The 225,309-nt window shown below is 62.0% G+C and carries 219 protein-coding genes, 7 tRNA genes and 1 other annotated feature (1 of these 227 running past the window's edge); of the genes, 102 read left to right on the top strand and 124 right to left on the bottom strand.

All coding sequences use genetic code 11. From position 1 onward, the window contains the following. Positions 1–172: 172 nt before the first annotated feature. Positions 173–246 (bottom strand) — tRNA-Gly (locus LZK81_RS08465). A gap of 25 nt (positions 247–271) precedes the next feature. Then, positions 272–356, bottom strand: a tRNA-Tyr gene (locus LZK81_RS08460). Between the two features lie 202 nt (positions 357–558). On the opposite strand from LZK81_RS08460, the gene rlmB reads away from it, so the two are divergent. From rlmB to LZK81_RS08440, 4 genes are all read left to right on the top strand, one after another. Then, the gene (gene rlmB / locus LZK81_RS08455) at positions 559–1,437 is read left to right on the top strand and encodes a 23S rRNA (guanosine(2251)-2'-O)-methyltransferase RlmB (protein WP_233955837.1); all 879 of its coding nucleotides are present in this window, start codon (positions 559–561) and stop codon (positions 1,435–1,437) included. An 85-nt stretch (positions 1,438–1,522) separates the two neighbouring features. Further along, a complete protein-coding gene (cysQ, locus tag LZK81_RS08450; RefSeq protein WP_046610010.1) occupies positions 1,523–2,311 on the top strand; it encodes a 3'(2'),5'-bisphosphate nucleotidase CysQ in 789 nt (262 codons plus the stop codon). A 170-nt stretch (positions 2,312–2,481) separates the two neighbouring features. Beyond that, positions 2,482–3,786, top strand: a complete 1,305-nt coding sequence (locus LZK81_RS08445) for a UDP-glucose dehydrogenase family protein (RefSeq protein ID WP_046609984.1) — start codon at positions 2,482–2,484, stop codon at positions 3,784–3,786. A gap of 158 nt (positions 3,787–3,944) precedes the next feature. After that, entirely contained in the window at positions 3,945–4,838 is an 894-nt protein-coding gene (locus LZK81_RS08440; RefSeq protein WP_418936499.1) for a transglycosylase SLT domain-containing protein, read from the top strand. 27 nt (positions 4,839–4,865) lie between these two features. Here the strand turns inward: LZK81_RS08440 and LZK81_RS08435 are convergent, their stop codons facing one another. Next, positions 4,866–5,537 (bottom strand): glutathione S-transferase N-terminal domain-containing protein, encoded by a 672-nt coding sequence (locus LZK81_RS08435; RefSeq protein WP_233956506.1) that lies wholly within the window; start codon positions 5,535–5,537, stop codon positions 4,866–4,868. 91 nt (positions 5,538–5,628) lie between these two features. Between LZK81_RS08435 and LZK81_RS08430 the strand changes: the two genes are divergently transcribed. After that, positions 5,629–6,249 (top strand): TetR/AcrR family transcriptional regulator, encoded by a 621-nt coding sequence (locus LZK81_RS08430; RefSeq protein ID WP_233955833.1) that lies wholly within the window; start codon positions 5,629–5,631, stop codon positions 6,247–6,249. A gap of 98 nt (positions 6,250–6,347) precedes the next feature. On the opposite strand, the gene LZK81_RS08425 is transcribed toward LZK81_RS08430, so the two are convergent. Next, positions 6,348–6,423 (bottom strand) — tRNA-Thr (locus tag LZK81_RS08425). 251 nt (positions 6,424–6,674) lie between these two features. On the opposite strand from LZK81_RS08425, the gene LZK81_RS08420 reads away from it, so the two are divergent. After that, the gene (locus LZK81_RS08420) at positions 6,675–7,448 is read left to right on the top strand and encodes an NAD kinase (protein WP_233955831.1); all 774 of its coding nucleotides are present in this window, start codon (positions 6,675–6,677) and stop codon (positions 7,446–7,448) included. A gap of 67 nt (positions 7,449–7,515) precedes the next feature. Here LZK81_RS08420 and LZK81_RS08415 read toward each other — a convergent pair whose 3' ends face one another. Continuing rightward, the gene (locus LZK81_RS08415; protein ID WP_233955829.1) at positions 7,516–8,172 is read right to left on the bottom strand and encodes a TetR/AcrR family transcriptional regulator; all 657 of its coding nucleotides are present in this window, start codon (positions 8,170–8,172) and stop codon (positions 7,516–7,518) included. A gap of 170 nt (positions 8,173–8,342) precedes the next feature. On the opposite strand from LZK81_RS08415, the gene LZK81_RS08410 reads away from it, so the two are divergent. Beyond that, positions 8,343–9,548, top strand: coding sequence for a multidrug effflux MFS transporter (locus LZK81_RS08410; protein WP_233955827.1), 1,206 nt, complete (start codon positions 8,343–8,345; stop codon positions 9,546–9,548). A 75-nt stretch (positions 9,549–9,623) separates the two neighbouring features. Here LZK81_RS08410 and prfB read toward each other — a convergent pair. From prfB to LZK81_RS08395, 3 genes are all read right to left on the bottom strand, one after another. Continuing rightward, positions 9,624–10,755, bottom strand: a protein-coding gene (gene prfB, locus LZK81_RS08405; RefSeq protein WP_233955825.1) for a peptide chain release factor 2 whose coding sequence is annotated in 2 segments (ribosomal slippage) — positions 9,624–10,685 and positions 10,687–10,755 — 1,131 coding nt in all. Because the reading frame shifts where the segments join, the coding sequence is not laid out codon by codon here. 112 nt (positions 10,756–10,867) lie between these two features. Then, a complete protein-coding gene (locus LZK81_RS08400) occupies positions 10,868–13,339 on the bottom strand; it encodes a penicillin-binding protein 1A (RefSeq protein ID WP_233955823.1) in 2,472 nt (823 codons plus the stop codon). A 256-nt stretch (positions 13,340–13,595) separates the two neighbouring features. Beyond that, positions 13,596–14,843: an N-acetylmuramoyl-L-alanine amidase gene (locus LZK81_RS08395; RefSeq protein ID WP_233955821.1), complete on the bottom strand. Its 1,248-nt coding sequence runs from the start codon at positions 14,841–14,843 to the stop codon at positions 13,596–13,598. Between the two features lie 628 nt (positions 14,844–15,471). Here LZK81_RS08395 and LZK81_RS08390 point away from each other — a divergent pair. From LZK81_RS08390 to aat, 6 genes are all read left to right on the top strand, one after another. Next, a complete protein-coding gene (locus tag LZK81_RS08390; RefSeq protein ID WP_233955819.1) occupies positions 15,472–18,456 on the top strand; it encodes an Rne/Rng family ribonuclease in 2,985 nt (994 codons plus the stop codon). A 305-nt stretch (positions 18,457–18,761) separates the two neighbouring features. After that, complete coding sequence (locus tag LZK81_RS08385) at positions 18,762–19,538, top strand: DsbA family protein (RefSeq protein ID WP_233955817.1); 777 nt, start codon at positions 18,762–18,764, stop codon at positions 19,536–19,538. 133 nt (positions 19,539–19,671) lie between these two features. Beyond that, positions 19,672–20,109: a type II 3-dehydroquinate dehydratase gene (gene aroQ / locus LZK81_RS08380; protein ID WP_046605457.1), complete on the top strand. Its 438-nt coding sequence runs from the start codon at positions 19,672–19,674 to the stop codon at positions 20,107–20,109. Between the two features lie 28 nt (positions 20,110–20,137). Further along, a complete protein-coding gene (gene accB, locus LZK81_RS08375; protein ID WP_046605458.1) occupies positions 20,138–20,593 on the top strand; it encodes an acetyl-CoA carboxylase biotin carboxyl carrier protein in 456 nt (151 codons plus the stop codon). Between the two features lie 9 nt (positions 20,594–20,602). Next, a complete protein-coding gene (gene accC / locus LZK81_RS08370; protein WP_046609977.1) occupies positions 20,603–21,949 on the top strand; it encodes an acetyl-CoA carboxylase biotin carboxylase subunit in 1,347 nt (448 codons plus the stop codon). 8 nt (positions 21,950–21,957) lie between these two features. Further along, positions 21,958–22,575 carry a leucyl/phenylalanyl-tRNA--protein transferase gene (gene aat / locus LZK81_RS08365; RefSeq protein ID WP_046609976.1) on the top strand — a complete coding sequence of 206 codons (618 nt, stop codon included), beginning with the start codon at positions 21,958–21,960 and terminating at the stop codon, positions 22,573–22,575. Positions 22,576–22,582: 7 nt separating this feature from the next. On the opposite strand, the gene LZK81_RS08360 is transcribed toward aat, so the two are convergent. The 5 genes from LZK81_RS08360 to gatB form a co-directional block, all read right to left on the bottom strand. Then, complete coding sequence (locus LZK81_RS08360) at positions 22,583–23,002, bottom strand: DUF2155 domain-containing protein (RefSeq protein ID WP_037081092.1); 420 nt, start codon at positions 23,000–23,002, stop codon at positions 22,583–22,585. Between the two features lie 76 nt (positions 23,003–23,078). Continuing rightward, positions 23,079–23,477: an NADH:ubiquinone oxidoreductase subunit NDUFA12 gene (locus tag LZK81_RS08355; RefSeq protein ID WP_046605461.1), complete on the bottom strand. Its 399-nt coding sequence runs from the start codon at positions 23,475–23,477 to the stop codon at positions 23,079–23,081. 103 nt (positions 23,478–23,580) lie between these two features. Further along, positions 23,581–24,042, bottom strand: coding sequence for a GNAT family N-acetyltransferase (locus tag LZK81_RS08350; protein WP_233955815.1), 462 nt, complete (start codon positions 24,040–24,042; stop codon positions 23,581–23,583). Positions 24,043–24,065: 23 nt separating this feature from the next. Continuing rightward, positions 24,066–24,572 (bottom strand): GNAT family N-acetyltransferase, encoded by a 507-nt coding sequence (locus LZK81_RS08345; protein ID WP_046624231.1) that lies wholly within the window; start codon positions 24,570–24,572, stop codon positions 24,066–24,068. A 5-nt stretch (positions 24,573–24,577) separates the two neighbouring features. Next, a complete protein-coding gene (gatB, locus tag LZK81_RS08340) occupies positions 24,578–26,083 on the bottom strand; it encodes an Asp-tRNA(Asn)/Glu-tRNA(Gln) amidotransferase subunit GatB (RefSeq protein ID WP_233955813.1) in 1,506 nt (501 codons plus the stop codon). A 141-nt stretch (positions 26,084–26,224) separates the two neighbouring features. On the opposite strand from gatB, the gene LZK81_RS08335 reads away from it, so the two are divergent. Beyond that, complete coding sequence (locus LZK81_RS08335) at positions 26,225–26,548, top strand: DUF1294 domain-containing protein (protein ID WP_233955812.1); 324 nt, start codon at positions 26,225–26,227, stop codon at positions 26,546–26,548. On the opposite strand, the gene LZK81_RS08330 is transcribed toward LZK81_RS08335, so the two are convergent. Beyond that, a complete protein-coding gene (locus LZK81_RS08330) occupies positions 26,545–27,054 on the bottom strand; it encodes a GNAT family N-acetyltransferase (protein ID WP_233955810.1) in 510 nt (169 codons plus the stop codon). The genes LZK81_RS08335 and LZK81_RS08330 overlap by 4 nt on opposite strands. Before the next feature lie 281 nt (positions 27,055–27,335). Between LZK81_RS08330 and LZK81_RS08325 the strand changes: the two genes are divergently transcribed. The 3 genes from LZK81_RS08325 (at position 27,336) to LZK81_RS08315 (ending at position 28,153) form a co-directional block, all read left to right on the top strand. Beyond that, a complete protein-coding gene (locus tag LZK81_RS08325; RefSeq protein WP_233955808.1) occupies positions 27,336–27,593 on the top strand; it encodes a YjhX family toxin in 258 nt (85 codons plus the stop codon). A gap of 94 nt (positions 27,594–27,687) precedes the next feature. Beyond that, entirely contained in the window at positions 27,688–27,873 is a 186-nt protein-coding gene (locus LZK81_RS08320; RefSeq protein WP_233955806.1) for a hypothetical protein, read from the top strand. After that, the gene (locus LZK81_RS08315; RefSeq protein ID WP_233955804.1) at positions 27,863–28,153 is read left to right on the top strand and encodes a type II toxin-antitoxin system RelE/ParE family toxin; all 291 of its coding nucleotides are present in this window, start codon (positions 27,863–27,865) and stop codon (positions 28,151–28,153) included. The genes LZK81_RS08320 and LZK81_RS08315 overlap by 11 nt, the downstream gene beginning before the upstream one ends. A gap of 15 nt (positions 28,154–28,168) precedes the next feature. On the opposite strand, the gene LZK81_RS08310 is transcribed toward LZK81_RS08315, so the two are convergent. The 4 genes from LZK81_RS08310 to LZK81_RS08295 all read right to left on the bottom strand — a co-directional run bounded on the left by LZK81_RS08310 (position 28,169) and on the right by LZK81_RS08295 (position 31,141). Next, the gene (locus LZK81_RS08310; protein ID WP_046605469.1) at positions 28,169–28,441 is read right to left on the bottom strand and encodes a hypothetical protein; all 273 of its coding nucleotides are present in this window, start codon (positions 28,439–28,441) and stop codon (positions 28,169–28,171) included. A gap of 63 nt (positions 28,442–28,504) precedes the next feature. Beyond that, a complete protein-coding gene (gatA, locus tag LZK81_RS08305; RefSeq protein ID WP_105437422.1) occupies positions 28,505–29,986 on the bottom strand; it encodes an Asp-tRNA(Asn)/Glu-tRNA(Gln) amidotransferase subunit GatA in 1,482 nt (493 codons plus the stop codon). Positions 29,987–30,042: 56 nt separating this feature from the next. Beyond that, positions 30,043–30,330 carry an Asp-tRNA(Asn)/Glu-tRNA(Gln) amidotransferase subunit GatC gene (gene gatC / locus LZK81_RS08300; RefSeq protein ID WP_046609967.1) on the bottom strand — a complete coding sequence of 96 codons (288 nt, stop codon included), beginning with the start codon at positions 30,328–30,330 and terminating at the stop codon, positions 30,043–30,045. 109 nt (positions 30,331–30,439) lie between these two features. Further along, positions 30,440–31,141 carry a metal-dependent hydrolase gene (locus LZK81_RS08295; protein WP_046609966.1) on the bottom strand — a complete coding sequence of 234 codons (702 nt, stop codon included), beginning with the start codon at positions 31,139–31,141 and terminating at the stop codon, positions 30,440–30,442. 130 nt (positions 31,142–31,271) lie between these two features. Here LZK81_RS08295 and ruvX point away from each other — a divergent pair, with 130 nt between their 5' ends. Beyond that, positions 31,272–31,760, top strand: coding sequence for a Holliday junction resolvase RuvX (gene ruvX / locus LZK81_RS08290; protein WP_007761087.1), 489 nt, complete (start codon positions 31,272–31,274; stop codon positions 31,758–31,760). Here the strand turns inward: ruvX and LZK81_RS08285 are convergent. The 3 genes from LZK81_RS08285 to LZK81_RS08275 form a co-directional block, all read right to left on the bottom strand. Next, complete coding sequence (locus LZK81_RS08285) at positions 31,703–32,029, bottom strand: DUF6105 family protein (RefSeq protein WP_046605473.1); 327 nt, start codon at positions 32,027–32,029, stop codon at positions 31,703–31,705. The genes ruvX and LZK81_RS08285 overlap by 58 nt on opposite strands. 294 nt (positions 32,030–32,323) lie before the next feature. Continuing rightward, entirely contained in the window at positions 32,324–32,809 is a 486-nt protein-coding gene (locus LZK81_RS08280) for a group II truncated hemoglobin (RefSeq protein WP_046624243.1), read from the bottom strand. A gap of 96 nt (positions 32,810–32,905) precedes the next feature. Beyond that, a complete protein-coding gene (locus LZK81_RS08275; RefSeq protein WP_046605475.1) occupies positions 32,906–33,550 on the bottom strand; it encodes a TetR/AcrR family transcriptional regulator in 645 nt (214 codons plus the stop codon). Between the two features lie 185 nt (positions 33,551–33,735). Between LZK81_RS08275 and LZK81_RS08270 the strand changes: the two genes are divergently transcribed. Next, positions 33,736–34,671, top strand: a complete 936-nt coding sequence (locus LZK81_RS08270) for an AEC family transporter (protein WP_046609963.1) — start codon at positions 33,736–33,738, stop codon at positions 34,669–34,671. On the opposite strand, the gene LZK81_RS08265 is transcribed toward LZK81_RS08270, so the two are convergent. Continuing rightward, positions 34,653–36,305 (bottom strand): acyl-CoA dehydrogenase family protein, encoded by a 1,653-nt coding sequence (locus LZK81_RS08265; RefSeq protein ID WP_233955802.1) that lies wholly within the window; start codon positions 36,303–36,305, stop codon positions 34,653–34,655. The two genes, LZK81_RS08270 and LZK81_RS08265, sit on opposite strands and share 19 nt — an antisense overlap. A 202-nt stretch (positions 36,306–36,507) precedes the next feature. Between LZK81_RS08265 and LZK81_RS08260 the strand changes: the two genes are divergently transcribed. From LZK81_RS08260 to dprA, 4 genes are read left to right on the top strand one after another with little or no spacing between them, the layout of a single operon-like run. Continuing rightward, on the top strand, positions 36,508–37,449 hold the full coding sequence (locus LZK81_RS08260) for an aspartate carbamoyltransferase catalytic subunit (protein WP_046624246.1): 942 nt from the start codon (positions 36,508–36,510) through the stop codon (positions 37,447–37,449). Continuing rightward, positions 37,446–38,732 (top strand): dihydroorotase, encoded by a 1,287-nt coding sequence (locus LZK81_RS08255; protein WP_233955800.1) that lies wholly within the window; start codon positions 37,446–37,448, stop codon positions 38,730–38,732. The genes LZK81_RS08260 and LZK81_RS08255 overlap by 4 nt, the downstream gene beginning before the upstream one ends. Positions 38,733–38,745: 13 nt before the next feature. Next, positions 38,746–39,363, top strand: a complete 618-nt coding sequence (plsY, locus tag LZK81_RS08250) for a glycerol-3-phosphate 1-O-acyltransferase PlsY (RefSeq protein WP_233955798.1) — start codon at positions 38,746–38,748, stop codon at positions 39,361–39,363. A gap of 12 nt (positions 39,364–39,375) precedes the next feature. After that, on the top strand, positions 39,376–40,518 hold the full coding sequence (gene dprA / locus LZK81_RS08245; protein WP_233955796.1) for a DNA-processing protein DprA: 1,143 nt from the start codon (positions 39,376–39,378) through the stop codon (positions 40,516–40,518). Here the strand turns inward: dprA and LZK81_RS08240 are convergent. Next, positions 40,498–40,704 carry a hypothetical protein gene (locus LZK81_RS08240; RefSeq protein ID WP_046610007.1) on the bottom strand — a complete coding sequence of 69 codons (207 nt, stop codon included), beginning with the start codon at positions 40,702–40,704 and terminating at the stop codon, positions 40,498–40,500. The genes dprA and LZK81_RS08240 overlap by 21 nt on opposite strands. Before the next feature lie 246 nt (positions 40,705–40,950). On the opposite strand from LZK81_RS08240, the gene topA reads away from it, so the two are divergent. From topA to rpmG, 6 genes are all read left to right on the top strand, one after another. Continuing rightward, positions 40,951–43,632 carry a type I DNA topoisomerase gene (gene topA, locus LZK81_RS08235; RefSeq protein ID WP_233955794.1) on the top strand — a complete coding sequence of 894 codons (2,682 nt, stop codon included), beginning with the start codon at positions 40,951–40,953 and terminating at the stop codon, positions 43,630–43,632. After that, positions 43,629–45,983 (top strand): ribonuclease R, encoded by a 2,355-nt coding sequence (gene rnr, locus LZK81_RS08230; protein WP_418936481.1) that lies wholly within the window; start codon positions 43,629–43,631, stop codon positions 45,981–45,983. The genes topA and rnr overlap by 4 nt, the downstream gene beginning before the upstream one ends. Before the next feature lie 2 nt (positions 45,984–45,985). After that, entirely contained in the window at positions 45,986–46,438 is a 453-nt protein-coding gene (locus LZK81_RS08225; protein ID WP_233955792.1) for a DUF983 domain-containing protein, read from the top strand. Continuing rightward, positions 46,435–47,121, top strand: a complete 687-nt coding sequence (locus tag LZK81_RS08220) for an NUDIX domain-containing protein (RefSeq protein WP_418936480.1) — start codon at positions 46,435–46,437, stop codon at positions 47,119–47,121. Before LZK81_RS08225 ends, LZK81_RS08220 begins: the two co-directional genes overlap by 4 nt. A 10-nt stretch (positions 47,122–47,131) precedes the next feature. Continuing rightward, entirely contained in the window at positions 47,132–48,316 is a 1,185-nt protein-coding gene (locus LZK81_RS08215) for an MFS transporter (RefSeq protein ID WP_046605484.1), read from the top strand. 91 nt (positions 48,317–48,407) lie between these two features. After that, positions 48,408–48,575, top strand: a complete 168-nt coding sequence (gene rpmG / locus LZK81_RS08210; RefSeq protein ID WP_003547442.1) for a 50S ribosomal protein L33 — start codon at positions 48,408–48,410, stop codon at positions 48,573–48,575. 776 nt (positions 48,576–49,351) lie between these two features. On the opposite strand, the gene LZK81_RS08205 is transcribed toward rpmG, so the two are convergent. Both LZK81_RS08205 and LZK81_RS08200 read right to left on the bottom strand, forming a co-directional pair. Further along, on the bottom strand, positions 49,352–50,722 hold the full coding sequence (locus tag LZK81_RS08205) for a PleD family two-component system response regulator (RefSeq protein ID WP_046605485.1): 1,371 nt from the start codon (positions 50,720–50,722) through the stop codon (positions 49,352–49,354). 16 nt (positions 50,723–50,738) lie between these two features. After that, complete coding sequence (locus tag LZK81_RS08200) at positions 50,739–51,110, bottom strand: response regulator (protein WP_038542024.1); 372 nt, start codon at positions 51,108–51,110, stop codon at positions 50,739–50,741. A 132-nt stretch (positions 51,111–51,242) separates the two neighbouring features. Between LZK81_RS08200 and LZK81_RS08195 the strand changes: the two genes are divergently transcribed. Beyond that, positions 51,243–51,551: a DUF3572 domain-containing protein gene (locus LZK81_RS08195; protein ID WP_046605486.1), complete on the top strand. Its 309-nt coding sequence runs from the start codon at positions 51,243–51,245 to the stop codon at positions 51,549–51,551. Between the two features lies 1 nt (position 51,552). Then, a complete protein-coding gene (locus LZK81_RS08190; protein ID WP_233955790.1) occupies positions 51,553–52,203 on the top strand; it encodes a hypothetical protein in 651 nt (216 codons plus the stop codon). A gap of 3 nt (positions 52,204–52,206) precedes the next feature. On the opposite strand, the gene LZK81_RS08185 is transcribed toward LZK81_RS08190, so the two are convergent. Next, positions 52,207–52,788, bottom strand: a complete 582-nt coding sequence (locus tag LZK81_RS08185) for a GNAT family N-acetyltransferase (protein ID WP_326491508.1) — start codon at positions 52,786–52,788, stop codon at positions 52,207–52,209. A gap of 77 nt (positions 52,789–52,865) precedes the next feature. On the opposite strand from LZK81_RS08185, the gene LZK81_RS08180 reads away from it, so the two are divergent. Together LZK81_RS08180 and LZK81_RS08175 are read left to right on the top strand one after the other, a co-directional pair. After that, positions 52,866–54,158 (top strand): DNA polymerase IV, encoded by a 1,293-nt coding sequence (locus LZK81_RS08180; RefSeq protein ID WP_233955788.1) that lies wholly within the window; start codon positions 52,866–52,868, stop codon positions 54,156–54,158. A gap of 109 nt (positions 54,159–54,267) precedes the next feature. Then, on the top strand, positions 54,268–55,653 hold the full coding sequence (locus tag LZK81_RS08175) for a L,D-transpeptidase (RefSeq protein WP_233955786.1): 1,386 nt from the start codon (positions 54,268–54,270) through the stop codon (positions 55,651–55,653). Positions 55,654–55,714: 61 nt separating this feature from the next. Here the strand turns inward: LZK81_RS08175 and dnaE are convergent, their stop codons facing one another. From dnaE to LZK81_RS08045, 26 genes are all read right to left on the bottom strand, one after another. Further along, positions 55,715–59,212 carry a DNA polymerase III subunit alpha gene (dnaE, locus tag LZK81_RS08170; protein ID WP_233955784.1) on the bottom strand — a complete coding sequence of 1,166 codons (3,498 nt, stop codon included), beginning with the start codon at positions 59,210–59,212 and terminating at the stop codon, positions 55,715–55,717. Positions 59,213–60,444: 1,232 nt separating this feature from the next. Further along, complete coding sequence (locus LZK81_RS08165) at positions 60,445–61,128, bottom strand: ABC transporter ATP-binding protein (protein WP_046624259.1); 684 nt, start codon at positions 61,126–61,128, stop codon at positions 60,445–60,447. 14 nt (positions 61,129–61,142) lie between these two features. Beyond that, the gene (locus LZK81_RS08160) at positions 61,143–62,450 is read right to left on the bottom strand and encodes a lipoprotein-releasing ABC transporter permease subunit (RefSeq protein ID WP_046624260.1); all 1,308 of its coding nucleotides are present in this window, start codon (positions 62,448–62,450) and stop codon (positions 61,143–61,145) included. Between the two features lie 54 nt (positions 62,451–62,504). Further along, the gene (gene proS, locus LZK81_RS08155; protein WP_233955782.1) at positions 62,505–63,830 is read right to left on the bottom strand and encodes a proline--tRNA ligase; all 1,326 of its coding nucleotides are present in this window, start codon (positions 63,828–63,830) and stop codon (positions 62,505–62,507) included. Positions 63,831–64,370: 540 nt separating this feature from the next. Next, a complete protein-coding gene (locus LZK81_RS08150; protein ID WP_233955780.1) occupies positions 64,371–64,640 on the bottom strand; it encodes a DUF1467 family protein in 270 nt (89 codons plus the stop codon). 101 nt (positions 64,641–64,741) lie between these two features. Beyond that, entirely contained in the window at positions 64,742–65,146 is a 405-nt protein-coding gene (gene mce, locus LZK81_RS08145) for a methylmalonyl-CoA epimerase (RefSeq protein ID WP_046605494.1), read from the bottom strand. 265 nt (positions 65,147–65,411) lie between these two features. Continuing rightward, on the bottom strand, positions 65,412–67,079 hold the full coding sequence (locus LZK81_RS08140) for a ribonuclease J (protein WP_046609945.1): 1,668 nt from the start codon (positions 67,077–67,079) through the stop codon (positions 65,412–65,414). Between the two features lie 9 nt (positions 67,080–67,088). After that, on the bottom strand, positions 67,089–67,859 hold the full coding sequence (locus LZK81_RS08135) for a biotin--[acetyl-CoA-carboxylase] ligase (protein WP_233955778.1): 771 nt from the start codon (positions 67,857–67,859) through the stop codon (positions 67,089–67,091). A gap of 2 nt (positions 67,860–67,861) precedes the next feature. Continuing rightward, positions 67,862–69,304: an NADH-quinone oxidoreductase subunit NuoN gene (gene nuoN, locus LZK81_RS08130; protein WP_046609943.1), complete on the bottom strand. Its 1,443-nt coding sequence runs from the start codon at positions 69,302–69,304 to the stop codon at positions 67,862–67,864. 18 nt (positions 69,305–69,322) lie between these two features. Continuing rightward, complete coding sequence (locus LZK81_RS08125; RefSeq protein ID WP_046624263.1) at positions 69,323–70,834, bottom strand: NADH-quinone oxidoreductase subunit M; 1,512 nt, start codon at positions 70,832–70,834, stop codon at positions 69,323–69,325. Beyond that, complete coding sequence (nuoL, locus tag LZK81_RS08120; RefSeq protein ID WP_233955775.1) at positions 70,834–72,834, bottom strand: NADH-quinone oxidoreductase subunit L; 2,001 nt, start codon at positions 72,832–72,834, stop codon at positions 70,834–70,836. The genes LZK81_RS08125 and nuoL overlap by 1 nt, the downstream gene beginning before the upstream one ends. A gap of 7 nt (positions 72,835–72,841) precedes the next feature. Then, positions 72,842–73,150, bottom strand: coding sequence for an NADH-quinone oxidoreductase subunit NuoK (nuoK, locus tag LZK81_RS08115; RefSeq protein WP_007772674.1), 309 nt, complete (start codon positions 73,148–73,150; stop codon positions 72,842–72,844). Between the two features lie 25 nt (positions 73,151–73,175). Then, positions 73,176–73,790 (bottom strand): NADH-quinone oxidoreductase subunit J, encoded by a 615-nt coding sequence (locus tag LZK81_RS08110; protein WP_046605500.1) that lies wholly within the window; start codon positions 73,788–73,790, stop codon positions 73,176–73,178. A 147-nt stretch (positions 73,791–73,937) separates the two neighbouring features. Continuing rightward, positions 73,938–74,429: an NADH-quinone oxidoreductase subunit NuoI gene (gene nuoI / locus LZK81_RS08105; protein ID WP_038585696.1), complete on the bottom strand. Its 492-nt coding sequence runs from the start codon at positions 74,427–74,429 to the stop codon at positions 73,938–73,940. A gap of 52 nt (positions 74,430–74,481) precedes the next feature. After that, positions 74,482–75,525 carry an NADH-quinone oxidoreductase subunit NuoH gene (gene nuoH, locus LZK81_RS08100; protein ID WP_233955773.1) on the bottom strand — a complete coding sequence of 348 codons (1,044 nt, stop codon included), beginning with the start codon at positions 75,523–75,525 and terminating at the stop codon, positions 74,482–74,484. Between the two features lie 8 nt (positions 75,526–75,533). Then, positions 75,534–77,615, bottom strand: a complete 2,082-nt coding sequence (gene nuoG, locus LZK81_RS08095; protein WP_233955771.1) for an NADH-quinone oxidoreductase subunit NuoG — start codon at positions 77,613–77,615, stop codon at positions 75,534–75,536. A gap of 70 nt (positions 77,616–77,685) precedes the next feature. Continuing rightward, positions 77,686–78,408, bottom strand: coding sequence for a hypothetical protein (locus LZK81_RS08090; RefSeq protein WP_233955768.1), 723 nt, complete (start codon positions 78,406–78,408; stop codon positions 77,686–77,688). A gap of 4 nt (positions 78,409–78,412) precedes the next feature. Continuing rightward, a complete protein-coding gene (gene nuoF / locus LZK81_RS08085; RefSeq protein WP_046605503.1) occupies positions 78,413–79,717 on the bottom strand; it encodes an NADH-quinone oxidoreductase subunit NuoF in 1,305 nt (434 codons plus the stop codon). An 89-nt stretch (positions 79,718–79,806) separates the two neighbouring features. Continuing rightward, a complete protein-coding gene (nuoE, locus tag LZK81_RS08080; RefSeq protein ID WP_326491507.1) occupies positions 79,807–80,748 on the bottom strand; it encodes an NADH-quinone oxidoreductase subunit NuoE in 942 nt (313 codons plus the stop codon). Between the two features lie 16 nt (positions 80,749–80,764). After that, positions 80,765–81,022, bottom strand: coding sequence for a hypothetical protein (locus tag LZK81_RS08075; RefSeq protein ID WP_233955766.1), 258 nt, complete (start codon positions 81,020–81,022; stop codon positions 80,765–80,767). Next, positions 81,022–82,212, bottom strand: a complete 1,191-nt coding sequence (locus LZK81_RS08070; RefSeq protein WP_046605505.1) for an NADH-quinone oxidoreductase subunit D — start codon at positions 82,210–82,212, stop codon at positions 81,022–81,024. Before LZK81_RS08070 ends, LZK81_RS08075 begins: the two co-directional genes overlap by 1 nt. A gap of 78 nt (positions 82,213–82,290) precedes the next feature. Next, complete coding sequence (locus tag LZK81_RS08065) at positions 82,291–82,893, bottom strand: NADH-quinone oxidoreductase subunit C (protein ID WP_233955764.1); 603 nt, start codon at positions 82,891–82,893, stop codon at positions 82,291–82,293. Between the two features lie 32 nt (positions 82,894–82,925). Beyond that, on the bottom strand, positions 82,926–83,507 hold the full coding sequence (locus tag LZK81_RS08060) for a NuoB/complex I 20 kDa subunit family protein (protein WP_007754646.1): 582 nt from the start codon (positions 83,505–83,507) through the stop codon (positions 82,926–82,928). Beyond that, positions 83,498–83,863: an NADH-quinone oxidoreductase subunit A gene (locus LZK81_RS08055; RefSeq protein ID WP_037080537.1), complete on the bottom strand. Its 366-nt coding sequence runs from the start codon at positions 83,861–83,863 to the stop codon at positions 83,498–83,500. The genes LZK81_RS08060 and LZK81_RS08055 overlap by 10 nt, the downstream gene beginning before the upstream one ends. Before the next feature lie 264 nt (positions 83,864–84,127). Beyond that, positions 84,128–84,204: transfer RNA gene (locus LZK81_RS08050), tRNA-Asp, on the bottom strand. Positions 84,205–84,275: 71 nt separating this feature from the next. After that, a tRNA-Asp gene (locus LZK81_RS08045) sits at positions 84,276–84,352 on the bottom strand. 276 nt (positions 84,353–84,628) lie between these two features. On the opposite strand from LZK81_RS08045, the gene LZK81_RS08040 reads away from it, so the two are divergent. Continuing rightward, positions 84,629–84,704: transfer RNA gene (locus tag LZK81_RS08040), tRNA-Val, on the top strand. 413 nt (positions 84,705–85,117) lie between these two features. Here the strand turns inward: LZK81_RS08040 and LZK81_RS08035 are convergent. After that, positions 85,118–85,723, bottom strand: a complete 606-nt coding sequence (locus tag LZK81_RS08035; RefSeq protein ID WP_233955761.1) for a trypsin-like peptidase domain-containing protein — start codon at positions 85,721–85,723, stop codon at positions 85,118–85,120. Between the two features lie 823 nt (positions 85,724–86,546). On the opposite strand from LZK81_RS08035, the gene LZK81_RS08030 reads away from it, so the two are divergent. Continuing rightward, on the top strand, positions 86,547–86,729 hold the full coding sequence (locus tag LZK81_RS08030; RefSeq protein WP_233955759.1) for a hypothetical protein: 183 nt from the start codon (positions 86,547–86,549) through the stop codon (positions 86,727–86,729). 4 nt (positions 86,730–86,733) lie between these two features. Further along, positions 86,734–88,455 (top strand): hypothetical protein, encoded by a 1,722-nt coding sequence (locus tag LZK81_RS08025; RefSeq protein WP_233955757.1) that lies wholly within the window; start codon positions 86,734–86,736, stop codon positions 88,453–88,455. Positions 88,456–88,481: 26 nt separating this feature from the next. Here LZK81_RS08025 and LZK81_RS08020 read toward each other — a convergent pair whose 3' ends face one another. From LZK81_RS08020 to LZK81_RS07960, 13 genes are all read right to left on the bottom strand, one after another. Beyond that, entirely contained in the window at positions 88,482–89,393 is a 912-nt protein-coding gene (locus tag LZK81_RS08020; protein WP_233955755.1) for a glycosyltransferase family 2 protein, read from the bottom strand. Between the two features lie 17 nt (positions 89,394–89,410). Next, a complete protein-coding gene (locus LZK81_RS08015; RefSeq protein WP_233955753.1) occupies positions 89,411–90,007 on the bottom strand; it encodes a putative colanic acid biosynthesis acetyltransferase in 597 nt (198 codons plus the stop codon). Continuing rightward, positions 89,994–91,169, bottom strand: coding sequence for a glycosyltransferase (locus LZK81_RS08010; protein ID WP_046605510.1), 1,176 nt, complete (start codon positions 91,167–91,169; stop codon positions 89,994–89,996). Before LZK81_RS08010 ends, LZK81_RS08015 begins: the two co-directional genes overlap by 14 nt. Beyond that, positions 91,166–92,278, bottom strand: coding sequence for a glycosyltransferase family 4 protein (locus tag LZK81_RS08005; protein WP_233955751.1), 1,113 nt, complete (start codon positions 92,276–92,278; stop codon positions 91,166–91,168). Before LZK81_RS08005 ends, LZK81_RS08010 begins: the two co-directional genes overlap by 4 nt. Continuing rightward, entirely contained in the window at positions 92,275–93,312 is a 1,038-nt protein-coding gene (locus LZK81_RS08000) for a CgeB family protein (RefSeq protein WP_233955748.1), read from the bottom strand. The genes LZK81_RS08005 and LZK81_RS08000 overlap by 4 nt, the downstream gene beginning before the upstream one ends. Beyond that, positions 93,309–94,928 (bottom strand): hypothetical protein, encoded by a 1,620-nt coding sequence (locus LZK81_RS07995; RefSeq protein ID WP_233955746.1) that lies wholly within the window; start codon positions 94,926–94,928, stop codon positions 93,309–93,311. Before LZK81_RS07995 ends, LZK81_RS08000 begins: the two co-directional genes overlap by 4 nt. Beyond that, positions 94,925–96,460 (bottom strand): lipopolysaccharide biosynthesis protein, encoded by a 1,536-nt coding sequence (locus tag LZK81_RS07990; protein ID WP_233955744.1) that lies wholly within the window; start codon positions 96,458–96,460, stop codon positions 94,925–94,927. Before LZK81_RS07990 ends, LZK81_RS07995 begins: the two co-directional genes overlap by 4 nt. A gap of 18 nt (positions 96,461–96,478) precedes the next feature. Continuing rightward, on the bottom strand, positions 96,479–97,381 hold the full coding sequence (locus LZK81_RS07985; RefSeq protein WP_233955743.1) for a hypothetical protein: 903 nt from the start codon (positions 97,379–97,381) through the stop codon (positions 96,479–96,481). Then, positions 97,378–98,685, bottom strand: coding sequence for a WcaI family glycosyltransferase (locus tag LZK81_RS07980; RefSeq protein WP_233955741.1), 1,308 nt, complete (start codon positions 98,683–98,685; stop codon positions 97,378–97,380). Before LZK81_RS07980 ends, LZK81_RS07985 begins: the two co-directional genes overlap by 4 nt. Continuing rightward, positions 98,685–99,656, bottom strand: a complete 972-nt coding sequence (gene fcl / locus LZK81_RS07975) for a GDP-L-fucose synthase (RefSeq protein WP_233955739.1) — start codon at positions 99,654–99,656, stop codon at positions 98,685–98,687. Before fcl ends, LZK81_RS07980 begins: the two co-directional genes overlap by 1 nt. Next, complete coding sequence (gene gmd / locus LZK81_RS07970) at positions 99,649–100,755, bottom strand: GDP-mannose 4,6-dehydratase (protein ID WP_370689362.1); 1,107 nt, start codon at positions 100,753–100,755, stop codon at positions 99,649–99,651. Before gmd ends, fcl begins: the two co-directional genes overlap by 8 nt. A gap of 257 nt (positions 100,756–101,012) precedes the next feature. Continuing rightward, complete coding sequence (locus LZK81_RS07965; RefSeq protein ID WP_233955737.1) at positions 101,013–103,217, bottom strand: polysaccharide biosynthesis tyrosine autokinase; 2,205 nt, start codon at positions 103,215–103,217, stop codon at positions 101,013–101,015. Between the two features lie 138 nt (positions 103,218–103,355). Then, positions 103,356–104,426, bottom strand: a complete 1,071-nt coding sequence (locus tag LZK81_RS07960) for a polysaccharide biosynthesis/export family protein (RefSeq protein WP_233955735.1) — start codon at positions 104,424–104,426, stop codon at positions 103,356–103,358. A gap of 446 nt (positions 104,427–104,872) precedes the next feature. Here LZK81_RS07960 and LZK81_RS07955 point away from each other — a divergent pair, with 446 nt between their 5' ends. Together LZK81_RS07955 and LZK81_RS07950 are read left to right on the top strand one after the other, a co-directional pair. Next, complete coding sequence (locus LZK81_RS07955; RefSeq protein WP_046609998.1) at positions 104,873–105,658, top strand: metallophosphoesterase; 786 nt, start codon at positions 104,873–104,875, stop codon at positions 105,656–105,658. Between the two features lie 114 nt (positions 105,659–105,772). Next, positions 105,773–106,621, top strand: coding sequence for a DUF6030 family protein (locus LZK81_RS07950; protein WP_233955733.1), 849 nt, complete (start codon positions 105,773–105,775; stop codon positions 106,619–106,621). On the opposite strand, the gene LZK81_RS07945 is transcribed toward LZK81_RS07950, so the two are convergent. Together LZK81_RS07945 and LZK81_RS07940 are read right to left on the bottom strand one after the other, a co-directional pair. Further along, a complete protein-coding gene (locus LZK81_RS07945) occupies positions 106,618–110,070 on the bottom strand; it encodes an ATP-binding protein (protein WP_233955731.1) in 3,453 nt (1,150 codons plus the stop codon). The two genes, LZK81_RS07950 and LZK81_RS07945, sit on opposite strands and share 4 nt — an antisense overlap. 3 nt (positions 110,071–110,073) lie before the next feature. Further along, positions 110,074–111,309: a metallophosphoesterase family protein gene (locus tag LZK81_RS07940; RefSeq protein ID WP_233955729.1), complete on the bottom strand. Its 1,236-nt coding sequence runs from the start codon at positions 111,307–111,309 to the stop codon at positions 110,074–110,076. Positions 111,310–111,424: 115 nt separating this feature from the next. On the opposite strand from LZK81_RS07940, the gene LZK81_RS07935 reads away from it, so the two are divergent. Further along, positions 111,425–112,411: an aldo/keto reductase gene (locus LZK81_RS07935; RefSeq protein WP_233955727.1), complete on the top strand. Its 987-nt coding sequence runs from the start codon at positions 111,425–111,427 to the stop codon at positions 112,409–112,411. Between the two features lie 169 nt (positions 112,412–112,580). Here LZK81_RS07935 and LZK81_RS07930 read toward each other — a convergent pair whose 3' ends face one another. From LZK81_RS07930 to clpP, 6 genes are all read right to left on the bottom strand, one after another. Beyond that, positions 112,581–113,048: a GNAT family N-acetyltransferase gene (locus LZK81_RS07930; RefSeq protein ID WP_046609921.1), complete on the bottom strand. Its 468-nt coding sequence runs from the start codon at positions 113,046–113,048 to the stop codon at positions 112,581–112,583. 64 nt (positions 113,049–113,112) lie between these two features. After that, positions 113,113–115,302 (bottom strand): esterase-like activity of phytase family protein, encoded by a 2,190-nt coding sequence (locus LZK81_RS07925; RefSeq protein WP_233955725.1) that lies wholly within the window; start codon positions 115,300–115,302, stop codon positions 113,113–113,115. A gap of 181 nt (positions 115,303–115,483) precedes the next feature. Next, positions 115,484–115,759, bottom strand: coding sequence for a DNA-binding protein HupB (hupB, locus tag LZK81_RS07920; RefSeq protein ID WP_007753405.1), 276 nt, complete (start codon positions 115,757–115,759; stop codon positions 115,484–115,486). A gap of 201 nt (positions 115,760–115,960) precedes the next feature. Then, complete coding sequence (lon, locus tag LZK81_RS07915) at positions 115,961–118,381, bottom strand: endopeptidase La (protein WP_046624289.1); 2,421 nt, start codon at positions 118,379–118,381, stop codon at positions 115,961–115,963. Positions 118,382–118,787: 406 nt separating this feature from the next. Beyond that, entirely contained in the window at positions 118,788–120,065 is a 1,278-nt protein-coding gene (gene clpX / locus LZK81_RS07910) for an ATP-dependent Clp protease ATP-binding subunit ClpX (protein ID WP_007753415.1), read from the bottom strand. 285 nt (positions 120,066–120,350) lie between these two features. Continuing rightward, the gene (gene clpP, locus LZK81_RS07905; protein WP_038585636.1) at positions 120,351–120,983 is read right to left on the bottom strand and encodes an ATP-dependent Clp endopeptidase proteolytic subunit ClpP; all 633 of its coding nucleotides are present in this window, start codon (positions 120,981–120,983) and stop codon (positions 120,351–120,353) included. A 363-nt stretch (positions 120,984–121,346) separates the two neighbouring features. Between clpP and LZK81_RS07900 the strand changes: the two genes are divergently transcribed. Next, positions 121,347–122,597, top strand: coding sequence for a GGDEF domain-containing protein (locus LZK81_RS07900; RefSeq protein ID WP_233955724.1), 1,251 nt, complete (start codon positions 121,347–121,349; stop codon positions 122,595–122,597). 136 nt (positions 122,598–122,733) lie between these two features. Beyond that, entirely contained in the window at positions 122,734–124,452 is a 1,719-nt protein-coding gene (gene ggt, locus LZK81_RS07895; RefSeq protein WP_233956502.1) for a gamma-glutamyltransferase, read from the top strand. Here the strand turns inward: ggt and LZK81_RS07890 are convergent, their stop codons facing one another. Beyond that, on the bottom strand, positions 124,453–125,274 hold the full coding sequence (locus LZK81_RS07890) for a hypothetical protein (protein WP_233955722.1): 822 nt from the start codon (positions 125,272–125,274) through the stop codon (positions 124,453–124,455). Positions 125,275–125,391: 117 nt separating this feature from the next. Between LZK81_RS07890 and LZK81_RS07885 the strand changes: the two genes are divergently transcribed. Beyond that, complete coding sequence (locus tag LZK81_RS07885; protein ID WP_233955721.1) at positions 125,392–126,639, top strand: cytochrome P450; 1,248 nt, start codon at positions 125,392–125,394, stop codon at positions 126,637–126,639. 127 nt (positions 126,640–126,766) lie between these two features. Here the strand turns inward: LZK81_RS07885 and LZK81_RS07880 are convergent, their stop codons facing one another. Then, positions 126,767–127,570 carry an SDR family NAD(P)-dependent oxidoreductase gene (locus tag LZK81_RS07880; protein ID WP_233955720.1) on the bottom strand — a complete coding sequence of 268 codons (804 nt, stop codon included), beginning with the start codon at positions 127,568–127,570 and terminating at the stop codon, positions 126,767–126,769. A gap of 190 nt (positions 127,571–127,760) precedes the next feature. Here LZK81_RS07880 and LZK81_RS07875 point away from each other — a divergent pair, with 190 nt between their 5' ends. The 3 genes from LZK81_RS07875 (at position 127,761) to LZK81_RS07865 (ending at position 128,970) form a co-directional block, all read left to right on the top strand. Further along, positions 127,761–128,249, top strand: a complete 489-nt coding sequence (locus LZK81_RS07875) for a MarR family winged helix-turn-helix transcriptional regulator (RefSeq protein ID WP_233955719.1) — start codon at positions 127,761–127,763, stop codon at positions 128,247–128,249. Between the two features lie 71 nt (positions 128,250–128,320). Next, positions 128,321–128,563, top strand: a complete 243-nt coding sequence (locus LZK81_RS07870; RefSeq protein WP_233955718.1) for a type II toxin-antitoxin system Phd/YefM family antitoxin — start codon at positions 128,321–128,323, stop codon at positions 128,561–128,563. Continuing rightward, positions 128,563–128,970 carry a type II toxin-antitoxin system VapC family toxin gene (locus LZK81_RS07865; protein WP_233955717.1) on the top strand — a complete coding sequence of 136 codons (408 nt, stop codon included), beginning with the start codon at positions 128,563–128,565 and terminating at the stop codon, positions 128,968–128,970. Before LZK81_RS07870 ends, LZK81_RS07865 begins: the two co-directional genes overlap by 1 nt. Here the strand turns inward: LZK81_RS07865 and LZK81_RS07860 are convergent. Both LZK81_RS07860 and LZK81_RS07855 read right to left on the bottom strand, forming a co-directional pair. Further along, complete coding sequence (locus LZK81_RS07860) at positions 128,960–129,304, bottom strand: cupin domain-containing protein (protein WP_233955716.1); 345 nt, start codon at positions 129,302–129,304, stop codon at positions 128,960–128,962. The genes LZK81_RS07865 and LZK81_RS07860 overlap by 11 nt on opposite strands. Then, positions 129,301–129,903, bottom strand: a complete 603-nt coding sequence (locus LZK81_RS07855) for a TetR/AcrR family transcriptional regulator (RefSeq protein ID WP_046605532.1) — start codon at positions 129,901–129,903, stop codon at positions 129,301–129,303. The genes LZK81_RS07860 and LZK81_RS07855 overlap by 4 nt, the downstream gene beginning before the upstream one ends. An 85-nt stretch (positions 129,904–129,988) precedes the next feature. Here LZK81_RS07855 and bdcA point away from each other — a divergent pair, with 85 nt between their 5' ends. After that, a complete protein-coding gene (gene bdcA, locus LZK81_RS07850) occupies positions 129,989–130,702 on the top strand; it encodes an SDR family oxidoreductase (protein WP_233955715.1) in 714 nt (237 codons plus the stop codon). 21 nt (positions 130,703–130,723) lie between these two features. On the opposite strand, the gene LZK81_RS07845 is transcribed toward bdcA, so the two are convergent. Then, positions 130,724–132,007: an O-acetylhomoserine aminocarboxypropyltransferase gene (locus tag LZK81_RS07845; protein WP_233955714.1), complete on the bottom strand. Its 1,284-nt coding sequence runs from the start codon at positions 132,005–132,007 to the stop codon at positions 130,724–130,726. Positions 132,008–132,131: 124 nt separating this feature from the next. On the opposite strand from LZK81_RS07845, the gene LZK81_RS07840 reads away from it, so the two are divergent. Continuing rightward, positions 132,132–132,569 (top strand): DUF6455 family protein, encoded by a 438-nt coding sequence (locus LZK81_RS07840; RefSeq protein ID WP_046605535.1) that lies wholly within the window; start codon positions 132,132–132,134, stop codon positions 132,567–132,569. Positions 132,570–132,587: 18 nt separating this feature from the next. Here LZK81_RS07840 and LZK81_RS07835 read toward each other — a convergent pair whose 3' ends face one another. Continuing rightward, the gene (locus tag LZK81_RS07835; protein WP_046624300.1) at positions 132,588–133,016 is read right to left on the bottom strand and encodes a CoA-binding protein; all 429 of its coding nucleotides are present in this window, start codon (positions 133,014–133,016) and stop codon (positions 132,588–132,590) included. Positions 133,017–133,103: 87 nt separating this feature from the next. On the opposite strand from LZK81_RS07835, the gene LZK81_RS07830 reads away from it, so the two are divergent. The 4 genes from LZK81_RS07830 to rpsI all read left to right on the top strand — a co-directional run bounded on the left by LZK81_RS07830 (position 133,104) and on the right by rpsI (position 135,182). Then, positions 133,104–133,454 carry a hypothetical protein gene (locus tag LZK81_RS07830; protein ID WP_233955713.1) on the top strand — a complete coding sequence of 117 codons (351 nt, stop codon included), beginning with the start codon at positions 133,104–133,106 and terminating at the stop codon, positions 133,452–133,454. A 341-nt stretch (positions 133,455–133,795) separates the two neighbouring features. Then, on the top strand, positions 133,796–134,089 hold the full coding sequence (locus LZK81_RS07825; RefSeq protein WP_233955712.1) for a hypothetical protein: 294 nt from the start codon (positions 133,796–133,798) through the stop codon (positions 134,087–134,089). A 158-nt stretch (positions 134,090–134,247) separates the two neighbouring features. After that, the gene (gene rplM / locus LZK81_RS07820) at positions 134,248–134,712 is read left to right on the top strand and encodes a 50S ribosomal protein L13 (RefSeq protein WP_037080613.1); all 465 of its coding nucleotides are present in this window, start codon (positions 134,248–134,250) and stop codon (positions 134,710–134,712) included. Between the two features lie 2 nt (positions 134,713–134,714). After that, positions 134,715–135,182, top strand: a complete 468-nt coding sequence (gene rpsI, locus LZK81_RS07815) for a 30S ribosomal protein S9 (RefSeq protein ID WP_046605537.1) — start codon at positions 134,715–134,717, stop codon at positions 135,180–135,182. 66 nt (positions 135,183–135,248) lie between these two features. Here rpsI and LZK81_RS07810 read toward each other — a convergent pair whose 3' ends face one another. Continuing rightward, complete coding sequence (locus LZK81_RS07810) at positions 135,249–135,710, bottom strand: Lrp/AsnC family transcriptional regulator (protein ID WP_046605538.1); 462 nt, start codon at positions 135,708–135,710, stop codon at positions 135,249–135,251. A 150-nt stretch (positions 135,711–135,860) separates the two neighbouring features. On the opposite strand from LZK81_RS07810, the gene LZK81_RS07805 reads away from it, so the two are divergent. The 3 genes from LZK81_RS07805 to argC all read left to right on the top strand — a co-directional run bounded on the left by LZK81_RS07805 (position 135,861) and on the right by argC (position 138,694). Beyond that, the gene (locus tag LZK81_RS07805) at positions 135,861–136,652 is read left to right on the top strand and encodes a phenylalanine 4-monooxygenase (RefSeq protein WP_233955711.1); all 792 of its coding nucleotides are present in this window, start codon (positions 135,861–135,863) and stop codon (positions 136,650–136,652) included. 84 nt (positions 136,653–136,736) lie between these two features. Next, entirely contained in the window at positions 136,737–137,696 is a 960-nt protein-coding gene (speB, locus tag LZK81_RS07800; protein ID WP_233955710.1) for an agmatinase, read from the top strand. A 65-nt stretch (positions 137,697–137,761) separates the two neighbouring features. Beyond that, positions 137,762–138,694: an N-acetyl-gamma-glutamyl-phosphate reductase gene (argC, locus tag LZK81_RS07795; RefSeq protein ID WP_233955709.1), complete on the top strand. Its 933-nt coding sequence runs from the start codon at positions 137,762–137,764 to the stop codon at positions 138,692–138,694. A gap of 112 nt (positions 138,695–138,806) precedes the next feature. Here argC and LZK81_RS07790 read toward each other — a convergent pair whose 3' ends face one another. Continuing rightward, complete coding sequence (locus tag LZK81_RS07790; protein WP_046609906.1) at positions 138,807–139,214, bottom strand: DoxX family protein; 408 nt, start codon at positions 139,212–139,214, stop codon at positions 138,807–138,809. A 159-nt stretch (positions 139,215–139,373) separates the two neighbouring features. After that, complete coding sequence (locus LZK81_RS07785) at positions 139,374–140,474, bottom strand: COX15/CtaA family protein (RefSeq protein WP_233955708.1); 1,101 nt, start codon at positions 140,472–140,474, stop codon at positions 139,374–139,376. Positions 140,475–140,616: 142 nt separating this feature from the next. On the opposite strand from LZK81_RS07785, the gene LZK81_RS07780 reads away from it, so the two are divergent. Both LZK81_RS07780 and LZK81_RS07775 read left to right on the top strand, forming a co-directional pair. After that, positions 140,617–140,829 (top strand): DUF2842 domain-containing protein, encoded by a 213-nt coding sequence (locus tag LZK81_RS07780; protein ID WP_233955707.1) that lies wholly within the window; start codon positions 140,617–140,619, stop codon positions 140,827–140,829. A 118-nt stretch (positions 140,830–140,947) separates the two neighbouring features. Next, positions 140,948–142,207: a GNAT family N-acetyltransferase gene (locus LZK81_RS07775; RefSeq protein WP_233955706.1), complete on the top strand. Its 1,260-nt coding sequence runs from the start codon at positions 140,948–140,950 to the stop codon at positions 142,205–142,207. Here the strand turns inward: LZK81_RS07775 and LZK81_RS07770 are convergent, their stop codons facing one another. Then, entirely contained in the window at positions 142,208–144,439 is a 2,232-nt protein-coding gene (locus tag LZK81_RS07770) for a GumC family protein (RefSeq protein ID WP_233955704.1), read from the bottom strand. Positions 144,440–144,652: 213 nt separating this feature from the next. Between LZK81_RS07770 and LZK81_RS07765 the strand changes: the two genes are divergently transcribed. From LZK81_RS07765 to LZK81_RS07725, 9 genes are all read left to right on the top strand, one after another. Continuing rightward, a complete protein-coding gene (locus LZK81_RS07765) occupies positions 144,653–145,210 on the top strand; it encodes a polysaccharide biosynthesis/export family protein (RefSeq protein WP_172717254.1) in 558 nt (185 codons plus the stop codon). Positions 145,211–145,217: 7 nt separating this feature from the next. Further along, positions 145,218–146,378 carry a glycosyltransferase family 4 protein gene (locus tag LZK81_RS07760; protein WP_233955702.1) on the top strand — a complete coding sequence of 387 codons (1,161 nt, stop codon included), beginning with the start codon at positions 145,218–145,220 and terminating at the stop codon, positions 146,376–146,378. 99 nt (positions 146,379–146,477) lie between these two features. After that, positions 146,478–148,031 (top strand): undecaprenyl-phosphate glucose phosphotransferase, encoded by a 1,554-nt coding sequence (locus tag LZK81_RS07755; RefSeq protein ID WP_233955701.1) that lies wholly within the window; start codon positions 146,478–146,480, stop codon positions 148,029–148,031. After that, positions 148,028–149,299: an O-antigen ligase family protein gene (locus LZK81_RS07750; protein ID WP_233955700.1), complete on the top strand. Its 1,272-nt coding sequence runs from the start codon at positions 148,028–148,030 to the stop codon at positions 149,297–149,299. The genes LZK81_RS07755 and LZK81_RS07750 overlap by 4 nt, the downstream gene beginning before the upstream one ends. Before the next feature lie 31 nt (positions 149,300–149,330). After that, on the top strand, positions 149,331–149,624 hold the full coding sequence (locus LZK81_RS07745; RefSeq protein ID WP_046624312.1) for a helix-turn-helix domain-containing protein: 294 nt from the start codon (positions 149,331–149,333) through the stop codon (positions 149,622–149,624). 75 nt (positions 149,625–149,699) lie between these two features. Further along, positions 149,700–149,846, top strand: coding sequence for a hypothetical protein (locus LZK81_RS07740; RefSeq protein ID WP_233955699.1), 147 nt, complete (start codon positions 149,700–149,702; stop codon positions 149,844–149,846). A 104-nt stretch (positions 149,847–149,950) separates the two neighbouring features. Next, positions 149,951–150,139, top strand: a complete 189-nt coding sequence (locus LZK81_RS07735; protein ID WP_037080639.1) for a hypothetical protein — start codon at positions 149,951–149,953, stop codon at positions 150,137–150,139. A gap of 181 nt (positions 150,140–150,320) precedes the next feature. Continuing rightward, positions 150,321–150,644 carry a hypothetical protein gene (locus tag LZK81_RS07730; RefSeq protein ID WP_046605553.1) on the top strand — a complete coding sequence of 108 codons (324 nt, stop codon included), beginning with the start codon at positions 150,321–150,323 and terminating at the stop codon, positions 150,642–150,644. Between the two features lie 179 nt (positions 150,645–150,823). Then, positions 150,824–150,900 (top strand) — tRNA-Pro (locus tag LZK81_RS07725). A 129-nt stretch (positions 150,901–151,029) separates the two neighbouring features. Here LZK81_RS07725 and LZK81_RS07720 read toward each other — a convergent pair. The 7 genes from LZK81_RS07720 to LZK81_RS07690 form a co-directional block, all read right to left on the bottom strand. Continuing rightward, positions 151,030–151,494 carry a BA14K family protein gene (locus LZK81_RS07720; RefSeq protein ID WP_233955698.1) on the bottom strand — a complete coding sequence of 155 codons (465 nt, stop codon included), beginning with the start codon at positions 151,492–151,494 and terminating at the stop codon, positions 151,030–151,032. Positions 151,495–151,593: 99 nt separating this feature from the next. After that, a complete protein-coding gene (locus LZK81_RS07715; RefSeq protein ID WP_046624314.1) occupies positions 151,594–152,127 on the bottom strand; it encodes a MerR family transcriptional regulator in 534 nt (177 codons plus the stop codon). Between the two features lie 153 nt (positions 152,128–152,280). Further along, positions 152,281–152,619 carry an integration host factor subunit alpha gene (locus tag LZK81_RS07710; RefSeq protein ID WP_007770264.1) on the bottom strand — a complete coding sequence of 113 codons (339 nt, stop codon included), beginning with the start codon at positions 152,617–152,619 and terminating at the stop codon, positions 152,281–152,283. Between the two features lie 121 nt (positions 152,620–152,740). Further along, on the bottom strand, positions 152,741–153,712 hold the full coding sequence (locus LZK81_RS07705; RefSeq protein WP_037080647.1) for a beta-ketoacyl-ACP synthase III: 972 nt from the start codon (positions 153,710–153,712) through the stop codon (positions 152,741–152,743). Between the two features lie 20 nt (positions 153,713–153,732). Further along, positions 153,733–154,779 (bottom strand): phosphate acyltransferase PlsX, encoded by a 1,047-nt coding sequence (gene plsX / locus LZK81_RS07700; RefSeq protein WP_046605556.1) that lies wholly within the window; start codon positions 154,777–154,779, stop codon positions 153,733–153,735. A gap of 153 nt (positions 154,780–154,932) precedes the next feature. After that, positions 154,933–155,499 carry a YceD family protein gene (locus tag LZK81_RS07695; protein WP_046609897.1) on the bottom strand — a complete coding sequence of 189 codons (567 nt, stop codon included), beginning with the start codon at positions 155,497–155,499 and terminating at the stop codon, positions 154,933–154,935. A gap of 6 nt (positions 155,500–155,505) precedes the next feature. Beyond that, positions 155,506–156,057: a ubiquinol-cytochrome C chaperone family protein gene (locus tag LZK81_RS07690; RefSeq protein ID WP_046609896.1), complete on the bottom strand. Its 552-nt coding sequence runs from the start codon at positions 156,055–156,057 to the stop codon at positions 155,506–155,508. A 224-nt stretch (positions 156,058–156,281) separates the two neighbouring features. Here LZK81_RS07690 and LZK81_RS07685 point away from each other — a divergent pair, with 224 nt between their 5' ends. Continuing rightward, positions 156,282–156,797 (top strand): outer membrane protein assembly factor BamE, encoded by a 516-nt coding sequence (locus LZK81_RS07685; protein WP_046605559.1) that lies wholly within the window; start codon positions 156,282–156,284, stop codon positions 156,795–156,797. A 74-nt stretch (positions 156,798–156,871) separates the two neighbouring features. Here the strand turns inward: LZK81_RS07685 and LZK81_RS07680 are convergent, their stop codons facing one another. The 4 genes from LZK81_RS07680 to ribH form a co-directional block, all read right to left on the bottom strand. Beyond that, complete coding sequence (locus tag LZK81_RS07680) at positions 156,872–159,013, bottom strand: sodium-translocating pyrophosphatase (protein ID WP_046605560.1); 2,142 nt, start codon at positions 159,011–159,013, stop codon at positions 156,872–156,874. Between the two features lie 220 nt (positions 159,014–159,233). Beyond that, a complete protein-coding gene (locus tag LZK81_RS07675; protein WP_233955697.1) occupies positions 159,234–160,457 on the bottom strand; it encodes an MFS transporter in 1,224 nt (407 codons plus the stop codon). A 30-nt stretch (positions 160,458–160,487) separates the two neighbouring features. After that, complete coding sequence (gene nusB / locus LZK81_RS07670) at positions 160,488–160,967, bottom strand: transcription antitermination factor NusB (protein WP_046605562.1); 480 nt, start codon at positions 160,965–160,967, stop codon at positions 160,488–160,490. Between the two features lie 4 nt (positions 160,968–160,971). Next, the gene (ribH, locus tag LZK81_RS07665; protein WP_046605563.1) at positions 160,972–161,430 is read right to left on the bottom strand and encodes a 6,7-dimethyl-8-ribityllumazine synthase; all 459 of its coding nucleotides are present in this window, start codon (positions 161,428–161,430) and stop codon (positions 160,972–160,974) included. Positions 161,431–161,636: 206 nt separating this feature from the next. Here ribH and LZK81_RS07660 point away from each other — a divergent pair, with 206 nt between their 5' ends. Continuing rightward, positions 161,637–162,158, top strand: coding sequence for a GNAT family N-acetyltransferase (locus LZK81_RS07660; protein ID WP_046605736.1), 522 nt, complete (start codon positions 161,637–161,639; stop codon positions 162,156–162,158). Positions 162,159–162,172: 14 nt separating this feature from the next. On the opposite strand, the gene LZK81_RS07655 is transcribed toward LZK81_RS07660, so the two are convergent. The 5 genes from LZK81_RS07655 to LZK81_RS07635 form a co-directional block, all read right to left on the bottom strand. Further along, positions 162,173–162,787, bottom strand: a complete 615-nt coding sequence (locus LZK81_RS07655; RefSeq protein WP_046605564.1) for a riboflavin synthase — start codon at positions 162,785–162,787, stop codon at positions 162,173–162,175. Continuing rightward, positions 162,787–164,079, bottom strand: coding sequence for a bifunctional diaminohydroxyphosphoribosylaminopyrimidine deaminase/5-amino-6-(5-phosphoribosylamino)uracil reductase RibD (ribD, locus tag LZK81_RS07650; RefSeq protein ID WP_046605565.1), 1,293 nt, complete (start codon positions 164,077–164,079; stop codon positions 162,787–162,789). The genes LZK81_RS07655 and ribD overlap by 1 nt, the downstream gene beginning before the upstream one ends. A gap of 1 nt (position 164,080) precedes the next feature. Beyond that, positions 164,081–164,560, bottom strand: coding sequence for a transcriptional regulator NrdR (gene nrdR, locus LZK81_RS07645; protein ID WP_007771094.1), 480 nt, complete (start codon positions 164,558–164,560; stop codon positions 164,081–164,083). Between the two features lie 62 nt (positions 164,561–164,622). Next, complete coding sequence (gene glyA, locus LZK81_RS07640) at positions 164,623–165,912, bottom strand: serine hydroxymethyltransferase (protein ID WP_046605566.1); 1,290 nt, start codon at positions 165,910–165,912, stop codon at positions 164,623–164,625. A 177-nt stretch (positions 165,913–166,089) separates the two neighbouring features. Further along, a complete protein-coding gene (locus tag LZK81_RS07635) occupies positions 166,090–167,421 on the bottom strand; it encodes a L,D-transpeptidase family protein (protein WP_046605567.1) in 1,332 nt (443 codons plus the stop codon). Between the two features lie 421 nt (positions 167,422–167,842). On the opposite strand from LZK81_RS07635, the gene LZK81_RS07630 reads away from it, so the two are divergent. Both LZK81_RS07630 and LZK81_RS07625 read left to right on the top strand, forming a co-directional pair. Further along, entirely contained in the window at positions 167,843–168,064 is a 222-nt protein-coding gene (locus LZK81_RS07630) for a hypothetical protein (protein ID WP_046605568.1), read from the top strand. A 121-nt stretch (positions 168,065–168,185) separates the two neighbouring features. Further along, entirely contained in the window at positions 168,186–168,422 is a 237-nt protein-coding gene (locus LZK81_RS07625; protein WP_037080668.1) for a hypothetical protein, read from the top strand. Between the two features lie 130 nt (positions 168,423–168,552). Here the strand turns inward: LZK81_RS07625 and ldtR are convergent, their stop codons facing one another. Together ldtR and LZK81_RS07615 are read right to left on the bottom strand one after the other, a co-directional pair. Further along, positions 168,553–169,068 (bottom strand): transcriptional regulator LdtR, encoded by a 516-nt coding sequence (ldtR, locus tag LZK81_RS07620; RefSeq protein ID WP_046605737.1) that lies wholly within the window; start codon positions 169,066–169,068, stop codon positions 168,553–168,555. A gap of 233 nt (positions 169,069–169,301) precedes the next feature. After that, complete coding sequence (locus LZK81_RS07615) at positions 169,302–169,739, bottom strand: DUF6163 family protein (protein ID WP_046605570.1); 438 nt, start codon at positions 169,737–169,739, stop codon at positions 169,302–169,304. Positions 169,740–169,856: 117 nt separating this feature from the next. On the opposite strand from LZK81_RS07615, the gene LZK81_RS07610 reads away from it, so the two are divergent. Then, the gene (locus tag LZK81_RS07610) at positions 169,857–170,237 is read left to right on the top strand and encodes a cupin domain-containing protein (protein WP_046624328.1); all 381 of its coding nucleotides are present in this window, start codon (positions 169,857–169,859) and stop codon (positions 170,235–170,237) included. Between the two features lie 92 nt (positions 170,238–170,329). After that, complete coding sequence (gene hemB / locus LZK81_RS07605) at positions 170,330–171,340, top strand: porphobilinogen synthase (protein ID WP_233955695.1); 1,011 nt, start codon at positions 170,330–170,332, stop codon at positions 171,338–171,340. A 5-nt stretch (positions 171,341–171,345) separates the two neighbouring features. Here the strand turns inward: hemB and LZK81_RS07600 are convergent, their stop codons facing one another. Further along, positions 171,346–171,921 carry an imm11 family protein gene (locus tag LZK81_RS07600; RefSeq protein WP_233955694.1) on the bottom strand — a complete coding sequence of 192 codons (576 nt, stop codon included), beginning with the start codon at positions 171,919–171,921 and terminating at the stop codon, positions 171,346–171,348. Positions 171,922–171,947: 26 nt separating this feature from the next. Beyond that, on the bottom strand, positions 171,948–172,862 hold the full coding sequence (locus tag LZK81_RS07595) for an AHH domain-containing protein (RefSeq protein WP_233956501.1): 915 nt from the start codon (positions 172,860–172,862) through the stop codon (positions 171,948–171,950). A 90-nt stretch (positions 172,863–172,952) separates the two neighbouring features. Here LZK81_RS07595 and LZK81_RS07590 point away from each other — a divergent pair, with 90 nt between their 5' ends. The 5 genes from LZK81_RS07590 (at position 172,953) to LZK81_RS07570 (ending at position 175,858) form a co-directional block, all read left to right on the top strand. Beyond that, positions 172,953–173,411 (top strand): RDD family protein, encoded by a 459-nt coding sequence (locus LZK81_RS07590; RefSeq protein WP_046605573.1) that lies wholly within the window; start codon positions 172,953–172,955, stop codon positions 173,409–173,411. A gap of 127 nt (positions 173,412–173,538) precedes the next feature. Next, positions 173,539–174,300 (top strand): arginyltransferase, encoded by a 762-nt coding sequence (locus LZK81_RS07585; protein ID WP_233955693.1) that lies wholly within the window; start codon positions 173,539–173,541, stop codon positions 174,298–174,300. A gap of 9 nt (positions 174,301–174,309) precedes the next feature. After that, positions 174,310–175,185 (top strand): DMT family transporter, encoded by an 876-nt coding sequence (locus tag LZK81_RS07580; protein WP_233955692.1) that lies wholly within the window; start codon positions 174,310–174,312, stop codon positions 175,183–175,185. A 65-nt stretch (positions 175,186–175,250) separates the two neighbouring features. Then, positions 175,251–175,472, top strand: coding sequence for an AbrB/MazE/SpoVT family DNA-binding domain-containing protein (locus LZK81_RS07575; protein ID WP_046605575.1), 222 nt, complete (start codon positions 175,251–175,253; stop codon positions 175,470–175,472). Further along, positions 175,469–175,858: a type II toxin-antitoxin system death-on-curing family toxin gene (locus tag LZK81_RS07570; protein WP_233955691.1), complete on the top strand. Its 390-nt coding sequence runs from the start codon at positions 175,469–175,471 to the stop codon at positions 175,856–175,858. Before LZK81_RS07575 ends, LZK81_RS07570 begins: the two co-directional genes overlap by 4 nt. Here the strand turns inward: LZK81_RS07570 and parC are convergent, their stop codons facing one another. Next, complete coding sequence (parC, locus tag LZK81_RS07565) at positions 175,859–178,141, bottom strand: DNA topoisomerase IV subunit A (RefSeq protein ID WP_233955690.1); 2,283 nt, start codon at positions 178,139–178,141, stop codon at positions 175,859–175,861. Positions 178,142–178,397: 256 nt separating this feature from the next. On the opposite strand from parC, the gene LZK81_RS07560 reads away from it, so the two are divergent. After that, on the top strand, positions 178,398–179,588 hold the full coding sequence (locus LZK81_RS07560; RefSeq protein ID WP_046609888.1) for a hypothetical protein: 1,191 nt from the start codon (positions 178,398–178,400) through the stop codon (positions 179,586–179,588). 54 nt (positions 179,589–179,642) lie between these two features. Here LZK81_RS07560 and LZK81_RS07555 read toward each other — a convergent pair whose 3' ends face one another. After that, complete coding sequence (locus LZK81_RS07555; protein WP_233955689.1) at positions 179,643–181,130, bottom strand: SulP family inorganic anion transporter; 1,488 nt, start codon at positions 181,128–181,130, stop codon at positions 179,643–179,645. An 81-nt stretch (positions 181,131–181,211) separates the two neighbouring features. Beyond that, positions 181,212–181,269, bottom strand: a sequence feature (sul1 is cis-regulatory element that is thought to sense ions involved in sulfur or methionine metabolism; They are found in Alphaproteobacteria). A 104-nt stretch (positions 181,270–181,373) separates the two neighbouring features. After that, positions 181,374–181,694 carry a DUF1236 domain-containing protein gene (locus tag LZK81_RS07550; protein WP_046605579.1) on the bottom strand — a complete coding sequence of 107 codons (321 nt, stop codon included), beginning with the start codon at positions 181,692–181,694 and terminating at the stop codon, positions 181,374–181,376. Positions 181,695–181,935: 241 nt separating this feature from the next. On the opposite strand from LZK81_RS07550, the gene LZK81_RS07545 reads away from it, so the two are divergent. Further along, positions 181,936–183,090: a serine hydrolase domain-containing protein gene (locus tag LZK81_RS07545; protein ID WP_233955688.1), complete on the top strand. Its 1,155-nt coding sequence runs from the start codon at positions 181,936–181,938 to the stop codon at positions 183,088–183,090. Between the two features lie 68 nt (positions 183,091–183,158). On the opposite strand, the gene aspS is transcribed toward LZK81_RS07545, so the two are convergent. Next, the gene (gene aspS / locus LZK81_RS07540; RefSeq protein ID WP_046605581.1) at positions 183,159–184,949 is read right to left on the bottom strand and encodes an aspartate--tRNA ligase; all 1,791 of its coding nucleotides are present in this window, start codon (positions 184,947–184,949) and stop codon (positions 183,159–183,161) included. Between the two features lie 336 nt (positions 184,950–185,285). On the opposite strand from aspS, the gene LZK81_RS07535 reads away from it, so the two are divergent. The 3 genes from LZK81_RS07535 to LZK81_RS07525 all read left to right on the top strand — a co-directional run bounded on the left by LZK81_RS07535 (position 185,286) and on the right by LZK81_RS07525 (position 188,207). After that, complete coding sequence (locus LZK81_RS07535) at positions 185,286–186,524, top strand: MFS transporter (protein ID WP_233955687.1); 1,239 nt, start codon at positions 185,286–185,288, stop codon at positions 186,522–186,524. A gap of 77 nt (positions 186,525–186,601) precedes the next feature. Beyond that, a complete protein-coding gene (gene rnd / locus LZK81_RS07530; RefSeq protein ID WP_046605739.1) occupies positions 186,602–187,747 on the top strand; it encodes a ribonuclease D in 1,146 nt (381 codons plus the stop codon). A 139-nt stretch (positions 187,748–187,886) separates the two neighbouring features. Further along, a complete protein-coding gene (locus tag LZK81_RS07525) occupies positions 187,887–188,207 on the top strand; it encodes a hypothetical protein (protein ID WP_233955686.1) in 321 nt (106 codons plus the stop codon). Here the strand turns inward: LZK81_RS07525 and LZK81_RS07520 are convergent. Beyond that, positions 188,179–188,586, bottom strand: a complete 408-nt coding sequence (locus LZK81_RS07520; protein WP_233955685.1) for a DUF2000 family protein — start codon at positions 188,584–188,586, stop codon at positions 188,179–188,181. The two genes, LZK81_RS07525 and LZK81_RS07520, sit on opposite strands and share 29 nt — an antisense overlap. A 115-nt stretch (positions 188,587–188,701) precedes the next feature. On the opposite strand from LZK81_RS07520, the gene LZK81_RS07515 reads away from it, so the two are divergent. From LZK81_RS07515 to LZK81_RS07505, 3 genes are all read left to right on the top strand, one after another. Next, a complete protein-coding gene (locus tag LZK81_RS07515) occupies positions 188,702–189,529 on the top strand; it encodes an AraC family transcriptional regulator (RefSeq protein ID WP_233956500.1) in 828 nt (275 codons plus the stop codon). 128 nt (positions 189,530–189,657) lie between these two features. After that, positions 189,658–191,016 (top strand): esterase-like activity of phytase family protein, encoded by a 1,359-nt coding sequence (locus LZK81_RS07510; RefSeq protein ID WP_046609881.1) that lies wholly within the window; start codon positions 189,658–189,660, stop codon positions 191,014–191,016. Positions 191,017–191,285: 269 nt separating this feature from the next. Next, entirely contained in the window at positions 191,286–192,239 is a 954-nt protein-coding gene (locus LZK81_RS07505) for an NmrA/HSCARG family protein (protein ID WP_233956499.1), read from the top strand. A gap of 1 nt (position 192,240) precedes the next feature. Here the strand turns inward: LZK81_RS07505 and LZK81_RS07500 are convergent, their stop codons facing one another. The 6 genes from LZK81_RS07500 to LZK81_RS07475 form a co-directional block, all read right to left on the bottom strand. After that, positions 192,241–193,161, bottom strand: coding sequence for a LysR family transcriptional regulator (locus tag LZK81_RS07500; protein WP_046605588.1), 921 nt, complete (start codon positions 193,159–193,161; stop codon positions 192,241–192,243). Positions 193,162–193,279: 118 nt separating this feature from the next. Then, positions 193,280–193,987, bottom strand: coding sequence for a DJ-1/PfpI family protein (locus LZK81_RS07495; protein ID WP_052753569.1), 708 nt, complete (start codon positions 193,985–193,987; stop codon positions 193,280–193,282). 136 nt (positions 193,988–194,123) lie between these two features. Continuing rightward, positions 194,124–195,644 carry an exopolyphosphatase gene (gene ppx, locus LZK81_RS07490; RefSeq protein WP_233955684.1) on the bottom strand — a complete coding sequence of 507 codons (1,521 nt, stop codon included), beginning with the start codon at positions 195,642–195,644 and terminating at the stop codon, positions 194,124–194,126. Between the two features lie 5 nt (positions 195,645–195,649). Further along, entirely contained in the window at positions 195,650–197,851 is a 2,202-nt protein-coding gene (locus LZK81_RS07485) for an RNA degradosome polyphosphate kinase (protein ID WP_370649276.1), read from the bottom strand. A gap of 68 nt (positions 197,852–197,919) precedes the next feature. Then, a complete protein-coding gene (hdaA, locus tag LZK81_RS07480) occupies positions 197,920–198,639 on the bottom strand; it encodes a DnaA regulatory inactivator HdaA (RefSeq protein ID WP_233955683.1) in 720 nt (239 codons plus the stop codon). A gap of 7 nt (positions 198,640–198,646) precedes the next feature. Further along, positions 198,647–199,843: an AI-2E family transporter gene (locus LZK81_RS07475; protein ID WP_046605591.1), complete on the bottom strand. Its 1,197-nt coding sequence runs from the start codon at positions 199,841–199,843 to the stop codon at positions 198,647–198,649. A gap of 178 nt (positions 199,844–200,021) precedes the next feature. On the opposite strand from LZK81_RS07475, the gene purM reads away from it, so the two are divergent. Both purM and purN read left to right on the top strand, forming a co-directional pair. Continuing rightward, complete coding sequence (purM, locus tag LZK81_RS07470) at positions 200,022–201,095, top strand: phosphoribosylformylglycinamidine cyclo-ligase (RefSeq protein WP_233955682.1); 1,074 nt, start codon at positions 200,022–200,024, stop codon at positions 201,093–201,095. After that, positions 201,092–201,775 (top strand): phosphoribosylglycinamide formyltransferase, encoded by a 684-nt coding sequence (gene purN, locus LZK81_RS07465; protein ID WP_233955681.1) that lies wholly within the window; start codon positions 201,092–201,094, stop codon positions 201,773–201,775. Before purM ends, purN begins: the two co-directional genes overlap by 4 nt. 3 nt (positions 201,776–201,778) lie before the next feature. Here purN and LZK81_RS07460 read toward each other — a convergent pair whose 3' ends face one another. From LZK81_RS07460 to LZK81_RS07450, 3 genes are all read right to left on the bottom strand, one after another. Then, complete coding sequence (locus LZK81_RS07460; RefSeq protein WP_233955680.1) at positions 201,779–202,948, bottom strand: alpha-D-ribose 1-methylphosphonate 5-triphosphate diphosphatase; 1,170 nt, start codon at positions 202,946–202,948, stop codon at positions 201,779–201,781. A gap of 175 nt (positions 202,949–203,123) precedes the next feature. Next, positions 203,124–203,717, bottom strand: a complete 594-nt coding sequence (locus LZK81_RS07455; RefSeq protein ID WP_046609874.1) for an NUDIX domain-containing protein — start codon at positions 203,715–203,717, stop codon at positions 203,124–203,126. Next, complete coding sequence (locus LZK81_RS07450; protein ID WP_233955679.1) at positions 203,714–205,867, bottom strand: molybdopterin-containing oxidoreductase family protein; 2,154 nt, start codon at positions 205,865–205,867, stop codon at positions 203,714–203,716. The genes LZK81_RS07455 and LZK81_RS07450 overlap by 4 nt, the downstream gene beginning before the upstream one ends. Before the next feature lie 83 nt (positions 205,868–205,950). On the opposite strand from LZK81_RS07450, the gene LZK81_RS07445 reads away from it, so the two are divergent. The 3 genes from LZK81_RS07445 to LZK81_RS07435 are packed head-to-tail and all read left to right on the top strand — an operon-like array spanning position 205,951 to position 208,165. Then, complete coding sequence (locus LZK81_RS07445; RefSeq protein ID WP_233955678.1) at positions 205,951–206,829, top strand: 23S rRNA (adenine(2030)-N(6))-methyltransferase RlmJ; 879 nt, start codon at positions 205,951–205,953, stop codon at positions 206,827–206,829. A gap of 50 nt (positions 206,830–206,879) precedes the next feature. Further along, positions 206,880–207,545 carry a ribonuclease T2 family protein gene (locus LZK81_RS07440; protein ID WP_233955677.1) on the top strand — a complete coding sequence of 222 codons (666 nt, stop codon included), beginning with the start codon at positions 206,880–206,882 and terminating at the stop codon, positions 207,543–207,545. 23 nt (positions 207,546–207,568) lie between these two features. Then, complete coding sequence (locus LZK81_RS07435) at positions 207,569–208,165, top strand: glutathione S-transferase (RefSeq protein ID WP_046605745.1); 597 nt, start codon at positions 207,569–207,571, stop codon at positions 208,163–208,165. Between the two features lie 59 nt (positions 208,166–208,224). Here the strand turns inward: LZK81_RS07435 and LZK81_RS07430 are convergent, their stop codons facing one another. Beyond that, positions 208,225–208,860: an outer membrane protein gene (locus LZK81_RS07430; protein WP_046605598.1), complete on the bottom strand. Its 636-nt coding sequence runs from the start codon at positions 208,858–208,860 to the stop codon at positions 208,225–208,227. A gap of 683 nt (positions 208,861–209,543) precedes the next feature. On the opposite strand from LZK81_RS07430, the gene uvrC reads away from it, so the two are divergent. The 4 genes from uvrC to LZK81_RS07410 all read left to right on the top strand — a co-directional run bounded on the left by uvrC (position 209,544) and on the right by LZK81_RS07410 (position 213,051). Then, a complete protein-coding gene (gene uvrC / locus LZK81_RS07425; protein ID WP_233955675.1) occupies positions 209,544–211,583 on the top strand; it encodes an excinuclease ABC subunit UvrC in 2,040 nt (679 codons plus the stop codon). A 97-nt stretch (positions 211,584–211,680) separates the two neighbouring features. Then, on the top strand, positions 211,681–212,268 hold the full coding sequence (gene pgsA, locus LZK81_RS07420; RefSeq protein ID WP_046605600.1) for a CDP-diacylglycerol--glycerol-3-phosphate 3-phosphatidyltransferase: 588 nt from the start codon (positions 211,681–211,683) through the stop codon (positions 212,266–212,268). After that, a complete protein-coding gene (gene moaD / locus LZK81_RS07415) occupies positions 212,265–212,522 on the top strand; it encodes a molybdopterin converting factor subunit 1 (RefSeq protein ID WP_046667845.1) in 258 nt (85 codons plus the stop codon). The genes pgsA and moaD overlap by 4 nt, the downstream gene beginning before the upstream one ends. Positions 212,523–212,592: 70 nt before the next feature. After that, positions 212,593–213,051 carry a molybdenum cofactor biosynthesis protein MoaE gene (locus LZK81_RS07410; protein ID WP_046605602.1) on the top strand — a complete coding sequence of 153 codons (459 nt, stop codon included), beginning with the start codon at positions 212,593–212,595 and terminating at the stop codon, positions 213,049–213,051. On the opposite strand, the gene LZK81_RS07405 is transcribed toward LZK81_RS07410, so the two are convergent. Continuing rightward, positions 213,052–213,948 carry a branched-chain amino acid ABC transporter permease gene (locus LZK81_RS07405; RefSeq protein WP_046605603.1) on the bottom strand — a complete coding sequence of 299 codons (897 nt, stop codon included), beginning with the start codon at positions 213,946–213,948 and terminating at the stop codon, positions 213,052–213,054. A gap of 63 nt (positions 213,949–214,011) precedes the next feature. Here LZK81_RS07405 and LZK81_RS07400 point away from each other — a divergent pair, with 63 nt between their 5' ends. Together LZK81_RS07400 and LZK81_RS07395 are read left to right on the top strand one after the other, a co-directional pair. Beyond that, entirely contained in the window at positions 214,012–214,560 is a 549-nt protein-coding gene (locus tag LZK81_RS07400) for a CGNR zinc finger domain-containing protein (protein WP_046609867.1), read from the top strand. After that, positions 214,560–215,057, top strand: coding sequence for a hypothetical protein (locus LZK81_RS07395; protein WP_233956498.1), 498 nt, complete (start codon positions 214,560–214,562; stop codon positions 215,055–215,057). Before LZK81_RS07400 ends, LZK81_RS07395 begins: the two co-directional genes overlap by 1 nt. 111 nt (positions 215,058–215,168) lie before the next feature. On the opposite strand, the gene ndk is transcribed toward LZK81_RS07395, so the two are convergent. Together ndk and LZK81_RS07385 are read right to left on the bottom strand one after the other, a co-directional pair. Further along, entirely contained in the window at positions 215,169–215,591 is a 423-nt protein-coding gene (ndk, locus tag LZK81_RS07390) for a nucleoside-diphosphate kinase (protein WP_007769585.1), read from the bottom strand. Between the two features lie 97 nt (positions 215,592–215,688). Next, positions 215,689–216,378: a glutathione S-transferase family protein gene (locus LZK81_RS07385; protein ID WP_046609987.1), complete on the bottom strand. Its 690-nt coding sequence runs from the start codon at positions 216,376–216,378 to the stop codon at positions 215,689–215,691. 206 nt (positions 216,379–216,584) lie between these two features. Between LZK81_RS07385 and LZK81_RS07380 the strand changes: the two genes are divergently transcribed. Further along, positions 216,585–217,619: a sensor domain-containing diguanylate cyclase gene (locus LZK81_RS07380; RefSeq protein WP_233955674.1), complete on the top strand. Its 1,035-nt coding sequence runs from the start codon at positions 216,585–216,587 to the stop codon at positions 217,617–217,619. Between the two features lie 126 nt (positions 217,620–217,745). Here the strand turns inward: LZK81_RS07380 and LZK81_RS07375 are convergent, their stop codons facing one another. Then, entirely contained in the window at positions 217,746–218,465 is a 720-nt protein-coding gene (locus LZK81_RS07375) for a hypothetical protein (protein ID WP_046605606.1), read from the bottom strand. 219 nt (positions 218,466–218,684) lie between these two features. Here LZK81_RS07375 and LZK81_RS07370 point away from each other — a divergent pair, with 219 nt between their 5' ends. After that, on the top strand, positions 218,685–219,398 hold the full coding sequence (locus LZK81_RS07370) for a Crp/Fnr family transcriptional regulator (protein ID WP_233955673.1): 714 nt from the start codon (positions 218,685–218,687) through the stop codon (positions 219,396–219,398). A gap of 61 nt (positions 219,399–219,459) precedes the next feature. On the opposite strand, the gene LZK81_RS07365 is transcribed toward LZK81_RS07370, so the two are convergent. Then, positions 219,460–220,347 (bottom strand): hypothetical protein, encoded by an 888-nt coding sequence (locus LZK81_RS07365; RefSeq protein WP_233955672.1) that lies wholly within the window; start codon positions 220,345–220,347, stop codon positions 219,460–219,462. A 168-nt stretch (positions 220,348–220,515) separates the two neighbouring features. On the opposite strand from LZK81_RS07365, the gene LZK81_RS07360 reads away from it, so the two are divergent. The 5 genes from LZK81_RS07360 to LZK81_RS07340 all read left to right on the top strand — a co-directional run. Then, on the top strand, positions 220,516–222,399 hold the full coding sequence (locus tag LZK81_RS07360) for an ATP-binding cassette domain-containing protein (protein ID WP_046609862.1): 1,884 nt from the start codon (positions 220,516–220,518) through the stop codon (positions 222,397–222,399). 157 nt (positions 222,400–222,556) lie between these two features. Continuing rightward, complete coding sequence (locus tag LZK81_RS07355; RefSeq protein ID WP_326491506.1) at positions 222,557–223,915, top strand: TadE/TadG family type IV pilus assembly protein; 1,359 nt, start codon at positions 222,557–222,559, stop codon at positions 223,913–223,915. 9 nt (positions 223,916–223,924) lie between these two features. Next, a complete protein-coding gene (locus tag LZK81_RS07350; RefSeq protein WP_233955671.1) occupies positions 223,925–224,434 on the top strand; it encodes a TadE/TadG family type IV pilus assembly protein in 510 nt (169 codons plus the stop codon). A 65-nt stretch (positions 224,435–224,499) separates the two neighbouring features. Next, positions 224,500–225,036 carry a TadE/TadG family type IV pilus assembly protein gene (locus tag LZK81_RS07345; protein WP_052753570.1) on the top strand — a complete coding sequence of 179 codons (537 nt, stop codon included), beginning with the start codon at positions 224,500–224,502 and terminating at the stop codon, positions 225,034–225,036. 150 nt (positions 225,037–225,186) lie between these two features. After that, on the top strand, positions 225,187–225,309 hold the 5' portion of the coding sequence (locus LZK81_RS07340) for a polysaccharide deacetylase family protein (RefSeq protein WP_046609859.1). It continues 729 nt past the right edge of the window; 123 of the gene's 852 nt are visible here — the first part of the coding sequence; it begins with the start codon at positions 225,187–225,189; its stop codon lies beyond the right edge, outside the window.

Here is a 225,309-nt window from a genome sequence, read left to right as displayed (position 1 = left end):
CGCACTGGATGCGCGGCCCAAAACGACGCGGGGACCCGTGCCTCATTCCGGTCGACGGAAGCTTCTGGTCCCACGGCATGGCGCAAGCCGCACGATCGCCGGGCCTGCTTCGACAGGGACGCTGGAAAGCGTTGCACCACAGGCACGCCGTCATTGTAAATCGTTGAGATTGTGGAGCGGGTAGCGGGAATCGAACCCGCGTATTCAGCTTGGAAGGCTGCTGCTCTACCATTGAGCTATACCCGCGGTGTGGTGTCCGATCAGAGACGAATGGTGGAGAGAGTTGGATTTGAACCAACGTAGGCTGAGCCAACGGATTTACAGTCCGTCCCCTTTAACCACTCGGGCATCTCTCCAGTTTTTCGTCCGGATCGTGAGACCAAGTTCGTCAGACCTTGAAGCTTGCCGCCCCTCGATCTGCGCCGCGTATATGACCGCCTCGTTCTCGTCTGTCAACACGAGTAAGAAGCAAAAATGACGAAAATAAATCAGCCGCTCTTTCGATCCGCCTCCCCGTCGAGGGCTTTGCCCGGAGAGCGAGGATGGCTATAAGGCCTGATGAGCAAGGACGACAAAGAAGACAAATCCACCCGCGACACCCATTATGCGACGCTTCGGCGCGCCGTGCGCGACTCCAAGCGCGAGCGTGGCGAAATTCCGACGCCGCCGCTGAAACGGCCGAAATCCAACAAGGACTGGAAACCGCCGCAGCTTCAACCCGAACAGGTCTTCCTCTATGGCCTGCACACGGTGCGCGCGGCCCTCGACAACCCCGAGCGCAAGCTCATCAAGCTGTCGGTGACGCAGAACGCCTTCGCGCGGCTCGAGATCGGCGAACCGGAGACGCTGTCCTTTCCGGTCGAATTCGTCTCGCCGCAGGATATCGACAAGGTGCTCGGCCCCGAAGCCATCCACCAGGGCGTGATGCTGGAAACACGCCCCCTGCCCGTCCGCCGGCTGGAAGGCTTGAAGGCAAGTCCGCTCCTGCTGGTCCTCGACCAGGTGACCGACCCGCACAATGTCGGCGCGATCATGCGTTCGGCGGTCGCTTTCGGCGCCGGCGCCGTCATCACCACCCAGAGACATAGCCCGACCGAATCCGGCGTACTGGCCAAATCGGCCTCCGGCGCGCTGGAACTCATACCTTATATACAGGTCACTAATCTCGCCGACGCGATCGAGGAACTGCACCGGCTCGGCTTCCAGACGATCGGGCTCGATTCGGAAGGCCCGGCCCCGCTCGAAGGCACGTTTGCCGGTGGCCGGATCGCTCTCGTGCTCGGCTCGGAGGGCAAGGGCCTGCGGCAGAAGACCCGCGAGACGGTCAACGCGCTTGCCCGCCTCGACATGCCGGGCGCCATCAAATCGCTCAACGTCTCGAACGCCGCCGCGATCGCGCTCTACGCGACACAGCAGCATCTCGCCAAGGCCGGTTGAACCGAGCCGTTTTAGACTCCCATGCGCGGGGCAAACGTGTCATGGGAAGTCTAAGCAACCGACGTGACCAGCCTCCATGGAATTCATGCTCGCTACATTCGAACAAGCCGCGCTGCTCGCGGGCAAGGCCATCCTGGACATCTACAGGGCTGGGCCGAGCACCAGCTACAAGGCCGATCGGTCCCCGGTCACGGAGGCGGACGAGCGGGCTGAAGAAATCATCCTCGCCGAACTTGCCCGAGCTTTTCCGGAGATTCCCGTCATCGCGGAAGAATCGGTCGCGATGGGGCGCATCCCGTCGATCGAAGGGCGCTCTTTCATCCTTGTCGATCCCCTCGACGGTACCAAGGAGTTCATAAACAACCGCGAGGATTTCACGGTCAACATCGCTCTCATCGAGAACGGTGCGCCGATCCTCGGCGCCGTTTATGCCCCTGCCCTCAAGGTCGCCTATCTCGGCGGCGGCGGACGGGCGGAAAAACTCGTCGTCGATGACAATTTCGCGGTGACGAGCCGGGAGCCGATCGTCGCAAGGCCGGTCGGGAGCCGGCCGATCTGCGTCGCGAGCCGCTCTCACAATTCCGCAGAGACCGAGGCCTTCCTCGAGAAATCCGGCGCCGCCGATATCCGCAGTATTGGTTCCTCGTTGAAATTCTGCCTGCTGGCGGAGGGTGCCGCCGATCTCTATCCCCGCTTCGGCAGAACCATGGAATGGGACACGGCCGCCGGCGACGCCGTATTGCGCGCGGCGGGCGGCAGCACGGTCACGCTCGACGGGGCGCGGCTTACCTATGGCAAGACCGGTCGCGCGGACATGCTGGATTTCGCCAACCCCGATTTCATCGCCTGGGGATCGCGGCCTGGAAACTCCTAGCCGTCGTCCCATTGTCATCACCCGGTAACATTGGCCAGTCAGGGGGGCCTCCCGGGGTAACGCCCACCCAGGCCTGTGACAGGCAGCCAAGCCGACGCGTTGCATTCCCTTTCGGATGCGCTTAGGAAACCGCTGCGCGTGAGATTGCCGAGCAAAGATGAGGATTGTTGATGCGTATTGTGATGGTTGGATCGGGTTATGTCGGCCTCGTGTCGGGAGCCTGCTTTGCGGATTTCGGACATGACGTCATCTGCGTCGACAAGGCTGAGGAAAAGATCGAGGCGCTGAAAAAGGGCGGCATCCCGATCTTCGAACCCGGCCTCGAGGCTCTGGTCGAATCGAACGTCAAATCCCGTCGCCTTTCCTTCACCACCGAGCTCGGCCCGGCGGTTGGCGATGCCGATGTCGTCTTCATCGCCGTCGGTACGCCCTCGCGCCGCGGCGACGGCCATGCCGACCTCGGTTATGTCTATGCCGCGGCACGCGAAATCGCCGAGGCGCTGACCGGCTTCACCGTCATCGTTACCAAGTCGACCGTCCCGGTCGGCACCGGCGACGAAGTGGAGCGGATCATCCGCGAGACCAATCCGGATGCGGATTTCGCCGTCGTCTCCAACCCCGAATTCCTGCGCGAAGGCGCTGCGATCGAGGACTTCAAGCGTCCGGACCGTATCGTCGTCGGCCTTTCCGACGAGCGCGCCCGCGGCGTGATGACGGAAGTCTACCGTCCGCTCTATCTCAACCAGTCGCCGCTCCTCTTCACCAGCCGCCGCACGTCCGAACTGATCAAATACGCCGCAAACGCCTTCCTGGCGATGAAGATCACCTTCATCAACGAGATGGCCGACCTCTGCGAGCGCGTCGATGCCGACGTCCAGGACGTTTCGCGCGGCATCGGCCTCGACGGGCGCATCGGCTCGAAATTCCTGCATGCCGGCCCCGGCTATGGCGGCTCCTGCTTCCCCAAGGACACGCTGGCGCTCGCAAAGACCGCTCAGGACTATGACAGCCCGGTGCGCCTCATCGAAACCACTATCGCCGTCAACGACACCCGCAAGCGTGCCATGGGCCGCAAGGTGATCGCGGCCGCCGGCGGCGACGTGCGCGGCAAGAAGGTCGCCGTCTTCGGGTTGACCTTCAAGCCGAATACCGACGACATGCGCGACAGCCCCGCGATCGCCGTCGTCCAGACGCTGCAGGATGCCGGCGCGATCGTGTCCGGCTACGATCCGGAAGGCATGGCAAACGCCAGGCAGATGATGGATATCGAATTCGCCAGCGGTCCCTACCAGGCCGCTGAAGGCGCCGATGTCGCGGTTCTGGTGACCGAGTGGAACGAATTTCGCGCACTCGATCTGGAGCGCCTGAAGTCCGTCATGAAGAGCCCTGTCCTTGTCGACCTGCGCAATGTCTATCGGGCGCGGGAGGTGGAAGCGCATGGCTTTGCCTATACCGGCGTCGGCAAGGTGCACTAGGACAGTCCCGAAGGCGTCGGGATTGAAGGCACCGGCCTGGAACCTTGGGCGTTGCGCGAGGGGTGTCCTGAATGTTCCTGGTGCCGAAGGCTTTCAAGCGGCGGCTTGATTAGGCATATTGCATGCCGATGATGTTTCGCCATCTCATGCAAACAGGCCTGGCCTTGTCATTGGCAGTCCCGCCCCATGGCGGGAGCATTGCGGCTGCCGAAGACCCCGCCGCTCCCGAATGCCGATACGAGCGTGCGGCATCGGGCGGCATGGACCGGCTCTGCATCCGCTCCGAAACCTACAATCATGATCTCTGCCAGGTGATGGAGCGGCTCGCCGTGACGAACGGGCTGCCGCCGGAGTTCTTCGCCCGCCTGATCTGGCGCGAAAGCCTGTTTCGGGCCAATGCGGTGAGCCCGAAGGGCGCCGAGGGCATCGCCCAGTTCATGCCGGCAACCGCGAAGATCCGGGGGCTGGCGAACAGCTTCAATGTCGCCGAAGCGCTTGTCGCGTCCGCTCTCTATCTCGTCGATCTGCGCGACCGTTTCGGCAATCTCGGCCTTGCCGCCGCGGCCTATAATGCGGGCGAAGCCGGGCTGGAAACATTCCTGAAGGCCGGCCGGCTGCCGATCGAGACGCGCGACTACGTGTACGCGATTACCGGTCACTCGGCGGAGACATGGAAAGACAATCCGCCGAAGGTGGCGGCTCAGTCCCTTGCCCCCGGAAAATCCTTCATCGACGGCTGCGTGCGGCTCGCCAATACGAGGCGGCTCAACGAGACCGTCCTGATCGCCTCGGCGGATTGGGCGCCATGGGGCGTGCAGCTTTCGGCCCACTACAATCCGAATATCGCCAGCCAGCTGTTTGCCAGCACGATCGGCCGGCTGCCGGCGCCGCTCAACGCGGAACGGGCGCTCGTCGTGCGGCAGAAACGCGGCAATTTCGGCTATCGCCCGCGCTATGCGGCGCGGATCGGCCGCGCCACCAGAGCCGAGGCGACCGACTTGTGTAGCAAGATCAGGGCACAGGCGGTGCCCTGCACGGTGTTCCGGAATTGAGATATTGGAGTTCGGAGCGGGAGGAAGTCACGGCCTGACCGCTGCGGCCCGATGGGTTTGGTCGGCCGCAGGTGCAAAGAAAATGCTGCCGGGCTGCTCGTGAAGGCCTTCCGCGCGGAGTGCCTCGCGCACCGCGGGCCGTTCGGCCACGTGAGAAAAGAAGGCCGAAAGTTTCGGCCATCGATCGAGGTCAATGCCGATCCAGGGCGACCAGTTAAGGCAGACGAAGAGATAGGCATCCGCGACCGAGAAACCTGTCCCATCCAGATAGGGTTCTCCGATCCGGCCGTTCAGCCAGTCGAGCCGGTTCGACACCAGTGCGCGGATCGCCTCGTGCGACGGCGCATAGGCCGCGCTGAACAACATGGCCATCGGCTTGTGCAGTTCCGCGGTGATGAAGTTCAGCCGGGATTGCATGCGGCTGCGCGCCAGGCTTCCTGACTCGGGAAGCAATTTGCGTCCGCCCGGCACGCTTTCGGCGAGAAACTGGACGATCGCCGGCCCTTCCGTCAGCACCGCCCCGTCATCGAGCATCAGCGCCGGTACGTAACCCGTTCCGTTGATCGCGAGATAATCGTCGCCATCCGACGTGCGGTGGTTCGCGCGATCGACCATAATGGTTTCGATCTCGAGCCCCAGCTCGCGGCAGACGATGTGCGGGGACAGCGAACAGGCGCCGGGGTGCATATAGAGCTTCATCATTTGCTGTTTCCGATTCTGCGCGGTTGAGTATTTGTACTATTTCGCATAAAATTCTGATCGTCAATAATTTAATGCGGATCAGTACAAAATGAGCGAAGCTAGGAAACGTGGGCGACCGCGGGCTTTTCACGCCGGAACTGCGATCGAGAAGGCACGCGAGGTCTTCTGGGACAGAGGGTTCGAGGGCACGTCGCTCGATGCGCTAAGCGCTGCGACGAACCTCAACCGCCCGAGCCTCTACGGCGCCTTCGGCGACAAGCAGGAACTCTATCTCGGCACCCTTGCCGGATACCGCGACGACAGCCTCGATGCCCTGACGGAAGCGCTCGATCCCTCCCTACCGCTTGCGGAAAATCTCGCGGAAATCTATCGCCGGTCGCTCGCCATCTATCTTTCGGGAGAAACCGCGCAGCGCGGCTGTTTCCTGATCGGTACCGCCACGGCGGAGGCGATCCAGCATCCGCGGGTGCGCGACATGCTGCGCATCAGCCTCGAAGCCTTCGATACCAGGATCGAGCAACGGCTGGCCTTGGCGATTGAAAGAGGTGAGCTACCGGAAGGTTCCGACCCGCAGACGCTCACCTGGCTCGCCTCTTCCGTCATGCACTCGCTAGCTGTTCGCGCCCGCGCCGGAGCCTCCCGCGAGATGCTGGAGGCTCTCGCAAAGGCCGGCGTCGAGATGGTCTGCGGTCCGAAGCGGCAGGATTAGCTCGCGGCTTTCAGCATGCTCGTACGGAAGGACAGAGAAAGCCTCGCGGCAAACGCCAAATTCCGTGATGTTTCGAAGCCGCAAAAACTGGAAGTGCTTGGTGCCCCCGCCAGGGTTCGAACCCGGGACCCCCTGATTACAAATCAGGTGCTCTACCAACTGAGCTACAAGGGCACTTTCGAGTGGGGAGTTACCAGATTTTCCCCTGCTGTAAAGAGAAAATCGCTGCAACATCACATACCGTGCATTCGAGCTGGGTTGTTTCACTTACCGGCGATGGCGCAAGGCGCTTGTCCAAAAGCCTGTTTTTCCTGTACTTAATGCCGTCCGGCCGGCATGGTCCTGTCACAGGCTCGTGTTAGCTCAATTGGTTACAGCGTCCCTTGCGCGGCCCTTCGGGCGGCGGCACCCTTAAAGGCCCGTTCATGTCGTCCCAGACGAACAAGCTCTCCATCATCGCCTCGACGGCCCCGGAAGCACAATCCGCGCTGGAGGAGCTCGTGCGGCTCTACGGCAACGTGCCGACCGCGCAAGCCGACGTGATCGTCGCGCTCGGCGGCGACGGGTTCATGCTGCAGACGCTGCACGACACGATCAACACGGGCAAAAGCGTCTATGGGATGAATTGCGGCTCGGTCGGCTTCCTGATGAACGATTTTCGCGCCGAAAAACTTCATGAGCGAGTGGCCGAATCGGTGGAAAACGAATTCCACCCGCTGAAGATGACGACGGAAAACGAGGACGGCTCGACATCGGTGGCCCTCGCCATCAACGAGGTCTATCTTTTCCGGCAATCCTATCAGGCGGCCAAGCTCAGGGTGGAGATCGACGGCCATGTGCGGCTGGAGGAACTGATCTGCGACGGGCTGATGATCGCCACGCCCGCCGGTTCGACCGCCTACAATCTCTCGGCGCATGGGCCGATCCTGCCGCTAGAGGCGCCGCTGCTCGCCATGACGCCGGTCTCGGCATTTCGCCCGCGGCGCTGGCGCGGAGCACTGCTGCCGAACCACGTCTGCGTCGATATCCACATCCTCGAACCGGAAAAGCGGCCGGTCAATGCGGTTGCCGACAATACCGAGGTGAAGTCGGTGCTGAAGGTGCGGGTGGCGCAATCGACCGAAATCACCGCACGCATCCTGTCCGATCCCAACCATTCCTGGTCTGACCGGATCCTCGCCGAACAGTTCAACAACTGACTCAGCGTCAGCGTGTGTGACTCAGCGTTAGCTCACGCAGATGAAACCTGTTGCGCTTGCGTGAAACTCAGCGCTTCGGTGTAAAGGCGCGCAGAAAAGTGCGGGTGGCGTTCGCCGCCATCTGGTCGATCTCCGATTCGGGCGTCTGGCGGCCGATCTGCTGATCGTAGCGAAGGTCAGTCGCCAGAAGCGCCATATACTGGCGGGCGGCAAGCGCCGGATCGTCGATCTCGAGGTAACCGCCATGGGCGAGCTGTGCCAGGCGGGCGGCAATCGCCGGATATTTCTTGCCCGGCCCGTATTCCTTCCAGGTTTCGAAAAGCTCGGGGAATCGGGCGCCTTCGGTCTCGACCACCTTGCGCAGCCAGCGGCCGTTCGGGTCGCAGATCGCCTTGCGCAGGAGCTGGGCCGAAAATTGCGTCAGCTCCGTCTCGATATCCTGCGGCGTCACGGGGAAAGTATCGAGCACGCGAAAGAAACCGGCGCTGGAGCGGTCGGTGATTTCGGCGACCACGACCTTGAAAAGATTATCCTTGTCGCCCAGCTGATTGTAGATCGTCTGGCGCGATACCCCTGCCCTTGCCGCGATCGCATCGATGCTGGCGCCGCCAAAACCTTCCTCGGCAAAAACATCGGCTGCAGCATTGAGGATCGCCTGGCGCTTATTCTGCGCTGGCGGCCAGGTGTCGTAATCGCGCGGAAGTTCGGCAGACGAATTTTTCATGACATCACCATAGCGGGGCTTGACGGATTGGACAATTGTGTCCAAAATATTTTACATGATTGTTTAGGCCCATTCCCCCGCACATGGCCGGCTCTCATATTCATCTCCCATAATCGTCCTCGCCCTGCCGTTACCACGGCAGATGTGGTGACGGGAAAGGTTTTTTCCAAATGCAAAGCAGAGCTCCTTCGCATGCCCTGTCGCTCGGGCTGCTCTCCGCTATCGGGCTTTTCGCCCTCGACATGTATCTCCCGGCATTGCCGACCATCAGCGTAAACCTCAATGCCGACAGCCATGCGGTGCAGGCGAGCCTGATCTCCTTCTTCGTCGCCATGGCGGTGTCGCAGATCGTCTACGGCCCGGTCTCCGACATGTTCGGCCGCAAGAAGCCGCTCTATGTCGGTCTCGCTCTTTATGCCATCGGGGCCGTCGGCTGCGCGCTGTCGCCGTCGATCGAGTGGCTGATCGCCTTCCGGTTCCTGCAGGGCATGGGCGCCTGCGCCGGCGTCGTCATCTCCCGCGCCATCGTCCGCGACCTGCATACGGGTCCGGCTGCGGCCCAGCTGATGTCGCGGCTGATGCTGGTATTCAGCGTCTCGCCGATCCTCGCACCGCTTGCCGGCAGCATCGTCACAGTGTTCGGCGACTGGCGGCTGATCTTCTGGGTCATGGTCGGCGCCGGGGCAGTCGGCGCCGTCGTTGCAGTGTTCTTCCTCGAAGAAACCCGCCTGCCGGCGGCGCGCAGCGAAAGCAGTCTCGCCAGCGCGCTCAAGTCCTATGGCACGCTGCTCCGGGATCCCTATTATCTCGGGCTGGTGCTGATCGCCTCCTTCGGCATGTCGAGCTACATGATCTATGTGGCGAATTCGTCCTTCGTGCTGATCGAGCATTACGGCCTGTCGCCGACCTTCTACAGCATCGTCTTCTCGTGCAATGCGGTCGCCTTCATCGGCATGTCGCAGCTGAACGGCTGGCTTTCACGCAAGATCGGGCTGCGGAAAGTGATCCGTGGCGCGGTGTTCGGGTATTCGACGATGATGGTCCTTCTGGCCCTGGTCACCTCGCTTGGCATCGACCGTCTCGATGTGATGGCTGCCTTCCTGTTCGGCGGCTACGGCTTCCTCGGCATGATCATCCCGACGGCGGCGGTATTGGCGCTCGAACATCATGGCCGGATCGCCGGCACGGCGTCCGCCATGATGGGCACGATCCAGTTCGTGACATCGGCGGTCGTGATCGGCCTCGGCGGCATGTTCGTCGACGGCACCTCGCTGCCGATGGTCACGGTCATCGCGCTCTGCTCGGTGGTGGTCTTTCTGCTGTCGCTCGTCGTGCTTCGCAGCCGCCAAGGGGCCATGGCGGCCGCTGCGGAATAACCATCCGCCTCGTCCAACAAAAAAGCGGCCGGATCACAAGATCCGGCCGCTTTCGTTCGTGCTTCGTCAAAATCGTCAATCGACGTCAGCGACATCCACATCCGGCTTGCCGCTGATGCGATGCGCCAGGGCAGCTTCCATGAAGGGATTGATATCTCCGTCCAGCACGTCGTCCGGAGCGGTGCTGGTCACGCCTGTGCGCAGGTCCTTGACCATCTGGTAGGGCTGCAGAACGTAGGAGCGGATCTGGTGACCCCAGCCGATGTCGGACTTGGAAGCCGCCTCGGCGTTCGCCGCGTCCTCGCGCTTCTTCAACTCCGCTTCGTAGAGCCGCGCACGCAGCATGTCCCAGGCCTTGGCCTTGTTCTTGTGCTGCGAGCGCTCCTGCTGGCACTGCACCACGACGCCCGACGGAATATGGGTGATGCGCACCGCCGAGTCGGTGGTGTTGACGTGCTGGCCGCCTGCGCCCGACGAACGATAGGTGTCGATGCGGCAATCGCTCTCGTTGATCTCGATGTTGATCGAGTCGTCGATGACCGGATAGACCCAGATGGAGGAGAACGAGGTGTGGCGGCGGGCGTTGCTGTCATAGGGCGAAATGCGGACCAGGCGGTGGACGCCCGATTCGGTCTTCAGCCAGCCATAGGCATTGTGGCCCTTGACGAGGATGGTCGCCGACTTGATACCGGCTTCTTCGCCGTCATGCACTTCGAGAAGCTCGACCTTGAAACGCTGGCGTTCGGCCCAGCGGGTATACATGCGCAGAAGCATGTTCGCCCAGTCCTGGCTTTCCGTGCCGCCGGCGCCGGAATGGACTTCGACATAGGTGTCGTTGCCATCCGCTTCGCCCGACAGCATGGCCTCGACCTGGCGCCGGCCGGATTCCGCCATCAGCGCCTTCAGCGCCTCTTCGGCTTCCTTGACGATCGCTTCGTCGCCCTCTTCCTCACCGAGTTCGATGAGTTCGATATTGTCGTTGAGCTGTTGCTCCATGGCCTTGACGCCATTGATGCCGTCGTCGAGCTGCTGGCGCTCGCGCATCAGCTTCTGCGCTTCCGCAGCATCGTTCCAGAGGTTCGGATCCTCTGACTTGTTGTTCAACCAGTCCAGCCGTCTTACCGCCTGATCCCAGTCAAAGATGCCTCCTCAGCAGGCTTATGGCCTGCTTGATTTCGTCGACTACATTGATGATTTCCGCACGCATGGCGCTTGTTCTTCGCTCTTTGTGTTGGGGTTTTAAGTGCCGTGGACATAGTTGCAGCGAGCCCGGATGTAAAGACCGGGCCTGCCGACAAGGCTGCCGCTTCGGATCGCGATCAGAACAGACCCGGCATGCCGGAGGTGACAGCCTGCTGCGCCTGGGGCGAGTTGGTGAAGATCTGGTCCTGGGTCATGTATTCGCCGTCGCCGATGACCTGGAAGACGTCTGCCGGGCCGGTGCCGGGCTTGAAGGCCTCGACGATCGTATCCGGCTGGCCTTCCATGGCCGCCATGCCGGTCTTGCGGTTGACGGCGACGAGCTGCATGCCGTCCGGCACATGGAATTTTTCGGCCGGCGTCAGCTTGGCGGCCTGGGCCAGGAACTCGCCGAAAATAGGTGCGGCAAGGCCGCTGCCGGTGCCGGCACGGCCGAGCGGTGCCGGCGTGTCGAAGCCGACATAAAGACCGGCGACAAGGTTCGGCGTGAAGCCGACGAACCAGGCGTCCTTTTCGTCATTGGTGGTGCCGGTCTTGCCGGCGACGTCGCGGTCCTTGACCGGGATCTTGCCGGCTGCCGTACCGCGCTGGACCACGCCCTGCATCATCGACGTAATCTGGTAGGCCGTCATCGGGTCGAGAACCTGCTCGCGGTTGTCGACGATGCTCGGTTCCTCCTGATTGGCCCAGTCATTGGCGTTGCAGCCGTCGCAGGCGCGTTCCTCGTGGCGGAAGATGGTCTTGCCGTAACGGTCCTGAATGCGGTCGATGACGGTCGGCTTGATCTGCTTGCCGCCGTTGGCGATGACCGCATAGGCCGACACCATGCGCATGACCGTCGTCTCGCCGGAACCGAGCGACATGGCCAGCACCGGCAGCATCTTGTCGTAGATGCCGAAACGCTCGGCATATTCGGCAACCAGTTCCATGCCCATGTCCTGCGCCAGGCGCACGGTCATCTGGTTGCGGGACTTTTCGATGCCGGTGCGCAGCGTCGACGGGCCGCCCGCCTCGCCGCCGTAGTTCTCCGGCCGCCAGACCTGACCGCCGGAGACGATCTCGATCGGGGCGTCCAGGATGACCGAGGCCGGCGTATAGCCGTTGTCGAGCGCTGCCGAGTAGACGAAGGGCTTGAACGACGAACCCGGCTGGCGCATTGCCTGGGTGGCGCGGTTGAATTCCGATTGCGAATAGGAGAAGCCGCCGGCCATCGCGACGACGCGGCCCGTGTTCGGGTCCATGGCGACGAAACCGCCCTGGACCTTCGGCGGCTGGCGCAGCCTGTAGGTCTTGGCCTGCGGATTGATCGGCTCCACGTAAACGACGTCGCCCGGCTTCAGCACGCCGTCCGGCGATTTCGCCGGCTTGCGGGTATTGGTCGAGTCCCGATAGGCCCATTTCATGTCGTCGCCGTTGATCGTGCCCGTCTCGCGGGCCGCGTCGACCTTGCCTGCCGCATCCGCCGAGGGCTGCAGGCCGATCGTGGCGGACTTTGCCGAAACCTCGGTGACGACCGCGAGCTTCCATTCCGGCACGTCCGAAAGCGACTTCTGCTTGGCAAGTTCCGGCCCCCAATCCCAGTTTCCAGGGGCACCGGTCGTGGCGATCTGAGCGAGCGGCCCGTGGAAACCGCGGCGCTCGTCATATTCCACCAGACCGTTCTGCAGGGCGGTGCGGGCGATGACCTGAAGGTCGGGATCGAGCGAGGTGCGGACCGAAAGACCGCCTTCATAGAGCGCCTTGTCGCCGTAACGCTCGATGATCTGGCGTCGCACTTCTTCCGAGAAATAATCCGATGCGAAGACATGGGCCCCGGTGCGGCGCTGCTTGACGCCGAGCGGCTGCTTTTTGGCCTCCTCGGCATCGGCCTGGGTGATGTAGCCGTTCTCGGCCATGCGGTCGACGACCCAGTTGCGGCGCTCGAGCGCTGCCTTTTCGCGGCGGAAGGGATGGTAGTTGGCCGGGCCCTTCGGAAGGGCCGCAAGATAGGCGGCTTCGGCCGTCGTCAGCTCGGTCACCGACTTGTCGAAATAGGTGAGTGCTGCGCCGGCGATACCGTAGGAGTTCAGGCCGAAGAAGATCTCGTTCAGATAGAGTTCGAGGATCTTGTCCTTCGAATAGGTCTGCTCGATGCGGAAGGAGAGGATCGCTTCCTTGACCTTGCGGTCGATCGTCTGGTCGGCCGAGAGGAGGAAGTTCTTCGCCACCTGCTGGGTGATCGTCGAAGCACCTTCGGGGCGACGGCCGGAACCCAGGTTCTGGAGGTTCGAGAGGACGGCGCGCCCAAGACCCGTGATGTCGATGCCGGGATGGCTGTAGAAATTCTTGTCTTCAGCGGACAGGAATGCCGCCTTGACCCGGTCCGGCACCGCCTGAATGGGCAGGAAGAGACGCCGTTCGCGGGCATATTCCGCCATCAGAGCACCGTTGCCTGCATGCACGCGGGTGGCGACCGGCGGCTCGTAGGAGGCAAGCACCTCGTAGTTCGGCAGGTCCTTGGTCATCCCGGTGAGGTAAATACCCACGCCAGCAGCCACGACCAGAAACAGGACGCAGGCCAAACCAAAGAGATAACCAATCAATCTTACCATATCGGAGCTACCGTTCAGCTTTCATTCGGCGCGTGAAACACACCATCGCATGGTTAGAGGCGTTTTGCACGGTGATTGCACCAGCGCAAGGCAAAAGCGGACCGATCGTCCGCCATCCATCGCATCTGAGTGATTATCGAATAACCGCCTGAATGTGAGTAAAATAGGGCTCTTAGATCCGATTTCCGGCGTCCGCCCTCCCTCACGCGATATTCCCCGATGCCTGTGGCACCGGCGCCACGCGGAGCGCAGGCAATCAGCCGCCGTTCGCCATCGCGCGGTCACGATAGCGCCTGATGGCGTCGACCATGCGATCGATCACCTTCGACCGCCACGACTCATCCAGCAGCAGCTTTTCATCTTCGACATTGGACAGGAAGCCAAGTTCGAGGAGAACGGAGGGAATGTCCGGAGCCCGCAGAACCTGGAAGCCCGCATAACGGTGGGGATTGTTGATGAGCCCGATCTGCCCTTCGAAGGACTGGACGACATTGGTGGCGAGCGCGGTCGAAAACGCCTGGGTCTCGCGCCGGGTCAGGTCGAGCAGGATATCGGCGACCTCCGGCGGGCCGCTCTGGAGCGTATAGCCCGCAAGCTCGTCCGACAGGTTTTCGCGGGCGGCGAGGTTTTCCGCCATGCGGTCGGAGGCCTTGTCAGACAGCGTATAGACGGTCGCGCCGCGAATGTCCTTCTGGCCGAGCGTATCGGCATGCAGGGATACGAAGAGATCAGCGTGGCCCTGGCGGGCGAGCGTCACGCGCTCGGAGAGCGAAAGAAACGTGTCGTCGTCGCGGGTCAGGACGGCCTTGATACCGTCGACCTTGTTCAATCGTTCGGCAAGCGTCTTGGCGAACGCAAGCGTGATGGTCTTTTCGGGCGTCTTGGTGCCCGCCCCAGTCGCGCCGGCATCGATCCCGCCGTGCCCGGCATCGACCGCAACCGTAAAGATATTGTCCTTCTCGGCCATCGCCAGCGCGTCCGGAGCCACCGCCGTCGGGGTCGCCCAGTTCTGGGTCTTCAGCAGATCGGCAAAAACCTCCTTCGAGGCCATTTCCGCATCCAGGACCAGCCGGTAGCTGCCGTTGTCGTTCGACTGAACCTCGGCGATCGACAGCTTCACCGGCCTCTTGGCGGTCAGCACGATGCGGGCACTCGACTCACCCATCGCGCCGTAGCGGATGTCCTTGAAGAGACCGCGCGCGGCCAGATCCTCGGCAGGGAAACCGAAGGCGGTCGCCGGCAGGTCGACGATCACCCGCTCCGGCGCGGCGACGTAATGGACGGAGAATTCCGGCTTTTTCTCGAACTCGATGACGATCCGGGTGCGAGCCTCGTCGCCGGCGACCCGCGCGCTGAAGGCGAGAAGCGGCGGTTGCGGCGTAGCGCGGGCGGGACTCAAGGGAAGGGTCGCGGCGAAGGCTACCGAAAGAAGAACCGCGCAAGCGATTCGCGCAAAAAAACGCTGCCGGCTTCCGCCACAGGCCGTCGTTGCGCTTGCATTCACATCCGCCCTCAAAACGCCACTCGCATTCAAAGCCCCGCCGCCTGTCGGGCAACCCGCATCAAAGTGCCCATTCTAGAAGGCATTTGCATGTCAAAAGATGCGAATCATCCGCCCGTTCCCTGCCATCCATAAGGGGTCTAATTCCATCGAGAATATGGCAAACTTGGCTTTTCCCTTGCTATTGTGACAGATAAACCATACAACGCCCATGAGGGTTAAAGTGTTGACGGGATAGTCTGCCGATAGGCTGGCCAGCCTCTTCAGGACCTGGCGCCGAAGACCGACAGTCATCCGCCGTCGCTACACTTTTTCCTGATACACGATCCAACCGGCGGTGGCCGGAATAATACCGGGTGGCGTGCCACCCACCGCTCATGCGGAGCACATTCATCGGGCCCATGCGGGCCTATGGTATCGTCATTCTCGTTTGGTTTTTGATGTCGCGGCACAATTTTCAAAACCTGGAGAGACCGAGGGAGCAATGCTCCCCGTCATCTTTCCGGCTGCCGTCACAACCGCGCCTGACGGGAACATCTTTATCCGGCGCAACGACCGCATTGCATGACGGGCCTGTCCTCGTGGCAGGCTTTTCTGCATTCTCCCGGCGGCGCCGAGGAGCAGAATTTCAATGGCAGACAAAATGCTTATCGACGCGTCTCACGAAGAGGAGACGCGCGTAGTCGTCGTTCGCGGTAACCGGATCGAGGAGTTCGATTTCGAATCGCAGCATAAGAAACAGATACGCGGCAATATCTATCTGGCGAAGGTGACGAGGGTCGAACCCTCACTGCAGGCCGCTTTCGTCGACTACGGCGGGAACCGTCACGGCTTCCTCGCCTTTGCCGAAATCCATCCCGACTATTATCAGATCCCGCTTGCCGACCGTCAGGCGCTGATGCAGCAGGAAGCCGAGGATCAGCGCAAGATCGCCGAGGCGGAAGCTGCCGATCCGGTGGTCGACCTTGCCCACCAGGAACAGCCGGATATCGGCATTTCCATCCCTGCCCCCACCGCCGAGCCCGCAAGCGAAGCCGGCGCGGAAGCAGCCGAAACAGGCCCGGTCGAGGCTGTCGCTGGCGAGGAGACGGAAAAGCCGAAAGCCAAGCCGCGCCGCAGCCGCGCCCGCAAGAAGCCGGCAGAAGAAGCAGCGGCTCTCGAAGCCGGCGCATCCGAAGGCGAGGGCGTTCCCTCCTCCGAGAACAATGACGACGACGGTTCGACGCCCGGCGAAATGGCCGCGATGGTCGAAACCGATTCGATCTCGGAAGACGTCGATGCCCGCCGTGGCGGCCGCAACGACGATTTCGATGACGACGACGATGACGACCACGGCGAGAAGGAAGTGATCGAATCGGTCGGCGCCGAAGACGCCATGGAAGAAGTTCCGGAGCGCGTCGTGCGCAAGCCGCGCAAGCAGTACCGTATCCAGGAAGTCATCAAGCGCCGCCAGATCCTGCTCGTGCAGGTCGCCAAGGAAGAGCGCGGCAACAAGGGTGCGGCTCTCACCACCTATCTTTCGCTCGCCGGCCGTTATTCGGTGCTGATGCCGAACACCGCTCGTGGCGGCGGCATTTCCCGCAAGATCACCCAGCCGCAGGACCGCAAGCGCCTGAAGGAAATCGCCCGCGAGCTCGACGTGCCGCAGGGCATGGGCGTCATCCTGCGCACAGCCGGTGCGAACCGCACCCGCGTCGAGGTCAAGCGCGACTTCGAATACCTGATGCGCCTTTGGGAAAACGTCCGCACGCTGACACTGAGCTCGACCGCCCCTACCCTCGTCTACGAGGAAGGCTCGCTGATCAAGCGCTCGATCCGCGACCTCTACAACAAGGACATTTCCGAGATCATCGTCTCCGGCGAAGAAGGCTATCGTGAAGCGAAAGACTTCATGAAGATGCTGATGCCGAGCCATGCCAAGGTGGTCCAGCCCTATCGCGATCTGCATCCGATCTTCGCCCGCTCCGGCATCGAGGCGCAGCTCGACCGCATGCTGCAGCCGCAGGTGACGCTGAAGTCCGGCGGCTACCTGATCATGAACCAGACGGAAGCGCTCGTCGCCATCGACGTCAACTCCGGCCGCTCGACCCGCGAGCACTCGATCGAGGAAACCGCGCTCCAGACCAATCTGGAAGCGGCGGAAGAAGTCGCCCGTCAGCTTCGTCTGCGCGACCTTGCCGGCCTGATCGTCATCGACTTCATCGACATGGAAGAAAAGCGCAACAACCGCGCCGTCGAGAAGAAGCTGAAGGATTGCCTGAAGAACGACCGGGCCCGCATCCAGGTCGGCCGCATCTCGCATTTCGGCCTGCTTGAAATGTCGCGCCAGCGCATCCGCGCTTCGGTTCTCGAATCGACAACGCAGATCTGCACCCATTGCGGCGGCACCGGTCACGTGCGGTCGCAGTCGTCGGTCGCCCTGCATGTGCTGCGCGGCGTCGAGGAGTACCTGCTCAAGAACACCACGCACGACATCACCGTGCGCACGACGCCGGAAATCGCGCTCTATCTCCTCAACCACAAGCGCGCCAGCATCGTCGATTACGAGAACCGCTTCGGCGTCTCGATCTTCATCGAATCGGACGTCAGCATCGGCTCCAGCCATTTCGCGATCGATCGTGGCGAGCCGGTCGAAAACCCGGTCAAGATCGAAAGCCTGATGCAGTTCGCGGCCATCCCCGTCGAAGAGGACGATGACGACATCGTCATCGAGGCCGACGAGGAGGAGGAAGAAGAAGAAGAGACCGCCGCAGCGGCGGCGCAGCCGGCAGTTGCCAATGCCGAGCGCGCTCAGCAGCAGGGCGACGACCCGAACGGCCGCAAGCGCAAGCGCCGCCGGCGTCGTCGCAACCGCGGCGGAGAAAAGGGTGGAGATGCCCAGACCGCACAGGGCGGCAATGACGACATGGCCGATGGCGACGAGGACGGCGACGAAGGCGAGGACGATGTTTCCGAAGCCGGCGAAGCATCCGACGCAACGGTTGCCGCCGATTCGGACTCGGAAGAAAACCGCCGCAAGCGCCGCCGCCGCGGCAAGCGCGGTGGTCGTCGCAATCGCAACGGTGAGGACGGCCAGGAGCTGAGCGCTTCGGATGACGGCGACGCGGCCGACGAAGACGCATCCAGCGAAGACGTCGCGGCAGTGCCGGCGGCGGCCTTAGCGGAAGCCTCCGAAGAGGCCGCCGTCGAGGCTGTGCCGGCTCCCGCCGAGGCGGAAGCAGCACCTGGCGGCAAGCCAGAAGCCAAGCCGCGCCGTTCGCGTCGTGGCAAGGCGGCGACTGCGGCCGACATACCGGCTGCGGAAGAGGCGGCTGTGGTTGTTCCGGCTCCGGTGGAAACCGTCGTCGAGCAGGTCGAAGCGGCACTCGGCCAAGAGCCGCAGGCTCCCGAAGCCGCTCCGGTTGAAGCCACTCCTGCCGAAGAAGCTCCCGTCGCAGAGGCCAAGCAGGCCGATAGCGGCGAAGCAAAACCGGCACGGGCCAACCGCGCATCGAACATCTCCTCCTCCGTCGAGGCAGTGGTGAAGAGTTCCGATCCCGTGGCAGCGCCCGAGACCGAAGGCGATACGTCGAAGCCGAAGAAAGCCGGCTGGTGGCAGCGCCGCGGCTTCTTCTGAGCCTAACGAGAACCGACGAAACGGCCGCGCAAAACGCGGCCGTTTTTATTTTTGCCCTGCCCTGAGCCTCAGAAACTGGATCAACCGCCTGTCGAAGCGATTCCGAAAACGCGGATAGCCTGTTGAAATCAGACTCCATTCCGGCATCGGGTCCGCCATCCGACTAGGCGTCATACGCAGTTGTGAACTGGCGGAAACCGCCTGGACATGATTTTGAGGTTTTTTGGAAAGCCCGACTGGCTTACTTTGGGCACAAACCGCAACAATGGTGCGCGGGATTCGTGTGCCCACCCAAGAGGATATGGATGACTCGCCTGTTCAAGACGCCCGTTTTCAGGACATTGGCCGCCGGCTCGATGCTGGCCCTGGCATTTTCCGTGGCCGCCCCGGCTGTTGCCCTGGACGACCAGCAGAAGAAGGAAATGGGCCAGTTTATCCGCGAATACCTGCTGCAGAACCCGGAAGTGCTGGTCGAAGTCCAGAACGCGCTGGAGGCCAAGCAGCAGACCCAGCGCGTCGAGCAATCGACCAAGGGGATCGCGGACAACAAGCAGGCGATCTTCTCCTCGCCGACCGACATCACGCTCGGCAATCCGAAGGGCGACGTCACGGTCGTCGAATTCTTCGATTACAATTGCGGCTACTGCAAGCGGGCGCTCTCCGACATGGACGACATCCTTTCCAAGGATAAGAACGTCCGTTTCATCCTCAAGGAATTCCCGATCCTCGGACCGGACTCGGTCGCCGCTCATCGGGTGGCCAACGCCGTGCGCCTGGTCGCGCCGGAAAAATATGCGGAATTCCATCGCGAACTGCTCAGCGGCAAGCCCCACGCCTCGGAAGCGACGGCCATCGCGGTCGCCGGGGCGCTCGGCGTCAAGGAGGCAGCGATCCGCAAGTCGATGGCCGACCAGCCGAACGACGACCTGGTGCGCGGCGCCTACCAGCTCGCCAACGCGATCGGCATCACCGGCACGCCGACCTATGTGGTCGGCGACGAAGCCGTCTTCGGCGCCGTCGGCCTCGAAACCATCGAGCAGAAGGTCGCCAACGTGCGCGCCTGCGGCAAGGCGACCTGCTGACAGGACACCCTCTGACCGACAGATGTTCCATCGCAGTGGACTCCCGGGCTTTCGGCGCGGCGGGGGCTTTCCCTTGCCGCCTCGGCGGTCTATAGGTGGCCCCTGAATTTTTGCATGGAACAATAGATCAGTGATGAGCAAGACGATCTTCGTCCTCAACGGCCCCAATCTCAACATGCTGGGCAAGCGCGAGCCAGGCATCTACGGTGCGGCCACGCTGAAGGACGTCGAGAAGGACTGTATCGCCGCCGGCAGGGAACTCGGCTTCGATGTCGATTTTCGCCAGAGCAATCACGAAGGCGTGCTGATCGACTGGATGCACGAGGCCAATGAAAAAGCCGTCGGCGTCGCCATCAACGCAGGCGCCTATACCCATACCTCGATTGCATTGCACGACGCCATCAAGGCGATCTCCGTGCCGGTGATCGAGCTTCATATCTCGAATGTCCACGCGCGGGAGGAGTTCCGCCATCATTCGATGATCGCACCGGCGGTAAAGGGCGTGATCTGCGGTTTTGGCACCGCGAGCTACATTCTGGCGCTGCACGCCTTGAAATCCATTACCGCCTGACAAGATAAACAGAACAATAGGGTTTGCCATGTCTGACAAGAAGAACGGTATCGACAAGGGACTGATCCGCGACCTCGCGAACATCCTCAACGATACCGACCTCACCGAGATCGAAGTCGAACAGGACGATGTGCGTATTCGTGTATCGCGCGTCGGTACGACTCAATATGTCCAGGCTCCGGTCGCAGCGCCCGCCTATGCCCCGGCTGCAGCTCCCGTAGCCGCAGCAGCGCCGGCAATCCAGGACAACAAGAACGCGGTCACTGCGCCGATGGTCGGCACCATCTACCTCTCCCCGGCCCCGGGTTCGCGCGCCTTCGTCGAAGTCGGCGCCACCGTCAAGGAAGGCCAGACGCTGCTGATCATCGAGGCCATGAAGACGATGAACCAGATTCCAGCGCCGCGCTCCGGCAAGGTCACGGAAATCCTGGTCAACGACGCTCAGCCCGTCGAGTACGGCCAGCCACTCGTCGTCATCGAGTAAGGCGCATCCATGATTTCCAAGATCCTCATAGCCAACCGCGGTGAAATCGCGCTTCGCGTGCTTCGCGCCTGCAAGGAACTCGGCATCGCGACCGTCGCGGTCCATTCCACTGCGGATGCCGACGCCATGCATGTGCGGCTTGCCGACGAAAGTGTGTGCATCGGTCCGCCGCCCTCGCGCGACAGCTATCTCAACATTCACCAGATCGTCGCCGCCTGCGAAATCACCGGCGCCGACGCCGTGCATCCGGGCTACGGCTTCCTGTCGGAAAACGCCAAGTTCGCGGATATCCTCGACGCGCACGGCATCACCTTCATCGGCCCGACCGCCGACCATATCCGCATCATGGGCGACAAGATCACCGCCAAGCAGACCGCGCAGCAACTCGGCATTCCCGTCGTTCCCGGCTCGGATGGCGAAGTGAAGCCCGAGAATGCGATGGAAATCGCCCGCCAGATCGGCTTCCCGGTGCTGATCAAGGCAACGGCCGGCGGCGGCGGACGTGGCATGAAGGTCGCCAAGACTGAGGCCGATCTCGACGAAGCCGTGTCGACTGCCCGTTCCGAAGCGCTCGCCGCTTTCGGCAACGATGCCGTCTACATGGAAAAATATCTCGGGAAACCGCGCCATATCGAAATCCAGGTCGTCGGCGACGGTGAAGGCAATGCCATTCATCTCGGCGAGCGCGACTGCTCGCTGCAGCGCCGCCACCAGAAGGTCTGGGAAGAAGCCAATTCCCCTGCCCTCAATGTCGAGCAGCGCATGAAGATCGGCGAGATCTGCGCCGATGCCATGCGCAAGCTGAAGTATCGCGGCGCCGGCACGGTCGAGTTCCTCTACGAAAACGGCGAGTTCTATTTCATCGAAATGAACACCCGCCTTCAGGTCGAACATCCGATCACCGAAGCGATCACCGGCATCGACCTCGTGCACGAACAGATCCGCGTCGCCTCCGGCGGCGGCCTGTCCGTGCGCCAGGAAGACATCGTGTTCTCCGGCCATGCCATCGAATGCCGCATCAATGCCGAGGACCCGCGCACCTTCGTGCCGTCGCCCGGCACGATTACGCATTTCCATGCACCGGGCGGCCTCGGCGTGCGCGTCGATTCGGGCGCCTATGCCGGCTACAAGATCCCGCCCTATTACGACAGCCTGATCGGCAAGCTGATCGTGCACGGACGCACCCGCGTCGAATGCATGATGCGTCTGCGGCGCGTGCTGGACGAGTTCGTCGTGGACGGCATCAAGACGACGCTGCCGCTTTTCCAGGACCTGGTCGACAATCCGGATATCGCCAACGGCGATTATGACATACACTGGCTGGAGCAATATCTCGCCGGCGACAAGACGCATTAGGGAGATCGATGGCAGGGCGACGCGGCAGATATTACCCGGCGATAACCCCGGAAATCCTGTTGCGCGCCTATTCCATCGGCCTTTTCCCGATGGCCGAATCCGCCGACGACCCGGAAATCTTCTGGGTCGAGCCGGAAATGCGCGGCATCCTGCCGCTCGACGGCTTCCACATTTCGAAAAGCCTCGCCAAGGCGGTCCGCAAGAGCCCGCTCGACATCCGCGTCGACACGGCATTCGAACGGGTGATGGCTTTCTGTGCCGAGCCGGCCGGCGACCGGCCGAGCACCTGGATCAACTCCACAATCCGCAAGCTCTACAACGAATTGCACCGCATGGGCCACGCGCACAGCGTCGAGGCCTTCGAGGGCGATGAACTGGTCGGCGGTCTCTATGGCGTTTCGCTCGGCTCGGCCTTCTTCGGCGAAAGCATGTTTTCGAGGCGCACGAACGCCTCCAAGATCTGCCTCGTGCACCTTGTCGAACGACTTCGGAAAAACGGCTTTACCCTGCTCGACACACAGTTCACGACCGAACATCTGAAGACGTTCGGCGCAATCGACATCCCCAAGGACGACTATCTCAAGCTCCTGAGAATCGCGGTCGATTCACCGCACCTGAAATTCTAAGGGAAAATCAGTTGGTCGCCTTCGGCGGCGGCACGTCGGACTTCTGTTTGCAGCCGGTCAGCCAGACGTCGTAGATCGGATGCTCGACAGCATTGAGGCCGGGGCTATCGGCGAACATCCAGCCGGTGAATATCCGGCGGATCTTGCGGTCGAGGGTGATCTCGTCGACTTCCACGAAACCATCGATCTTCTGGGCTTCCGTCTCATCGCGGGAATAACAGACCTTTGGCGTCACCTGCAGCGCGCCGTACTGAACGGTCTCGTTGACATAGACATCGAATGTGGTGATGCGGCCGGTGATCTTGTCGATGCCGGCAAAGACCGCGACCGGGTTGTTCAGCCGCGCCGCAGACACACCATCCGCCGCAAGCACGGATGCAAGCGCGATCAATGCGCCGACCATTGGCTTGCGTGGAAAAACCGTCATCAATCCCATTATGCTTCCCGTCCCGGCGATCCCGTCGGCGTCGAGACCTAGAGTGCGATTGTGGCCAAAACAGGTGTCAGTTGCCGGGCGTCCAGGCATCGTAATCGCCAGTGACGCGGGGGCGTTCTCCGGTGGCGGCAAGCGAGCCCTGCGGGCGATAGGCAAGTGGCGTGCCGGTGCCGTTCGGCTTGTGCGCCTTTTCCCATTCGCGGGCCTTGTAATCTTCCTGCGACGGAGCAACGTCGGTGCGATAATGCATCCAGCCGTGCCAGCCGGGGCCGATCGCGGAGGCTTCGGCGTAATCCTTGTAGATCACCCAACGCTTCGGCTTGCCCCAGGAGGTCATCGGACCTTCGTAATAGACATTGCCCAGCTCGTCTTCGCCGACCTTCTTGCCGAAACGCCAGGTGAAGAACCGGGTGCCGATGGTCTGTCCGTTCCACCAGGTGAAGATCTGCAGCAGGAGGTTTTTCATGGATGTTCCGTCGGCTTGGCAAACAGGATGACGATCGAATTGGCTGATCCGCTTATGCCGCCTGACGCCTTCGATGTCCAGTGATTCCAAATGTCGCGCACGGTCATTTGAGCTTCATCTTGAAGCCGAAATGGCTTTTGGCGAAGCCGAGCCGTTCATAGAAGCGATGTGCATCTGTGCGAGCCATGTTGGAGGTGAGCGCGACCTGGCGGCAATCGCGGCGTCTGGCTTCCTCGATCGCATGATGGATCATCCGACCGCCGATGCCCTTGCCGCGCATGTCGCTGCGTGTCTGCACGGCCTCGATGATCATCGACAGCGATCCCCTGCCCGTCAGCGTGCGGTTGAAGAGGATATGGAACGTGCCGACCACCTCGCCCTCCCGTTCGGCGACGAAGAGCTGCTCGTTCTGCGAGGCGTCGATGACATTGAAGGCGCGCAGGTAGTCGTCGAAGGCGGTCTCGTCCGTGGTATCGCCATGGCCGCCGACGTCATCCGCCGCAAACAGGGCGATGAGTTCGGGAAGATCGGCTTGCCGCGCCCTGCGGATGACGATATCGGCCATGCAAAAAGTCCTCTCCGGGTGGGTCAGCGCAACTCCAGCCGCTTCTCCATGATGATCGCCGGCAGGCCGGAATTGGGGGCACCCCATTCCTCCATCCGGTCGACCTCGGAAAATCCGAGCCGCTCGTAGAAATACATCGCGCGCACGTTCGGCAACGCCACCTCGACCCGCATGATCTCCGCATCCGGAAAACAGGTTTCGAGCTCGGCGAAGATATCGCGGCCGATGCCCTCGTTCTGGCAGGACGGCTTGACGTAGAGCTGGTGCAGCATCGCCGTCTTCACCATTTTCGGATACATGGCGGCATAACCGATGCCGCCGATATCCTTGCCGTTGTCGGCGACCAGGAACTCGCCGCCGCGCTTCTGGATACGCGCCTTGACGGCGCCCGCAGAATGCCAGCCATCGACCATTCTCCTGACCTTGTCGGCCCCGTAGAACGGATCGTAGGTATCGTGAAAGGTCGCCGCCAGCAGGACGCGGATCTGCTCCACGTCGGCCTCACCGGCTGTGCGGACGAAGTAGACCATCGGGCCTACTCCTCTTCGATCCCGAGCTTCGCCTTGACCAGTGCCTGGACGGCCTGCGGGTTGGCCTTGCCGCCGGTCGACTTCATCACCTGGCCGACGAACCAGCCAGCGAGAGTCGGCTTCGCCTTGACCTTGGCGACCTGATCCGGGTTGGCGGCGATGATCTCGTCGACGGCCGCCTCGATCGCGCCGGTATCGGTGACCTGCTTCATGCCGCGGCTCTCGACGAGTTCGGCCGGATCGCCGCCTTCGTTGAGCACGATCTCGAAGAGGTCCTTGGCGATCTTGCCGGAAATCGTCTCGGCCTTGATGAGGTCGATGATGCTGCCGAGCTGGGCGGGAGAAACCGGAGTCTCTTCAATGTCTTTGCCGGTTCTGTTCAAGGCGCCCAGCAGGTCGTTGATCACCCAGTTGGCCGCCGTCTTGCCGTCGCGGCCTTCGGCGACGGCCTCGAAATAATCGGCAATCGCCTTTTCGGACACCAGAACCGAAGCGTCGTAGATCGACAGGCCGAGCTCGCGCACGAAACGGGCCTTCTTATCGTCCGGCAGCTCGGTCAGGCCCGCACGGAGTTCCTCGATGAAGGCATCGTCGAATTCGAGCGGCAGCAGGTCCGGATCGGGGAAATAACGGTAGTCGTGCGCGTCTTCCTTGGAGCGCATCGAGCGTGTCTCGCCCTTGTTCGGGTCGAAGAGGCGGGTCTCCTGGTCGATCGAGCCGCCGTCCTCCAGAATGCCGATCTGGCGGCGCGCTTCGTATTCGATCGCCTGGCCGATGAAGCGGATCGAGTTGACGTTCTTGATCTCGCAGCGGGTGCCGAATTCCGTGCCCGGACGGCGCACCGAGACGTTGACGTCGGCGCGCATCGAGCCTTCGTCCATGTTGCCGTCGCAGGTGCCGAGGTAGCGCACGATCGAGCGCAGCTTGGTCATGTAGGCCTTGGCTTCGTCGGACGAGCGCATGTCCGGCTTCGAGACGATCTCCATCAGCGCCACGCCGGAGCGGTTCAAGTCCACATAGGACATGGTCGGATGCTGGTCGTGCATCGACTTGCCCGCATCCTGTTCGAGATGCAGGCGCTCGATGCCGATCTCGATATCCTCGAACTGGCCCTGGCGGTCCGGACCGAGCGAGATGACGATCTTGCCTTCGCCGACGATCGGATCCTTGTACTGGGAGATCTGGTAGCCCTGCGGCAGGTCCGGATAGAAATAGTTCTTGCGGTCGAACAGCGAACGCTTGTTGATCTGAGCCTTCAGGCCAAGCCCGGTGCGCACCGCCTGCTTGATGCATTCCTCGTTGATGACGGGCAGCATGCCGGGCATGGCCGCATCGACGAGCGAGACGTTGGAATTGGCCGGCTTACCGAACTCGGTCGAGGCGCCGGAGAAGAGCTTGGAATTGGAGAGGACCTGGGCGTGCACCTCCAAACCGATGATGACTTCCCAGTCGCCGGTGGCGCCGGGAATGAAGCGTTTCGGATCGGGCGTGCGGACGTCGACAAGGGTCATCTGATGCTCGTGAAATGGTCTCTATTGCGTTTTCTGGAGGTAGAGCAAATGGCGTTGCGGTGCAAGGCTTGCTGCGCGCGGGGGTCGCTGTGGAGTGCTGTAGTTCAGCCGATTTTAACCAGGTTCTGGTGAAATTGCGAAATGGAGCTATCAACCCCACTCGCGCTATTTATCCTATATCTACTCCTGAATGTCATCGCATTCTGCGTTTATTGGTGGGACAAGCAGGCGGCGATTGATGGCACGTGGCGGATCAGCGAGCGTACGCTGCTGGGTGTCGCCTTTATCGGCGGCAGCCTGGGCGCCGTGACCGCGCAGCAGATGCTGCGGCACAAGACACGCAAGGAACCTTTTCGCACGCTACTGATGATCATAGTCGCTCTTCACACGCTCGGCACGGCATTATGGCTACTTGCGCCGGAACTCACGTGGGCGGTAATCGCAAAGATCGCTCGGACAATCTAGAAGCTTGGCCCGTAAGTATCCGGCGCTTCCGCGATGAGGCGCTTCGACAGGCCGACCGACTGCACATCCCGGTCGATCTTCGGCGAATAGATGGTCGAGAGCCAGTTGATGGAATAGCCCAGCTTCTCGAAGAAGCCGACCGCCTCGGCATTGCGGGCGTGGGTCTCGACGCGGGCGACTTCGAACCCCTGGTGGACGATCTCGGCCTCGATCTCGACGAGAAGCGCCCGGCCGAAGCCGTGACCCTGGAAGGCCGGATCGATCCAGAAGTCGGAGATCAGCTCGTCGAGCTTTTCGCGCGCCGCCCACCCGGCAAGATTGCCGGCCTGTTCGACGACGGTGATGGTGAGCCAGGAGGAGCGCGTGAAATTCTGGAAGGCAGCGCGGGCGCTGGAGCGCATATCGGTCATCTCGCCGATCGAAATCATGGCCTTCTCCCAGGAGCGGAAGCCGATTTCCGCCAGGATATCCACCTCGTCCTCACGCGCATTGCGAATATGGGCCATAGTTTCCCCTGCTGCAGCCTCAGTAGACCACTGAGTCCGCGCTTTGACCAGTGCAACATATAGGGCGTTCCGGCCAGGCGCTTGACGGCTGGGGAAAACACGCCTAGTGCGGATTTCGTATCGATGGAGTTTTGATGTTCTCTTCCGTAGAGACCTGCTGAGGGGCCGGCCCCCGCTTCCAAGCCGCGCCGGCCCAGACAAAAACGAGAACCCCGACGTCACGCGACGCCGGCAACGTTTTTGTGCGCTCGTTTGCGAGCGCTTCTCCGGACATCAAGACAATGGATATTTCCCGCGCCGAACAGCGCATCCTCCACCTGCTCGCCCAGGGCGGCAGGATCGACATCACCCGCGATCAGAACCGCAAGATCGAAAAATTCCAGCTGGTCACCCGCGAGGGCTGGGTCTTCTCGGGTTTAGACCTCACCACCTTCCGCAAACTCAAGCAGAAACGAGCGATCAAGTCCCAGGGCGGCAAGCCTTACCGCATCACCGAACGGGGGCTGGTGCTGGTGAGGGCCGAGCAGGATAATCGGTAGCGAAAACGAAAGCCGGCTTTTTCAACAGAGGCCGGCTTTCGCTTGAGAGACAAATGCAATTGGACTTTGGCGGCAATCGCGTTATTTTATTGGCATGAGCGATCTTAAGGACGAAGTCAGCTTCAGGGAATTGACCGAACCTCAGCCGGCTGCGACGGCCGATGAGGAGTACGATTCCTGGAAGGAAGCAAAAATTCGCGAGGCGCTCAAGCAGTCCGAGGACCGCTCCAAGATGACCCCAGCGCGAAAAGTCTGGGAGCGCTTCGGCTTTGAACGTTAATTTCACTCCGCAGACCATCGCGGATCTCAGTGAAATTCACACCCGTATCGCACAATTCGACCGTAATGCCGCCGATCGCGTCTTATCCCGCATCCGGCAAGTCATCGAGATATTCGAAAGTTTTCCGCTTCTCGGGCGGGAAGGCAGCGTAAACGATACGCGCGAGGTTGCCATTTCGGGCCTGCCTTATACGATCGTGTATCGGATCCTATCGCCGAGCGATCTCGATATTCTCACGATCATTCATCAACGTATGCGTTATCCGCCTCAGGAGGACTGAGGCATCTCTCCTCATTCAGAGGGGTGCCGAAAGCTCGGCCCTCATCGCCGTCCAGTCCTCGGCGATCGAGTTCGCACGTCGCTTGCCGGCGCGGCGGTACCAGTAGTCGGCGTTCCAGTCGTCGCCTTCGATGCGGTGGCAGAGAGCGTGGCCCCAGTCGAAGGGCTGTTCGCCCTCATGGGCTTGGCAAATCTCGTGCACCGCCTGCCAGTCCGCACCCATGGTGAAACCATCGGCCGCGAGGCGATCGAACGCCTCGATCAATCCTGCCAGATCCGTCTTAGCCATGAGCCATCTCCCCGGCGACCGCCCGATGATCGGCGGCCGTCATATTCCGGATGATCCGTCCGCTTACCACCACTTCGCCGGCGTGAACCGGCCGGCTGCCTGTTCGATGACGTGAGCGGTGCGGAAAAGGGTTTCCTCCTCGAACGGCTTGCCGATCAGCTGGAGGCCGAGCGGCAGGCCCTTGGCGTCGAGGCCGGCGGGAACGGCGATGCCCGGCAGGCCGGCCATGTTGACCGTCACCGTGAAGATGTCGTTGAGGTACATCTTGACCGGATCGGAGGCGAGGTCCTCGTCGGCGATGCCGAAGGCCGACGACGGCGTGGCGGGCGTCAGGATCGCATCGACGCCAGCGTCGAAGACGATCTCGAAGTCGCGCTTGATCAGCGTGCGCACCTTCTGCGCCTGCAGGTAATAGGCGTCGTAATAACCGGCCGACAGAACATAGGTGCCGATCATGATGCGGCGCTTGACCTCGGTGCCGAAGCCGGCAGCGCGGGTCTTCTCGTACATGTCGACGATGTCCTTGCCGTCGACGCGCAGGCCGTAGCGCACGCCGTCGTAACGGGCGAGGTTCGACGAGGCTTCGGCAGGCGCGACGATGTAATAAGCGGGCAGCGCGTATTTGGTGTGCGGCAGGGTGATGTCGACGATCTCGGCACCGGCATCCTTCAGCCAGGCGATCCCCTGAGCCCAGAGCTTTTCGATCTCTTCCGGCATGCCTTCGACGCGGTATTCCTTCGGAATGCCGATCTTCATGCCCTTCAGCGACTGGCCGAGCGAAGCCTCGTAATCCGGCACCGGCAGGTCGACCGAGGTCGTGTCCTTGGCATCGACCGATGCCATCGACCTCAGCATGATCGCGGCATCGCGCACGTCGCGGGCGATCGGGCCGGCCTGGTCGAGCGAGGAGGCGAAGGCGACCGTGCCCCAGCGCGAGCAGCGGCCATAGGTGGGCTTGATGCCGACGGTGCCGGTGAAGGCGGCCGGCTGGCGGATGGAGCCGCCGGTATCGGTGGCGGTAGCACCAGCGCAGAGGAATGCAGACACGGCAGCGGCCGAACCGCCCGAAGAACCGCCCGGCACCAGCTGCTGGTTGGAGCCGTTGGCCCGCCACGGGTTGACCACGGCGCCGTAATGCGAGGTCTCGTTGGAGGAGCCCATCGCGAACTCGTCCATGTTGAGCTTGCCGAGCATGACCGCGCCGTCGTCCCAGAGGTTCTGGGTGACGGTCGATTCGTATTTCGGCAGGAAGCCGTCGAGGATGTGGCTGCAGGCCTGGGTGTGGACGTCGCGGGTGGCGAACAGGTCCTTGATGCCGAGCGGAATACCTTCCAGGGCGCCGACAGTGCCTGCGGCACGGCGCGCGTCAGAAGCCTTCGCCATGCCGAGCGCCTTTTCCGGCGTCACGGCCACATAGGCGTTGAACACCGAGTTGGCGGCATCGATCGCGGAAAGATAGGCCTCAGTCAGCTCGACGGAGGTGAATTCCCTGGCTTCGAGCTTTTCGCGGGCTTCGGCAATGGTGAGGCTGGTGAGTTCGGTCATGGTCTCTTCAAACGGTTCGAATGCGAGGGGAGGTTCGGCGGGGCGCTATTGAGCGCTCACTCGACGACCTTCGGCACCAGGAAAAAATTATGGTCGGTAGACGGCGCGTTGGCGACGATATCGTCTGCCTTGTCGCCGTCGTTGACGGCATCGGCGCGCTTGCGCATGTCCATCGGGGTGACCGACGTCATCGGCTCGACGCCCGCAACATCGACTTCGGAAAGCTGCTCGACGAAATTGATGATGCCATTCAGCTCGCCGACCATGCGATTGGCATCTTCCTCGGTGACCGCAATGCGGGCAAGGCGCGCGACGCGCTTGACGGTGGCGAGATCGACGGACATGGCATAACTCCGATGGGAAATTTCCCCTTCGCTATAATGGCCATGCCCGCCCTTCGCAACAGGGAGCGCGCCTCAATTTGCGAAGGCGCGCCGCCTTAAAGGATGCGATTTAGAAGGTCAGGCTGCCGCCCGGTGCCGGCGTCTCGACCCGGGTGCGGGAGCCTTCCATGCCCTTGACGAACTTTTCCGGCGTCTGGTCGACGCCCGGCAGGCCATAATGGCAGGGCAGCGCATGCTTGAAGTCGAAGAAGCGCTGGCAGGAAAGTGCTGCAACCGCACCACCCATGGTGAAACGGTCGCCGATCGGCACGATGCCAATATCCGGCTGGTGCAGTTCGTTGATCAGGGCCATATCGCTGAAGATGTCAGTATCGCCCATATGGAGGACGGAAGGCTCGTCGTCGAAATGCAGCATCAGGCCGTTGGCATTGCCGAGGCAGTGCGAAACGCCGTCTTCGGTCAGCGAGGCGGACGAATGCAGCGCATTGGTGAAGGTGGCGGTGAAACCCTCGAAACCGATCGTGCCGCCGGTATTGCCCATCTCGAGCTTCTCGACACCCTTCTTTGCCAGCCAGACGCCGAGGTCGTAGTTGGCGAGCACGACGGCACCGGTTTCCTTGGCGATCTGGATCGTGTCGCCGACATGGTCGCCATGGCCGTGTGTCAGCAGGATATGGGTCAGACCTTCGGCAGCGGCCTGGATGTCCTGGCCGGCAAAGGCGGGGTTATAGGTCAGGAACGGGTCGACCAGGATCTTGGCCTTGGCGGTCTCGATACGGAAGGCGGCATGGCCGAGCCAGGTGATCTTCATGGAAAACTCTCCTCGAAATGATGTGAGATAATGACGACACATAGCCGATATGAGGCTAAAGGGAAGTGGGACAGAGGGTGGGACAAACCCGCTCCGGACACCCTAACTGGATCCCCGGGATGAAGAACGCATGACAGTGATGACCATCGAGGAACTGGCCGAGGCCCTTCAACCTGGACAGGCGATCGCCGGGCTCGACCTCGGTACCAAGACGATCGGGCTCGCCATGTCGGATCTCGGCCGGCGCTTTGCCTCTCCCCGCCCGGTCATCAAGCGGGTGAAATTCACCAAGGATGCGGAAGTGCTGCTCGCCTTCGCCGAGAAGGAGAAGGTGGCCGGCTTCGTCATCGGCCTGCCGACCAACATGGACGGCTCCGCCGGACCACGGGTGCAGGCGACCCGCGCCTTCGTGCGCTCGATGAGTGAAAAGACCGCCCTGCCCTTCGTCTACTGGGACGAGCGGCTGTCGACGGTGGCCGCCGAACGGGCGCTTCTGGAAATGGACGTATCGCGGGCCAAACGTGCCGAGCGGATCGATTCCGCCGCGGCAAGCTTCATTCTTCAGGGCGCTCTCGACAGGCTCTCGTCGCTCGGCAGGGAGACCGATTTCGCCAGCTGACGCTTCCGCCACCAGGCGGCGATCTCGCGGCGCTTGCGGAAGGCGATAATGGCGAACACGACCAGGCTGTCGAATGCGATCGCGCGCGCCACCAAAGGCGGAATCGTTTCCGGCGGAATGCCAAGAACATTGCCGTAGATCTGGAAGACAAGGTCATGCGTCTGTCGGGTCAGCATGAAGAAGCCGAAGCTCATGTCGTAGTAGGAAAGCCCGTACCAGCTGGTCAGCAGCAGGACCGGACCGGCCCATAAAATCACGAACCACTTCATGCAGTCCTCCCTCTCGACTCTGCCGGATAAGGTTCCAGAGACACGAGCCATCTCGATAGAGCCATAAGGCTCAGGGCCAATGCGGGAATGGCAATGTCCATGGCTAGCGCCGCGAAGACCGTCGTCATGACGATCAGCAATGCTATATTCCGGATTGCAGTTCCCATACGCGGATACTCGGCGAACGTCGTAGTTAACAGTGCGTTAACGTGGAACTTAAGCCCGCAGGGATTTGCCGCAACGGAAACCGGGGGAGATGGTTAATTTCGCAAGGGCGCCTGTGGATAAAGCAGGTCAGGCAGCCGGCGATTTCGGCTTCTTCGGAATATAAGGACCGCCGGTTTCGCCCCATCCCCATTTCGGCATTGGCGCGTGCTCGTAAACCTTGGCTCCGGCTTGCGAATTGACGACCGCAAGCCGCGTTCCCCATTCGAGATAGCCGACCAGTGCGGACGTGAACTCCGGGTCGGCCGGAAGTTCGAGATCCGTATAGGTGTCGAGGAGGATGTTGATCCACCGCCGGCGCATCGGCTCCGTCAGGTGCCTTTCAAGATGATGGCGCACCATCGCCGGATGACCGCCACGCTGCTCCGAATAGAGCTTCGGTCCGCCAATGACCTCCGCGATGAACATGGCTACATGCTGTGGGTGTTCCGCGTCCATGCCGGCAAAGACCGGGCCGAGAAGGTCATCCGCCGGGACGCGCCGATAGAACTCCGTCGTAAGACGCAAGAGCGCATCGAAGCCGCCGATCCATTCATAAAGCGTTGGCACTGTCATGGCGTTCCCTCCCGTATCACTACAAGAGATACTGAGCGCCGGTCATCGCTTCAATCCCTGACATCGAACAACGGATGAACGTCTCCGGCGGAAAGGTCAGCCGTAGATCGCGCGGACCAGGCGGCGGAGCGCGTTGCCGACCTTATCCCAATCCTTTTCAGTCTTGAGCGCCATGCCGGCGAACTGGCCGCTGACGGCGGCGGAGATCACCAGGTGCTGGATCGCCGCAAACAGCAGCGCATTGGTGGTCGCGGCATCGACACCCTTGGGCGGCGTCAGCGAGCCCCGCATCTTTTCGAGCCATTTGCCGAGGGCCTTGGTGCGGGCTTCCGACAGCCGGCGGACCTGCGGCGTATCCTGCGAGACCTCCCAGGCGACAATCTTGCAGACCAGCGGGTCGTCTCGCAGCGCTTCCATGAAATAGATGGAGAGTTTCTCCATCAGGTCGCCGTAGGTCAGCAGGAACATGCCGCCGGTATCTTCCGGGATGCGGTCCTTGACCCAGGTGCCGAGATCGGCGCCGATCGCCTCGATCAGTCCGTCGAGGCCGCCGTAATAGCGGTAGATCAGCTGCTTGTCGCAGCCGGCGCGGCGCGCCACCGCGTTGATGCCGAAACCCTGAAAACCCTGCTCGGCGAGCAGCGCGCGGGCAGCCAGGAAGATCGCCCGCTCGGTGCCGGCGCGGCTGCGCACCTTGGCGACCGAACCTTCTTGCGCTGTGACTTCAGGGATCTGGAGCATTTTCCGCCTGTTTCGGTTTCAATCTTAATCAACCGCGATAGTCCGAGCGATCAGCCGCCGCAAGCAGTCTTGGTGCCCATGCACAGGATTGCGCGCGCAGCACTTGAATTCGCAGGGCTCCGCATTGCACTATCAGCATGGGAGGACTAACGAGATCCTATTCTCCCACCGACGTGCCCTCCTCCATGCTCATCATCTTCCAAAGCGTTCTGCCGATTTTCCTGCTGGTTCTCCTGGGCATGGGATTAAAACGCGCGCCGATCATCAATCCCGATTTCTGGGACGGGCTCGAGCAGTGCAGTTACTGGGTGCTGTTTCCGGCCCTGTTGTTCTCGACGATGGCCAAGGCGGATTTTTCGAATACCGAAAACCTGACGGTCAGTTTCGCGGCGATCGTTTCTGTTCTGGTGATGTCGGGCGGCTTGCTGCTGGCATGGCCGCTGCTGCGGAACCTGCGCGTCGGCGGACCGGCCTATACCTCGCTGTTCCAGACCGCGACACGCTGGAACGCCTTCATGGCGCTGGCGATTGCCGCCAAGACCTACGGCCAGCAGGGCTTGACCATGGTCGGCCTGGTGATGGCGGCGATCATCATTCCACTCAACTTCATCAATGTGACCGTGCTGTTGTGGTTCTCAGGCCACGACCGGAACTACAAGGCCATCCTCTATCGGGTCTGCACCAATCCGCTGATCCTTTCGACGGCGCTCGGCATCGTCGTCAACGTTGCCGGCATTCCAATCTACGAACCGGTGATGGTGGCGGTCGACCTGCTGTCCCAGGCTTCGCTCAGCCTCGGCCTGATCGCGGTCGGCGCCGGCCTGCGGGTCATGGACGCGCTCAAGCCGAAGCCAATCACTCTCCTCGCCGTCTTTTTGAAGCTGATCGCTTTCCCGATCGTCGCCGTGGGCGTCGGCGCGCTGTGCGGCATCCAGGGCAGCGCCCTCGTGCTTCTGGCGCTGAGTGCGGCGGTTCCGACCGCGATGAACGGCTATCTGCTGGCGAAACAGTTGAACGGCGATGCGGACATGTATGCCGCGGCGGCGACCCTGCAGGTCGTCGCCTCGTTCCTCACCATTCCAGTCGTGATGACGGCTGTCGCCTACGTGGCTGCGGGATAAAGCAGATCGACGATGTAGCGCGCGTCGAACCGGGCATCGAGCATGCCGTAGGTCGAGCGCCAGCCGCCGGCGAGCCGCGTTTCCAGGAAAGCGTCGGCGATCTTGCCGGCGCCGAGCCGCACCAGTTCGGACGCCGCCGCCGCAAGTGCCAGCTGTTCTACCAGAAGCCGGGCAGCTCCCTCGTCGGTCTCGCAGAGCGCCATGGCGGCGCGCAGCACTTCGACCGTCTTCTTGCCCGCAGGACCGAGATCCCGTTCGAAACCGGCGAGCACCGTGTTGAACAGGTCCCGCCCCCGCGACAGGACCCGGAGCACGTCGAGCGCCATCACGTTGCCGGAACCTTCCCAGATCGCGTTGACCGGAGCCTCGCGGTAATGCCGGGCGATCGGCCGTTCCTCGATATAGCCGTTGCCGCCGATGCACTCCATCGCCTCGTAGATCAGCGAGGGCGCGATCTTGCAGTTCCAGTATTTGATGACCGGCGTCATGACCCGGGCGAAAGCCGCGTCGGCCGGGTTGCTGGCCGCCCGATCGAAGGAGTCGGCCAGCCTGAAAGCGAGTGCGGTCGCCGCGGCGACATCGAGCGCCATGTCGGCGAGCACACGCGTCATCAGCGGCTGATCGACGAGCTTCTTGCCGAACACGCTGCGGCCGCGCGTATGGTGGACCGCTTCGGCGAGCGACGCGCGCATGATGCCGGCGGATGCCAGGGCGCAATCAAGCCGCGTCAGGGTCACCATGTCGAGAATCGTGCGGATGCCGCCGCCCGGCTCGCCCAGCAGATAACCGAAGGCATCGGTGAACTCGACTTCAGAAGAGGCGTTTGAGCGGTTGCCGACCTTGTCCTTCAGGCGCTGGAACTGCAGGCCGTTCGCCGACCCATCCTCCAGCAGCCGCGGCACCAGGAAGCAGCCGATCCCGTCGCCGGTCTTTGCCAGCATCACGAAACCGTCGCTCATCGGCGCCGACATGAACCACTTGTGGCCGGAGAGCCGGTAGATGCCCTCGCCGACGCGCTCGGCGGTCGAGCGGTTGGCGCGCACGTCCGTGCCGCCCTGCTTTTCGGTCATGCCCATGCCGAGCGTGACCGCGCTCTTCTGCAAGGCCGGGCGATTCGTCGAATCGTATTTGCGCGACAGTATCTTTGGCGCCCATTCCTTCTGGACGCGCGGCGAGGCCATTAGCGCGGCGATCGAGGCGCTGGTCATGGTCAGCGGGCAGAGATGGCCGCATTCGAGCTGCGCCGACAGATAGAATCGCGTCGCCCTCGCCTTGTGCTCGTGGCCCTTGGCTTCCGGAATGTTTTCCCAGACGGAGGAATGCAGGCCGGTCTGCATCGAACGGCGCATCAGCGCGTGCCAGGCCGGGTGGAACTCGACGACGTCAAGCCGCTCGCCGCGCGGACCATGGGTCTTCAGCTTCGGCGGGTTCTCGTTCGCCATGCGCGCCAGTTCCTGCGCCTCCGGCGAGGTGACGTAACGGCCGAGCTGGTCGTATTCCTCGCGGATGGTGCGGTTCAGCGTGCTCGTCAGGTCGACGACCAGCGGATCGGATCGGTAGGCATTGATGCCGGACCAGGGTTTAGGCTGGTTCAGTTCGGCAAATTTTTCTTCGGCGCGCGACATCTGGTTCATGAAACGGGTTCTAGCGGAAGTTACGGGGCCTGGGAACGGCGCCCAATCAGGATTTCTGGCGTTCTCAACAAAAGGCCGCACCGGCGTGGAGAAACCGCTGTCAGCGACAATGGACAAACAAGCAGTGAGATAAACCTCGCGCCCGCTTGCGGCTCCTGCCGTCAGACCTTATAGACCGCCGAACGCAAGCGGAGACGTGTCCATGGTCTTCTTCCCTCACCGCCATCTGATTGGCATCAAGGGCCTTACCGAACAGGATATCACCTTTCTTCTCGACAAGGCCGACGAGGCCGTGAAGATTTCCAGGCAGCGGGAGAAAAAGACCTCCACGCTGCGGGGTCTCACCCAGATCAACCTGTTCTTCGAAGCTTCCACCCGCACCCAATCGTCCTTCGAGCTCGCCGGCAAACGCCTCGGCGCCGATGTGATGAACATGTCGGTCGGCAATTCCTCGGTGAAGAAGGGCGAAACGCTTATCGATACGGCGATGACGCTCAATGCGATGCGGCCGGACGTGCTGGTGCTGCGCCATTCCTCGGCCGGCGCCGCCGCACTTCTCGCCCAGAAGGTCGCCTGCTCGGTGATCAATGCCGGCGACGGCCAGCACGAGCATCCGACCCAGGCGCTGCTCGATGCGCTGACCATCCGCCGCGCCAGGGGCAAGCTGTCGCGCATCATCGTCGCCATCTGCGGCGACGTGCTGCATTCGCGCGTGGCGCGCTCGAACATCCTGCTGCTCAACGCCATGGGCGCACGGGTCCGGGTCGTGGCGCCTTCGACGCTGCTGCCCTCCGGCATACGGGACATGGGCGTCGAGGTCTTCCATTCGATGGAAGAGGGTCTGAAGGACGCCGACGTGGTGATGATGCTGCGCCTGCAGCGCGAGCGCATGGCCGGCGCCTTCGTGCCGTCGGTGCGCGAATATTTCCGCTTCTACGGGCTCGATGCCGAAAAGCTTAAAGTCGCCAAGCCGGATGCGCTCGTCATGCATCCCGGCCCGATGAACCGCGGCGTCGAGATCGCCTCCGAGGTGGCTGACGGTCCGCAGAGTGTCATCGAGGAACAGGTGGAAATGGGGGTCGCGGTCCGCATGGCCGTGATGGAGGCCTTGCTCGTCTCCCAGAACCAGGGAGAACGCGCATGACCCCGACCGTCCTCAAGAACCTGCGCATCATCGACCCGTCCCGCCAACTCGACGAGACCGGCACGATCATCATCGGCGCCGACGGCCGCATCCTCGCCGCCGGGAAGGATGCCCAGAACCAGGGTGCGCCGGAAGGCGCGACGGTCCGGGACTGCCAGGGCCTCGTCGCGACGCCGGGCCTCGTCGATGCCCGCGTCTATGTGGGCGAACCGGGCGCCGAGCACACCGAGACGATCGAATCGGCAAGCCGCGCGGCGGCAGCCGGCGGCATCACCTCCTTCATCATGATGCCGGATACCGATCCGGTGCTCGACGACATCGCGCTGGTCGAATTCGTGCAGAAGACGGCCCGCGACAAGGCGGTCGTCAACGTCCATCCCGCCGCGGCACTCACCAAGGGGCTCGCCGGCAAGGAGATGACGGAGATCGGGCTCATGCAGCAGTCGGGCGCCGTCGCCTTCACCAATGGCCGGCACGGGCTTTCCGATACGCTGCTGCTGCGCCGGGTGATGACCTATGCGCGCGAGTTCGACGCCGTCGTCTCGCTGGAACTGCGCGAAAAATATCTCGGCAACGGCGTGATGAATGAAGGCCTGTTCGCCAGCTGGCTCGGCCTCTCCGGCGTGCCGAAGGAAGCCGAAATCATCCCGCTCGAACGGGATCTCCGGATCGCCGGCCTGACGGGGGCGAAATACCATGCGGCGAAGATTTCCGTGGCGGAATCGGCCGAAGCCATGCGCGTCGCCCGCGCCCGCGGGGCCAATGCCACCTGCGGCGTCTCGATCAATCACTTAGCGCTCAACGAGAACGACATCGGCGAATACCGCACCTTCTTCAAGCTGTCGCCGCCGCTGCGTTCCGAAGACGATCGCGTCGCCATGGCCGATGCGATCGCCGACGGCACGATCGACATCATCGTCTCTTCGCATGATCCGCAGGACGTCGATACCAAGCGGCTGCCGTTCGCGGATGCCGAGGACGGCGCGATCGGTCTTGAGACGCTGCTCGCCGCAGCCCTTCGTCTGCACCATGACGGCCGCGTGCCGCTGATGCGGCTGATCGATGCGATGTCCACCCGCCCGGCGCAGATCTTTGGCCTCGATGCGGGCACGCTGAAGCCCGGCGCCAAGGCGGATATCACGCTGATCGACCTCGACGAGCCTTGGATCGTGTCGAAGGATATGATCTTGTCGAAGTCGAAGAACACGCCGTTCGAAGACGCGCGATTCTCGGGCCGCGCCGTCGCGACGTATGTGGCCGGCAAGTGCGTCTACACGCTTTAAGGGGAGCAAGGGCGTGAATGAACTTTTCAACTGGCAGATCACTCTGCCGATCGCGCTGGCGGCACTGGTGTTCGGCTATCTGCTCGGCTCCATTCCCTTCGGCCTGATCCTCACCCGCGCCGCCGGCCTCGGCGATATCCGCTCGATCGGATCGGGCAATATCGGCGCCACCAACGTGCTGCGCACCGGCAACAAGAAACTTGCCGCAGCCACCCTGCTGCTCGACGCGCTGAAGGCCACCGTCGCGGCGCTGGTCGCCTGGTATTTCTTCGGGAAGGAAGCGGGGCTGCTGGCCGGTTTCGCGGCCTTCATGGGCCATCTCTTCCCGGTCTGGCTGGGCTTCAAGGGCGGCAAGGGTGTGGCTACCTATATCGGCACGCTGCTCGGCGTCGCCCCCTGGATGGTGCTGTTGTTTGCCGCCATCTGGCTCGGCGTCGCCAAGATCAGCAAATATTCGTCGCTCTCCGCTCTGGTTGCAACTCTTGTCATTCCGGTTGTGCTGTGGTTCTTAAACGAACCGAAGATCGCGCTCGTCATGGCCGTCATGACGGTGATTTCCTGGTGGAAACACGAGGAGAATATCAAGCGGCTGATCGCCGGCACCGAAAGCAGGATCGGCCAAAAGGGATAGGCGGGGGAAACAATGCCGGACGGCAGCGCAAGGCGAACGGGAATTGCGCTGACGGAGAGGCAGAGGATCGCCTGGTTGAGGCTGATCCGCTCCGACAATGTCGGCCCCGCCACATTCCGGGACCTCATCAACCACTGCGGCTCGGCCGAAAACGCTCTTGCCATGCTGCCCGAACTCTCCGCCCGCGGCGGAGCAACCAGGGCGATCCGGATTGCCGGCGTGCAGGAGGCCGAACGCGAACTCGAAGCCGCCCATCGCTTTGGCGCTCGCTTCGTCGGCATCGGCGAACCGGACTATCCGCCGGCGCTGCGCCAGATCGAAGGCGCGCCACCGCTTCTTGCCATGAAAGGCGACCTTTCCGCCGCAACACGCCCCTCGGTCGGCGTCGTCGGATCGCGCAACGCCTCGATATCCGGCGCCAAATTCGCGGCGATGATCGCAAGGGATTGCGGCCGTGCCGGTTATACGGTGACCTCAGGCCTTGCCCGCGGCATCGATACCGCTGCGCACCGGGCCAGCCTCGATACCGGCACGATCGCGGTGCTGGCCGGCGGGCTCGACCAGCCCTACCCGCCGGAGAACGTGCCCCTGCTCGACGAGATCACCGAGGGCGTCGGCCTTGCCGTCAGTGAAATGCCGTTCGGCTGGGAACCCCGTGCGCGGGATTTCCCTCGCCGAAACCGGCTGATCTCCGGCATTTCGCTGGGGGTCGTGGTGATCGAGGCGGCGGAGCGTTCCGGCTCCCTGATCACCGCCAGGATGGCGACCGATTTCGGGCGGCTTGTCTTCGCCGTTCCCGGCTCGCCGCTCGATCCGCGCTGCCACGGCACCAACGGGCTTCTGAAACAGGGAGCGATCGTTACCACCGGGTCGGCGGACGTCATCGAAGCGCTGGCGCCGCTCTCGCAACTCGATCTGTTCAGCGGCTCGGTGGTGGAAGAGCCTAAGAAATTCAGCGACATACTGCCGCCAAATGACGACGACCGGGCAATCATCGTTTCGGCGCTGGGGCCGACGCCGGTCGAGGTGGACGACATCATCCGCCATACGGCACTGCCCGCCTCTTCCGTTTATCTCATCCTGCTGGAACTCGATCTCGCCGGCCGGCTGCATCGGCATGTCGGCGGCCTGGTTTCACTCGCGATGGAAGACTGAGCGGGGACGCCGGCCCGCCTGTACGTCCCCCGCCTCCACATAGGCCATCTCGATGAGATAACAGAGCATATCGGCTCCCTCTCCCAAGGCGACCTGTCGGAGTTCTCCGAGCATCTGCCTTATATAGGCGATATTCTCCCTGGTATCGTCCTCGCGCCGGCCGTTTGTCTCGCTCCGAGAAATCATATTCGATCCTGTCAAAAAAAGCCGGCCACCGGTCCAAATAAATTCACCTTGAGGTATTCGAGGGACCATATCGCATTTATTTAAGATTGCAACAAATTGCATATCTTCTCAAGGTTGCATCTCGTTGTACCCCATAATTTAAGGCTCGCCTCTTGACCGCGAGGCAAACGCCCTCCATGTCGGGAGGTCAGATTTCCGCCTGGACCGCAACGGTGCCGGGCCAAGCCTCTATTGCAGAGAAGCAAAATGAATGTTGTCGTTGTAGAATCTCCTGCCAAAGCCAAGACAATCAACAAGTATCTCGGCTCCGGCTACAAGGTTCTCGCCTCTTTCGGCCATGTGCGCGATCTTCCGGCCAAGGACGGGTCCGTGCTCCCCGATCAGGACTTTGAAATGCTGTGGGAGGTCGATCCCGCGTCCCAGAAGCGGATGAAGGACATTTCCGACGCCGTGAAGGGCTCGGACGCCCTGTTCCTTGCAACCGACCCGGATCGCGAGGGTGAAGCGATTTCCTGGCACGTGCTCGATCTTCTCAAAAAGAAGAAGGTGATCGGCGACAAGCCGGTCAAGCGCGTCGTCTTTAACGCCATCACCAAGAAGGCCGTGCTCGATGCGATGGCCAATCCGCGCGATATCGACGTGCCGCTGGTCGACGCTTATCTCGCCCGCCGCGCGCTCGATTATCTGGTCGGCTTCAACCTTTCGCCGGTCCTGTGGCGCAAGCTGCCGGGTGCCCGTTCGGCCGGCCGCGTGCAGTCGGTTGCGCTGCGCCTCGTCTGCGACCGCGAGTCGGAGATCGAGCGTTTCATCTCGGAAGAATACTGGAACCTGTCGGCACTGTTGCGCACCCCGCGCGGCGACGAGTTCGAGGCGCGCCTCGTGTCTGCCGACGGCAAGCGGCTGCAGGGCCGCTCGATCAAGAACGGCGAGGATGCCAACCGCCTGAAGGCGCTGCTCGACGGCGCGACCTATCTGGTCGATACGGTCGAGGCAAAGCCCGTCAAGCGCAATCCCGGACCGCCCTTCACCACCTCGACGCTGCAGCAGGCCGCCTCCTCGAATATCGGCTTCAACGCCTCGCGCACCATGCAGGTGGCGCAGAAGCTCTATGAAGGCGTCGATATCGGCGGCGAGACGGTCGGTCTCATTACCTATATGCGTACCGACGGCGTGCAGATGGCGCCGGAAGCGATCGATGCTGCCCGCAGCGCCATCGTCGACCAGTTCGGACAGCGTTACCTGCCGGAAAAGCCGCGCTTCTATTCCACCAAGGCGAAGAACGCCCAGGAAGCCCACGAAGCGATCCGCCCGACCGATTTCAACCGCACGCCGGACCAGGTGCGCCGCTACCTCGATGCCGACCAGGCCCGTCTTTATGAGCTGGTCTGGAAGCGCGGCATCGCCAGCCAGATGGCATCCGCCGAGATCGAGCGCACCACGGTCGAGATCCTCGCCGACAACAAGGGCGAGAAGGCCGGCCTTCGCGCCGTCGGCTCGGTCATCCGCTTCGACGGCTTCCTCGGCGCCTATGTGGACAGCCGCGAGGACGCCGAAAAGGGCGAGGACGACGATGAAGATGGCCGCCTGCCCGAGATCAATGCGCGCGAAAAGCTCGACAAGAACAAGGTGAACGCCAGCCAGCACTTCACCGAGCCGCCGCCGCGTTATTCGGAAGCCTCGCTGATCAAGAAGATGGAAGAGCTCGGCATCGGCCGGCCGTCCACCTATGCCGCGACGCTGAAGACGCTGAGCGACCGCGAATATGTGACGATGGACAAGCGCAAGCTGATCCCGCATTCCAAGGGCCGGCTGGTGACGGCCTTCCTCGAAAGCTTCTTCACCAAATACGTGGAATACGACTTCACCGCCGATCTGGAAGAAAAGCTCGACAAGATCTCGGCCGGCGAACTCGACTGGAAGCAGGTTCTGCGCGAATTCTGGCAGGATTTCTTCGCCCAGATCGAGGACACCAAGGAACTGCGTGTCACCAACGTGCTCGATGCGCTCAACGAGACGCTGGCGCCGCTGGTCTTCCCGAAGCGGGAGGACGGCAGCGATCCGCGTATCTGCCAGGTCTGCGGCACCGGCAACCTGTCGCTGAAGCTCGGCAAATACGGCGCCTTCGTCGGCTGCTCGAACTATCCGGACTGCAATTTCACCCGCCAGCTTTCCTCCGAAGGCGGTGCGGATGCGGAGGCTAACGCCCTCAGCGAACCGAAGGCGCTTGGCGCCGATCCGCATACGGGCGAGGAACTGACGCTGCGCTCGGGCCGGTTCGGGCCCTATATTCAGCGCGGTGACGGCAAGGAAGCCAAGCGCTCGTCGCTGCCGAAGGGCTGGAAGCCCGAGGATATCGACCACGAAAAGGCGCTCGCCCTGATCAACCTGCCGCGCGACGTCGGCAAACATCCGGAATCAGCCAAGATGATCTCGGCCGGGCTTGGCCGCTACGGGCCGTTCCTGCTGCATGACGGCAGCTATGCCAATCTGGAAAGCATCGAGGACGTGTTCTCGATCGGCCTCAACCGCGCCGTGACCGTGCTTGCCGAAAAGCAGAGCAAGGTGGCGGCCGGCGGTGGCCGCACCCGCGGCGCGCCCGCGGCTCTGAAGGAACTCGGCGACCATCCGGACGGCGGCACGATCACCGTGCGCGACGGCAAATACGGCCCCTATGTCAACTGGGGCAAGATCAACGCGACGCTGCCGAAGGGGCTCGACCCGCAATCGGTGACGATGGAACAGGCGATGGCCTTCATCATCGAAAAGGGCGGCAAGGCACCCTCGACCAAGGCAAAGCCGAAGAAGGCCGCCGCCAAGGCAACCACCGATACCAAGAAGGCGGCGCCGAAAGCCAAGACGGCCGCGAAGGCTAAAGCCCCGGCGAAAAAGACTGCAGCTGCACCGAAGGCGAAGAAGACGGGCACGTGAGAGAACCGCGCGACAGATCGAGACACCAGGGAAAACGCCCCGAGAAAGTCATCCGAGGCCACACCGCTTCCACAACGGAAAAGCCGGTGATCATCCACGGTGCGGTGCCGCCGCGCGATGTCCTGCTCGAATTCATCGCCGACAACCCGGACAAGGGTTCGAAGCGGGAGATCGCCAAGGCTTTTGGGCTGAAGGGCGACACCCGCGTCGAGCTGAAGGACCTGCTGCGGACGCTGGAGGAGGAAGGCCTTCTCAAGAAGAGCCGCAAGTCGCTCACCCGTCCCGATGCGCTGCCGCCGGTCACCGTTCTCGACATTACCACCCGTGACAAGGACGGCGAACTGATCGGCCGTCCGGCCGAATGGCCGGAGGAACTGGGTGCCGCGCCTGCGGTGCTCATCCGCCAGTCGTCGGACAGTCGCGGCAAAGGCAGGGTGACTGCCGCAGGTCTCAACGACCGGGTGCTGGCAAAGATCTTCCCCAACAAGGACCGCAGCGGCCCCGCCTACACCGCCCGTGTCATCAAGATCATCGACAAGCGCCGCGGCGCTTCGCTCGGCATCGTCCACAAGCTTGACGACGGCGAGTTGCGCCTGCTGCCGATCGACCGGCGCGGCGAGGAAATGGTGATCGAGCCCGCCGATATCGGCGAGGCCAAGGACGGCGACCTGGTCGAGACGGAAGTCGTCCGTTCCGGCCGCTTCGGCCTGCCCCGCGCCCGGGTTCTGTCGATCGTCGGCACGATCGGCTCGGAAAAGGCGATCTCGATGATCGCCGTCTATTCGCACGGCATTCCGCATATCTTCCCGAAACAGGTGATGGACGAGGCCGAAGCGGCGAAGCCCGCGACCATGGCGCAGCGCGAGGACTGGCGTTCGCTGCCGCTGATCACCATCGACCCGGCCGATGCCAAGGACCATGACGACGCTGTCTATGCCGAGCTCGACCCCTCGCCCGACAATCTGGACGGCGTCATCGTCACCGTCGCGATCGCCGATGTCTCCTGGTATATCCGCACCGGCTCTCCGCTCGACCGCGAGGCGCTGAAGCGCGGCAATTCTGTCTATTTCCCCGACCGGGTCGTGCCGATGCTGCCGGAACGCATCTCCAACGACCTCTGCTCGCTGCGCGAAGGCGAGGACCGGCCCGCACTGGCCGTCCGCATGGTCTTCTCGAAGGAGGGCCGCAAGGCCGGCCATACCTTCCACCGGATCATGATGAAGAGTGCCGCCAAGCTCTCCTATCAACAGGCCCAGGCGGCGATCGACGGCAAGCCGGACGACAAGAGCGGACCGCTGCTCGAGCCGATCCTGAAGCCCCTCTGGCACGCCTATGAGGTCATGAAGCGCGGTCGCGACCGCCGCCAGCCGCTCGAACTCGACATGCCGGAGCGCAAGATCCTGCTGAAGCCCGACGGCACCGTCGATCGCGTGCACGTTCCGGAACGGCTCGACGCGCACAAGCTCATCGAAGAGATGATGATCCAGGCGAACGTCGCCGCCGCCGAGACGCTGGAAAAGAAGCGCCAGGCGCTGATCTACCGCATCCACGACACGCCCTCGCTTGCCAAGCAGGAGACGCTACGCGAGTTCCTCGCGACATTGGGCATTCCGATGGCCAAGGGCGGCCAGATGCGCGCCAACTCGTTCAACGGCATTCTCGCCAAGGCCGAGGGCACCGCGCACCAGGTGATGGTCAACGAGATGGTGCTGCGCTCCCAGAGCCAGGCGATCTACAGCCCCGAGAATATCGGCCATTTCGGCCTCAACCTGATGAAATACGCGCATTTCACCTCGCCGATCCGCCGTTACGCCGACCTCATCGTGCACCGTGCGCTGGTTGGCTCGCTGGGCTTGGGCGAAGGCGGCATCAAGCCCGACGAAGAGGCGCAACTCGACGATATCGCCGCCGAAATCTCGACCTTCGAGCGCCGCGCGATGGCCGCCGAGCGCGACACGATCAACCGGCTGATCGCCCACCACCTCTCCGAGCGTATCGGCGAGGAATTCGTCGGCCGCGTCTCCGGCGTCACCAAGGCGGGACTATTTGTCTCGCTTCCGACCTATGGTGCGGACGGATTCATACCTATATCCACCCTCGGCAACGACTACTTCATCTACGACGAGGCGCATCAGGCGCTGTCGGGAGAGAAGACGGGTCTCGGCTACCAGATCGGCGATACGGTCGATGTGCGGCTGAAACAGGCCATCCCGCTTGCCGGCGCGCTTCAGTTCGAAATGCTGAGCGAGGGCAAGAAACTGCCGACCGCGATCCGCTCCTTCCACAAATCGGGGCGGCGTGGCCGGACGCAACCCGGCACGCGGCCTCCGCGGAGCGGCCGAAGGAGATAGCAATGCAGAAACAGGGCGAACAGACCGTCCGATATGGTGCAGCGCCTGAGGCCGAAAGGCCGCTCGGCCGCTCCATCAAGCGGGGCTTGCTCTGCACCTGTCCTGCCTGCGGCACCGGCCGCCTGTTCCGGGCCTTCCTCAAACCGGTCGAAACCTGCGCCGTCTGCGGCGAGGAAATCCATCATCACCGCGCCGACGACCTGCCGGCCTATCTCGTCATCGTCGTCGTCGGTCACGTCCTGATGACGGGCTACATGCTGACCGACACGGTCCTGCGGGTTTCGCCCTGGGTGCACCTCGCCATCTGGGTGCCGCTGGCGATCCTCGCGGCGCTTCTGACCATCCAGCCGATCAAGGGCGGCGTCATCGGCTTCCAATGGGCACTGAAGATGCACGGCTTCAATGGCGCTGACGACGAAGCCGTCGATCCGGGCCGGGGCGGACCGATCGCATGACATCGTCTGCCGAGGAACAGGCTCCGTTCGCGATGGACGCGCCGAAGCATGCGCGCATCGCCGGCGTGACGCCCAAGGACGCAGCTTCTCTGATCCTGATCGATCGCTCGGAGGTGGCTCCCCGGGTCCTCATGGGCCGGCGCGGCAGCGGCCATGTCTTCATGCCGGACGTCTACGTGTTTCCGGGCGGCAAGCGCGATGCTCGCGACCATGCCCTTCCCTTCGGCGCCGACCTCGACCCGCTCGTTTTCGAAAAGCTGGCGGCAGGCACCACGGCCCGCATGACCTCGGCCCGCGCCCGGGCACTGGCGCTCGCGGCCCTCAGGGAACTCCGGGAGGAGACCGGGCTTGCCGGCGACAGCTCCGCCGACCTTTCCCGCCTGCGCTACGTCGCCCGCGCCATCACGCCGCCGGGCAATGTCCGGCGCTACGACACGCGCTTCTTTCTCACCTTTGCCGACGAAACTCTCTTCGACATGACGCGCCTGGGCGACTCAAGCGAACTTCAGGACGTGCGCTGGCTTGACATTGCCGGACTTTCGGGTCTGAAACTCCCGCGCATCACGCAGGCGGTTCTGGAGGACGTGAAAAACCTGATGGCATCCGATCCTTCTTTACCGTTTGGAAGCCCGGTGTCCTTCTACTTCATGCGTCATGGACGATTCGTCCGCAGCCGACTGTAAGGAATATTGAATGGCTCAGCCGACGACAGACGCCAACGGCCATGTCGACAAGATTCACTGGCCATCGCTGATCGCCGCCATATCCGCCATCAGTGCAGTGGGCATCGCCATCGGCCTCGGCCTGCCGCTCCTCAGCATCATTCTTGAAAAGCGCGGCATTTCCTCCACCCTGATCGGCCTCAACGCCGCCATGGCCGGCGTCGCCTCCATGGCCGCCGCGCCGATCACCACGAAGATCGCCCACGACTGCGGCGTGGCGCGAACCATGATGTTCGCGGTGCTCGTCGCTGCCATCAGCGCCATCGGCTTTTATTACGCGGATGCCTTCTGGATGTGGTTCCCGCTGCGCTTCACCTTCCACGGCGCGACGACGACGCTGTTCATCCTGTCGGAATTCTGGATCAACGAGGCGGCCCCTCCACGACGCCGTGGGCTCGTTCTCGGCATCTATGCCACGGTGCTCGCCATCGGCTTCGCGATCGGCCCCCTGCTCTTCTCCGCGCTCGGCAGCGACGGCGTCCTGCCCTTCCTGGTCGGCGCGGCCATCATCATGCTGGCGATCATCCCGATCTTCATCGCCCGCAATGAAAGCCCCGTGCTGGACACCAAGCCGGACCGGCACTTCTTCCACTACATCTTCCTCGTTCCGACAGCGACGGCGGCGGTATTCGCCTTCGGCGCGGTTTCGGCGGGCGGGCTGTCACTGTTCCCGATCTATGCGATTCGTTCGGCGCTGACCGAGCAGCAGGCCGCGCTGCTGCTGACGGTGATGGGCATCGGCAATATGGCCTTCCAGATCCCGCTCGGCCTCTATTCCGACAAGCTGAGGGATCGGCGGCCACTGCTGACCGCCATGGCGGTGCTGGGCGTCGCGGGATCGCTTGCACTGCCCTTCCTGATCCAGAACTGGATCATGATGGCCGTGGTCCTGTTCTTCTGGGGCGGTTGCGTCTCCGGCCTCTATACCGTTGGCCTGGCGCATCTCGGATCGCGGCTCAGCGGAGCCGACCTCGCCGCCGCCAACGCAGCCTTCATCTTCTGTTATGCGGTCGGTACGGTTGCCGGCCCGCAGGGCATCGGCGCGGCCATCGATATCGCCGGCAATGACGGTTTTGCCTGGGCATTGGCGGGATTCTTCGGCTTCTATGTGCTGGTTTCCATCTGCCGAATGCTTTTCCGGTCAAAACGGAGTTGACTTTTCGGGCGCGATTTGTAATTTCGCGCCAGATTTCGCCGTGGACCCAACCCGCGTCCGCGGCTTCATTTTTTCTTAGAGGCAGAACACCATGGCGAAAGCTACGACCATCAAGATCAAGCTGCTGTCGACGGCTGACACCGGTTTCTTCTACGTCACCACGAAGAACAGCCGCACGATGACCGACAAGATGACCAAGACCAAGTACGACCCGGTCGCCAAGAAACACGTTGAATTCAAGGAAACCAAGATCAAGTAAGGCCTTGATCCGAGGGTTTTCGAAAGGCGCCGGCCGATAAGGCTAGGCGCCTTTTCTTTTGGGCCTCACCCTGCCGGGGTGATCCACAATACGACAGGTTGCGTAGAAATGGAAAAGCGCCGCTCCAGAGGCCTGGAAGCGGCGCTTTCAAATGGGGGTCGACCAGCCTGCAATCACGGCACGAGGAACCGCTTTGGTATGCCTGCCAGTCGACCGACCCCACGACCCAGGAGATGCGGCGGACCTGAGCATCATGGGGTATCTATGTACCATTTCGGGTACACTGTCTGGTCGCGGCCAAAATTGCGCAAAACGAAAAGAAAATCAACACAATCTTAATCTCGAACCGAATCCTTCACTGTTGTTGGTTAAAATCGGCGGCCGCTACTCATATTTTTCCGTTTTTTCTGGCATAAATCCAAAGTTATTCCCGGCGCCTCATGCGCTTACTTTGATCTAGCCCTTAGAAAGGCCTTCCAAGTTTCAAGCACATCCTTGGCGAGCACTGTCTATCTTCTCAGGTATGCAAAAAACTTAAAGCCAATACCAATAGCTATTCTCTGTCAGCAAATCTGAGAGTGCGCGGATACATTCGAAATTTCTGGGATGCGCTGCAGCAGTCCCATTAACTGACGGCTGTTCATGAAATTCTTCCATTAATTAGCACCTGCAAAAAGTTGGGTTCCACTCAAAAATAACTGGGGACCGGATGCTTTTTTCTCGGTGTTTTCGCCGTTCGGCGAAGGCGGAGAGGAATTTCAGGATCTGCTGATTCTCTACGCGGCTGCGGCAACCACCCGGTTGCGCCCGCCGTTTTTCGCTTCGTACAACGCGCGATCGGCCTGCTTCAGGAGCTGCTCCGGCGTTTCGGCGCCCTGCGTGCTGCAGGCAAGGCCGAGCGAGGCGGTGATATTGAGCATGATACCGGCCGTCTTCAGATGGAACGGCTGGCTCTCGATGATACTGCGCAGCCGTTCGGCAATCACGGCCGCCGACGTAGCGTCGGTATCGGGCATGACGACCACGAATTCCTCACCCCCGTAACGGCAGGCAAGATCGGCTCCCCTGACGGTCGAGCGGACGCGGGCTGCAAACTCCCTCAGCACCTCGTCGCCGGCATCGTGACCGTAGGCGTCGTTGACCGACTTGAAGCGGTCGATATCGGTGATGCAGACGGACAGCGGCCGGGAGCGTGCGGCAGCCCGGTTAAACAGAACCTTGAGGTGATTGTCGAGATAACGCCGGTTGCTGAGGCCAGTCAGCCCGTCGGTGACGGCAAGCTCGATGGTCTGGCGCATACTCATGCGCAGGCGATCGTTGTAGCGCTTGCGCTTGATCTGGGTGAGCACGCGGGCCACCAGTTCGTTCGGATCGATCGGCCGGACGATATAGTCATTGACGCCGAGGTCGAGCGCACGCACGATCAAATCGTCGGCGCCCATTTCGGTCACCAGCAGCAGCGGCAGGAAGCGAGTGCGCTCCAACGAGCGCAGCTGCGAGCAGAGCCTCAGCGGATCGTATTCGTCGAAATTGGCGTTGACGATCACCAGATCGACCGGGCTCTCCGCCGCCTCGAAAAGTGCTGCCTGCGGATCGGACATGGCAATGACGCCGGCAACAGGCTTCAACGCCTTGATGATGCGCTCCTGCGAGCTCGCGCGGCCATCGACGAGCAGGACCTGGGCCGTCTCTTCGCGGCCGTCGGCACCCTTGAGCATGTCTTCCAGCCCGATATTGCTGGCGGTGTCGGCGCGGATGCGCAGCTCGTCGCTGAGCGTCTTCAGCCGCACCAGGCTTTTCACGCGCGAAATGAGCTGCAGGTCGTTGACGGGCTTGGTCAGGAAGTCGTCGGCGCCGGCCTTCAGGCCGCGCACGCGGTCCGAAGGCTGGTCGAGCGCGGTGACCATGACGACCGGAATATGGGCGGTGCGCGGATTGGCCTTCAGCCGCTCGCAGACTTCGAAACCGTCGATGCCGGGCATCATGATGTCGAGCAGGATCAGGTCCACATGCGTGCTGTCGCAGATCGCCAGCGCCTTGTAGCCGTCGTCGGCGGTCAGGACGTCGAAATATTCAGCCAGAAGCCTCGCTTCGAGCAGCTTCACATTCGCCGGAATATCGTCGACTACCAGTATCCGCGCCGTCATGAGGTCCGTCCCGTTTTCACGCGTCGCCGAGATATGTTTTAATTGTCTCGATAAACTTCGGCACCGAGATGGGTTTCGAGACGTAGGCCTCGCAACCGCCCTGGCGAATGCGTTCCTCGTCGCCCTTCATGGCAAAGGCGGTCACCGCGATCACCGGAATGACGTGCAGTTCATCGTCTTCCTTCAGCCACTTGGTGACTTCCAGACCCGAAACCTCGGGCAACTGGATGTCCATCAAAATCAGGTCTGGGCGATATTTTCGTGCAAGATCAAGTGCTTCCATACCGTTGCGGGTCTGGATGGTATCGTATCCCGATGCTTCGATCAGGTCGCGGAAGAGCTTCATGTTCAGCTCGTTGTCCTCGACGATCATGACCCGTTTGGGCATAGCGATCCGTTCCTTAAATCCCGGCTTGCATGAGTGCCTTCAGTATATAAGCTCCCGGAACGGCCGATTCCACAGAGCGCCTATCAGGCACGGTAAAGCCATTTAGTTGAAAAAGAGGTAACTCGGCGGACAATGCGGCGCGACCCCGGTAATACTCGAAACGGCAGACCCCAGGCGGAAGAGACCGCGGCCGCCATTCTCGGATGGCTCGCCAACGAACCCGACATGCTGGGCCGATTCCTCGCCCTTTCCGGCGTACAGCCCAACCAGATGCGCAATGCGGTAAACGATCCGGGCTTTCTCGCCGGCATGATCGATTTCCTGATGGGGCATGAGCCGACGCTGCTGGCCTTCTGCGAGGCGACGGATACAAAGCCTGAAGCCGTGGCAGCAGCCTCGCATCACTATTCCGGCCCCGGGCTCGATTCCGGCGATTATTGAGATGACCGAGATCCTCGACCTTTCCCATGTGCGCCTCGGCGACCGGCCGCTCGTCGTCTGCGATGTCGACGACGTGGTGCTGCATTTCGTTGCCCCTTTCCAGGACTTTCTGCGCGGCGAAGGTCATGAACTGCTGCCGCGCTCGTTCCGGCTCACCGGCAATATCGTCTCCATCGAGACCCAGATCGCGCTCGAGCACCCTGATGTGCGCCGGCTGATCGAGGCTTTCTTCGAGGCCCAGGAAAACTGGCAGATCCCCACCGACCTGGTCGTTCAGACGCTCGAAACGCTGTCGCAGGATGCCGACGTCGTGTTCCTCACCGCGATGCCGCCGCGTTATCGGGAGCACCGCCGCCGGCTTCTCGACCAGATCGGCCTCACCTTCCCGATGATCGCCAGCGAAGAGCCGAAGGGACCGATCATGCAGCGCCTGCATGCCGGGCGCCCCCTGCCTTCCGTCTTTATCGACGACATGGCGCACAATCTTCACTCGGTACGGGATCATGTCACTGAGTGCCTCCTCCTCCACATGATGCCCGACTCGCCCTTGCATCTGCTTGCGCCGAAACCCGCCGAAGGCATCGTCCGGGCAACCGACTGGGGTCATGCCGCCGAGCTGATCCGTAGCCATATCCAGCCCAAAGCCGCCTGACATCTAAAGTTCCAGCCGCATCAGCGGCCGTCCGTCCTTGCGGCGCTCCACCACGCCGAAGCCGGCTGCGTCGAAGATCGCCGTCGAGCCGATGCACAACGTCACCGATTTCGACTGCTTCACGTGATCGATCGGACAGGCATCGACGAAACGCGCTCCCATAAGCCGAGCGTATTCCACTGCGCCGGACAGCAGACGGTGGCTCAGTCCCTTGCCCCTGAGCTTCGGCTTTAGGAAAAAACAGCTGACCGCCCAGACAGAAGGATTGGCTGCATCCGCCTCCTCCAGCGGGCGCGAAACGGTGCGCGGCGAATTGAACTGCGGCACGTCGTGGCGCGGTCCCACCTGCACCCAGGCCACCGGTTCACTCTCCGAATAGGCCAGAATGCCGGGTGGCGGACCGGCAGCTATGCGGCCCCGGATATGGTCCTTCCGCTCCTGCGGCTGCATCTTCGTGCGCACCGCATGGGGCAGGCGCAACGCGACGCACCAACAGTGACAGAAGGCGCCCTGGGCACCGAACAGCATTTCGAAATCCTTCCAGCGCTCCGCCGTCACAGGCTCGAAACGAAGATCGATATCCACGTCAAACCTCTCCGCGCTCCCTTGTGACTCACGAGCTTAGGCCTTAACGTCGCAGTGTTCAATCTTTGTTCTCTGCCATGACGCCTACGCCTGACAAGACACCCGGCTTCTGTCGCGACTGCCTTGCGGAGCAGAAGGCGGAAGTGCGCCGTTGCCGCGCCTGCGGCAGCCCGCGCCTCGTCTATCACAAGGAACTCTACGCGCTGACGCTGGCGCATATCGATTGTGACGCCTTCTACGCGACGATCGAAAAACGCGACAATCCGGAACTCGCCGACAAGCCGGTGATCATCGGCGGCGGAAAGCGCGGCGTCGTCTCGACGGCCTGTTATATCGCCCGCATCAACGGCGTGCGCTCGGCGATGCCGATGTTCAAGGCGCTGGAACTCTGCCCGGATGCCGTCGTGATCCCGCCGAACATGGAGAAATATGTGACCGTCGGGCGGCAGGTGCGCGCCATGATGCACGATCTGACGCCGCTGGTTCAGCCGCTGTCGATTGACGAGGCCTTCCTCGAACTCGCCGGCACCGAACGGCTGCACCACGCCCCGCCGGCGCGAATTCTCGCCAAGTTCGCCAAGCGGGTGCAGGACGAGATCGGCATCAGCGTTTCGGTCGGCCTCTCCTATTGCAAGTTTCTCGCCAAGGTCGCCTCGGATCTTCAGAAGCCACGCGGCTTTTCGGTGATCGGCCAGGAGGAGGCGCTGGAATTCCTGGCGGCGCGGCCGGTCACCACCATCTGGGGCGTCGGCAAGGCGTTCAACGCGACGCTGGAGGCGGACGGCATCCGCACGATCGGCCAGCTCCAGACGATGCAGGAGGCCGACCTGATGCGCCGCTACGGCACGATGGGCCAGCGGCTCTATCGGCTTTCGCGCGGCATCGACGATCGCGAAGTGCATATAAACGACGCCGCGAAGAGCGTTTCGGCCGAGACAACCTTCTTCGACGACATATCTCGTTACGACGACCTAGTGCCGATCCTGCGCCGGCTTTCCGAAAAGGTTTCGGCGCGGCTGAAGAAACATGGCATCGCCGGGCAGACCGTCGTTCTCAAGCTGAAGACCGCCGATTTCAAGAGCCGCACCCGCAACAAGCGGCTGGAGGACCCGACGCAGCTCGCCGACCGCATTTTCCGCACCGGTCTGTCGCTGATGGAACGCGAGACCGACGGCACGAAATTCCGCCTACTGGGCATCGGTGTCACCGATCTCGGCGACCCGACGCTTGCCGATCCGCCCGACCTCGTCGACCGCCAGGCCGGCCGCCGCGCGGCCGCGGAAGCGGCGATGGACAAGCTGCGCGACAAGTTCGGCAAGGCCGCGGTCGAGACCGGATATACTTTCGGAAGCCGCCGCCGGGATCAATGAAATGTGATCCGTTATTAACCATAACGTTAAAACTACTCGCGCCGCGGATAACCTTCCTTAAACCTCCTACGCTAATGTGCCGGTCCATGTATTGCGTATGGGGTCGGTCATGTTGCGTCGCCTGGTGTTCGGGTTAGGTCTTTTGTCTGCGACCATGCTGTCGCATGCGGCTTTTGCGGAAGGTGCCCGCACGCTGCAAATCATCGTTTCCAAGGACAAGCAGTCGCTCGTCGTCTATGACGGGGAAAATGTCGTGACCACCTCGAAGGTGTCGACCGGCAAAGACGGCCACACCACGCCGAGCGGCATCTTTTCGGTCCTCGAAAAGCAGAAATATCACGAATCCAACCTCTATTCGAACGCGCCCATGCCGTGGATGCAGCGCCTGACCTGGTCTGGCATCGCGCTTCACGAGTCGAACAGCGTGCCGAACTATCCGGCCTCGCATGGCTGCGTGCGCATGCCGGGCGCGTTTGCCAAATCGCTCTTCCAGATGACCGAGCGCGGCGCGCATGTGATCATCACCGATGCGCCGGTGGTGCCGCAACTGATCGAGAGCGCCAACCTGTTCCTGCCGCGCAAGCCGCTGCCGACCGGGCCGCTGCTTTCCGACGTGCAGCTCAGGACCTCGTCGATCGGCAGCAGCTCCAAACCGGTCGGTTCCAAGCCGGTCGAAGTGGCGATGAACCTAGTTCCGAACAACCCGTCGATCGTCCATCCGACGACCGACGCGGGGCCGGCGACGACCAAGCCGGCCGCTGCCGCGACGGAAGACGTCGCGCCGCTGCGTATCCTCATCACTCGCCGAGGCGATCGCGAGACGCTGATGGACGCCCAGATCCTGCTGCAGCAGCTGGGTTTCGACACCGGCGGCGGCGACGGGTTCGCCGGACCGATGACGCGCAGCGCGATTGCCGGGTTCAAGCGCTGGAAGAACCTTTCGCCCAAGGGCGCGCTGGTGACGCCGGAATTCCTGGCCTCCCTGTACGAGACCGCCGGCAAGCCGCGCCCGCCGATGGGCCAGATCATGGTGCGCCAGAATTTCCAGCCGCTGTTCGAGGCTCCGGTCGGCATCAAGGATCCCGAAATCGCGCTCGGCACGCATTTCTTCAGCGTCGACAAGGTCGAGCGCAAGGAAGAGACGGCCGAATGGCACAGCGTAACGGTTCCCAACGGCCTCAGCGCTGCGATGAAGCAGCGGCTCGAGATCACGGTCGCCGACGATCCCTATGCACCAGGCGCCGCCGCGCAGGCCCTCGCCCGCATCGAGATCCCGGCCGATATCCGCGACCGGATCGAAACGCTGATCAGCGACGGCTCGTCTCTGACGATCAACGATCAGGGCATCGGCCAGGATACCGGCGACGGCACCGATTTCATCACCGTCACCCAGCCGGTGCAGCGGGTGGCTGAAGCACAGGCCTCCATCACAAGGCCGCAGCCGATCAGCCAGCGGCGGACGGCGGCGAAGCCCCGCGCCTACGGCCTCTACTGAGGCCCTTGTTTCTACGCATGTCTTTATCGCAAAACCGCTGCACACTTTTGCGCGACATGCGTTAGACCAGCTCGACATCGAGAACGCCCGGCGCTGTCCGCAGCGCCGCGGCGATTTCCGGCGAGATGCGGTATTTCTCCGTCAGCTCCACCTCGATCTCCCGCTTGCCGTCATCCTTGATGATGACGAAGGATACGAGCCCGTCGCCTCTCGCGTTGAGATGCCGGGCAACGGCGCGCATCGGGCCTGAATCGCGCACGAAGACGCGCAGCGCCTTCTGCATCTGCACCGACTTCTCCTCGAGCGACTGCGCGGTCTGGATGCGCAGGCCGATGCCTTCCGGCCGCTCCTCCGCCTGCACGGTGATGACCAGCGACTTGCCGGGCTCCAGCAGGTCGCGATATTGCGCCAGCCCTTCCGAGAACAGAACCGCCTCGAACTGGCCGGTCGCATCCGAGAAGGTGACGATGCCCATCTTGTTGCCGGTGCGGGTCTTGCGCTCCTGCTTGCCGGTCACCGTTCCGGCCAGCCGGCCGGCGGTGGCGCCCTGTTTCACGGCCGCCGAAAAATCCGCGAAATTCTGGACGCGCATCTTCGCAAGCACACTCGCATAGGCATCCAGCGGGTGGGCGGACAGATAGAAACCGAGAACCTGATATTCGCGCATCAGCATTTCGGACGGCATCCACGGCGTAAACGACGGGAAGATCAACGTTTCCGGCCCGGAAGCGGAGGATGAGCCGAACATGTCGTGCTGGCCGCTGACCTTCTCCCCTTGCGCACGCTGCGCATAACCGATGATGCGGTCGAGACCGGCGCTGAGCTCGGCGCGGTCGCGGCCGAAACAATCGAAGGCACCCGCCGAGATCAGGCTTTCCATGACGCGGCGGTTGACCTGTTTCGGATCGATCCGCAGGCAGAAATCCTCGATGCTGGCAAACGGCACGTCGCCGCGCACTTCGGTGATGTGGTCGACCGCCGACTCGCCGACGCCCTTGATGGCGGCCAGCGCATAATAGATCCTGTTGTCGCCGGTCTCGAACTGCCGGAACGAGGTCTGCACCGACGGCGGGATGACCGCGATGCCGAGGCGGCCCGCATCCTGCCTGAAGTCGTTGAGCTTCTCGCTGTTCGACATATCGTAGGTCATCGACGCGGCGAGGAACTCGACCGGGTAATGCGCCTTCATGAAGGCCGTCTGGTAGGAGACGATCGCGTAGGCCGCAGCGTGCGATTTGTTGAAACCATAGTTCGCGAACTTGGCGAGCAGTTCGAAGATGTTGTTGGCCTGCGGCTTGGAGACGCCGTTCTTGATGGCGCCATCGACAAAGCGTTCGCTCTGCTGGTCCATTTCCGCCTTGATCTTCTTGCCCATGGCGCGGCGCAGCAGGTCGGCCTCGCCGAGCGAATAGCCCGACAGCACCTGGGCGATCTGCATGACCTGCTCCTGGTAGACGATAACCCCTTGGGTTTCCTTCAGGAGATGATCGATCATCGGATGGATCGACTCGATCTCCTCCTCGCCGTGCTTGCGGGCGTTGTAGGTGGGAATGTTCTCCATCGGGCCCGGACGATAAAGCGCCACGAGCGCGATAATGTCCTCGATGCAGTCCGGCCGCATGCCGATCAACGCCTTGCGCATGCCGGCACTTTCCACCTGGAACACGCCGACCGTCTCGCCGCGCGAGAGCATCTCGTAGGTCTTGGTGTCGTCGAGCGGGATCATGGCCAGATCGATCTCGATGCCGCGCTTGCGGCAGAAATCGACGGCCGTCTTCAAGACTGTCAGCGTCTTCAGGCCGAGGAAGTCGAACTTTACGAGGCCGGCCTGCTCCACCCACTTCATGTTGAACTGGGTGACCGGCATGTCCGAGCGCGGGTCGCGGTACATCGGCACCAGCTTCGACAGCGGCCGGTCGCCGATGACGATGCCTGCGGCGTGGGTCGAAGCGTGGCGGTAGAGGCCTTCGATCTTCTGGGCGATATCGAGGAGGCGTGCGACGACCGGTTCCTTGTCGGCCTCCTCCTGAAATTTCGGATCCTCCTCGATCGCCTTCGACAGCGGGGTCGGGTTGGCCGGGTTGTTCGGCACCAGCTTGCAGATCTTGTCGACCTGGCCATAGGGCATTTCGAGCACGCGGCCGACGTCGCGCAGGGCGGCGCGCGCCTGCAGCGAACCGAAGGTGATGATCTGCGCCACCTGCTCGCGGCCGTATTTCTGCTGCACGTAACGGATCACCTCTTCGCGGCGATCCTGGCAGAAGTCGATGTCGAAGTCCGGCATCGAGACGCGGTCGGGATTGAGGAAGCGTTCGAACAGAAGCGAGAAGCGCAGCGGATCGACGTCGGTAATGGTCAGCGCATAAGCGACCAGCGAGCCCGCACCCGAGCCTCGGCCGGGGCCTACCGGAATGCCCTGCTGTTTCGCCCATTTGATGAAGTCGGCAACGATCAGGAAGTAGCCCGGGAACTTCATCTTCTCGATGACGCTGAGCTCGAAGTCCAGCCGCTCGCGGTAGTCCTGCTCGGTATAACCGAGCGTCATGCCGAGCGTCGCGATACGCTCCTCGAGCCCTTCGACGGACTGGCGGCGCAGCTCCTCCGCCTCGGCGCGCTCGGCTTCCGCCGGATCGTCGGTGGCGCCGGTGAAGCGCGGCAGGATCGGATTGCGGGTCTTCAGCACGAAGGAGCAGCGCCGCGCGATCTCGACCGTGTTTTCGAGCGCCTCCGGCAGGTCGGCGAACAGCTTCGCCATCTCGGCACGGCTTTTCAGATAGTGGTCCGGCGTCAGGCGGAAACGGGTATCGTCCGAGACGATCGCGTTGTGAGCGACCGCCATCAGCGCATCATGGGCATCGTAATCGGCCTTGGTGGGAAAGAAGGCCTCGTTGGTCGCGACCAGCGGCATGTCGTGGTCGTAGGCGAGCGTGACGATCTTGTGCTCGTGGCGCCGGTCGTAGGCGCCATGGCGCTGCAGTTCGACATAAAGCCGGTCGCCGAAGATCTCCTTGAGTTTCAGGAGCCTTGCTTCGGCAAGCGTGGCATTGCCTTCCTTCAGGGCCACGTCGACCGGACCGGTGCCGGCGCCGGTCAGGGCGATCAGGCCTTCTGTGCCGCCGTCCTCCAGCCAGGAGCGGCTGATATGGATGGACTGATGCCCCTCGTCGCCGAGATAGGCGCGGCTGATCAGGTCGACGAGCCGTTCGTAACCGACGGCATTCGCCGCGAGCACGACGATCGTCGGCAGCTTGGCGAGCTGCTGGTGGCTGTTACGGCGCTCGTCGGACTGGTCTTCCATGTCGATCGAAAGCTGGCAGCCAATGATCGGCTGTAGGCCGTCGCCGATCGCCTTCTGGGCGAATTCCAGCGCAACGAAGAGATTGTTGGTATCGGTTATCGCGATCGCGGGCTGATTGTCCGCGATTGCCTTCGAGAGGATCTTCTTGAGCGGCAGCGCGCCTTCCAGAAGCGAATAGGCGGAATGGACGCGAAGGTGAACGAATTGAGGGGTGGTCCCCAGCTTTTCCGATCCCGATTTTACGTCCGCTGTATCTGCCATGTCTGCGCCATATCCATCTCATGAATCAGGCTATTGTCCGGCGCAGGGACTTGAGAGTCCAGTTCGGATTTCCCCCCTCAACGCCTTTCGGCCGAGGGGCCGGATCACATGGCCATCATGATCATGGAGAGGCTGGCCACGAAGGTGGCGATGGAAGCGAATGCGGCAATGTCACGAAGCAGGTCAGTCATCGTCGTCTCCCGTGTTCTCTTATGTTTTTAATTTGTTCTCATTTTGTTTGGGAGTCAATAAAAGAACAGACCGGAAACAAACATACCTCGATATCCTCCCTCACCTGGTAAACAAGGCGTTAACGGTGGGATTTTCGGCCGGATCGGCGCATGCGGATACATCCGGACTGGGTGACCATCCGGGCATGAGCAATTTCGGACGGGGCGCTGAAAGCTGCCTCGTAAGGTAAGTAATAAGTGACACCTCTCAGCGCCCCGTTCGGCGGTTTATGCCCACGACTCCGGTCCCTCTGCCGTGGCTCTTCCGGACGGTGTTCGTATGACCCGGGACGCCCCATCCGATTCGATCGGAAATGCTTCCATGGATCTCCGCCGGTTTCTCCGATGCCCTCGGGTTATCCTCGGGTTTAACCCGAGGACGAGGGTCGGTCGGACTTTGAAAAATCCGGCGACACCATCCGGTCAGCCACCATGTGTGCCGCACAGGCACGTCCGGCGCGCGCTTTCGGGCTTCAAGAGACGAAGGCTCGGTCCGTTGCCTTCATCTCTCCCCGTTGTCCCCGGAGGGAGACCATTTTCCGCGAACCCGAACGCCAAGGTTTTGCGTCTTGCCCTTGACGTCCGCGCCGGTCCCGCCTCGCCGGCACGCCTGCCGGTATATCCGCGACGGAACGGCGGGATTGTAGGCACGGGCCGGGAGGGCGGGGATGAGAGGGGATGTGGATTGGGGTTAAGGTGCCGAAAAGGTGGGAGGAGGTGTTCGGGAGCATCCCCGCTGGGCGTAAGGGCGATCGCATATGGAACGCGACAGCGCGGCATTCCTAACCCTCCCCCTTGTGGGGAGGGTGGCCGGCAGGCGGGAGGGGTTTTAACGCGGAGCGAAGACCCCTCCCCAACCCCTCCCCACAAGGGGGAGGGGCTCCACGCACCGCCCCACGCCTTCATATGCGATTGCCCTGACGTCAAGACTCGGAGATGGTCCGGCAGGAGGATGAGGGGCATGGCAGGAGGTGGGCGCTATGGGTGAAGCAGCCCGCCTCTTCACATCTCGACGACCTTGCCGCCTTCGATCGTCACGCGGCGGTCCATGCGGCTGGCGAGGTCGTGGTTGTGGGTGGCGATCAGGGCCGCGAGGCCCGACTGGCGCACCAGGGCCTCCAGCGCGTCGAAGACATAGGATGCGGTCTTCGGGTCGAGATTGCCGGTCGGTTCGTCGGCGAGAAGCACGCGCGGGGCGTTGGCAACCGCACGGGCGATCGCCACGCGCTGCTGCTCGCCGCCGGACAGTTCGGAAGGACGGTGCTCGGCGCGGTGGCCGATGCGCATATAGTCCAGAAGCTGGCTTGCCCGCTCCTTCGCCTCGGCCTTGGAAAGACCGGCGATCAGCTGCGGCATCATGATATTCTCGACGGCGGAAAACTCCGGCAGGAGATGGTGGAACTGGTAGACGAAACCGATCTGGTTGCGGCGCATGGCCGTGCGCTCCGCATCGGGAAGTCCGTTGCAGGCATGCCCGGCGAGAAAGACCTCGCCGGCGTCCGGATGTTCGAGCAGGCCGGCGAGATGCAGAAGCGTCGATTTGCCAGTGCCCGACGGAGCGACCAGCGCGACGATCTCGCCGGTCTTCAGGTCGAAATCAGCCCCCTTCAGGATCGAAAGCGTGGTCTCGCCCTGGCCATAGTGACGTTCGACGCCCGAGAGCTGCAAGACGGTTTTGGGTGCCATGAAGGATGTGGGTCCTATTCGTATCGAAGGGCCTGGACAGGATCGAGCCGGGAGGCCCGCCATGCCGGAAGGATGGTCGCGATGAAGGAGAGGACGAGCGCCATCATGACCACCGAGAAGGTCTCGCCAAAGCTCATCTCCGCCGGCAACTGGCTGAGGAAATAGAGTTGCGGATCGAAGAGGATGGTCCCCGAGATCCAGGAGAAGAACTGGCGGATCGATTCGACGTTGAGACAGACGACAACGCCGAGCAGGACGCCTGCGAACGTTCCGACGAGGCCGATCGCCGCCCCGGTCATGAAGAAGATGCGCATGATCGCACCCGCGCCCGCGCCCATGGTGCGCAGGATGGCGATATCGCTGCCCTTGTCCTTCACCAGCATGATGAGGCCGGAGATGATGTTGAGCGCCGCGACAAGCACGATCAGGGTCAGGATCATGAACATGACGTTTCGCTCCACCTGAAGCGCGGAGAAGAAGGTCTGGTTGCGCTGCCGCCAGTCGGTGATGAAGATCTGCCGCCCGGCGGCCGCTTCGATCTTCGGGCGCAGATCGTCGATATCGTCGGGATTGTCGACGAACAGCTCGATCGACTGCACCAGGCCTTCGGCATTGAAATAGAGCTGCGATTCCTCGAGCGGCATATAGATGATCGTCGCGTCGTATTCCGACATGCCGATCTCGAAAATGCCGGAGACCGGATAGGATTTGACGCGCGGATTGACGCCCATCGGCGTTACGTCGCCTTCCGGCGAGATCAGGGTGATCTGGTCGCCGGCGGAGAGGCCGAGCTGGGCTGCGAGCCTGGAGCCGACCAGCACGCCCTGCCCCGACGCAAAGCCGACCATATCGCCCGATTTGACGTTGCCGGCGACTTCGGAGAGCTTTTCGAGATCCTCGGGACGGACGCCGCGCACCAGCGCGCCGGAACCCGCACCGCCACGGCCCGATGCCAGCGTCTGGCCTTCGACCAGCGGCAGCGCCATCCGCACACCCGGCACGGCTGCAAACTTCTGGGTGAGTTCGGCGTAGTCGGTGAGCGGCCCGTCGATCGGCTGGACGATCATATGACCGTTGATGCCGAGGATGCGCGAGATGAGCTCGGTGCGGAAACCGTTCATGACAGCCATGACGATGATCAGCGTCGCGACGCCGAGCATGATGCCGATGAAGGAGAAGCCGGCGATGACCGAGATGAAGGCCTCGCGGCGGCGCGAGCGCAGGTAGCGCCAGGCGACCATCCGCTCGAAGGCCGAGAAAGGACCGGCCGCGGGCGAACCGCCCGCCTTTACCGCTTCACCATTCGCCGCGACACTCGCCATGCCTTTTCCTCAACCTGCCGAAGGCGGGAAATCCGCCGTGATACGCCGACCGGCTTATCGGCCGGCGAGCCTGTTCATGGCCGCTTCGACGGTCAGCGTTTCGCGCTCGCCGGTCTTGCGGTCCTTGACCTCCACTTCGCCTGACGCAGCGGAGCGGGGTCCGACAATCACCTGAACCGGCACGCCGATCAGGTCGGCGGTCGCGAACTTGGTGCCGGCGCGCTCGTCCGTATCGTCGTAGAGCACGTCCTTACCGACCGTTTCGAGGCCGCCATAGAGCGTTTCGCAGATGCGGTCGCAAGCCTCGTCGCCCGGCTTCATGTTGATGACCACGACGTCGAACGGCGCGACCGATGCCGGCCAGATGATTCCGTTGTCGTCATGCGATGCTTCGATGATGGCGGGAACAAGGCGTGTCGGGCCGATACCGTAAGATCCCATGTGGACATGGTGCTCCTTGCCGTCCGGTCCCTGCACCTTGGCGCCCATCGGCTCGGAATATTTGGTGCCGAAATAGAAGATGTGGCCGACCTCGATGCCGCGGGCGGACAGCCGGTCGGTCTCGGGAATGGCGTTGAACGCTTCCTCGTCATGCATTTCCGAGGTCGCGGCGTAGACCGAGGTCCACTTGTCGAAGACCGCCTGCATGGCCTCGACATCATCGAAATTGGTGTCCGTGGTGGGGATGTCGAAATTGACGAAATCCTTGTGGGAAAACACTTCCGACTCGCCGGTCTCGGCAAGGATGATGAATTCATGGGACAGGTTGCCGCCGATCGGGCCGGTATCGGCGCGCATCGGAATGGCGCGAAGCCCAAGCCTGGAGAAGGTGCGCAGATAGGCGGTGAACATCTTGCGATAGGAATGCTCGGCATCTTCCTTCGTCAGGTCGAAGGAATAGGCGTCCTTCATCAGGAATTCGCGCGAGCGCATGGTGCCGAAGCGCGGACGGATCTCGTCACGGAACTTCAGCTGGATGTGGTAGAGGTTGAGCGGCAGGTTCTTGTAGGATTTGACGTAGGACCGGAAGATGTCCGTGATCATTTCCTCGTTGGTGGGGCCGTAGAGCATGGGCCGCTCCTGGCGGTCCTTGATGCGCAGCATTTCCTTGCCATAGGCGTCGTAGCGGCCGCTTTCCTGCCAGAGTTCGGCCGACTGCAGCGTCGGCATCAGCACCTCGATGGCGCCGGCACGGTTCTGCTCCTCACGGACGATGGCATTGACCTTGTCGAGCACGCGCTTGCCGAGCGGCAGCCAGGAATAGATGCCCTGGCTCTGCTGGCGGATCATGCCGGCACGCAGCATCAGCCGGTGGGACACGATTTCCGCTTCCTTGGGGTTTTCCTTCAGGATGGGCATAAAATAGCGGGACAGGCGCATCGCGATTTCCGAGGTTGTCGGGCCTACCCTCAGGACGCGAGGAATCGGCCGTTTTCTTCAACAATATTGGGAGGGTACATAGCCGTTCCGGGGCTCCAAGGGAACCCGCCCCAGCATGAATCGCACGTTGTTCACGAATCTGCGCCAGCACTTCAGACCCGCAAAAAGCGGAAATTTCATGGCAAGCGTGCGACATTTTTGTCAACTGAAAAATTTTAAAGAAGTGTAGCAAAAATACAAAAAACCAGATGACAAAGCACATCCTTTGAGCTAGGTTCAGCTCACAAAAGAGGCAAGGAGTTCAAATTCTTGCCATTTCGCGGTCAAGTCTTGGGAGGATCAGATCTTAGGCGCGCTTGTCGCAGCCCCGGTAACGGTTAAGGATCACGCGACACTAGAAACAAGGCTTAACCGCCTTGTTTTTTTTTGCTTTCTCGCCAGTCCGAACGGTCACGCGGGTGCCTTCGTCGCCGCTCCTATGCCCGCAAATCATGACAGGGGAATGACAGGTTCCCGACGACCCTGCCTCATTCGTGCGCTTCAGTCGAAGGTCGGTACGATGACGGGAATATCGGCAATGCCGACGCCGAGATAGGCGGATGCGACGTAGTAGCCCAGATAGAGCACCGTCGAGATCACCGTCGTCAGCAGGATGACGCGGCCGCCGCGAAACCGGGCCGGGGCGCTTTCCACAGTACCGTTGGTCACCTCACCGTTTTCCTGCTGGCTGCGATAGCCAAGCGGAAGGACGATGAAGAGCACGGTCCACCAGATGATGAAGTAGATGGCGGCGACCGTCAAAAGCGGCATGGTTTCGACTCGATTCCGGTTCGAAGAATTGGCGCCTTATAGGCCTAAAGGCCGGCAAGCTCAAACCTGCATGCCCTGACGTGATGTCAAAGTTGCGGGACTCAGACCTGTTCTAGCTCGACCAGGGTGCCGTTGAAGTCCTTCGGATGCAGGAAAAGCACAGGTTTTCCATGGGCTCCGGTCTTCGGATTGCCGTCTCCGAGGACCCGCGCACCGACCGCCTTCAGCTTGTCGCGGACAGCGATGATATCGTCCACCTCATAGCAGATATGGTGCATGCCGCCGGACGGGTTCTTCTCGAGGAAGGCCGCGATCGGCGAATCGGGCCCGAGCGGCTCGAGCAGTTCCACCTTGGTGTTGGGGAGTTCGACGAAGACCACGGTGACGCCATGCTCCGGCAAGGCCTGGGCCTGGGAGACGCGGGCGCCGAGGGTATCGCGATAGGTCGTGGTCGCGATGCCAAGATCCGGCACGGCGATGGCGATGTGATTGACGCGTCCGAGCATGTTTGTCCTCCCGAGTGCAGGTTAGGCGGTTTTGGAGCGGCTGCCTATAGAGATGCGGACGGTGCCGCGGGCTCCCTATGATCTCCCCCTTGAGGGGGAGATGTCACCGAAGGTGACAGAGGGGGGTGGCGACGGTGCGGCAAATACGGTGGTAGAGAGTATGCCGCAATACCCCCTCTGCCCTGCCGGGCATCTCCCCCTCAAGGGGGGAGATCGACTCGGGGCATCGTCTCACTCCAAAACGGACGTCCGAACCACCCGTCCCTCAGAGACGAGTAACGAACACCGTCACGATCGGTTTCTTGCCCCAGGCCTCGTTGGCGGTGGAGCGGACGGCGCGGCGGATTGCCTCGCGGACCATGTCGAGGTCCTTGCGGCGGGCGCGCGGGATGCTTTCGACGGCGCCGAGCACCGCGTCGTAGAGCGTATCCTCCATGTCCTCGCCCTCATCGTCGAATTCCGGCAGGCCGAAGGCGATGAGATCGGGATCGGTCACGAAGTCATAGCGGGTGTCGAGCAGGACGTTGACGGAGACATGGCCGACGAAGGAAAGCTTGCGGCGGTCGCCGATACCCATTTCCTCGAAATCGCCAATCAGCTTGCCGTCCTTGAAGATACGCCCATGCGGCGCATCGCCGATGACCTCGGCCGGGCCGGGCGCGAGGCGCAAGATATTGCCGTTGCGGACCCGCGGAATGGTCTTGATGCCGGCGGATGCGCCGAGCTCGGCCTGGGCCGTCAGATGCGCGGCCTCGCCGTGCACGGGCACCAGGATCTGCGGGCGGGTCCATTCGTACATCTGCACCAGTTCGCTGCGGCGCGGGTGGCCGGAGACGTGGACAAGCGCGTCGCTGTCGGTGACGATCTTGATACCCTGCTCGATCAGGCCGTTCTTGATCTCGATGATCGCCTTTTCGTTGCCGGGAATTGTGCGGGAGGAAAAGACCACCGTATCGCCTGACGTCAGCGCCACGTGGCGCATCTCGTCGCGGGCGATCTTGGCAAGGGCCGCGCGCGGCTCGCCCTGGCTGCCGGTCAGGATCACCACGATCTTGTCGCGCGGGATATAACCGTATTCATCCTCGGCGATGAAGGGCTTCAGGCCTTCCATGATGCCGATGTCGCGGGCGACGCCGACGACGCGTTTCAGCGACGAACCGAGCAGCAGCACTTCGCGGCCGGCGGCGTCGGCTGCTTGCGCGATCGAGCGGATGCGGCCGACATTCGACGAGAAGGTGGTGATCGCCACCCTGCCCTCGGCCGCCTCGATGATCTGGCGCAGGCCCTCGGAGACTTCCTCTTCCGATGGCGAAACGCCCTCGCGCATGGAGTTGGTGCTGTCGCACATCAGCGCCAGCACGCCCTCGTCGCCGATCTTGCGAAAGCGCGCCTCGTCGGTGAACGGTCCGAGCGACGGCGCATGGTCGATCTTCCAGTCGCCGGTATGGACGACGTTGCCGAGCGGCGTGCGGATCACCAGCGACATCGGCTCGGGGATCGAGTGGTTGACGCCGATCGCCTCGATCTCGAACGGGCCGATATTGATGCGGTCGCCGGCCTTGAAGATCGTCACCGGGATTTCTGCGCGCGAACCTTCGTAGTTGCGTTTCGCCTCCAGCATGCCGGCGGTGAACGGCGAGGCGTAGACGGGCACGTTGAGGCCCGGCCACAGGTCGTTCATGGCGCCGTAGTGGTCCTCATGCGCATGAGTGATGATCATCGCCTTGAGATGGCTGCGCTGGCTGGCGAGGAAGCGGATATCCGGCAGCACGAGATCGACGCCCGGCAGCTCCGGCCCCGGAAAAGTCACGCCGCAATCGACCATGATCCACTGGCGCTTCTCCGGCGTGCCATAGCCGTAGAGGGCGAGGTTCATGCCGATCTCGCCCACGCCGCCCAGCGGCAGAAACACCAGTTCTTCTTGGTTTGCCATTTTCTTTGTCTATTCCATTCCTTGAAAAAATACATCACCGGCGGCGATCGACATCAACGCGCCCAATCCGGTGTCGAGCAGCAAAAATCCTTTGTCATCGATACCTGCGAATGTGCCAACAAGCGAGCGATCCGGCAGGTTCACGGTGATTTTTTCGCCGATACCGCAAGCAACTTCGCGCCAGCGCCGGCTGATTTCGGGCGTGCCCCGGCCCTCGTCCCAGGATTCCAGAACCTGCGCCATCTCCCTGAAAAGATGCGCGAAAAGCTCTTCCGACGAAATATTGGCGCCGTGGTCGGCAAGCCGGGTCACGGCATAGGCTGCACTGTCAGGCATATGGCGGATATTGATGCCGATGCCGATGACGAGTGCGCGACGGCCATCCGGCAGTCCCTCGCCTTCCAGTAGAATACCACAGGTCTTCTTGCGGCCGATCAGGATATCGTTCGGCCATTTGACATCAAGCGCCTCGCCGCCCGGCGGCAGAACCGACCTGACGGCGGTATGGACGGCGACGGCGACGGCGAGCGGCAAAGAGCCGATCTTCTCCGGTGGCGCAGGATCGATCAGCAGCAACGAGGCATAGAGATTGCCGGGCTCCGACGTCCAGGCTCGGCCACGGCGGCCGCGGCCGGCGAGCTGGCGTGTCGCGGTCAGCCACAACAAACCGGAATCGCCCGCGCGAGCGCGGGCGAGACATTCGCTATTGGTGGATCCGACCTCGTCGAGCGCCTCGTGGCGGAACGCATCGAGCGAGAAGCGGCCCCTTGCTCCCGGCATTCTCAGAAGAAGGACTTCGCGGCCGCACTCGCCGCCGTGCCGATCGGTCCGCCGATCAGCACATAGGCCGTGACGAACAGACCGGAAAGACCGAAGACCAGGCGCAGTTCGCCGGAGATGCGGGCAAACTCGCCCTTGGCTTCATCGAACCACATCAGCTTGACGATGCGCAGGTAGTAGTAGGCGCCAACGACCGAGGAGAGCACGCCGATGACGGCCAGTGCATAAAGCTTGGCTTCGATCGCCGCGACGAACACGAAATACTTGGCGAAGAAACCAGCGAGCGGCGGAATGCCGGCCATCGAGAACATCAGTGCAGTCAGTACCACCGCCATGAATGGCTTGGTGGACGACAGGCCGGCGAGATCGTCGACATTCTCGACATTTTCACCGTCCTTGCGGCGCATCGCCATAATGCAGGCGAAGGTGCCGAGCGTCATGACCATGTAGATGGTCATGTAGAGGACGACGCCGGAGACACCCGTCTCGGAGCCGGCGGCAAGACCGACAAGCGCATAGCCCATGTGACCGATCGAGGAATAGGCCATCAGCCGCTTGATGTTGCGCTGGCCGATCGCGGCGAACGAGCCGAGCAGCATCGAGGCGATCGATACGAAGACGATGATCTGGCGCCAGTCGGCAACGAGCGGCAGGAAGGCGTCCGAAACGATGCGAACCAGGATCGCCATGGCGGCAACCTTCGGGCCGGCTGCGAAGAAGGCGGTGACCGGGGTCGGTGCGCCTTCATAAACGTCCGGCGTCCACATGTGGAACGGCACGGCGGAGATCTTGAAGCAGGCGCCGGCGAGCACGAAGACCATGCCGAAGATGAGGCCCAGGCCACGGGTCTCGGCAGAAAGAACCTTGGCGATGCCTTCGAAGCCGGTATTGCCGGTGAAGCCGTAGACCAGCGACATGCCGTAGAGCATCATGCCGGAGGAGAGCGCGCCGAGGACGAAGTATTTCAGACCGGCTTCGGTCGAGCGCAGGCTGTCCCGGTTGAAGGCGGCGATGACGTAGAGCGCCAGCGACATCAGTTCGAGGGCGAGATAGAACGCGATCAGGTCGTTCGCCGAGATCAGCAGCAGCATGCCGAGCGTCGACAGAACCAGAAGGACCGGGAACTCGAAACGGTTGAGCTGATCCGACTTGGCATGGCCGACGGACATGACCATGGCGGTGATCGAACCGATGAGCGCCAGGACCTTCATGAAGCGGCCGAAGGCATCGAGCTTGAAAGCGCCGCCATAGGCAACGCCCTCGCCGGGCATGAAGATCAGCCAGAGGCCGGCGACGGCGAGCAGCGCCACCGCAAGCCCCGTCACCGTCGGCGCGGACTTGTCGCCGGAGAAGACGCCGATCATCAGAAGAGCGAGCGCGCCCACGGCCAGGATGATCTCCGGCATCGAGAGCTGCAGGCTTAGGGAGAGAATTTCAGCGGTCATGTCCAGTCGTGTCCCGTCTCAGTGCACGTTGAGTGCAAGGTCTTTCGCTGCTGCCAGGGCTGCGGAATAATTGTTCACCAGCAGGTCTACCGATGCTGCCGTCGCATCGAAGATCGGTGCCGGATAGAAGCCGTAGAAGATGGTGAGCGCGATCAGCGGATAGAGGATGAGCTTTTCGCGGCCGGAAAGGTCGAGCAGGCCCTTGAGGCTTTCCTTCTCGAGTGCCCCGAAAATCACCCGGCGATAGAGCCAGAGCGCGTAGGAGGCCGAGAGGATGACACCGGTCGCCGCAAACAGGGCCACCCAGGTGTTGACCCGGAAGACGCCGATGATCGTCAGGAATTCGCCGACGAAGCCCGACGTGCCCGGCAGGCCGACATTCGCCATGGTGAAGATCATGAAGGCGACGGCATATTTCGGCATGTTGTTGACGAGGCCGCCATAAGCCGAGATCTCTCGGGTGTGGAGCCGGTCATAGACAACGCCGACGCAGAGGAAGAGCGCGCCCGAGACGATGCCGTGCGACAGCATCTGGAAGATCGCACCCTGCACGCCCTGCACGTTCGCGGCAAAGATGCCCATGGTAACGTAGCCCATGTGGGCGACCGACGAATAGGCGATCAGCTTCTTGATGTCGTCCTGCATCATCGCCACCAGCGAGGTGTAGATGATGGCGATGACCGACAGCGCGAAGACCAGCGGCGCGAAATGTTCCGAGGCGATCGGGAACATGGCGAGCGAGAAACGGATCATCCCGTAACCGCCGAGCTTCAGCATGACGCCGGCAAGGATGACCGAGCCCGCGGTCGGCGCCTGGACGTGCGCGTCCGGAAGCCAGGTATGGACCGGCCACATCGGCATCTTGACCGCAAAGGCCGCAAAGCAGGCGAGCCAGAGCCAGGTCTGCATGCCGGCCGGGAAGCCGTATTTCAGCAGCTCGGTGATGTCGGTGGTGCCGGCCTGCCAGTACATAGCCATGATGGCGAGCATCATCAGCACCGAGCCGAGCAGCGTATAGAGGAAGAACTTGTAGGACGCGTAGACGCGGTCCTTGCCGCCCCAGACACCGATGATGACGAACATCGGGATGAGGGTCGCTTCGAAGAAGACGTAGAAGAGCACGACATCGAGCGAAACGAAGACGCCGGTCATGACCACTTCCAGAAGCAGGAAGGCGATCATGTACTCCTTGAGGCGCTTTTCGATCGTATTCCAGCTGGCGAGCACGCAGAAGGGCATCAGGAAGGTCGTCAGGATGACGAACAGCATGGAGATGCCGTCGACGCCGAGATGGTAGGAAATGCCGGTGCCGAGCCAGTTATGCTTCTCGACCATCTGGAAGCCGGCATTCGAATTGTCGAAGCCGATCCAGATGAACAGCGAAACGATGAAGGTGAAGACCGTCGTGAACAGCGAGACGTTGAGAATGTTGCGGCGCCCGAAGGGTCCGTCTTCCCGTGTCAGAAGCAGCAACAGCACGCCGACCAGCGGCAGGAAGGTGACCGTCGAGAGAATTGGCCAGTCGGTCATTAGATCGAGCTCCCGAGCATCATCCAGGTGACGAGGGCGGCGATGCCGATCAGCATCGCGAACGCATAGTGATAAAGGTAACCGGACTGCAGCTTGACCACCCGGTTGGTGACGTCGACCACGCGGGCGGCAACGCCGTTCGGGCCGTAGGTATCGATGACGCCGACGTCACCCTTCTTCCACAGGAACCGGCCGAGCGCCTTGGCGGAGCGGACGAAGAGGAAATCGTAGAGTTCGTCGAAATACCACTTGTTGAGCAGGAACTCGTAGAGGACCTTCTGCGAAGCGGCGAGACGACGGGGCGTCGAAGGCGACTTGATGTAGAAATACCAGGCCGTGACAAAACCGACCGCCATGGCGATGAAAGGGCTCCAGGCGACCAGGACAGGCACGTGATGGAACTCTTCAAGGATCTTGTTTTCCGGAAGCGTGAACAGCGCGCCCTTCCAGAACTCGGCATACTCGTGGCCGAAGAAATACCCTTCGAACAGGACGCCGGCGAGAACCGCACCGGCGGCGAGGATATAGAGCGGCGCCAGCATCACCATCGGCGATTCATGCACATGGTGCATGACGTCGGCGGAGGCGCGCGGCTTGCCGAAGAAGGTCATGAAAGCAAGACGCCAGGAATAGAAGCTGGTGAACAGCGCGGCGATGACCAGAAGCGTGAAGGCAAAGCCGGCCGCCGCCGAATGGGACGAATAGGCGCTTTCGATGATCACGTCCTTGGAAAAGAAGCCGGCGAAACCGAACATGGTTCCCGGGATGCCGACGCCGGTCAGCGCCAGCGTGCCGACCGTCATCATCCAGAAGGTGACCGGAATGTGCTTCCTGAGGCCGCCCATGTAGCGCATGTCCTGCTCGCCATCGACGGCATGGATGACCGAGCCGGCGCCGAGGAACAGCAGCGCCTTGAAGAAGGCGTGGGTGAAGAGGTGGAAGATCGCTGCGCCATAGGCCCCTACCCCGAGCGCCACGAACATGTAGCCGAGCTGCGAGCAGGTCGAATAGGCGATGACGCGCTTGATGTCGTTCTGGACAAGGCCCACGGTCGCCGCGAAGAAGGCGGTGATCGCACCGATGACGGTGACGACGAGAAGAGCGTTGGGCGACAGTTCGAAGATCGGCGACATGCGGGCGACCAGGAAGACGCCGGCGGTAACCATGGTCGCGGCATGGATGAGCGCAGACACCGGGGTCGGGCCTTCCATGGCGTCCGGCAGCCAGGTGTGCAGCAGGAACTGCGCCGACTTGCCCATCGCGCCCATGAACAGCAGCAGGCAGACGATGGTGATCGCACCGCTCTTGGTCAGTTCCATGCCGAAGATGTTGACGATCGCCTGGGACGCTTCCGGCGAGCCTGCGGCCGGAAGATAGGTGGCCGCAGCCGCAAAGATCGTCTCGAAGCTGATCGAGCCGAACAGGACGAAGACGCCGGCAATGCCGAGAACGAACCCGAAGTCGCCGACGCGGTTGACGATGAAAGCCTTCATCGCGGCAGCCGAGGCCGACGGCTTCTTGTACCAGAAGCCGATGAGCAGATAGGACGCCAGACCGACGCCTTCCCAGCCGAAGAACATCTGGGCGAGGTTGTCGGCCGTAACCAGCATCAGCATCGCGAAGGTGAACAGCGACAGGTAGGCGAAGAAGCGCGGACGATGCGGATCGTGATGCATGTAGCCGATCGAATAGACATGCACGAGCGTCGAGACGGTGTTGACGACGACGAACATGACCGCCGTCAGCGTGTCGACGCGAAATGCCCATTCGACGTCGATGCCGCCGGACTGGATCCAGCGCATCACCGGAACCTTGATCACTTCGCCTGCTTCGCCATGGGCGAGCGCGACGTTGAAGAAGACGATCCAGGAGAGCACGGCAGCGACGATCATCAGGCCGCTGGTGACGTATTCGGACGCCTTTGCGCCGATCGAACGGCCGAACAGGCCGGCGATCAGGAAGCCGATCAGGGGTAGGAAGACGATTGCCTTGTAGATCATGACCCGATCAGCCCTTCATCATATTGACGTCTTCGACGGCGATCGAACCGCGGTTGCGGTAGAAGACGACGAGAATTGCAAGACCGATGGCCGCTTCTGCGGCCGCCACGGTCAGAATGAACAGTGCGAAGACCTGGCCGACGATGTCGTTCAGGAAGGAGGAGAAGGCCACCATGTTGAGGTTGACCGAGAGCAGGATGAGCTCCACCGACATCAGGATGATGATGACGTTCTTGCGGTTCAGGAAGATGCCGAAAACGCCGAGCGTGAAGAGGATGGCGCTGACCGTGAGATAGTGGGAAAGTCCGATTTCCATGTGCCTGTTCCTTGTTCCCGCTCGCTCAGATGCCCTGGCCCGGCTTGACCTTGACCACTTCGACAGCGGTCGCGGGCGTGCGGGCCACCTGCTGGGATATGTCCTGACGCTTGATGTTGGTGCGGTGGCGGAGTGTCAGCACGATCGCGCCGATCATCGCCACCAGAAGCACCAGGCCGGCGATCTGGAAGAAGTAGACGTAATTCGTATAGAGCACGTCGCCGAGCGCTGCCGTATTGGTGCGGCTGGCCGGGTTGGGGATCGGCATGGTGATCGACTTCGCCGCTTCCGGCGTCAGCACGCTACCGCCGATGACGACGACCAGTTCGGCGGCGACAATCAGGCCGACCAGCATGCCGATCGGCGCATATTGCAGCACGCCCGAGCGCAGCTCCGCAAAGTCGATGTCGAGCATCATGACGACGAAGAGGAAGAGAACCGCAACCGCGCCGATATAGACGACCAGCAGGATCATCGCCAGGAATTCGGCGCCTGTCAGCAGGAAGAGACCGGCAGCGTTGAAGAAGACCAGGATGAGGAACAGCACCGAGTGCACCGGGTTCTTGGCCGAAATGACCATGAACGCCGACGCCACCGCGATGAACGCGAAGAGATAGAAGAAGATTGCCTGCAGACCCATCGTGGTGCCTTTTCGTCCCTCACCGGGCGTGGGGCAAATACCCCATCCCGTCGAAACCCGGGCTTGTGATAGGCGCCGGGTATTTCATCCAGATGTCACCGGCGCACTGCCCGCTGAATGGGGCGGCGCCGTACAAATCACCCCGCCTCAGCGGTAGGGCGCATCGATTGCCATGTTGCGAGCGATTTCGCGCTCCCAGCGGTCGCCGTTTTCCAGCAGACGCGCCTTGTCGAAATACAGTTCTTCGCGCGTCTCGGTGGCGAATTCGAAATTCGGGCCCTCGACGATCGCATCCACCGGGCAGGCTTCCTGGCAGAAGCCGCAATAGATGCACTTCACCATGTCGATATCGTAACGCACCGTGCGGCGGGTGCCGTCGTTGCGGCGCGGGCCGGCCTCGATGGTGATCGCCTGGGCAGGACAGATCGCCTCGCAGAGCTTGCAGGCGATGCAGCGTTCCTCTCCGTTCGGGTAGCGGCGCAGCGCATGCTCGCCGCGGAAACGCGGGGAGACCGGACCTTTCTCGAACGGATAGTTGATCGTCGCCTTCTGCTTGAAGAAGTAGCGCATCGACAGGAAGAACGCCCCGACGAACTCCTTCAGGAACAGCGAATTCACGGCCTGGCCGAGACTTGCCATCTTTATTCTCCAATGATGCCGGAAGCTTGGGCGGACATGTTCACGGTCATGATCATGCCCATCCCGCCAGCTTCAGCACGAATGCGGTAATGACGACCATTGCGAGCGACAGCGGCAGGAAGATCTTCCAGCCCAGCCGCATGAGCTGGTCGTAGCGGTAACGCGGTACGAAGGCCTTCACCATGGCGAACATGAAGAAGACGAGCATCGACTTCAGCATGAACCAGACGATGCCCGGCACCCAGTTGAGGATCCAGATATCGATCGGCGGCAGCCAGCCCCCGAGGAACAGGATGGTCGTCAGCGCGCACATCAGGCAGACGGCCGCGTATTCGCCGAGCATGAACATCATGTATGGCGAGGAGCCGTACTCCACCATGAAGCCGGCGACCAGTTCCGATTCCGCTTCGGGAAGATCGAAAGGCGGGCGGTTGGTTTCGGCGAGCGCCGAGATGAAGAACACCACGAACATCGGGAACAGCGCCAGCCAGTGCCAGTCGAGGAACGAGGCGGGCAGGCCCATCATCGTGCCGAGGCCGTCATGCTGGGCATTGACGATGTCGGTGAGATTGAGCGAGCCGACGCACAGAAGCACTGTGACGATGACGAAGCCGATAGAGACTTCGTAAGAAACCATCTGCGCCGCCGAGCGGAGCGCGCCGAGGAACGGGTATTTCGAGTTCGAAGCCCAGCCACCCATGATGATGCCGTAGACTTCGAGCGAGGAGATCGCAAAGATGTAGAGGATGCCGACATTGATGTTGGCGATGACCCATCCGTCTGCAAGCGGCACCACGGCCCAGGTCGACAGGGCCAGAAGCACGGCAACCAGCGGTGCGAGCAGGAAGACGGCCTTGTTGGCGCCGGCCGGAATGACCGGCTCCTTGAAGACGAACTTCAGAAGGTCGGCGAAGGACTGGAACAGGCCGAAGGGGCCGACGACGTTCGGGCCGCGGCGCAGTTGCACGGCCGCCCAGATCTTGCGGTCGGCAAGCAGAACATAAGCGATGAAGACGAGCAGGCAGACCAGCAGCAGCAGCGACTGCGCGACCATGACGATGCCCGGCCAGACGTAGATGGAAAAGAACGAGTCCATGTTCAAAATTACTCCGCCGCAGCCTGGAAATTGTTGCGGGCCAATGCCGAGCATTCAGCCATGACGGCCGAAGCGCGAGCGATCGGGTTCGTCAAATAGAAGTCTTTGATCGGCGACGCAAACCCGGACTTCGTCATCCCACCGGCTTTTTGGCCAAGTGCGGCAATTTCGTTCACCGAACCCGCTGCAATCTCGTCGATGGCGGCGAAATGCGGGTAATCCGCATAGAGTTTCGCACGCAGGGCGCCCAGCGAATCGAACGGCAGTTTCTTGCCGAGCACGTCGGAGAGCGCGCGGATGATCGCCCAGTCTTCGCGGGCCTCGCCCGGCGCGAAACCGGCACGGTTGCCCATCTGGACGCGGCCTTCGGTATTGACCCAGGTGCCCGACTTTTCGGTGTAAGTCGCACCCGGCAGGATGACGTCGGCATTGTGCGCGCCGGCATCGCCATGGCTGCCGATATAGACGGTGAACTTGGCGCCCTTCTTCGAGAAGTCGAGTTCATCGGCGCCGAGCAGGAAGAGAACGTCCATGCCAGCGACCTGGGCGGCGGCATTGGCGCCGTTCGCACCCGGCACGAAGCCGAGGTCGAGGCCGCCGACGCGGGCAGCGGCGGTGTGGAGAACGGCAAAGCCGTTCCACTCGTCTGTCAGCGCGCCGACCGAACCGGCAAGCTGGGCGGCCGAGCTAAGGATCGCCGCACCGTCCGGACGGGAGAGAGCCCCCTGCCCCACGATGATCATCGGATTCTTGGCCGCACGGAGCTTGTCGGCGAAGCTGTTTGCGCCGGACGCGAGGTCGGAGAGCGTTTCAGCGCCGGCACCGAGATAGTCGTAGACGTAGCGCAGTTCGCTGACTTCGCCGATCACGCCGATCGGGAAGTTGCCGCGGCGGAAGCGCTTGCGGATGCGGGCGTTGAGGACGGCTGCCTCGAGGCGCGGATTGGCGCCGATCAGAAGCAGGGCGCCGGCCTGTTCGATTCCCTCGATGGTGGGATTGAAGAGGTAGCTTGCGCGGCCGAGCGACGGATCAAGCGCCGTCCCGTCCTGGCGACAGTCGAGGTTTTCCGACCCGAGCGACCGAACCAGCTCCTTCAGAGCGTACATTTCTTCGACCGAGGCCAGATCGCCGGCGATCGCGCCGATCTTTGCGGCAGAGGTGCCGGAAACCGCAGCCCTGATGGCGCCGAAGGCTTCGCCCCAGGAGGCAGCCTGAAGGCGGCCGCCCTTGCGGACGTAGGGGCGGTCGAGGCGCTGGGTCTTCAGGCCGTCCCAGATGAAGCGGGTCTTGTCGGAGATCCACTCTTCGTTCACCTGCTCGTTGACGCGCGGCATGATGCGCATCACTTCGCGGCCGCGGGTATCGACGCGGATCGCCGAGCCGACGGCGTCCATGACGTCGATCGATTCGGTCTTGTTGAGTTCCCACGGACGGGCGGTGAAGGCGAAGGGGCGCGAGGTCAGCGCACCGACGGGGCAAAGGTCGATGACATTGCCCTGCAGCTCCGACGTCATGGCGCTTTCGAGATAGGTGGTGATCTCGGCATCCTCGCCGCGGCCGATCAGGCCGAGCTCGGAAATGCCGCCGACTTCAGTGGTGAAGCGGACGCAGCGCGTGCAGTGGATGCAGCGGTTCATCACGGTCTTGACCAGCGGGCCGATATACTTGTCTTCGACAGCGCGCTTGTTTTCCGTGTAGCGGGAACTGTCGATGCCGAAGGCCATCGCCTGGTCCTGCAGGTCGCATTCGCCGCCCTGGTCGCAGATCGGGCAATCCAGCGGATGGTTGATCAGCAGGAATTCCATCACGCCTTCGCGGGCCTTCTTGACCATCGGCGTGTTGGTGAAAATTTCCGGCAGTTCGCCGTTCGGGCCACCCCGGACGTCGCGCACGCCCATGGCGCAGGAGGCTGCCGGCTTCGGCGGTCCGCCCTTCACTTCGATCAGGCACATGCGGCAATTGCCGGCAACCGAAAGACGTTCGTGGAAACAAAAGCGCGGGACCTCGGCGCCGGCTTCCTCGCACGCCTGAAGCAGCGTGAAATGATCCGGAACTTCGACCTCTTTGCCGTCAACCTTCAGCTTAACCATCGTCTCACTTACGTCCTTAGTTCCATCCTTTGGGTCTCCTGGGGGTCAGGCGACTCGGGGACATATTCTTTTATTTCAACAGAGCTTTCGCCTGGCCGACCCAATCGTCGCGGCTGATGCGCCCCTCGAAACCCAATTCCTTGTCGAAGCGGGCGATTTCGGCGTCGTCCCAGGCAGCGACCTCAGCGAGGCTCGTTACACCCAAACCGTTCAGCACTTCCACCAGCTTCGGGCCGATGCCCGAAATCTGCTTCAGATCGCCGCCGGCAGGTCCATTGGCCTTGACCGTCTTCGCCTTGGGCGCCTTTGCCGTCTTGGCCTCGATTACCGGCTTTGCCGGAGCCTTCGGAGCCGCGGCCTTTGCCGTCGCAACCTTGGCCTTGGCGGCCGGCTTCTTGACCGATTCGGCCTTGGGCGCAATTACAGCCGCCTTGCGAGCCGGTGCGACCGGCTTTGCCTTCGGCTTTTCAGCGATCGGCGCGGGTTCTGAGACTGCGGCTGCGACGGTCGGGGCCGGCGTTTCCGTGACAGCAGGCGCCTCAACCGGAGCCGCCGCGGACGGAGATTCTCCAGCAGCCTTCTGACGGTTGCCCGCTTCCATCGCGCCCTGCAGCGCACCCAAGAAGACTCCGGTCATCTGCGCGGCGATGCCGAAGCCGACTGCCGTCGCGGCGGCCATATTCGCCATCAGCGGATTAAGCTTCATCGCCTCGGAAAAATCGGGCATTCGCGCCGGATCGAGCGCCGGACGATCCGTCGCCTCCCCTTCATGCTCTTTGCCCAACTTTGTCACTTGGCTACTCCGCAGCTTCCAGGACGGCGCCATGCGCCGTCGCGTTTCGGGTATACTGGTCGATACGCGCTTCGATCTCCGGACGGAAATGCCGGATCAGGCCCTGGACAGGCCAGGCCGCCGCATCGCCGAGCGCGCAGATGGTGTGACCTTCGATCTGCTTGGTCACCTGCAACAGCATATCGATCTCGCGCTTCTGGGCATTGCCCTTGACCATGCGCTCGAGCACCCGCCACATCCAGCCGGTGCCTTCGCGGCACGGCGTGCACTGGCCGCAGCTCTCGTGCTTGAAGAAGGCCGAGATGCGGGCGATCGCCTTGATGACGTCGGTCGACTTGTCCATGACGATGGCGCCGGCGGTGCCGAAGGAGGAGCCGACGGCACGCAGGCCGTCGAAATCCATCTGGCAGTCCATGATGTCCTTGGCCGGTACGATCGGGCAGGATGCGCCGCCCGGGATGACCGCCAGGAGATTGTCCCAGCCGCCGCGGATGCCGCCGGCATGCTTGTCGACCAGTTCGCGGAAGGTGATGCCCATCACTTCTTCGACGGTGCACGGCTTGTTGACGTGACCGGAGAGCATGAACAGCTTGGTGCCGACATTGTTGGGACGGCCCATGGACGAGAACCAGCCGGCACCGCGGCGCAGGATGGTCGGGGCAACCGCGATCGATTCGACGTTGTTGACCGTGGTCGGGCAGCCATAGAGGCCCATGTTTGCCGGGAACGGAGGCTTCAGGCGCGGCTGGCCCTTCTTGCCTTCGAGGCTTTCGAGCAGTGCCGTCTCTTCGCCGCAGATATAGGCCCCGGCGCCGTGGTGGACGTAGATGTCGAAATCCCAGCCGAGCTTGTTGTTGCCGCCGAGCAGGCCGAAATCATAACATTCGTCGATCGCCGCCTGCAGCGCTTCGCGTTCGCGCATGTATTCGCCGCGCACGTAGATATAGGCGGTATGGGCACCCATGGCGAAACCGGCGATGACGCAGCCTTCGATCAGCGTATGCGGATCGTGGCGCATGATTTCGCGGTCCTTGCAGGTGCCGGGCTCGGATTCGTCGGCATTGACCACGAGGTAATGCGGGCGGCCATCCGATTCCTTCGGCATGAAGGACCATTTGAGACCGGTCGGGAAGCCGGCGCCACCGCGACCACGAAGGCCAGACGCCTTCATCTCGTTGATGATCCAGTCCCGGCCCTTCTCGATGATCTCCTTGGTGCCATCCCAATGGCCGCGGCTCATCGCGCCTTTCAGGGACTTGTCCTTGAGGCCGTAGATATTGGTAAAGATGCGATCCTGATCTTTCAACATGATCTATTCCACAAGTCCGTCGCGATTAAGCCGGTTGTCAGTCGATATATTGCAGCCTTTTTCAAAGGCCGCACACAAATTCTCAAATGTCACGACTCACCTTCAGTCGTGGTCTTGCGCCGCGTGCGCTTCGGCTTCAAGTCGCCGGAGACCGCGCCGGGTTCCGGCGGAGCGCCTTCCACAGCACTGCCGGGCGTCTTCGGAGCCGGTTTGCTCTTAGCAGTCGCCGAGAGCGGCTGCGCCTCCGCAGCCTTGGCATTGGCAGCGGAAGCCGCCGGCGCCGTCGCTGGCGTCTTCAGCGACGGATTGGTTTCAGCCGCCGTGTCCTTCGGACGAGCGGCATCGGCCGGAGGAACGCTGGCTGCGGCAGCGACCTCTTCGGCGCTCGGATGCGGATCGAGATTGGTGCGGACCGGCTTGATCTCGTCATTCAACGTCTGCGGCCCGCCCTCGGGCGCCGAGAAGATGCGATCGATCTGCGGACCGGGCTTCACTTCGTGGCCCTTGCCAGCTTCGAAAGCATCGATGATCTCTTCGAGGCGCTCAGGCGTCAGGTCCTCATAGGCATCCTTGAAGATGATGACCATTGGCGCGTTGACGCAGGCGCCCTGACACTCGACCTCTTCCCACGACAGCGTGCCGTCGGCGTTCAGCGCGAAGGGATCGTGATGGATCTTGTGCTGACAGACCTTCATCAGGTCCTCTGCGCCGCGCAGCATGCAGGGGGTCGTGCCACAGACCTGGATATGGGCGCGGGTGCCGACCGGCTTCAGCTGGAACTGGGTGTAGAAGGTCGCGACTTCGAGGACGCGGATATAGGGCATGTCGAGCTTGCCCGCGACGAACTCGAGCGCCGCGCGGGTCACCCAGCCATCCTGTTCCTGCGCACGCATCAAAAGCGGGATGACAGCCGATTGCTGCCGGCCTGCCGGATATTTCCTGATCGTTGCCTCGGCCCAGACGGCATTCTCGTCATTGAAGGCGAAAATTGCCGGCTGCACCTGGTCTTCGGCTAATCGACGAACGGACATTCTTTTCCACGCCTTATCAGTTTATGGATCCACACCGCGATCTCGTGAGCGTCACGAATTCGCAGGCATAGGCAGACTTGTCTTTCTGCATGAACACTATGAACTTTGTTCCACTGGGAACGGAGGTTTTGATCTCGTATCCTTCGGACAGGAGATCCTTCATCGACTTCGATCCGCCGCCTTGCGTCGAAATCGCGCCGTCCGTCTGGGCCTGCTGCGCGAAGGCAGCCGGAGCACCGGACAGAATGGCAGCGAAAACGACGGCGCGGAGCATCAGCGGTCCACCTCGCCGAAGACGATGTCGAGCGAGCCGAGCACCGCCGAAACGTCGGCCAGCTGGTGTCCCCGACAGATGAAATCCATGGCCTGGAGATGGGCATAACCCGGCGCGCGGATCTTGCAGCGATACGGCTTGTTGCTGCCGTCGGCGACGAGGAAGACGCCGAACTCGCCCTTCGGCGCTTCGACCGCCGCATAAACCTCGCCGGCCGGCACGTGATAACCTTCGGTATAGAGCTTGAAGTGGTGGATCAGCGCTTCCATCGACCGCTTCATCTCGCCACGCTTCGGCGGCACGACCTTGCCATCCGCTGACGAGAACGGGCCAGTCCTGGCGTCGCCGAGCAGACGGTTGACGCACTGCTTCATGATCTTCACCGATTCGCGCATCTCGATCATGCGGATCAGGTAACGGTCGTAGCAGTCGCCGTTCTTGCCGATCGGAATGTCGAATTCGAGGTCAGAATAACACTCATAAGGCTGCGAGCGGCGCAGATCCCAGGCAGCGCCCGAACCGCGCACCATGACGCCGGAAAAGCCCCAGGCCCAGGCGTCTTCGAGCTTGACGACGCCGATGTCGACATTGCGCTGCTTGAAGATGCGGTTGCCGGTCAGCAGTTCGTCGATGTCGTCGAGCTTGGCCGGGAATTGGTCGCACCACTTGCCGATGTCCTCGACCAGTTCCGCCGGCAGGTCCTGATGGACGCCGCCGGGACGGAAATAGGCCGCATGCATGCGGGAGCCGGATGCGCGCTCATAGAACACCATCAGCTTTTCGCGCTCTTCGAAGCCCCAGAGCGGCGGCGTCAGCGCACCGACGTCCATCGCCTGCGTGGTGACGTTGAGAAGGTGCGAGAGGATGCGGCCGATTTCCGAATACAAAACACGAATCAGCTGGCCGCGGATCGGGATCTGGATATCCAGGAGCTTTTCGACGGCGAGCGCAAACGCATGCTCCTGGTTCATCGGCGCGACGTAATCGAGGCGGTCGAAATAGGGAACGGCCTGCAGATAGGTCTTGGTCTCGATCAGCTTCTCGGTGCCGCGGTGAAGCAGGCCGATATGCGGATCGACGCGTTCGACGATTTCGCCATCAAGCTCCAGAACCAGGCGCAACACGCCATGTGCCGCCGGATGCTGCGGTCCGAAATTGATATTGAAATTGCGGACGTTATGTTCGGTCATTCTGCTTACTCCATGCCGGGCGGAGTGACGCACCGGGCGGGAAAGAAGTGCGGACGGACGGCGCGGCTGCGCCGATCCTTAAGCTTTCGCCTTTTCATCCCCGGGCAGCACGTAGTCGGTGCCTTCCCACGGGCTCAAGAAATCGAAATTGCGGAATTCCTGGCGCAGTTCGACGGGCTCATAGACGACGCGCTTGGCGTTGTCGTCGTAGCGAACCTCGACGAAACCGGTGGTCGGGAAGTCCTTGCGCAGCGGATGGCCTTCGAAACCGTAGTCGGTCAGGATGCGGCGCAGGTCCGGATGGCCGGTGAACAGGATGCCGTACATGTCCCAGGCTTCGCGCTCGAACCAGTCGGCGCCGGGATAGACCGAAAAGGCCGACGGAACCGGCTCGTCCTCGGCGGTCGCGACCTTGATGCGGATACGCTGATTCTGACGCGGCGACAGAAGATGGTAGACGACATCGAAACGCTTTTCGCGGGACGGATAGTCCACTCCGCAGATGTCGATGAAGCTGATGAACCCGCACTGCACGTCGTCGCGCAGGAAGGTCAGCAGCGGCAGCAGGTTTTCCGCGGTCGCCGTCAGCGTCAGCTCGCCATAGGCGATTTCCGCATCCGCCACGAGGGACGCACGCGCTTCGCGAATGTAGGTCGAAAGCTCGTTCAGGGCTTCACTCATGATCTTGTCCAATTACCCTTGGCCTCTGGCCCTCAGCGCTCGATCGTGCCGGTCCGTCGGATCTTCTTCTGCAGCAGAAGCACGCCGTAGAGCAGTGCCTCCGCCGTGGGGGGACAGCCCGGAACATAGATGTCGATCGGCACGACGCGGTCGCAGCCACGCACCACCGAATAGGAATAATGGTAATAACCGCCGCCATTGGCGCAGGAGCCCATGGAGATGACGTAACGCGGCTCCGGCATCTGGTCGTAGACCTTGCGGAGCGCGGGCGCCATCTTGTTGGTCAGCGTGCCGGCGACGATCATCACGTCCGACTGGCGCGGCGAGGCGCGCGGCGCAAAACCGAAGCGCTCGACGTCATAACGCGGCATCGAAAGCTGCATCATCTCGACCGCGCAGCAGGCGAGGCCGAACGTCATCCACATCAGCGAGCCCGTGCGGGCCCAGGTGATCAGCTCGTCCGTGGAGGTGACGAGAAAACCCTTGTCGGCGAGTTCATTGTTGATCTCGCCGAAGAACGCATCGTCGCTGCCGATGGGCTTGCCGGTATTCGGATCGATAATACCCTTGGGCTGCGGCGCGACGAGAGTGCTGCCGTTGTCGACTACTCCCATTCCAGCGCTCCTTTCTTCCATTCATATATAAAGCCGATCGTCAGAACGGCGAGGAATACCATCATCGACCAGAAGCCGAACCAGCCAATCGCACCGAACGACACGGCCCACGGGAAAAGGAAGGCGACTTCGAGGTCGAAGATGATGAAGAGGATCGAGACCAGGTAGAAGCGAATGTCGAACTTCATGCGCGCGTCGTCGAAGGCATTGAAGCCGCATTCGTAAGCCGAAAGCTTTTCCGAATCGGGCGCCTTGTAGGCGACGGCGAAGGGCGCAACCAGAAGCGCGATGCCGATCACCAGGGAAATGCCGATGAAAATCGCGATCGGGATATAGGAAGTCAGGAGTTCACTCATTGTATTCGATCCCAGCTTGCCTGAAGCGTCGGGAGACGACGCCTGAATATCAATGCACAGGCAAAGCGAACGTGCATTGCAACAAGCCGTGGTTAGCGCAGCCGAAGCCCCGGCGCAAGCTTTTTGAATGTCGCATCCTGCGCCAAAATGGAGCAGTTCAAACGATTATCGGCGGCTGTATCATAGCGACAACCTCAGACCATCAGCACGAGGGGCCGGTGACGGCCAGATCGTATTGGGAAGCATGTTCTTCTGGGTGGGGAATGGCGCGAGTGACGGGGCTCGAACCCGCGACCTCCGGCGTGACAGGCCGGCACTCTAACCGACTGAGCTACACCCGCGCATAATGCCGACTAGCGGCATCCGCCTTGTGCGCAAGACGCGCAATCGGCGGAGAGTTTGAATAAGAGAATGGCGCGAGTGACGGGGCTCGAACCCGCGACCTCCGGCGTGACAGGCCGGCACTCTAACCAACTGAGCTACACCCGCGCATTTCTCTTGAGGCCGAAACCTCGGAACCGGGCGACCTCAATCGCTCGGTTGAGCGGCTAACTAAGAGGTTCGGGATCGGGTGTCAAGCGCGTTTCAAGACAAAAGGATGACGTCCCGTCGCTTTGCCCTCTCCTGCCCCATATGTGCCCCTGTCCAGTCGGCTCTTCCCCAAAATTTTCAAAAAAACATCATCAAAGCCCTTGCGGTTTTTCCGCGATCCGCATAGATCACGGCCACCGACGCGGCGGGCCCTGAGGCTCCGCAATCGCGAACGGGCGATTAGCTCAGTTGGTAGAGCGCCTCGTTTACACCGAGGATGTCGGGAGTTCGAGTCTCTCATCGCCCACCATTCTTTCCCATTGAAATCGTTAGCCCCCCTTGCGCCACAAGGTTTTGCCCATATTGGCGTCACAAATGGGTTTCGAATGGCTGGCAAGCGCAACACTGGAAAGAGCGTAGCGGGCGTTATTCGGCTCGCGTCGTCATCCCTTCCCAACTTCGTCCGTATCTCGCCAACCACGCGGAACTGGAAATCCAGCTAGGCGGCGACCGGCGAACTGCTCTTCGCAACCACGCTGCAGCCCTCGCATCTATCCAGCTTCAAATTGGGATTGCCCGGCAGAGGTATGAGGCCGCGACCGGTAAGCTAGCCGCTGCCCCAGCATATTCCCCCCAGCAGATCGCCCTTCGCGACTATCAAAGCCAAATCGATTACGATGCGGAGCTTAGGGCACTTAGTGAGGCGATAGGAGGGCGGCACCTTTAGTTAAGCGTGTCTTCCTTTACACCTTGTTCGGGCGTTTTGTCGTCTTTCTGTATCACGATGCCGGCAATCGTCGAAGCCTTCCAAACCCGCCCGATCGAAAACTCAAGCTCTTCATTCGTGACACCCTCTCTGCCAGCATAAATGCCAACCAAGTGTGGCCTACGATCCTTCATCGGGACTCCGACGCCATCCGTTACATATACCTCACCTTCTTTTGGAATTGAGATAACAGGCGATCCAGACATACCGCTTTTTGTCAGGGCGTCGATGTAGAGCAAATCTTCATAGTTGAAGCCTCCACTTGTAATCGTAGCTTGTGGCTCGGATGCAATGGACGCTCGCTTCCAAATTGGAAATATTCCCGCAAGCTCGATGCCATACGGATACCCAAGAACGAATACATCACTTCCAACTTGCGGGTAAAAGTGTGACACCCCTTCCGCATGAAATGGCGCGCTTCGATCCTCTACTGTCATGCCACGCTTCAGCGTAACCTCGCCGGCTTCAATAAAAGCCAATCGCGTTCTAGGCTCTTGCAACTCTTCAATCGCGGGATTGAGCCGGAATAACGCTACGTCGACTCTGTGGTCACCACTGATCATTTCAAGCCATGTAGGATTATCATTCTCAATAGATCAAAACTCATCGGCTTGAAGTATAGCGTCGTCGATGTCCGACCATCATCGAGTTTCTCGGAGGTTATAACAGTCACATGGAATTCAATTCTGTCGGGAATTGCGCCCATCGTGGATGACAGTTTATTGGTTATGGGGTTGCGACCAGACGCAACATGCCAATTTGTTACTAAATAATGATCTTGCCCAAACTTGGCGACAAACCCGCTAGCCCTGGAAATTTCAATATTGTTACAGAAAATATTGATACGAGTTGTCGCGTAACTTAGAGGGTGGCCAGGTATGAAAACGATGGGTGTGGGTTCGGTCATAAATTACATCCGCGTGTCGGCTTATTGCTATTCTGCACAAAATTGACGGTGCAACGCAAACCATCTTCCGGGAGATCAAATCGCTGCGTCTGGCGCCTCGGTTTTCGGTCGAGCGCGAACAATCCCACTCGATTCTTTTGGCTATCGCGGGGAAGAACGTCCCCCGGGAGCGCGACAGCTCGCTCCATTCCGGCCGCCCCATAGCCTCCGGTTCGTGAAGCATATCAGGCATTTGGCCTATACGCCGTTCCGCACGGCAGCAGCCATTCAGCGAATCTTTTCCGCCACTTCGTCCCCGCTCCTCAACCCGTTCCTAAAATCGGTTCCGAACTGCCCGTCTGCGGATAGACGCTCGGGCGCAGCCTGGAGCACGAGGAGACGGAAATGGGAAAACATCATCTCAGACACGGCATCAACATGGGAGGCGCCGGCGGATGCGCTCGGGGCCGGACGGCGCACGTTCGCGGCGGGAGGGGATGATGCTGGATCTCGGACTTTCCCTGACCGGTCCCGGCACTTTTCCCATCGGCGGCGGTGAGCCACCCGAGGAGGATGGGTTCACCCTGATGGATGCCGAAGGCAACGTGCTTGCCGACGCAGAAAACAATCAGCTCACCATCAGCCAACTCACGATCAGCCGATTCATCGGCCTGGAGGACTGACACGATGCCATCGCGCCGAATTCCGAAACTCTACATTCCCTCCGATACCACCGAAGCGGCGATCCGGGCCGTCCATGCGGCAGCGGTCGCGGCGGGCGGCAGCGGCACCATCCTGCTGCCGGATGCGGTGATCACGCTCACGGAGCCGCTCCCGGTTGCTTCCGGCGTCGGTTACCAGGGCGTACAGCCGGTGCTGAACTATCTCAACGACACCCTGCCGGACAGCGGATGGGATTTCGTCGGCGGCACGGTGCTTGCCGGCGACGGCTCGTTTCCGGCTTTTTCCGCCAATGACGCAGACCTTGGTTCGCCGTCTGCGACGATCACCGCCGATTGCATTACCGGCTGGCGATGCGAGCATATCGGCTTTACCGGCTTTACGCGCGCCATCAGCATCGGCGCGGTGAACAATATCGGCCTGCAGTTTTCCACCATCCACGATCTCTTCATCCGCGAATGCAGCGACTGGGGCATGTTCCTTGCCAATTTCATGCACACGGACGTTTCCCGGGTCTGGACGCATCTCTGCGAAAACGGCCAGTACTACGCGTCGTTGTTGCCGGGCTCGACGCTGATGCCCGGAAACAGCCGCTTCGATTCGCTCTTCAACATCATTCCCGCCGATGGACGGGACAATCGGCTCTGCCGGGGTATCGTATTCGAAGCCGGTGGAGACGGCGCTCGTCTGAACGAAATGTATGTCGACCGCATCCAGAACAACGCCTTCAACCGGGCCGAGCTTGTGGTCAGCGCGACTTTCTCCAACGGTTCGGCGAATATCGCCGTTGCCGACGGCGGCAAATTCCGGGCGCGGATGCCGGTCGCGTTCACGAGCAGCGATTACGGGATCACCGCCGGGCGGGTCCATGTCGTCAAGTCGGTGAGCGGCAATACGATCCAGATTGGCAGGGCCTTCACCTCCCCGGCCATGATCGCGTCCGGCAGCGGCTCGCTGATGCTCTCGTCCTGGGGCATGCCCTGTCTCGAACTGAGCTCCCGCGACGAAGGCGCGTTCGTCTCCAACTCGCGCTTCCTCGGCGTGGATGCGGAAGGCGGCGCCGGCGCCGGGATTTACGTGGAGAACGCACAGGGCTGCGACCTCAACATCTCAGAAGTCTCTGGTGACGGGAATGCCGATATTGTCGGGCGCCGCGTGGGTTTCAGCCGCTTCTACAGCAGCAACACAACGGTGACGGATTTCGACGCGGTCTCGGCCACCAGCCAGTTTCACGGCGCGCGTGGAGTTGGCCGTCAAGCAATGTTGTCGGGTCTATGGACCGACCAGACCCGCGGCGGATTGGCAGCGTTCAACATTCGTGGCGATGCGTGGGAGAACCAAGGCGATCTGGAAGTCAGGGGCGGCAACAGCTTCATCTATCCCCGCTTCGGAATGGGAATGAAGTCGACGCTCAAGACCGCGAACACCGTGCTTCACCCACTGGATGCCGGTCTCGTCACCTTCGACGCCGCGTCGGCGCTCGTCTGCACGCTGCCCGAGATCACGAATTCGTCGGATGCGTCTTCGCTGGTAGGACTGCCGTTTCATATCGTCAACGCCGGATCGGCGGATATGACGGTCAATACCAACGGCGCACAGCTCTTCAACAAGATCTCGGGCAAGATCGGCTATGCGTTGAATGCCGGCGAGAGCCTGCTGGTGGTCGCCGCCGAAGGGGCGGGCTCGACGCTCTTCTGGGCCGCCTTCCCGAGTGTGGGCGTTGCCTGAACCGCTGCGCTTCGAGGGCTGTCGCTTCAGAGCGGCAGTCCCGTCAATCGCGCCAGCGCTGCGCGCTTTTCCTCAGGCGTTTTAAGCGAACGGAGCGACCGGTCGAATTCCATGACCATCGCGCCGACGAGGAAACGGTACCAGTAACCTTGCAGGACATGGTAGATCAGCCCTTCGCGGCCATCGAGGAAGCCGAGCTGGCCGACATAGCGGAACAGGAAATAACCGAGCGCAGCGACAGGGAACGGGAGCCGGTTATAGATCTGCTCTTTGATGCGCCGTTTGAAGGTAGCCTGACGCGACCAGACGGCTTGCGAAAGGGCAGGTTGTTCGAAAAACAGGCCATGGCGACGGCCGAGTACGTCAACAGCTTCAAGGGTTGCATAGCCGTTGTGCTTGCCCGTGAAGAAGCTGAGATCGTTGAGATTGTGATCCGAGAACGGCGCATCGAAAAGGACTATGCGGCCGCCCTTCACGACGATGTGCTCGTCCATCCAGCGGTCCTCGACATGTCCCTGCCCGCGCCGCCAGATGCGGGTGAGGATGAGGGGATACCGGCCGCCATGGCGTATCCAGCGTCCGAGGAAGATGTGTTTTCTCTTGAGGTTCACGCCTGCGATATCGGCCGCGAGAAAGGGAAGCTTGTCGGTGATCTCCACTGCCAGCTCGGGTTCGATCACCTCATCCGCATCGAGCCGCATGATCCAGTCGGCGGTGATCGGCGCATTGTCGAGCCCCCACTGGAATTGCTTCGAATAATTGATCCAGGGATTGCTGAGCACGGTTGCGCCGAGCGACCGGGCGATCTGCGCCGTCCTATCGGTCGAGAAACAATCGATGACGAAGACCTCGGACGCGAAGGAAGCGACGCTTTTCAGCGCGCGGGCGATGTGGCGCTCTTCGTTGTAGGTGAGGATGAGGACGGCGAGGCTGGCCATTCGACGACTTGTCCCAGTCAGGAGTTCAACCGCACCGGAAAGATGCCCGGCTTGTCCTGCTCGAAGCGCCGCCGCAATCTCCTGACCGGATTGCCGGCATAGACCGTCCAGGGATCGAGGTTGCGGAAGGCGACGGCGCGGGCGCCGAGCACCGCGCCCTCCCCGACAGTGACACCCGGCCCGACAAACGCTTCCGCCGCGATCCAGGCATTCGCACCGACGACGATGGGTCTCGTAACCAGCTGGAAATTCGCATCGTCGACATCATGCGTGCCGGTGCACAGATGGGCGCCCTGGGAGACGATTGCGTGGGTGCCGAGCTCGATGCGATCCATGCAGTAACAGTTCACACCCCTTCCGAGGCACGAATACGCGGCCATGGCGAGGTTCGGCGGATACCAGACCGCGACGCCGGGATAGATCCGCGCCGTCCGGTCAATCCGGGCTCCGAAGCGTCGCAGCAGAAACCGGCGCCATGCAAACAGCGGCACCGGCGTCCAGCGGCCGAAAAGGCTCCAGACGAGGGTCCACGCAAGCCGGAACAACCGGTGTCTCAGCGTAAAGCTCGGCGCGCCCAGCCGTGGATCGGAGGTCTTAGCGTCAAGCGGCGTCATGAAGGCCTCGTGGGGAGATGGAGTGCAGAATGGCGATAAGATCGCGAGCCGCCGCCTCGATGCGGAAATGCCGTTCGAAGCCCGCGCGGGCGTGGGCGCGCATGGCGCTTTTGCCGTCGCCGGGGAGCGAGAGCCATGACCGGAGCAGGCTTTCGATGCCTTCCGACGTGTCGGGCCCGACGAGGCCGCCGCCGCTCATTTGCACTTCGCGCCAGATATTGACCTTGTCGGTCAGCAGGACCGGCGTTTTGCAGGCCATGGCTTCCGCGACGACGATGCCGAAATTCTCCTGGTGCGACGGCAGGACAAAGGCCTCGGCAGCGCGAAAGGCGCCCCATTTGGCGCCACCGGCCAGCATGCCCGGCCAATGGACGCGGTCAGTGATGCCGGCCTTGGCGGCTTGGGCAACCAGTTTCGATTTCAGCCCGGACTGATCCGGCCCCGCCATCACCAGGTCGAGATCGGGATCGGACGCGGCGATCTTCGCAAAGGCTTCGATAAGAAGATCGCAGCCCTTCTTTGCATGGAAACGGCTGAGGAACAGCAGGAAGCGCCTATTCTTCAATTCCGGCAGAAGCCGGTGGAATGCGGCAAGCTGGCTCTCCACCTCTGCCGGCGGATCGGCCGCGCCGAAGGCGACGATACGCTCCGCGTAACTATAACCCCGGAAGACGCCGCGCGCCCGGCGGCGCTCGTCTTCGCAGGTGAAGAGGACAGCCGCCGCATCGCGGAGAACCCTGCCCTGCCAGGCAAGCCAGAACGCCTGCTTGGCGACGTGCTTGAGCGAATGGGTTTCGCGGAACCATGGATCCATCATGCCGTGGGCGAAGACGGCATAAGGCAGGCCTGCCCGCCTCAGGGCCGACCAACCGCCGACAGAGGCATGGTTCCAGAGGCCATGGATGACCGCGGCATCGAAACGATCAGCGTTCGCGGCGATCCAGCGTGCCAGTTCCGGCGTATATCCGTATCTCCGGGTCCATCGCCCGCAGGCATGAACGGGCAAGGGAAACTCTCTCACATAGGGCGCCGAGGGCTCGTCCAGCGTCACGACTTCCACCGCATGGCCCAGACGCGCCATTTGCAGCCCAGTCAGCCGCAGCGCCTCGATCGGGCCTCCGGTTTCGGGATCAGCGCTGGCGATGATATTGAGGATTCTCATGGCAGCTCCGCGATGATTTTTTCGAGATTTCCTTTGAAGTGCTCCATGAGATAGCGAGAGCGGACCTTTTCGGCCCCCGCCTCTCCCATTGCCGCTGCCATGTCCGGATCGGCGAGAAGCGTCGCGATTTTCGCGGCCAGCGCTTCGATATCCCATGGGTTCACCGCATACCCGTCGATCCCGTCGGCAATGATCTCCACCGCTGCATCCTGCGTGCCGCAGATCACCGGCAGGCCGTGCAGCCAGGCCTCGAGGAAAACGATGCCAAACCCCTCTTTGGACGAGGGCATCCCGAAAAGGCTGGCTTGTGCATAGGCCTTGGCCAGTCTCGCATCCGATGCGCGGCCCAGGAATTCGACCCTCTCTTCGACCGCGAGCTCGCGTGCCAACGACGCCAGTTCTGATCTGAGCGGCCCCTCGCCGACGATCCGGAGGATGCATTCCACGTTCCAGCGCTTGAGCAGGGCCATTGCCTTGATCAGGGCGTCGATATTCTTGCCGCGGTCATGCCGATCCAGCCGGGCGACCGTCAGGATGTTGCAGCGATTCGTTTCCTGAACGGGCTTCCGGTCGATGCCATCGACGGCGTTCGGAAAGAGCGTGAACGTCTCGGCGGGAAGGTTGAACGCCTTCTGCATCCGGCTTGCAGTGAAGGCGCTGACGGAGGCGATCCGGCTGAGGGCTCTTGCCATAAGCGGTTCATAAAACCGCATCCGGCGATAGGCCGGATCGTTCCAGACCTCGTCGCCGTGGACGAAGAGCACGAGCTTGATTCTTGGAGACAGCAGCTTGCAGATGAGCCCGACAGGCAGAAGGTTGATATGCCCGAGGAACAGGATTCTGCAGTTGAGGGCAGCGACAGCCGAGTGGACGATGAAGCCCAGGCGCCGACGGCCAAAGGCGCGGATTGCGGCCGCTGTGGTTTCGGGAATATCGGCCCTGCCATCGCGCATGACGTGGACGGCCGGCCGCGTCCAGCCCTTGTCGCTAGAGATCTCGGCCAGGGCAGCGATAACCCGTTGGTTGAAGCGCTGGATACCGCCTATCCGGCCGTAGGTGTCCAGAGCCAGAAACAGAATGCCGTCATTGCGCGCCTCCGTCTTCCTCATGGGGCGCCGCCATGTTTCATGTCGGCGACTTGGTCGACGATCCGGCGGGCCAGGACCTCGTTATAGGTCCTATTTTCGAACGTGCGCCGGTGCCCGGCATCGGCGATCGTTTGGCGCCTGCCGTCATCCTCCAGCAGACTTTTACAAGCCTCCGCGCAGTCATCCGCTCCATCGAAAAAGATCGCTTCCTCGCCCTCCTTGTAGAGCTGTTGATGATGCGGAGTGCGGGCGGCGCACATGGCGGTGCCGATGGCGGGAATTTCGGCCGATCGCGTCGTATGCAGGTCGGCATTCTGGCCGTTCAGCAGAACCAGACCGATTTTCGCGCCGGCAATTGCGCGTGTGTAGTCTGCGCCTTCAAGGTGATCGGAGCGGATAAACGGGCGGAGCAGCCGGTATTCCGGCGCTCTTTGCCATCGGGACCCATGGATCGCGAACGGCACGCCCCTTTCGATCAACCGCGCCATGAAGGCGCCGCGCGCCGGCATCCATGTCCCGACGAAAACGACATCGGAAGACCGTCGGCTTTTCTCCTCCAGCGTCGGCGACAGGGGGCGATGCACGACCTCGTCCGCGCTCTGCCAGATCGTCTCGATCCGCCTTGCACCTCTCCTCGCCATCATCTCCTCGATGCCGTTGCGGCGTACGGCGACGACCAGATCGTAGTGCGGGAGGGCGCGGTGAAGGATGCTCCAGCGGAGGCGTTCCGGAGACGGGTCCAGATAGGGATTGTCGGCGTTGTAGTTGACGATGATCGGCGCCGCCGTGCGGATGACGTTCATGGCGGTTGGTCCGACCACATCGCCGCAATCCACCAGGGCAAAATCGAAATGCTGATCGCCGATCCGCCGGCCGAGCCCGTTTGCCACGCGGCGGTCAATGCCGGGTCCGCCGGCCCTGTTCAGCCACGGCGCCCAATGAGGCGGCAGGTGGGCATAGGGAGACAGGTGCAGAACATCGAAGCCGATACGCCCGAATGCCGCTGCCCGCTGCAGGCTGGTCCCTGATTCTGCGCCGATATAGAGGAGCCTCATCTCAGCTTCACACCCCTCGTCAGCCAGAACATCAGCACATAAAGCAGCACTGTCTGCGGCAGCGCTCGGACAAGATTGCCGGCCTGGACCGCGACGGATTCGTCCATGAGGCCGTTCATGAAGAAGCGGACGATGCAGATGCAGGCGAGCGCAGAAAGCAGCACATGTCCGTCCCGCATCCGGATCGTCAGCGCATCGCCGATCATGAAATTCGCCAAGGCGAAGATGGCGAACACCACCACATAAAACGCGCCGAGAAGGACGAAGCCATCGGCGATCGACGAGCCGGTGCGATACCCTCCCAGCTCGTCGCCGGTAACGAGAAAGTTGTAATAATCGCCGGACGAAAAGGCGTTGCTGGATTTATCGAGTTCGGGCGCGAAAAAATTCAGAACCGGCGTCGGAAGCAGCAATAACAGCTGGTTGACGGCATTTTCACGCGCCAACCCTTCTCCGGTCTGCGACAGCGAAAGGCCAAGGGCGATGTTATGGTCGATGTATTTGGTGGAGACGAAGCGCGCCAGCAGCGGGTTGTCGACATAGATCTCGTTATAGCTGCCCTCGGCCAGGATCCGGTCCGTCTCCTGCCGGGACCGCAGCGCCTCTCCATCGAAATATGTGCCGATGGTCGAGAGGACGAGATCCTGCGACGAGATGTCGGAGCGGTCGTCGCGGGCAATGACCATGGCGGTCGCAAGATCGGAGAGGATGCCCGCTGGGATGGGGCTGAGGAGGACGGCGACCGCCATCCAGATCATCCGCCGCCTCGTCAGGATGAAGCGCCCGATCACTATCGCGACGGCGAGGCAGATCACCACGGTCATGACGTTGACCGCGAACACGCCGCGGCTGTTGCGCGCCAGCGCGATATAAAGCGTCAGGGTGCTGTAGACGGTCAGCGCGAGCCAGTTGACCGTGCGCTTGCCGTCCGGCGGATCGAGGAGGTAGCCGGCGATCGGGATCAGAAAGGGTGCGACAGAAAATTGCGACAGGCCGGCGAGTAGTTTGAAGGCGATATCGCCGAAATTGCCCTCGCCCCAGCGGTCGGCATGCGCGTACCGGGAGGCGAACGACCCGAGCAGCCCCATCGACCACAATTGCCGGTTTGTGGGCGAACGATAGAGGCCGAGCGGCGCAAACATCCTTTGGCGGATCGTGATCGTCACGGCCTGCATTACCCGCGATTGCGCATAGAACCAGTGCAGCGCCACCGCCCATAGCTGCAGAAGTGCCAGAACGGAAAACGTGGCTACCGGCGCCTCGAGGTTGAAGGTGATCGGTTTCCAGACCAGGGTCTGGACGATCAGGGCGGCCAAGGTCGAGTGGACCTGGAAGCCGAGCACCACCAGCGTCGAGATCGTATGACGCTCGATCCGGCTAGGTTTGGTGCAGTAGCAAAATACCAGTATCCCGATCAGACCGGCTGACACGGCGCAGAACATGCTGGTGATATCCGGCGATACCCCCACCTGGATCGCCGAGCAGAGCAAGACCAAAACAACCACGCCCCAGCGGGCCTTGGCGACATAACGGGCATTGCCGGAATAAAACCGCCGCCGCAGGGAACGCCTGCCAAATGCAGCATCACCGCCCGCCAGACCTCCGCTCGCTGTCATGGCCGATCCCCCATGAGAGCGGTCCGCCTCCGGGTGAGGTTTGGAACGCGACGCAGGAGGACGGCTCGTATGTGAGGCGGCAAAGTCCGGTAGGTCATACCCGCCGCCAGCAGCGAGCCGATCACGGCCGGAATGGATGACCAACCTGCCGATTGCGGCAAGATTGCCATGGCGAACAGGCTGGCGATGACCGAGACGCAGCCGCAAAGGGATGCGGCGAAGGCATGGACGGGCAGGCTCAACCGCAGCTTTCGGAGCACGGCGCGGGCGGCCACGGCATAGATCAGAAAGCTGGCGATCTCGGCCGCCAGCAGCGAGAAACCGGCGCCCGGCAGCCCCCATGAGGTCAACGTCAGATAACAACCGATCGCCGTGATCAGCAGAGACGCGACGTTTGCGACGATCTGCGGCAGCAGAATATTGTTTCCCCGGACGATCGAAACCATCGGCTGGGCGAAACCGTAGACAATGACGCAGGCGCCGAGCGAGCCGAACAGCAGCGGGTCCAGATGGAAGTTGCCGCGGGTCCACCACAGGAAAAGGCCGGGGGCCACCCACTGGAGCAGAAGGCAGGCGGGGCTGATGATGAAAAGCACGAATAGCCAGCTGAGGGTGACCGTGGTTTCCGCAGGTTCGCTCTTCCCTTCCCTCAGATAGCGCAAGAGTTCCGGCTCGACCGGACCCGCCAATGCGTTGATGCCTTGGGTCGCGATATTCGACAGCGTCCGGGTCGCAGTGAACGCTGCGAGAAGGCTGACGCCGGCCAGCGGTGCGATCAGCAACCGGACGCCCTGCTGGTTTCCGATGGCGAGCAGTTCGCGGAACGATACGAACAGGCTCCGCGTGAGGTTGGACCAGCCCCTGCGCAGATCGGGGACGGCAAAGCCGATTTCTTCGCGCCGCCAGAGACGAAAGCAATCGAGATGCACGCCGATATTGACGATGACGTTGGCGACCGACGAGGCGATCACGGCGTCGAGGACATTTCCGCCGGAAAGGACTGCCGCGAGCGCCGCGAGGTTGACCCACACCAGCAGCGCAAACCGCCACCACGCCATTCTCGCATAATAGCCGAAAGGGATGAGCGCCCGCCCGAGGATGCCGCCGACGGAGCTGGTGACGAGCCAGGTGAGCGCATAGACGGTCATCGAGCCTGAAAGGTCGCCCATCAGCTCCGCAGGAACGAAGTCTCCGAACAACGCGTCGGCCCATCCGAAGGCCGGGACAGCCGTCCAGCAGCACAGCAGTGCGGTTCCCAGCAGAATGGCGGCCGGGATGGACGAGGCGAAGTCCCGCCTTGCGGCCTCCCTGGTGCCGAGGCGCTGGAATTCATAACCGAGATAATTCTGGTGGCCGAGGTCGAAGACGACGGAGAGGGAATGGAGCGTCTGCAGCAGGACCCAGAGCCCGAATTGCTGCGCCGACCACCAGCCGAGCATAATCGGCACGCTGATCGTCTGGATCAGGACATTGGCGGCAAGCAACGCCCCATTGGCGATCGAGCCCGAGATTAGCCGTACTGACACACTCATCGAAAACGCGACCTACGGCTACACGGTTGACCTTCTCAATAATTTTCGCGCGACGATGCGGACGTCCGTCGCACGGTCGGCAAGCATGTTTTCCAGGAAATCGACAAAACCGAGCGGTGCGGCTTCCTGGCTCGGGTTCATGAAAGGAGAGGCGAAGGCGGGTTGCCTGCCGGGAAAGCGGATCGCCTTCGGCCAGAACAGCGGCGTGACCGGATGGAGGTAGGAATGGGCGGGTGTCCATCCGAGCCATTTCAGGCGGAACCATTTTTGCGCATTCACCTGATGGGCATGTCCCCAACTGGTGATCTTTTCCCACATCTCGGCGTCGCTCATGACGTAACCGTAGTGGTAGCAGGGCGCATCGAAGAGGATGGTCGCAGCAGGGGTGGTCCTTCGGGCCGCATCGAAGCGAACGCCGCTTTTGCAGCGGATCGCAAACCCCGCGTTGACATCCCTGATCGAGCCATCGCCGCTGGTCAGCACCAGCTCGGGCGTTTTCCAGAAATTGTGCCATGGCGTCAGGACGCGGTCATGCCTGCGGTCCGCCGCCATGAATTCGAGCAGCGTTTCCCAGCCGCTATCCAGATAGAACTCGTCGGCATCCTGGATGACCAGCCAGTCGTAACCTTCGCGGATCGCGCGGTCGAGGCAGTCGTTGCGGGTGTCTTCCTCGGTTTCGAAGTCGCTGCAGATCACCTCGATCTCGCAACTCACGCCTTTTGCGCGGGCGGCGGCGATTGCCTCCTCCACCTTTTCCCTGGTCGTGGGGTTTCTCTTCGTGGCGCGGGAGCCGGGCAGATAGGCCCAGGGACGCTCCGGAAGCACGATGAAGATCTTGTCGACGAAGCGGCCGCAGTTCTCGACAACGTGCGGCAGAAAACGATCGACGTTGTAGGCGAGGACGTGGCCGGCGACCTTCATGGATTGCCGCCGTCGATCAACTGCTTGATGGCGATGATGGCCGGCCGTTTTGAAAGGTTTTGGACCAGGACCGTCTGAAACTGTGGCTGCCATGCATCCCGTTCCGACATCGCGCGAAAAATACAGGCCGCGAGGTTTTCCGGGTCGTTGGGCGGAGTGAGATAGACGGCGCTCCCGACGAACTGCGCCAGTTCCGTGCCCTCGTCGGCGGTGACGAGGACGGGCTTTCCCGAGGCAAGCATGCCGCCGAGTTTCGAAGGCAGCGTCAGGTCGGCGGCGCTCCTGTCCTGCGGGAGCACGTGCAGATCCGGCATGTTGAGGAACGCGTTCAGCCGGGAATAGGGCTGGAAGGTCAGGAAACGGAGATTCTCAAGATGGCCGTAACGGGCTTCGAGTTCCGGCTTCTGCGGTCCCTCGCCGGAGATCACGAAATGAATGCGCCGCTCGTCCTTCAGACGCTCCGCTGCGTCGAGCAGCACGTTCAAGCCCTGTTTGGCGCCGATGCTGCCTGAATAAAGAACGACGAAATCCTCGTGGCCGAAACCGAGTTCAGCCCGGTAGGGGCTGACGTCTTCCATGGGATGGAATTGCGCGAGATCCACCCAGTTGCGGACAACGGATACTTTGGCAGCCGGAACGTGCTTCAGGGCGAGGCCTTCGGCCATGCGGTTGGAAATGGCGACCAGTTGGTCGAACCGGCCGAGCACGCTACGCTCGAAGGCGTGGCCAAGCCTCTTCAGCCAGGTCTTTGAACTCAGGTGCCCGACGGCGAATGCCGCATCCACTTCCATGTCATGGACGTGCAGTACAGTGCGGGCGCCGACCAATTTGGCGGCAAGCTGGGCTGCGGGAGCCGCAAACAGCGTCGGCTCGACGCAAAATACCGTGACCGGGCGATGCCGCAGGATCTGCCAGAAGACCAGAGGCGCCGAGGTGAGCGCGAAGGAGAGCGGCGCCAGGAGCCGCCAGATACCCCTCATCTTTCGGCGCAACAGCAACGGCGACCGCAGCACCTTGATGCGCCCCTCGATGCCTGAAGAATAGCGGTTCCGATATCCGGCCTGGACCGACCAGCCGGGGTAATGCGGCGGGGTGGTCACCACCGTGACGTCCATGCCCTCGGCGGCGAGATATTCGGCGATTTCGCCGGTATATTTGCCGACGCCGGCGGTTTCCGGCGCGTAGTTCATCGCATAGACGACCACGCTTTTGCGTGGCGATGTGGCAGCTGCCGTGGCCAGCCCCGGTGCGGCGTCGAACGTTTGTTCGCATTCGTCGCTGAGGGGCTGGGCGGCGGCTGTCATCAGGCAGCATCTCCGCGTTTGCGCTCGAGATATTCGCCCTTGAGGAAGGCTTGGTAGGCATCGGTTATGCCTTGCTCCAGCCCGATCCTCGGCGACCAGCCGAGCCCCCGCAGCTTGTCCGCGCTCATCAGCTTGCGCGGCGTGCCGTCGGGCTTGGTGAGATCGTGGACGATCTTGCCCTCGAAGCCTACGACCTTGGAAACCAGTTCGGTGAGCTCCAGGATGGTGACGTCCTCGCCGGACCCGACATTGACATGGGTCTCGGCCGAATAGGTCTTCATCAGGTGGACGCAGGCGTCGGCGCAATCGTCCACATGCAGGAATTCGCGGCGCGGCGTGCCGGTGCCCCAGACGGTGATTTCCGGCAGGTGGCCGGTCTTCGCCTCATGCGCCTTGCGGATCAGTGCCGGCATGACATGGCTGGATTTCAGGTCGAAATTGTCGCCGGGACCGTAGAGATTGGTCGGCATGGCCGAGATGAAGTCATGGCCGTGCTGCTTGCGATAGGCCTGGCAGAGCTTGATGCCGGCGATCTTGGCGATCGCATACCATTCGTTGGTCGGCTCCAGGGAGCCGGTCAAAAGCGACTCCTCGACGATCGGCTGGTCGGCGAATTTCGGGTAAATGCAGGAAGAGCCGAGGAACATCAGCTTTTCGACGCCGACCTTGTGGGCGGCCTGGATGATGTTCGTCTCGAGGATGAGGTTGTCGTAGAGGAAATCGGCCGGATAGGTGTCGTTGGCGAGGATGCCGCCCACCTTGGCGGCCGCCAGGAACACCGCGTCCGGACGGTTCTTCTCCATCCAGGCCTCGACGTCTGCCTGCCGCGTCAGATCGGCATCGCCGCGCGTCGCCGTCAGGATCTCACAGCCTTCCGAGGCCAGGCGGCGCACGATCGCCGAACCGACCATGCCGCGATGTCCCGCGACATAGACCTTCTTTCCCGCAAGGCTGTAGATCGTCTCAGGCATGGGAGAGACCCTTGTTGCCACCCGCGGTCGGCACGTTGCGTGCCATAACCTTCAAATCCTCCCGGACCATTTCGGCGATAAGCTGATCAAGGTTCGTCTCGTGCTTCCAGCCGAGCTTCTGATGCGCCTTGGTGGGGTCGCCGATCAGAAGGTCGACTTCGGTCGGGCGGAAATAGCGCGGATCGATCGCCACGACGCATTCGCCGGATGTCGTGTCATAGCCCTTCTCTTCAACGCCCTCGCCGCGCCACTCGATCGGCATGCCGACCTTGGCGAAGGATTTTTCGACGAAGGACCGTACCGTGTGGGTCTCGCCGGTCGCCAGGACATAGTCGTCCGGCTCGTCCTGCTGCGTCATCAGCCACATGCCGCGCACGTATTCACGGGCATGGCCCCAGTCGCGCTTGGCATCGAGATTGCCGAGAAAGAGGCGTTCCTGAAGGCCGAGATGGATGGCGGCGGCGGCGCGGGTGATCTTGCGGGTGACGAAGGTCTCGCCGCGGATCGGGCTCTCGTGGTTGAACAGGATGCCGTTCGAGGCGTGCAGGCCGTAGGCCTCGCGGTAGTTGACGACGATCCAGTAGGCGTAGAGCTTGGCGACGGCGTAGGGCGAACGCGGATAGAAGGGCGTCGTTTCGCTCTGCGGCACTTCCTGCACCTTGCCGTAGAGCTCGGAGGTCGAGGCCTGGTAGAAGCGGGTCTTCTTGGAGAGGCCGAGGAGGCGGATCGCTTCGAGCAGGCGCAGCGTGCCGGTGCCGTCTGCATTAGCGGTATATTCCGGCGTCTCGAACGAGACCTGCACGTGGCTCTGGGCGGCCAGGTTGTAGATTTCGTCCGGCTGGGCTTCCTGCACGACACGGATGAGGTTGGTCGAATCCGTCATGTCGCCGAAATGCAGGATGAAGCGCGGGTCCGCCACATGCGGATCTTCGTAAAGATGCTCGATGCGGGTGGTGTTGAACGAAGAAGAGCGCCGCTTGATGCCGTGGACCGTATAGCCCTTCGCCAGCAGCAGTTCCGCAAGGTAAGCGCCGTCCTGGCCCGTTACCCCGGTGATCAATGCTACCTTGCCGTTGCTCTTCACATTTCCAGTCATCATATCCCCCTAACGGAACCCGTCAGTCTTTAAGTGAAACGTGCACGTCGATGCGCGCAATGTGCCAGTCGCAAGCACTGAGAACACCATTGTGATGTCCCCCGGAATGCGGCGAATCCGAGACATACAGCGATTCGTAGCATCCCGGGCTTATGCCAAACATTGCAGTTTAACGCTTCAGAAAAGATCATCGGCTGTTGTCAGGCTTCTCCCTTGCTGTTTTCATCCCGGTTACGGTGCCGATGGAAACCGGCATCGGCTCAGGACGCGTTTTCATGGTAATAGTGTGAGTAACGCGACGCGTAATAATCCGACGACCCGTATCCCTCGTAAAGTTTCATCTTGCCGACGTCGACCTTGTTGAGGATGACGCCGAGGCAACGGCCGGCGATCTGCGGTTCGGCGTTCAACGTATCCCTGACCGCTTTTCGGGATGTCTCGCCCCATTCGACGACCATGACGAAGCCGTCGACACGCGGGGCGATGGCCCTCGCATCGACGACGGGGCCGAGCGGTGGCAGGTCGAGAACGATATAATCGAAGTCGCCGGCCACCTGCGCCAACAGCCTGGCCATGGCGGGCGATGCCAGAAGTTCCGACGAATGAGGTGTCCGCCGCTTTACGACCGCTGGGAGGAACCTCAAGCCGGTCTCCGGATCGATCAACATCGCGGAGGCCGGCGTCTGGCCTTCCAGCAGCACTTCGATCAGCCCCTCTTCCGCATGCTGGCCCAGCGCCCTCGTGGCACCCGGATTGCGAAGATCCGCATCGATCAGCAGCGTCCTGGCGCTCCCGGCCAGCGCCTGGGCGAAATTCACGGCGATCGTCGACTTCCCCTCGCCCGGCAGCACGGAGACGATGCCGATGACCTTGTGAGGCCTGTCGATATGGACGTCTGCCGCGATCCTGGCGCTGCGCAGCGTCTCGGCAAAGGCGGAGCACGGATGCACGGTCGCAAAACCGGACAGCTCGTTTTTCCTGTGGACCTCGCCCTTCTCCGGCTCGGTGGACGGCCTGCTGCCCGTCGGCAGTTCCACCAGCGGTACCGACCCGAGATATTCCAGGCCCAGAACCTCCCTCACCTGTTCACCGGTACGGAAGAACCGGTCCCGGAACTCGCGGAATGCCCCGACCGCTCCGCCGAAGCCGCAGCCGAGTGCGAGGCAAAGCGCAAGCACCAGCGACAGCCGCGGCTCGCTGGCGCCTGTCGGCGGCACGGCACGGGAAATGATGCGAGCCTCGGTGACCGGGAACGACTGCTGCTGCACGGCTTCCTGATAACGCTGCAAGAAGGTCTGGTAGAGGTTCCGGTAGGTTTCAGCGGCCCGTTCGAGCTCCCGCAGCTGCACCTGCGTTTCGCCGGCGGTGACGCTGATATCGGTGGCGTTGCCAACGCCGAGGGTGATCTGGCGCTCGCGGGACTGCGCGACTTCAAGCTCGCTTTGATAGCTCCCGGCGATCCGCCTGAGTTCGTCGAACATCAGTCGGTCATATTCCGCCATCTCCTGGCGAAGGCGGGCGGCCTGGGCATGGCCCTGTCCCAGCCGCCTGCTGATCTCGGCCTCCCGTTTCGACGATTCCAGGTATTTTTCGCGCAGCGAGCTGATCACCGAACTGTCCAGCGCGTCGGTGACGATCGCCTCACCTTGCCCCCGCGCGATGATCGCCTCGATGCGGTCGGAGCGTGCCTGTGCTCTGGCGGTATCAGCCCGTGCCACGATCAGCGCGCTGTTCAGCTCCGTGAGCTGCTGGTCGGAGACGAGCCTGTCGTTGGCGGTGACAAGGCCGTTTTCGGCGCGAAACCGCTGGACCGCCAGATCCGATTCCAGCGAGCGCTGCCGCAGTTCCTCGATACGCTCCTGCAGCCAGGTGCCGGCCCGCCTTGTGGCATCGTATTTGGCATCCAGCTTGTCGGTCAGATAGGCATCCGCAATCGCGCCGGCGACCGCTGCGGCAAGGCGCGGCGACGGGGCCGTGAATGCGATTTCCAGGACATAGGAACGCCCAACGCGCGAAACCTTCATATTGCCGAGAAGCATGGCGAGCGCCTGACGGCGATTTGCCTCGATCCGATCGGGACCGGACTGGCTGTCTCCTCGCAGCCATTGCCCGACCTGCAGCATCGACCGCAGGTCCGAAGCCACGGCAAGTATCAGGTTGCGGCGACCGGCCATGAATTCCGGATCGTCCTGCAGCTTCAGCCTGTCGACCGCCGACAGGCCTATCGTCTCGGAGCGCAGCAGCTCGACCTGGCTGAGGACCGACGCCTCGTCGTCCAGGACCCCGCCGATCGTCGACAACTGCTCGACGACCTGCCGGTTGCCGCGGTCGATCAGCACGCTGGTCCTAGCGGTATATCGGGGCACGGCAGTGAGGAGGTAGCCGATACCGAGCGCCAGGAACACCGCGACGCAGAGGCCGACCACCCGACATTGCCGCCGGATGATGGCGATCAGGCCATCCATGTCCAGCTCCGGAACCTCTTCCTTGCGGGGCTCCTGCCGGGGTCGAGTGAGAAAAACGGGCCGCTGGTTCATCGCATCGCCCGATCGATGTGCGCAGAGCCCCAAACCGACCCGGAGCGGCCGCAAGCGGCCTGAATGTCAGTCGCGCCAGGCATCATGAGTGCTCGCAATATCCCGGGTGGAGGCGGTGACCGAATTGAGGATGGTCAGGAATTTTACAAGCTCGACGGCATCGGCCGTCGATACATAGATCACGTCCTTGTCCTGCATGGGAAATTGCTGGACGGCGAAGAACGCGCCGGGATCGCGCAGATTGGCGCGGAAGATCACCGGCACGTCCCGCGCTCTGAACCGGCTGACATCGAGGCCGATATTGCGCAGAAGATCACGCTCCACGAGGCGGTAGAGCAGGACCGATTGCGGCTCGGCCTTGTCGTCGATGAGGCCGCCGGCCTTCGCCAAAGCCTCCCCGAGCGACAGATTGGAATCGTCGAAATCGAAGCGTCCGCTTTCGCCGGTCAAGCCGAAGGCGAGGAAGGTCCGGCGATTGCGATCGACGAAGATCGTATCGCCCGGCCGCACATAGATATTCTCCTGCGGACGCTCGCTCAGCGTCCGATAGGCGACGGTGACGCTGCGGCCGCGGCGCTGGAGCGTGACGATCGCCTCTTCCCTGGGGACGCTCAAACCGCCTGCCTCGGAAATCACGTCGATAATGCGTTCGCCGGCCGGGCTGAGTTCGATCTTCCTCGCCTGCTTGACGTCGCCCAGGACCGACACGCCCATCGATCGGCTCGCCACCGTTGAGATCACCACCTGCGGCTCGATGGCGCGGTTGGCGAGCTGGTCTGCGATATCGAGCTGCACGGCGTCGACCGTGCGGCCGGCGGCCTTCACCTTGTTCGCGTAAGGGACGCTCAACGTGCCGTCACGACCGATCGTCTGGTTCGGCAGGGTGATGTAATTGCCCGGACGGGCGCCGGCATCGGCGGGAATGAACAGGCCGCCGCTCTGCGCCTCGAAGACGGAGACCTGGACGACATCGCCAACACCGAGGGTGAGCGGCGGCGGACCGCTACCCCCACCACCGAAACCGGCGCTCAGGCTAGGGCCTACCGGTTTGGGCAAACGGGCGAGAACATCCTGATTGATATCCACGAGCGCATAGTCGATGCCGACCCGGTTGCCGGCCGCGGAAAAGGCTTTCACGGTTGCATTGGCTTCAACGGCGGACGGATCCGGACCGGACCTCGGGAGCCCCGTGCAGCCGGACAGAAACGCAACAGTAGCAAGCGTTAAAACAGCACCCAAAGAACTAAGCATACGCCCCGCCATACAACCCAAAGTATGGTATCGGTTTAGTCGAAGGGCGGACCCGGCGATTCTAAGGGGTAAGCGCGCGGCGAATCAAAAATCCGCGCACTGTGGCGAATCAATCACATGGTTGGTTAATCGTTGGTTATCCACAAAATACACTCCTTTTGCCGTGAACGCCGCCGAGCGGCCTTGTCAGGTTCGGAATTGTCTCGCAGATGACGGCAACATTGCCGATACCTGCATCCAAAGGTCCGGGCTTCGGACATTGTTAACACTCCTTCGGGCATCCACTTCTCATTGTCGGCAGGATCTTCCATATCGGGCGGATGGCGGTAAGCATGCAAAAATTGACGGATTGGTTTTGGAGACGCCGGCCAGCCAGACCGATCCGGCCTCGCCGCCGCCGGATCGATCTCGGTACCAACCCGCCCTCCTATCCGATCTATGCGATCGGCGATGTGCATGGCTGTATCGACGAACTTCGGGACGCCGAGGCCCGCATTGCCCATGACATGTCGGAGAACCGCCGTCCCGGAATGGTCATACTGCTCGGCGACTATGTCGACCGGGGCCCCGCGTCGAGCCACGTCCTCGAACATCTGATCAGACCCAGCGAACACGGCCTGAGGCGGATTGCGCTCTGCGGCAACCATGACGATATCTTCCTGAGATTCGTGGACGATCCGAAGCGTTATTCCGAATGGCTGGGAATGGGCGGCGAACAGACGCTCCTCTCCTATGGCATGGATCCGTACCAGCTCGGCGCGCGCGGCAGGAAGCACGACGCCAGGTTTGGCGAACTGCTGCTCGAAGCGGTGCCGGTGCCACATAGAAAATTCCTTGCCAATCTCCCGGTCAGCCTGACGATCGGCAAACTCGTCTTCGTCCATGCGGGCCTGAGGCCGGGTATCCCGCTGGAACGGCAGAGTGAGGAGGACATGCTCTGGATCCGCGAGGCTTTTCTTGCGACCGGACCGCAGCTGCCGCTTCTCGTCATCCACGGACATACGCCGCAGCCGGAACCGGATTTTGGACCCGGCCGGATCGGCATCGATACGGGCGCCTATTATTCCGGCAGGCTCACGATCCTCAAGATCGACGGCGGCCGCTTCTCGTTCCTTTGAACGACAGGGATCGAGACCACCGGAACAGCAGAGGCTTGATCATCGAGCCGAAGAAGCGTGTTATGTTGTCGGCGGGGATCGAACGCCAGGCCGTCCTCGATCGGAAGCGGAGCCATGCCGGAGGAGGGTAAGGCAGACAGACAGACACCAGCCGACCGCCGCCGCAGGCAGCGTTCGGCGGTTTTGGTTTTCGGCTTTTTCCTTGGGGTCGTGCTGGCCGCCCTCGCGACGACCGTGCTCACGGTCAACAATGGCCGAAACTATAAACGGCTCGTCCGGCAATTCGCGCTGGAGCAATACCTTTTCCCCGCGTTACCGGCGCCATCCTTGCGGATCGACAGGCATAGATCGCTGCCACCGGCGGAACATTATCCGCCCTGGCTCCTCAAGGCGGGCCTCGAGCGGATGGCGGTATTCGAGAAGACCGAGGCGCTTTCTGCCGACGAACGCTGCGACCTGCTGCGGGACGACAGGGGCACGGCGCCGACCTTCACCCGTTCGGGTGACGATTGGGAATGCCTGTTCTTCGAGGAATTCGGGAATGCGCCGGAACCGGCCGCGATGTTCATCCAGGTCCGCGGCACGGACCCTGACATGGTCACCAGCTTTCGCATCAAGGTCAGCCTGACGGACCTGACCATGGAGCTTGCGGTACTCAGCGAAGCCATTCGTGCCACCGAGCGGTTCGGCCTGCCAATGACGCCCGAAACCCGAAGCTATCTGATCGAGAAACTTGCGGGACGCACCGAGTTCAGCTCGATCGTCGAAAACTACCGAATGACGTTCAGCCGGGAGATCACCGATGCACGGCGCTACAATCTGCTGATCCTGCCGCGCCGGCAGACGGCCGGCTGCGGCGAACGCCCGTCGCCCCCGCCGGACAGGTGGACCGCGCCGATCTATCGCATGCCGGTCGGCTGCCTCGCGCTGCGCAGCATGCCTCAGCCGCAATCCGCCTCTTAGGCTCGCTCCAGCTGGACGAGGTCCAGCCTGTCCCCCAGCTCGCGGCGCGCCGTCTCGACCAGGCTCATCTGGTGGGTAAAGAGTACCGTCTGGAATTTTTCGCCGGCCGCCGCGAGCGTCCGGATGCCCGCTGCGGTCCGCTCGTCGTCGAAGGTCTGGAAGATGTCGTCGAGGATCAGCGGCGCCGGCTCGTTACGGCTGCAATAGTCCTCCAGGAAGGCGAGCCGCAGCGCCAGATAGAGCTGATCGCCGGTGCCTTCGCTCAAGCCGTCAAGCCTCACCTGCTCGCCGGTTTGCCGTTCGACCGCGAGCTGCAGCTCGTCGCGCTCGTCATAGACCTGGACGAGGCGCGAGAAACGGCCGCCGGTGAGATCGGCGAAGACCTGCCCTGCCCGCTGCATGACCGGATCGGCCTGGCGTTCGCGATAGGCGTCCATCGAGCTCGCCAGAAGGCCGGCGGCGAGCTTCAGCACGACCCAGCGCCGCGCCAGTTCCTTGGCTTCCTGTTCAGCAGCGAGCTTCTGGAAGACGGCGCGTTCGGCACCGATGCCGGTTTCCAGCTCCCGGCGGCGGCGCTCGCTATCGGCCCCCGCGATGCCGAGCGCCTTCATCCGCTCGACCTGCCGGGCATCCTCGGCATCCAGCCGCTCGATTTCCAGGCCGGCGGTGATCCTGTCGAAACCGACGAGTGCTGCACGTGCCTCGTCCTCGGTCGCACCGTCCGCCTGTTCGGCAAAGCGGCCGCGGCATTGCGCGAGGCTCGCTTCCAGCCGGTTGCATTCGCGAAGATCACGGAGAAGGCCATCGGCCTCCTCGATATCCTTGGACGCGGTGGCGGCAAGCCCGCGCAGGTCCGCCATAAGTCTTTCCGCGTCGGCGGCGTGCCGGGCCACCGCGAGCTCGGCGCGCTCGAGCGCTGTGGTGAGGGTGGCCCGCTGGTTTGCGGCAGTCTTTGCGTCTGTTGCGCGGTCATTCAGCATGCCCGCCGCGACATCGGCAGGCAGCGAGACCAGATCCGGCGCCACTGCGGCGGCGAGCGCCTTCACCTCCGCTTCGAAATCCTCCATGTCCCGCGCCATGCCCTTGACGCGGCGCTCCCGGTTTTCCCGTTCGGAGAGGAGATCGGGAACGGTGCGCCAAACATCCAGCGCCGCGAGAGCCATATCGACCGTCGCGTCTTCGGAAAGGCCCGCCAGCACCGCGGCATTGGAGAACGTCGAGCGCCAGCGTTCGATATCCCGGCGCAAACCGGTCTCGCGTTCCTCCAGCTTTTCCAACGCCTCTTCGGCGGAGTGGCGTTTGCCTTCCAGCGAACGGCTTTCGGTCCAACGCTCGGTCAGTTCCCCGATCCGGCGTTCCAGCCCGCGGGCGAGTGCCCGCGGCGGCAGTGCGGACGCGGCGAGACCGATGGCATCGGCCAGCCCCAGCAGTGCCGGCTTGAGTTTTTCCTCCCTGAGACGCAGCGTCTCCAGCTCGTCGCGCGCCTCGCCCAATGCACCCGACAGCAGGGAAAGGCCGTCGACGGCACGTCGCCACTCGATCATCCGCTCCGGCGTCGACGGTGCGACAGGTGCTGCATGGAAAAGGTCTTCGAATTCGGTGACCGCATCGGCGACGGCAATGTCGCTTTCCCTGGCCGCTGTCTCGGCAGCACCTACCGCCTCAAGCAGTTCCCGCTGCCGCAGGGTGAGGTGGGCATGGCGCGAGACACGTTCTGCATCGGCGAGCACCGCATCGGCGAGCCGGTCTGCATCCTCCACGGCGATCTTCAGTTCGTTCAGATTTTCGGCGGAAGGTTTTGTCCCGAGCGCATCGATCTTTTCGTCGCGGACGGCTCTTGCCGCTGCGATATCCTCGCGGGAGACGATCCGCCCCTGCCCTTCCAGCGCCACAAGCTGGCCGGCGATCACCTTGGCTTCGTCGCGGATGCCGGCGAGCCTCTGGGCCGCTTGGCTGCTCTCCGCTTTGGCCGCGTCGATCAGCCGTCGGTGATGGGTGAGCGTCGCGATATCCGGCAGCGGCACCGAGAGAAGACGGGCGATATCCTTGACCGGCGGGTCGAGACGCGCGGCTGCGGCGGCAAGATCGCTTTCGGCACGGGCGACGCGCACCTGCAGGTTTTCGATGCCGGAGAGCTCGTTGGTATCGGGACGCAGCACGGCGAGCTGTTCCGCCCACGGCTTCGGATCGATCAACCGCCCATCCGGCCCATGGTCTCCCAGCCGCCGCAGAACATCCTGCGCGTCCTCGATCTGCTGGCGAAGCTGTTTTACGCCGCGATCAAGTTCAGTGCCCTCCTCGACCAGTTTTCGCAGGCGCACGAGATCTGCGTCGGCCGGCTGGGCGCGCTGAAGCTCCTCGAATTTGCCAAAACCGAGCCGGCGTGCCGCCTGCGCGATACGCTGATCGAAATCGTCGACCTCGCCGCGCACTCGGGCGATATCTTCTCGCGCCTTGAGATAGGCGCCCTTGTCCGCATGAGCTGCCAGGATCCTGGGCGCCGCGGCGATCGGAGCATCATCGACATGCACGGCGCTGATTTCATCGCGCAGACGCGATACCTCGGCTTCCGCAGCCTTGAGCGCTTCGGCGTTCTTGTGCTCCGCCTCCAGGGCCGCGGACAGGCGTTCCTCGTAGCCAGCCGGCAGCGCAGCCAGCGCTTCGTATTGCGTGAGCAATTCCCGCTCACGCTCGATCTCCCGCAGCACCGGTTCAAGCCGCAGCAGTTTCCGCAACCGATCGAGGGCGCGCTTGGTTTCCTGCCGCTCCGCCTGCACGGCGGCGAGTTCAGTTTCGATCTCGGCCTGTTCGGCGAGCAGCTTTTTCCAGTCGCCGGATTTCAGCTCGTTGTCGCGTTCGGCCTTGCGGGCCTCATCATGGCTGTCGAGGACCTGATAGAACGAGCGGTCCTTGGAGCGGCGCGGCGCATAGATGCCGTCGGCTTCCGCATCGAGCGACTTGCGCAGGTCCGAAAGCCCGGTCAGGCCGGAGGCTGCGGAAAACAGCAGGCTGCCGATCTCGCCGCCGCTCTTCAGCATCGTCTCACCGCCGGCCCGGAGCGATGCGGAATCGAGCCCGAAGGCGCGCTCGAACACATCGCGGGACAGCGTGCCGAGGAACGGCGCCAAAGCATCCTCGGCCAAGGCCTCTTCCGCCTCGTTGGCGGCGAGCAGCGTGTTCTTGCGGCCACGGCGGCGGCGGAATTCGAGCACCTGGCCATCGCGCGCGGTGATCGCGGCACCGACGCGAAGCGCGGTGGCATCATGCAAAAAACTGTATTCGGCGGCAGTCGGGAAACCGAACAGCAGGTCGGAGATCGCCGACAGCGCCGAGGACTTTCCGGCTTCGTTCGGTCCGTAGATCACATGCAATCTGGCATCCGGTCGAAAAATGAGCGTCCGGTCGGTCAGCGCGCCGTAGCGCAGAATGTCGAGGCGGTTGAAACGCATGGATCAGCCCGCCCTCGCCGCGCGCGAGAGCAGGAGATCGCGGGCCTCGGCCAGCAGCGCTTCGGCGTCATCACCGAGCGCCAGATCGCCGGCGCCGATGCCACCGGGCAGGCGCGCGGTGATCTCGGCGATCTTCGCGTTGGCATCGGCAAGCAGCTCCGCGGGAAAGCCGTCGATCGGGATGAGACCTTCGAGGCCGAGCATGTCGGTCGCGACGCGCGCGCCGTTGGTTTCCGGTTCCAGCCGCACTTCCAGTTTTTCGAGCCAGATATCCTGGTGGGAGCGATGGCAGGCCGCCTGCACCTCGTCGCGAAAATCCTCGGCGCGGGCCATGACCTCGTTGCGGAAGCGGCTTTTGCCCGTGAGGCGGATGCGCAGCGCCAGCGGCCGGCCTTCCATCCGTTCGACGACATCTTCCAACGCACTCTCGATGCGGCGCAGGATCGCCGGGATGTTGTCGTCCGGTTCGACCGCGACCACGAGTTCGGCAAAGCGGGCGCTGTCTGTGATGATCCGCTCATGGGTGATACGACCGTCCTCGACGGTCACCAATACAGCGCCCTTCGCTCCCTGCTCGCGGATCGAACGACCCTGGAGATTGCCCGGGAAGACCACCAGCGGGTCTTCGGCGACAATCTCGAAATCATGCACGTGACCGAGCGCCCAGTAGTCATAACCACGCGAGCGCAGATCCTCGACCGAGCACGGGGCGTAGGGTGCATGCGGCTCGCGGCCGGTGAGCGAGGTGTGCAGCACGCCGATATTAAACCAACCCGCTTCGGGCTTCGGATAGGCCAGCGCCAAGTTATCGACTGCCGAGCGCTCGGCAAAACCCTGGCCGTGCAGCGCCACCTTCAAATGGTCCAGCTTGAAGCTGCCCGGCTTGTTGACCGGGAACTCGCTGACATTCTTCGGCAGGGTGATCGTTTTGGTAATGACGCTTTCGGCATCATGATTGCCCTTCAGCAGGAAGACCGGAATGCCGGCGCGTTCCAGCCGCGCCACTTCGCGGTTGAAGAAGAGGCCGATCTTGTTGTCCTTCCAGTCGCCGTCATAGACGTCGCCGGCGACAATGAAGAAGTCCACCCTGCGTTCGACCGCCTGGTCGACCAGGCCTGAAAACGCCCTGCGGCTCGCCTCGATGAACAGTTCGGCGATGGCAGCGTCCTTCAGCGCCAGCCCCTGGAAGGGACTGCCGAGATGCAGGTCGGCGGCGTGAATGAATCGGAAGGAGGACATCGAATCGCTTGTTTTGATTGCCGGAGCTGATCAGGTGTTTTAGGCAAATGCCGGGCGGGAAGAAAGCTCGGGGTTCCGCAGCCTGTGGATAGCCCAATCAAACTCGGAGGACACCATGAGAAACCATGCGTTCGGACGCACATCCTTCACCGTCAGCGAGATCGGTTTCGGCGCCTGGCAGATCGGCGGCTCCTGGGGCGACGTCAGTCAGGCGGACGGGGCGAAGGCGCTGGAAGCGGCGCTCGACGCCGGCGTCACCTTCATCGACACCGCCGACGTTTATGGCGACGGTCGTTCGGAAAAGATCATTGCCGGTGTCCTGAAATCGCTCGGCGGCAATCGCCCGATGGTCGCGACCAAGGCCGGCCGGCGCCTCAGCCCGCATGTCACTGAGGGCTATACCAAGGCCAATCTCGAAGGCTTCATCGACCGCAGCCTCAAGAACCTCGAAATCGACAGCCTCGACCTCGTGCAGCTCCACTGCCCGCCGACCGAAGTCCTCTACCACCCGGAAGTTTTTGGCGCGCTCGACGATCTGCGTCGCGCCGGCAAGATCAAGAATTACGGAGTCAGCGTCGAGAAGGTCGAGGAAGCGCTGAAGGCGATCGAGTATCCCGACGTCACCAGCATCCAGATCATCTACAACATCTTTCGCCAGCGCCCGGCCGACCTGTTCTTCAATGAGGCCAGGCGGAAGAATGTCGCGGTCATCGTCCGTGTACCGCTCGCCAGCGGGCTGCTGTCCGGCAAGATTTCTCGCGATACAGCCTTTGCCAAGGACGACCATCGCAACTTCAACCGGCATGGCGATGCCTTCGATGTCGGCGAGACTTTTGCCGGCGTGCCGTTCGAAGTCGGCCTCCAGGCGGTCGAGGAAGTCCGTAAGCTGGTGCCGCAGGGAGCGCCGATGGCGGCTTTCGCGCTGAAATGGATACTGATGAACGAGGCGGTGACGGTCGTCATTCCGGGCGCCCGCAACGAGGCTCAGGCCAGGGGCAATGCGGCGGCGGCAGAACTTGCCGCGCTTTCGGCCGACGTGATGACGGCCACCAAGGAAATCTATGCGCGGCTGGTTGCCCCGCATGTGCATCAGCGCTGGTAGAGACGCCGAGCTTGCCCCTCATCCCCCTGCCGGGACCTTCTCCCCGTTCTGACGGGGAGAAGGAAGATGGAGCACCGACCATGCCACAAGTCCCTTCTCCGCGTCAGAACGGGGAGAAGGTGGCGGCAGCCGGATGAGGGGCTATCGCCGACGGTGCTTAGCTTTTCTTCTACACGCCAATCGTGAACCGGTAGATCGTCCCACTATCGGATTTCACCCGCTCCACGTTCCGCCCTCCGGCAGCGTCGATCACCCGAGGCCAGAAAGCCTGGGCCGGCGTATTCAACGCCATGACGTTCAGTTCCCAGAGGCCAGGATGCGCGTGCAGGACGGCGGTCGCTGCGTCGCGTCCAGCACCATGCCCTCGCGCTTGCGGAACGATATAGAACTCGGCGATCGAGAAATCGGTGCCGCGGCCGGATGCGGACCAAGTGTTGACGAAGGCGAAGCCGATGCATTCGCCGTTCCGTCGAACGAGATAGGGCCAGCGGCTTCCTGGCTCCAGCCAATAGGCATCGAAATACGGGTAGTCGGGGCCGGAGCCGCCATATCTTTCGGACTCCGTGAGGTATTCGGAAAGAAGATCCCTCAGCAGAGGTTTGTGCGCCGCGGACGCCAGTTCCAAGCCAATACCCATTGTGTCTCTTTACACAAAAAAGGCCGGGCAAAACCCGGCCTTTTCCGCTTCAGCCTTCAAGAGCTTAGTTGGTGCCCTTGAGATCGACCGGGAAGAACAGCGTCTCGCCGGAGCTGTCATCGACGCCGTCGTTGTCGGTGACCGCGAAGGCCTTGCCGGACTTGTCGAAGGTGAAGCCTTCCAGCTTGTCGACCACATAGCCGTTCGAAGCCTTCAGATCCGGGATGAAATCGTGGGCTTCTTCCTTCTTGACCACCGGCAGATCGGTGCCGATCTTGGCCGGTTTCAGGTCGGCGATCGCCACCCGATAGAGCTTCTTCAGCTTGGCGGCATCGCCGATCAGGTTGTCGCGCTCGATGATGTAGACGTAGTCGCCATGGGCGGTGATTTCAGAAAGGCCGACCCAACCGGCCCCGGCCTTGTCGAGCGGGTAGCGCACGGCGCCCCATTCCTTGGACTTCGGCTTGTAGGAGACGAGCTTGACGGTACCCTTCGGGTCATCCTTCCATTCGCGCTGCATCGCCATCCACAGGACCATGTCGTCGCCTGACCCGACCGTCGTCACGCCTTCGAAACCGAAGCGGGTCTCGCCGGCGAGCAGGTCTGCTGGCAGGCCGATCTCTGCCTTGATCTCGCCCTTGGCATCGACGTTGTAGAGGCCATGGCCGGTCAGCTTGGCCGAGTCGCCTTCCGACGCCAGCCAGAAACCGCCCTTGCCGTCGAGCGCGATGCCCTCGATGTCGAGTTTCTGGGCCGGCTGGCCGCCGCGGGTGATGCGCAGGACGCTGGTGATTTCGGCGGGCTTCCTGGTGGTATCGATGGTGAAGATCGACGGCTGCATGTTGTAGACCGAGTCGCTGACGGCATAGAGGATGCCGTCCTTCTGGGCGTCGCCGACCAGGCCCGAGAGCGCGCCCCAGCCGAGCACATTGCCGTCGACATCCTTGGAGACGAGCTTCGGATAGTTGGCCACGCCTTCTTCCAGGGCGTAGATCATCACATGCGAACGGGCGCCGCCGTCCTTGCCGAGATCGACTTCATTGGCAGTCGCAAACAGGTTGCGGCCCGGAATGGCGACGGCACCTTCCGGCGAGATGCCCGAGGGCAGGATCTGCATGAGCTGCGGTTCGGCACCGGTGTCCTTGTAGACGGCGACAACCGAGGCGCGTTCGGCGAGCAGGAAAAAATACTTCTGGCCGTTGAAGGTCGCGGCTTCCATGCCTTCGACCTCGATGCCCTTCGAACGCGCGCGCTTTTCCGGGAAATGGCCGAGGCGGGCAACCGCGCGCTCCAGCGAGGCGCCTGATTCGTAGAGAACCTTGCCGGTGCGATCGAAGATGGTGAAGCCGCGCGAGCCGCCCTTCCAGTCACCTTCGTTGGCGACGACCAGGCGGTTGTTGTCGAGCCACTTGACGGCGTCAGGCTCGCGCAGCGCCGAAGCCTTGCCGGTGAAGGACAGCTGGCCGTCGGTCTTGTTGTCGATGCCTTCGAGATCGGCCTTGCCGGCGGAGAAGTGGCCGGTGACCTGGCCGGTCTTACCGTCGATGATGACGATCTCGTTGTTTTCCTGCATTGTCAGGGCAATTTCGCCATTGTCGTTGATGGCGACGAATTCCGGCTCCGGATCTTCCGGCGCGACACCGGCAAGGCCGGTCAGCGTCACGTGCTTGATCGAGGCGCAGTCGGCGGTGCCGTCCTTCAGGGAGACGATCACCAGGTCGCCGGCCGGCATCTGCGGGAGGGCGCCATCGTTGACGTCCTCGTCGCGCTCGTTCTCGATGGCGATCGCGGCAAAGGTCTTGTCCTTGGAGACGGTGATCGAATCCGGCTGGCCGCCAAGATCGCAGGTCAGGTCGACCTTCTTCGTCGCAATGTCGACGACGGCGAGGATGCCGGTCGGCTTCTGCTTGCTTTCGCCGGTGTTGACGGCGGCGAGAACCTTCTTGCCGACCGACGCAACCGAGGTCGGTTCGCCCTTGAAGGTGAGCGCGCCGAGCGCCTTCGGGGCCTTCGGATCGGTGATGTCGACGAAGCCGATCGCGCCGAGCGGGCTATCGGTATAGATGAGCGTCATGCCGTCTTCGCTGGCGGTGACGATTTCGGCCGAGCTCGGGCTCAGTTTGTCCTTGTCGGCGGGAAGATTGGCGGCGACGGGGAAAGACGCGATGCGGTTGAAAACCTGCTCGGCGCTCGCCGGCACGGCAACGGAAGCAAGAAGTGCTGCGGTCAACGCGGCACGAAGTGAAAACGTCATGGGAAGCCCTCCTGTCCATGAAACACAGGTGGCTTGTGAGCCACGGTCGTGACAGGCGGATGACAGTTTTCGCATCCGGCGTCCTGGCCGGCGGAGATTAGCTGTTCGTAAAAAAAGGCCCGGGAAAAACCCGGGCCTTTTCAAATGCGAGACTGTAACAGGATGCCTCAAAGGCAGCGCGTTAGCTGTTGACTGCGTCCTTCAGGCCCTTGCCGGCCGAGAACTTCGGCACGTTACGTGCCGGGATGTCGACTTCGGCGCCGGTCGACGGATTACGACCCTTGGACGCTTCGCGACGGGAAACGGAGAAGCTGCCGAAACCGGCAAGACGGATATCGCCGCCCTTCTTCAGTTCAGCCTGTACGGTCTCAAAAACGGCGTCTACAGCGGATGCGGCATCAGCCTTGGAGAGGCCGGCCTTCTCGGCCACTGCGGATACCAACTCATTCTTATTCATGTTTCCACCCCTTTCAAACGGTTTTGGAACGACTCATGTAATCGGGGCAGACAATAGTCAGGCGCCCGCCCGTGGCAACCCAAAAGCTCCGCAATCGCCTGAAAAACAAGGGGTACGCGTTATTTTTCACAAAAAAAGCCGGCGTTGTGCCGGCTTTTTTCATTGCTGGTGCCAATTTGGCATAACCCAAAAGGCTATCGATCAGTGTGCGACGGCAACGCCTGTGTCGTCCACGCCTTCGACCGTGGTGATCAGCGGCGTTTCCACCGTACCATCCCATTCGATCGCTTCCGGCTGACGGACGAGCGCGTGACGGATCACCTCACCCATGCGGGAAACCGGAATGATCTCCATGTTGTTCTTCACGTTATCCGGAATCTCGGCCAGATCCTTGGCGTTTTCTTCCGGGATCAGAACGGTCTTGATGTTGCCGCGAAGGGCGGCAAGCAGCTTTTCCTTGAGGCCGCCGATCGGCAGCACGCGGCCGCGAAGAGTGATCTCGCCCGTCATCGCCACGTCCTTGCGAACGGCAATGCCGGTCATGATCGAGACGATCGCGGTTGCCATGCCGACACCGGCCGACGGGCCGTCCTTCGGGGTCGCCCCTTCGGGAACGTGGACGTGGATGTCCGACTTGTCGAAGCGCGGCGGTTCGATGCCGAAATCCACGGCTCTGCTGCGGACATAGGATGCCGCCGCCGAGATGGATTCCTTCATGACTTCCTTGAGGTTGCCGGTGACCGTCATGCGGCCCTTGCCCGGCATCATCACGCCTTCGATCGTCAGCAGCTCGCCACCGACTTCCGTCCATGCGAGGCCCGTGACCACGCCGACCTGATCCTCGCCCTCGGCTTCGCCATGGCGGAAGCGCGGAACGCCGAGGTAGTCGGAGATGTTGGCCGCGGTGATCGCAACCGACTTGGTCTTGCCCTTGATGATCTCGGTGACCGCCTTGCGGGCGAGCTTCATCAGCTCGCGCTCGTAGCTACGAACGCCGGCTTCCCGCGTGTACTGCTGGCTGATCGCCATCAGGGCATCGTCGGTGATCGAGAATTCGTTCGGCTGCAGGGCATGTTCCTTGATCGCCTTCGGCAGAAGGTGACGCTTGGCGATCTCGCGCTTCTCATCCTCGGTGTAACCGGCGATGCGGATGATTTCCATACGGTCCATCAGCGGAGCCGGGATGTTCAGCGTGTTCGCCGTGGTGATGAACATCACGTCGGACAGGTCGTATTCGACTTCCAGGTAGTGGTCCATGAAGGTCGAATTCTGCGCCGGATCCAGCACTTCGAGCAGGGCCGAAGACGGATCGCCGCGGAAATCCATGCCCATCTTGTCGATCTCGTCGAGCAGGAAGAGCGGGTTGGACTTCTTGGCCTTCTTCATCGACTGGATGACCTTGCCGGGCATCGAGCCGATATAGGTGCGGCGGTGACCACGGATTTCGGCTTCGTCACGGACGCCGCCGAGAGCCATGCGCACGTATTCGCGGCCGGTCGCCTTGGCGATCGACTGGGCGAGCGAGGTCTTGCCGACGCCCGGAGGGCCGACGAGGCACAGGATCGGACCCTTGAGCTTGGTTGCACGGGCCTGCACGGCGAGATATTCGATGATGCGTTCCTTGACCTTGTCGAGGCCGAAGTGATCGGCTTCGAGGATCTTCTCGGCATTGTTGAGGTCGACCTTGACCTTCGACTTCTTGGCCCACGGAATGCCGAGCAGCCAGTCGAGATAGTTGCGCACGACCGTGGCTTCCGCCGACATCGGGCTCATCTGCTTGAGCTTCTTCAGCTCGGCATCGGCCTTTTCCTTGGCTTCCTTGGACAGCTTGGTCTTGGAGATGCGCTCTTCCAGTTCGGCCATCTCGTCGCGGCCTTCCTCGCCGTCGCCGAGCTCCTTCTGGATCGCCTTCATCTGTTCGTTGAGGTAGTATTCGCGCTGGGTCTTCTCCATCTGGCGCTTTACACGCGAGCGGATGCGTTTCTCGACCTGCAGGACCGAGATTTCGCCTTCCATGAAGCCAAGCGCCTTTTCGAGGCGCAGCTTGACGGAAACCGTTTCCAGCATTTCCTGCTTTTCGGTGATCTTGATCGACAGATGCGACGCGACCGTATCGGCCAGCTTCGAATAATCCTCGATCTGGCTTGCGGCGCCCACCACTTCCGGGGAGATCTTCTTGTTGAGCTTCACGTAGTTTTCGAACTCGGAAACCACGGAGCGCGACAGGGCTTCGACCTCGACCGCATCCTCGTCGGGTTCGGCAAGAACGCTCGCCGTCGCCTCGTAGAATTCTTCACGGTCGGTATAGCCGTCGATCTTGGCGCGCGAGCGGCCTTCGACCAGAACCTTGACGGTGCCGTCGGGCAGCTTCAGGAGCTGCAGCACGTTGGCGACGGTGCCGACCTTATAGATTGCCGAGGGTTCGGGATCGTCGTCGCCGGCGTTGATCTGGGTGACCAGCATGATCTGCTTGTCGGAACCCATCACCTCTTCGAGCGCGCGAATAGACTTCTCCCGTCCGACGAACAAAGGCACGATCATATGCGGAAAGACCACAATGTCGCGCAGCGGCAGCACCGGATAGGTTTCGCTACCAGGCGTCGCAGACGTTGAATTCGTCATTTCATTTCCTTTCCATCGTCCCGTTTCCGGGATACGTCCCGGGTAAATCACCCGGGCACTTCACTCTCGCCCAAAGTGGAGTTTTCGAAATTTGATTTCAAGCCTTGCAAGGCCGCCGCCGCATAGGATTGTGACAGGGGTATTACAAAGCGTGCGCACACTACGCCACGCAGAACGCCAAGGACACGGGACGCGACTCACTGGAACTGCCAACCTGCGATCACTTGCAGGCGAAGCAGCCCGAACGTCGATGATCTTCCCGCACCGTCTCTAATGCAAGACGAATATGGTGCAATTCTTCGCGAGGCAAAAATGGTGGAAAAATCAAAATAAGCAAGGCTATCCACCAACATAAAAAAGAGGCCCCGACAGGGCCTCTTGCATGGTGCGGTCCGGAACGGGCGGATCAGGCCGAAACGTTCGCCTTTTCATCCTGCCGGTCGGCATAGATGTAGAGCGGCCGGGCGTTTCCACGCACGACGTCGTCCGAGATGACCACTTCGCGCACGCCTTCGAGCGTCGGCAGTTCGAACATGGTGTCGAGAAGAATCTTCTCCATGATCGAGCGCAGGCCGCGGGCGCCGGTCTTGCGGGTGATCGCCCGCTTGGCGATCTCGCGCAGCGCATCCTCGTGGAATGTCAGATCGACGTCTTCCATCTCGAACAGGCGCTGGTACTGCTTGATCAGCGCATTCTTCGGCTCGGACAGGATCTGGATCAGCGCGTCCTCGTCGAGGTCTTCGAGTGTCGCCAGAACCGGCAGACGACCGATGAATTCCGGAATGAGGCCGAACTTGACCAGATCTTCCGGCTCCAGTTCGCGCAGCACTTCGCCGACGCGACGGTCTTCCGCAGACTTCACGGAGGCGCCGAAGCCGATCGAGGTCTTTTCGCCGCGAGCCGAGATGATCTTGTCGAGGCCCGCAAAGGCGCCGCCGCAGATGAACAGGATGTTCGTCGTGTCGACCTGCAGGAATTCCTGCTGCGGATGCTTGCGGCCGCCCTGCGGCGGGACCGAGGCAACCGTGCCTTCCATGATCTTCAGAAGTGCCTGCTGCACGCCCTCGCCCGACACGTCGCGGGTGATGGACGGGTTGTCCGACTTGCGGGAGATCTTGTCGACTTCGTCGATATAGACGATGCCGCGCTGGGCGCGCTCGACATTGTAATCCGCAGCCTGCAGGAGCTTCAGGATGATGTTTTCGACGTCCTCGCCGACATAGCCGGCTTCGGTCAGCGTCGTGGCATCGGCCATCGTGAAGGGAACGTCGATGATGCGGGCGAGCGTCTGGGCAAGATAGGTCTTGCCGCAGCCGGTCGGGCCGACGAGCATGATGTTCGACTTCGCAAGCTCGACGTCGCCGCCCTTGGAGGCGTGCGCCAGGCGCTTGTAATGGTTATGCACCGCGACCGACAGGATGCGCTTGGCCTGCTTCTGGCCGATGACGTATTCGTCGAGGACCTTGATGATGTCCTGAGGCGTGGGCACGCCGTCGCGGGACTTGACCATCGAGGTCTTGTTCTCTTCGCGGATGATGTCCATGCACAGTTCGACGCATTCATCGCAGATGAATACGGTCGGTCCGGCGATCAGCTTCCGGACTTCGTGCTGGCTCTTTCCGCAGAAAGAGCAATACAGGGTATTCTTGGAGTCGCCGCCGTTGCTGCCGCTGACTTTGCTCATATCACTTTCCTTCCAGCACTCCGCACTCACGTCAAAACGGGCGCGGTCCACTCTACCGCTTGCCGGCGCGCGCCCGACGGGCCTCGCGCGCCTGCCTTGCCTTAAGGGTACTCTACCGATCCTGCGCACATCATGCGGGATCAGCGGCAACGAAACCCCTAAGAAACGAATGCTATGTCACAAAAGTTCAACACAGCATTAATAAGTACTAATAGCGCTTTCCGTGCGACTTGAAACCCCTTTTTGCTCACATCGGGGTGAGGTGCACAGGTCCCGCCATCAGACTCAGTCTCCGGAGCCACCTTCCATTTCCTGACGCGATGTCAGGATCTTGTCGATGACGCCCCAATCCTGGGCTTCGTCTGAAGTCATGAAGTGGTCGCGGTCGAGGGTCTTTTCGACTTCCTCCAACGTGCGGCCCGTGTGCTTCACGTAGACCTCGTTAAGACGTCTTTTCATCTTCAATATGTCACGGGCATGACGTTCGATATCGGACGCCTGGCCCTGGAAGCCGCCGGACGGCTGGTGCACCATGATGCGCGCGTTCGGGGTGGCAAAGCGCATCCCCTTCTCGCCGGCGCATAGGAGCAGCGAGCCCATCGAGGCTGCCTGGCCGATGCAGAGCGTCGAAACCGCCGGCCTGATGAACTGCATCGTATCGTAGATCGCCATGCCGGCCGTCACGACGCCGCCGGGCGAATTGATGTAGAGAGCGATTTCCTTCTTGGGGTTTTCCGCTTCCAGGAAGAGAAGCTGGGCGCAGATCAGCGACGCCGTATAGTCTTCTACGGGGCCGGTGAGGAAGATGATGCGCTCTTTCAGAAGACGCGAATAGATGTCGTAGGAGCGCTCACCGCGATTGGTCTGCTCGACGACCATCGGCACCAAGGCCATTGCGGTATCAACTGGATTTCTCATGTCCGTCCTTTGTCAAGCACTTGCCGAAGGCGGATAAGCGCTCCGGAATCAAATGGAATGGGTCATCCCTACATAGAGTGTCAACGCCCGGTACTTCAAGACGGAGCATCCGATATCCTTAACTGCCCGGGGATGCGCGAGGCTGACCGCTATTACGATTCTCCTCGGATCACAGCCGGCAGAGGCCCCGTTTTCCCTGATGGCACAGGTTTTTGCGCGATCAGGGTAAAGCAGGCGTGAACATCGTCTCGAAAATTCCGCCGCGACCGGCCAAACCCAGGATTTTCCGCGATTCGATGCAACGTCGTCTTAAAGACTGCGTGTCATGCTGGCCCCGCTCGACATCGAGTATTGGAGTTTCGGGTGGATATTTTAACGGGCCTGATGATCTGGGCGGCGGAGGCGCTGACGCTTGCCGTCCTCCTGTGCTCACGCTGGTATTACGAGCGGGACCGCTTCTACCTGAGCTGGGGCAGCGGGTTTGCGCTGCACGGGATCGGCGTCATCCTGGTCGCGTTGCGCGGCGACATCCCCGATTTCGTCTCCATCCAGATCGCCAATACGCTGGTGCTCGCCGGTGTCGGCCTGTGGATCGCCGGCCTCCTGCAGTTCGACCGGAAGCCCGTGGAAGCCTATATCGCCATCCCGGCGCTTCTTTGGGTGGCGGGCATGTTCCTTTATCCGATACGCGAGAACTTCGCCCACCGGGTGGCTCTCCATAATGTCGCGACGATGGTCGGCCATGCGATCATGATCTATATTCTCCTCAGGAACCATGGCGCGTCGAAGATGACGCGACGGGTGCTTGCGGCCTTCATCTCCGTACAATTCTGCGCAAACGGCGTCGTCGCCGTTCTGGTGGTCGCCGGCGAGGCGAAAACCATCGGTGCTTCGCCGCACTCCGCCTGGCTGCTCTTCCCGGCGGCAGTCTGTCTCATCGCCATCGTCATGACCGGCGCCAAACTGCTGACCGAGCGTTCCGAGGAGAAGCTCAAGACGCTTGCGGTCACCGACCCGCTGACCGGCGTTCTCAACAGGCGTGGACTGATCGACGAGTTCCATGCCTTGAGAAAACTCGTGAACGAGGAAAAGCCGCTGATTGCTTTCCTGCATTTCGATCTCGACAGCTTCAAGCAGATCAACGACCGCTGCGGCCACCAGGCCGGCGATACGGTGCTGATCGCCTTTTCGCAGGTCGGCCAGACCTCGATGCGCGGCCGCGGCTTCTTCGGCCGGATGGGCGGCGAAGAATTCGCCTCCATCCTGCGCGTCGGCGATATGATCGAGGCCGCGAGCATAGCCGAAGCGATCCGCCTGACGCTCAAGCGCCAGACCATCGTCACGGGCGAGCACAACATCACGGTCACCGTCAGCGCCGGCATCGCGCTCGCAGCAGCGGAAACCGCCGACCTCGATCTTCTGCTCAGCACCGCGGACCGGGCGCTCTATACCGCAAAGGACGGCGGTCGTGATCGCACGGCGATCGATACCGGCACCGACGCCTCGGTCGTCCCGGCCGTCGACCGGCAGGGTGAGGACGAGGCACCAACCGACGTGCGCGCCAGCCACCAGGTCGCAGCTCTCAAACGCATGGCGTCGCTCGGCAAGCGCTGACGTCCTCTTGTCCTCTTCATCCTGAAACCCACATTCGTCCGCAGGGATCAAACGCGGAGAGTGCGTCATGCGGGCAGGATTTTCGGGGATCAGACTTTTCGCGTGCATTTTTCTTTCCTCGGCGCTTTCCGTCTCGATGTTTTCGGCCGGTACGGCACTTGCCCAGCAGGCTTCCGATACCGTTGCCCCGGAGCGGGCAACGGGGTTCACGTCGGCCAAGCGCGTCGAGACGAAAAACTTCATGGTCGCCGCCGCCAATCCGCTGGCGGCCGAAGCCGGGCGCGACGTGATCGCCAGGGGCGGCAATGCGATCGACGCCCTGATCGCGGTCCAAACCGTGCTCGGCCTCGTCGAGCCGCAGAGCTCCGGCCTCGGCGGCGGCTCGTTCCTCGTCTATTACGATGCGGCTTCCAACAAGCTCACCACCTTCGACGGCCGCGAGACGGCGCCGATGGAGGCGACGCCAAAACTTTTCCTCGATGCGCAGGGCCAGCCGCTGAAATTCATGGACGCGGTTGTCGGCGGCCGTTCGGTCGGCACGCCGGGCACCGTGCGCCTCCTCTCCGAAGTCCACAAGCGCTACGGCAAGGCCGACTGGGCGAGCCTGTTCGAACGGGCGGAGAAGCTCGCCGCGGACGGTTTCCAGGTCTCGCCCCGCATGGCTTCGCTGATCGCCGCCGACGGCGACCGGCTGAAGAAACACGATGGTCCGAGGGGTTACTTCTACGACGCGTCTGGCGCGCCGCTGAAGGCCGGCGCGGTGCTCAAGAACCCCGCCTATGCCGAGACGCTGAAGGCGATTGCGACCGGCGGCGCGGATGCCTTCTACAAAGGGCCGATCGCCGAGGCGATCGTCAAGGCCGTGCGCGAAGCCCCGGGCAATCCCGGCGTCCTGTCGCTCGCCGATCTCGCCAATTACCGCGTCAAAGAACGCGAGCCGGTCTGCGCCGCCTATCGGGCGCTCGACGTCTGCGGCATGGGACCGCCCTCCTCCGGTGCGGTCGCGGTCGGCCAGATGCTCGGACTGATCGAGAATTTCGACGTGAAGGCCCTCGGCCCACGGAATCCTGGGAGCTGGCGGGTCATCGGCGACGCGCAGCGCCTCGCCTTTGCCGACCGCGAGCGCTACCTCGCCGACCCGGATTTCCAGCCCTTGCCGATCAAGGGCCTTTTGAAGAAGGACTATCTCGGCAAGCGCGCCGGCCTGCTCGACGGCACCAAAGCGCTTGGCGCCGACCAGGTGAAGGCCGGCGAGCCGGAATGGGACCACGCGCTGCTGTTCGGCCGCGACGCGGCGATCGAGATGCCCTCCACCAGCCATTTCGCCATCGTCGACAGAGAGGGCAACGTCGTCTCGATGACCACGACGATCGAAAGCGGCTTCGGCTCGCGGCTGATGACAAACGGCTTCCTGCTCAACAACGAGCTCACCGACTTCTCCTTCAAGACCCATGACGGCAGCCTGCCTGTCGCCAACCGCGTCGAGCCGGGCAAGCGGCCGCGCTCCTCGATGGCGCCGACGATCGTGATGAAGGACGGCAAGCCGCTGCTGGCGATCGGCTCACCCGGCGGCAGCCAGATCATCGGCTATGTGGCGCAGGCTCTGATCGCCTATATCGACTGGGACATGCCGGTGGAGCAGATCGTCGCCCAGCCGCATTTCATCAACCGGTTCGGGCCTTACGAGATCGAGGCCGGCACCGAGGCCGAAAAGCTTGCCGAGCCTTTGAAGGCGCTGGGTTACGAGGTGAAGCCGGGCGAGATGAATTCCGGACTGCATGCGATCGAGATCACCGCGAACGGTCTCGTGGGCAGCGCGGACCCGCGCCGCGAGGGCGTGGCGGTCGGAGAATGATCAATCGGCGCCGTAGACGAGCGCCGTCTTCGTCCTGCCTTTCGGATCGACGAACGGCGAGCCGCTGAGCACGGTCATAGCCGTCCAGGCGTTGCGGACGACCTTGGCGTCCGCCTCGCCGTCATCGAGGGGAAAACGAAAACTGAATTCGGCGGCGATCGGATTCTGCGCCTCGTCTTCCTTCCACCAGAGGATCAACGCGCACTCGGCCTCCACCTTTTTCGAAAGGCCCAGCCAGCCGTCCTCGAAGACGTGCTCGATCACCTTCAGCCCCGAAACGGTCTGAACCTTTTCCTTCAGCGGCGGCAGTGACGCGCCGTCGAGTTTCTCGAAAGGGGCGAGACAGTTGCCAACGGTCAGGAGTTTCTTTCGGGGGCCGAACCCGGCCTCGACGGAGCGGCTGAAAAGCGCCCACAAGCCCGGCATTCCGGATCGCGGAACCGCCTTGACGTCCTCTTCAAACTTGCCCCGTCCGCGCCCCTCCCGAAGCCGGAACGTCTGTGCTCCGGCGAGCAGACGGTCCCCATGGCGGAATTTCAGCGTCGCCTCCCAATCGCCCTCGGAGGCGACTGGCCGTCGCAGGCGGAAAACTAGGTCCGAGCGCTCGTAGAGGGCCTTGTCCTCGGTATCCAGGAAAAACACGTTTCGCTGCTTGTCCGGCTCCAGCAGATTCAGTTTGCCGCTTGCGCCGATCCCGGCATCGCCCAGCCGATTGACCGTGTCCGCCCAGAAATCCGCGGCCTTCGAACGGTAGGCGGCTTCGTCGCCGGCAAACTCCTGCGCGTGTAGCGTCAGCTTGTATTCGCGCGATGACAGCTTCAATTCATCCCTCCCCCGAGGCCCCAAACTCCCCGTGCATGACCGACCATGCGCGCAATCCTGAATAGCGTCAATTCGGCCCACTTTCCCCACCCGCTGAAATTCGCTAGGTCTCCGGACATGACCATTCTGCCCGATTTTCTCCGCATCGATCCTCAAACGCACCACGTCTCGCTGGACGGCCGCAACCCGGCTTTCTACAGCGACCCTAACCGCGTCTACGCCCTCCTCCACGAACATTGCCCGACGTTCTACTGGGAAGAGCAGCGGCAATGGTTGTTCACCGGCTACGACCATGTGAACGGGCTGTTGCGCGACCGGCGGTTCGGCCGGCAGATCCTGCATATCGCCAGCCGGGAGGAACTCGGCCTCCCCGAGCCCTTGGCTCATCTCGAGAACTTCGATCTCGCCGAGCGGTATTCGCTGCTGGAGCTGGAACCGCCGGAGCACACGCGGCTCCGCACGCTCGTCAACCGCGCCTTCGTGTCGCGCCATATCGAAAGGCTCCGGCCGGAGATCGCGGAGCTTGCCGAAAGGCTGATCGACGGGTTCGAGGGCCAAGGCGAGACTGAGCTGCTCTCCTCCTTCGCCGACATCATTCCGGTGACGATGATCGCCCGGATGATCGGCATCCCGGACGAGATGGGGCCGCAGCTTCTCGCCTGGTCGCATGCCTATGTCGGCATGTACATGTTCAAGCGGACGCAGCAGGACGAACATGCCGCCGACCGCGCGGCCGGGGAATTTTCCGACTATGTCAAAGGCCTGATCGCCGAGCGCCGCAGGGAGCCACGCGAGGATCTGCTGACCCACATGATCCACACGGAACACAAGGGCCAGTATCTCACCAACGACGAACTGGTCTCGACCACCATCGTACTGCTCAATGCCGGCCACGAAGCGACGGTGCATCAGATCGGCAATTCGGTGCGGGTGATCCTGGAGAGCGGCCTTCCGCCGGCAGACCTTTTCCGCGACGAGGCGGCGACCGAGCGAACGGTCGAGGAGACGCTGCGCATCTGCGCACCCGTGCATATCTTCCAGCGCTGGGCGCTCGAGGACGTCGAGGTCGACGGGCTTTCCTTCAAGCGCGGCGACAAGGTGAGCCTGATCCTCGCCGCCGCCAATCTCGATCCGAATAAATTCTCCGATCCGCTGGCCTTCAAGCCCGACCGGCAGGAAGCCGCCAACCTCTCCTTCGGCGCCGGCATCCATTTCTGCATCGGCGCACCGCTTGCAAGGCTGGAACTCAACACCGTGCTGCCGATCCTCTTCCGGCGACTGCCCGGTATGCGGATCGCCGTGCCGCCGGTGGTGAAGGACGTCTATCATTTCCATGGACTGGAGCGGCTGGACCTGGCTTGGTGACGGGCGTGGGACGGCTTATCGGCAGCAACTCAAAGCGCTCGCGTAAACCGCTAAAAAAGCTGCGAAAAATCACTGCGCAACTGCTGACGTTTGCCGCAGTTGCGCAGGTCTTTTCTTGCGATCAAGCCTAGGCGGTGACGCCGTACCGGGCCGCGGGCTTGTTGAGCGACAGATAGGGACGCAGCCCGCCTCGAGCGGCCGTGTAAGTGTCATAAAGCTGGGTATCGGTCAGCGACGGCATGGTGACGAGTTCGCCGCGGTCCAGGCCGGCAAGCGCCGCATCGACAAGGTCGCTGACTTCCATGACCGAGTTCGGGTCGAGACTATCCATCGAGCCGCCGACGCGATCGAAGATTTCGGTGCGGGTATAACCGGGCAGGACTGCCTGGATCGTGACACCGGTGTCCTTCAGCTCGGAAGCGAGGGCTTCCGTCAGGGCCAGAACGAAGGCCTTGCTGGCGGCATAAGTGCCACTGAAGAATTCTGCGGCGAGTGCGACGGCGGAGGCGATGTTGACGATGGCGCCCTTACCCCGGGCGGCAAAGGCCTGGGCTGCCACAACCGCGAGGCGATTGGCGGCGGTGACGTTGAGATCGACCATCTGGTCGAGATAATCCGGATCGGCCTTCAACAGCGGGCCCTTCGGGCCGATGCCGGCATTGTTGACGAAGAGCGTGATCGAACCGTCTTCGCGCAGGCGCTTATCGACAAGGAGCACATCGGTGCGCTGGCTGAGGTCGGCGCGCAGCACATCTGCCTTGACACCATGTTCGCTTGCCAGCCGGCCGGCAAGCGCCTTCAGCCGATCCGCGTCGCGGGCGACGAGGACGAGATCATAGCCGCGCCTGGCGAGCTTTTCCGCATATGTCGCGCCGATGCCTGACGATGCGCCGGTCACGAGTGCGGTTCCGAGTTTCGAGTTATTGGTCATGGTCCGTCTCCTTCAGAGGTTTTTTCGGGTGGTGTCGCGGCCGGCATTTCGGCCTCTGGAATTTACTGGTATATGCCACTATATATGAAAGGCACGATTTGAAGCTGCAAGGGGCGTCCGCAAATTTTTCATCGGAGTGGAAGGGCCAGCCAAAAGCGGGCATTGTCCCGCGACAGGATCGGAACGAGACATGACGGACAAAGACAAGCAGGACAGGCAGGGGCAGAACGAAGACGGCGTCTGGCTTCACTGCAGCAATACCGCAGTGCGCCGCGCCTCGCGGCATCTCGGCCAGCTCTATGAGGATGCGATGGGCGATACGGGCCTCAAGGGAACGCAATTCTCCCTGTTGTCGCAGATCGCCAGATCCAACGAACCCACATTGAAAAACCTCGCGGAGGCGATGGTCATGGACCTCTCGGCGCTCGGCCATACCCTGAAGCCGCTGATCCGCGACGGGCTGGTGGAACTGGTGCCCGACGCCCAGGACCGCCGCGCCAAGCGCGTCCGCCTGACGGACGCCGCCGCAGCCATGCAACGCGACCTCACCGCCCGCTGGCAGGTGGCCCAGGATCGTTTCGACAAGGCGTTCGGCAAGGAAAAGTCCGCGGAATTGCGGCGGACGCTGGCGTTCATTTCGTCGGATGAATTCGCGAAGGCCTTCAATCGGAACGACTGAAAGGTCATCGGTCTCGGCTATTGTTTTAAGCCGGGCTGAGCCATATTCTACATCGATCTCGGAGGTTCAGAATGCGGACATATTCCGTTGCGGAAGCCGATCGCCATTTTGCCGACATGCTGGATCACGTCCGGCACGGGGAAACCGTGCTCGTCATCGAAAACGGGAAGCCTCTCGCCAGGTTTTCTCCGGCAGAAACACCGAGGCTCGACGATGCAGTCGACCAGCAGCAACGCCTAGAGAAGATCCGGCAGCTCTTCGGCAATGTTACCCTCGATGAAATGATATCGGGACGCGACGAAGGCCGCAAATAATGGCGGGCATTGTCATCGACGCATCCGTTGTCGCGTCGTGGCTTCTGCCCGATGAAACGAACCAGTCAGCTCTCGATATTTACAACCGGTTGTCCTCGGAGCCTGCCCATGTGCCGGCTTTGTGGGATTACGAGATACGAAACATCCTGGTCGTGAATGAAAGACGCGGCCGGATAACCACCCAGGCAGTGGACGCCGCGCTGGAGTGGCTCATCGATCTCAATATCCTACGATACACTCTGGCGGATTGGGACGCAGCAGTCCGCCTATCCCGGCAGTTCGCGTTGACCGCCTATCTCGAACTCTCCATACGCGTGGATCTTCCGCTGGCGACGTTCGACAAAGCCCTGGCCGCCGCGGCAGCCCGCAACGACAAGCTTGCACACCACACGCCCCTCAAACCCTGATCACGTAATCCTTGCGAGTCGTTTCAACGACTTCCCAGGTTCCCTTGAACCCGGGTCTGAGGATCATGCTGTCACCAGCCCTCAGGTGGACCGGCTCGCCGCCCTCTTCGGTGACGATCGAATGGCCAGAGAGGATGTGGAAATATTCCCACTCCTCATAAACGATCCGCCATTTGCCGGGCGTCGCTTCCCAGATGCCGGCATAAAGCCCGCCCTCGGCTTCCTCGAAGTTCCAGGTGGAGAATGTCGGGGTGCCGGAGACCAGCCGGTCCGGTGCGGGGGCGCCCTCTTCCGGCGCGAGGGACGAGAGGTCGAATTTGATCCAGGCGCTCATTGTCCTATCTCCTTCAAATGATGGGAAAGCTGATTGGAAGCGATTGTCGCCAGTGCGCGCAGGCGGTCTGACGGCACGCCGTTGCGGGCACTCGCCGAGAGGCCGGACATTGCCATCATGAGGTAGTCGGTGATGAGCTCGGCACGTTGCGGTTCACGGCCCGCGATTGCGGCGTGGATGACCTGGCGGCTCATGTCCAGCATGCGTCGGGCCTGGTCGGAGGCCTGCGGGTCAACCGTGCCTCTTGCTCCCTCGATTACCATGCAGCCCGGCGCGTCACCGCTGCCGTAGTTGTCGGCGGCCTGCCTCAGCAGCGCGGCCACGCCCTCGTCGAGCGGTCTGTCCGCTGCCAGAGCCCCTGGAACATCCAGGCCCGCCCTCTCTTCGTAACGCTTCAAGGCGGCTGAGTAGAGCTCAGCCTTGCTGCCGAAGGCGGCATAAAAGCTCGGCGGGTTGATGCCGATCGCCTCGGTGAGATCGGCGACGCTCAAGGCATCGAAACCCTTCGCATGGAACAGCGCCTGGGCTTTTGCCAGCGCCTCCTCCTTGTCGAAAGCGCGCGGCCGACCGCGCGGCGAAACCTTTTTTGTAGCGACCATTACAAAATCCTTGACTGCACTGCCCATTCAATTTATGTAGCGCTCATTACATTAAATCTCAAGCCTCATTCAAGGAGACACGACAATGACTGACTTCCATGGAAAGAAGACGCTGGTCCTCGGCGGCAGCCGCGGCATCGGGGCTGCGATCGTCCGCCGCTTTGCCGGCGACGGCGCCGACGTGACGTTCACCTATGCCGGCTCGAAGGATGCCGCCGATGCTCTTGCCGTTGAGACCGGCGCCAAGGGTGTCCGGTCGGATGCGGCCGACCGCGCGGCCGTGATCGGCACGGTGCGTGAGGCCGGCCCGCTCGACATTCTGATCATCAGCGCCGGCACGCTGGCACTCGGCAATCCGCTGGAGATCGACGCCGACGCGGTCGACCGGATGATCGACGTCAATGTCCGGGCACCCTACCATGCAGCGGTCGAAGCCGCCCGCAGCATGCCGGACGGCGGTCGGATCATCGTCATCGGCTCGGTCAATGGTGACCGCATGCCCTTTGCCGGCGGTGCCGCTTACGCGCTCACCAAGTCGGCCATGCAGGGCATGGCGCGCGGTCTCGCCCGCGACTTCGGCGACCGCAACATTACCGTCAACGTCATCCAGCCCGGCCCGACCTCTACCGACATGAACCCGGAAGACGGCCCGATGAGCGCCTTCATGCACGGTTTCATGGCGATCAAGCGCCATGGCCGGCCCGGTGAGATCGCCGGTCTTGCCGCTTATCTCGCCGGTCCGGAAGCCGGCTTCGTCACCGGCTCCCTGCAGACGATCGACGGCGGTTTTGGCGCCTGACGCCGGCCGTTATCCCTTCTCTCAGATCTTCGACAAAGCCTGGTCGAGGTCGGCGATGATGTCGGCGGCATCCTCGATGCCGACCGACAGGCGCACCACGTCCGGCCCGGCGCCGGCGGCGATCTGCTGTTCTTCGCTCAGCTGCCGGTGCGTCGTCGAGGCCGGATGGATGACCAGCGAACGGGTATCGCCGATATTGGCGAGGTGGGAGAAGAGCTGCAGGCCTTCGACCAGGGTCTTGCCCGCCTCGTAGCCGCCCGTAACGCCGAACGTGAAGACCGAGCCGGCGCCCTTCGGCGAATATTGCATCTGCAGGGTATGGTTCGGATCGTCCTCCAGGCCGGAATAACTGACCCAGGCGACCTTCGGATGTGCCTTCAGCCATTTGGCGACGGCAGCGGCATTGTCGCAATGTTTCTGCATCCTGAGCGGCAGCGTTTCGATGCCGGTCAGAATCATGAACGCGTTGAAGGGCGAAATCGCCGGTCCCATGTCGCGCAGGCCCAGCACGCGGCAGGCGATGGCAAAGCCGATATTGCCGAAAGCCTGGTACAGGACGATGCCGCCGTATTCGCTACGCGGTTCCGAGAGCATCGGATAATTGCCCGATTTCGACCAGTTGAAGGTGCCTCCGTCAACGATCACGCCGCCCATGGAATTGCCATGGCCGCCCATGAACTTGGTCAGCGAGTGGATGACGATATCGGCGCCGTGCTCGAGCGGCCGGACGAGATAGGGCGTCGCCATGGTGTTGTCGACGATCAGCGGAATGCCCCGCCGATGCGCCACCTCGGCGATCGCCGCGATATCCACGAACGTGCCGGCGGGATTGGCAAGGCTCTCGATGAAGATCGCGCGGGTACGCTCGTCGATGCCTGCCTCGAAGCTTGCCGGATCGTCGCTATCGGCCCAGCGCACCTGCCAGTCGAAACTCCTGAACGCATTGCCGAACTGGTTGATGGAGCCGCCGTAGAGCTTTCTCGCCGCGATGAAATTGTCGCCGGGCTGCATGATCGTGTGGAAAGTCAGCATCTGGGCGGCATGGCCGGAGGCGACCGCGAGCGCCGCGGTGCCGCCCTCGAGTGCCGCCACCCGCTCCTCCAGCACCGCCTGGGTCGGGTTCATGATGCGGGTGTAGATATTGCCGAACTGCTGCAGGCCGAAAAGGGCGGCGGCATGGTCCGCGTCGTTGAAGACGAAAGACGTCGTCTGGTAGATCGGCGTCACCCGCGCCCCCGTCGTCGGATCGGGCTGCGCGCCCGCATGCACGGCCAGCGTCGAAAACCCCGGATTGAGTGTCGGCATGTTAGTCCCTCCCCTTGTAATGGCGCCTGATCGTTAGCGCTCCAACAGACCCCGGCGGTTGATCACGATCAAGGTATATCGTTCTCCGGAACCTATCCTCCGGGGAAATAGAGAGGAGTTTGCAATGGACAACACAATTCCCACCCTTGATCCCACCCCGGAAAATCTCACCGGCAGGCTGAAGCGCTGGTGTTCCGCCACGTGGGCGGCGATCAACGAAGCCAAGCTTCTCGCCAGCCTCGACGACGAAACCGTCAAGCTGCTGGCGCAGGACAACGCCTTGTCGGAACAGGAACTGCGCGAACTGATAGCCAAAGGCCCGCATGCGGCCGACGAAATGTTGGCGCTGATGAAGCTGCTCAACATCGATCCGGAAGAAGCCAGGCTGGAAGAGCCCGCGGAATTCCGCGAAATGCACGTGACCTGCGTCCATTGCGGCGAAAAGACCCGCTGTCGGCGCGAACTGGCCGACGGCAGCGCCGCCGTGGATTTCGCAAGCTATTGCGGCAACGCCGAACTGCTCGACGACATGCGCAGCCGACCGGAACTGCTCGCCAAATAGCCCGCTTAAACGGCCATCTCAGGCAACCAGACGGGGATATTCGATCGCCGGGCAGCGGTCCATGACGACCTTGATGCCGGCCGCCTCCGCCCTTTCGGCGGCCTTGTCGTCGCGAACGCTCAGCTGGCCCCAGATCACCTTCGGCCTGGTTTCAAGCCCGATCGCCTCGTCGACCACGCCGTCCAGATACTCGGCGGCACGAAAAACGTCGACCATGTCGACCGGCTGCGGCACGTCCGAAAGCGTCCTGTAGACCGTCTGACCGAAGATCTGCTTGCCGGCCTGGCCGGGATTGACCGGAAACACCGTATAGCCCTTGGAGAGCAGAAAACCCATGACCCGGTTGCTCGGCCTGTCGGGATTAGGGGACGCGCCGAGGAGCGCAATCGTCCTGGTGCTCTTCAGGATATCGGCGATATAGGCATTGTCGTAATGGTCATGGTTCATGACGGCGGCTCCCGCAATAGTGCGCCTCTGGCGGCGTAGTGCTTCTGCGCTATGTAAGTCCGCGTCTCGTCAAAAGGGATGAGGATCATGAAAAAAATTCTCGGCTGTCTTGTGATCATTGCCTCCGGCATCCTCCTCTCCGGCGAGCCGGCCGCCGCGATATCGCGCTACAACTCCACCGGCATGTCCTGCGCTGCCGTGCAACGGGCGATCGGCCGCGAGGGCGCGGTGATCCTGCGTTACCCGTCCCGCAACAAGGCGCGGATGACGCTCTACGACCGCTATGTCATCGACAGCGGCTACTGCGACGGCCATGAGTTCGCCGACCGGGTGACCGTGCCGACGGCCGACACGCCGAGTTGCCCCGTTCGCGCGTGCAAAAGAAGACCCGATCCCGAAGATTGTTTTCCTCTCCAGGCAGGCTGCCTAAGATTTTAGGCGGCTTCTTGACTCCACAGTTCGAGAATTCTCAATCCGCCAGGTTCCGCACAAGTTCGCGGAATACCCCCTTTTTGTACTTGTGCATATTAGCACCATCTTATGGTTGAATTAGAAATCGCTACTAGATTTTGGTAGGCAAAATTATTTTTCCGAACATTTGTCAGTTTTCCTTTTTCATGGCACGCACCGGTAAAACGTGAGTACCTGACAGTTCTCCATGCGGCAAAATCCCTCCTAAAACCTTCAGAAAGCGTCCACTCTTCCAATTGGCGCCCGCCTGCCATCTTTTGATCCATACAATTCCAGGATGCAGAATGGACAATCGATACGCGAAATGAGTGACGCAGATCGCCTTCTGGGTCAGGGGCTTCCCGAGCCTTTCGGCAGGACGATCGTTGGATGGCACTCCCGGTATGGAGATGGGTTTTCTTTCCCATCAGCAGACAGATCAACGTCTCTCTCCCGGACAGCGGCCGAGCGCTCCGCTCAACGGCGACGGTGAGCAGAACCAGCATTTCGGCATCAACCGCATCCGGATTTCACTCAGAAAATGTGTGGTATTATATAACCACACTCATAAGTCATTGATTTTGCTTATTCTATTTTTCGACAGCGTAAAATCGTCACCTTGACGCTTTCAGCCTCCCTGGGTATAAGCCGCCCCAGATCGCGGACCCTCTCGGCCCGCTTTCTTTTTTGCCGGCGTCAGCCATGGCAATCCAAGCAACAAGAAACGCCCTGCATTCGAAGGTTTCGGATGTCACGGGTCCTAGAAGAAAGAGTTAAAAACATGTCAACCTTCGTTCAGAAGCCTGCAGAGGTGGTGAAGAAGTGGGTGATCATCGATGCCGAAGGCCTCGTTGTCGGTCGCCTCGCCACCATCGTCGCCAACCGGCTCCGCGGCAAGCACAAGGCCACCTTCACCCCGCACGTCGATGATGGCGACAACGTCATCATCATCAATGCGGAAAAGTGCGTGCTCACCGGCAAGAAGTATTCCGACAAGACCTATTACTGGCACACCGGTTATCCGGGTGGCATCAAGGAGCGCACCGCGCGCCAGATCATCGAAGGCCGCTTCCCGGAGCGCGTCATCGAGAAGGCTGTCGAGCGCATGGTTCCCCGTGGTCCGCTCGGCCGTCGCCAGATGAAGAACCTGCGCGTTTATGCCGGTTCCAACCATCCCCATGAAGCACAGCAGCCGGTCGCTCTCGACGTGGCATCGCTGAACAGCAAGAACGTAAGGAGCGCCTGATAATGGCCGATCTTTCCTCCCTGAAGGACCTCGCGCCGGCTGCCGAAGCTGCCGCTCCGGTCTATGTCCGCAAGGTCGATAGCCTCGGCCGCTCCTACGCGACCGGCAAGCGCAAGAACGCCGTCGCCCGCGTCTGGGTCAAGGCTGGCACCGGCAAGATCACGGTCAACGGCCGTGACTTCTCGACCTACTTCGCCCGCCCTGTCCTGCAGATGATCCTGCAGCAGCCGGTTATCGCTGCTGCCCGCACCGGCCAGTTCGACATCGTCGCGACCGTCGCCGGTGGCGGTCTCTCCGGCCAGGCTGGTGCCGTTCGTCACGGCGTTTCCAAGGCACTCACCTACTTCGAGCCGGGCCTTCGCGGCGTGCTCAAGAAGGGTGGCTTCCTGACCCGCGACAGCCGCGTCGTCGAGCGTAAGAAGTACGGCAAGGCAAAGGCCCGCCGCTCCTTCCAGTTCTCCAAGCGTTAATCGCTTCCGGACTTGGACTTTCAAAAGGCGGGGCTTCGGCTCCGCCTTTTTCGTTTGTAGGCTTTCTTATATCGGCAGCTCGGTGGTCGATTTCAGTTCGCGCAGGACAAAGCTGGAGACCACGGTGCGCACATGCGGGTTGCGCATCAGGTGGCGAGTCATGAAAGCCTCGTAGGCTTCGACGTCGCGCGCCCGGATCTTCAGCATGTAGTCGAAGGTTCCAGACAGAGCGTAACACTCCATGATCTCTGGCCGGTCGCGCACCACGGTAGCGAAGGCTTCGATCGCCTCCTCATGGTGATCCTCCAGCGTCACATGGGCGACGATGCAGAGCTTGAGGTCGAGCTTTGCCGGATCGAGAAGTGCCACCCGCTTTCGGATGACGCCTTCGGCCTCCAGTTCCTGGATCTTCCGCCATGCGGTGCTTTGCGACATGCCGGCCTTCTCTGCCAATTCGGCCAGCGACGAACCATCGCCCGTCTGCACGAGTTGCAGAAGCTTGCGGGCCGCCTGCAGGTTTTCTTTCATGATGGCCTCTACTCCCGAAATATCCTCCCATTATTTACGCTCAATCCGGCAAAGCTGAAATGATTACCCGCGCTTTCGGAGATATAATGGTGATCTGACGGCCGGCGGTTGGAGCACCCGGCCATTCCATCACGGAACGGGAGGGCGCTGATGACCAAGCAAAGCACCTACACGGCAAACCTGCCGGATGCAGACGGCATCTACCACTACACAAGCGAAGAAGACGGGATCTGGAGCGAGCTCTACGAGCGCCAGATGAGGCTGCTGGCCGACAAGGCCTGCCGGGAATATCTGGACGGCGTCCAGGCACTCGGGTTGAAGGCGGACAAGGTTCCGCAGCTTCGCGATGTCGGCCGATGCCTCAACGAGACCACCGGCTTCGGCGTGGAGGGCGTGCCCGCCCTCATTCCGCCGTCGCGCTTCTACGAGTTGCTGTCGCAGGGCAAGTTTCCGCTGGCGACCTTCATCCGCCGCCGCGAGCACATCGACTACATCGAGGAACCCGATATCTTCCATGAGGTCTTCGGCCACTGCCCGCTCCTCACCAACCAGAGTTATGCCAATTTCGTTCGCCGCTTCGGCGAAAAAGCCGTCGGGCTCGGGAAGGAATATTCCTGGCACCTGTTCCGGATCTTCTGGTTCACCGTCGAATTCGGTCTGATCGACACGCCACAGGGACGCCGCTGCTTCGGCGCCGGTATCGTCTCCTCTCCCAACGAGACGCGGGCCGCCATGGAAGGCCGTGAGGCCGAATTCCGGCCCTTTGATCTGATGACGGTGCTCAGGACCCCCTACCGCATCGATATCGTCCAGCCGATCTACTATGTCATCGACAGCTTTGCACAGCTGGAATCGATCATCGAGGAGGATATCGGAGCACGCATCAGGGAGGCCAAGGCGCTGGGGGACTTTCCGCCGGTGTTCGAAGCCAAGGCTTCCTGAACGGGAGGCATTTGTTTCCTTCACGCTTGCCTTGTCGGCCCTTATTGTCCAACGTCCCCGCCATGTTAACAATGGAGGGACGCCATGGCAGAAAAGTCGATCGACCATGCCTTCACTGCAAAAAGCCTGACCTCCGCCGCGTCGGACCCCACCTTTGCCGGGGCTCTGTCGTTCATGCGCCGCCGCTTCAGTAAAGATCTGACGGGTGTCGATGCTGTCGTCTGGGGCATTCCCTTCGATGCCGCAACCTCCAACCGGCCGGGCGCGCGGTTCGGGCCGCAGGCGATCCGGCGGGCATCGGCGATCTTCGACAACGATCCGCAATATCCGTTCCAGCGCGACCTTTTCGCCGAGATGGCTGTCGTCGATTACGGCGACTGCCTGCTCGACTACGGCAACCATCAGAAGACCCCGGCTGCGATCGAGGCCCAGGCGAATGTCATCCTCGACAGCGGCGCGTTTTTGCTGACGCTCGGCGGCGACCACTATGTCACCTGGCCGCTGCTCAAAGCGCATGCCGCCAGACACGGACCGATGGCGCTGGTGCAGTTCGATGCGCATCAGGACACCTGGCTCGACGACGAGGGACGCATCGACCACGGCTCCTTCGTGGCGCGGGCGGTGCGGTCCGGCATCATCGACCCTGCCCGGTCGATCCAGGTCGGCATCCGCACCCACGCGCCGGAAGATTTCGGGATCCGCCTCCTCTACGGCCATGAGGTCGAGGAGATGACGGCAGCCGAAATCGCAAAGGCGATCCTCGATCATGTCGGGCAAACGCCGACCTACCTCACCTTCGACATCGACTGCCTCGACCCGGCTTTCGCGCCCGGAACCGGCACGCCGGTCGCCGGCGGGCCTTCGAGCGCCAAGATCCTCTCGGTTCTGCGCCAGCTACGGCCTCTCGATATCCGCGGCGCCGATGTCGTCGAAGTGGCGCCGGCCTATGACCATGCGGATATCACCGCCATTGCGGGGGCGACGGTTGCGATGTATATGCTCGGACTTCGCGCGGAACGCCGTGCGGCTGCGTTAAATTTCTGAATCAACTTGCTGGTAAACTGAATCCGGCATCCAATCCAAGGCACTGATCTAACAGGACAATGACCATGACAGCGAAAATCTTCATCGATGGCGAACACGGCACCACGGGACTGCAGATCCGCACCCGCATGGCCGGCCGCCGCGACGTCGAACTGCTGTCGATCCCGGAAGCGGAGCGGCGCAACGCCGCCATGCGCGAGGATCTCCTGAACAGCGCCGATGTCGCCATCCTCTGCCTGCCCGACGATGCGTCGCGGGAAGCCGTGAAAATGCTTGCCGGCAACAACAGGGTGCGGGTGATCGACACCTCGACCGCCTTCCGCGTCGATCCGTCCTGGGCCTATGGCTTTGCGGAAATGGACAAGGCTCAGGCGGACAAGATCAAGGCCTCCCGGCATGTGGCCAATCCGGGCTGCTATCCGACCGGCGCGATCGGCCTGATCCGGCCGCTGCGCGCCGCCGGCATCCTGCCCGACGGTTATCCGGTCACGGTCAATGCGGTCTCGGGTTATACCGGCGGCGGCAAGCAGATGATCGCGCAGATGGAAGACCCGTCCAGGGAAGACGCCATTTCGGCCAACAATTTCCTCTACGGCCTGCCGCTCAAGCACAAGCACGTGCCGGAGATGACGATCCACGGCCAGCTCGACCGCGCGCCCCTCTTCTCGCCGTCGGTCGGCCGCTTCGCGCAGGGCATGATCGTCCAGGTGCCGCTCTTCCTCGAAGATCTCCAGGAAGGCACGACGATCGAAGGCATCCACAAGGTGCTGGTCGAGCATTATGCCGGCCAGGACATCGTCACCGTCGTACCGCTCGAAGAAAGCAAGGCGCTGCCGCGCGTCGATGCGGAAGAGCTGGTCGACACCGACACGATGAAGCTTTTCGTGTTCGGCACGCCGGGCGGAGCGCATGTCAATCTCGTGGCCCTGCTCGACAATCTCGGCAAGGGTGCCTCGGGTGCCGCCGTCCAGAACATGGACCTGATGCTTTCGGCCTGATGGCCGAAAGCATTCCCTTCCCTTTTTCCTTCCCTGGCGAATGGCGGATCGAAACCGCCAGACAGATCGTCGATACGGTCGTCGGCACCGTGCGCAACGTATTGCTCCGGGCCTAAGCGAATACCCGCTTCAGACCCAAATTGACGGCGAGCTTCTCGCCCGGACCGTGCACGGCGGCGAACAGCAGCCCGGCCAGGAATGTGAAGTGATCGACGAAGAAGCCGAACTCCGCCTGATTGGCTTCCCAATGGCTGGGGCCATGGAAGGCGAAGGCCAGGAAGATGACATAGGCGCCGGCGAGCAGCGCCGCTTCGGAGAAGAAGGCGCCGGTCAGGAAAGCGAGGGCCAGCCCCACCTCGAAGATCGCCGCGATCCAGGCGAGAAACAGCGGAAACGGAAATCCGGCGCCTGAGATGAAGACGGCCGTCGCCTGCATGTCGAGAAACTTGAACGTCGTCGCCATGACGAACAGGCCGCCGAAGATCAGCCTTGCGACGAGAATTGCGATTGTCTTTGCCATAACCCTACCCTCTCCTGTGGCCGAAGCCGTTTGAACTATGTCTCAAGGACGGGCGACGGACACTGTGGCCGACATCGGGGCGCAGATTTTTCGCAGCAAAAAGGCGGACGGAAATCGATCCGCCCGCCTCTCGCGAGTATCTGCCAATGTGTCGGGAGATCAGTTCCGTGTGACGATCGCGGTCTCCGGCGGATATTCGCCGACGAAGCCGCGCCAATGGGCGACGGCAAAGCCGAGCACGATCAGCGCCGCGGCCTGGTGCGTCAGCGCAAGATCGAGCGGCACCTGCATGACGAGCGTCGAGATGCCGATGACGGCCTGTAGCGTCACCAGCCCGAATAGCAGGACGGAACGGCGGGCATGGGTCGAGCCGGGAGCCCGGCGAAGCGAGATGATCATGTGCACGAGAGTGGCGGCCCACAGAACATAGGCGCCGCAGCGGTGCACGAACTGTACCGTCTTCGGGTTCTCGAACAGATTGATCCACCAGGGCTGCTGGACGAAGAGATCGCCCGGGACCAGGGCACCATCCATCAGCGGCCAGGTATTGTAGGAAAGGCCTGCATCCAGCCCCGCCACCAGCGCGCCGAGATAGATCTGGAAGAGGACCAGGAAGGCGATGCCGCCGGCTGCCCATTTGGATCTTGCCGTCGGCGGAAGGTCGCGGCTGTGCGGCGCCAATCCGCGCATGATCCAGATACAGGCGGCGAAGATCAGACAGGCGATGACGAGATGTGTCGCGAGCCGGTATTGCGAGACGCTGACCAGCTTGGTGAGGCCGGAAGATACCATCCACCAGCCGATGAACCCCTGGAAACCGCCGAGCGCAAGAAGGCCGACCAGCGGACCCCGCAGGCGCTTTTCGATACGGCCGGTGAGCCAGAAGAAGATCAGCGGCAGGGCGAAGACCAGGCCGATCGAGCGGGCGAGGAACCGATGCGCCCATTCCCACCAGAAGATCGACTTGAACTCGTCGACCGTCATGTCCTTGTTGATTTCCTGATATTGCGGAATCCGCTGGTAGAGGCGGAATTCCTCGTCCCACTCCTCAGCCGACAGCGGCGGGATGATGCCGTGGATCGGCTTCCATTCGGTGATCGACAGGCCGGAGTCGGTAAGCCGCGTTGCGCCGCCCACCAGCACCAGACAGAACAGCGTGAAAATGACGACGCCGAGCCAGATACGCACGGCCTTGCGGTCGCGCTCGCGGCGCTTGGTGTGGTTCAGGACATCGATGATCACAGCATCGGTTGCCGACATGGGTATGCTCCTGTCGCTCAAGCCAAAAGGACGCGGCACATGGCAAGCGCCCACAAGCATTTCGCGTTGCTTTGCCCCATCAACCCATGCAAAACAAGCCCCGGCGCTTTGCGGCATGCGGTCGCGGATAGGAGAAGACGTCTTGGTCCCGCGTTTGAGAAGTTTCATCGGCACCATCCTGATCATCATTCTGGTGATCTTCTATGCGCTTGCCGCGACGACCTTCGCGACGCTGCTGCTTGCCACTTCTCCCTGGTGGGTGCATTTCCTCTACTTCCTGATCAGCGGCCTCCTCTGGATTCTGCCGGCCATGCTGATCATCAAATGGATGGCCGGGCCGAAGCCCAAGAGATAGCCGGCTTTACCATCGGTTAACCAGCGGCAGCGGTTTCGCGGGGTGTGGGGCCGCCGGTAAACCGAATTTTGGTGCCTCCCCCTATGTTGCCGGCCAAACGGCATCAGCGGGCAAAGCCATGCAGCAGCGGAAGATCCACCACGAAGATCAGGTCGAGGGCGCGCTCGACTCGCCGAAGGGTCACAAAACCGTCCGGCTCGCCGAGCTATCGCTCATTTCAACCGACGATCTCAGGTCTGTGGAAGCCGAGTGGCGGCGGCTCGAAGGGCTTGCCAAGAACTCCCTGCATCAGGGCTTCGACTGGTGTCTCGCCTGGGCTCAAGCGCATCGCAGCGAACTTGCGATCATCCAGGGCGTTGTCGATGGCCGCACGCTTTTCATCCTGCCGCTCGAAATCGTGTCTGAACGCCGCGCCCGGATCGCCCGCCTGCTCGGCCACCGGTTCAACAACGTCAATACCGGCCTCTTCGATGCCGACCTCGCCGCACCCGATGCGGAAGAATTGCAGAATTTCGCCTATGGCCTGAGGCTCGCCCTCTCCAACAAGGCGGATCTGGTCGTTCTCGACAATATCCCGCTCGTCTGGCGGGGCATGCGACATCCGCTGTCCGCGCTTGCTTCGATCGAAAACCAGAACCATTCCTTCCAGTTGCCGCTCTTTCAGAATTTCGAGGCGACGCTGGCGCAGCTCAATGCGAAAAGCCGCCGCAAGAAGTTCCGCTCGCAGAGCCGCAAGATCGAGGCGATTGGCGGCTATGACCATTTCATCCCGACGGATCCCGCCGAAAAACACGCCCTGCTCGATATCTTCTTTCGCCAGAAAGGCGAGCGGCTGAGACTGTTCGGCCTGCCGGACGTCTTTCAATTGCCCGGCATCCGGGATTTCTTCCACCGCCTCATGGATGTCCCGGCCAGGGGAACCGATACGCCGCTGATGCTGCATGCCATCCGGCTGCGCGGCGAGCACGAGGGGCATATCGCGGCGATTGCCGGCCTGTCGCGCAAAGGCGATCATGTCATCTGCCAGTTCAGCTCGATCGACGAGACGATCTGCCCGGAGGCGAGCCCCGGCGAACTACTGTTCTGGCTGATGATCGAGCAGTCCTGCCGTGAAGGCGCCTCGGTGTTCGATTTCGGCGTCGGCGACCAGCCCTACAAGCGCAACTGGTGTACCCAGGAAACGGTGCAGCACGACATCTTGCTGCCGCTCACCTGGAAGGGTTCGCTGATGCGGCCGATACTGATCGGAGTGACCAAGGCGAAGGCGGCAGTCAAGCGCAGCCCGCATCTCTATGCGATGATGCAGCGATGGCGATCCCGCCGGTGCCCGAAAGCGCCGGAAGCTGCCGCCTCCGACGCGGAATCGTCAGCCGAATAATCAGGCGGCGCGGCGTTTGCCGGGACGTGGCGAATGCCGGTCGGCGGTCTGCGCCATGACCAGCAGATTACCATAGCCGGCCGCTTCGAAATCCGTCACCAGCTCAGCGACTTCCTCATCCTTGAAGCCCGGAACCGACAGGACGATCTCGGCCATCGCATTGCGGGTCAGGCGCGAGATGCCCGCGATCTCGGCGGGACCACATTCGATCAGCACCAGGTCATAGGCATCCGCCAGCGCATCGATGATCATCGACAGGCGATCGACGCCGCGCATGGCACGCGCCGGATCGGAAGCGCCGTGCGGAATGATATGCGCGTCGGAAAGCCGATCCGGATGGATCGCATCGCCGAAGGCGGTTTCGCCGCAGAGAAGGTCGGTAATGCCGGGCATTTTCGGATTTTCCACCATCATCTGCGTCGGGGCGGCAGAACCGGTCATGTCGACGAGCACGACGGTGCGGCCGCTCTCGGCAATCTCTCGGGCGAGCATGACGGTCGCAGTCGAGCCCGCGTCACCGCCCGGTGAAATGGCGATCGCGACTGGCACATCGTGGCGCTGCAGGTAATGCGCGACCGATCCGATGGTGAAGCCGCTATCATCGGCCTCCGCTGCGGCTTCCTCCGCTTCGCTCTCCTTTTCCGACAGCGATTGTTCGGCGATCTTGGCATAGGCGAGCGCCGCCGCGTTCTTCGCGCTTTCGCGGGCCGGTTCCGGCCGGTCGAAACGGGCGGCCTCGGCCTGCATCTGGTGGACCGGCAGCGGAGCGGCGGCAGCGGCGGGCGCGGATGCGCCGGCTGCCGGAACCGTCTCGTCATCGATCTCTCGAACGCTGGACGGACGTAGCGCACGGCCCGAGAAGAGCTCGCTGACGATGACGATCAGGCAGCCGAAAATGAAGGTCGCGAGCGAGACGACGATGACGATCGGGATGATCTTCGGGAAATAGGGTTCCGACGGTTCGACGGCTTTCGAGACGACGCGGGCATCGGCCGGGCTCGAATTACCCTCGAGGCGGGAGCTCGCTTCGCGGTAGCGGGCAAGATAGGTTTCGAGCAGCTGGCGCTGGGCGGTGGCCTCGCGTTCCAGCGCGCGCAGGCCCACTTCCTCTTCGCCCGCCTTGGCGGAGTCCGCCTTCAAGCCGTTGAGCTGGCCCATCAACTGGCGCTCGCGGATGCGCGACATCTCCGCTTCGTTGTCGAGACTGGCAAGGATTTTCTTGGTCTCGCTTTCGATCTGCAAGCGGATGCCGGAAAGCTGGCCGCGCAGGCCTTTCAGCCGCGGATGACCTTCGAGCAGCGAGGTCGAGGAGTCCGAAATCTGTGCCTGAAGGTTGGCCTCCGCTTCCTTCAGCCGCTGGATGACCTGCGAGCCGACGACATCGCTCAGCGTGTCGGAAGCGCGGCCGGCCTTCAGGGCGGTGCGGACGTTTTCGGCACGCGCCTCGGCATTCGCCCGCTCGCCGCGGATACGGGCAAGCTCGGTCGAGATGTCGTTGAGCTGCTGGGTCGAGAAGCTGTTGGTCTCGGTGGTCTGGAACAGGCCGTTGGAGGAGCGGTAATCCGCCACCTTCTTTTCCGCCTCCTTGACCTTCTGAGTCAGGTTGGCGATTTCCGGTTCCAGCCATTTGGCGGTCTCGGAATGAGTGTCGAGCTTGGCGCCGCTCTGGAGCTGGAGATAGACTTCCGCCATCCTGTTCGGGATGTCGGCGGCAAGTTTCGGATCGCGCGAGGAGAACTCGATGGCGATGACGCGCGAGTTCTCGACCGCATAGACATCCAGCTTCTCGCGGAATTCCTGGATCACCCGGTCTTCCGGGTCGAGCGACATCGGATCCTGCTTCAGGCCGATCAGGACCAGCGGATCGGGCAGGAAGGACTGCGCGGCTGGATCGAATTCCTTGAGCCTGGCGAGGTTGAGGTCGCGGGCAACGCGCTTGATCAGATCGGTCGATTGCAGCAGTTGCGCCTGGCTGGTGATGTTCAGCGAGTCCAGCAGCGGGTCGTTGGCCTGTGCCGCAGCGTCCCCTCCAGACAGGTTCGGGGAGCGGGATTCGATCAGGAGCCGCGTCTCGCCCTTGTAGCTTGGTTTCATCAGGCTGGTGCCGACAAGGGCAAGCGCCGCCGCGACCACCGTCGCGCCCAATATCCTGCCCTTGCGTTCCCAGACCGCCGATATGACCCGCCCGAGGTCGATATCCACGTCCTGATTGCCACCGTTTACGCCTGACATGATACGCTCCAACTGATCGGTTTCGGCGAAGAGTAAAGGATCATGGTAACGCGAGGGTTAATGGCCAAGTACAGCGATGGCACCTCAAGAAAATCCCCAAATTCCCAGCCTCTTTACCGGGCATTAACCCTAACGGATCGATAACGGGGACAGATGGTATGAACAGCCGGAGCCTCGACCGCGGAAATGTCCTTCGCCCCCTTCAAACGCGTGATGGCCAAACAGGTGCTGGCGTTAGCCCTCGCTGCGACGGCGCTTGCCGGCTGCACGAGCTACGCGCCCGCCCCGAAAAGCTTCCAGCAGGCAGCCATGCAGCCGTACAGGCTGGATAGCGGCGACCGGCTGCGCGTCAGCGTCTTCGAGCAGCCCGGCCTTACCAATACCTATACGGTCGACCAGGCCGGTTACATCGCCTTCCCGCTGATCGGCCAGGTGGCGGCCCGCGGCCAGACCTTGCCGGCGCTGGAAGGCTCGATCGCCTCGCGCCTGAAGCAGGGCTATCTGCGCGATCCGGACGTCACCGCCGAGATCGACCGCTATCGCCCCGTCTTCGTGATGGGCGAAGTCGGCCGGCCCGGACAGTATTCCTACGTGCCGGGAATGACCGCCCAGAACGCGATCGCGATCGCCGGCGGTTTCACCTCCCGCGGCAACCAGCGCGATGTCGACGTCACCCGCAAGATCAACGGCCAGGTGATCACCGGCCGCACCGTCATCTCTTCCACGGTGCTTGCCGGCGACACGATCTACGTCCGCGAGCGGCTGTTCTGACCGGTCCATGGCGCAGAGCCCTCCCTTGCGGATACTCCACTGCTTCAGGTCGCCCGTCGGCGGGATCTTCCGCCATGTGCGCGATCTGGTCGAGGAGCATCGGGCCGCCGGCCATGAAGTCGGCATCCTGTGCGACAGTTCGACCGGCGGAGCGCATGAGGACCGCCTGTTCGACAGCATCCGGCCGCTGCTTTCGCTCGGCCTCACCCGCATTCCGATGCGCCGCGCGATCGCCCCTTCCGATTTCGCCGCCATCTACAGGAGTTACAAACATATCAAGAGTTTGCAGCCGGACATTTTGCACGGGCACGGCGCCAAGGGTGGCGCGATTGCCCGGCTGATCGGCTCAGCCCTGCGGGTCAACAGGTATCGCGTAGCCCGCCTCTATTCGCCGCATGGCGGCAGCCTGCATTTCAGCCGGTCGAGCCTTTCCGGCCAGGCCGTGTTGCGGCTGGAACGTTTCCAGGAGCATTTCGGCGACGCGCTCGTCTTCGTCTGCGACTACGAGCGGCGCACCTACGAGGCCAAGGTCGGCAAGCCGCGCAAGGTGTCGCGGGTGATCTACAACGGCATCAAGGACGCCGAGTTCGAGCCGATTGACACCGACCCGGCGGCACCGCATTTCCTCTATATCGGCATGCTGCGCGACCTCAAGGGACCGGACGTCTTCATCGACGCCTTCGCCCGCACCGAAAGGGCGGTCGGTCATCCGCTTTCGGCCCTGATGGTCGGCGATGGCCCGGATCGCGACCGCTACGAGGCGATGATGGCCGAGCGCGGGCTTGGCCGCCGCATCCAGATGAAGCCGGCCATGCCGGCGCGGGACGCATTCGCCATGGCGAAGATCGTCGTCGTCCCCTCCCGTGCAGAGGCGATGCCCTATATCGTGCTCGAGGCCCTGGCGGCCGGCAAGCCCGTGATCGCCTCGAGGGTTGGCGGCATTCCGGAAGTGCTTGGTGAGGCGAGTGCTGCCCTTGCCACTCCCGGCGATGCCGGGGATCTCGCCCGCGTCATGACCGAGGCGGTGACGACGCCCGGCTGGCAGGATGCGGTGATGCCGAAACCGGAAGCCTTCAAGGCGGTATTTTCCGCCTCGGTCATGGCCCGCGAGATGCTCGGCCTGTATCAGGACCTGACAGGTTCGAAGCCGGATCCGGGGCGCGGCTAAAGGCTTCCTTCACCTCTTTTTGGTAAGCGTTTCCCATTGCTTCCAGTGTCGCCGGGGCTTCCAACGCCGCCGGGCCCGGAAGACCAAAGGGATCGGTCCATGAACCAGCCGAACAAGTCCGAGCAGTTCGATGTCGAAGGCCTTCGCAAGAAGGTTTCGGAACTCCGCGCGGCCGACGAAAAGCACGATCCGGCGAACGCCACGGTGCTCAATCCATTTGCCCGCCAGATCGCCGAGCAGTTCCAAAACGACAGCTATTCGCCCGCGATGCTGATCGGCCTGTTCCGGCTGTTCGAGCTCCTGGCCATGCTCGCGATCGGACTTGGTGTCGGGGCGCTTTTCGCCCCGCTCGATCTTACCGGCTTTCTCGCCCGTTTCGCACTCGTTGCCTGGGGCTCGACACTTACCGTCCTGCTTCTGCAGGTGGCCGACACCTATCAGATCCCGTCGCTGCGCGGCGCGTCGCGCACCGCCAAGCGGGTCTTCGTCGGCTGGACCATCGGTTTCCTGCTGACCGCATCCACCCTCTATCTCGTCGAACCCAAGCCCTATCCGCTTGCCGGCCTTTTCGCCTGGTTGGTCACCGGCGCCGCTTTCCTGTTCCTCGAACGGCAGCTCACGGCCTTTGCCATCCGTCACTGGGGGCGCAACGGCGTGATGGAGCGTCGCGCCATCATCGTCGGCGGCGGAGAACCTGCCAAGCAGCTCGTCCGCCAGCTCGAACAGCAGCCCGACAACGACATCCGCATCTGCGGCATATTCGACGACCGCAACAGCGAACGTTCACCGACCGTCGTCGCCGGCTACCCGAAGCTCGGAACCTTCGCCGAACTCATCGAATTCGCTCGCCTCGCCCGCATCGACATGCTGATCATCGCGCTGCCGGCCAGTGCCGAGGCCCGCATCCTGCAGCTGCTGCGCAAGCTCTGGGTGCTGCCGGTCGATATCCGGCTTGCCGCCCACGCGAACCGCCTCCGCTTCCGCCCGCGCTCCTATTCGCATGTGGGCGCGGTGCCGATGTTCGACATTTTCGACAAGCCGATCCGCGACTGGGATTCGGTCGCCAAGCGCGTCTTCGACATCGTCTTTTCGGTGGTCGGCCTCCTCCTCACCTGGCCGATCATGCTGGGCGCGGCAATCGCCGTTAAGGCAACCTCGAAGGGGCCGATCCTGTTTCGCCAGAAGCGCCACGGCTTCAACAATGAGATCATCGACGTCCTGAAGTTCCGTTCGATGTACACCGACCTCAGCGATCAGACGGCGGTCAAGGCCGTCACCAAGGGCGACCCGCGCGTCACGCCGGTCGGCCGCTTCCTGCGCAAATCCTCGATCGACGAACTGCCGCAGCTGTTCAACGTGCTGCGCGGCCAGCTTTCGCTCGTCGGCCCCCGCCCGCATGCGGTGCTCGCCCAGACGGGAACGCGCAAATATGTCGACGTGGTCGAGAGCTATTTCGCCCGCCACCGCGTCAAGCCGGGCGTCACCGGCTGGGCGCAGATCAACGGCTTGCGCGGCGAACTCGACAGCGACGAAAAGATCCGTGCCCGCACGGCCTACGACCTCGACTATATCGAGAACTGGTCGCTGCTTTTCGACCTCAAGATCCTGTTCCTGACGCCCATCCGGCTGCTCAACACGGACAACGCCTATTGAGCGCGCTCGACTATAGCCGCGAGCGCGGCCATCCGGCGGGTTTCGACAGCCGGCTTGCCGCGGTGAAGCTGGCCGGTTCCGGCCTGATCGCCTTCGGCGTCTTCCTATCCGGCTTCGTCATTTCCGAGCCTGCCCCTTACGAACTGATCATGGTGATCCAGATCGGCATCTGGTTCCTGCTCGGCCTGAAGATATCGCGCACCGTAGCGCCGCTTCTCGTGATGCTGCTGACGTTCAACATGAGCGGCCTGTTCTCCATGTTCGTCATGAAGGACATGAGCGAGGCGCCGATGTATTTCGCCGTCTCCACCTTCCTGGCGCTGAGCTCGGTCTTTTATGCGGCGATCATCGAGAACGACCACCGACGCCTGAACCTGATCTTCAAGGCCTGGGTGGCGGCGGCGATCATCACCTCGCTGCTTGGCGTCCTCGGCTATTTCAACGCCTTTCCGGGCTCGCATGTGTTCACCCGCTACAATCGCGCCATGGGCGCCTTCCAGGACCCGAACGTCTTCGGTCCCTATCTCGTCGCCCCCCTCCTCTACCTCCTCTACCGGTTGCTCACCGGACCGCTGATGAAGGCGCCGCTGCTGATCGCCGGCATCCTCGTCCTGGCGCTCGGCATCTTCCTCTCCTTCTCGCGCGCCGCCTGGGGCCTTCTCATATTTGCCGGCATCGCTCTGGTGATCGTCATGCTCCTCAAGGAGCGCACCACCGCCTTCCGGTTCAAGATCCTGGCGATCGCCGGCGGAGCCGCGATCTTCCTCGTCCTGGCGCTCGCGATCGCGCTGCAGTTCCCGCAGGTCTCCGACCTGTTCACGAACCGCGCCAAGCTTGTGCAGGACTATGACGGCGCCCGGCTTGGCCGCTTCGAGCGTCACAAGATCGGCTTCCTGATGGCCATGGAGCGCCCGCTCGGTCTCGGCCCGATGGCCTTCGGCAAGATCTTCGGCGAGGACGAGCACAATATCTGGCTGAAGACGCTGACCACCTATGGCTGGCTCGGCGCGGTCACCTATCAGATCATGATCTGGTCGACGCTATGGTTCGGCTTCCGCTACATGCTGCGCGAACGCCCGTGGCAGGCCTATCTGATGGTCGCCTGGGTGATGATATTGGGCCACGCGATCATCGGTAACGTCATCGACACCGACCACTGGCGGCATTTCTATCTGCTGCTCGGCATCGTCTGGGGCTGCATGGCGCTGGAACACCGCTTCATCCGGTCACAGCGACGATCCCCCTCGCCGACCGCCAAAGCCGCTTGACTTTGAGGTCCAGCGCTCCAGATTTCCTATCATGCTGACGGTCTCGCAACTCCGCGCCGCACGCGCGATGACAGGAATGACGGTGGAGGAACTCGCCGCCGCGTCCGGGCTTTCCAAATCCGCAATCGAAGAAGCCGAGGCCTCGCATGTCTTCGCAAATGCCGGTGTCACCGATCGGCTCCGTTCGATCTTCGAGTCGAAGGGCGTGCTTTTCCTTGGCGCGGGCGAGGACGATGCAGGCGCCGGGCCGGGGTTGAGGCTACGTCAGCAGTTTCACGACGAGGGAATCCGCCCCCAGAACCTCAACGCCGCAAACGACGACTAAAAATCGCTGCAACGCGGGAACTCTTTGAGATCTAATGCGTTTTCCCGCCGACATACGATATGCAGGGGGTCACGCATGACACGCACCAACAATCTCTATCTCATTATCGGCGCTTTGCTTGTCGTCGTCGGCCTCGGTTTTTACGTCTATCGCGAAGAAACCAAGCCGAAGGGCGTCGAGCTCAGCATCGGCCAGAATGGTATAAAAGTCCAAGAGAAGTGAGGGTTCGTTAGAGGATACATTATTAACGATAGAAGCTCAGAGTTGTCTGGAACAAAATTTACCATGTGAGTTTGGTTTCAAATAAGCAAGAAAAGGGGATACTTATGACCACGCATATGAATCTCGACGAGGTCGACAGTAAAGGCTTGAAGAAAGTCTGGAGCGTTGCCGAATTCGCCAAGCGTTATCGTCTTGACCGTGGAGAAGAAACCCGGCTGCTGAAGCTTCTCGGGCCGTTTGCGTCCCAGCAGGAACTCCTGATGAATGCGAGCCGCGCGCCGCGTTTCCGCTAGACGTTTCCAGATATCCCTTTCGATCTTTTGCCCGGCTTCCATGCCGAAGTCGAGCATGTGTAACGTTGGTTTACACTCAAACTCCCCCTCCGCCGGAACCTTTGTCATCCTCTTCTAGTTGGTCTGTCGTGAACCAATTGGCGCTCAGGCGGCTAAGCCGCCGCGCAGAAGGAGGATAACCATGATCAGACTGATTTCGAACGCCGGGCTTGCAGTTGCCCTCTCGTTGGGCGCCATCGGCGCCTTCTCCGTTCCCGCTTCCGCCCAGGATATCCAACTGCGCGTCGGACCAGATGGCGTGCGCCCGATGATCCGCGACCGGGACCGCGATTACGACCGTCGCGGCTGCAGCCCCGGTGAAGCGCGTGCCGCGGCCCGCGACGAAGGCTTTCGCGACGCCCAGGTCGTCCGCGTGACGAGCCGCAGCGTCACGGTCGAGGGCTTCACGCGCAACGGACCGGATCGCATAACCTTCGCAAACCGCCGCGGCTGTCCGGAAATCTGACCTGACGCCGAGGCTGATCGCTCCATTGACCCCGAAAGCCGCGCCCGAATTCGGGTGCGGCTTTTTATATTCACCGGCGCATTCTTATGCCGACCATCCTCTTTTTCTTCCGATCGAGGGATTTTGAGCTTGCGCCGCGATAGCGGAGCGACTAGGGAAAACATGCTCATTGAGCAGGTCGGGGCGTAGCGCAGCCCGGTAGCGCACTTGACTGGGGGTCAAGGGGTCGTCGGTTCAAATCCGGCCGCCCCGACCAATTAAATCCCCTTGAAATCTCAGTCAGATCAAAAACCTTTTCCGAGAACCGGGACTTCCCCACGCAATTACCCGCCCCACCGGATTGGCAGGGCGGGCTTGAGGTTTTCATCGGGTTCCACGACGGATATCAGTAGGGCGAATAGCACTGCTGGCGCGGGCCGTAATAGGGCTGGAACGTGTTGTCATAGGCCCTGTAGGACCGGTAGCGGGCGTAGCACCAGTTCACGTGCGAATTGCCGCCGACATAACGCCGGGGCGCGTAGTAACGCGGTGCGTATCTCGGTGCATATCTCGGTGTGTAGCGCGGCTGGGCCAGCGCTCCGCCGATGATCGCGCCCAGTGCAAGCCCCCCGATGATCGCACCGGCATCCGGGCCACGGCGGTGGCGGCGGTAACGCCGGTCGCCATCGTAGCGGTCGCGGTAATAACGACGCCCTTCCCAGCCGTCACGATCGCGCCAGTACTGCACCTGCTGGATATCCTGAGATCTCTCGATGCGCGGGGCGCCGATCGACGGAAACGCCTGGGCGGGAGCGACGCCGCTAAAAGCCGCAATCAGGGACAAAACGGCGACGGCGAGCTTCTTCTTCATAATTCACCTCCTCTGATTTTCCTTATGAAGAAATGATCCTCCATTTCTCCTGAACCAGAGGTGAATGGTAAATTTTGCTTAACGTTGGCGTGTGTTGAGTTAGCGAACCTGATCCAAGAGGCGCTTGCATTCCAGGAGGTCGAAGAGCGCTTCCTGCAGGAGAGCGCGGTCTTCCTTGCCGATGCTGGACTTGCCGATCGACACTTCCATGTCGTCCTCATGGGAGGTGCCGAACCCGAAAAAGCGACCGCTCGGCTTCACCTTGGGGCGGCCGACGATCTGATCCTCTTCGGCCGTGCTGATCTTCGGCTCGGCCTGCTTTTCGCTGTTTGCCGCCATGATCGCTTCCATCGTGGCAAGGTCGCCCGACGCAATCGCAGAGACGAACTTGTTGCCGTTCGTCTTCAGAAGCTTCTGCACGCCCTTTATGGTGTAACCGTGATCGTAAAGCAGGTGGCGGATGCCCTTCAGGAGATCGACGTCTTCGGGACGATAATAACGCCGCCCGCCGCCGCGCTTCATCGGCCGGATCTGGGGGAAACGCGTTTCCCAGAAGCGCAGCACATGCTGCGGCAGGTCGAGATCGTCGGCGACCTCGCTGATCGTACGAAAGGCGTCCGGGCTCTTCTCCAAAGTTCATACTCCAAACGGCAGGCTGCCCATGCCCCAAGGCAGACTCAGAGCCTCCGATACATGCGCGGATTATGCGCCGAATCGGACATATCTCAACGGTTTAAGCCGGGAGATTCAAGCATGTTCACAGGATTGCGGAAAAGGTCGCAGACTTCAGGCGACCGGGCTTGCCGGCTTCAGTTTCGCCTTGCGCGCCGTGTGCGCCTTGAGGATACGGCTCTTCAGCACGTTCGAGGCCTTGAACGTCATCACCCGACGCGGAGAGATCGGCACTTCCTCGCCGGTCTTCGGATTGCGGCCGATGCGCTCGTTCTTGGAACGCACCTGGAAGGTCGCGAAGGAGGAAAGTTTGACCACCTCGCCCCGCACGATCGCATTGCATATCTCGTCTATGACCGTCTCGACGAGCTCGGCCGATTCCGTCCGCGAAAGTCCGACCTTGCGGAAAACCGATTCCGCCAGATCCGCGCGTGTTACTGTCTTGCCGGCCATGATCCCCGCCCAATTTTCGAAATTGATCTTATCAAAGCCGATAGAGAGTATTTTGCTTGAGCGCGAGGGTCAAGCGCCTGTGCTCAATCGCTTATTTACGTTTCGGCCGATCATTGCCGCCCTACCAGCGGACCAGCAATGCGCCCCACGTAAAACCGCCGCCCATGGCTTCGAGCATCACCAGATCACCCTTCTTGATGCGCCCGTCGGAGGCGGCAACCGAAAGTGCCAAAGGAATCGATGCAGCCGAGGTATTACCATGCAGATCGACCGTCACGACGACCTTTTCCAAAGGAATGCCGAGTTTCTTCGCCGACCCGTCGATGATGCGGCGATTGGCCTGGTGCGGCACCAGCCAGTCGAGATCGTCCGCCGTCGTACCGGTCGCCGCGAACGCGCTGTCGATGACGTCGGTGATCATGCCGACCGCATGTTTGAAGACCTCGCGGCCCTCCATGCGCAGATGCCCGACCGTGCCCGTGCTGGACGGGCCGCCATCGACGTAGAGCTTGTCCTTGTGGGAACCGTCGGAACGCAGATGCGCGGTCAGCACGCCGCGATCGGCGATCGTCCCCTCGCCTTCCGCGGCCTCGAGCACCAGCGCACCTGCGCCGTCGCCGAAAAGCACGCAGGTGGTGCGGTCCTTCCAGTCGAGGATGCGGGAAAAGGTCTCGGCGCCGATCACCAGGACACGCTTCGCCATGCCGCCACGGATATGCAGGTCGGCGGTCGCCATCGCATAAACGAAGCCGGTGCAAACCGCCTGCAGGTCGAAGGCGTAGCCATGGGTCATGCCCAGCCGGTTCTGGATATTGACGGCGGTCGCGGGAAAGGTGTTGTCGGGCGTCGACGTCGCGACCAGCACGAGATCGATGTCATCCGGCGTCAGCCCGGCGTTTTCAAGCGCCGCACGCGCCGCCTGCTCGCCGAGAGAAGCGGTCGTCTCGCCCTCGCCGGCCAGATAGCGCTGACGAATGCCCGTGCGCTGCACGATCCATTCGTCGGAGGTCTCGACGATGTCTTCCAACTCGCGATTGGTCACTACCCGCTTCGGGAGCGCTGCCCCGTAACCGCGAACCACTGAACGGATCATTCTTAACTCACATCCTGTCGTCATGCCGCTTCGGGGCCAGCCGGCGGCTGGCGACGCGCATGGTAAATTGCGAGATCCTGCCGGATCTTCGCGTTGAGATCGTTGCGTGCCATGTCATAACCGACATCGATCGCGGCAGCAAAACCATCGGCATTGGCACTGCCATGGCTCTTGATGACGATGCCGTTCAAGCCCAGGAACACGCCGCCATTGACCTTGTTCGGGTCCATCTTCTCACGCAGCCTGTCAAAGGCGGGCTTGGCGAGAAGATAGCCGATCCTGGCCAGCAGGGTGCGCGACATCGATTCGCGCAGAAGCGTGGCTATCTGCCGGGCCGTGCCCTCCGCCGCCTTCAGCGCGATATTGCCGGTAAAACCTTCGGTCACCACCACATCGACGGTGCCCTTGCCGATATCGTCTCCTTCGACGAAACCGTGATAGGCGATCGTCGGAAGGTTCGCCTCCCGGATCAGCCGCCCGGCCTCCTTGACCTCTTCCTGGCCCTTCACCTCTTCGACGCCGACGTTCAGAAGCCCGACGGTCGGCCTATCTACTTCGAAAAGTGAGCGTGCCATAGCACCGCCCATGATCGCGAAATCGAAAAGTTGCTGAGCGTCGGCACCGATCGTCGCGCCGATATCGAGGACAATGCTTTCGCCCTTGAGGGTAGGCCAGATGCCGGCGATCGCCGGGCGTTCGATATTGGCCATGGTGCGCAGACAGAACTTCGCCATCGCCATCAGGGCACCAGTATTGCCGGCGGAAACCACGACCTCCGCCTCGCCGAGTTTTACTGCCTCGATCGAACGCCACATGGTAGAGACATAACGGCCACGTCGGAGGGCTGCACTCGGCTTCTCCTCCATGCTGACGGCGAGTTCGCATTCGTGGAAGACGGATTTATCCCGCAGTTTTGGATATTTCGCCAAGACCGGCTCGCACTGGGCCTTCAGGCCATAGATGAGGAAGGTCACATCCGGGTGGCGTTCCAGTGCCTTGGCAGCACCGGCAATGACGACCTCGGGACCAAAATCGCCGCCCATGGCATCGATAGAAATTCTGATCACTCGTCCCTGATCCTTATCTTCGCCGAACGCATACCCCTGTGGGGGACCATACGCCAGTCCTTACGTCTCCAACGGTCCTTCGCTCCTCATGCGGGGCCGTGCCGGCGAATTCGTGGCCAAAATATAGTTTTTGCTGTCGCTTACAACCCGTCCTCAATCCTTTTTCCAGTCCTTAAGGACCGCAAAGGGATTGGGGCGTCCGGACTTTTCATCTGGATCGCCTTCCAGGTGATCGGCAAACTCGACGCCGGGTTCGCGGGGATAGGGATCGATCGCAAGTGCTGCGAATTCGGCCACCACTTCGCCGACATCGATCGTGTCGCCGACAAACATTTCGGGAAGATCGGGACCATCGGGATCGATCACCATCTCCGCCGTATCGCTGGTCACGACCCGCGCGAGCTTCGACCCTTCAGGCACGAAGATCTGCTCGAACGGCTCGTCTATCTTCGATGCCACCGGCTCGAGCGTGACGACCGAGGACTGGACGATATCGGCCTGGACGCGTCCCTTGAGACGCACGCCATCCTTCTTCCAGCGGGCGATCTGCAGTTCGGCCTTCAACGAACCGACCGAAACGACCTGCCACAGCTTTGCGAGACCCTCCAGTTCGCGCGCATCCGCTTCGAGCTTCACGGTCACCGCATTCGCGGAAATATTCCCGACTTTGACGGGATAGGAAAAGGGAGGCTTTTCGCCTGCGCCACTATCGTTCTTCATCAAACCTCACTCTTCTCGCGGCAGCGGGCCCGGCAGGGGCAGAACCGCGTGGCCGCGCGAAATCTCATCTTCGGAAATGCCGGCGAGCGCCGTCTCCGCAACGATCATCCAATCCGCCAGCCCTCGCATCCCAGGCGCATCCTCCGTCTTGGGATAGATATTCCGCAGGAGCGCTGCGGCAAGCGCCTCGCCGTCCTTGCCTTCGAGAGCGGCAGCGTAGGTCTCCACCCGACCGTAGAACATGCCGGCCAGCTTTTTCATACGCTTCGGCACGCTCTGGTCGCCGATGCCGAGTTCGCGGATCGAATGGTCGATATCCTGAAAAAACGCGTCGACGATCTCCTGAGCCAGTTCCTGACCGCTCGAATCGGATCTCGCCGTCCGCCTGAAGAACAGGATCATCACGATCGAAAGCATCTCGAAACGCCCCATGACCGTGTCCGGTACGTCCAGATCGCTGTAGAAGAACGGAACGCGCGCCAACGACGTCAAGGTCGAATACTGACGGTTAACGATCGCCTGGTTCTGGTTTTTCTTCTTGAAAAGGCCGAAGATCATCTGAATTCCCGTTATTTGCCTCCAGGAACGCCCTAGCCTGCCACCGGCCATGTTGCATGGAAACGAAAGCTGGTTTACCGAAGCATGCACGAATTGCAATGCCGTTCCGCCGGATCAGCGAACGGGGTGGGATTTTCGCGGCCCTAACATCCAGGTCGGGATCGATCCTATGTCCCTGAATAGCCACAATGGTAGGGTCAGCAGGGGCAGGTTGAGTTTGGGGGATGCCGTTGAACAAGCGGGTTTTCGGATACGAGATGACATTCTTGAGTAAAACCGCGATGGCAATGGTCGTCGCATCCATCGCTGTCTCGGGTTGCACGTCCATGCAGATCGGCGACACCATGTATAACGGCTACGTGGTCGACCAGAAGTCGCTGGAGCTTATTCCGGTCGGGTCGAGCCGAGAGCAGGTGTTGCTGACGATGGGCACGCCCTCGACAACGGCGACCTTCGATACCGAGGTGTTCTATTACATCTCTCAGAAGCGCACGCGCGCTGCGGCTTTCATGAAGCCGAAGATCGTCGATCAGACTGTGCTCGCCATCTATTTTGACAAGGACGGCGTTGTCGCACGCCGCGCCAACTATGCGATGCAGGACGGCAAGGTGTTCGACACGATTTCGCGCACGACGCCGACCGGCGGCCGCGACCTCACCTTCCTGCAGCAGCTGCTTTCCGGCGGTTCCAGTGCCGGTGGGGCAGCAGCCCGCAGCATCCTGTCGAACTTCGGCAGGTAAGCACCGCGTACGAAACAAAAAGCCCGCGGGGAGCGATCCCCGCGGGCTTTTTTATTTCACGTTGGAGCCAGATATCAGCCGGCAAGAACCGCCAGCAGCAGAAGCGCCACGATATTGGTGATCTTAATCGCCGGGTTGACGGCTGGGCCTGCCGTATCCTTGTACGGATCGCCGACGGTATCGCCGGTGACCGATGCCTTGTGGGCTTCGGAACCCTTCATGTGGCGGGTGCCGTCCTTGTCGACGAAGCCGTCCTCGAAGCTCTTCTTGGCATTGTCCCAGGCGCCGCCGCCCGAGGTCATGGAGATCGCCACGAAGAGGCCGTTGACGATGACGCCGAGCAGCGAGGCACCGAGGGCTGCGAAGGCCGAGGCCTTGTCGCCGCCGGAGATCAGAAGAACGCCGAAGTAGACGACGATCGGCGCCAGAACCGGCAGCAGCGACGGAACGATCATCTCGCGGATCGCAGCCCGGGTCAGGATGTCGACGGCCCGTCCATAATCGGGCTTTTCGGTCCCCTCCATGATGCCCGGCTTTTCGCGAAACTGCTTGCGCACTTCCTCAACGATCGAGCCCGCTGCGCGGCCGACAGCGGTCATTGCGATGCCCCCGAACAGGTAAGGGATCAGGCCGCCGAAGATGAGGCCCGCGACGACGTAAGGATTGGAAAGATCGAAATCGATCTCGCCGACGCCCTTGAAATAGGGGTACTGGGCGCTGTTGGCGACGAAATATTTGAGATCGTTGGAATAGGCGGCAAAGAGCACCAGCGCGCCGAGGCCGGCAGAACCGATCGCATAGCCCTTGGTGACTGCCTTGGTAGTGTTGCCGACCGCGTCGAGCGCATCGGTCGACTTGCGCACTTCCGGCGGCAGGTGCGCCATTTCGGCGATACCGCCGGCATTGTCGGTGACCGGACCGAAGGCATCGAGTGCCACGATCATGCCGGCCAGGCCGAGCATGGTGGTGACGGCGATGCCGGTGCCGAACAGGCCGGCGAACTGGTAGGTGGAGATGATGCCCCCGACGATGACGATCGCCGGAAGCGCGGTCGATTCGAGCGAGACTGCGAGGCCCTGGATGACGTTGGTGCCGTGGCCGGTCACCGAGGCCTGGGCGATCGAGTTCACCGGGCGCTTGTTGGTGCCGGTGTAGTACTCGGTGATGACGACGATCAGCGCCGTCACCACGAGGCCGAGAAGGCCGCAGATGAAGAGGTTCGCACCGGTGATCGGCTTGCCGGCGACGGTGCCGATCGTCCCCCAGCCGATGGTAACCGACGTGGCAATGGCGAGACCGACGATCGACAGCAGACCGGTGACGATCAGGCCCTTGTAGAGAGCGCCCATGATCGAGCCGTTGGAGCCGAGCTTGACGAAGAAGGTGCCGATGATCGAGGTGATGATGCAGGCGCCGCAGATCGCCAGCGGGTAGACCATCACGGTTGCGAGGATCGGTGCGCCGGCGAAGAAGATCGCCGCAAGCACCATGGTGGCGACGACGGAGACCGCATAGGTTTCGAAGAGGTCGGCGGCCATGCCGGCGCAGTCGCCGACGTTATCGCCGACGTTGTCGGCGATCGTCGCGGGATTGCGCGGATCGTCTTCCGGAATGCCGGCCTCCACCTTGCCGACGAGGTCGCCGCCGACGTCGGCGCCCTTGGTGAAGATGCCCCCGCCGAGACGGGCGAAGATCGAGATCAGCGAAGCGCCGAAGCCGAGCGAGACGAGCGCGTCGATGACTTCACGCGAGCCGCTCGGATGGCCGAGACCGGCCGTCAGAATCCAGTAATAAATCGAGACGCCGAGGAGAGCGAGACCTGCCACCAGCATGCCGGTGATGGCGCCGGATTTGAAAGCGATGTCGAGACCGGCCGCAAGGCTTTGGGAAGAAGCCTGGGCGGTGCGCACGTTGGCGCGGACCGAGACGTGCATGCCGATGAACCCGGCTGCACCCGAAAGTACGGCACCGATGACGAAGCCGATCGCAGCGGTGCCGGACAGCAGCACCCAGGCCAGGATGGTCACGACGACGCCGACGATCGCAATGGTCATGTATTGGCGCGCCAGATAGGCCTGTGCGCCTTCACGGATATATCCGGCGATCTCCTGCATGCGGATACTGCCCTGATCGGCAGCCAGCACGGAACGCGTCGCCCAGACGGCATAAATGATCGATAGCAACCCGCACACGATCACACCCAGAATTACAGTCATTCGCTTTTCCTCTCCCTTAGCGCGCCGGATGGTCCATACCCTCCGGCCGTGCACCCCTGCAGCGGTGCACATCCACGAGATGAGCAAGACCGCCGCAATACTCCATAGTGCGCATTCCCGCGCAGACGACCGCTCCCCTCCCAAGGAATCCGGGATAGCCTACGCGGACGGGAGAGTGCGGTGGAGATGAATTGGCGTCAAGCCCCGAAGGGACAAGACTCTAAGCGGATTTCGCGGAAGAGCGCTTGAACATCAGCGCCAGCACCAGACCGAGGCAGACGATCGTCACCGGCCAGATGATCAGGTTCATGAAGGACCAACCGTAGGCAGTGAACACCTTGCCGGAGGAGAAGGAGGACAGTGCCACCGTGGTGAACAGGATGATGTCGTGAAAACCCTGCACCTTGTCGGCCTCATGCGGGCGATAGCTGGAGGCGACGATCGCGGTCGAGCCGATGAAGGCGAAGTTCCAGCCGATGCCGAGCAGCACCAGCGCGCCCCAAAAATTCCAGAGCTCGATGCCCATATGGGCGATCACCGCGCAGCCCATCAGGATCAGGAGCCCGGCGGCGACGATCTTCTCGACGCCGAAGCGGGAGATCAGCATGCCGGTGAAAAAGCTCGGCGCGAACATGGCGAGCACATGCCACTGGATGCCGAGTGTGGCCATTTCCGACGGAAAGCCGCAGCCGATCACCATGGCAAGCGGCGCGCCGGTCATCATGAAGGTCATCAATGCGTAGGAGGAGATGCCGCAGATCATGCCGGTCAGGAACCGCTGGGTGACAACGATCTCGCCCAGTGAACGTGCCAGCATTGAAGCTGTATGACCGCCGGTCATCTGCGGCAATTTCAGCGGCGCCAGCATCACCAGCGCAATCAGGTAGAGCGGAATGACGGCCACGAAGGCGCCGGCAAACAGGACGGGCGACAGCAGGTCCTTGGTCCAGATCGCAAGCTGCGGTCCAAGCACCGCCGAAACGATGCCGGCCGCAAGGATCCAGGAGATCGCCTTCGGCTTGTAGAACGAGGGCGATGCATCGGCTGCGGCAAACCGGATTTTCTGGGTAAAGCCGTTGCAAAGGCCGATCATCAGCAGGCCGACCGCAAACAGCCAGAAATTCGAATGGAAAAGTGCGATTGCCGCCGTGGCGGCGCCGAGCGCTCCCAGGACCGAGCCCAGCATGAAACTCGCCTTGCGGCCGAGGAACCGGGAGGCGATGGCAACCGCGACGGCACCGGCCGCCATGCCGACGTTGAAACCGGTCAGCGGAGCGGTCGCCAGCGACTTGTCGTCGCCGAGAAGTTGGTAGCCGACGAGACCGCCGAGCGCGAAAACCAGAGGCGGCGCCGAACCGAGGACGGCCTGGGCGCCGGCAAGCAGAGCGACACTGCGCCGGGCGGTGCTCATCTGCGTCTGAAGACCGTCCACCGCGCCGTCCATGCTTGCCCCACCCTGACTTAATCGTTGTTTTTATTTCTTGGCTTCGCCGCGCACCTGCTTGGCGATGCGGTCGAGGACGGCGTTGACGATGCGCGGTTCTTCCTCGCCGAAGAAGGCGTGGGCGATCTCGACATATTCGGTGACGATGACGGCGACCGGCACGTCCTTGCGCTCGAGGATTTCGAACGTACCGGCGCGCAGGATGGCCCGTAGCGTTGAATCGAGACGCGACAGCGGCCAATCTTCCTGCAGAGAGCCGCGGATCAGCGGGTCGATCTTCACCTGGTCGCGCACGACGCCGGCAACGATCGAGCGGAACCAGGAGGCGTCAGCCTTCAGGTAGGTGTCGCCGTCGAGTTCCTGGCCCAGGCGATGAGCCTCATATTCGGCCACGACCTCCAGCACGCCGGTTCCGCCGACATCCATCTGGTAGAGCGCCTGCACGGCCGCCAAGCGGGCTGCACCGCGCTGGTTGGCCGGCTTGACCGGGTGTTCGCCTTCCTTCGCCATCAAATCAACCGCCGTTCATCTTGTCACGCAGCGCGATCATGGTCAGCGCGGCGCGGGCGGCGAAGCCGCCCTTGTCCTTGTCCGAACGGCGGGCGCGCGCCCAGGCCTGTTCGTCGTTCTCGCAGGTGAGGATGCCGTTGCCGATCGCCAGCGATTCCGACACGGCGAGGTCCATCAGCGCGCGCGAGGATTCATTCGAGACGATATCGAAGTGATAGGTCTCGCCGCGGATGACCATGCCGAGCGCGACGAAGCCGTCGTAGTCGGTGCCGCCCTCTTCCGACGCATCGAGCGCCATGGCGATTGCCGGCGGGATTTCGAGCGCACCCGGAACGGTGACCACGTCATAGGTCGCCCCGGCCTCCTTCAGCGCATGGGTCGCGCCATCGAGCAGCGCATCGGACATATCGTCGTAGAAACGCGCCTCGACGACGAGGAGGTGTGGAGCGGTTTCGCGTGACATGATTCACCTTTGTTCAAATCGGCCCAGCATGAGATCGATATCGCCTTCAAAGCGGGCCGATAGTCATATGGGTCTCGGGCAGGTGGCGGTCAAAACACGCTCTGAGGGGAATGGCAAGCAATTTTCGCTGAACGCAGCGATGCGAATCGGGAATACCTGAGCGCGGCGCGATAAAGATCAGTGCCATTCGCACCATGGAGCCCGCCATGACCACCATCCCGACCCTCGAAACCGAACGGCTGATCCTGCGCTCTCACCGACTGGACGAGTTCGAGACCTATGCGGAATTCTGGGCCGAGCCGGACGTGGTTCGCTACATATCCGGTATCCCCTCGTCCCGCGAAAACAGCTGGAGTCGCATGCTGCGCGTCAACGGCATGTGGCAGCTCATGGGTTTCGGTTTCCTGGCAATCGAAGAGAAGACAACCGGGCGCTTTCTCGGGGAAGCCGGTTTCCAGGACATGCGCCGGGAATTTCAACCCTCCATCGAGGGGACGCTTGAGACGGGCTGGGCACTCATCCCGTCCGTGCATGGCCGCGGTTATGCGACCGAGGCGGTGGGTGCAATGATCTCCTGGGGCGAAGCGCATTTCCCCGATCGCCGGATGACCTGCATCATCAGCCCCGAAAATGCCGCCTCGCTCAGGGTCGCATCCAAACTCGGCTTCCGCGAGTTCGCCCGTGCCGACTACCATGGCCCGATCGTGGTGCTGGCGCGCGAAAACTGATCGGCGAGGCGCCGTCAGCTTTTCGCCGGGAATTCCGCGAGCCGTGCAGCGTAACGCGCCATCGTGTCGACTTCGAAATTGACGAAATCGCCCGCCTTGCGGTCGCCCCAGGTGGTGACGGCGAGCGTATGGCGGATCAGCAGAACGTCGAAATCTGCGCCCTCGACGGCGTTGACCGTCAGCGACGTGCCGTCCAGAGCGACCGAACCTTTCGGCGCAACGAACCGGGCAAGCGCTTCGGGTGCCCGAAGACGAATGCGGACCGCCTCACCTTCATGTTCGATGCCCAGAATTTCCGCCTTGCCGTCCACATGGCCGGAGACGATGTGGCCGCCGAGTTCGTCGCCGATCTTTAAAGCACGCTCAAGATTGACGCGCGTGCCCTCGGTCCAGGCAGCAATCGTCGTCAGCCGCAGCGCCTCTTCCCAGGCCTCGACCTCGAACCAGCGCTCGTTGCTGCCCGTGTCCGGCAGCCTGGTGACCGTCAGGCAGACGCCGCCATGGGAGATCGAGGCGCCCATATCGATGGTCTTCGGGTCGTAATTGGTGGCGATCCTGAGCTTGACGCCTTCGTCCATCGGCGTCGTTGCCGCGACCGTGCCGATATCGGTGACAATTCCGGTGAACATCAGAAACCTCTTTCGTATTCGAAACAGCGGTCCGGCCCGAAGCTTTCCTCGCGCACGAACTTAAACCCCGCCGGCATATCGGATGGCGTCAGCGGCGATTCAAGCCCGCCCTCGCCGACAATGCCGGTGCCCTGGAAGAGGAGGACGCGGTCGACGAGGCTTGCGTCGAGGAATGCTTTCGCAACGGTTGCGCCGCCTTCGACCAGCAGCGAGGACATGCCCCGAACCGCAAGGATCGCCAGGAGGATATCGAGCTCGGTGGCGTCCATGATCTCGACGCCGGCGGCTTGGAGGGCGGCGGCCTTCAGGGCCAGTTCGCCCGCTGCCCCCGGAGCCAGATCGCCCCCCTCTGCCCTGCCGGGCATCTCCCCCACGGGTGGGGAGATCGATGGAGCACCCGCTCGCTCCGCCTCAGACGTTGGTGTGGCAGAGGATGCGGCCGAAGATGAACCGGGAGCTTGCGTCTTGCCGATCTCCCCCCTTGTGGGGGAGATGCCCGGCAGGGCAGAGGGGGGTGTTGCCCCAGTCTCCAAGGAAGAAGGCGCAGCCACGACAATCACCGGCACGTCCCGCGCCGTCCGAACCAATGTCGAATCCAGCGGCAGTTCCAGCCGCCGGTCCAGCACGATGCGGATCGGAGAGCGTTTCTCCAGCCCGGGAATGCGTACGGTCAACTCCGGATCATCGGACAGTACCGTGCCAATGCCGACGAGAATCGCATCCGCCTCGGCCCGCCGCCGGTGCACGTCCGCCCGCGCCTCCGGCCCGGTGATCGACACTTCCTCGCCGCGCCGGCCGAGCATGCCGTCGGCGGAAACCGCAAGCTTCAGAGTCACATGCGGGCGGCCTTTCGTCTGGCGCGTGAGGTAGGCGGCAAGCGCACGGCGCCCCTCCTCCTCCATCAACCCCGTCTCGACGGTGATCCCGGCATCGCGCAGGATCGCGATCCCCCGCCCGGAGACACGCGGATCGGGATCGGTCAATGAGATAACGACGCGGGCGACGCCGGCTTCGACCAGCGCATTGGCGCAAGGCGGGGTACGGCCATAGTGCGAGCAGGGTTCGAGCGTGACATAGACGGTCGCTCCCCTCGCCTTTTCCCCGGCGATCTCGAGCGCCTGGGTTTCCGCATGCGGCCGCCCGCCGGGTGCGGTGACGGCGGAGCCGACCACCTCGCCGTCCTGGGCGATCACGCAGCCGACCGAAGGATTGGTGCCCGTCTGACCGGTATGAAGGCGCGACAGGCGCAGCGCCGACGCCATGAACCACCGATCTTCGGCAGCGCTCGTCATGTTACGGCTCGATGCCGGGATCGCGGGCGATCTTGGCGTTGATCTCCTGGATCACCTTTTCGAAATCCTCCGCATGGGAAAAATCGCGATAGACGGAGGCATAGCGCACGAAGGCGACGTCATCGAGGCTCTTCAGAGCTTCGAGCACCTGCAGGCCGATCTCTTCCGAGGAAATCTCGTTCTCGCCGGAGCTTTCGAGCCGACGCACGATGCCCGACACCGCCCGCTCGATGCGGTCATTGTCGACCGGCCGCTTGCGCAGCGCGATCTGGAACGACCTTACCAGCTTGTTGCGGTCGAACGGCACCTTGCGGCCGGTCTTCTTGGTGACCATCAGTTCGCGAAGCTGCACGCGCTCGAACGTCGTGAAGCGGCCGCCGCAATCCGGACAGATACGCCGGCGGCGGATCGAGGTGTAATCCTCCGCCGGACGACTATCCTTGACCTGCGTGTCTTCCGAACCGCAATAGGGGCAGCGCATCGCCTCTCCTTAGGCTTGCAAGGGGGATCGCGAGATGCGGTCCCCGTTGGTACCGGTTGGGATCACATGTAGGGATACATGGGGAAGCGGCCGGTGAGCGCCACGACCTTGTCGCGCACGGCGGCTTCGACGCTTGCATTGCCCTCGTCGGAATTGGCGACCTTCAGGCCGTCGAGAACCTCGATGATGAGATTGCCGATCTCCTTGAATTCCGCTTCCTTGAAGCCGCGTGTCGTGCCGGCCGGGGTGCCGAGGCGGATACCGGAGGTGACGAAGGGCTTTTCCGGGTCGAAGGGAATGCCGTTCTTGTTGGTGGTGATGTAGCCGCGACCGAGGGCGGCCTCGGCGCGCTTGCCGGTTGCGTTCTTCTTGCGCAGGTCGACCAGCATCAGGTGGTTGTCGGTGCCGCCGGAGACGATGTCGAGGCCACCGGCCATTAGCGTTTCGGACAGCGCCTTGGCATTCTTGACGATCTGGGCGGCATAATCCTTGAAGTCCGGCTGCAGCGCTTCGCCAAAGGCGACCGCCTTGGCGGCGATGATGTGCATCAGCGGACCGCCCTGGAGACCGGGGAAGACAGCCGAATTGAACTTCTTGGCCAGTTCCTCGTCATTGGTGAGGATGACGCCGCCGCGCGGACCGCGGAGCGACTTGTGGGTGGTCGTGGTGGCGACATGGCAGTGCGGGAACGGCGACGGATGCTGGCCACCGGCAACCAGACCGGCGATATGGGCCATGTCGACCATCAGATAGGCGCCGACCGAATCGGCGATCTCGCGGAAACGCTTCCAGTCCCAGATGCGGGAATAGGCGGTGCCGCCGGCGATGATCAGTTTCGGCTTGGTTTCTTCCGCCTTGCGGGCGACTTCGTCCATGTCGAGCAGATTGTCGCCTTCGCGCACGCCGTAGGACACGACGTTGAACCATTTGCCGGACATGTTGACCGGCGAACCGTGCGTCAGGTGGCCGCCCGAGTTGAGGTCGAGGCCCATGAAGGTGTCGCCGGGCTGCAGCAGCGCCAGGAATACGGCCTGGTTCATCTGCGAGCCGGAATTCGGCTGGACGTTGACGAAATTGACGCCGAACAGCTTCTTGGCGCGCTCGATGGCGAGTTCCTCGGCGATGTCGACGAACTGGCAGCCGCCGTAGTAACGCTTGCCCGGATAACCCTCGGCATACTTGTTGGTCATGATCGAACCCTGCGCCTCAAGCACGGCGCGGGAAACGATGTTCTCCGAAGCGATCAGCTCGATTTCGTGGCGCTGGCGACCCAGTTCCTTCTCGATCGCGCCAAAGATTTCCGGATCGGATTCTGCGAGCGGGCGGGAGAAGAAGACGTCGGTGTTCGACATGTGCGAGGCTCCTCAAAGGGGTGGGCATTGCAATGTCGCGTCTTAGCCTTACGCCTTGCGCAGAGCAATACGGGGAACGACATTTGCTCGCCGGAAGACGCGGAGATGCTCTTAGAAAACGAAAAAGCCGCACCCTTGGCGGATGCGGCTTCTCATGGACGGAAAAAGAAGCAAATCTTATTGCGGCAGCAGATCGTCGTCGGCAGCGCCGGCCGGCTTTTCGATGCCGGTGGTCGTCTGCAGCGCGAGCTCCTGGTTTCCGTCACGCTCGTAGATGTCGTCGCGGAACTGCACGACGCGGTCCTTCGCCGACCAGGCGGTGATGTAGACGATATAGACCGGCACTTCCACGGCAAGCTTGATCGGGTTGTTCTGGCGCGTCGAGATAACCCGCTCGATCTCCTGGCGCGACCAGCCGGTGGTGTCGCGCAGCAGCCAGCTGATCAGGTCGCGGACGTTCTGAACACGCATGCAGCCCGAGGATTCGAAGCGCATCAGCTTGTTGAACAGGCCCTGCTGGGGCGTGTCGTGCATGTATTCGTTGTTCGGGTTGTGGAAGTTGATCTTCGTCGAGGCCATGGCGTTGATCTTGCCGGGATCCTGCCGGAACATCAGGTTCGGCGCCTTCGGCGCGAACCAGTCGACCGTTTCCGGGGCTACTTCGTTACCCTTGCCGTCGATCAGGCGGATGTTGTTCCGGGTGAGATAAGTCGGATCCTTGCGCATCAGCGGCACGATGTCCTTCTCGACGATCGAGCGCGGCGCAGTCCAATAGGGGTTGAGGATGACCTCGTAGATCTTCGAGTTGATGGCGTGCGTCGGACGGTCGATGCGCCCAACGACGGCATTGGTGCGCAGCGCCACACGGTCGTTCTCCACCGCCTCGATGTAGGCGGCCGGAATATTGACCATGACGTAGCGGGAGCCGAGATCGCCGGACATGGACTGCAGGCGCACCAGATTGGTCCCCAGCTGGCGCAGGCGCACGTCAGCCGATATGTTCATCGCCTTGACGGTAAATTCGCCCATCACGCCGTCGGAGGGCAGGCCGTGGCGGGCCTGGAAACGCTTCACCGCGCCGTCGACATAGCTGTCGAACGAAGAGGACATGCCCGCCTCGCGCGGCAGGTCGCCTGAAATCATCAAGCGCTGGCGCAGCTGCTGCACGGAAGGATCGACGACGCCGAGGCGCAGGCGCTGCTGGCCGGGATTGACCTCGGGCCAGCCGCCGTTGGCGACGATCTGCTGATAGTCCACAATCGCCTGCTGGGTGTTCGCCGGACCGCCGGCGCCGAGCACCGGATTGTTGGAGACGACGTTGACGGCGGTTCTGGAGGCAGCCTTGGCGTCGAACTGGTCGTCCCAGGTGCCGCGGCGAGGCGCATTGATCAGATCGTCCATCGCCGTCTGGGCGAATGCGGGCGCTGCAAGTGCGGCGGCACCGGCAGAGAAGGCCGTGCGAAGCAGGGCACGGCGGGAAAGAGCTTCAGATCCGATCTTCTTCGACATCAATAATACCCATCTGGTCCCGAGCAGCATCAAAGACGCCTACAGGGATATGGTTAAGAACGCGCAAAAAGTTAGCGCAGCCGCAGCCGGGCTTCGTCGTCATCGCAATGTCGTGAAAGCGCGAATTCCCGCCGGCCCGTTGCATCCAGCCGGTCCCATAGCAATATGGCCAATTCGTGTCAGGTACTTGCGCGTCACAAAGCCGTGTTGGCACGTGATTTTTTCAGGCGGCAAATACGCCACACCACCAGACGGCAGGCGATCCCGGGGCGGTCCGGGAGATGGTCGGCGGCGACCTGCCTTTTTTATGAAAACCTACCGAGCGCTCCGGACATGATCCCCTCGCCGAAACGTAAAAGCCGCAAGCCTGGGGCAAGCGGATTGGCTAAAAATCATCCCTCATAAGTGAGGAACTTGAGATTTGAACTGGTACCCGATCGAAGCCCTTGAGCCTGGAAAGCTGGTCGTCCTGCATTTTCGCGATGAGACAGCCCAGCAATGCGTCGGCTATGTCGAACAGGACGGCGTCTGCGGGTGGCCGGAAAAGGTGACGGGCCGCAGACCCGACGGCTGGCTCGACCTCTCCTCGATGTTTGCGGGCATGACGACCGAAATTCGCCGGGCCGCGGCGGCTACGTTATAGGCGAGCATTCCGGCGCAAACGGACATGTCGGAACGTATTTCCGACGCTGATGGCAGAATTCGTCTATCAACCCGGCCCCCATACTGGTACGCACCCAAACATCACCCATTGGAGAGCTACCGTGACCCTGGACGAAAAATACCAAATTATTGTCAATGCTTTCCAGAACAACAAGTTTGGCGTCTCGCCGACCTCCACACGCGGAGCCGTACAGAATTACTGTAAAAAGCACGGTCTCCAGGGCGAAGACTATACGGAGACCCTCGCCGCAGCGATGTCCGCCGGCTTGGTTGCGCAGATGGCAGACTCGGCTCTCACCATCAGAAACGCCGGCCGCGCCCTGCTGGCCCAGCGATAGGCTGGATTTGCCAGGGCTACGCAGCCCGCACGCAAACAAGCGTAACGGCGCGTCTTTCGACACCCCGTTACGCTTTTGCGTAGCACCGCATGACTGGAGGTAATGGAGTGTTTCGCAAGCCCCTGGTGGATTAAAGGCGGTAAAGAATCTGGTCGTTCCAGAAGCGGTCGAGGCGCTGGAGCAGCTTGTTCATCTGAGAGAACTCGCCCTCGCCGATGCCGCCGACCTTTTCGATCGAGCCGATGTGGCGCTCGTAGAGCTTGCCGACGGCCTCGGCGATCTCCTGGCCCTCCGGCGTCAGGCTGATGCGGACCGAGCGGCGGTCGATGCGCGAGCGCTGGTGGTTGATGAAGCCGAGGTCGACCAGCTTCTTGACGTTGTAGGAGACGTTCGAGCCGAGATAGTAACCGCGGGAGCGCAGTTCGCCGGCCGTCAGTTCCGAATTGCCGATGTTGAACAGCAGGAGAGCCTGGACGGCGTTGACGTCGTCGCGACCCTGGCGGTCGAACTCGTCCTTGATCACATCGAGAAGACGGCGGTGCAGGCGTTCGACCAGATGCAGCGACTCCATGTAGAGGACGCGGATGGTTTCTTCATGCGGATCTGCTACTGCCGGTGCCGCCTGCGGCTTCAGTTTCGTGTTCATCATGACTGCCTCATCTGTTTTGTTTGGCGGTGTTTGTTGTGTTCCCGCCTTGAGACAGACACTATCGAATACGCATAAAATTCGACTTAAAACATAGGCTTAACAAGCGCTTAACGCGTTTCCTCGAATTCCGGCCCGCCCTCGCCAACCCAGGATGCGGCCATTCAGATTTAAAATAAATCAATCACTTAGCGGCGAATTCCCAGTCAAATTCGGCCGTCAAAGCTTTAATTTCAAGGTGAATCAATCCTTACCCGCTCCGCCTTGCGGCGCGCCTCGACCCATAAAGAGAGCCGAAATACGACGTAAAGCGCGGCGACGAGGCCGTGCATGAGGGGAACGAGACGGTTGTGTCCGAAGATCTCCGGCCAGACGATATACATCGATATCTGCGAGATTGCGGCGATCGCCCAGAGTACCGGGCCCCAGGAGACGGTGAGCCAGAGGCCGAGCGAGGCAACCGGAAACAGCACGGCAAGCGAAGACGCCGCCACCTTCCAGGGAAGCGCCAGCAGATCGAAGCGGGCCATGCCCTTCAGCGAATAGCCGACCAGCATCGCCCAATATTGCAGGCCGAACCAGAAACAGGCGACCGCGACCAGCCTGAGGAAGACGACGTAGAGAATTTCGGTCAGCGTGCGCTTCGGCACCGTGAGTGAATCGGGTTCCATGCAACTACACTAGCCGCCGCGGTCGCCGACCGCCAGTACCAGCCTGTCGCCTGCACGATCGTTCAAGAGCCCTGCGCCTCGTCCTGATAGGGTTTGCCGCCAATCAAAGGAGAAGACATGACCGATCGGAACTTTTCACATGCCCCGATAAACCTCGCCGAGAAGCTCGCACGGATACCCGACCTCTGGCGGCAGCGCGTCGTCGCCGAAATGAACGACTACCAGTTCAAGCTCGTCCGCATCGAAGGCGATTTCATATGGCACGATCACCCGGAAACGGATGAAGCCTTCATCGTTATAGATGGCCATTTGCGGATCGACTTGCGCGACGGCAGCGTTCACATCGGGCCGGGCGAAATGTTCGTCGTGCCGAAGGGCGTGCAGCACAAGCCGTTCGCCGAAAAGGAAGTGAAGATGATGGTTATCGAGCCGCGTGGCGTTTTGAACACCGGCAACGAGGGCGGCGAACGTACTGCTCAAAACGATCTCTGGATCTAGCCGGGCCTCGACTGCGGCGATCGCTCCCATTCGCAAATGGCGTGCTGCATGATAATGACGCGCGCATGGGAAGAGAAGTTGGAGACTTTGCAATGGACAAGACGCATCTGGTCGACGAGATCACCGGCCACCGCCGCATGCGGCGCAACCGCAAGGCCGACTGGACGCGCAGGCTGGTGCAGGAGAACCGGCTGACGGTGGACGATCTGATCTGGCCGATCTTCATCGTTCCCGGCACCGGCATCGTCGATCCGATCGCCGCCATGCCCGGCGTCAACCGCATGAGCGTCGACAAGGCGGTCGAGGCGGTCAAGGAAGCTGCCGATCTCGGTATTCCGGCGATCGCCACCTTCCCCGATATCGAGATGGACCTGCGCGACGAGACCGGCTCCAACAGCCTGGTCGCCAACAACCTGATCAACCAGGCGACCGCCGCTTTCAAGAAAGCGGTGCCGAATATCGGCATCATCACCGACGTGGCGCTCGACCCGTTCACCAGCCACGGCCATGACGGCATCCTGCGCGACGGCATCATCGTCAACGACGAGACGGTCGACCAGATCGTGCGCGCCGCCGTCATGCAGGCGGATGCCGGCGCCGACATCATCGCGCCGTCGGAAATGATGGACGGCCGCATCGGCGCCATCCGCCGCGGGCTGGATGCGAGCGGCCATCAGGATGTCGGCATCATGTCCTATGCGACGAAGTTCTCGTCCGGTTTCTACGGCCCCTATCGCGAGGCGATCAATACCAGCGGCCTGCTGAAAGGCGACAAGAACAGCTATTACATCTCGCCGGCCAACGGCACCGAAGCGGTGCGGGATGCGGCTCTCGACGTCGAGGAAGGCGCCGACATGCTGATGGTCAAGCCCGGCATCGCCTATCTCGACATCTGCTGGCGCATCAAGGAAGCGTTCGGCCTGCCCGTCTTCGCCTACCAGGTCTCCGGCGAATACACGCAGATCAAGGCCGCCGCGATGAACGGCTGGATCGACGGCGAACGGGTCATGATGGAGACGCTGCTCTGCTTCAAGCGCGCCGGCTGCGACGGCATTCTTTCGTATTTTGCGGTGGAAGCGGCGAAGAAGCTGGCGAAGGGGTAGCAGGCTTACTGGCCGACAGACTGGAATATCAGGCCGGTGAGCTTGTGGGCGTGATAGGTTTGATAGAATTCGTCCGATACGATGATTTCGAGTTGAAGGGGAGGCTCTCCTTCCAAGCGGAATACGTATGCATCGGTCTGGAAGTTGGATTTCAAAAAGATCTTTCGGAGGTTTACACCTGATCCAGCGGAAAGAGTACAATCCGTCAAATCTTCGTCCTCGCCAAATCGCTGGAATCGGCTGCGAGTGCGATCAAAAGCATCAAGCTTGCGATTGACAATGCAAATAACATAGGGACGCTTCCCGATATTGACGTCAAAGCATCGAGCTGATGGCTCTATGAGAGGTCGCAGAATTTCAAAAACTTCCCTTTCAGGCGTCAAAATTCCAGGCCGCCAAGCAGTGAAGCTTCCCAGAACTCTGTTTTCCCGTTTGCCTCTGCGCATAAACCGCAGCTTCAGGCTTTCAGGGTCGAGCTCAAATCCTTCTCGGAGCAATTGAGGGGAATGAAGAATTTCGCCATCGCTTATTGGCGTTTTATAGTCGGCGAAGTTACCTGTGGCGCGCCAAAACTTATCCAATGATCACTCCAACATTTTTTTAGTGGCTATCTTTTAAGCGCTTCACTTTCCTCATGACTATCGCCTGAACCGCTTGATTGATCGCGTCCCCAGTCATCAACTGTTTTGCCCTGTTTGTCGTAAGATACCAACTCCCTCCCAATTTGCTCCAATTCTCTTCGCAAATCTTCTTCTTCAGAGTACGGGGAAAGCCTTGAAAGTACAGCTGACGAATATGAAGTGGTGTGCCTTCCACCTCGCGCATGCTCCGATAGTCCGACGCCATTGCTGGTGGAATTTATACTGATCCCGGACTTATTTAGTAAGGCAACAGCATCTCTAGCCGCGGGATCACTCTTCTCTACAATGTGATGCGCTGCCTGTTTTTGCCCCGAATCCAATTTCCCCGTCTCCACGAGGCTTGATCGAAATTGAGACTGTTGCTGACGTGGATGTTGTCCTTGTGCAAGGACATTGTCTTTTGAAATTTCAATGGCTCTTTCACGCGGGACCCCATTGGCTAGCAGTGCTCGCACCTCCCCCCAATCCGGCTCGACACTGCTCCTGCCTGACATTAGGTGGCCAGCTTGGGTCGCAAAACCTGCGATAACCGTGGCCGCCGACGTGATCGCTAAACACGCACCGCTACCTACGCATCCCATTGCAAATGGAGCAAAGAACAGATGTCCATTTGGATCGCTTTTATTGATCGGATCATTGTCCGCGTAAGCGTATCGATTTGTGCCGACACCCTCATTTGTCGGATTCCAATCATCGGGCTGAATGAACCGTGCATCGGCTGATGAGACCGTTGAAACAACCGCAAGAACCGCGATAAGAAGGAGACTAATGAGCTGAATTACGTCGATATTTTTAAGTTTGGTCATTAGGGCCTCAATTAAAATAATATCTATCATGAAAAGGAAAATGCGATTGCATCTTATACGCGATTCGCATTTCATTTTCACGCGACGTCTTCTTATACATTCCGCAGTTGAAGCGCCGCACTTCTAATCCCATATCCGTAACCAGAAACAGGAGATGATGAAACGATGAGCCTCGACCCGAACCCAGCCTATGCCGCACCGGACGATTGGCGCGCCTATAGCGGCGTTCTTTCGCGGCGGGTGTTCGCCTTCATCATCGACTACGTGATCGTGCTGCTTTTGTGCATTCCGGCCGCGGTCGTGGTGTTCTTCCTCGGCATCATCACGCTCGGCCTAGGCTTCATGCTCTATCCGGCCCTGTTCGTGATTGTCGCCCTTCTTTATTTCGGGATGACGCTCGGCGGCTCGGCGCAAGCTTCGCCCGGCATGCGCGCCATGGGGCTCGCCATGGTGCGGCTCGACGGCCGGCGGATGGATTTCCTGACCGCCATGGCCCACACGGTGATCTTCTGGATCATCAACTCGGTGCTGACGCCGCTGATTCTGCTCGCCGGCCTGTTCATCGAGCGTTCGCGCCTCGTGCACGACCTGCTGCTCGGCACCGTCGTGGTGCGTACGTCGTAACGATTACGCTACTGGCCGAAAGTTTATGGCATTAGCAGGCTGCCTGTCGCAGCATATGGTTGACGTTTCGCTTTTATGCGCCATGGTATGACATTTACGATCCTGAAGACCGGACTGCCACGACGCAATGAACACGCAGGCAACGCCCTCACCGCAGTTCTACCTGACGGCCCCGGCAGTTTGTCCCTATCTCCCGGGTGAAATGGAGCGAAAGGTCTTCACTCACCTGGTAGGCCCTCGCGCCGCCGAGATGAACGACCTACTGACCCAGGGCGGTTTCCGCCGTTCGCAGAACATCGCCTACCGGCCGGCCTGCGAATCATGCCGCGCATGCATTTCCGTGCGCATCCTCGCTCACGAATTCGAGCCCGTGCGTTCGATGAAACGGGTTCTCGTCACCAATCGCGACGTGATCGCAACGGTCTATCCCGCACAGCCCTCCACGGAACAGTTCTCGCTCTTCCGCCGCTATCTCGACGACCGCCATCAGCGGGGCGGCATGTCGGACATGTCGGCGCTCGACTATGCGATCATGGTCGAGGACACGCATGTCAACACCCGCATCATCGAGTACCGCCGCCGCGAGCCGGGCTCCGGCATCAGCGTCGAGCCGAAGGGCGAACTGCTGGCCGTCGCGCTCACCGACATGATGAGCGACGGCCTGTCGATGGTCTATTCCTTCTTCAATCCGGAATATGAAAAGCGCTCGCTCGGGACGTTCATGATCCTCGACCACATCGCCCGGACCAGGTCGCTCGGCCTGCCGCATGTCTATCTCGGTTACTGGGTGAAGGGTTCGGCGAAGATGGGTTACAAGACCCGCTTCCAGCCGCAGGAACACCTGACCCCGCGCGGCTGGGAAATCTTCGATCCCGCCACGGACATCTGAAATCATCCGATGAACGATCATAAAAAGGGCCTTGTGCTCACCGCCATCGGCGGCCTTGCGCTCTCCTTCGACGTGCCGCTCGTCCGTCTCGGGCATGGCGAGATGTGGTCGACGGTCGCGCTGCGCAGCACGGCGACCTTCGCCGCCGCCATCATCCTGTGGCTGCTCGTCCGGCGCTTCGGATCGACCCGTCCGGCGCTGATCCCCGGAAAAGCGGGGTTTGCCGCCGGGTTCTGCTACGGCATTTCGACGATCGCCTTCCTCGGCGCCGTCTTCAACACGGCGACCGCCAACGTCGTCTTCATCGTTGCCTTCACGCCCATGTATGCCGCCATTCTCGGCTGGCTGGTCCTCAAGGAACGCCCCTCGCCTTCGACGCTCGTCACCATGCTGGTGATGTTTTTCGGCGTCGGCCTGATTGTTTCGGGCGGGCTTGCCGGCGGCCATATCCTCGGCGACATCCTGGCGGCAACGGCCTCGTTCCTGCTGGCCTTAGCGATCACGCTCAGCCGGGCTGCGCGCATCGACATGGGTTTCGTGCCGCTGGTCGCCACCATCATTCCGGCGACGATCGGGCTTTCCTTCGTCGCCAGCAACGGCTTTTCGGTCGCGGACCCCGTCTGGGTGGTGTTCGACGGCGCGATCATGATGCCACTTGCCTTCTGGTGCCTGGCGACCGGCCCGAAATATCTCTCCGGCCCCGAGGTCGGCATGTTCTACCTGCTCGAAACCATCCTCGCACCGATCTGGGTCTGGCTGATCTTTGCCGAAATCCCCTCCGCCCGCACCCTGCTCGGCGGCTCGATCCTCGTGCTGGCGCTGATCGGCTATTCGGCCTGGCAGATGCGGCGGGTGGAGAGGATGCGGGCCAGGGCGGCGGCGTGATTCGAACATTGTAAACGTCACCAATCGGCGTTATAACACCGTTGCAACGAGCAGGAGTTCGAGCAATGAACGTAATTATTCGCAAGATTGGCAACTCCGAAGGCATCATCATTCCGAAGGATGTCTTGGATCGCATGGGCTTGAAAGCTGGCGATAATCTCGAATTGCGTGAGGATAACGGAAATATCGCGCTCGTACCCGAGCAGGCCGATCTGGCAGAACAGCTGAAAGCCGCTCGTTTGGGCATGCAAAAATACCGGGTTGCCCTCAGAGAGCTTGCGAAGTGAAAGCCATAAAATGGCTCTCACGGCAAGCTATTGAGATCATCCATCAAGAGCAACTGGCTGAACACGGCGGCCTGCCCGGCCTTAAGGACGAAAACGCCCTTGAGGCGGCACTTGCGCGCCCACTTCACAAGCATGCTTATGGAGAGGAGGACGCCCTCCGGCTCGCCGCCGCATATCTTTACGGCTTTGCACGCAACCATCCTTTCTCGGATGGCAATAAGCGCACGGCCTATCTATCCGCCTTCACGTTCTTGCTTATCAACGGACATATGATCGAAGCCGAACAGGCCGAAATCATCGAGTTCGTCCTCGCGGTCGCTGCCGGCGAGATCGACGAGGAAGGTGCGACGCGCTTCCTGCGCGATCACACCATTCCCCTCACCTGATCACCCCGCGAACTTCCCGCTCCGCGGAAAGCCCTTCGGAACGGCGCGGCCGGCGGTGGCGCGGTCGGTGATCCATTCAAGCAGTTCGTCCTTGTTGCGGGTGAACGAGCGGCCGGCGCTGTCTTCCCAGGAAAGGCCGTCGGCCATGGTGAAGCAGCGGATGTCGGAAATGCCGCCATCCTTGTAGCGCTGCAGGCGCACGCCCTTGCCGCGGGTCATTTCCGGCAGCTGGGTGAGCGGGAAGACCAGCAGCTTGCGGTTCTCGCCGACGACCGCAACGTGATCGCCCGAGACCGGCACGACCAGCTTGGTCTCGTCGGGCATCGCGACATTCATGATCTGCTTGCCCTTGCGGGTATTGGCGATCATCTCGCTCTCGGCGACGATAAAGCCGTTGCCGGCGGTGGAGGCGACGATCAGCTTGCGCTGCGGATCGTGGACGAAGGCGGTCAGGATGTCCTGGTCGTTCTCCATATCGACGATGATGCGGATCGGCTCGCCATGGCCGCGGCCGCCCGGCAGCTTGTCGGCGCCGAGCGTATAGACCTTGCCGCCCGTCGTGACGAGCAGCAGCTTGTCGGTCGTCTGGGCGGTGAAGGCGATCTTCGGCCCGTCGCCCTCCTTGAAGGTGAGCGTCGAGGTGTCCGAAATGTGGCCCTTCAGCGCACGAATCCAGCCCTTCTGCGAGACGACGACGGTGATCGGTTCCTTCTCGATCATCGACTGGTTGATCGCCTCGATATCGGCATCCGGCGCGTCGGCGAAGGTCGTCAGGCGCGCATAGGGCTTTCCACGGCCCTTGGCGAAGTTCTTGCGGACGTCCTGGATCTCGTGCTCGATCACCCGCCACTGCTTGTCCTCGGAAGCGAGCAGCGTTTCGATATCCGCCTTTTCCTTGGTGAGGTTCTCATGTTCGGTGCGGATTTCGAATTCTTCGAGCTTGCGCAAGGCGCGAAGCCGCATGTTGAGGATCGCCTCGACCTGGATGTCGGAGAGCGACCAGCGCTCCATCATCACAGACTTCGGTTCGTCCTCCTCGCGGATGATGCGGATCACCTCGTCGATATTGAGGTAGGCGATCAGCAGGCCGCCGAGGATTTCCAGGCGCCGGTCGATCGCCGCCAGGCGGAAACGCGAGCGGCGGACCAGCACGTCGCGGCGATGCGCCAGCCATTCCAGCAGCACTTCGTTGAGCGCCATCACCTTGGGCACCCGGCCCATGGAGAGCACGTTCATGTTGAGCGGCAGACGGGTTTCCAGCTCGGACAGCTTGAACAGCGATTCCATCAGCAGGGTCGCATCGACCGTGCGGCTCTTCGGCACCAGCACGACGCGCACGTCTTCGGCCGATTCGTCGCGCACGTCTTCGAGAAGCGGCAGTTTGCGGGCGAGCAGCAGTTCGGCGATCTTTTCGATCAGGCGCGATTTCTGCACCTGGAACGGAATTTCGGTGACGACTATCTGGTAGCCGCCGCGGCCGAGATCCTCGATGATCCAGCGGGCACGCACGCGAAAACCGCCGCGGCCGGTCTTGTAGGCCTCGACGATCGACTCTCGGCTGTCGATGATGATGCCGCCGGTCGGCAGATCGGGGCCTTCGATGCCGCCCTTGGCCGGCTCGGCCGGATCCGCCATCAGGTCTTCGATGGTCGCGGCCGGGTTCTTAATCAGGTGCAGCGCCGCGTCGCAGAGTTCGTGGACATTGTGCGGCGGGATCGACGTCGCCATGCCGACCGCAATGCCCGACGTGCCGTTGGCCAGCAGGTTCGGGAAGGCGCCGGGCAAGACGACCGGTTCCGAATTCGATTCGTCGTAGGTATCGCGGAAATCCACCGCGTCCTGGTCGATGCCTTCGAGCAGCAGTTCGGAAACCGCCGTCATCTTCGATTCGGTGTAACGCATCGCGGCAGGGCTATCGCCGTCGATATTGCCGAAATTGCCCTGGCCGTTGACGAGCGGATAACGCTGGGAGAAATCCTGTGCAAGGCGCGCCAGCGCATCGTAGATCGACTGGTCGCCGTGCGGATGGAAGTTACCCATCACTTCGCCGACGATCTTGGCGCATTTGCGGAAGGCGGCGTTGGGGCGCAGACCCATCTCGCTCATCGCGTAGACAATGCGGCGGTGGACGGGTTTCAGGCCGTCGCGCACGTCCGGCAGCGCCCGGTGCATGATGGTGGAAAGCGCATAGGCGAGGTAGCGCTCTTCGAGCGCTGCTTTCAGATCGACCGGCAGGATGTTGTCGCCGCCGTCGCCGCCGGGTGGTGTCAGATTTTTTCCCATGGGCCTTGACTAGCGGAAAGCCCGATTCTCGGCAAGAAAGTCCGGGCGACAGCCTGTGGATGAAGGCTTTTCCCAAGCGGAAATCAGCGTTTGGTTTACCCTGAATCGTCAGCCGCAATTTTGACGAAAGGAATGTGGAACACAGCCATAAACCTTTTACCCGGCTTGCCTATAAGGTGCCGCGAACAAGCAGACCGAACTATCGCCAAACCCTAACGATCGCGGGCCGGATCATTGCCCGCCAGGAGGAACTTCGATGCAATACTCCACCAAGGCCCGACTGCTGCTCGCCGGCGTAGCGCTTTCGACTTTCGCCGGCCCGGCATTCGCGCTCGACGGCAACGATCTCGTCGCCAAGATCAACAGCGCGCTCTCGATCCAGGGCGGCGCCGGTTTCTCGGCCGAGAAGGCCACCGTCAGCGGGTCGGACGTCACGCTCACCAATGCCAAGTTCCTGGTCCAGGCCGGCAAGCAGAGCCTGCCGCTCGGCACCGTCAAGTTCGAGGGCGTCGAAGAGGATAATGGCGGCTATACGGTCGAGACGGTCACCTTCGACAACGTCAACGCCACCCAGGACAAGACCGTATTCACCGCCTCGGACATCTCGATCAGCGGCCTTACCGTGCCGGCCAATGCGACCGGCGACAGCCTTGATGCGGTCCTGCTCTATGATGAAGCCCATGTCGGCAAGATAGCGGCCACCGTCGACAGCAAGCCGGCCTTCTCGGTCGACGAGGTGAACGTCACGACGGAGGTCGCCGACGACAATTCCTCCATCGGCTTCGACCTCCAGGCCAACGGCATCAAGAGCGACCTCAGCCTCGTCGACGACGCGCAGGCCAAGGACACGCTGCAGCAGCTCGGCATCACCTCGCTTGACGGCAAGATCGCCATGTCCGGCGCCTGGACCCTCAAGGACGGCACGCTGGATATCGACGAATACGCTCTCGATTTCGCCAAGGTCGGCCGCCTCAACCTCGCCTTCAGCATGTCCGGCTACACGCTCGACTTCATCAAGTCGGCGAACGAGACCGCCAAGGCGATGGAAGCCAATCCGAACAAGGAAGAAGCCCAGCAGGCCGCAGGCCTTGCCATGCTCGGCCTGATGCAGCGCCTCACCTTCAACAGCGCCGAGATCCGCTTCGAGGATGCCGGCATCACCAAGAAGGCGCTCGACTATGCCGGCAAGAGCCAGGGCACCACGGGCGAAGCCATGGCGCAGATGCTGAAGGGCATGACGCCGCTGATGCTGGCGCAGTACAACGTGCCGGAACTGCAGAACATGGTGAGCGCTGCCGTCAACACCTATCTCGACAAGCCGGGCAGCTTGACGATCAGCGCGGAACCGGCCAATGCCGTGCCCTTCCCGATGATCATGGGTGCCGCCATGGGCGCCCCAAACACGCTGCCAAACGTTCTCGGCGTCAAGGTCACCGCCAACGACTGAGGCCGCCAAGCCTGGTTCAACGAGCCCCGGCGAGAGATCGCCGGGGCTTTTCTTTTAGTGGGCCGAGGAACCCGTCATCGAGGCATGGTCCTTGTCATGGAGTGCGAAGCGGTCGATCATTCCGGCGCTCGCCTCGTTGGCGCCCCGCACGGTCACGTCCACACCTCGACGGCGGCATTTGAGGACGACGTCGTCCAGCGCTCCCACCGCGGAAATGTCCCACAGATGCGCGCCGCTTACGTCGATCAGCACGTTTGCCAACGGCTCCTCGAAGTCGAAGGACTTGAGCAGGCTTTCTGCGGAGGCAAAGAAGATCTGCCCCTCCACATGATAGGTTCGGACACGACCGTCCGAGGAGAGCTCCGAGCGGACACGGAAGAGTCGCGCCACCTTGCCGGCGAAGAAGATGCCGGAGAGCAGGACACCGACCAGAACGCCTTTCGACAGGTCCTGCGTGGCGAGAACGGTCGCGACGGTCGCCAGCATGACGATCGACGAGGTTCCCGGATGGCGCTTGAGATCGACCACGGACTTCCACGAGAACGTGCCGATCGAGACCATGATCATTACCGCCACGAGTGCCGCCACCGGCACCACCCTCAACACATCGTCGAGCACGAGCAACAGCACCAGCAGGAAAGCGCCGGCGACGAAGGTCGACAGCCGCCCTCGCCCACCCGACGTAACGTTGATCACAGACTGGCCGATCATCGCACAGCCGCCCATGCCGCCGAACAGCGCCGCGACGATATTGCCGGAGCCCTGGCCGAAACACTCCTGGCTCTTGCTGCTCGTCGTATCCGTCATGTCGTCGACGATCTGCGCAGTCAGCAGGGATTCCAGGAGGCCGACGGCGGCAAGCGCGACGGAGTAAGGAAAGATGATCCGCAGCGTTTCGAAGGTCAGCGGCACCTGCGGCCAGCCGAAGGCCGGCAGTGACGTCGGCATTTCCCCGAGATCGGCGACGGTATGGACGTTAATGCCGAAGACGAGTGCCACGACCGTGACCACGATGATTGCGACCAGCGGCGACGGGACCACCTTCGTCACGTAGGGGAACAGATAAATGACCGCAAGCGCCACAGCGATCAGCACATAAGTCACGTTCGGAACGTTGATGAGCTGCGGGATCTGGGCGACGAAGATCAGGATCGCCAGCGAATTGACGAAACCGGTCATCACCGAGCGCGACACGAAACGCATCAGCCGCCCGATCTTCAGGAAGCCGGCGAGGATCTGAAGCAGCCCCATCAGGATCGTCGCTGCAAACAGATATTGGATGCCGTAGTCGCGAACCAGCGGCCCCATCAGCACGGCAGTCGCTGCGGTCGCAGCCGAGATCATCGCCGGACGTCCGCCGGTCAGCGCGGTGACGCAGGCGATTGCCACCGAGGCGAACAGGCCGACCTTGGGATCGACGCCGGCGATGACCGAAAAACCGACGGCTTCCGGAATGAGCGCCAGCGCCACGACGACGCCGGAGAGAACGTCGCCGCGAATATTGGAAAACCATTCGCGGCGGTAGGCGGAAATTCTGTTCATGAGGAGTCGTTTCGCAAAAAATCGCATCCGCCGGGAGGGTTATCCAGGTGTGGCCAAACGTCTGTTGAGGCTGATGCTTTGCGTTGTCCGGCGGATCGGCGGCCGGAAGAGCCACCCGGGAGTCACACCCGAGTCCTTGTGATGGCAAACCATAGAGGGTCGGATGCTGCGGCGCAATGTCACGAACAGAAAACCCGGCGATCGCTCGCCGGGTTCTTGTTGCTCGAAAAGAGGCGGATGAAATTATTCCAGAACCTGGATGACGGTTCGGGTCTGCGGATTGACGATAACGCGTCGATCGTTGACGACCGTGTAGGCGTAATCGTCGTAACCATCGACCCTGCGCACTTCTACCGTCTCCGGCAGGGCGGCGCCGACAGCGATCTCTCCCTCGTAGGAGATTGATGGAACGCTCTGCTCCATGACGTAGGTTCGGACCTGGCCGGGCAGGATGACCGTCGAATTGGTCGTGACCGGATCCTGGGTGATGATCGTCGTCTGGGCGTAAGCCGCGCCCGAGAGTGCGATCAGGACCGCCGATGCGGCCAGTAGGGTCTTGCGCATGTCTTTTTCTCCCTGTGCTTCTGCTGTTCTAACAACACAAGCGCGCGGATATGGTTCCCCTATTCGCTTGACGCACGGGACGCCTGGACGGCATCCTGACGCCCCAGGCGGGCGAGCGGCACCATTGGGTGACGAGGCGGGGACCGGCAACCGGGCATGGGCAGATGTTTTTTGTCACTCACAGGATCGTCCCTCTCCGAGGCCCCCTAAATAACGGTGTCTTTAGCGGAGGTTTTGCCCCATGAATTTGCCAATCCAGCCATCGACCCGGATATTCTGCCCCAGCATCGACGCGGCGATCGATAACGCACTCGCCTCCAGGCGCCTGGTCGGTACCGTCGTGATGGTCGCCAAGGACGGCGAGGTCATCTACCGCCGCGCCGCCGGTTTTGCGGACCGTGAGGCAGGGTTGCCAGCCAGCGAGGACACGATCTTCCGGCTGGCCTCGATCACCAAGCCGATCGTCACCATCGCCGCCATGCGGCTGATCGAACAGGACCGCATCGGCCTCGATGATCCGGTGACGAAATGGCTGCCGGACTTCCGGCCCCGCCTCGAGGACGGCTCAGAACCCGTGATCCTCATCCGGCATCTTCTCACCCACACGTCCGGCCTCAGCTATTGTTTCGAGCGGGATGATGGACCTTATGTCCGCGCCGGCGTCTCCGACGGCGTCGATCAGCCGGGCCTTTCGCTCGACGAGAACCTGCGCCGCATCGCCTCGGTGCCGCTGCTCTTCGCCCCCGGCACCGGCTGGCAATATTCGGTCTCGATGGACGTTCTCGGCGGCGTCATCGAAAAAGAGACCGGCAAGCGCCTCGGCGAGGCCGTTGCCGAACTGGTAATGCGGCCGCTCGGCCTCTTCGATACCGGCTTCACCGTCACCGACCGCAGCCGGCTCGCGGCCCCTTACGTCGACGGTTCGCCCGAACCGAAGCGGATGGGCGAGACCGAGAAGGTTCGCGCCCTCACTGGCACCGTGACCTTCGCCCCCGACCGCATCTTCGACCTCGCCTCGTTCCATTCCGGCGGCGGCGGCATGGCCGGGATCGCCTCCGACGTGTTGACCGTGCTCGAAACCATCCGCAAGGGCGGCGCGCCGCTGCTGTCCGAAAAGACGGTGAGCGCGATGATGACCAACCAGATCGGCGACCTGCTGGAGCCTGCCCGGCCGGGTTTCGGATTCGGTTTCGGCTGGGCGATCGTGCGCGATCCTGCAAAGGCCGGCCTGCCGGTCTCCCCCGGCTCGCTGCAATGGGGCGGCGTCTACGGCCACCACTGGTTCATGGACCTGACGCGGAAAATCACGCTGGTGGGACTGACCAATACGACGCTCGAAGGCATGTCGGGCCAGTTCACGCTGGACCTGAAAAAGGCCGTCGCCTCCGACCTTTAGGCCGGCCATCCTCAGAGATTGAATCAAAAAGCCCGGCACTTGGCCGGGCTTTTCGTTCTTTGGAGAACTCAGTCCTTCTTCGGCGTCGGCATGACGCGGATGGCGAGTTCGCGCAGCTGCTGCGGCGTGGCCGGCGACGGAGCACCCATCAAGAGATCCTGTGCCTGCTGGTTCATCGGGAACAGCGTCACTTCGCGCAGGTTCTTGGCGCCGACTAGCAGCATGACGATACGGTCGATGCCGAAGGCAGCGCCGCCATGCGGAGGCGCGCCGTACTGGAAGGCGCGGTACATGCCGCCGAACCGGTCCTCGACATCGGTCTGGCTGAGGCCGACCTTTTCGAAGGCCTTGACCATCAGTTCCGGCGACTGGTTACGGATCGAACCGGAGGCGATTTCGAAGCCGTTGCACACCGCGTCATACTGGAAGGCCTTGATCGTCAGCGGATCCTGGTTTTCCAGCGCCTCGATGCCGCCCTGCGGCATGGAGAACGGGTTGTGGGCGAAATCGAGCTTCTTGTCTTCCTCGCTCCATTCGTAGAACGGGAAGTCGACGATCCAGCACATGTCGAAACGGTCGCGGTCGACGAGGTTCAGTTCCTCGCCGGCGCGGGTGCGGGCTTCGCCTGCAAACTTGTAGAACTTGGCCGGATCGCCGGCGACGAAGAAGCAGGCGTCGCCGTCATCAAGGCCGAGCTGGGTGCGGATCGCCTCAGTGCGTTCCTCGCCGATGTTCTTGGCGAGCGGGCCGGCGCCTTCGAGCTTGTCGCCTTCCTTGCGCCAGAAGATGTAGCCGAGGCCCGGCTGGCCGGTCGACTGCGCCCAGGCGTTCATGCGGTCGCAGAATGCGCGGCTACCGCCGGTCTTGGCCGGGATCGCCCAGACTTCGACCTTCGGGTTCGAGGCGATCATGCTCGCGAACACCTTGAAGCCGGAGCCGGCGAAATGGTCGGTGACGGCCTGCATCTCGATCGGGTTGCGCAGGTCCGGCTTGTCGGAACCGTATTTGCGGATCGCCACGTCATAGGGAATGCGCGGCCAGTCCTTGGTGACCGGCTTGCCTTCGGCGAACTGTTCGAACACGCCGGTCATGACCGGACCCATCGTGTTCCAGACGTCTTCCTGGGTGACGAAGCTCATTTCCAGGTCGAGCTGGTAGAACTCGCCCGGCAGGCGGTCGGCGCGAGGGTCTTCGTCGCGGAAGCAGGGAGCGATCTGAAAATAACGGTCGAAACCGGCAACCATCAGCAGCTGCTTGTACTGCTGGGGCGCCTGCGGCAGCGCGAAGAACTTGCCCTCATGGATGCGGCTCGGCACCAGGAAGTCGCGAGCACCTTCCGGCGACGACGCGGTCAGGATCGGCGTCGAATATTCGGCGAAACCGATCTCACCCATGCGGCGGCGCATGTCGGAGATGATCTGGGTGCGCTTGACGATGTTCCTGTGCAGGGTCTCGCGGCGCAGGTCGAGGAAGCGGTACTTGAGGCGCACGTCTTCCGGATAGTCAGGTTCGCCGAACACCGGCAGCGGCAGTTCCTTGGCGGCGGAAAGCACTTCGATCTCCTGGGCGTAGAGTTCGATCTCGCCGGTCGCCATGCCCTTGTTGACGGTGTCTTCCGAGCGCGCCTTGACGAGGCCGTCGATGCGGATCACCCATTCGCCGCGAACGATCTCGGCGGTCTTGAAGGCGGGGCTATCCGGATCGGCGACGACCTGGGTCATGCCGTAATGGTCGCGAAGGTCGATGAACAGCACGCCGCCGTGATCTCGCACGCGATGCACCCAGCCGGACAGGCGGACGGTCGATCCGACGTCGGACTTCTTGAGGGCGGCACAGGTATGGCTGCGGTAACGGTGCATTTCAGTATCCTGGACGGTTAAGTTTTGCGGTCTTTTGGCGTGCGTAGCACGGCCTGCCGGCTTTATGGAAAATCGGCGGGAAAAGCGCATGATGGACATGCTTTGTCAAGGCAGAACCGATCTGCCGCCCAAAACGCCGATGCGAAATGACGGGACATCCAGCCGCGGTCAGCGTGCCGCGGCAGTCCCGAACAGGCCGCGCATCGCCCTCTCCATGAGGCGCTCACATTAGAAAGACCAAGCGTGTCGCTTATCGCTGGCCCTGCCGATGGTTCGGGATATAGAACGGGTAGAGCCATCCAAAACCTCTCCCGATTCCCGTGCAAAGCCCTCCCGATGAGCCATATCCGTCCGCTGATCCCCCTCCTCGTCACCGCAGGCATCCTCATCGGCGGCAACGGACTTCAAGGAACATATATCGCGCTGCGCGGCTCGGCCGAAGGGTTTTCACCCTCGACCATCGGCATGATCGGCGCCGGCTACAGCATCGGTTTCGCCTTCGGCTGCATGTACGTGACGCGGCTGCTCCGGCAGATCGGCCATATCCGCACCTTCTCGGCGATGGCGGCGGTCACAGCATCGGCTTCAATCGGCATGTCGATGATCATCGACCCGACCTTCTGGTTCGCGATGCGCTTCGTGATCGGCATTGCGGTCGCCAGCCTGTTTGCGACGGTCGAGAGCTGGATCAACGCCAAGGTCACCAATGCCAACCGGGCGCGCACGCTATCCGTCTACCGTTTCGTCGACCTCGGCTCGGTGACGGTGGCGCAATACATCATCCCGACGGTCGGCATCGAAGGGCCGATCATCTTCAACATCATCGCGATTGCACTGATCCTGTCGCTGGTGCCGATCTCGATTGCCGACAAGTCGAGCCCGGCGCCGCCGGAAACGATCGCCTTCAACCTCAAGGCCGTCTGGCGGATTTCGCCGCTTGCGGTCGTGGGCGTCATTTCGGTCGGCCTGTCGATGGCGGCCTTCCGCAATATCGGGCCGATCTATGCGGCAGAGATCGGCATGAGCATCACCTCGATCGCCACCTTCATGAGCGCCGGCATCATCGGCGGCGTGGTGCTGCAATATCCGCTCGGCATCTATTCCGACCGGCTCGACCGGCGCCGCGTCATCCTGTGGACGACGATCGGCTCGATCATCACCGGCGCCTATCTCTCCTTCGGGGCCGGCACCAGCGAGACCGCCAATATCGTCAGCGTCTTCCTGTTCGGCGCCTTTTCGATGCCGCTCTATTCGCTGTGCTCGGCGCATGGCAACGACTATGCCAAGCCCGGCGAGCACGCGCTGGTCTCGGCGGGCCTCTTGTTCTACTGGTCTGTCGGCGCGACGATCGGGCCGCTGCTCGCCTCGATCCTGCTGCAATATCTCGGGCCGCGTGCCTTTTTCGCCTATACCTCGTTCATCTTCCTGGGCTTCATGATCTTCACGCTGAGGCGCATGCGGGCGCGTGCCTCCGTGCCTCCGTCGGAGCGATCCTGGCGCTTTCGTGCATTGCTTCGGACCTCGGCTTATTTCAACAGGCTCGCCAGCCCGCCCGATAAAGACGAGCGCGAATAAGGGTTAAACACCGTTGCGTATTGACATATGCGGCCGGAAGGAGAAGGAAGGTTGATCACCCTCATGTGAATGAAACGATGATCCAAACGACCGCTGCACTCGAAGAAGCCTGCATCCAGCTGGCCCAATCGGACTTCATCACTATCGACACCGAGTTCCTCAGGGAAACGACCTTCTGGCCCGAGCTGTGCCTCATCCAGATGGCGAGCCCGACGGTGGAAGTCCTCGTCGATCCGCTCGCCAAGGGGCTGAGCCTGAAACCCTTCTTCGAGCTGATGGCCAATCCCGCCGTCACCAAGGTGTTTCACGCCGCCCGCCAGGATATCGAAATCATCCACCATCTCGGCAATCTGGTGCCGCATCCGATCTTCGACACGCAGGTCGCCGCCATGGTCTGCGGCTTCGGCGACTCTGTCTCCTACGACCAGCTCGTCAACCGCATCAAGGGCGAGAATCTCGACAAGTCCTCGCGCTTCACCGACTGGAGCCGCCGGCCGCTTTCCGACAAGCAGCTCGAATATGCGCTGGCCGACGTCACCCATCTGCGCGACGTCTATCTCTTCCTCAAGGCCCAGCTCGAACGGGAAGGCCGCGCGCTGTGGCTGACCGAGGAAATGGCCGTGCTGGAATCCCCCGGCACCTATGACCTGCATCCGGACGACGCCTGGGTGCGCCTCAAGTCGCGGCTGCGCAAGCCGGCCGAACTCGCCGTCCTGAAATACGTCGCCGCCTGGCGCGAGCGCGAAGCGCGCAACCGCAATGTGCCGCGCTCCCGCGTGCTGAAGGACGACGCGATCTACGAGATCGCCCAGCAGCAGCCGAAGGACGTGGAAGCCATGTCGCGGCTCCGCACCATTCCGAAAGGCTGGGAGCGCTCCGCCTCCGGCACCGCCATCATCGAAGCGGTCAATGCCGCGCTCGCCCTGCCGAAGACCGAGATGCCGCATGCGCCGAAACATGTGCATGTCCCGGAAGGGACCGCGGCCGCCGTCGAGCTGCTCAAGGTTCTCCTGAAGCTGATCTCCGACAAGCAGGGCGTCGCCGCCAAGATCATCGCCAATACGGACGATCTCGAAAGGATCGCCGCCGAGGGCGAGGCAGCCGATGTCGGAGCCTTGCATGGCTGGCGCCGCGACCTTTTCGGCGACACCGCGCTCAAATTGATCAGCGGCGGCGTGGCACTGCGCTTCGTCAACAAGAAGGTCGAGGCGGTGGAGCTTTAAGGGTTATGCCCCAATCGCTTGCCCCTAAGACCGCCCGGCATTTCTTGACAAGCGCCCTGCCCCATATCCCCGGCGACTATGTGGGCAAACACTGGCTGGCGAGCTTCGCCACCCTAGCGCTCGAAGCATGAACGGCAGGATGAGGCTTCTCCCATCCTCTCGCCTGCTGGTGGCGATTGCCGTCTTCCTGTCGCTGCTTCTCATCGCCCTGATGGAAGCGTCAGGGTTCGGGGCCTTTTCGCCGCTCTGGAACCGCCCGATCGTCCGGGTGATCTGCGCCGCCAACCTGCTCGTCGGCCTGGCGGGCCTGATGACGGCGAAGCACGTCGCCTGGATCAACTACCTGCTCCTCGGCGTCACCACTTATGTCGTGGCCTCGACCACGCCGATCGCGGCGCTCTGGATCATTCCGAGGACTGCGTTCCTCGCCGTCAGGCATGCATTTTCGAGCCTTTGGTGATCTTGTCGACGATCTTCTTGTCAGTCCTGATCGCGATGCCCACCAGCTTCGCATCCTCCGGCGAGAACTGCGCAAAGACCTCGCGGTTGGCCGCATCATGGCCGGTCGAGAACATTTCCTCGATATAGGCCGACGTCGTCACCTCCCGTTCCAGCGAGCGCCGGTGGATGGTGCGCAGCGTCTCCTGGTCGGCGGTCAGCACCACGATCGGCTGGATGCTCATCGGATTGTAGACATGACCCGCCGCATCCCGATATGCTTGGCCGATGATCGCGGGATTTTGCGCGATGATGCCGCTCGTCAGAAACGCGGTCACATTGAGCTCCTGCCAGGGGGCGAGGTCATCGCGAAGCACGATCGCGATCTTGGTATCGAACATGAAGAACAACTCCGTCGAAGGTTATGCGAGAACTGACGAGATAGCGGCAGCCGATGCCGCGGGTCTTGAACGTTCGTGCAGCGCCGCAAGCACGTCTGGCGGCAGCTCCGATGCTATGCCTGACGGCAGCGCAAGGGGCGCGCCTGATGGCATCGTCCAGGCGCCCTCCTCACGCGGCATCGAGCGGATCGAGGCACGGTTCCACGGGCTCGGTTTCGCGCCGCATCGCCACGACACCTATGCGATCGGGCTGACGCTTTCCGGCGTGCAGACCTTCCAGTATCGCGGTGCCGCCCGCGCCAGCCTGCCCGGCAATGTCATCGTGCTGCATCCGGACGAGGTGCATGACGGTGCGGCCGGCACCGACGCCGGGCTGCGCTACCGCATGCTCTACCTGCCGCCGGAGCGGCTGATCGAGGCGGCCGGCGGTTCGCGCGGCCTGCCCTTCGTGCCGGATCCCATCATAGCGGATGCGGAATTCCGGCAGTGTCTTGTCGAAGCCCTGGACGATCTCGCGGCCGAGCCGCAGGAGCTGCTGCTCGACGACCTGATCGGCCGCATGGCAACAAGCCTCTGGCGCCATGCGGACGGCAAGGGTGGTGCGCCGGGCACGCCGCGCGCGCAGCAGGCGGTTCTGCGCTGCCGCGATTACCTGCGGGCGAATTCGGACCGCACGGTTTCCTCCGAGGAACTTGAGGAGGTGAGCGGCTTCGACCGCTACACGACAGCAAGACAGTTCCGGAAACTTCTGGGAACGAGCCCGCACCGCTACCTCGTCATGCGCCGGCTCGATCGGGCAAAGATCATGCTGTCGGAAGGCTGCAGCCTGGCGGATGTCGCGGTCGATACGGGCTTTGCCGATCAGGCGCATTTCACCCGTCATTTCAAGAAGACATTCGGCATGACGCCTGGCCGCTGGATGGCGCTCAAGCGTAGCGCCTAAGTTCCCGTGGCATTTGTGAAATTACCGTCATCAAAGCTTCACCGAAGCGTCAATCTTCCATCACCTCACCGTCATGCACTCGCCTTAACCGGTTGGCGTCTTCGACACGCCAACCAACAGGTGATCCCATGACCAAAATTCTGTTCGCTACCGTGGCGCTTGCCGCGCTGATCGGCGGCTCCGCTTCCGCCGACGACAAGGTATTCCCGGCCAAGCTCACCGGCCAGGCGATCCTGCCGGCCAACACGGTCGTTCCGGCTCCGGCTGATGCGCCGGCGTTCCTCAAGACTTCCGGCAAGTTCACCACCGCCGACCGCAAGCGCACGGAAGCCCTCGGCACCCTGCCGGGCAAGGACGGCGCCCGCGTCACCGACGTCAAGCTGCCGCTCGACGGCCAGCCTGTCCAGGGTTTCTCCGGCATCAAGACCATGGCCGACGGCACGTTCTGGACGCTGTCGGACAACGGTTTCGGCGGCAAGAGCAATTCCTCCGACGCCATGCTGTTCCTGCACCAGATGAAATTCGACTGGGCCGCCAACAAGGCCGAAGTCGTCAAGAACGTCTTCCTCTCCGACCCGAACAAGATCGCGCCGTTCCCGATCGTTACGGAAGCCTCGGAGACCCGTTACCTCACCGGCGCCGATTTCGACATCGAATCGATCCAGCCGGTCGCCGACGGCTTCTGGCTCGGCGACGAGTTCGGCCCCTACCTCATCAAGGTCGACATGCAGGGCCGCCTGACCGACGTCGTATCGACGCTCGTCGATGGCAAGCCGGTGACGTCTCCCGATAGCCCGCTCGTCCAGCTGCAGGCCAACCCGGTCGCCAAGGCACCGGTCTTCAACGTGAAGCGCTCCGGCGGCTACGAAGGCCTCGCCATGTCCAAGGACGGCGGCAAGCTCTACGGCCTGCTCGAAGGCCCGCTCTACAAGGAAGACGGCAAGGTCGAAGACGCAGACGGGCTGACCGCGCTGCGGGTCATCGAGTTCGACGTTGCCTCCAAGAAGTGGACCGGCCGCTCCTGGCTTTACCCGCTCTCCAAGGGCGGCGAGGCGATCGGCGATTTCAACATGATCGATGCGACCACCGCTCTGGTCATCGAGCGCGACAACGGCGCCGGCACCGCCGACAAGCCCTGCGCCGACCCGGCAAAGCCGGAGCCGACCTGCTTCAACGCACCTGCCAAGCACAAGCGCGTCTACAAGATCGAAATGACCGACGCCAATGTCGGCAAGGCCGTCCGCAAGATCGGCTATATCGACCTGATGAACATCCAGGACCCGGACAACAAGAAGAAGGCCGGCAGCGTCGCCGGCGTCTATGATATGCCGTTCGTGACGATCGAGAACGTCGACGTCATCGACGCCACCCACATCATCATCGGCAACGACAACAACCTCCCCTTCTCCGCCGGCCGCGCCGTCGACAAGGCCGACAACAACGAGTTCAGCGTACTCGAAGTCGGTGAGTTTTTGGCTGCGAAGTAGGCAGCAGACGTCCAAAAAGCGAAGAGCGTCCGGTGAAAGCCGGGCGCTCTTTTTGCTTGGGGCACGGAGATAGAGCAGCCCGGCGATTCACGAGGACCATTCATCCATAAAATGGCACAATGTTATGTATTTCGCACATCTACAGCAATAATCCGTATTGAGATAGGGTGTCCATCATTGAGGCGGCGGCATGGGCCGACAGCTCTTGCCGCAGCGTGAGCTTGCCTGCGTGGTTGGCAGCCGATGACTGGAAAGGTCTAAACTCAAAGATGTCCAAAAAAGAAAAGCCACTTATCGCGATTGTCGGGGCAACGAGCAAACAGGGGCGAAGCGTAGCCGCGGCACTTCTTCGTAGCGAGCGTTTCCGTGTACGTGCTTTAACCCGGAAAAAGGATTCAGCTGCGGCTTTAAGCCTGGAGAAACTCGGTGCCGAAATCGTCACTGCCCCTCTCGAACCTGGCTTTAAGATGGATCTCATTGCTGCATTCAAAGGCGCGGATGGCGCATTTCTGATGACGCCACCCATCGCCCCGCCGCAGACAACCGAGGCTCCTCTCGGCCGAGAACTGGCCGATGCCGCAGCTGAGGCAGGTGTCGGGCATATTGTTTTCAGCACCCTCGAGAATGTCGACAAGATCTCCGGCGGGACGAAGTACGCCCCGCACTTTACCGACAAAGCGTGCGTTGCAGACTACATTCGCGGCCTGCCGATCTCTCATTCCTTCATAATGCTGGCATTCTTTTACACGAACCTTCTCGAGTATTATGTGCCGCGCATGGAGGGGGATACTCTCCTCTTGCCGGTTTATCTTCCTGAGGATTTCCGAGCTCCTTTTGTCGATCCGCTCACTGCGACAGGGCCGGTTGTCCTCGAGATTTTTTCAAATCCCGGGCCTTACAATGGGAAAACTCTGCCGATCGTCGGCGATATTATTTCTCCGCGCGAGATGATCGAAACTTTTCAGCGCGTGACCGGCCTTAAAGCTGAGTATCGAAACGCGTTCACCAGGGATGGGCTTCTGCAATATTTTCCGGAGTTTGCCGCTAACGAACTTCTCGTGCGAGAACTTCTAGGGATGGTCGAGTATGCTGTCGAATATGGTTATTTCGGCAAAGAGCATGATCTCGAATGGAGTCGTCGTCTGAACCCCGATATGCTCAACTGGGAACAGTATCTGCGGACGACGGGGTGGCGTGGCCATAGGCGATCTTTCGGCCTCTGATTCACGATGACCGGATTCCTGGTAACTCAGAAACCTTAGCGACAAGAAAGTCGGCGAGAAGCCGGACGCGTGCAATGGCTGCACGATCTGGAACGATAAGCAAGCTCACCGGGACCGGTGGAGGACGATAGTCCCCAAGCACGATCTCGAGCTGACCGTCGTCCAGAAGGTCGTCGACCAGCCAGATATGCGCAGGACCAATGCCGCGTCCGGCGGCAAAGGCCTGGCGTGCGGCAAGCCCGTGATCGACGCGCAACTTCCCACCGACTGGTATCATTAGGCTTGTGCCATCGTGAGAGAAAAGAATGATCTGATCGCTCCCAGCAACATTCGACATCACGACCGTTTCGAACCGCGACAGATCGGCTGGATGCTCAGGCCGTCCGTGAACGGACAAATAATTCGGAGCACCCACCAGCAGCCGATGGCTTTCTCCCAGCGCATGAAGCTTCATCGAGCTGTCAGTGAGAGGCCCAAGACGGAGCGCAATGTCAACGCCTTCGCGAACTAGGTCGATGCGCTCGTCGGTCAGGTTGAGATCGACCTTGATGTCCGGATGCTTGTCCTGGAATTCAAAGATAAGGCGGGTAATGTGCATCACGCCGAGCGCTGCAGTACAGGAAAGCCTAACTGTACCCGCCGGGGCCTGACGGGCATTTCTCACTTCTTCGGCAGCCTGCTCGACCAGACGCAATATCTGACGGCAATTCGTATAATAACGGCTGCCTTCGTCCGTAAGGGTCACGCGACGTGTGGTTCGGCTGAGCAGAGATACGCCGACTGCGTCTTCAAGTTCATTAAGGTGCCGTGTCACGGTCGATTGACCGACACCGAGTTCTCTTGCGACTAGCGACAGGTTGCCGCGTTCGGCGACGCGAACAAAGGTGCGCATTCGGTCAAGAGACAATCCCGCGTTATCCATTTTTCAGCACAACAATCCTCATTCTGCCCCAATAGGGAATAATCTTGCCTGTGCCTAGTTCGAAGCGCATAACTCGGCCTTTTCGAACACAGTCCGTTCACAGCTCTTCCACTCATCGCTATGCGAGCCGAGATTCTCGCCGAAGTCTGGATATCGCGCCGGCATCAATGGCTCTTATCTGCTCCGCGACATCGGCTGGTGGTTCCAGCGCCCTAACCGTTTCAGGGTCGGCGGTCATGGGCGATCCGGCGAATGGAGGTTCAGGCGCATATTCCATCATCAACTGGATTTTCCGCGCAACCTCTTCACCTGCCAGCTTGGCGGCCATGACCAAGCCAAGGTCGATACCTGCCGTCACGCCGCCACCGGTGGCCCGCGTCCGGTCAAGTACGACCCGCCGGTTTACGGGAATTGCTCCGAAAGTTGAGAGCCGATGCAGCGCCGTCCAGTGAGTGGTGCACTCGTAGCCCTGAAGCAGACCAGCGGCAGCAAGCACCAGCGTGCCTGTGCAGGCAGCCATCAGGAACTGGCAGCCGGGTTCCTGGCGACGTAGAAACGAGAGAAGGCGTTCGTCCTGCATCGCATCCAGATGGCCGGGCCCGCCCGGAACAACCACGATGTCGAGCTGACCGCATGCTTCAAGCAGCATGCTTGGGACAATACTCAGTCCGCTCGCACTTCGAACGGGAGCGTGTCCGTCAGCCAGCAAATGGCAACGGGTATTGGGCAGCCGCGTCAGAACTTCCCAGGGGCCGGTCAAATCAAGCTGGGTCAGCCCGTCAAACAGGACAAAGCCGATCTCACGAGGGCGCGCGTTCAGAGACATCGAATCTTGCTCAGCCGATTAAACGGGGTGATGTTGGTTCGCGAGCATACACGAGAAAATACTGTTGGACGCAACCTGACAATTTCCACTGCCCTGCCGCAAAGCAGCCGCTCTCCTGCCCTACCCGCCGTCCGCCCTACTCGAACCGGAACGCCAGCCGCTTGCCCGTCAGCCTCGCCAGCTGCTGCAGACGGCCGTCCAGCCGCTCGCCGGCAAAATTGCGGTAGGCGGAAGGCACCACGAATTCGAGGTCGAGATCCGGCTCGGAGGACGGGCGGAAGGTCAGGTGATCGACGAGGCCCGGCATCGAGGCGGAGAAGAGATAGACGACCCGGAGCAGACCGCCGAGCAACTTTGCGAGATCGAGCAGGCGGGGCGTGGCGATCGTCGCCAGCGGGCCGGTCGCACCGTCGTCGTGCAGGCCCTCGAAACGGTAGTAGTTGGCGAGCGCCAGATAGGCACGGCCGGCATGGGTGATGCCGACGAAGGAGGAATGGGCGATCAGGTTCAGCGCCTGCAGGCCGCGATAATCCGGATGGGCGCGCCAGCTGATATCGGCGAGCAGGCAGGCAGCCTGGCGATAGCGGCTTTCCTCTTCCGTCTCGACAATCCCGAAGGCCGGCACCATGCGGCCGGTCCAGTCGGCAAGCTCGCGGGCGTGTTCGGGCGATCGGGCGCGCAGGATTGCGAGCTGGTCGGCGGCGACCAGCAGCGGATCGCCTGCCTTCTCTTCTTCGGAAAGCAGCGAATAGAGATAGCCTTCGCGAACGCCCTGCGCCGAAAAGCTCACCCTGGCGGGCTTCATCACCGCCAGGACTTCCTGCATGGCGATCGCACCGAAGGGCAGCAGCGAACGGCGGCTCTTCGAGACGGCCTGCCAGGCGGGGTCCTTGCTGTCCTTGGCGGCAATCACCTCGTCGAGGAATTTCTGCATATCCTCTAGAGACAGCTCGTAGCCCTGCATCATGTGCAGCGGATACTTGCTCATCTCCATGTGCAGCTTGGCGATGTTACGCCAGGTGCCGCCGACGGCATAGAAGGTGCGGCCCGCGCCGTTTTCCAGGAACCGCGCCGTGTTCACCTGCTTGCGGGCGAAGGTGCGCGCCTTGGAAAGCGAATTGCCGGAGGATTCCGACAGCCGCAGCCCCCCGAGCGGCAGGGTGATGCCCTTGCCGGACTCCTTGCCATTGATATCGATCAGTTCCAGCGAGCCGCCGCCGAGGTCGCCGGCAATGCCGTCCGGGTCATGGAAGCCGCTGATGACGCCGAGCGCCGAATACCGGGCCTCCTCCTCGCCGGACAGAAGCTGGACCTGCTGGCCGAGGATCTCTTCCGCCTGGCGGATGAAATCCGGGCCGTTCGACGCTTCGCGGGCGGCCGCGGTCGCCAGCACGTAGACTTCGGTTGCCTGTGCCTGGGTGGACAGCGCCCGGAAGCGCTTCAGCGACAACAGGGCGCGTTCGACGCCCTCGTCGTCCATGCGGCCGTTCGAACCCAATCCCTTGCCGAGGCCGCACAGGACCTTCTCGTTGAAGAGGACGGTCGGCGCGCGGGACAGGCCTTCGTAGATAACGACGCGGACGGAGTTCGAGCCGATGTCGATGACGGAGACAGGAGCGATCCCCGGAAGGCGCCCCTGGGCTTCTGATCGTACCATATTGCCTATTTCTTGCGTCCCGACACAAGGCCGGCGATAAGTTTCGGGGCACTCGACTTCAGGGCTTCACCGCGCCCCGAGAGGCTCGGATTGGTCATGAAATAGTGCTGCGCGTTAAAAGGTTCCTCGCCCTTGCGCACTTCCATACGCCGCGACGTGCCGTCGGCCAATATCTCGTAGCTCTGCTGGTTGTCAATCAGGTTGCCCAGCATGATCTGGGATAAAACCTGCTCGTGCACGGTCGGATTGAGGAGCGGCACCAGCGTCTCGACCCGACGGTCGAGATTGCGCGGCATCATGTCGGCGGAGCCGATATAGACGAGCGCCTTGTCGGACGGCAGGCCGAAACCGTTGCCGAAGCAGAAGATGCGGCTGTGTTCCAGGAAGCGGCCGACGATCGACTTGACGCGGATATTGTCGGAGAGGCCGGCCACCCGCGGGCGCAGGCAGCAGATGCCGCGCACGACGAGATCGATGTCGACGCCGGCGCGGCTGGCGCGATAGAGCGCGTCGATGATCTCCGGATCGACCAGCGAATTCATCTTCATCCAGATTGCCGCCGGCTTGCCTTCCTGGGCGTGGCAGATCTCCTCCTCGATATGGCGCAGGATGCGCGGCCGGAGCGTATAGGGCGAGACCGCCAGCTTCATGCTTTCGGCCGGCTCGCCGTAACCGGTGATGAAGTTGAAGATGTTCGCCATGTCGTGGGCGATCTTCGGGTTGCAGGTGAAGAAGGACAGGTCCGTATAGATCTTGGCGGTGATCGGGTGGTAGTTGCCGGTGCCGAGATGGCAATAGGTCCTGAGCTTGCCGTCCTCGCGGCGCACCACCATCGACATCTTGGCATGGGTCTTCAGTTCGATGAAACCGAAGACGACCTGCACGCCGGCGCGCTCCAGGTCTCGCGCCCAGCGGATGTTGGCCTCTTCGTCGAATCGGGCCTTGAGCTCGACCAGCGCCGTCACCGACTTGCCGGCCTCGGCCGCGTCGATCAGCGCTCGGACGATCGGGCTGTCGTTCGAGGTGCGGTAGAGCGTCTGCTTGATGGCGAGCACGTCCGGGTCGCGCGCCGCCTGCAGAAGGAACTGCACAACCACGTCAAAGGACTCATAAGGGTGATGGACCACCATGTCCTTTTCGCGGATAGCTGCAAGGCAGTCGCCGGCGTGTTCGCGAACCCGCTCGGGAAATCGGGCATTGTGGGTCTCGAAGCGCAGGTCGTCGCGTGGCGCCTTGGTGATCTCCGACAGGGTGTTGAGCGCCAGAAGGCCCGGCAGAACCGCGACGCGGTTTTCCGGCACCCCGAGTTCCTGCACCACGAACTGGCGGAGCGACGCCGGCATTTCCGAATCGGTCTCGATGCGGATGACCTTGCCGCGGCGGCGGCGTTTCAGCGCCGTTTCGAAGAAGCGCACCAGATCTTCTGCCTCTTCCTCGACTTCGATATCGCTGTCGCGGATGATGCGGAACGTGCCCGCGCCCTTCACCTCGTAACCGGGGAAGAGCCGGTCGGTGAACATGCCGACCACATCCTCCAGCGTGATATAGCGGATCGCTGTGTTGAGGTCCGGCAACCGGATGAAGCGGTCGAGCGTGGTCGGCAGGCGTAAGAGCCCGGTCATCGGCTCCTTGCCGTGCTTGCTGTGCAGCTGCAAGCCCATCGAGAAGCCGAGGTTGGGGATGAACGGGAACGGATGGGCCGGGTCGATCGACAGCGGCGTCAGGACCGGGAAAAGTTCGTCGTCGAAGGAGTTCGCCAGCCAGTTGCGGTCCTCGGCGGACAGCGCCGCCGGCCTGACGATCAGGATGTCTTCCTTGGCGAGATACTGCTGCAGCACGGCGAGCGAGGCCTGCTGCTCCATCTGCAGGTTGTCGATCTCCTGCAGGATGTTGTCGAGCTGTTCGGCCGGCGTCTTGCCGTCCGGGCTGCGGATGACGATGCCCTGGCGCACCTGGCCTTCGAGGCCGGCGACGCGCACCATGAAGAATTCGTCGAGATTGGCCGCCGAGATCGACAGGAAGCGGACCCGCTCCAGAAGCGGATGGGCGGTATTCAGCGTTTCCTCGAGGACGCGGCGGTTGAACTGCAGCCAGGAGAATTCACGATTGATGAACCGGTCCGGACTGGTCATCAGGTCGAAGTCGGTATTGGCCGCCTCCAGGCCGGGCTCGCGCGCTTCAGTCGTGATCGAATCCATCTCATCCATCCCAATGCTAACCCTCGGTCATGCCAACCATCAGGGCCGACTACAGTTTGACGAGGGAATTGTCACAGTCAATCGTCGGCGCCGCCCCCGGTTCCGGAATTCCCAAAATCGTTCAGCACTTCCGCCGCGAGCGGGCGGGTTATCCGCGTGCCGCGCGCCAGCGCCAGGCGGTCCAGCCGCTCGACGATCGTCTGCGCCGCACCGAGCGACCGTTCCATCCGGTTGACGATGTAGCCCACCAGTTTGTCGTCGATATAAAGCTGGCGGTCGGCGAACAGTTTTACGATCACCTGGGCCAGCAGGTCCTCATCCGGCTCGCCGATCTCCACGACCGTCGCCGCCTTCAGCCGGGATTGGAGGTCCGGCAGGGTGACGCCCCAGGAGACCGGCCACAGGCGCGAGGTCATCAGCAGGCTATGGCCGTTCTCGCGCACGCTGTTGATGACGTGGAAGAGTTCGGTCTCGTCGAAACCGCGGCGTTCGGCATCCTCGAACAGGACCGGACCCGCTGCGGCAACCGCCGCGGCATCCGAGCCGGCGACGGGATGGATGTCGGCCGCGCCCGCCTTTTCCCGCCAGATATGCGCCAAATGTGACTTTCCCGATCCCACCGGGCCTGCCAGCACCACGACCGGTGACGGCCAGGCCGGCCATTCGTCGACGATCGCGACGGCCGCGGCCAGGCGTTCGGACACCAGGAGGTCGTCCCGGGTTCTCGCCGCATCATGGGTGAATTGCAGCGGCAACTGCTCTTGCCTGCGCCGCTCGCGCTCGCTCGTCTCGGTCATTGGTCTTTCAAATGCTCTTCTGAGAGTCATTCGCGTGAGGATCATTCGGGGCGGTTATCTCTGCGCCGGCTTCGGCATGTTCCAGCACATGCGGCCCTTCGGCCTCTTCCCAGGGAAGAACGGCCGCCCGGCCGTAATAGATGTCGCTGTCAAGATACCGCGACAGCACGAAACGGACAAGCACGCCGACCACGGCGGCGGCCGGCACGGCGATCAGCAGGCCTACGAAGCCGAATATGGCGCCGAAGGCAAACAGCGCGAACATCAGCCAGACCGGATGCAGGCCGACGCTTTCGCCCACAAGCTTCGGCTGAAGGATGTTGCCCTCGATGAACTGGCCGACGAAGAAGACGCCGGCAACGGCCAATATCCAAGGATAATCCGGCCAGAACTGCACCAGCGCCACGCCGACCGAAAGCACCAGGCCAATCAGCGAGCCGATATAGGGGATGAAGCTGATCATGCCGGCGATGAAGCCGATCAGAAGCCCGAAATTCAGGCCGACGACCGAAAGGCCGACCGCATAGAAGATGCCGAGGATGAGGCAGAGCGAGCCCTGGCCACGAATGAAACCGGCGACCGACTCGTCCATTTCCCGGGCGATCTCGCGGACCGTCGCCACCTGGTCGCGCGGAACCCAGCTATCCACCTTGGCCACCATGCGGTCCCAGTCGAGCAGGATATAGAAGGCGACGACGGGGGTGACGATCAAAAGCGACACGACGTCGATGATCGCCTTGCCGGAATTCCAAATCTGGGCGAGCAGCGAGCCGACGAAACCGGCGCCCTGGCTCAGCACCTCGGAGAAATTCTGCTTGACCGTCTCGATCTGGGCGCTGATCCAATGCGGCAGGAACGAGCTTTCCGGGCTCGATATGATCTGCTGCAGCTGAGAAATATAGCCCGGCAGCGCGGCGGCAAACTCGGTAAACTGGTTGATGATGATCGGGATCACCAGCATCAGCGACAGCGCGAAGACCAGCACGAAACAGACGAGGATCACCACCGTCGCCATCAGCCGGCTCAAGCCACGCCTTTCCAGCCAGTCGGCCACCGGATCGAGGAAGTAGGCGAGCGCCATCCCGGCCACGAAGGGAAGCAGGATCGAACGGAAGAACCAGAGAAATACCACGAAGACGATGAGAACGCCGACCCAGAAGAAGATGTAGCGCTTCAGGCTCGCGCCGCTGATATGATATGCCATCGCCGCTTCCTCTGAATTGCCCGGGCGAAAAAGGGATAGGGAAGCCGGTACCGCAGGTCAAGGGTTTGGAAGCGGTGCAGCAAGACCTGTGAAAAGCCTTCAAAACCGCGTCCAACGCTTGCATCCGGCGTCATGTCGTGCAATTGCGGGCCGCGATAACGATCATTGGAGATGAACGATGAGCGAGGCGGGCAAGAACGGTCTCACCTATAGCGATGCCGGCGTCGATATCGACGCAGGCAATCTGATGGTCGAGAAGATCAAGCCGGCCGTGCGCTCGACCCGCCGGCCCGGCGCAGACGGCGAGATCGGCGGCTTCGGCGGCCTCTTCGACCTCAAGGCCGCCGGCTTCACCGATCCGATCCTCGTTGCCGCCAATGACGGCGTCGGCACCAAGCTGAAGATCGCCATCGACGCAGATTTCCACGACACGGTCGGCATCGATCTCGTCGCCATGTGCGTCAACGATCTGGTGGTCCAGGGCGCCGAGCCGCTGCTCTTCCTCGACTATTTCGCCACCGGCAAGCTCGATCCCGACCAGGGTGCGGCAATCGTTTCCGGCATTGCCGCCGGCTGCCGCGAAGCAGGCTGCGCGCTGATCGGCGGCGAGACCGCCGAAATGCCCGGCATGTATTCCGACGGCGATTACGATCTGGCGGGTTTTGCAGTCGGTGCCGCCGAGCGTGGCCAGTTGCTGCCGGTCGGCGATATCGCTTTGGGCGATGTCATCCTCGGCCTCACGTCGTCGGGCGTTCATTCGAACGGCTTCTCTCTTGTCCGCAAGATCGTGACACTTTCCGGCCTCGGCTGGGATGCACCGGCCCCCTTCCGTGAGGGCATGACTCTGGGTGAGGCTCTTCTGACGCCCACCCGCATCTACGTGAAGCCGCTCCTGAAGGCGATCCGCGAGACCGGCGCGCTCAAGGCGCTCGCCCACATTACCGGCGGCGGATTCCCGGAAAACATTCCGCGCGTGCTGCCGAAGCACCTGGCCGCCGAAGTCGATCTTGACTCCATTCCCGTGCCGCCCGTCTTCTCGTGGCTCGCAAAAACCGGCGGCGTCGAACCGAAGGAAATGCTGCGCACCTTCAACTGCGGTATCGGCATGATCGTCGTGGTCGCGCCCGAGAACGCCCAGGCGGTCGCCGATATCCTGACCGGTGAAGGCGAGATCGTCGTGCCGCTCGGCCGCATGGTCGAACGCGCCGAAGCCGGCCCCGGCGTGATCTATCAGGGCACGCTCGGCCTATGAGCGCACCCGCGGCTGAAACGGCGCGCAGGAAGCGCGTCGCCGTATTCATCTCCGGCGGCGGCTCCAACATGCTGGCGCTCGCAGATGCCTGCGCCGCGCCGGGTTTCCCGGCGGAAATCGTCGCAGTCTTCTCCGACAAGCCCTCGGCGGGCGGCATCGAGAAGGCGCAGGCGCGCGGCATCAAAACCTTCGTCTTCGAACGCAAGGGTTTCGCCGGCAAGGCCGAACACGAGGCGGCGATCCTCGCGGCCCTCGACGAGGTCCAGCCGGACATCCTCTGCCTCGCCGGCTACATGCGGCTTTTCTCCGCGGAATTCATCAGCCGGTACGAAGGCAGCATCCTCAACATCCACCCTGCCCTTCTGCCGCTCTTCCCAGGCCTTCACACCCATGAACGCGCCATCGACGCCGGCGTAAAGATCGCCGGCTGCACCGTGCATTTCGTCACCGAAGGAATGGACGAAGGCCCGATCGTCGCCCAAGGCGCCGTCCCGGTGCTTGCCGACGACACCCCCGAGACCCTGGCCGGCCGCGTGCTGACGGTCGAGCACAAGCTCTACCCGCTGGCGCTGAAGCTGCTGGCGGAAGGTAAGGTGCGGATGGAGGGCGGCCGGACGATCACCTCACCCGGCGCAACGGCCGATATCGCGGATCAGCGGATTTTTTCGGCGGGTATCTGAACTTCAGGCCGCCAGTGCCCGGAGCGGGTGCAGCGTGCCGTCGCTGTAGACGAAGCGGCCGGCGCGGAAAGTGGCGCGGATGCGGTGCACGTCGCCCTTTTCCACCACCACCAGATCAGCGCGCTGGCCGATGGCGATCTCGCCGCGATCGGTCAGGCCGGCGGAACGGGCAGCATTGCCGGTCGCCATCGCGACGGCCGCCGGTAGGCCGCCTGCCGATGCCTCCGCCAGCTTGAATATCCCCGGCACGAAGGCCGCCGGATGGTAATCGGCGGCAATCACCGTCAGCAGACCGGCCTTGGCGGCGTCGAGCGCGCTCAGATTGCCGGACATCGACTTGCCACGCAGCGCGTTCGGCGCGCCCATCAGCGTCCAGAGCCCGCGTCGGCGCGCCTCTTCGGCGGCCGGCAAGGTTACCGGGAATTCGCTGATCGTGACGCCGAGATCGAACATCTCGGCCACCTTCTCGACGCTGTCGTCGTCATGGGAGGCAAGCGACAGGCCGTGTTGCAAGGAGAGCGAAACGATTTCCTTCAGCTTCACTTCGATCTGCGGATTGTTGCGCATGGCGATGCGCTTTTGCACGATCTCGGCAGCCATCTCCTCGGAAATCGCCCGGCGTTCGGAGATACTGGCGACATAGGCTGCGATGTTGTTGTACTGGCCCTGGCCCGGCGTGTGGTCGGTGAGCGACACCATGTCGATTTCGTCGGCCTTCAGCAGCCGTTCGAGCGTCGGGGCGGCGCCGACATTGGTGATTTCGTACCGCGCGTGGACGCGGTGGTCGATCAGCAGGTTGTCGCGCAGGCGGTTGATGCCCTCGATGACGGCCGACGTGGTCTCCAGCGAGCGGACATGGCCGTAGACGCTTTCGGTGGCGAAGGAGACGGCCGCGTAGGCCGTGGTGACACCGGCGGCGGCGAGCTTCTTGTCGAGTTCGTGGATGCCGAAGTCGATCGGCATCTGGGCGTTCGGCCGCGGCGCGATCTCGCGCTCGATCATGTCGCCATGCAGATCGACGAAGCCCGGCATCAGCAGCCGCCCGCCGCCGTCGATCACGGCGCCCGCGACCGGTTCGGCGCGGATCTCGGCGATCACGCCATCTTCAATCCGCACGGAACCTGCGTCCACCACCTCGTTCGGCAGAACGAGGGTGAAATTGCCGAGCCACATGGCTTTCTCCTGACCATATAAGGATGATTATCAAGAGGCAGCGCTTAGCCGCCATTCGTGACATTCATGTGAAATCGGCACGGCACAAGGTCAAGTCACAATCACACGGCGTCTGAAACAACAGGCGAACGCGCTGATCGGCGTTTCAAGCCTGCGCGGCGGCACCGCCCCGACATCAGACGGTGAATGACGCCCGGTTTATTACTGCCCATTGCAGCATCATGATCGTCTTCGCATCGATGATTTCGCCATTGCCGATCATCGCGACCGCCTCGTCGAGCGGCAGTTCGAGAACCTCGATATCCTCGTGCTCTTCGGCGAGCCCCCCGCCACCGTTCACCCGGTCGGAGAGGTCGACCGGCGCGTGGAAGAAATGCACGAGTTCGGTGATCGCGCCGGGCGACATGAATGCCTTGAAGACAAATCGAACATCCCGCAGGCGGTAGCCGGTTTCCTCCATCGCCTCGCGCCGGATCGCATCCTCCGGGTGGTCCTCGTCGAGCAACCCGGCCGGCACCTCGACCATCCACCCCGGCTTGCCGGTGAGGTAAGCGGGCAACCGAAACTGCTTCACCAGCACGACCATGTCACGCTCAGCATCGTAGAGAAGGATGCAGGCGGCCTCGGACTTATGATAGATTTCGCGATGCAGGCGGTGCGTCTCGCCACGGCGATCGGCGTAGTCGAGTTCGTAGCTCGAAAGCCGCGTCCAGCCGTCCGACAATATCTTCTCGCTGACGAGCTTTACCCGGTCGTTCTGCTCGGTCATGCGAAGTCCTTGCGAAGCCATACCTTGTTGTCGTGGAAGGCCGCACCGCCATAGGGCGCCACGGCGTCGGCCCCGGTCAGCACGTTGATGCCCTCGCCGTCGAGGTGTTTGCGGTTCGGCCACAGCCCCTCGGCGATCAGTACGCCCGGCCTCGCGCCGGCAACCAGCCTCGCATGCAGGCGGATTTCGCCGCGCATGTTGCCGAGCCGCACGATATCGCCGTCGACGATGCCGAGGCGTTCCGCATCGGTCGGCTCGATCATCACTTCCGGGCGCCCTTCTCGCTCATAGGAGCTTTTCGTCTCGGTGAAGGAGGAATTGAGGAAGCTGCGGGCCGGCGATGTCGCCAGCCGAAAGGGATGCGCTTCGTCCGCCACCTCGATGACGTCAACCTGGTCGGGGAACACCGGCAGTTCGGCGATCGGTCCCAGCGGCCCGACATTTTTCGGCGGCTTGTCCGGCGACGGACCGTTCGCCCAGTCCGGCCGGAAGCGGAATTTTCCGTCCGGATAACCAAATCCCTTGATGTAATGGGCGGTCTCGAAATCCGGCTGCGCATCGATCCATTTGTCGCGCGCCAGGTCGTCGTAGGCGCCCCAGTGGCTGGCCTTCAGGATGCGGTCGATATGCTGGCGTTCGTCGAGGCCGAAACCGGGGAAATGATCGACGCCGAGGCGCTTGGCCAGTTCCTCGATGACGAAGAGGTTGGTTCGCACCGTCGACGGCGGCTCGACCAGCTTCGGCCCGAGCAGGATATGCTGCTGACCGCCGGCGCGGTAAAGATCGTCATGCTCGACGAACATCGTCGCCGGCAGCACGATATCGGCAACTTCGGCCGTATCGGTCATGAACTGCTCGTGCACCGCCACGAACAGGTCGTCGCGCATGAACCCTTCGCGGACGAGGCGCTGTTCCGGCGCAACGTTCATCGGATTGGTGTTCTGGATCAAAAGCGCCGTCACCGGCCCGCCGCGCCGCAATGCCTCCGCATCGCCGGTCAGCACCCGGCCGATCTGCGACTGGTCGAGCTGACGGATATCGGGATCGGCATAGGCCGTGCCCATCAGCTCCGACTTGTTGAGCCGGAAAATTTCGCCGTTGTTGTGGAAGGCGCCGCCGCCCTCGTATTGCCAGCAGCCGAGCACGGTCGAAATCGACAGCGCCGCATGCATGGCGACGGTGCCGTTGCGCTGGCGGGCGAAACCGTAGCCGAGGCGGAAGAAGGTTTTTTTGGTCGTGCCGACGAGGCGGGCGAAGGTTTCGATCTCTTCGACCGACAGGCCGGTGATGGCGGAGGCCCATTCCGGCGTCTTCGCCTTGAGATGCGCTTCGAGGCCAGCCGGATCGTCGGCATATTGCGCCATGTAGGCTCGATCGGCGTATCCGTCGCGGAAGGCGATATGCATGACAGCGCAGGCGAGAGCGGCATCGGTGCCGGGGCGCACGGTCAGCGCCATGTCCGCCTGTTTCATCGTCGGGTTGTCGTAGATATCGATGACGACGATCTTGGCGCCGCGTTCCTTGCGGGCCTTCACCGCGTGGGCCATGACGTTGACCTGGGTGGAGACGGCATTGGTGCCCCAGATCACCACGCAATCGGACTTCGCCATCTCGCGCGGATCGGGACCGCGAAGCGCGCCGGTGCCCATCACATAACCGGTCCAGGCCATGTTGGTGCAGATCGTCCCGAAGAAGCCGGAGTATTTTTTGGCATGACGCAGCCGCTCGATCGAATCGCGCTGCACCTGGCCCATCGTGCCGGCATAGAAATAGGGCCAGATCGCCTCCGACCCGTGTTTCGCCTCCGCCTTGACGAAAGCGTCGGCGATCTCGTCGAGTGCGGCCTCCCAGGAGACCTCCTGCCAGTTCCCCTCGCCCTTGGCGCCCACGCGGCGCTTGGGATGCATCAGCCGGCCGGGATGGTAGAGCCGCTCGGAGTATCGTGCGACCTTGGCGCAGATGACGCCGGCCGTATAGGTGTTGTCGGCGGCACCCCGCACCCGGCCGATGCGGCCGTCGGCGGTGAGATCAATGTCGAGTGCGCAGGCCGACGGACAGTCGTGCGGACAGACGGTGTGTCCGACGGAATTGTGGCCGGACTTTTCTGGGGCGATCGGGGTTTTCGCGGTAATCGGGGTCGCAACGTTCATGGCTTTTCTATATTGCAAGCTGACGTCCGCAAAAAGCGTGATTTGCAGCGCATCAATTTAATTCAAGCGAGACACCAGCAACGATGAACTACCGGCACATCTATCACGCGGGCAATTTCGCCGATGTCCTGAAACACGCGGTCCTGGCGCGGCTGATCCGCTATGCCCAGAACAAGGACAAGGCTTTTCGCCTGCTGGATACCCATGCCGGCATCGGCCTTTACGACCTTTCCTCGGACGAGGCGCAGAAGACCGGCGAATGGCGCGACGGCATCGGCCGGCTGATGGAAGCGGAACTGCCGGCAAAGGTCGCAGACCTGCTGGAGCCTTATTTGACCGCGGTCAGGGAATTGAACCCCACCGGCGCACTGAAACTCTATCCCGGTTCGCCGAAACTTGCCCGCATGCTGTTCCGCCCACAGGACCGGTTGTCGGCGATGGAACTGCATCCGGAGGATTTCAACCGCCTGCACAATCTGTTCGAAGGCGATTTCCAGGTGCGTGCCACCGAACTCGACGGCTGGCTGGCGCTCGGCGCCCATCTGCCGCCGAAGGAAAAGCGCGGAATCGTGCTCGTCGATCCGCCTTTCGAGGAAGAAGGCGAATACCAGCGGCTGGTGAAAGGCCTGTTCACCGCCTGGCGCCGGTTCCAGAGCGGCACCTACTGCCTCTGGTATCCGATCAAGAAGGGCGCGCCGCTCAAGGCCTTCCACGACGATTTGAAGGCGCTGGACATCCCGAAAATGCTGTGTGCCGAATTGACCGTTCAAAGCGACCGCGAGACGACCGGTTTGTCCGGCTCCGGCCTCATCATCGTCAACCCGCCCTTCACGCTGAAGGACGAGTTGCACACGTTCCTGCCGACCTTGAAAACCATCCTGGCGCAGGATCGGTTCGCCTCGCAACGAGCCTTCTGGCTGACCGGCGAGACTGTCGACAACGACCTCGATTCGGAGTCTTGACCGGGCGGGGCTTCCCGCCCATGGTGCCGCGCATTGCAGGGGGCTGGCCGATGACCAACCGATTTATCGCTTTCCTTTTTCTCGCGCTTTTCGCATCCACCGCCTCCGCCCAGGAGCGCCGATCGGACAATCGGCAGGATCACACAGGACAGTTCGATTTCTACGTCCTGTCGCTTTCCTGGTCGCCGACCTTCTGCGCTTCGCAGAGCGGCGGCAAGAACGACCAGCAATGCAGCACGGACAAGGACTTCCGCTTCATCGTCCACGGGCTTTGGCCCCAATACGAAAAAGGCTATCCGGATTTCTGCGAAACGAAGGAACCGGGCCGCGTGCCGCAATCGCTCGGCCAACCACTCTTCGACATCATGCCGTCGATGGGGCTGATCGGCCATCAGTGGCGCAAGCACGGAAGCTGCACCGGCCTCAGCCAGCGTGATTATTTCGGCAAACTGCGTGACGCCTTTTCGCGGGTCAAACTGCCAGCCGACCTGTCCCGCGGCGACGCGGCCCTGACGCTGTCGGCCGACCAGATCGAGGAGAAGTTCCTCGCCGCCAATCCGGGCATGAGCCGGCGCGGCATTTCGACGAGTTGCGAAGGCCGGCAGCTGGAGGAGGTGCGCATCTGCCTCACCAAGGACCTACAGTTCCGAGATTGCGCCGAGGTCGATCGTGACGGCTGCCGGATCAGCCAGATCACCCTGCCGCCGGCACGATGACATTTATCGAGAAGGACAAGACCATGAAGCTGCTGTATTCCCCGGCCTCGCCCTATTCCGCCAAGGTGCGCATGGCGGCGCGCCATCTCGGCATCGAGATCGCCGAGGTGAAGACCGACACCAACGCCGCCCCGCCGGAACTCGTGAGCAACAACCCGCTCGGCAAGATCCCGGTGCTGATCCGTGATGGCGAGCCGCCGATCTACGACAGCATCGCGATCATGCATTGGCTCGATCGCCAGTCGGGCGGCAAGCTCTATCCGAAGAAGGATGCGAAGCGCACCGAGGCGGAGGTGCTGGAAGCGCTTTGCGACGGCATGATGGATTGCCTGCTGGCGATCGTCTACGAGCGTCGCTCGCGCGACGAGGACAAGGTCCATCAGCCGTGGATCGACAAACAATGGGGCAAGGTGGTGCGCGGCCTCGATCACCTGGAGAACAATTTGCCGAAGACGGGCAAGAAATTGCATGGCGGCCATTTTGCGCTGGCTGCGTTGATCGGTTACCTCGATCTGCGCTTCAACGGGCAATGGGCCGAAGGCCGACCGGAGCTCGCCTCCTGGCCGGACGTCTTCACCAAGCGCTTCGCCTCCTATACCGCCATGAAATCGGCGGCCTGAAACAAAAAAAAGCCCGGGCCGAAGCCCGGGCTTTCCCCAGCCTGTTAAGGCTATCGAAATTAGAACTTCACGCCGATACCGACCTTGACGCTGTGATCGTCGAAGCCCTTCGAAACCGAACCGGAATCGAGCGAGTAGCTGTCCGAACCGAAATCCGTGTAACGGTATTCGACACGAGCGGTGATGTTGTTGGTGACGAAGGCTTCGGCACCGGCACCGACCGTATAACCGACGGCGGTCTTGTTGTCGGACGAAGTCGCGTCGCTCAGTTCGTTGTCCTGCAGGGCGACACCGGCCGTACCGTAGATCAGGAAGGGGTTGAGGTCGTAGCCGACGCGGCCGCGAACAGAGCCGTTCCAGCCGGCCTTGCCTTCAAAGCCGTCATCCGTGGTGCTCTTCGTGCCGTTGTAGCCGACGTCTGCTTCGACACCGTAGACGATCGAACCGCTCTGGAAGTTGTAGCCCGTATAAGCACCGCCGCCGAACTGGCCGTCACGGTCGCCGCTACCGAAGCGACCCCAGTCATACTGACCATAACCACCGAGATAGAAACCCTGCCAGCTGGCGGCCGGGGCCGGCTCTTCGACTGCAACCGGGGCCTGCGGAATTTGTTCGACGGCATCAGCGGCATTGGCCGCAGAGATGGCGATGAAGCTGGCTGCCGAGGCCATCAGAGTTGCGATGAGAGTACGCATACATTTTCTCCTTTTACTGCTGCGCCGGGAATTCGCCGCGACAACATGGTTGGCGACACATTTGTTCCCTGCTCGCTGAAACGGAATGTGGAGGTCAATTGAGGAATAGAAAGAGCCGAAATGTGAATTGATTGTGGCGCACAGAAGGCCAAAATTTGATGTTGCTGTATCGCAACACACATTTGATTAACCTTAAGCAATGCTTACTTTGAATATAAATATTTTTACATTTATAAATTACTTCTTAAACCTAAAGCACAACTTAGTCAATACACCTGCCGGCGGGAACCGGCGCGGGCGCCACTCGCCAAGTTCGACTTGTATTCGCAGCAAAACCGGATCGGGTGCTTGTAGAAAACGAAATCTGAGCAGAAACACGGACGTATTTCCCCTCTCCGCAGGCGGACGCCTGGAGCTGGCGGTGCCTGCCGCCGGATTTCTGCCTTAAATATTCCACCCCGGGAACGGCCATTTCGGCCTTCGTCAAGAGCACGGGGCGGAATTCTCCCCAGCGCTTTCAAAATCTGCCTCGACGCACTATTTCTCCGGCAGCGGCCTTCCATGCAGGGAATCGGGGCGCTTCACCGCAATATTTTGACAAGCCGCCGATCGCGCGCACATGTCATGGTTCAGGGTTCGAGATCGGTAATGGCCGGATGCCGACATCCGGCGGAGACTATGGAATGAACGGAACGAAGCTGCCCGACGGCGGCGTTCTCTATGACGAGACGGAAGAAGACGACGACGATGTGCTGGTCACCGAGCCGGCCCAAGGCCCTGCCGCGTCGATCGACTGGAACGAAGGCTGGAAGAACGACAGCGGCCTGAAAGGCGCCGACCTGATCGCCGAATTCGTCAAGCACCTGCCGAATGCGCCGGGCGTCTACCGCATGTTCAACGATGCACAGGACGTGCTTTACGTCGGCAAGGCGCGCAGCCTCAAGAAGCGCGTCGGCAATTATGCGCAGGGCCGTGTCCATTCCAACCGCATCGCCAAGATGGTGCGCGAAACCACCCATATGGAATTCGTCACGACGCGGACGGAGACCGAGGCGCTGCTGCTCGAAGCCAATCTCATCAAGCGCTTGCGGCCGCGCTTCAACGTTCTTCTGCGCGACGACAAGTCCTTCCCCTATATCATGATCACCGGCGACCACCGGGCACCGGCGATCTTCAAGCATCGCGGCGCGCGGGCGCGCAAAGGCGACTATTTCGGCCCCTTCGCGTCGGCCGCTGCCGTCGGCCGCACCATCAATTCGCTGCAGCGCGCCTTCCTGTTGCGCACCTGCACCGATAGCGTCTTCGAGACCCGCACCAGGCCCTGCCTGCTCTTCCAGATCAAGCGCTGTTCGGGGCCATGCACCCATGAGATCAGCAACGAGGGCTATGCGGCGCTGGTCGGCGAAGCCAAGGACTTCCTCTCCGGCAAGAGCCAGAACGTCAAGTCGGCGATCGCCCACCAGATGGCGGAAGCCTCCGAGGACCTGGATTTCGAACGTGCCGCGATCTATCGCGACCGGCTGGCGGCGCTCTCCCACGTCCAGAGCCACCAGGGTATCAACCCGGCCGGCGTCGAAGAGGCGGATGTCTTCGCCATCTACAGCGAGGGCGGCCTCTTCTGCATCCAGGTGTTCTTTTTCAGAACCGGCCAGAACTGGGGCAACCGCGCCTATTTCCCGAAGGCCGATCCGCAGCTCTCCGGCGCGGAAGTGCTCAACGCCTTCCTCGCGCAGTTCTATGACGACAAGCCGGTGCCGAAACAGATCCTGCTGTCGGAAACCGTCGAGGAACAGGACCTGCTGGCGCTCGCCTTTTGCGAAAAGGCCGGCCACAAGGTGACGATTTCCGTGCCGCAGCGGGGCGAGAAGAAGGACCTGACCGACCACGTGCTGGCGAACGCCCGCGAGGCGCATGGCCGTAGGCTTGCCGAGACCTCGTCGCAGGCGCGCCTGCTGCAGGGCCTGGCCGAGACCTTCGGCCTGTCCTTCGTGCCGCGCCGGATCGAGATCTACGACAACTCCCATATCATGGGCACCAATGCCGTTGGCGGCATGGTGGTGGCGGGGCCGGAAGGTTTCGTGAAGAGCCAGTACCGCAAGTTCAACATCAAATCGACCGACATCACCCCCGGCGACGACTTTGGCATGATGCGCGAGGTGATGACCCGCCGTTTCAGCCGCCTCCTCAAGGAAGAGGGCATTCCGGACCGCACCGCTGCTGCCGGCGCCAGCGCCGAGGATGTGGCCGATGCCGCTTTCCCCGCCTGGCCGGACGTGATCCTGATCGACGGCGGCCAGGGCCAGATGAGCGCGGTGCGCGCCATTCTCGACGAGCTCGGCATCCGCGACGTGGTGACCGCGATCGGCGTCGCCAAGGGCGTCGACCGAGATGCCGGCCGCGAGCGGTTCTTCGCCGACGGACGGTCCGACTTCTCGCTGCCGCCGCGCGATCCGGTCCTCTATTTCATCCAGCGCATGCGCGACGAGGCGCATCGTTTCGCGATCGGCTCGCACCGGGCGCGGCGCAAGAAGGAGATGGTCAAGAACCCGCTTGACGAGATTTCAGGGATCGGGCCTGGCCGCAAGCGCAAGCTGCTGCAGCATTTCGGCACGGCGAAGGCGGTGTCGCGCGCGGGCCTGACCGACCTCATGGCGGTCGAGGGAATTTCGGAGGCCGTCGCCAAGCAGATTTATAATCACTTTCACGAGAACCGGGCGGGTTAAATCGGTCCGACGCAATCGGCTGTAAAAAAGCCGCGGGAACATGTTGACGCCTTCCTCCTGAGGCATCAACTAGGAGCAAACATCCGGAAGGCTCTCCATGGCGTCGCGCGCATACAATATTCCCAATCTTCTGACCTATGCGCGCATCGTGGCGGTGCCGATCATCGTCGGCTGCTTTTTCATCGAGGGGCAGCTTGAAAGCTCCGATGTGGCGCGCTGGACAGCGCTGGTGCTTTTCGCTGTCGCGTCGATCACAGACTATCTCGACGGTTATCTCGCCCGCATCTGGAACCAGACGTCGAATATCGGCCGGATGCTCGATCCGATCGCCGACAAGCTGCTGGTCGCCGCCGTGCTGCTGTTGCTGGCCGCCGACCAGACGATCGCCGGCTGGTCGCTCTGGGCGGCAATCACCATCCTCTGCCGCGAAATCCTGGTCTCGGGCCTGCGCGAATACCTGGCTGCGCTGAAGGTCTCCGTGCCGGTGACGCGCATAGCCAAATGGAAGACGACGATCCAGATGGTGTCGATCGCCTTCCTGCTTGCCGGGCCTGCCGGCGACAAGATCCTGCCCTACACGACCCAGATGGGCATCGTGCTTCTCTGGCTCGCCGCGATCCTGACCTTCTACTCGGGCTATGATTACTTCAAGGCCGGCGTCAAACATCTGGTGGACGAAGAATGACCGTCAAACTCGTCTATTTCGCCTGGGTGCGCGAACGGATCGGCAAATCCGAGGAGGATCTCGACCTGCCGGCAGGCGTCGTCACGGTCAATGACCTGCTCGCGCATCTGACGACGCTCGGCGAGGAATACGAGAACGCGCTGCAGTTCCCCGACGTGATCCGCGTCGCCATCAACCAGGAACATGCCGAACACGACGAGCCGATCGCCGGCGCGCGCGAGATCGGCATCTTCCCGCCGATGACGGGCGGGTGATGATGACTGGGGCCGGCGCCAGTTGCGGAACACCCCACTCCTCCCCAGCGGGGAGAGGAAGAGGCTGCCCATGACCGCTCCCACCATCCGCGTCCAACCCACCGACTTCGACCTGCAGGCAGAAGTCACAGCGCTGACCGCAGACCGCAAGAACATCGGCGCCGTCGTCACCTTCACCGGCCTCTGCCGCGATGAGCAGGGTGCGCTGTCGGCCCTGGAGCTCGAACATTATCCCGGCATGGCGGAAGCGGAGATGCTCCGCATCAGCGAACTGGCGATCGAGCGTTTCTCGCTCCTCGGCCTCACCGCCATCCACCGCTTTGGCAAAATCCTGCCTGGCGAAAACATCGTGCTGGTTATCGCCGCCGCCCCGCACCGGCAGGCCGCCTTCGACGGCGCCAATTTCGTCATGGACTTTTTGAAGACCTCAGCCCCCTTCTGGAAGAAGGAACACACCGCCGACGGCGCCCAAGGCGACTGGATCGCCGCCAAGGACGCGGACGACACTGCGCGCGACAAGTGGCGGTGACTACGGTACCACCCGCTCCCGCCGGCTCATCACCAAAACCATCACCAGCAAGGCGACGATCACGAGGTCGCGCCAGACGATCGGGCCGTAGCCGCTCCAGAGCGTCTCGGCGAGCCCGATGATGGCGGCGCCGGCGGCCGAGCGCAGCGGGTTGGAATGGCCGCCGGCGGCGGCGATCAGCACGACCTTCAGCCCGAACAGCAGGCCCGCGCCAAAATCCATCGTGCCGTAATGGGAGGTGGCGAGCACGCCGCAGATCGAGGCGTAGAGCGCGGCTGCCGCATAAGCCACGACGAAGACCCGCGCGGAATTGGTGCCGGAGAGTTCAGCCGCCAGCGGATCGTCCGAGACCGCCCGCCACATGCGGCCCCAATGGGTGCGCGCCAGCACCAGATAGCCCGCGCCGATGACCATCAGCATGACGGCGATGTTGATGAGCTGGATCAGGGTCAGTGTCACCGGAAAGCCGTCTGCGTGCCAGAAGACGACCGCGTCGTTGAGGAATGGCGGCAGCCAGAGTTCGCGCGTGTCGGCGGCGATCCGGGCGCCTTCCATCAGCACCATCAGCGCGCCGAGCGAGGCGACGATCACCGCATTCGGCGAGATCTTTGCCAGCGGCCGCATCACCAGCTGCCCGATCGTCACCCCTGCCCCGATGCCGCCGGCGATCCCGGCCGCAGCACCGAGCCCCAATGCGGCCGGCAGGATCAGCCACAGCCGGTCCCAGCCGAAATGGGCGAAGAGCAGGTAGAGATGGCCGGAAAAGGCAAAGATCGCCCCATAGGTGATGTCGGCTCGCTTCGTCACGGCAAAGGCGATCGAATATCCGAAGGCGAGCGTCGCATAGAGCGCCGCCAGCGGAACCGCGTTCGCCAGTTGCTGCAGCAGATAGGCCATGGGCACTCCGATAGCGGCAATGAATATAACTGGTCATTCGCATTTTACCAGTTATAATATCGCATGAGCTTTTCCTGGACCCCGCATCGTTTTGCCGGTGGCGCGCTGGCGCTTGATGTCGCCAACAGCGTCATCCTGCGCTTCGACCCCGAGCGCAGCATCGACCGGCTCGCCGAGCCGCAGCAGATGGACGCCTTTCCGAAAGCGGCCGAAAAATTCTCCGCCGAACGGGCACTGTTCGGCGATCTCGCGCCGGTAGAGCCCGAGAACCACACGCGGTTCATCGCGCTGCGTGAAGCGATCGACCGCTATTTTCGCTGCCGGGTGCTGGGCGACGACGCACAGACGCTGCTCGCCGATTTCCTTGAGGCGACCGCCGCCATCCTGCGCCGCGCCGAGAAACACTCGCTGGAGGCGGCGACCGCCCATTCGGCGCTCAGGCTGCTTGCCGAGACGGAAATCGCGCGGATGAAGATCTGCGGCAGTTGCGGCTGGCTGTTCATCGACCGCAGCAAAAACCGCAGCCGCACCTGGTGCGACATGGCGGTGTGCGGCAACCGGGTCAAAGCCAACCGCCATTATCATCGCAGGAAGAAGGAGGCCGTGTCATGATGCGCCGGCTTATGATTTTCAGCCTTGCAGCCCTCGCTCTTTCCGCCTGCCAGCGGGAAACGGAAAAGCTGGTGGAGGTGAGCGGGCATATCTTCGTGTTCAACTACCGGGTCGCCAGCGCCACCTATCTCGTGACGCTCAAGAAGACCGGGCCGATACCGGAGGGAACCGTGGTGGTCGCGAAATTCGACGACCCCGCCGGCGGCGATCCGATCGTCATCAACGAAAAAGTCTTCCCCGCATGGGACAAGATCACCCTGCAGAGCCCCAATGTCCGGTGCGTGCGCAAGGACAGGCCCTATTTCGTCGACATCAGGCTGGTGGACGCGAGCGGCGGCACATTGCAGGAATTGAAGACCCAGCTCGTTTCGGATGTCGACCAGTCGGTGCTTCCCAGCAAGCCGCTGGTGCTCGGCGCCGGCTATGAGCGGAACCCGGAGGTCTTCAAGCCGGACGGCACGGTGGATTATGGGCAGGATACTGACTGCCCGGCATGAACGGCAGTTCACGCCCGCTGCAAGAGGCCGGCCCATAAAAAAACCGGAGCCAGGGCCCCGGTTTTGATGATTCCGATCAGAAGCTTGAGGCTCCTGACCTCAGATTTCAAATCAGCCGACGATCTCGGTTTCGGAGAACCAGTAGGCGATTTCCTGGGCGGCGGTTTCCGGAGCGTCCGAACCGTGAACCGAGTTTTCGCCGATCGAGAGAGCGAAGGTCTTGCGGATGGTGCCTTCGTCGGCGTTGGCCGGGTTGGTGGCGCCCATGATCTCGCGGTTCTTCAGGATGGCGTTTTCGCCTTCCAGAACCTGGACGATGGTCGGGCCGGAGGTCATGCCTTCGACCAGTTCGCCGAAGAACGGGCGTTCCTTGTGAACGGCGTAGAAGCCTTCGGCTTCGCGCTTGCTCATCCAGACGCGCTTGGAAGCGATGACGCGCAGGCCATTGTCTTCAAACACCTTGGTGATGGCGCCCGTGAGGTTGCGCTTGGTGGCATCCGGCTTGATCATCGAAAACGTGCGTTCAATCGCCATTGTTCTATCCTTCGTTTCCTGTGGCCCCGTGATTAAGGGGGAAAGTGCGGGGTCTTTACCCGCCCCTTTCACTGGAAACAAGGGGGTTCGGGCAATTTCACGCCGCTGTCACACTGCGCCCGACGCCATTGTGGAGGTCGAGGCAGCGTTCGAACCACAACCCGACCGGGTCGCCATCGGAAAACACCTTGGCGCCGGCGGTGACACGCATCCATTGCAGCGCGCCGAACAGGATGTAGTCGACGAAAAGCGGTCCGTCGCCGCCGATGAAGTCATGATATTTCAGGGCGTGGCGGATCGGCTCCAGTTTTGGCGCGAAACCGTCGATCTCCATCTGGCGGCTCGCCTCCATCTCTTCCAGCGTCCGGCCGAGCCGGGCCTCGCGGCTCGATCGGAAATACACCTGATCCGTCTCGCCGAGCATGTCATGAATGTTCTTCACCGCGATCTTGGTGATCGCCGTGTGCACCACCATCTGCGAAAAACCCTCGACGAAACGGGCGAGCGCCTTGCCGGCCGGCCCGCCGAACAGCGTCGGCCGGTCCGGATAGGCCTCCTCCAGATAAAGCGCGATCTCGAAGCTGTCGCGGATCAGCTCGTTGCCGTCCCGCAGGATCGGCACGGTCTTCGAGAACCCGCCTTCGAGGCTGGGGATCTCGGTAAACGGCGTCGGCTTCTCGATGAAATCGAGGCCCTTGTGGGCGAGCGCCTGCACGACTTTCCAGCAATGCGGCGAAAACGGGCGGCTCTCGTCGGCGCCGCAGAGCGAATAGAGAATACGGGTCACGGCAGGCTCCTGATCTGAACGTTCGGCCGGCAATATTGAGAGCAAATTCTCGTTTGAATCCAATCAGGAAATTTCATGGGTCGCAGTCGATCGACCATTTCGACGATCCCTTAACCGTAACTACCGGCAATCCGGCCCGTTTTAGCAAATGTTAAAACCGGTCCCGCATGGCTTGTCGCACGATCGAACAATTGTGAGGACGAGAGATGGCGGGCGAAGCGAGCAGAACGGGACAGGATCGCGGCCTGCAGGCTGTCGTCCAGCTCATGGCGAAGTTGGATGTGAGCGGCCTGCCGCGCAATTACGAGCTCTTCCACGAGGCGCTCCTCGGCGGCGACGCCGCCCTTTCGCGCGAAGTTCTGGCGCTTCCCGCCGGTCCTTCCCAGACTGTGCTCGACGAGATGGGGCTGCGCCATCAGCTCTCGGCTTTCGTCGCGCTCATGCCTGTCAGGGGTCGCGATCAGGAAATAAAGCTGCTGCTGGAACTTCGGGACAAGATGGCAAGCGGCGTCACCCAGAAGAAGGGCTTCAGCCGCGTGCTGGAAACCGTCGCCCGCAGCCTGCGCCAGGACAGCAGTGCGGGACCTGAGGATATTCTGGCCGAGATCGAATATTTGAGCGTCTCGCTCTCCGATGCCGTGGTCGCCGAAACCGAACTGGAAGCCATCCTGAGATCGGGCGCCGATCGTCTCGTCAAGGCCGAGCGCGAGGCATCCGTCGCCCGTTCGGTGACGCTGCGCGACCGACTGACCTCGCTGCCGAACCATGCGGCACTTGCCGAACGGCTGGAGGCGCTCTACGGCGTCGATGCCGACAGCCGCGATACCGCGCTGTTCCTGGTGACGGTTACCGATTTGCCGCATTTCGCCCGCACCTACGGCGATCCCGCCGTCAACCGGATCGTCAAGAAGGCCGCCTCGATCTTCCGCAAGGCGATCAAGAAAAACGATTTCCTGGCGCGCATCGGCAAGGGTGATTTCGCCTTCGTCTTCCGCGATGTCGGCCGCGACAGCGTGCAGCCGATCGCCGAACGGCTGATCGCTTCGATCACCGACAATCTCGTCTTCGCGGCCTCCGACGGCACGAGCGGGATTGGTCTTTCGGTCGGTGCGGCGCTGACCGCAGACGCCTTTTCACCGCAGGAACTGCGGCTGCAAGCCGGCACGGCGCTTGAAACCGCCAAGGCCAATCCGCGAATGATCGTCGCGCTTCACGGCGAGGCGCCGAAACGGTCATCCTGAATCGGATAGGATCTCCAAAACAGAAGAGGCCGCGGTTTCCCACGGCCTCTGTTTGCGAACGAAGATAGGCGGCCGACAGCGATACGTCCGCGGCCGCCCTCTTGTCCTACCAGGAGGTCGGCGGGATTATGCCGGCACGAACTGGTTCTTCTGCGTGAACCGAACGGAGACATCCGTGACACCGCCAAAGCTCACCTCGTAGGCCGCCGAAGACGTCGCGGTGTCGATCACCTGTCCCTGAACGAAAGAGCCGGCGAGAATGTAATATTTCGGCTTCGGCGTGAACTGGTACAAGAGGCCGGGCTCGAGCTGGACCGCGATCGTCGGCTTGCCGGCCATGGCGATGCCGACATTCAGGTAGACGCTCTTGCTGGCCTGCACGGGCACGGTCGGAATGGTGTCGTCGGCCTGGGCGAGGATAAGGCCTTTCGTCGCGTCGGATGGCCCCGCCGGAAAACCGGGAGCGCCATAGGGGAACGGTCCCTGATAGGTCACCGGCACCTGGTTCTGATTGTTGATCATGACGGCGACCGAACTCGCCGTCTGGAAGGAACGCGGCGAGCCGGGCGTGCCCTGCTGCTGAACGTAGCCAACCGTCACGGAATAGTCGATCGTCCAGTTGAAGGAAGACGTGCTCGGCTGGTCGGGGGTACCCGCAGCGGCGCCGCCAACCATCCAGGCCAGCGACAGGGGGTCGACCGACGGCCCGATAATCTTCGGGATCGTCTGGAATAGGGCAAACTGCTGCCATTTCGCGTTTTCATTGAGAACCGTGAGGCTGTAGGGCTGGCCCGCTGCCTGCGCGCTGAAGGCTTTGATCGCGTTCTGCCCCATGTAAATGGTCATAATACATCTCCTCAATTGGGTTGCCGCCACGACACCATGCGGTGACGGCATCTGTGCTTACGGCACCGGCTTCCGCGGAGCATCATTTGCACAAGCACAACCTAGGATATTTAAATCTGAAAATATGTCACACACGTAACAACCCTGATTTGCATTTTCGCTAAATATCAACCCTACAGACGGCAGCCATGTTTCCGATTTCAGGGTGGTCACGAGCAGATGAAAACGATGAAGAATCCGACAATTTCGGACGAGATAAGGAAAATGGAATTGTTCGGCGCCGCAGATGACGCCGTTATTTCCATGCTTGCAAAAAAGGTAAATATAAACACATACAGAGATCGGCAAACGCTGTTTCTGAGCGGAGATCCTTGCGATACACTTTATATTATACTTTCGGGCGGCATCTATCTTTATTTTATATCCGAAGAAGGCAACGAAGTGATTTTTTCGGAGCTTCAGGCGGGGGACGCAGTCGGCGAGATCGAGTTCGCCCTCAACTACCGGCACTCCTCGAACGCGGTGATATGCGGGGCGACGCGGCTGCTCGAAATCGATCGGAAAACATTCAACGCGCTCTCGGCAATCCCGCAGGTGTCTTCATACCTGATGCGGACGATCGCCCGAAAGCTCCACCGCACCATCATGTTCGCGGAGGGAATGGCGCTTTACCCGCTGGAGATTCGCCTTGCTCGCCTGCTGCTCAATCTCGGCGCCTCCCACGGGCGGTCGACCAGCGACGGCATCCTCATCGAAAAACCGATATCCCAGAGCCGCATGGGCCAGCTCATCAATGCCAGCCGGCCGCGCATCAATGCGCAGCTCCAGGCCTGGAAAAGCGAACGGCTGATCGGCGTGCGGCAGCACCGCATCATCATCTTCAACAAAAGATCGCTGCAGATCATCTCGCGTCATTCAGACCCTGCGGCCTGAATGACGCGGGCGCCTCCCCCCGGGCCGGGCCGCCCGTCGCCGCCTGCCCGGATTGGGTGGCTTACGGGCAACCGTTCTTGACGATGGGGATCAGATCGGCCGTATCTGCGGTGAAGCTCGGACCGAACACGCCGTCCGGCGCGCCGCTGGAGACAACGCTGACCGCCTTGTGGACGTTGTTCGCTGTCACGAACCACGCCCCGCCGCTTGCGCCGCCGCCATACATGGGATGCGGGCGGGCGTCATAGGAGGTGCCGGCCTGCACCACGATGCGGGCCGTTTCCCGATACATATACTCGCCGTCGTCCAACCTTGCCGGGTAACCGGTCACCGTCACGTTTTCATCGACATGGGCGCCGTCGATGCCGAGCTCGTATTTGCCAACGGCGGATGCGACGGTGGTGCGCATCACCGAATAGTCGAACTGCGACCGCGCGAGGCTCGGATCGTTGTCCGCGACCTCGGTCCAGCGCAACAGCACGGCCGCCCTGTCCACGTGGTAGAGCGTCCCGCCACCGTTGGAATACCCCTGATAGAAGCGGATGTTGCTTGCCGCCATGCCGCCTTTCCAGAGGCTGTGGGCGGCGCCGATGACGATATTCGCATCCGCGACGAATTGGGCGCTGGCGGTATAATCGTCCCCGCCCCGCGTGTAGAGAAGCTGGCCACCGAACTTGTAAGGCGCTTCGCCGATCGGCGCCCGTTCAGCATCGCCCACAAGGCTGCCTTCGCTTTCACTTGGATACCCGTCCGTGGGCAGCGTTCCGATCATTTCGCGCTCAGGGATCGCCGCGGCAATTCTTTCCGGCGTCCAGTATTCCGCGGCCGCATTGGCAGACCCCACGCCGCCGGGGTCCCAGCAGGTAAACTCCACCGCCCCCGCGCTGAGCGGCATCATCAGCGCGGATGCCGACAGCAGCGTCGACCACGTCAATCTTCTCACTCTCATGACATTTGCTCTCCCGATTGAAGTTCGGTCGCGCCATCGCGTCCGGCGGCAGCACCGCCTCGATCATCTACCAGAGCGTGTAATTTCCTTCTGTTTCCCTCGGGACAGCGGATATCAACCCGCCGGCCGCCCTTGCCAACAAACGGGGTTTCGGCCAAAACCGCCGCCATGATCACGATTACCGAACTTTCCGCCCGCATCGCCGGGCGTCTCCTCCTCGACAATGCCAGCGTGACGCTTCCGGCGGGCACGAAGGCGGGGCTCGTCGGCCGCAACGGCGCCGGCAAATCCACGCTGTTCAAGGTCATAACCGGTGAGCTGGGCTCGGAAACCGGTTCGGTCTCCTATCCGAAAAGCGCACGTCTCGGCCAGGTGGCGCAGGAGGCGCCGGGCACCGAGGATTCGCTGATCGAAATCGTGCTTTCCGCCGACAAGGAGCGCGCCGCACTGCTGGCGGAGGCGGAGACCGCCACCGATCCGCATCGCATCGCAGACATCCAGATGCGACTCGTCGACATCGACGCCCATTCGGCAGAGGCGCGCGCGGCCAGCATTCTCGCCGGTCTCGGCTTCTCACAGGAAGCGCAGTCCCGGCCTGCCTCGTCGTTTTCGGGCGGCTGGCGGATGCGCGTGGCGCTCGCCTCCGTCCTGTTTGCAGAGCCAGACCTGCTGCTGCTCGACGAGCCGACCAACTATCTCGATCTCGAAGGCACGTTGTGGCTGGAGGACTATATCCGGCGTTATCCGCACACCGTCATCATCATCAGTCATGATCGCGACCTGTTGAACAACGCGGTCAACGCCATCGTGCATCTCGACCAGAAGAAGCTGACCTTCTACCGCGGCGGCTACGACCAGTTCGAGCGCCAGAAGGCCGAGGCCGACGAATTGCAGACCAAGGCCAAGGCCAAGAACGAGGCGGCCCGCAAGCACCTGCAGAGCTTCATCGACCGCTTCAAGGCCAAGGCCACCAAGGCCCGACAGGCGCAGAGCCGCGTCAAGGCATTGGAGCGCATGGGCACCGTCGCCGCAGTGATCGAGGATCATGTCCAGCCGATCACCTTTCCCGAGCCGGAAAAACAGCCCGCCTCGCCGATCGTTGCGATCCAGAACGCCGCCGTCGGTTACGAACCGGGCAAGCCGATCCTCAAGAACATCACGCTGCGCATCGACAATGACGACCGCATCGCGCTGCTCGGCTCGAACGGCAACGGCAAGTCGACCTTCGCCAAGTTCATCGCCAGCCGGCTCAAGGCGGAAAGCGGCGATATCCGCTTGGCGCCGAGCCTGAAGATCGGCTTCTTCGCCCAGCACCAACTCGACGACCTCGTGCCGGCGGATTCGCCCGTCGCCCATGTGCGCCGGCTGATGCCGGATGCGCCCGAAGCCAAAGTCCGCGCCCGCGTGGCGCAGATGGGGCTTGCGACGGAAAAAATGGCGACGGCCGCAAAGGACCTGTCCGGCGGCGAAAAGGCACGCCTGCTGATGGGCCTTGCCGCCTTCCATGCGCCGAATCTGCTGATCCTCGACGAACCGACCAACCATCTCGACATCGATAGCCGCCGCGCGTTGATCGAAGCGCTCAACGACTACGAAGGCGCCGTCATCCTGATCAGCCACGACCGCCACCTGATCGAAGCCACCGTCGACCGGCTGTGGCTTGTGAACAACGGCACCGTGTCGAACTTCGAAGGCGACCTGGAGGAATACCGCAACCTGATCGTCAGCTCCGGTAAAAAAAAAGAAGAAAAAGTTGAACTGACGGAAGATCTTTCCTCGAAGGCGGACCAGCGCAAGGCGAATGCCGAAAAGCGCGCCTCGCTGGCACCGCTCAAGAAAAAGATCAACGAAATCGAGGCCGTAACCGCCAAGCTCGAGAAACTGATCAAGGCCCTTGATAAGGAACTTGCAGACCCGGTTCTCTACGAAAAAGCCCCCGCCAAGGCGGCCCAGAAGGCCAAGGAACGCGGAGAAGCCGCCGCAAAGCTCTCGTCGGCCGAAGACGAATGGCTGATGCTGTCGTCGGAGTACGAAGAGGCTATGGCGAGCTGACCTTGCTCCGGTGGTGAGTATTGCCCTCTTGCCGACCTGACCCGCGATATCCTCGGCGGCGTGGCCGGGAACCCGCCACCCGCAATGCGATTAATCATTAAATTAGGAATCCATTATAGTATCGGCCGATTATTCACAGGGATGATTTTCCGGCCCTATGTCCAATCCGCGGCGGCTTCACGCTCTTTCTGGCCTGCTCGCGGATCGCCGCGGCAATATTGCCATCATGTTCTCTCTGCTGCTCGTGCCGCTGATCACCGCCGTCGGCGCCAGCCTCGACTACGTGCGGGCCTATAACGCCCGTTCGAAAATGCAGGCCGATCTCGATTCCGCCTTGCTCGGCGCAGTGAAAAGCGTGGGAACACTGGACAATGCCGCGCTCAAGAAGCGCATCCAGGAGTGGTTCGCTGCCCAGACCGATCTCGGGAGCGGCGGTTACACGCTCGAAGAAATCGACATCGACACATCGAACCGTAAGATCACCGCGACGGCCCGCGCGACGGTGTCCACGACGCTGCTCAAGATTGCAGGCATCGACGGCGTCGGCGTGGCCACCTCCTCGTCGGTCGAAGGTCCAGGCCGCGCCTATCTCGACGTCCATATCGTACTCGACAAATCCGCTTCGATGCTGCTCGCGGCGACGAGCGCCGGTCAGTCCAGCCTGATGGCGTCACCGGCCAACTGCGCCTTTGCGTGCCATACGCCGGAAGGGACGACCTTCACCTACAAGAGCAAGACCTACAGCAATGTCTACGACCTGTCGGTCGCGATGAACATCAAGCTGCGGGCCGATGTCTCGGTGGACGCCGCGCGAGAAGTTCTAGACCTCATCGACACGGCAGACGCCGCACATGAGCGCATCCGGGTCGGCCTCTATACCCTTGGCGAAACCGCGACCCAGGTGTTGTCTCCGACCTTCTCGACCTCGGCGGCCCGCACAAAACTGAACAGTAAAACCAGCGGCATGACGAGCGCGACCTCCGAAGACGGGACATATTTCGACACTTCGCTGACGGCCCTCAAGCCCATGATCGGAACGGCCGGAGACGGAACCACCAAGGATGCGCCGCTGAAACTCGTGTTGATTCTGACGGACGGGGTCCAATCCGAGCGCAACTGGGTGCTGCAAAGCAACTCCGGTATCCGCTTCCCGACAGCAAAAAACTCGCTCCAGACCGTCGTCACCCCGATCAATTCCAAGTGGTGCAAGCAGGTGAAGGACCTCGATGCCACAATCGGGGTTCTCTACACCGAATACCTGCCGATGACCTGGGACTGGGGTTACAATGCGACGCTCGGCAAGACGATGAGCAGCAGCGGCTTCAGCTCGATCTGGGGAGGCACGGTCGCTTCCGGCAAGAGCAGCAGCACGCGGACAGCCTATATCCCTAAAGCGCTCGAAGAATGCGCGACGAGCGGCGACCTTTTCCTGCAGGCGAATTCGGCCGAGGAAATCGAGGAAGGCCTGTCCTCGCTCTTCAAGCAATATCTCTCCAAGGTAAGGCTGACAAACTAGATGACGCCGATGCACCGTTTCAAAGCCCTCTTGCGGAACGAGCAGGGAACGGCCGCGGTCGAGTTTGCACTGCTTGTCTTGCCATTCTTCGTCTTCCTCTTTTGCATTCTCGATATGGCGCTGATGTTCTTCGTCGACAGCGCGCTCGATTCGGCCCTGCATATGGCCGCCCGTTCCGTCCGGGTCGGCACCGCCTATTCGAACGGCTGGGATCTCGCCGCTTTCAAGAGCAATGTCTGCGACGGTATGGCGCTCGCCTTCAGTTGCGAGGACGAACTGCTGGTCACCACCACCACGATGTCCGATTTCTCGTCGATGAGCTTCACGTCGCCGGTCAGCGGCGGTGTTCTGTCCGTAACCGAGAGCTTTTCTCCGGCCGGGTCGGGGGAATACGTGATGATCCAGGCTTTCCTTCCCTGGGACAGCCTGCTGGCCGCTATCGGCGCAGACGTCAACACGCTCGCCGATGGCACCTATGTGCTCTCCGCTTCCGTGATTTTCAGAAATGAACCCTTTTGAGAAATCGCGCGATGGCACCAAGGCATGATCCCGACCACAGGCAAGGGAACCGGCGCGAAAGAAGCGTGCGGGCCCTGCTCGCCGACCGCAAAGGCCAGTCCGGCATCGAGTTCACCCTGCTTCTGCCGATCATGGCCCTGCTGTTCGCCGGCACCGTCGACCTCGGAGAAGGCCTGATGGTGAAGCGGAAGATCAACCAGATCGCGGAAGTGGCAAGCGACATCGTCTCCCAGGAGACGAGCTGGAGCAACAGCGAGCTCAATACCCTTCTCCAAGGGACCGCCTCCATTCTCATTCCCTTCAACAGCAGCGCACTTGCAATCCAGGTGGCCCTCATAGACTTCGACGCCGCCGGCAACGCGAAGGTCAACTGGTCGTCGGCCTTTCAAGCGAACGCGCAGGCATCAGGGGACCCGCCCGCCTTCGAAATCCCCGCCGACCTGATCGAAAGCAACGTGCAGCTCGTCGTCGTGCAGGTGAATTACGCGATGACGACGCCTTTCACGTCGCTGTTTTCCACCGTTACCGGCTCAGGCGAGTACAGCTTTGTCGGCAAGGCGATCTCCCGTCCGCGGGTCGGCGACAAAATCACCAAGAAGTAGGCTAGGACCTGCAATCCGGCAGAAGCCGTCCTTGCGGTCCGTTTCGCAGGTTGCATGCGGTGGACAACCCATAATAACCAGCCATTAACCATAATCGGCGAATGTGACGTCGCTTCAACTCCTCAGTCACTTTTTAGCCGAGTCGCTCCCATGTTTGTCCGCGTCCTTTGTGTCGCCGCCGCCGTCGCGTGCCTTCTTTCCTCCTGCGCCGGTCGCAGCCAGACCGAGAGCGGCTCGCTTGCCACCTCATTTGCGCCCGCCAAGGCACTCTCC

Source organism: Neorhizobium galegae, assembly GCF_021391675.1.
GTDB lineage: Bacteria > Pseudomonadota > Alphaproteobacteria > Rhizobiales > Rhizobiaceae > Neorhizobium > Neorhizobium galegae_B.
The sequence above is the reverse complement of the archived record's forward strand: the minus strand, read 5'-3'. Positions and strand labels throughout refer to the sequence as shown.

Excerpts from the sequence above, each read along its gene's own strand:
- LZK81_RS07845 (WP_233955714.1), bottom strand. The coding sequence starts at position 132,007 with ATGCCGACACTCAATCCGGGGTTTTCGACGCTGGCCGTGCATGCGGGC.
- LZK81_RS07810 (WP_046605538.1), bottom strand. The coding sequence starts at position 135,710 with ATGAAAGAAAACCTGCAGGCGGCCCGCAAGCTTCTGCAACTCGTGCAG.
- LZK81_RS07785 (WP_233955708.1), bottom strand. The coding sequence starts at position 140,474 with ATGTCGGCAACCGATGCTGTGATCATCGATGTCCTGAACCACACCAAG.
- LZK81_RS07430 (WP_046605598.1), bottom strand. The coding sequence starts at position 208,860 with ATGCGTACTCTCATCGCAACTCTGATGGCCTCGGCAGCCAGCTTCATC.
- lon (WP_046624289.1), bottom strand. The coding sequence starts at position 118,381 with ATGACGAATTCAACGTCTGCGACGCCTGGTAGCGAAACCTATCCGGTG.
- LZK81_RS08325 (WP_233955808.1), top strand. The coding sequence starts at position 27,336 with ATGGATATTTCCCGCGCCGAACAGCGCATCCTCCACCTGCTCGCCCAG.
- LZK81_RS07435 (WP_046605745.1), top strand. The coding sequence starts at position 207,569 with ATGAAGCTGCTGTATTCCCCGGCCTCGCCCTATTCCGCCAAGGTGCGC.
- LZK81_RS08180 (WP_233955788.1), top strand. The coding sequence starts at position 52,866 with ATGACGCCTACGCCTGACAAGACACCCGGCTTCTGTCGCGACTGCCTT.
- LZK81_RS07545 (WP_233955688.1), top strand. The coding sequence starts at position 181,936 with ATGAATTTGCCAATCCAGCCATCGACCCGGATATTCTGCCCCAGCATC.
- LZK81_RS07935 (WP_233955727.1), top strand. The coding sequence starts at position 111,425 with ATGAGAAACCATGCGTTCGGACGCACATCCTTCACCGTCAGCGAGATC.
- LZK81_RS08420 (WP_233955831.1), top strand. The coding sequence starts at position 6,675 with ATGTCGTCCCAGACGAACAAGCTCTCCATCATCGCCTCGACGGCCCCG.
- LZK81_RS07595 (WP_233956501.1), bottom strand. The coding sequence starts at position 172,862 with ATGAAATGCGAATCGCGTATAAGATGCAATCGCATTTTCCTTTTCATG.
- LZK81_RS08005 (WP_233955751.1), bottom strand. The coding sequence starts at position 92,278 with ATGAGGAAGACGGAGGCGCGCAATGACGGCATTCTGTTTCTGGCTCTG.
- LZK81_RS07555 (WP_233955689.1), bottom strand. The coding sequence starts at position 181,130 with ATGAACAGAATTTCCGCCTACCGCCGCGAATGGTTTTCCAATATTCGC.
- LZK81_RS07505 (WP_233956499.1), top strand. The coding sequence starts at position 191,286 with ATGTCCAAAAAAGAAAAGCCACTTATCGCGATTGTCGGGGCAACGAGC.
- LZK81_RS07950 (WP_233955733.1), top strand. The coding sequence starts at position 105,773 with ATGCCGGAGGAGGGTAAGGCAGACAGACAGACACCAGCCGACCGCCGC.
- LZK81_RS07690 (WP_046609896.1), bottom strand. The coding sequence starts at position 156,057 with ATGATCTTCGGCCTTTTCAAGAAGAAAAACCAGAACCAGGCGATCGTT.
- gatB (WP_233955813.1), bottom strand. The coding sequence starts at position 26,083 with ATGACCCTTGTCGACGTCCGCACGCCCGATCCGAAACGCTTCATTCCC.
- LZK81_RS07560 (WP_046609888.1), top strand. The coding sequence starts at position 178,398 with ATGCAATACTCCACCAAGGCCCGACTGCTGCTCGCCGGCGTAGCGCTT.
- LZK81_RS07880 (WP_233955720.1), bottom strand. The coding sequence starts at position 127,570 with ATGACCAATAACTCGAAACTCGGAACCGCACTCGTGACCGGCGCATCG.
- ndk (WP_007769585.1), bottom strand. The coding sequence starts at position 215,591 with ATGGCGATTGAACGCACGTTTTCGATGATCAAGCCGGATGCCACCAAG.
- LZK81_RS07445 (WP_233955678.1), top strand. The coding sequence starts at position 205,951 with ATGAACTACCGGCACATCTATCACGCGGGCAATTTCGCCGATGTCCTG.
- nusB (WP_046605562.1), bottom strand. The coding sequence starts at position 160,967 with ATGGCGAAGGAAGGCGAACACCCGGTCAAGCCGGCCAACCAGCGCGGT.
- gatC (WP_046609967.1), bottom strand. The coding sequence starts at position 30,330 with ATGTCCGTCGATCTCGCCACCGTCAAGCGCGTCGCGCGCCTTGCCCGC.
- LZK81_RS08200 (WP_038542024.1), bottom strand. The coding sequence starts at position 51,110 with ATGCCCAAACGGGTCATGATCGTCGAGGACAACGAGCTGAACATGAAG.
- hdaA (WP_233955683.1), bottom strand. The coding sequence starts at position 198,639 with ATGACCGAGACGAGCGAGCGCGAGCGGCGCAGGCAAGAGCAGTTGCCG.
- ribH (WP_046605563.1), bottom strand. The coding sequence starts at position 161,430 with ATGTCACGCGAAACCGCTCCACACCTCCTCGTCGTCGAGGCGCGTTTC.
- LZK81_RS08400 (WP_233955823.1), bottom strand. The coding sequence starts at position 13,339 with ATGGTAAGATTGATTGGTTATCTCTTTGGTTTGGCCTGCGTCCTGTTT.
- LZK81_RS07745 (WP_046624312.1), top strand. The coding sequence starts at position 149,331 with ATGCTGACGGTCTCGCAACTCCGCGCCGCACGCGCGATGACAGGAATG.
- LZK81_RS07440 (WP_233955677.1), top strand. The coding sequence starts at position 206,880 with ATGACCAACCGATTTATCGCTTTCCTTTTTCTCGCGCTTTTCGCATCC.
- pgsA (WP_046605600.1), top strand. The coding sequence starts at position 211,681 with ATGGCGTCGCGCGCATACAATATTCCCAATCTTCTGACCTATGCGCGC.
- gatA (WP_105437422.1), bottom strand. The coding sequence starts at position 29,986 with ATGACCGAACTCACCAGCCTCACCATTGCCGAAGCCCGCGAAAAGCTC.
- LZK81_RS08260 (WP_046624246.1), top strand. The coding sequence starts at position 36,508 with ATGGTCTTCTTCCCTCACCGCCATCTGATTGGCATCAAGGGCCTTACC.
- LZK81_RS07835 (WP_046624300.1), bottom strand. The coding sequence starts at position 133,016 with ATGAACCATGACCATTACGACAATGCCTATATCGCCGATATCCTGAAG.
- cysQ (WP_046610010.1), top strand. The coding sequence starts at position 1,523 with ATGCTCGCTACATTCGAACAAGCCGCGCTGCTCGCGGGCAAGGCCATC.
- LZK81_RS07550 (WP_046605579.1), bottom strand. The coding sequence starts at position 181,694 with ATGCGCAAGACCCTACTGGCCGCATCGGCGGTCCTGATCGCACTCTCG.
- LZK81_RS07370 (WP_233955673.1), top strand. The coding sequence starts at position 218,685 with ATGAAAACGATGAAGAATCCGACAATTTCGGACGAGATAAGGAAAATG.
- LZK81_RS08060 (WP_007754646.1), bottom strand. The coding sequence starts at position 83,507 with ATGGGAGTAGTCGACAACGGCAGCACTCTCGTCGCGCCGCAGCCCAAG.
- LZK81_RS07875 (WP_233955719.1), top strand. The coding sequence starts at position 127,761 with ATGACGGACAAAGACAAGCAGGACAGGCAGGGGCAGAACGAAGACGGC.
- LZK81_RS07380 (WP_233955674.1), top strand. The coding sequence starts at position 216,585 with ATGGCGGGCGAAGCGAGCAGAACGGGACAGGATCGCGGCCTGCAGGCT.
- LZK81_RS07870 (WP_233955718.1), top strand. The coding sequence starts at position 128,321 with ATGCGGACATATTCCGTTGCGGAAGCCGATCGCCATTTTGCCGACATG.
- LZK81_RS07635 (WP_046605567.1), bottom strand. The coding sequence starts at position 167,421 with ATGTCGAAGAAGATCGGATCTGAAGCTCTTTCCCGCCGTGCCCTGCTT.
- ribD (WP_046605565.1), bottom strand. The coding sequence starts at position 164,079 with ATGACGAGCGCTGCCGAAGATCGGTGGTTCATGGCGTCGGCGCTGCGC.
- argC (WP_233955709.1), top strand. The coding sequence starts at position 137,762 with ATGACAGCGAAAATCTTCATCGATGGCGAACACGGCACCACGGGACTG.
- LZK81_RS07805 (WP_233955711.1), top strand. The coding sequence starts at position 135,861 with ATGACCAAGCAAAGCACCTACACGGCAAACCTGCCGGATGCAGACGGC.
- nrdR (WP_007771094.1), bottom strand. The coding sequence starts at position 164,560 with ATGCGCTGCCCCTATTGCGGTTCGGAAGACACGCAGGTCAAGGATAGT.
- LZK81_RS07475 (WP_046605591.1), bottom strand. The coding sequence starts at position 199,843 with ATGGCATATCATATCAGCGGCGCGAGCCTGAAGCGCTACATCTTCTTC.
- purN (WP_233955681.1), top strand. The coding sequence starts at position 201,092 with ATGAGCGCACCCGCGGCTGAAACGGCGCGCAGGAAGCGCGTCGCCGTA.
- LZK81_RS08335 (WP_233955812.1), top strand. The coding sequence starts at position 26,225 with ATGGAGCTATCAACCCCACTCGCGCTATTTATCCTATATCTACTCCTG.
- LZK81_RS08270 (WP_046609963.1), top strand. The coding sequence starts at position 33,736 with ATGCTCATCATCTTCCAAAGCGTTCTGCCGATTTTCCTGCTGGTTCTC.
- LZK81_RS08110 (WP_046605500.1), bottom strand. The coding sequence starts at position 73,790 with ATGGGTCTGCAGGCAATCTTCTTCTATCTCTTCGCGTTCATCGCGGTG.
- LZK81_RS07735 (WP_037080639.1), top strand. The coding sequence starts at position 149,951 with ATGACCACGCATATGAATCTCGACGAGGTCGACAGTAAAGGCTTGAAG.
- LZK81_RS07940 (WP_233955729.1), bottom strand. The coding sequence starts at position 111,309 with ATGTCCTCCTTCCGATTCATTCACGCCGCCGACCTGCATCTCGGCAGT.
- LZK81_RS08220 (WP_418936480.1), top strand. The coding sequence starts at position 46,435 with ATGACATCGTCTGCCGAGGAACAGGCTCCGTTCGCGATGGACGCGCCG.
- LZK81_RS08355 (WP_046605461.1), bottom strand. The coding sequence starts at position 23,477 with ATGAAAAACCTCCTGCTGCAGATCTTCACCTGGTGGAACGGACAGACC.
- LZK81_RS08025 (WP_233955757.1), top strand. The coding sequence starts at position 86,734 with ATGCCATCGCGCCGAATTCCGAAACTCTACATTCCCTCCGATACCACC.
- LZK81_RS08190 (WP_233955790.1), top strand. The coding sequence starts at position 51,553 with ATGACCGAGATCCTCGACCTTTCCCATGTGCGCCTCGGCGACCGGCCG.
- accC (WP_046609977.1), top strand. The coding sequence starts at position 20,603 with ATGATTTCCAAGATCCTCATAGCCAACCGCGGTGAAATCGCGCTTCGC.
- LZK81_RS08280 (WP_046624243.1), bottom strand. The coding sequence starts at position 32,809 with ATGACAGTGCCAACGCTTTATGAATGGATCGGCGGCTTCGATGCGCTC.
- LZK81_RS08350 (WP_233955815.1), bottom strand. The coding sequence starts at position 24,042 with ATGGCCGATATCGTCATCCGCAGGGCGCGGCAAGCCGATCTTCCCGAA.
- LZK81_RS07840 (WP_046605535.1), top strand. The coding sequence starts at position 132,132 with ATGGACAACACAATTCCCACCCTTGATCCCACCCCGGAAAATCTCACC.
- LZK81_RS07755 (WP_233955701.1), top strand. The coding sequence starts at position 146,478 with ATGAACCAGCCGAACAAGTCCGAGCAGTTCGATGTCGAAGGCCTTCGC.
- LZK81_RS07775 (WP_233955706.1), top strand. The coding sequence starts at position 140,948 with ATGCAGCAGCGGAAGATCCACCACGAAGATCAGGTCGAGGGCGCGCTC.
- LZK81_RS07855 (WP_046605532.1), bottom strand. The coding sequence starts at position 129,903 with ATGGTCGCTACAAAAAAGGTTTCGCCGCGCGGTCGGCCGCGCGCTTTC.
- LZK81_RS08035 (WP_233955761.1), bottom strand. The coding sequence starts at position 85,723 with ATGATCAGTGGTGACCACAGAGTCGACGTAGCGTTATTCCGGCTCAAT.
- LZK81_RS08205 (WP_046605485.1), bottom strand. The coding sequence starts at position 50,722 with ATGACGGCGCGGATACTGGTAGTCGACGATATTCCGGCGAATGTGAAG.
- mce (WP_046605494.1), bottom strand. The coding sequence starts at position 65,146 with ATGCTCGGACGCGTCAATCACATCGCCATCGCCGTGCCGGATCTTGGC.
- nuoE (WP_326491507.1), bottom strand. The coding sequence starts at position 80,748 with ATGTCCGTTCGTCGATTAGCCGAAGACCAGGTGCAGCCGGCAATTTTC.
- fcl (WP_233955739.1), bottom strand. The coding sequence starts at position 99,656 with ATGCCTGAGACGATCTACAGCCTTGCGGGAAAGAAGGTCTATGTCGCG.
- LZK81_RS07485 (WP_370649276.1), bottom strand. The coding sequence starts at position 197,851 with ATGGATGAGATGGATTCGATCACGACTGAAGCGCGCGAGCCCGGCCTG.
- LZK81_RS08015 (WP_233955753.1), bottom strand. The coding sequence starts at position 90,007 with ATGACGCCGCTTGACGCTAAGACCTCCGATCCACGGCTGGGCGCGCCG.
- LZK81_RS07500 (WP_046605588.1), bottom strand. The coding sequence starts at position 193,161 with ATGGATAACGCGGGATTGTCTCTTGACCGAATGCGCACCTTTGTTCGC.
- LZK81_RS08140 (WP_046609945.1), bottom strand. The coding sequence starts at position 67,079 with ATGGCAAACCAAGAAGAACTGGTGTTTCTGCCGCTGGGCGGCGTGGGC.
- nuoK (WP_007772674.1), bottom strand. The coding sequence starts at position 73,150 with ATGGAAATCGGACTTTCCCACTATCTCACGGTCAGCGCCATCCTCTTC.
- LZK81_RS07450 (WP_233955679.1), bottom strand. The coding sequence starts at position 205,867 with ATGAACGTTGCGACCCCGATTACCGCGAAAACCCCGATCGCCCCAGAA.
- LZK81_RS08435 (WP_233956506.1), bottom strand. The coding sequence starts at position 5,537 with ATGAAGCTCTATATGCACCCCGGCGCCTGTTCGCTGTCCCCGCACATC.
- hupB (WP_007753405.1), bottom strand. The coding sequence starts at position 115,759 with ATGAATAAGAATGAGTTGGTATCCGCAGTGGCCGAGAAGGCCGGCCTC.
- rlmB (WP_233955837.1), top strand. The coding sequence starts at position 559 with ATGAGCAAGGACGACAAAGAAGACAAATCCACCCGCGACACCCATTAT.
- LZK81_RS08275 (WP_046605475.1), bottom strand. The coding sequence starts at position 33,550 with ATGCTCCAGATCCCTGAAGTCACAGCGCAAGAAGGTTCGGTCGCCAAG.
- LZK81_RS07375 (WP_046605606.1), bottom strand. The coding sequence starts at position 218,465 with ATGACCATTTACATGGGGCAGAACGCGATCAAAGCCTTCAGCGCGCAG.
- LZK81_RS07410 (WP_046605602.1), top strand. The coding sequence starts at position 212,593 with ATGACCGCTCCCACCATCCGCGTCCAACCCACCGACTTCGACCTGCAG.
- LZK81_RS07710 (WP_007770264.1), bottom strand. The coding sequence starts at position 152,619 with ATGGCCGGCAAGACAGTAACACGCGCGGATCTGGCGGAATCGGTTTTC.
- nuoN (WP_046609943.1), bottom strand. The coding sequence starts at position 69,304 with ATGACCGCTGAAATTCTCTCCCTAAGCCTGCAGCTCTCGATGCCGGAG.
- LZK81_RS08020 (WP_233955755.1), bottom strand. The coding sequence starts at position 89,393 with ATGGCCAGCCTCGCCGTCCTCATCCTCACCTACAACGAAGAGCGCCAC.
- LZK81_RS07360 (WP_046609862.1), top strand. The coding sequence starts at position 220,516 with ATGATCACGATTACCGAACTTTCCGCCCGCATCGCCGGGCGTCTCCTC.
- rpmG (WP_003547442.1), top strand. The coding sequence starts at position 48,408 with ATGGCGAAAGCTACGACCATCAAGATCAAGCTGCTGTCGACGGCTGAC.
- LZK81_RS08310 (WP_046605469.1), bottom strand. The coding sequence starts at position 28,441 with ATGGCTAAGACGGATCTGGCAGGATTGATCGAGGCGTTCGATCGCCTC.
- LZK81_RS08410 (WP_233955827.1), top strand. The coding sequence starts at position 8,343 with ATGCAAAGCAGAGCTCCTTCGCATGCCCTGTCGCTCGGGCTGCTCTCC.
- LZK81_RS07655 (WP_046605564.1), bottom strand. The coding sequence starts at position 162,787 with ATGTTCACCGGAATTGTCACCGATATCGGCACGGTCGCGGCAACGACG.
- LZK81_RS07580 (WP_233955692.1), top strand. The coding sequence starts at position 174,310 with ATGAACGATCATAAAAAGGGCCTTGTGCTCACCGCCATCGGCGGCCTT.
- aspS (WP_046605581.1), bottom strand. The coding sequence starts at position 184,949 with ATGCACCGTTACCGCAGCCATACCTGTGCCGCCCTCAAGAAGTCCGAC.
- purM (WP_233955682.1), top strand. The coding sequence starts at position 200,022 with ATGAGCGAGGCGGGCAAGAACGGTCTCACCTATAGCGATGCCGGCGTC.
- LZK81_RS07520 (WP_233955685.1), bottom strand. The coding sequence starts at position 188,586 with ATGTTCGATACCAAGATCGCGATCGTGCTTCGCGATGACCTCGCCCCC.
- LZK81_RS07455 (WP_046609874.1), bottom strand. The coding sequence starts at position 203,717 with ATGACCGAGCAGAACGACCGGGTAAAGCTCGTCAGCGAGAAGATATTG.
- LZK81_RS07510 (WP_046609881.1), top strand. The coding sequence starts at position 189,658 with ATGACCAAAATTCTGTTCGCTACCGTGGCGCTTGCCGCGCTGATCGGC.
- LZK81_RS08010 (WP_046605510.1), bottom strand. The coding sequence starts at position 91,169 with ATGAGAATCCTCAATATCATCGCCAGCGCTGATCCCGAAACCGGAGGC.
- LZK81_RS07790 (WP_046609906.1), bottom strand. The coding sequence starts at position 139,214 with ATGGCAAAGACAATCGCAATTCTCGTCGCAAGGCTGATCTTCGGCGGC.
- proS (WP_233955782.1), bottom strand. The coding sequence starts at position 63,830 with ATGCGCCTGTCCCGCTATTTTATGCCCATCCTGAAGGAAAACCCCAAG.
- LZK81_RS08295 (WP_046609966.1), bottom strand. The coding sequence starts at position 31,141 with ATGAAGATCACCTGGCTCGGCCATGCCGCCTTCCGTATCGAGACCGCC.
- LZK81_RS08415 (WP_233955829.1), bottom strand. The coding sequence starts at position 8,172 with ATGAAAAATTCGTCTGCCGAACTTCCGCGCGATTACGACACCTGGCCG.
- LZK81_RS08360 (WP_037081092.1), bottom strand. The coding sequence starts at position 23,002 with ATGACGGTTTTTCCACGCAAGCCAATGGTCGGCGCATTGATCGCGCTT.
- LZK81_RS08240 (WP_046610007.1), bottom strand. The coding sequence starts at position 40,704 with ATGATTTCTCGGAGCGAGACAAACGGCCGGCGCGAGGACGATACCAGG.
- LZK81_RS07585 (WP_233955693.1), top strand. The coding sequence starts at position 173,539 with ATGAACACGCAGGCAACGCCCTCACCGCAGTTCTACCTGACGGCCCCG.
- LZK81_RS07365 (WP_233955672.1), bottom strand. The coding sequence starts at position 220,347 with ATGAGAGTGAGAAGATTGACGTGGTCGACGCTGCTGTCGGCATCCGCG.
- parC (WP_233955690.1), bottom strand. The coding sequence starts at position 178,141 with ATGGGAAAAAATCTGACACCACCCGGCGGCGACGGCGGCGACAACATC.
- rnd (WP_046605739.1), top strand. The coding sequence starts at position 186,602 with ATGATCCAAACGACCGCTGCACTCGAAGAAGCCTGCATCCAGCTGGCC.
- dprA (WP_233955796.1), top strand. The coding sequence starts at position 39,376 with ATGCCGGACGGCAGCGCAAGGCGAACGGGAATTGCGCTGACGGAGAGG.
- LZK81_RS07680 (WP_046605560.1), bottom strand. The coding sequence starts at position 159,013 with ATGACTGTAATTCTGGGTGTGATCGTGTGCGGGTTGCTATCGATCATT.
- LZK81_RS08445 (WP_046609984.1), top strand. The coding sequence starts at position 2,482 with ATGCGTATTGTGATGGTTGGATCGGGTTATGTCGGCCTCGTGTCGGGA.
- moaD (WP_046667845.1), top strand. The coding sequence starts at position 212,265 with ATGACCGTCAAACTCGTCTATTTCGCCTGGGTGCGCGAACGGATCGGC.
- LZK81_RS07720 (WP_233955698.1), bottom strand. The coding sequence starts at position 151,494 with ATGAAGAAGAAGCTCGCCGTCGCCGTTTTGTCCCTGATTGCGGCTTTT.
- LZK81_RS08285 (WP_046605473.1), bottom strand. The coding sequence starts at position 32,029 with ATGAAGTGGTTCGTGATTTTATGGGCCGGTCCGGTCCTGCTGCTGACC.
- LZK81_RS07535 (WP_233955687.1), top strand. The coding sequence starts at position 185,286 with ATGAGCCATATCCGTCCGCTGATCCCCCTCCTCGTCACCGCAGGCATC.
- LZK81_RS08345 (WP_046624231.1), bottom strand. The coding sequence starts at position 24,572 with ATGGTCTACTTCGTCCGCACAGCCGGTGAGGCCGACGTGGAGCAGATC.
- LZK81_RS07495 (WP_052753569.1), bottom strand. The coding sequence starts at position 193,987 with ATGTCTCTGAACGCGCGCCCTCGTGAGATCGGCTTTGTCCTGTTTGAC.
- LZK81_RS07525 (WP_233955686.1), top strand. The coding sequence starts at position 187,887 with ATGAGGCTTCTCCCATCCTCTCGCCTGCTGGTGGCGATTGCCGTCTTC.
- LZK81_RS07985 (WP_233955743.1), bottom strand. The coding sequence starts at position 97,381 with ATGAAGGTCGCCGGCCACGTCCTCGCCTACAACGTCGATCGTTTTCTG.
- LZK81_RS08390 (WP_233955819.1), top strand. The coding sequence starts at position 15,472 with ATGGCAGACAAAATGCTTATCGACGCGTCTCACGAAGAGGAGACGCGC.
- LZK81_RS07925 (WP_233955725.1), bottom strand. The coding sequence starts at position 115,302 with ATGACGTTTTCACTTCGTGCCGCGTTGACCGCAGCACTTCTTGCTTCC.
- LZK81_RS07675 (WP_233955697.1), bottom strand. The coding sequence starts at position 160,457 with ATGGACGGCGCGGTGGACGGTCTTCAGACGCAGATGAGCACCGCCCGG.
- LZK81_RS07965 (WP_233955737.1), bottom strand. The coding sequence starts at position 103,217 with ATGGATGGCCTGATCGCCATCATCCGGCGGCAATGTCGGGTGGTCGGC.
- LZK81_RS08030 (WP_233955759.1), top strand. The coding sequence starts at position 86,547 with ATGCTGGATCTCGGACTTTCCCTGACCGGTCCCGGCACTTTTCCCATC.
- nuoG (WP_233955771.1), bottom strand. The coding sequence starts at position 77,615 with ATGGTTAAGCTGAAGGTTGACGGCAAAGAGGTCGAAGTTCCGGATCAT.
- LZK81_RS07400 (WP_046609867.1), top strand. The coding sequence starts at position 214,012 with ATGAGCTTTTCCTGGACCCCGCATCGTTTTGCCGGTGGCGCGCTGGCG.
- bdcA (WP_233955715.1), top strand. The coding sequence starts at position 129,989 with ATGACTGACTTCCATGGAAAGAAGACGCTGGTCCTCGGCGGCAGCCGC.
- LZK81_RS08330 (WP_233955810.1), bottom strand. The coding sequence starts at position 27,054 with ATGGCCCATATTCGCAATGCGCGTGAGGACGAGGTGGATATCCTGGCG.
- clpX (WP_007753415.1), bottom strand. The coding sequence starts at position 120,065 with ATGAGCAAAGTCAGCGGCAGCAACGGCGGCGACTCCAAGAATACCCTG.
- aroQ (WP_046605457.1), top strand. The coding sequence starts at position 19,672 with ATGAGCAAGACGATCTTCGTCCTCAACGGCCCCAATCTCAACATGCTG.
- glyA (WP_046605566.1), bottom strand. The coding sequence starts at position 165,912 with ATGTCGAACACCGACGTCTTCTTCTCCCGCCCGCTCGCAGAATCCGAT.
- LZK81_RS07395 (WP_233956498.1), top strand. The coding sequence starts at position 214,560 with ATGCGCCGGCTTATGATTTTCAGCCTTGCAGCCCTCGCTCTTTCCGCC.
- LZK81_RS08195 (WP_046605486.1), top strand. The coding sequence starts at position 51,243 with ATGCGGCGCGACCCCGGTAATACTCGAAACGGCAGACCCCAGGCGGAA.
- LZK81_RS07460 (WP_233955680.1), bottom strand. The coding sequence starts at position 202,948 with ATGTGGCTCGGCAATTTCACCCTCGTTCTGCCGAACGAGGTGGTGGAC.
- LZK81_RS07995 (WP_233955746.1), bottom strand. The coding sequence starts at position 94,928 with ATGACAGCGAGCGGAGGTCTGGCGGGCGGTGATGCTGCATTTGGCAGG.
- LZK81_RS08160 (WP_046624260.1), bottom strand. The coding sequence starts at position 62,450 with ATGGCGAGTGTCGCGGCGAATGGTGAAGCGGTAAAGGCGGGCGGTTCG.
- LZK81_RS07760 (WP_233955702.1), top strand. The coding sequence starts at position 145,218 with ATGGCGCAGAGCCCTCCCTTGCGGATACTCCACTGCTTCAGGTCGCCC.
- speB (WP_233955710.1), top strand. The coding sequence starts at position 136,737 with ATGGCAGAAAAGTCGATCGACCATGCCTTCACTGCAAAAAGCCTGACC.
- LZK81_RS08150 (WP_233955780.1), bottom strand. The coding sequence starts at position 64,640 with ATGCCGCTTTTGACGGTCGCCGCCATCTACTTCATCATCTGGTGGACC.
- topA (WP_233955794.1), top strand. The coding sequence starts at position 40,951 with ATGAATGTTGTCGTTGTAGAATCTCCTGCCAAAGCCAAGACAATCAAC.
- nuoL (WP_233955775.1), bottom strand. The coding sequence starts at position 72,834 with ATGATCTACAAGGCAATCGTCTTCCTACCCCTGATCGGCTTCCTGATC.
- LZK81_RS08320 (WP_233955806.1), top strand. The coding sequence starts at position 27,688 with ATGAGCGATCTTAAGGACGAAGTCAGCTTCAGGGAATTGACCGAACCT.
- LZK81_RS07705 (WP_037080647.1), bottom strand. The coding sequence starts at position 153,712 with ATGATCCGTTCAGTGGTTCGCGGTTACGGGGCAGCGCTCCCGAAGCGG.
- ruvX (WP_007761087.1), top strand. The coding sequence starts at position 31,272 with ATGACAGTGATGACCATCGAGGAACTGGCCGAGGCCCTTCAACCTGGA.
- LZK81_RS07615 (WP_046605570.1), bottom strand. The coding sequence starts at position 169,739 with ATGGAACCCGATTCACTCACGGTGCCGAAGCGCACGCTGACCGAAATT.
- LZK81_RS07685 (WP_046605559.1), top strand. The coding sequence starts at position 156,282 with ATGCCGTTGAACAAGCGGGTTTTCGGATACGAGATGACATTCTTGAGT.
- LZK81_RS07695 (WP_046609897.1), bottom strand. The coding sequence starts at position 155,499 with ATGAAGAACGATAGTGGCGCAGGCGAAAAGCCTCCCTTTTCCTATCCC.
- LZK81_RS07610 (WP_046624328.1), top strand. The coding sequence starts at position 169,857 with ATGACCGATCGGAACTTTTCACATGCCCCGATAAACCTCGCCGAGAAG.
- LZK81_RS08225 (WP_233955792.1), top strand. The coding sequence starts at position 45,986 with ATGCAGAAACAGGGCGAACAGACCGTCCGATATGGTGCAGCGCCTGAG.
- LZK81_RS08430 (WP_233955833.1), top strand. The coding sequence starts at position 5,629 with ATGAGCGAAGCTAGGAAACGTGGGCGACCGCGGGCTTTTCACGCCGGA.
- clpP (WP_038585636.1), bottom strand. The coding sequence starts at position 120,983 with ATGAGAAATCCAGTTGATACCGCAATGGCCTTGGTGCCGATGGTCGTC.
- LZK81_RS08075 (WP_233955766.1), bottom strand. The coding sequence starts at position 81,022 with ATGCTCCGCGCCGTCGTTTTCGCTGCCATTCTGTCCGGTGCTCCGGCT.
- LZK81_RS08165 (WP_046624259.1), bottom strand. The coding sequence starts at position 61,128 with ATGGCACCCAAAACCGTCTTGCAGCTCTCGGGCGTCGAACGTCACTAT.
- LZK81_RS07930 (WP_046609921.1), bottom strand. The coding sequence starts at position 113,048 with ATGGGTATTGGCTTGGAACTGGCGTCCGCGGCGCACAAACCTCTGCTG.
- LZK81_RS07350 (WP_233955671.1), top strand. The coding sequence starts at position 223,925 with ATGCACCGTTTCAAAGCCCTCTTGCGGAACGAGCAGGGAACGGCCGCG.
- LZK81_RS07405 (WP_046605603.1), bottom strand. The coding sequence starts at position 213,948 with ATGGCCTATCTGCTGCAGCAACTGGCGAACGCGGTTCCGCTGGCGGCG.
- LZK81_RS08055 (WP_037080537.1), bottom strand. The coding sequence starts at position 83,863 with ATGAGTGAACTCCTGACTTCCTATATCCCGATCGCGATTTTCATCGGC.
- uvrC (WP_233955675.1), top strand. The coding sequence starts at position 209,544 with ATGAACGGAACGAAGCTGCCCGACGGCGGCGTTCTCTATGACGAGACG.
- LZK81_RS08000 (WP_233955748.1), bottom strand. The coding sequence starts at position 93,312 with ATGAGGCTCCTCTATATCGGCGCAGAATCAGGGACCAGCCTGCAGCGG.
- LZK81_RS08255 (WP_233955800.1), top strand. The coding sequence starts at position 37,446 with ATGACCCCGACCGTCCTCAAGAACCTGCGCATCATCGACCCGTCCCGC.
- nuoF (WP_046605503.1), bottom strand. The coding sequence starts at position 79,717 with ATGTTGAAAGATCAGGATCGCATCTTTACCAATATCTACGGCCTCAAG.
- LZK81_RS07865 (WP_233955717.1), top strand. The coding sequence starts at position 128,563 with ATGGCGGGCATTGTCATCGACGCATCCGTTGTCGCGTCGTGGCTTCTG.
- ldtR (WP_046605737.1), bottom strand. The coding sequence starts at position 169,068 with ATGAACACGAAACTGAAGCCGCAGGCGGCACCGGCAGTAGCAGATCCG.
- LZK81_RS07885 (WP_233955721.1), top strand. The coding sequence starts at position 125,392 with ATGACCATTCTGCCCGATTTTCTCCGCATCGATCCTCAAACGCACCAC.
- LZK81_RS07955 (WP_046609998.1), top strand. The coding sequence starts at position 104,873 with ATGCAAAAATTGACGGATTGGTTTTGGAGACGCCGGCCAGCCAGACCG.
- LZK81_RS07730 (WP_046605553.1), top strand. The coding sequence starts at position 150,321 with ATGATCAGACTGATTTCGAACGCCGGGCTTGCAGTTGCCCTCTCGTTG.
- dnaE (WP_233955784.1), bottom strand. The coding sequence starts at position 59,212 with ATGGCAGATACAGCGGACGTAAAATCGGGATCGGAAAAGCTGGGGACC.
- LZK81_RS08265 (WP_233955802.1), bottom strand. The coding sequence starts at position 36,305 with ATGAACCAGATGTCGCGCGCCGAAGAAAAATTTGCCGAACTGAACCAG.
- LZK81_RS07660 (WP_046605736.1), top strand. The coding sequence starts at position 161,637 with ATGACCACCATCCCGACCCTCGAAACCGAACGGCTGATCCTGCGCTCT.
- LZK81_RS07945 (WP_233955731.1), bottom strand. The coding sequence starts at position 110,070 with ATGCGTTTCAACCGCCTCGACATTCTGCGCTACGGCGCGCTGACCGAC.
- ppx (WP_233955684.1), bottom strand. The coding sequence starts at position 195,644 with ATGGTACGATCAGAAGCCCAGGGGCGCCTTCCGGGGATCGCTCCTGTC.
- nuoI (WP_038585696.1), bottom strand. The coding sequence starts at position 74,429 with ATGGCAAGTCTCGGCCAGGCCGTGAATTCGCTGTTCCTGAAGGAGTTC.
- nuoH (WP_233955773.1), bottom strand. The coding sequence starts at position 75,525 with ATGGACTCGTTCTTTTCCATCTACGTCTGGCCGGGCATCGTCATGGTC.
- LZK81_RS07515 (WP_233956500.1), top strand. The coding sequence starts at position 188,702 with ATGCCTGACGGCAGCGCAAGGGGCGCGCCTGATGGCATCGTCCAGGCG.
- LZK81_RS08175 (WP_233955786.1), top strand. The coding sequence starts at position 54,268 with ATGTTGCGTCGCCTGGTGTTCGGGTTAGGTCTTTTGTCTGCGACCATG.
- LZK81_RS08125 (WP_046624263.1), bottom strand. The coding sequence starts at position 70,834 with ATGACCGACTGGCCAATTCTCTCGACGGTCACCTTCCTGCCGCTGGTC.
- LZK81_RS07830 (WP_233955713.1), top strand. The coding sequence starts at position 133,104 with ATGAAAAAAATTCTCGGCTGTCTTGTGATCATTGCCTCCGGCATCCTC.
- aat (WP_046609976.1), top strand. The coding sequence starts at position 21,958 with ATGGCAGGGCGACGCGGCAGATATTACCCGGCGATAACCCCGGAAATC.
- LZK81_RS08385 (WP_233955817.1), top strand. The coding sequence starts at position 18,762 with ATGACTCGCCTGTTCAAGACGCCCGTTTTCAGGACATTGGCCGCCGGC.
- LZK81_RS08065 (WP_233955764.1), bottom strand. The coding sequence starts at position 82,893 with ATGAGTGAAGCCCTGAACGAGCTTTCGACCTACATTCGCGAAGCGCGT.
- LZK81_RS07355 (WP_326491506.1), top strand. The coding sequence starts at position 222,557 with ATGTCCAATCCGCGGCGGCTTCACGCTCTTTCTGGCCTGCTCGCGGAT.
- gmd (WP_370689362.1), bottom strand. The coding sequence starts at position 100,755 with ATGATGACTGGAAATGTGAAGAGCAACGGCAAGGTAGCATTGATCACC.
- LZK81_RS07860 (WP_233955716.1), bottom strand. The coding sequence starts at position 129,304 with ATGAGCGCCTGGATCAAATTCGACCTCTCGTCCCTCGCGCCGGAAGAG.
- LZK81_RS07765 (WP_172717254.1), top strand. The coding sequence starts at position 144,653 with ATGGCCAAACAGGTGCTGGCGTTAGCCCTCGCTGCGACGGCGCTTGCC.
- ggt (WP_233956502.1), top strand. The coding sequence starts at position 122,734 with ATGTTTTCGGCCGGTACGGCACTTGCCCAGCAGGCTTCCGATACCGTT.
- LZK81_RS07575 (WP_046605575.1), top strand. The coding sequence starts at position 175,251 with ATGAACGTAATTATTCGCAAGATTGGCAACTCCGAAGGCATCATCATT.
- LZK81_RS07590 (WP_046605573.1), top strand. The coding sequence starts at position 172,953 with ATGAGCCTCGACCCGAACCCAGCCTATGCCGCACCGGACGATTGGCGC.
- LZK81_RS07990 (WP_233955744.1), bottom strand. The coding sequence starts at position 96,460 with ATGAGTGTGTCAGTACGGCTAATCTCGGGCTCGATCGCCAATGGGGCG.
- LZK81_RS08135 (WP_233955778.1), bottom strand. The coding sequence starts at position 67,859 with ATGCCGGGAGCAAGGGGCCGCTTCTCGCTCGATGCGTTCCGCCACGAG.
- LZK81_RS08070 (WP_046605505.1), bottom strand. The coding sequence starts at position 82,212 with ATGACCGAACATAACGTCCGCAATTTCAATATCAATTTCGGACCGCAG.
- LZK81_RS08215 (WP_046605484.1), top strand. The coding sequence starts at position 47,132 with ATGGCTCAGCCGACGACAGACGCCAACGGCCATGTCGACAAGATTCAC.
- rpsI (WP_046605537.1), top strand. The coding sequence starts at position 134,715 with ATGGCCGATCTTTCCTCCCTGAAGGACCTCGCGCCGGCTGCCGAAGCT.
- hemB (WP_233955695.1), top strand. The coding sequence starts at position 170,330 with ATGGACAAGACGCATCTGGTCGACGAGATCACCGGCCACCGCCGCATG.
- LZK81_RS07740 (WP_233955699.1), top strand. The coding sequence starts at position 149,700 with ATGACACGCACCAACAATCTCTATCTCATTATCGGCGCTTTGCTTGTC.
- LZK81_RS07770 (WP_233955704.1), bottom strand. The coding sequence starts at position 144,439 with ATGTCAGGCGTAAACGGTGGCAATCAGGACGTGGATATCGACCTCGGG.
- LZK81_RS07980 (WP_233955741.1), bottom strand. The coding sequence starts at position 98,685 with ATGACAGCCGCCGCCCAGCCCCTCAGCGACGAATGCGAACAAACGTTC.
- accB (WP_046605458.1), top strand. The coding sequence starts at position 20,138 with ATGTCTGACAAGAAGAACGGTATCGACAAGGGACTGATCCGCGACCTC.
- rplM (WP_037080613.1), top strand. The coding sequence starts at position 134,248 with ATGTCAACCTTCGTTCAGAAGCCTGCAGAGGTGGTGAAGAAGTGGGTG.